Raw genomic sequence first — 230,686 nt, 5'->3', positions numbered from 1 at the left:
GCGGAGAGATGTGAATGCCCCACGCTGATAGGATCGAGGAAATGAGTAGGAATAGTCACAAAATCCTCTCGAAGGCTTCAGGGATCTGGGTGGCTTTGGTGGTGTCTTGCCACTCGTGTCTCCTTGGGGAAGGCGCTTCCGAGCTGGACACAACCCCCAGGCACGTCGATCGGTTGGAACAAAGGTGCGGGACTTGATTCCGTCGATCAAGGGACGAGAGGCCTGGGCGGCATTGAGGCTGACGATTATTGGTGGCACGCCACCAGTGTCACCCGACGAACCTTTTCTCGCTGGATTCCCAGACTCCACCCAATGTCTTGAGTACAATCAGCTAGACTTGATTTCAGGTGGGATCAGAGATCCTCGTGAATCGGCGAGGGTCTGAGGCTGACGATTCGCATAGAGGACTAAATTGATGGATCCTGCGTCTCTTGCTTCATCGGTTGCATGTTTTCTCGCTCCATTCCTGCCGGAGTTGCTCGGCAAAGGCGCTGCAGCGATCGGCAGGGGTGCGAAGCAAACTTGGGAGAAGGTCGAGATCCTCTGGCAAGTCCTCCGCGAGCGGATAGAGCAAAAGGAGGCCGCCAATGAGGCCTGCAATGACGTGGCTGACTCACCCGAAGATCGAGAGGCGATCGCGGCAATGGCATTACAGTTGAGGAAGTTACTGGAGGGCTCGGAACAGCTTCGCGGCGAGGTCACACGCCTACTTGCCGAGGCCGAGGCGGCGGCTCAGTCTGAGGGGGTGAAGCAGGTTGTCCGGGGTGATCGGAATATCCAGGTCGGTGGTAATGTCACGGGCAGCAAGCTGAGTACTGGCGATCGGAAGTAGGCTGCATTTAGTGGATGGATGACACCAATGGGTGATCGTAACATTACCGTTCAGGGGGATGCTGATGGAGCGGTGCTCAGTACTGGCGATCATCACTACAACGCCCCAGTAACCAATATTTACTGCAAATCTCCCAATTTTCAGTCTACCCCCACGCTCGGCCGTGGACCCTTTCTTCTGCCAAATTGTTATGTAGAACGGTCCGAGTCGCTGGCTTCCCTTAAAGAACGAATCCTCGGCTCGGGTGCTGGCCCGAGCGGCGTGTTGGCCATTACCGCTATCCGCGGCCTGGGCGGCGCTGGTAAATCGATTCTGGCGAATGCATTTGCCCACGACCCGGAAGTCCGCGACCGCTTCCGGGACGGTATCCTGTGGGTCGAACTCGGGCAGGACCCCGATTTACTCGAACATTTACGGCGTTGGGTCGGTCGTTTGTCCATCAATACGAACCTTCCAACAACTCTAGAGGCGGCCACTGACGACTTGCGTTGGCTTTTGGGCGACCGGGCTGTCCTGATCGTCGTCGACAATGCCTGGAAGGCCGAGCATGTCCGCCCGTTCTTGGTCGGATGCGAGGGGAGCCAAGTCCTCGTGACGACGCGGAGAGCCTCGGTTGCCGACGAGATCAGTGCTTCAGTTATTTCCCTTGAGGGGATGACACCGGAGGAAGCGATCAGGTTTCTGGCCAAGCGACTGGGCCAAGAGCACGTCGACGGAGCACGGCTGGACGGTGCCTTGCCAGTTGCGGAAGCTGTCGGCTATTTGCCGCTGGCACTCGATCTTGTGGCATCTCGGGTTTCCAAGGGGATTACCTGGGCCAATTTGCACGAGGCCCTGGAACGAGAATGTGCCCAACTAGAGGCGTTAGACCCCCTGGAACGTCGCATAGAAGCATGCATTCGTCTCGGCCTTGATGCCCTCGACGCGACTCATCCATGGGCCCGAGAAGCATTCCTCGCATTCGGCATACTCCCCGACGAAGCCACGATCACCGCACCGATGACCGCCACGTTTTGGGGGGTCGAACCCGTCGAGGCCGACCGTCGTCTGGAGTTTCTGGAGGATTTCGCCCTATTGACGACGGCGCCCAAAATCTGCGTCGGGGACGACAAATGGCGATCATACCGCTTGCACGACCTCATTCATGACTACGCAAAGAGTTTGCTGGGCCAACAGCTGGGAACACCGAAAAAAACGCCGTTCGCGATTGCACACGCCGATTTGCTTAAGCGTTACCAGAAACGATGCACTCATCAGGCTGGAGGAAGCGGGCGCTCCAAACCGTGGCATACCCTTCCAGACGACGGGTACATTCACGACCATCTCACGTGGCACTTGAAGCAAGCTGGCCGAATTGATGAAATCCACTCCCTCCTCGCTGAGGAGACGGCAGAGGGGAGGAACGGGTGGTTCGAGGCCTGTGATGTATTAGAACGCGTTGATTCATTCCTCGCGGACGTCCAGCGTGCCTGGGAACTCGCCGATTGCGCGGTTCGAGAGTCCACCTCACCGATACACTTCGAGCGTCAGTGTCGCTACGCGTTGATCCGGGCATCTATCGTAAGCCTAGCCAATAACATTCCGATCCCTCATCTGGTGGCAATTGCCGAGAATCGAACCTGGCCGGTTGCCAAGTTGCTGGCGTTCGTACGCCACATCCGAAATATCGTCCGGCGGGCCGAGGCTGCGGTGGCGTTGGTTCCACACCTGGACCGCGACGGTCGTCTCGAGGTGCTTAACGCTGCATTAACGGGAACTTATCATGTCAGCGTTGATGGCGAGGAAGTGGAGGCCTTCGCATTGCTGGCTCCGTACTTGGACAGTAGTCAGCTTGACGAGTCGTTGGAGATCGCTCGCCGTATCGTCGATTCGGGTACAAAAAACGATCTGTTCGCTGTGCTGGCGCCATACCTGAATCGAAATCAACTCAACAAGTCGCTTGCTATCGTTCAGGGTTCCGCTGGGTCCGCTTGCAGAGCTCAAACCCTAGAAACCCTAGCATCGTACATGGACGGCGACGGTCGGAATGAGGGATCCGGTGTCGCGCCAGCGGGAACCAGCAGCATCAGGAACGACGCTGAGCGGGTCGCAGTGGACAGAACATTTCCCTTGAACGCTACGGGCGATCATCCGCACGGATTTACCGGAACACTCCCGGAGATTTCGAAGCCCATCGGTGACGCAGCCAACCTACGCGAAGTCTTTTCGCTCTTGCAATCGACTCTGAGCGGTAACCAGACTCGTCATCGGCTCAGTGCAACACTCGAGCGGGCCGGAGTTATCGTCGAAGAGAGTGTTAGAGATGCTGAATACTGGGCAGCGAGGTGTCGGGAACTGGGCCGCGACCAACTCGAAGAGATGATGGGGAGCGTTTACCGCTATGGAGATGTCGGACACATTATCTCGAACGAGGCGTCGTATGCCTTGCTTTTGGAGCATGACCAGCGGCGTGAGATGCTTGCTTCGGCGCTGACGTCAACACTCGACTTTCGCCTGTGGGGGCAAGGGCGAGCAGAGGCTCTCGCGAGGCTTGCCCCACACCTAGATTATGACCAGTTCGGTACGGCGATGAGGATTGCACGATCCATCGACAACTCTGACCACCGCTCCCTGGCACTAGCGGCGCTCGCTCCAAGACTTTCTACGTTGCCACACGATCAATTGCTCCCCCTGTGGAGTGAATCGCTTCACGATCTTGCACTGAACGGTCGCGCTGAATTATGTTCCGATCTGATCATGCTTACGCCGGTCGTGAATAAATTGATGGGGCCTGAGGGTTTGCAGAAAATCGCGGTATTGATTCAAAAGGTGGGCAAATGGTGGATGTGATAAAGTTGGAAAAAAGGTGATATTCTGAATGTTCTTTGGTGTCAGAGCTTAAGCCCTCTCGCTCTGGGTTGCAGTGAGGTGGCTGGGGTGATGTCGATCTATTTTTCTTGATCGGAGCAGAAGCGAACAGGGGTCGGGATGACCCCAGCCACCCCGTCGAGAAAATGGGCAAGGTTGGGAGCGGAGGAGAGCCGGGCAGGCGATGAGGAGGCGCGGAGCGAGGTCGGGTCAGAAGCCGCCGTCGGAGGAGAGGGCGTCGCGGAGGCGTTGGGAGGTGGTGGGGTTGCCGAGGTCGGACTTGCCGAAGCCGGGGAGGGCGCCGAGGTCGAGGGCCTGTTGCTGGGCGTCGGGGTAGTTGCTGACGAGCATGACGGGGAGTTCGGCGAGGGTGGGGTCGGAGCGGAGGGTCTTGATGAGGTCGAGGCCGGACTCGCCGCCGCGGTCGAAGACGCGGTTGACGAGGACGAGGTCGTAGCGCTTCGGGTCGGCGCGGAGGGCGTCGAGGGCCTCGGTGCCGGAGTCGGCGGCGTCGACCTGGGCGTTGCAGGATTGCTGCAGGAAGCGGGAGATGGAGGAGTGGTCGTAGCCGCACTGGCCGACGTTCAGGACGCGGGGGCGAGACATGGCGGTCGTCCGGTTCGGGGTGGAGAAAATGGGTCAATAGATGGCGATGATTCGCGTCGAAGCTCGGGGAAATGGGGCAAACGTGATGCCAGGCCGTCGGCCGGGCCGGATCGGGGGATCCGCGTTGCCTGATCCGCCGCGGAGGTCCGTGGGCGGCAGTTATGGGGTGTCGGCCGGTTCGGGATCAGGATCGGGGGGGAGTTGCTCGAACCAAGGGCGGTAGGGGGTGTTGACGGCCATCCGGCGATTGTAGTCGGGGGAGCCGTCGGTCCACCAGGGGGGGCCGCGTTCGCCGAGGGCGACCTTGGCGGCGTCGATCCGGGCACGGGCGAGGCGTCGGGCGTCGTCGTCCCCGGAGCGTCGGGCGTGGCCGAGGGAGGAGCGGGCGCTCATCAGGTCGCGCTGGAGGCGGGAGCGCTCGGCGGGTTCGAGCGCGGGGTTCGCCATGCGCCAGAGGCGGCCTCGGACGACGAAGTAGCGGCCATCGGGGGTGACGGGGAACGTCATGGGGGAGGTTCGGAGGGGAGGGTTGGCTCGGATCGGCTCGGTACGGCTCAGGGGGATTGGCCGTCGCGGGCGACGTTCGGGCGATCAGGGTCGAGCACGAAGCCGAGGTCGTCGAAGTTGAGTCGGTCCTCAAGCGCGTCGATCCCCTGGTCGAGCTTTAGCGCCATCTCTTCGGGGTAGAGGGGGACCAGCCAGTAGAAGGTGATCGGTTCCCCCGAGGCCGTGTTGAGCCGGAAGATCTCGGGGTCGAAGCCGTAGGGGGGGAGCAGGACGACGCCGACAAAGCCGGTCCCCCCGATCGGCTCGGCGGGATCTCCGTTGGGGATCGAGTGGCCCCAGCCGATCCAGGTCTGATACTCGTGGGGGAGTCGGCCGACGCTCTTGAGCCACCGGATGGGCCAGTAATTGGCCTCGTCGCGGAGGGCCTCCTGGGAGAGCGGCCAGTCGGGGGCCAGGGCGATCATCAGCTCGGCCCTTCGGAATTCCTCCAGGCCCTCCGGGACCGCCATCGGTCGCTCGCTCACGCCGCTGGTCACGAGGACCTTGAACGGACGGTCGTCGGCCGGTGGGATCAGGAGGACGTCGAGGTGGACCAGGTCAGAGACGACTTCGTGGAAAACGTGCTCGACCTTGCCGACGTGGCGTTGCAGGTGGGCCTCGATCTCCTCCAGATGAAGGCCCGGCGATTCGGGAGGCGACCAGTCGCGATCGGCTTGCCGGTGGCGGTAGATCGGGCTCCCGGAGGCCGATTGACCGCCCTCGGGTTCCAGGGCGTCGGGGTCGTGCTCGGCGGGCATGGGGAGACACCTCGGGGGGCATCGGGCGGGTGGTCGCAGGGCTCGGTCCCGGTTCGGGCTGCGTCGACAATCGGGGCGAAGGGGGGCCGGCCGCCGATCAGCCGGCGGCCTCGGGCCCGACCTGGCCGTCGGCGCGGCGGAAGAGGCCGGAGAAGCGGGTGCCGGCGCCGCGGGCGGAGTCGCTGACGGTGGAAACGGTCGAGCTGACGCGCTGCTTGACGTCGGAGAGGGTCTGGGCCCCCTTGTCGCGGACGGCGCCGAAGATGGCGGCGGAGATGGTTTTGGTGCCGCTGGAGACAATGGCGCCGAGCATCTTGGCGGCCTCGGCGGAGGCGGCGCGGCGGAGGGCGGGCTTGGGCTGGACGACGATCGCGCCGCAGTAGCGCTTGGCGATGAGGCCGACGCGAAGGGTCAGGTAGGCGTTGGCGGTGCCGGACATGACGGAGTTGACCAGGACGGTGGCGGCGACCTGCATGCCGGGGATGGCTCCGGCGGCAGAGCCGAGGGTCGAGCCGAGGATCGGCTGGACCTGCTGGTTCAGGTCGATCTCGTCGATGGCTCCGGCGGCGAAGGCGGTGACGGCGACGTTGGCGTAGAGCCGGGTCATGTCGCGGACGGTCGGCCGCTGGTGGTAGAGGTGGGCGATCTGCCAGACCATCCGGGACTGCGCGGCCAGGACGATGAGGGCGTCGAACTGGCCGTTTTGCGAGACGGCGGTCGAGAGGAAGACGACCGAGGCGGTGCTCTTGACGAGGTCGTCGGCGCGCTGGTCGAGTTGCCCGATGGCACGGTGGAGGCCGTCGCGGGTGTTCAGCTCGGGTTCGGTGACGGCGGGGTTGGCAGCGAGTCGGGTGCGGAGGCGGTCGAGGTGGCCGTCGAAGTCGGGGTCGTCCTCGCTCAGAGGGGGGTCGAGCGACTTCGGCAGGCGGAAAAACATCACGACCGGCACGCCGATGAGGGCGCCATAGGAGCCGAGCAGGACGACGAGCGTCCCTTTGCCCAGCATCGGGTGGACCTCGCTCGCGAGCGAGACGACGCCGGCGGTCTGGTTCACCACGACGACGCCGAAGGACAGCAGGATGAACCCGCTGACCAGGACGGCCATGCTCTTGATCGTGCGGTTCATGGGAGGGGACCTGCGTCGAGGCTCCTTGGCCGGTAGTCGGGCGGGAAATCGGCCCGAGTCGGGAACATCAGCCCATCCTGGACCTGGGACATCATCCAACGCAAGGCAGTGGTTTGCAAGGCCATTCGGCCGATCGAGCAGGGGGGCGGCGGGCGGTTGACGGGTGCCGATCCGCCCTCATAAGATCGCTTTTCTGCCTCGACCACCGGCCGACGGGTGAGTCTCACCCCTCCCACCAAGATTGTTGCCGGGGTCAACACAGGCGCTCTCCACCTGACCCGCACTCCCGAGCTTCGGGATTGGTGTCGGGTTCCCGAAGATACCCGAGGCCCAAACGGCCCGCGGAGGCAAGACGACCATGGCATCGCAATCTGGCGGCAGCGGATCAATTCACAGTGTTCTGAACGAGAAGCGCGTCTTCCCTCCTCCTGAGTCATTCGCCAAGAACGCCCGGATCTCAAGCCTGAAGCAGTACGAAACCCTCTGGAACGAGGCGAACCAGGACCCCGAAGCCTTCTGGGCTGCTCGGGCGAAGGAGCTGCTGAGCTGGTCGAAGCCGTTCGAGACGGTGCTCGACTGGCAGGCGCCGCACGCCAAGTGGTTCGTCGGCGGGCAACTGAACGTGGCCGAGAACTGCGTCGATCGCCACGCCGAGGGCCCGAACGCCGAGAAGCCGGCGTTGGTCTGGATTGGCGAGCCGGGCGATGAGAAGACGTTGACCTACAAGGAGTTGCGCGACGAGGTCTCTCGGTTCGCCAACGTCCTGAAGGGGCTCGGCGTCAGGAAAGGGGATGTGGTCGCCATCTACCTGCCGATGGTGCCGGAGGCGGCGATCGCCATGCTCGCCTGTGCCCGGATCGGGGCGCCGCATACGGTGGTGTTCGGCGGGTTTAGCTCCGAGGCACTGGCGGGCCGGATTCAGGACTGCTCGGCCAAGGTGCTGGTCACGTCCGACGGCGGCTACCGGCGTGGCAAGGTCGTGCCGCTGAAGGCCAACGCCGACGGCGCGGTCGATCATTGCCCGACAATCGAGAAGGTGGTGGTGCTCAAGCGGACCGCCGACGACGTGCCGATGACCGAGGGGCGCGACGTCTGGTGGCACGAGCTGGCGGAGAAGGCCTCGACCGACTGCCCGGCCGAGCCGATGGAGAGCGAGCACCCGCTGTACATTCTTTATACGTCGGGGTCGACGGGCAAGCCGAAGGGAATCCTGCACACGACGGCCGGCTATCTGCTGGGGACGACCTATTCGACGCAGATCGTTTTTGACCTGAAGGACGACGACATCTACTGGTGCACGGCGGATGTCGGCTGGGTGACGGGTCATAGTTACATTGTGTACGGCCCGCTTGCCCTGGGGGCGACGGTCGTGATGTATGAAGGAGCGCCCAACTTCCCGGATGAGGCGCGGTTCTGGAAGATCATCGAGGATCACAAGGTCACGATCCTCTACACGGCACCGACGGCGATCCGGGCGTTCATGAAGTGGGGCAAGCAGTTCCCGCAGCGGCATGATCTGTCGAGTCTCCGCTTGCTTGGCTCGGTGGGAGAGCCGATCAATCCTGAGGCGTGGATGTGGTATCACGAGGTGATTGGCGGCGGGAAGTGCCCGATCGTCGATACCTGGTGGCAGACCGAGACGGGGGCGATCATGATTTCCCCGTTGCCAGGGGCGACGCCGACGACCCCTGGATCGGCCACGAGGCCCTTGCCGGGGATCGTTCCTGAGATTCTCGACCACGACGGTAACCCCGTGCCCGACGGTCACGGCGGATTGCTGGCAATTACCAAGCCCTGGCCGTCGATGCTCCGGACCCTCTGGGGGGACGACGACCGCTTCCAGCAGACCTACTGGTCGATGTTCCCCGGGCGCTACTTCACCGGAGACGGGGCGCGGAAGGACACGGACGGGAACTTCTGGATCATGGGCCGGGTGGACGACGTGCTGAACGTCTCGGGCCACCGACTGTCGACGATGGAGATCGAGTCGGCCCTGGTCAGCCACCCGAGGGTGGCCGAGGCCGCCGTGGTGGGTAAGCCGGATGACCTGAAGGGGCAGGCCGTCGCGGCGTTCGTGACGCTCGAATCGGGCCAGGAGCCGAGCGAGGACCTGAAGAAGGAACTGGCGGCGCATGTGGTCAAGGAGATCGGCGCGTTGGCCCGGCCCGATGTGATTCGGTTCGCCGAGGCGTTGCCCAAGACGCGGTCGGGCAAGATCATGCGGCGATTGCTCCGCGATGTGGCCGCCGGGGTTGAATCGACGGGCGATACGACCACGCTCGAAGACTTCACCGTGATGGCCCAGTTGCGGCAGTCGGACGAGTGATCATCTCGATCAGGACCGGCCCTGGTCGCTCAACGGCGTGAACCCCGGATCACGAGCCACTCGCGCATGGTGTTGCGAGTGGCTCGTTTGCGTTACCAGGCTGTCACTGGTTGTGGGTGGATGTGATGGTACGACATTTGCCCCAACTGGAGAGGCGTTCTGGCCCTCCGACACCTGGGCCCCAAAACGTGGGTGTAAGCTCGACGCCAGGTTCGGTCTGTTTGTTGAGGTGGAAGGAGTTCCCGACCGCTTGGCGAGCGTGAAGAAGCGGCTGGGGACGTCTCGTTGTTCTCGCGAACGCAGTGTTTCGCCACGAGAACCGCCGCGCGGCCTCGGTCTGAGTCCGAGCCGCCCGAGAGGGCCAGCGATCGCCGCTGCTCGGTGGTCGATTGAGCATCCCCGGAGCCGATCATCATGCAAGGGACCGGATCAGTTCACTGGATTGACTATTCAATTATTATTCTCTTTATTGTGTATGCGATACGCAATGGTATTAAGTCCAAGTCGGTCGCGTCAAAGAATGTGGAAGAATACTTTCTGGCCGGCCGGACCTTGCCGGGCTGGAAGGCGGGGCTGAGCATGGCGGCCACGCAGTTTGCGGCCGATACGCCGCTTCTGGTGGCGGGGATGATCGCGGTCTCGGGGATCTTCTCGCTCTGGCGGTTGTGGATTTACGGGGTCGCGTTTTTGGTTCTTGGGTTCATTCTGGCGGGAAGCTGGCAGCGGGCCGGGGTGATAACCGACGCCGAGCTCACGGAGCTGCGCTACGGGAAGAAGCCGGCCGCGGCGTTGCGGGGATTCAAGGCGATTTACTTCGGCACGGTGTTCAACTGCACCGTGCTGGCGATGGTCTTGCTGGCCTCGACGCGGATTGCCGAGCCGTTCTTGACCTGGAACGAGTGGCTTCCCGCGGTGCTGTTCGACCCGGTCGTCGGGTTCATGGAGTGGCTGCAACTGGACCTGAGCACGCTGAAACCGGGCGATCCGGACCTGTACGTGCGATCGGCGAATAATTTGCTGTCGATTCTGGCGATTCTACTGGTAACGCTCGGTTATTCGGCCACGGGAGGCTTGCGGAGCGTGGTGGCGACCGATGCGGTGCAGCTTGGGCTGGCGCTAGTGGCCACGGGAGCGTTTGCCTACATGGTGATTCGAGAGGTTGGCGGGCTGGGGGCGATTCAGTCGGGAATTCAGGAGAAATTCGGCGGCGGACTGGGGCCGGGGGGGATTTCGGCGAGCGAGATCCTGGCGTTCACGCCCTCTGGGGCTCGCGAGGCAAGCCTGGCGTTGCTGGTCGTCTATGCGACGCAGTGGTTCTTTCAGATCAATGCGGACGGTACCGGCTATCTCGCCCAGCGGACGATGGCCTGCCGATCGCCGAGGGACGCCCGCGTGGCGGCCCTGACGCTAACGACCGTGCAGATTTTCCTCCGCAGCCTGCTCTGGCTGCCGATCGGGCTTGGCCTGATGCTGATCTTGCCGACCGAGATGGAGGGGGATGGCGGCGTCGGAGCCCAGCGACCGGGGGTCGTCAAGGTGAACGCCGAGGCCGAAGACACTGAGCTTCGCCCCTTGGTCGAGCCCAAGGAGGCCGCCGCGCAACGGTTGGACGCCGAAAACGACGCCCGAGCACAGATCAAGGAAGATCGCGAATTCGCCTATGTCGAAGGCTTCAAGCAGATGCTTCCGATGGGCCTGCTCGGCCTGATGCTCACCGGGATGCTGGCTGCGCTGGCCTCGACAGTGGACACGCACCTGAACTGGGGGTCCTCGTACTGGACGAACGATCTGTACAAGCGATTCCTCAGCCGTCGTCTCTTTCAGCGCGACCCGGAGCCGAGGGAACTGGTCTGGGTGGCCCGAGGGTCGAACGTGGCGATTCTGGTGATTGCCCTGGTGATCATGACGCAGATGCCCTCAATCCGAGACGCCTGGCAGGCCAGTTTGCTGCTTGGTGCCGGGATTGGGCCGTTGCTGTTGCTGCGATGGCTGTGGTGGCGGGTCAACGCCTGGGGAGAGATCGCCGCCACGGTCGCCTCGCTCGCTCTGACCGCGCCGTTGCTGCTGCTGGTTCGCACGAACGACCCGGATCTGGAGGTCTGGATCGAGGCCGTGCGCATGCTGATCATGGCCGTTGTGGCCTCGGGGATCGGGATCGGCGTAGCGCTTTACGTCGGGCCGGAGTCTCGGGAGAGCCTGGGCGAATTTTATCGACGGACACGACCGCCGGGGTTCTGGGGGCCGATCGCAGAGGCAAACGGCGGCAGTGCGCGAGACGACCGCTTGCGATTGTACCGAGGGGTCGGCGCGGTGATTGCCGCGGCCCTGTCGATCTTCTCGATGCTCGTGGGCATCGGCTCGTTGATCTGCGGGAGTCCGCCGCCGTTCTGGTGGCCCCATCGCCCGACCTGGATCGGATTTTGCCTGGTGATGGGGTTCGGCCTGATGCCGGTCTGGTACTGGCTGGGCTTTTCGGAAGCCTCGGCCGAGCCGAAATCGCCTCCGCCCGAAGACCCTGATCGGAGCGAGGCCGCCGAGTTGCAGGTCGGCGCGAAGCTTGACGAACCGGATGGAACACGGAGGGGGGATTACGAGGCTTCGAACCAGAATGGTCCCGATCAACCGTCGGTCTCCTCCATACCGGACTCCAGCATGAAGGAGCCATCTGCACCGCCCGAGGACTCTCAGGATTCCAAATCGCCTCGGACGTCTGACTGATCCAACATCCGGCGGTTGCACGCGGAAAAAACGATGGTCGGAGTGTACCTCGGGACGACCTGGCAACAGCGAGGTCGTCCCGAGACGAAGGTCATCGGATGCGGACCTCGAACGGGAGAATCAAGACGGCCGGCTCGCGTTCGACGAGGCGGCGGAACTGCTCGGCGCGGACGGCCATGCCGCGGATCGGCTCGGGGAGGGCGGATTCGAGGCCGATCTGAGGGCTCTGGATGCCGAGGCCGTCGAGACTCTCGGAGAGGGACTCGAAGATGGATTTCGGCTCGGGCAGGGCGAGGCGTTCGACCTTCTGGTCGGGGTCAAGATTGGCCAGTTTCCTGGCGTGGGCGATGGCGTCGTCGAGGGTGCCCAGCTCATCGACGAGGCCGAGGTCCTTGGCGCGTCGACCCGAGTAGATGCGGCCGCCGGCGAGCTTGTTGAGGGCGTCGTACTCGGTGTCTCGGCCGTCGGCGGCCTTGGAGACGAACTGGCGGTAGGTGTCCTCCATCATCGCCCGGACGGCCTTTTCCTGCTCGGGGCTGAAGCGGGAGAAGGGGGAGAAGAGGCCGCCGTTCTTGCCGACGGTGACGGTGTCGGTCGAGACGCCGACCTTTTCCAAAAGGCCTCCCAGGGCGAACTTGCCGCCGACGACGCCGATGGATCCGGTCAGGGTGCCCGGCTCGGCGAAGATGGCGTCGCAGCCCATGCTGATGTAGTAGCCGCCGGAGGCGGCGGTGTCGGACATGCTGGCGACGATCGGTTTCTTGGCCTCGACGATCGCGCGCCACATCAGGTCGCTGGCCAGGGCGCTGCCGCCGGGAGAATCGACGCGGAGGACGATGGCCTTGACCGAATCATCCTCCTCGGCCTTCTGGATCTGCTCGATGATGGTGTCGGAGCCCATCACGGCCTCGCCCAGGATCGAGCCGGGGGAGGACTTCCCCGACTGGATGACCCCGGTGGCGTAGATGACGGCGATCTTCGGGTCGGAGGTTTTGGCTTTCTTCTTCCCGTCTCCTGAAAGCTCCTGCATGAGCTTCATGAAGCCGCTGAGGCCGGAGTAATCTTCCGGCTCGGGTTGGCCGTACTTGGTCAGGAGGTCGAGTTTCTCGACGCCGAGTTTCTCGGCCAGGCTCGCTTCAACCTGATCAGGGTAGGCAAGGTCGTCGATCAGGCCGACCTCACGAGCCTTGCTGGCGGTGTACGGGCCGTTGTTGATCAGGTCGCGGACGGCGTCGGGTTCGAGCCCTCGGCCCTCGGCGATGGCCTGGATGAGCAGGTCGAACTCGTCGGTGAGGACCTCGGTCAGCTCCTGGCGGAACTCGGGGCTCATCTCGGTCCGGGTGTAGGGTTCGGCGGCCCCTTTGTACTCGCCGACCTGAAGGTAATCAGGCTGAACGCCGAGCTTGTCAAAGAGCCCTTTGTAGAAGGTGACCTCGGCCGAGAGGCCGGAGATCATCAACGAGCCGCTTTCGGGCATGATGATGCGGTCGGCGGCCGAGGCGACCCAGTAGTCGGCATTGCCGGCCGATTCGAGGAAGGCGACGATCGGCTTTTCCGACTTGCGGAACTCGGCGATCGCCCGGCGCAGCTCGTGAGCCTTGCCGGGGCCGACGCCGAGGTCGCGGAAGCGGAGGATCAACCCCTTCACCTCGTCGTCGGCCGCGGCCTTGGCCATGCGGTCGAGCAGGGTCGAGAGGTTCGTTTCCAGCGGCGATCCGTCGAGCCCGAGAGGAGACGGGGCCTCGCCGAGCGACCCCTTGAGGGTGAAATCGACCACCTTGGCCGGTTTCGGGGGGGCGGCGGGCTGAGCGGCGTCTGTCTTGGTGTCCTGAGTGTCCTGGTCGGCCCGAGCGGCCTCGAAGGAAATCGGGAGCAGGACGGCGAGAATCCAGGCAAATCGCGCGAGGTTCATCAGCGCAAAGGCTCCGGGACGTGAGAATGGCAGCGGCTCAATCGGGCGGTTCAAGCAAATTGAGGGAGCCGCAACCGGGAAATTGATTCGATCCCATGCTATGGTAATAAGGTTCTTCGTTCGGGTAGATTGGAAATTCAGGAGTCGGCACGTCAGAGACGCGCAGTCAGGTCGATGGTGATGAGGACCTGATCGCTCCTTTCTGGTCGACGCGATCGGGTCGGCGTTTCGGACTGCCGGCTTTCGACGTTGGAAGACCCTACCCGCCCACTGACCTCCAGGAGTTCGCCCCATGTCGCAAGGTACTCGCCAGCGACTCCAGCTTGAGACAATCGATGACGTGGTCGTGGTCAGCTTCACCGACAACAAGATCGTCTCAGATGAGGTGATCCAGGAAGTCGGCGATCAGCTTTACAGCCTCGTCGACGATCAGGGGCATTCGCGGCTCCTGTTGAATTTCAACAATGTGATGTATCTGTCCAGCGCCGCGTTGGGCAAACTCATTCAGTTGAAGAAGAAAGTCGGTGCTGCCAAGGGGACGATGAAGCTTTGCTGCATCCACCCCGATCTGCTGGAGGTCTTCAAGATCACCCGGCTCGATCAGGTGTTCCCGATTTTCAAAGACGAGCAGTCGGCGCTCGATTCGTTCTGATTCGATCCGATTCGGCCTCTGACCGCCGGAGGGCCGCCATGAGCCCCCCGTCCACGTCTCCCTCTCCCGGAGACTCCGTCCCGCCGCTTGATGGGCCTTTGCTCACCGAGCACGATGCAGGAGGCGGAGTCGTCGTGGTTCGCTGTCGCGCCCGGTTTTTGGTGGAATCGGGGGTGATCGCGCTGTTCAAGGACGGATTGAAGGACCTGGCGGCCCGGATCACTCCCAGGGCTGGGATTGTCGTGAACCTTTCGGGGATCGAGCACCTTGCGTCCAGCGCTTTGCTTGCGTTGATTCTGTTTCGCAAGCAGGTGGTGGACGAGCGCCAGGGGGTGGTCGAGACGTGCGAGGCGGTTCCCTGGGTGGCCGAGTCGTTTCGGCTGATCGCGCGATTCTCGTGGGACCCTTATCCGAGCGAAGCGGCCGCGATTGAGGCGGTTCGATCGGCGATTGCTGGCCAGGGATCGTCAGCGACCCCGTCCCCAACGTCGATGCCCCCGTCTTCAACTTCAGCCCCTCCCTCGTCGTGAGCCTCGCCCCACACGCCCCAGGGAATCGGGGCGACGTTCGGACCCTTTTCGGAAACGGATTTCGGATCGGAGAGGATCGCCGTGAGCGGGCCCGCCTCGACCCCGATGATGCAGCAGTATCGCGAGTTGAAAGCCCGCGATCCCGACGCTCTGCTTTTGTTCCGGATGGGGGACTTCTACGAGCTGTTCGGGGAGGATGCCGAACGCGCCTCGGCCTTGCTGGGCCTTGCATTGACGAGCCGAGACAAGGGGGCCGACGCGATCCCGATGGCCGGGTTTCCACATCCGGCGTTGGAGTCGTATCTGGCGAAGATCGTCGCCGCCGGACATCGCGCGGCCGTTTGCGAGCAGGTTGAGGACGCCAGGCTCGCGAAGGGGCTGGTCAAGCGTGAGATCGTCCGGGTCGTCACCCCCGGGACGCTGACCGACGACGCCCTGCTTGATCCGAAAGCGGCGAACTATCTGGCCGCCGTGGTTGAGGTGAAGGGGAAACTTGGCCTGGCCTGGGTGGAACTGTCGACGGGTCGCTTCTTGCTTTGCGAGGTTCAGCGTAGGGAGTTGCTCGACGAGATGGCCCGGCTCGATCCGGCCGAGATACTCATCTCGGAAACCACGCTCGACGCGCCCTGGGTCCGCCTGATCCGTCAGCAAAGCCCACAGGTGCCGATCACGTGTCGCCCCTCCTGGGATTTTCAGCCGAGCGAGGCGAAGGGGCGCCTCTTCGACCATTTCGGCGTGACCACCCTCTCCGGCTTTGGTCTCGACGACGAGGCGATCGAGGTGTCGGCGGCCGGGGCGCTGCTCTCGTATTTGAAGGACACGCAGAAATCGAGCCTTGGGCACCTGACGCGGATCGTCCCCTATCGTCGGGGCAGGACCCTGCTGCTCGACGAGACGACCCGACGCAGCCTGGAGCTGACCCGGACGCTCCGCGAGGGGAAGCGAGACGGCTCGCTGCTGGCTGTCATCGACCGCTCCTGCACGCCGATGGGGGCGCGGTTACTGGCCGAGTGGATGACCTCTCCCTTGACCGACCTCGACGGCATCACCCGACGCCACTCGGCCGTGGCGGAACTGCTGGCCGACACCGCCCTGCGGGCCGACTTGCGCGCCGCGCTCGACCGCGCGCACGACCTGGAACGCCTGGCCGCTCGGGCCGCCACGTTTCGAGCCTCGCCGCGAGACCTTGCTTGCCTGGCAAGGACCTTGGGCCTTTTGCCCCGGATCAAGGCCCGCCTGAGCGAACGTGGGGCCCCCTTGCTGAATGATCTGGAGCAGTCGCTTGAACTCTGCCCCGAAATTCGGAGTGGGATCGAACAGGCACTCGTCGATGAGCCCCCGCTGGCCCTGAAGGAAGGGGGGTTGATCCGGCAAGGTTACCACCCGACCCTGGACGAGCTGCGCGAGATTGCGCGGGGTGGCAAATCGTGGATTGCCCGCTACCAGGCCGAACAGGTGCAGAAGACGGGGATCAACGGCCTGAAGGTTGGGTTCAACAAGGTCTTCGGCTATTACATCGAGATCACCCACGCCCAGGCCGCCGGCAAACAGCTTCCCGGCGAGTACGTTCGCAAGCAGACGATCAAGAACGGCGAGCGCTACATCACCCCTGAGCTGAAAGAGTATGAGGACACCGTCCTCCGGGCTGAGGAACGGGCGCGCGACCTGGAATATGAGCTCTTTCTGACGCTCCGAGACCGGGTGGCGGCCGAGGCTCCCCGGTTGGTCCAGGCGGGGGTCGTGCTGGCGACGGTCGATGTGCTGTGTGCGCTGGCCGAGCTGGCGGCTCGACAGGGGTATTGCCGCCCCGAGATGGTTTCCGAGCCGGTCCTGACGATCCTCGACGGCCGTCATCCGGTGCTCGATGCGATGATGCCGCAGGGGGCGTTCGTCCCGAACGATGCGACCCTCGGCCCGGATGATGGGATGGTCGTCATCCTCACCGGCCCGAACATGGCGGGAAAAAGCACCTATATCCGACAGGTGGCCCTGATCAGCATTCTCGCCCAGATGGGCAGCTTCGTGCCGGCGAAGCAGGCGAGGCTCGGGGTGGTTGATCGGGTCTTCGCGCGGGTTGGCGCAACCGATGAGCTGAGCCGGGGGCAGAGCACGTTCATGGTCGAGATGACCGAGACGGCCAATATTCTGAACAACGCGACTAGGCAATCGCTGGTGATTCTTGACGAGATTGGCCGGGGGACGAGTACGTTCGACGGCGTCTCGCTGGCCTGGGCCATCGCCGAGCACCTGCACGACGAGGTCGGTTGCCGAACCCTCTTTGCCACGCATTATCACGAGCTGGTTGATCTGGAGCAATCGCGTCCGAGGTTGCGGAATTGCAACGTTTCGGTCCGGGAGCGGGACGGGGAGGTGGTGTTTCTCCACCGGATCGTTCCCGGAGGAGCCGACCAGAGCTACGGCATCCACGTGGCCCGGCTGGCGGGGGTCCCGGGCTCGGTGCTCGACCGGGCTCGGACGATCCTGGCGTATCTGGAACGGCACCACGGCACCGAGCAACTTGACGGCCAGGGGGCCGCTGCCGAGGCGACGAATGGGCCTGATCCTCGGAAGGTCAAAACGGGCCGAGGGATTCAGGAGAGCCTGTTCGCGGCGTTGCCTGATCCGATGATTGACGAGCTGCGCGAGGTTGATCCTGCGGCGCTTGATCCGTCGGCCGCGGTGGCCTTGATTCAACGACTCAAGGCGCTGGCCGAATCCTCCTGAGAAGGAGACCACGAAAAGGCGAACACGAAAGGGGGGCACGTCAGTGCACTGGAATCGCAAGGAGGTTCCAGCGACTGACGGGGTTCAATCGTGGGCTGCCTGACCTTGCTGAGCAGGCAGTGGAGGGAGTTCGCCTTCCAGATGCCGTTCGATCATTTCAATCAAGCCCCGGAGATCGGGGCGAGACACGGGCGGTTCGCCCGGCGAGGGAGGGTTTGACATCGAGAGAAAGACCCGGGCGACGCGGCGGATCTGTTCCTCGGGACTGATGGCTTCGGCGTTCACGAGACTCATTCCATGTGACATGTGAAGAGCGAATGAACTTCCTCTGGAATCGTAGCCTCACGGTCCAGGATTGGCCAGTCGGAACTGTTTGGCAGGGGGTGTCGTCGTCCCGGTTCTTCCGAACAGGCCCGATGGTTGCGGTTGCAAACGGCAACCGGTTCGAGACCTCTCTTGCGGTGACCTGAACATGACTCTCGACATGCAATGGCCCTTCGCCGATCCCCCGGAAACGGCCGTGTTTACGCTCGATCGCATCCTCGACGGCGAAACCCCGGTACTGCTGGTCACGCACGACGAGGAGGACGGTTCCTGGCAGTTCCTCGATGGGGAGCACGTGTTCGAGGAGGACGCCCGGGTTGTCTCGCTGGGCGAAATCGTGCAGTTCGACTCGACTTTGATGGACCTGGCGGATCTGCCGCTCGGCGGCTTCGCCTGGCGATCCGGGCCGGCCGATCCCTGGACGCGAGGCGAGGGAGAGCCGCCCGTCGTGCTTGATCCCCAGGGGGCCTGACCGACGACCTGGCGGGTGGTCAGACGGGGGAGGGGGCCCCGCGCAGAGACGCAGAGAAGAGAAAGAGTGGGAAGGGAGGAGGACGGAGACCTCGGTTCCCCGCTCGCCTGTTCCGACGCCGGGGCGCCGCGTAGGCGTCCATGCCATTCCTCGGCGAGCTTGGCCGAAGTCGTCCCGCTGGCTCTGGACGGGTCGCGGTGCTAGACTGCCGCAATCAACCCGAATCCCGGCCTCGACGGAGCGCAATCCCCGATGTCCTCCACCTGCCTAAGTCCTGATGCCATCGAACGGCTCAAAGCCTACAACACGCCGACGATCTCCAATGCGATTGAGGTCTTCAACGTCCGCCCGAGGCACGTCGGCTACCTGCCGCACCGCATCCGGAGCCTCACGCCGAACCTCGGGGTGATGGTCGGCTATGCCGTCACCTCGCAGACGAAGGCCTCGCACGATCCGAACCCAAGCCCCGACCTGAACGCCGATTACCTCCGCTACGTCGCCGCCCAGCCGGGGCCGAAGGTGGCGGTCGGTCAGGATCTGGACTACGAGCCCGGCCTCGGCGCCCAGTTCGGCGAGGTGAACGCGACGATCCACCAGAAGCTCGGCTGCGTCGGCCACATCACCGACGGCTGCCCGAGAGACCTGGATGAGGTCGAAGGGCTCGGCTTCCAGCTTTTCGGCCTCAATCCGTGCGTCAGTCACGCCTATGTGCGGCTGGTCGATTTCGGCAAGCCGGTGACGATCGCCGGCGTCGAGATCAAGCCCGGCGACCTGATCCACGCCGACAAGCACGGCGTCTGCATCATCCCCGCCGAGGTCGCCGACCGCCTCGCCGACGCCTGCGCCCAGGTCGAGGCCCTGGAACGCCCCCTGCTCGAACACTGCCGCAGCGCCGATTTCGACCTGGAGCGTTATATTCAGCTCCGCGCCGAGATGAAGAACAAGATCCGCGAGTGATCGGACCCCGCGACTCGACCATCGGCCGGGGTCGTTTCGACCCCGGAACTCCCTTGGCGATGGGGTGATCATTCTTCGACTGGGTGGCCGGGCGACATGCACTTTGCCCCGGCCACACGTTGTTGATTCTTGGGCGGTTCCAGGGTCGCTCAGGCTGGGGGGTGATCTCGCCCCGGCCACCTGCCCGCGTTGGACCGACAATTGTGAAGTGTAAATTATGTGAAATTCTGTGGGATTCCAATTCGTTCAGCAATAGCACAAGCTGTTGTTCAATTAGGAATTGCGCCGCGATTGCACGCCGCGCCCGACTTTCATGGGACGCACAATTGACGTGTTCCTCTTGACCTGATGGTCAACAATACGATACAGGGGGATCCGTCAACAAACTACCCTAAATAGAATTCTCCAAAAGTCGAAATCGATTGAGGAGCAATTGTCGTGATGGAAGGCCGTCTAGCATCGCGACGGGCTTTGACGCTAATCGAAATCTTGGTTGTTGTTGCCATTATTGGCATCCTAGCCGGGTTGGTTTTGCCAGCAGTCCAAGCTGCCCGAGAGGCAGCTCGCCGGGCAGAATGCGCGAACAACCTAAAGCAAATTGGGATAGCACTTAATGCCTATGAATCCATCTGGCAGAAGTTTCCAACCGGAGAAGGGGTTGGGGGATATTCATATCTTGTGAAAATACTTCCGCATATGGGAAATGTAAATATCTATAATAGTATAAATTTCACGCATTATCTTGCAAATGGAATTCCTTCGAGAGGGTTCGGCTTGTCTGAAGGGCGGCAGACCACAGGTCTGATGAAAATCAACTCATATCTTTGTACGTCTGGCAATGTTATGGGCGGTTCTTGGGGATCGCTTGGTGCCCCTACTAGCTATCCCGGCAACCAAGGAAGGGGTTGGCAGAAATACGGCAACAAAGACGGTGCAATCCCGCTACAGGGGGAACATGTTGGAGCACAAGACTTCAGAGACGGACTCAGTTCTACAGTATCTGTTGCGGAATGGGCTCTCGCTAACGATCCTCATTCAAGAGATAAGATAGGTTCAGTCTTTACAACATCAGTCCCCTTCAGTGGTTCAAATCAATTAGAAAGATTTGCTCGTAAGTGCAGATCATTAAATGTAAAAGATGCGGCTTTCGATAATGACAAGGGGAGAGGTTGGATGGTTGGAGGTCTTGGGTTTACCCAGTACAATCATATTAATCGTATAAGCGGAATTTCATGTTACAATGATTGGGGCGCGGTCACTGGTGCTTGGACGGCGTCCAGTCGCCACTCCGGGGGAATCAATGCCCTGTATGCTGACGGGCATGTGCAATTCGTCCGAGATTCCCTATCTCTCACTGTATGGTGGGCATTGGGTAGTCGCTCTGGCGGTGAAATCGTTCCGGATCACTAGTCGATATAAATTCACAAAACCGCAACTCCATCGAGGGCCGCAACATGAACATGCACCGCTCAAATCTGCTACTGCTATCAGGAATTGTTTGCTTCCTGGTCTCGACTGATAAATGCTTGGCAGAGGTGACCATCGAGACACCAGCCGAAGATGCGCAAATCATTGTCGGACCCAACGACACAACGTTCGACATTGAGATCGAGTTTAAATCCGAAACGGGAGACGGGCGATTTCGTGCCTCCATTGTTTTTGAGGGCCTGACACAACATTCAACAGCGGCACTGGACCTATTTCTTACGACCCTCTGACTATGACCCACAGTGTAGAAGCCAAGAATGTGCCAATCCGTAGTGGTCCTGGGGACTATTACGTCCTGATTGAGTAGAACGACTTCTCCGGGATGGACCGTCAGAAAACTCGGGAATTCAATGTACTGATAGACCCCAATCCATAATGTCAAAGTGCATTCGTGTTTGGGGGAAATTGGGACATTCCAATCGTGTTCCGCGGACAGCAGAACGCACAATCCGGCGATGCCGCCGAGTGACCGGGTGACGATCGTTGGGAGGGATGGCTAGGGTTGTCTCTGACCCGAGTTCGAGCGGTCAGAGCATCGCGTCGCCGGTCTGCGACGGCCGGTAGCGGGAGACGATGACCGGCTCAAGCTGGCGGTGAAGGGCGACGGCTTCCTCGGGCCGGAGGTCGTCGAACCATTGGCCGTCGGTGGACCAGTTGCCGTCGCGGTATTCGAACAGGGCGGTGGCGTAGGGGGAGGGCAGGTCGGTGAAGGGGGGAGGGTCGAACCGGACGGCGACCAGGGCGTTGAGGGTCCGGGTCGATCGGTCGCGGGCCCAGACGATCTCGTCTCGCCAGTCGGCAAGCTCCCAGTATTCCTGTTCCTCGGGGTCAATCCGACCCAGCGCGGTGAGGAACCGCGCTTCGAGGCGTTCGCGCTGCTGGCGGAAGCGCTGACGAGCCTTTTCGAAGCCGATCTCCTCGCAGATCTCCCGGATCGGCCGGCGGAGGATCAGGTAGGCGATCATCATCGAAACCGGCAGCAACATCCCTGCGACAAGATACCGGGTCATGGCTGCCCTCTCCCGCGGGTCGCCAGGCGGAGTGGATGGAGGTTATTCTAGAAGAACCGACGATCGCGCGGCAAGACGCCAGTTCGATCCCCCCAAAATCCCTCCGCCGGGAGCCCGTCATCCTCCCGATCAGCACAACAACTCAAGGCTCAGCGAATTCCGAGCCGGGGACCTGCAACCGAACGAAACGATCGGGGAATGCCTCTCTGGAGCGGTTTCTGCCTGGTTGTCGCCGCTCGTCGGGAAAGGGGGACTGGCACCTTCGAAGACTCGGAGCCAGTCCCCGTTTCCCAGACTCTCACGAGGCACGCGGAAACCGCGTTCAAGCATCAGGGCGGGTCACTCGCCGTCCAGGAATCGGCCGAGGGCGTCGAAGCCGCGTTCCAGTGTTTCTATGCTCGTGGCGAACGAGACGCGGGCAAACCCTTCAGCCCCGAAGGCCGAGCCCATGACCATTGCCACGTTGACCGATCGCAACGCGGCCTGGCAGAAGCTGGTCGAGTCGGTGATGGGCTCGCCGCCGAGGGTCCGGCCGAAGTGGCGTTCGACGTTCATGAACGCATAGAAGGCCCCCTGGGGCGGGATGCAGGAGACGTTCTTCAACCCTTTGATGCGATCGATCACGTAATCGCGGCGCTTGCTGAACTCGGCGAGCATCCCTCGGATCGGGTCCTTCGGCCCGGTGATCGCCTCCAGGGCCGCCCACTGGCTGATGGAGCAGGGGTTGCTCGTCTCCTGGCTTTGCAAGGCTCCCATGAATTTCGACACTGCCGGAGGGGCCACGGCCCAGCCGATCCGCCAGCCGGTCATGGCATAGGTCTTGCTCACTCCGGAGATGGTGATGGTTCGGTCGGCCAGGCCCGGCCTCAGGCCGGCGAAGCAATGGGCCTCGGCATCACCGTACAGGAGTTCCTCGTAGATTTCGTCGGAAATGACGCCGACCTCGGTCGTGAGGACCGCGTCGGCCAGGGCCTCCAGCGCCGACCGAGGGTAGACCACTCCCGTCGGATTCGACGGGCTGTTGAGCATCAAGAGCTTCGATCGGGGCGTCACGGCCTCCAGGAACCGCTCGGGAGAGAGAATGAACCCCTCCTCCTCGGTCGTTTCCAGAATGATCGGCTCGGCGCCGGTCAGGCGGACCAGCTCGGCGTAGCTGACCCAGTAGGGGCTGGGGATGATCACCTCATCCCCCGGACCGCACAGGGCCATCAAGGCGTTATGAATGGAATGCTTCGCGCCGTTGGAGACGATGACATGCTGAGGTTCGACCGGCAAACCGACCGATGACGCATAGTGCCTTGCGACGGCGGCCCGCAGCTCGGGAATTCCGGCGGCGGGGGTGTAATGGGTTTTTCCGTCTCGGATCGCCCGCTCGGCGGCCTGACAGATGTGCTCGGGCGTTGGAAAATCGGGCTCTCCCAGCGAGAAGTCGAAGACCTCGACCCCCGTGGCCTTGAGCCTTGCCGCCTCGGCCGCCATTGCCATGGTTGCCGAAGGGGCCACCCACCGGGAACGTTCCGCCAAGCGGAGGGACATCGATCGCTCTCCCCCGAAAGTTGCAAACCGCGCCATGATCACGAAAAACGTGGGTCGCCCCGATGTCGTGACGTTCATCCGGGAGCATCGCTCCCTTCCGAGCCCTCCCGAAGCGACCCCCCATTCTAGCAAGCTCAGACCCTCGGGTCACTTCATCGGTTCGGTGGCCGGGACAATCGGTTTTGGTTCGCACAGTTCCGCTAGTTGGAATACTCGAACAGAACCACCCAGACTGGCCAAACTCACTTGCTCCCGCTGATTTCGCATTGTATGATGCGCAGTACATCAAGCATCGCCCGTGTCGACGATCGCGAACGCGATTGTTGGTTGAGGGCCTCGACGAGACGCACACCACTTGACGAGAGCCGAGAGCGAGGCAAGGGAGAGGTGTCGATGCGCCGGGTGGTGATCACGGGAATCGGAATTGTGGCTCCGAACGGCGTCGGCCGCGTCTCGTTTAGCGAGGCGATTGCTGAGGGGCGTTCCGGGGTCGGCCCGATTGAGAGCTTTGACGCAACGGGGCTGCCGGTCCGGATTGCCGGCGAGGTCAAGAACTTCGATGTGATGCCCTATCTGGGGGAGCACAAGAAGAACGCCAAGACCATGAGCCGCGCCGTCAATTTCGCTGTCGGTGCCGCGGGCCTGGCGGTTGAAGACGCGGGTCTGGAGTCCGACCGTCTTGATCCGGCTCGATTTGGTGTGTGCATGGGAACGGGCATTACGCCCATGTCGCTGGGTGAGCTGGCGGCCCCGATGCTCTCAGGGGTGAGCAACGACGGTGCGCTGGACTGGAAGCAATTCTCGATCGCTCAGGCCGAGTCGATGTTCCCGCTCTGGCTCTTGAAGCACCTGCCGAACATGGCGGCGGCGCACCTGTCGATTTTGCATCAGGCGATGGGGCCGAACAACACGATCGTCACGGCCTGCGCCGCCGGCACCCAGGCCGTTGGCGAGGCCTTCCGGCTGATTGGCCGAGGAGACGCCGACGTGATGCTCGCCGGCGGCTGCGATAGCCGGCTCGATCCGCTCTTGATCGTCGCCTACCAGGCCATGAACGCCCTGAGCCGATCGACCCGGACACCGACCGAGGTCTCTCGCCCCTTCGACGGTGAGCGAGACGGCTTCGTCCTGGGCGAAGGGGCCGCGGTGCTCGTCCTCGAAAGCCTCCAGCATGCCCGTCGCCGGCGCGCGAAGATTTTTGCCGAGGTCGTCGGCTACGGGTCCTCGTTCGACGCCTACGGGATCACCCGGCCTGAGCCGACCGGCAAGGGGGCCGCGTTGTCGATCAAGGCCGCGTTGAAAGAAGGAAAGACCAACCCTTCGGACGTGGACTACATCAACGCCCACGGCACGAGCACCCGCTTGAACGACATCATGGAGACGAACGCCGTCAAGCAGGTGTTCGGCCACCGCTCGAAGACGATTCCAATCAGCTCGCAGAAGTCGATGGTCGGCCACCTGATCGGTGCCTCCGGCGCGCTGGAAGCCGCCGCAACGGCCATTACGCTCGATCGCGGGGTCATTCCTCCGACGATCAACCAGGCGACTCCCGATCCGAACTGCGACCTTGACTACGTGCCCAATACGGCCCGAGAGACTCAGGTGCGTGTTGCCCTGTCGAACAGCTTCGGCTTCGGCGGCCAGAACGCGTCACTTGTCATGGCTCGCGTCTGATCGTCTTCGGGGACGAGCAAGGAGTCCTGACCGAGGGCTGGTGTCGTCAGGATTTGATCAGATCCCATCGCGACGCGGCGATCGTTCCGAAGACGATAAGCGGGCCCCAGGCGGCGATCATCGGCGTCAAGACGCCGTTGCTGCCGAGATACTGCGCGACGTTGATCGTGGCGTAATAGGCCGCCGACGCGCCGAGTGAGAAGCCAAGGTTGATAAAGGTATTTCGACCCTCGCCGCCGAGGATCAAGGGCAAGGAGAGAAAGAGCAGGGCCATGCCCATTAACGGACGAAGCATTCGCATGTGCAAATAAACGGCGATTTCGGTCTTTTCGGGATCGTTCACCGGGTCGGCCAGGGCGGTGATCAGCTCGGGGGTCGAGGCGTAGCGGAACCACTGGCGATGGTCTCTTGTAATCGCTCGGAACGACACGCGAGACTTCAGGAACAGCGTTCGCCCTCCCAGGTCGTCGAGGCCATCGAGCGAGGGCGGGAACGCATCGAGGTCTTCCTCTGCGTTCAGTTCGACAAGGATTTCGGGGTCGATGGGTGCTTCAGGAGGGCTGACCCGAGCCCGGCGCAGCAACCAGCCGCCGGTCAGAGGAGCGGTCGGGTGATTTTCGGGAATGTAGGTTGCTTCGGCTGCGTCGATACTGCCGAACGAGCCGATGACGGGCATTGGTAAGAAGGCGTGGAATTTGGTCACGGTTTGCGAATTCGGATCACCCTGGCCGCTTGCTCCGACGGAAATGCCATTGCGGTCTTCGCGGCTGTGGAAATGAACAATTTTTCGACCGTCGAAATCGTCGGGAGCCTTTTGCAGCTCGTCGGCGACTTCGGGCATGATCCATTCCTGGTTGACGACGGCCAAGGCATTGACCAGGCAGGCCGATACAAGAATCGGGCGGATCACCCGCTTGGTGCCGATTCCTGCGGCGAGCATGGCCAGCAGCTCGTTGTTGCGTTGCATCCAGGTGGCGGTGAAGACGGCGGCCATCATGGCGATGACCCCGCTGAGCCGGTCGAAGAAGAGGCTCGTCCGCACGAGGTAGAAGCGGCCCATCTTCTGGAACAGGCCGAGGCCGCTGGCGACCTTGGCGAACTCGTCAAGGTTCGCGAAGGCGTCGATCACAACGATCAGGCCCACGAGCGAGACGAAGCAGATGATGTAGGCCTTCACGAACGCCCAGTAGCGCTGCCTGTCCAGGATCCGCAGCATCTGGTCCCTCCGTGGACCTCAGGTCCGACCGATCGAGCATTCTTGCGTTTTCGAGCGTCCAACAGCGTGACGCGCTGCGATCAACGAGCACGTGATTGATTAATGCCGCAGCACGGGCCGCAAGACGAGGCCGCAGAGGATCGCCAGCACGAGGTTTCCCGACCAGAGGGCGAGCAGGGGATCGAGCATCCCCTCTTTCCCCAGGTTGACGCCGACGAGGGTCAGCGGATAGTAGATCAGAATGATCGGCATGAAACAGACCATGAAGGCGCTGAGGAAGTCGCCTCTGGCCCGCCAGATGCCCACCGGCACGCCGATCAAGACGAAAAACAACGGGCTGAAGGCAATCGCCACCCGCATGTGTTTCTCGGTTTCGAGTTTGTTGTAGCGCTGCTCCCAGTAGAGCGCGTCCTTGTACGTTTCCCGGATTGCTGTCCAGTTGACGAGCCTGGGCCGTCCCGAGGCGATCCAGAGGGATGCGGCGATGGACTGCCGGTTGCGTTCCTCGACGGATCGGGTCAGGCTCTCGGCCTGTTCCTCGATGATCTGCCCGGTGGTCAGTTCCTGCACCGTTCCGACGAAGTGATCGCCCCGGTTGGCCATCGGAAGTTCGAGCCGTTCCTTGTCGATGAGCATGAAGTCGCGGTGGCGGGCCGCACCGATCATGGCGGCGTCTTCAAGCACGACGACGACCTTCTCCCCCTCCTTGTCGAACTGAATCGAAGCACGTTCGGCGTAAATGTGCATATCAAAGGGAGATTCGGCGTTCGGGTCTCGGTTGCGGTGTGAGAAGCGGGCCCCGAGTAAGACCTTGTCTTCCACGTCTCGGACCTCGATCTTGAACGGCCACCCTTTGTTGTCGAACGATCGCTCCTTCTTCAAGATCCGATAGAACATCTCCTCGATGTTGCTCATCAGGGCCTTCTTGGCCTGATGCGTGGCCGAGGGGATCAGGTCGTTGCTCATGTAGATCAGGCCAAGGCTCAGGATCGTGCCGAAGAGGAACGACGGCAGCATGACCGTCATCGCCCCCTGGCCCGACGCCTTGATCGCCAGCACCTCGTTTTCCGAGGCGATTCGGCCGTAGACGACCGTCACCGCGAAGAGCAGGGCCACCGGCGCCGTGTACGGTAAGGTACTCGGAACGGCCAGGGGCAGCATCATGGCGATTTCACGAGGGCCGAGGCCCGTCTCGGCCGCCTTGGCCACGACCACCACGAGCACGAAGATGCTTGTCAGCATCAACAATGCCAGGATGAACGACTTGGCGACCTGCCCCATGACATATCGGGGCAGGATGCCGATCGCGTAGCGGCGAAGCAATCCGTTCACTTCGGGTCCCCCGCGGTTCTTCCGGGGCGTCCAGGCCCCGGACCGATCGCCTCACGCGACCCGTTCGCCGCACGCCGCCAGGGCCTCGGCCAGGCGACGCGCACCCTCGCGTAACTGTTCTTCGTTCGGCACGCCGAAGCAGAGCCGGGCGTGGTTCGTTGGCACCGGTCCCGGTTCGTCCGGAAAGGCATACGATCCCGGAACGTAAAGCACCTCATGTTCCAGCGCCTTCGAGAACAAGGGTCCATCCTTGCCCGTGTCGAGCCACTCCGGCACCGTGAGCCAGATGTAGAGGCCCCCCTTCGGCGTTGTCCACGAGACTCCCTCGACTCCGCCGAGGTGCTCCTCCAAGGCGCCGAGCAAGACTTCGCACTTCGACCGATAGACCTCGCGGAGCCAGGCCACCTGGGCATCATAACTGCCGTCGGCGATGACCTGCTCAAGCACGTTCTGCGCGAAGTTGTTCGAGCCGAAGTCGTGGTCTCCTTTGAGGTTCAGGACCGAATCCAGGAGCGCTTCGGGCAAGATACCGAAGCCCGTTTTGAGCCCTGGGCTGAAGCTCTTGCTGAAGGTTCGGGCCAGGATGACGCAGCGGCCGTCCTCGTCGTGTCGCCAGACGCTCGACGGCTCGCGGCCCGTGAAGCTCAGGCCGCGATAGGCGGCATCTTCCAGGACGTAGATTTGATGCGATTTGGACCAGCGGTTCGCCAGCTCAACCAGCGGGGCACGCCGATCACCAGCCAGGCTCAGGCCGGTTGGGTTGCCGTGCTCGCTGACCGTGTAGATCAGCTTCACGCGGGGCAGGTCGCCCGCCTCGTCGAGCTGTAGGAGGGTCTCCTCCAGGGAGGGAAGGCTCAGGCCCCCGTCATCCGTCTCGATCCCGATGACTCGGGCGCCTCGGGCCTCGATCAATCCCATGAAGACGAAGTAGGTCGGTGACTCGACGAGGACGATGTCTCCCGGATCGAGCAATGCCTCGGCCACGAGGTAGAGCAGTTGCTGCGAGCCGTTGGTCATGACCGTTCGGTCGATGACGTGGGCGAACTGGCCCGGAAGTGCGTCTTCCTCCTGCTCCAGGCGACGGACGAGCCGTTCCCGGAGCGACCGATCGCCGATCGTCGTGCCGTACTGTAACGCCTTGCGCCCTCGGGCCGGGTCGCTCAAGAGCGCATCGACGGCCCTTCGGGTCGGGTCAATCGGCAGGGAGGCGGGATCGACGAATCCGGCGGCGAGCGAAATCAAGCCCGGATTGTCCAACGCGCACTTCATCAGGTCGCTGATCGGCGACCCCCCTCGATCTCGGGCCAATCGACTCAAGGACGACGACGGATTCATGACAACCGGTGGGGTGAAAGGACAACGCCGGGCACGGGTTCATCTCCATCAAATCTAACGAGTTTCATGGATCGGTCAACCCGCCCTCCGGCCGGGGGCTCGAACGTTCAATCCCTCGGACACCCGAGCCTCGCCTGGGGGTTCGGACTTGATTGAAGAGAGACCCGGATCATTCCGGGACAGGTTACCCCGCCTTTGCCATGGGCGGTCCCGAAGGCCGGGGCCTGGCCTCGTCCTCCTCCCAGAAGAAGTAGTCGATGCTGTTTGCCGGGTCGCGCCGGACGCGATCCTCGATCAGGGTCAGACCATGCTGCACCCAGTGCGCGACCAACGCCTCATCCCGAGCCGCCTCCCGAGGCACGGTGAACGATGGTTCGAACTCAACGGAGTAGGTTCCGTCGGGTTCGATCAGGCAGTAGGCCGGAACGACCGGAGCGCCGGACATTGCCGCCAGTGTGACCCAGGTCGACGAAAACGCATAGGAGCGTCCGAGAAACCGCGCCGGGGCGTTTGGGGGCGTCGGCCAGCGGACATCCGAGGCGATCGACAGCACGATCTGCTCGCGGAGGACGCGGGCCGCCCGCAAGATTGCCCCGGCCGCCTCGGCCGGGTTCGCCTTGCGGGAGACAAACAGACGCGACTGCCCGAGCGGCCCCTCAGTGGCGAATTGCGCGGCCATCAGCTTCGAGATCGACCTTGGCCGCTCGCCGAACATCCGCCAGGTGTACCCTTGCCAGATCATCCAGTACGCCATCAGCATGTGCGCACCAAAATGATTGCCGAGCAGGACCACGCCGCGTCCCTGGCTGACCGCTTCGTCGAGCTGGTCGCGTCCCTTGACGCGGAACAGGTCGTTCAGTTGCTCATCGGTTCGGTCGTCGAGCAGCATGTCTCGCACGCGCGACCGAACCTGATTGGCCGACAGCTCCGGGCCGATCCGGGACGGGTCCCAGTCCTCGCCAAGGATGGCCGCGTGGGTCCGGATCGCCTCGTCGAACCGCTTACGGGTCGACGGAACCAGCCGGTATTCCTGACGGCCGATCGCATCCACCGTCCGCAGCGCCGCCCGGGGCGGCAGCCACCGCAAGACCGGCAAGGTTGCCCGCAAGATCCCTTTGCGTGTATTGACCCCACGACGCCCCATGCCTGATGGACCCCCCGAACTTCGACAGTATGGACTGGCCGATGGATTGCCTCTGCCGGAGTGTGTATCGGAAGGGCAGACCGTCCGCCCTGGACGGCCTTGACGTTCCGAGGATCACCCCAACGCCGATCAGGCCGCCTGAGACGCCTGACGATCGAAGACGTAGCCGACCAGATCGCCCACCGTGATGAGCCCTGCCAGGTCGTCCTCGTCGATCGCCACCCCGTAGGCGTCTTGCACCTCTAGGAAGACGCTGACGAGGTCGAGCGAATCGACCCCGAGGTCCTCGACCAGCGACGACTGGGGCGTGATCGTGACCGACTCGTCGAGCTTCACGACGGAGCGAATCAAGGCGCAGACCGTGTCGAACATCTGAGTATCAGGCATCGGTTCCTCTCCCGAAGACCAGGGCGTTATTCGTTCCACCGAATCCGAACGAGGCCGACAGGATGCGGTCGAGCCGCACCTGACGACCCTCATGGGGCACGTAATCGAGGTCCAGTTCCGGGTCGGGGCGATAGTTCACGGTCGGTGGCACGACCTGCTCGCGAAGGGCTCGCACGCAGACCGCCGCCTCGATCGCCGGGGCGGCTCCGAGGGCGTGGCCGATCGCCCCCTTGATCGAACTGACCGGCAGCGTCGCCGCCCGATCGCCGAAGATGCGCCGGACGGCGTCGGTCTCGACCCGGTCGTTGATCGTCGTGCTCGTGCCGTGGGCGTTGTAATAATCAATGTGTTCCGGGTGAACCCCGGCATGAGCGATTGCCGCTTCCAGGCACTGCCGGACCCGGTCCGGTTGCGGCTGCGCGACGTGGAAGCCGTCGGAATTGGTCGCCCACCCCAGCAAGGTCGCCAGCGGCGTCAGCCCCAATCGCTTCACGGCCGATTCGGTCGCCAGGACGAGGATTCCCGCCCCCTCGGCCATCAGGAACCCGGCCCGGTCGCTGCTGAAGGGTCGGCTGGCCTGAGACGGATCGTCGTTGCTGCGGTCGTTCGGCTTGCGGCCCATCAGGGCCTTCATGGTGACGAACCCGTTGACGATCTCGGGCGTGAAGGCGCTCTCGGTCGCGCCGACGACGGCCACATCGGCCTCTCCGGAGCGCAAGAGCATCGCCCCGAAGACGATGGCGTGCCCTCCGCTGGCACAGGCATTGGCCGGGCAGAGGCTCGGCCCGTGCAGCCCGAGTTGCTGGGCTACCTGACCGGCCGCTTGATTGGCGATCAGCCCCGGGAGAAGATAAGGCCCGGTGGCCAGCGACTTCCGGGAGGCGGCTCGCTTGCTCTCGGCGTGGTAGAGGTCCATGCCGCCAAGGCCCGAGCCGACGACCACCGCGACTCGGCTTCTTGGAAGGTCGGTGTCGAGCTTCGCCTCTAACCCCGATTCGAGCCAGGCCTGCCGCGCAGCCCGCACGCCGAAATGGACGAACCGAGAGCCGAGCCGGTTGATCGCAGGGTCTTCCTCGGCGGTCCCGGGCCCGACTCCTTCAACCAGCCCCGCGATGTCTTGCAGGTAGCAGCCCGGATCGAGTCGATCCGGGTGCCGGGCCAACCCGGATTTCCCGGCGACAAGCCCCTGCCAGGTCCGGTCCAGGTCGTTCCCCAGACAGGTCACTGCGGCGTGGCCGACCACCACGATTCGATCCGACATCCGTGCCTCCCGGTTCCATCCGTCGCCGGGCCTTTGTGTGTGCGAATTCACGCGAAGCACCCGTCGGCCGACCCGTTGCATCCTTGTGCCGTGCGGGTGGTTGGTCCGTTCGAATCGCCGGTTCCCCAGCGTACTCGACACCTCGAACCACCGACCTGGCCGGTCGACCGAACGAGGGTTCTAACACGAAAGGGTCATTTCGACCATGCAGCTTGTGAAATTTCTCGACAACGCTTCTGAACACCCGACGGTCGGCCTGATTTCGGGCGACTCGGTCCGCCCCCTTCGCGGTTCTCGACGAATCGCCACCGTGCTGCATGCGGCCGACCCCGCCGCCGAGGTCCACCGGCGTCTCCCCCCCGAATCCGAAGCGATCCCGATCGCCTCCGTCCGCCTCCTCCCCCCGATTGACGATCACGAAATCTGGGCCGCCGGTGTGACCTATATCCGCTCGAAGGTCGCCCGCGAGGAGGAATCGGAGCAGGGGGGATCGTTCTACGATCTCGTTTACTCGGCCGATCGTCCCGAGCTGTTCTTCAAGGCCACCGCCGACCGCGCTGTCGGCCACCAGGCCCCGATTCGGGTTCGTTCGGACACGAAATGGAGCGTCCCCGAGCCCGAGCTGGCCCTCGTCCTTGACGATACCCTCCGCCTTGTCGGCCTCTCGATCGGCAACGACGTTTCCGCCCGCGACATCGAAGGACGCAATCCGCTCTATCTTCCCCAGGCCAAGGTTTACGCTGGGTCTTGCTCACTTGGCCCCGCCGTTACCCTGTTCTCCAGCCTTTCCAACCCCTCGGATCTCAGCATCACCCTCGACATTCACCGGGACGGCTCCTCCGTCTTCTCCGGCTCGACCTCGACCTCCCAGCTTGCCCGATCGTTCACCGACCTGATCCACTGGCTCGGGCTCGACCAGTCTTTTCCCGACGGCGTCGTGCTACTGACCGGCACTGGGATCGTCCCGCCGGACGAGTTCACCCTCAAGCCCGGCGACGTGGTGCGGATCACCATCGACGGCCTGGGCACGCTTGAAAACACCGTTGCCGCGCGGTGATTGCCCGAGACGTTCAATCCCTTCCAGGACAACCTTTGATGCCGTTCCGAGTTCGATCGCTCGTCGAGTCGTTCCAGGCCGATCCTCGATGGTGGTACCGCGCGGCGGCTGCGGGGGGGCTCGGGTTGGTCCTGGCGATTCGGATCGTCTGGCAGGGGAGGGGGGATCTCTCGACGATCGAGATGGTGGCGACCCTGATCGCGATTCCCGGCGGCTTCCTGCTCGCTGGGCTGCTTCTATCGTCGAGCGACGAGATCCGCGCGGCGATTGCCGCAGACCGGCGCGTGAGCTAGCCCTACCGCTTGCTGTTCGGGAAGGGAATCTGGTCGATGCTGCTCTGGTGCGCCTTGATCCTCGTCGTGGGACTGCCTCTCGCGGTCTGGGTCGGGACGCAGACCTGGTGAGGAGGCTCCTCACTCATCCGGGCTGGAGAACTCGCTCAACGGCAGGTTGACCGGCCCCTGGCTGCGGGAGCTGCGGGCGACAGCCTCGGTGAATTGCATGTAGCGGGCGCCGGTGAGGAAGTCGGTCCGGGTGACGGGGCGTTCGCCTCGGATCGCGGCGATGAAGTCGGCCTCGACCTGCCATCCGCCGCGCTCGACCTCGGGGATGGCCACGGTGCGGAGGGGTTGATTCAGGCGGCCGACCTGGATCGTCTCCGATTCGAGGTCGTAGAGGAGTGTTCCCCGAGAGCCGTACAGTTCGATCGACGTGCCCAGGTTGTGCCGCACGACGCCGCTGAGGCGATAGATGCCGATTGACTCGTCTTCGTGCGTCGTGAAGACCTGGACCGAGTCGGGAGAGCCGACGCGGGCCTTCTTGCCCGTTTCCGGGTCGATCCGAGCGGGAATGGTGATCGCGGCTCGGGCCAGCACCTGCACCGGCGGGGGCGTCCAGCGCAGTGCGGTCTCGTGCAAGATTCCGAGATTGAGCATGTTGAAGCCTGAGTACCTCGTGATCTGTCGCCAGTGCAAGGGCGTCGTGCGGCTGGCCCACTGGTCGGAAAGCCCGTGCACGTGCACTTCGCGGAGCCTCCCGAGGAGGCCGCCGTCAATCAGGCGTTTCACTAACCGATCCCCCGCCAGGCCGAGCGGGCTGGGTACGATCATCGCTGTCAGATGTTTCGCTTCTCGGGAGCGATCGAGCATCCGCTGCGCTTCCCGGGCATTCATCGCCATGCGGGCCTGAGTCAAGACGTGCTTGCCCGCGTCGAGCGCTGCCAGGGTGATCGGGCAGTGCAAATAGGGCCATGTGCCGATGACGACGGCATCAATCGCGTCGTCCTCGACCAGGCTCTCCCACGACTCGTAAAGCGTCGGGATGTCCCACTCCCGAGCCACCCGGGCCGACGAGTCGCGACGCCGGTTGCAGACCCCCACCACTTTCACGCCCGGGATCGCCTGGAAGCCGGGCAGGTGCCGCTTCTGGGTGATCTGCCCGGCCCCGACAATCCCGATCCGAATCTGTCCGGCGGCCATGCCCGTCACCCTTCGATCCGCCCGAGGTCCACTCGACCCTCTGCCCGGCGGGCCGTCCCCCCGAGGACGCCCATCATAACCCGCCGAAGCCCTGGCGCAACCCGCTTTCCGGGGCCGGGTCAGGCCGATGCCAAACTCCCTGGCGTCTTCGCAGGGGGCCGTCGAGTCTTCGAAGACGCACTCTCCGGGGCCTGCGTGCGATTCAGGAGCCCCGGTTCTCGTCCTGATCGCCCGTCTCCAATGCCTCCGGCTCGCAGTCGAGGGCGAGCAGGCATCCCGGTTCCATCCGCAACGCCGGCGCCTCGCCCGGCCCGAGGACGAGCCGCCAGCCGCACTCCCGGACCCCGGGCTCTGACTCCACCGTGTCGGCCATCGCACGCAGCAGGTCGGCGAGCATCCGGAAGGATCGAGGGGTGCCCTCGATGCTGATCCGCGGCCCCGGAAACGTCGGAGGCCCTCCCGATCGAAGGGCGAGAGGACTTCCGGACGCCTGGGTGATGATCCGCAAAACATCGTTCATGATGATCATCCGTTGCTCATCGAAACCGCCGGCCGGGGTTGGCCGGCGGTCTCGCGGGAGGCGATCCGTCCTGAGATCGGCGGGTTGCGCGACGGCTCAATATCCGAAGTAGCCGCCGCCATACCCGTAGCCGTAGCCATACGGGAAGCCCCCGTAACCGATCGAGCCATACGGATACGAGACGCCATATGTGATCCGCCGCACGCCGATCGTTCCGTAAGGATAACCGCCACCGATCCAGGGCGATCCGTAGCCGTAGCTGTATGTCGGGTATCCGAGGCCCCAGCCCCCGTATCCCGGGTAGCCGACGCCACCGATGTTCAAGGAAAACGAGGTCGCCACGGGCAGACCGAAGCCGACGCTACTGTAGCCGACGCTCCGCACACCCAGGCCGCCGATGCCGAATCCGCCGAGGCCCCAGCCCGACCGGAAACTCGTCGAGGCGTAGCGGTTGACGCCGAACCCCGGCCCGTAGAGGGTGCCGAACCCTGGCCCAAGCGCCGAGCCGTAGAACCCGCCATAACGCGAGAGGCCAACTGAGGTCCCAAGGCCGCCCACTCTCGTGGTCGCAAAGGGTGATGCAAGAGCCGGTTGATATCGCATGCCGGTGCGAAGGCCGGTGATCGGGTTCGCCCTTGGCCCGTACTGGGCCATCGCCTCACCGGCGGCAAGGCTCGCGATCACCAGGCCAACGCCAAGACCACGCATGAGTATTCGATTGAGATGGTACATTGGTGCCTCCCCATGATGTGGCCGGCCTTGTCGATGCGGGAGCGTCGATTGCAACGGGCCGGCGTGCTCCAGGCGTCATCCCATTGTAGGGTTTCTTCCAGTCCCTGGGGTGCATTTCGCGTACCGAAGCATCCGGAGAGGCTGATTCCAAGGGTTCATTCAGAGATCATTCGGGATCGTCGTCGAGGAGATTGGCCGCGGTCCCGCCCGCGTCAATCGTCTGCGAGTTCGGAACGTCCGCATCTTCGACCTCGTTGGCGTCGGTCTCGGCAATGGGCTCGGCTGTCGGAGCGTCGCCAGAATCCTGGCGATACACCAGAATTCGGTCGTGAACGAGCAAGACGAGATCGGTCCGGCCGTCGCCATTCACGTCGCCGAGGGCCATTTCGCGGGGCTCGATCAGGTCGTCGAGGTTGCGGAATGACTTCTGCTCGAAGACCTGGAACGAGAGGCCGCGGGTCAAGTTACCATCGAGGAACGGAAGAATGTCGATGTAGTGGTTGATCGTGTCGGTGACCAGAATGTCGGGGATACCGTCGGCATTCAGGTCGCCGGCGATCAGGTCGGCAAGGCGGCCGTCCTGACGATCGGTAGCGAAGTTGGCGATCTGCTCTAGCCGACGCCCCCCTTCGCCGGTCAGGACGACGGCGAACTTGTCGGTGCCGCCGATCAGGAGGTCGTCTTTGCCGTCGCCGTCGAAGTCTCCCAAGTGCAGGCCGAGGAAGTCGATCGTGCCCACGGGCAACGTTGAGGCCAGGCGATAGGTTGCCCCGTCGTCCGGGCTTTCGAGGATCAGGAGGGACTTCGACGTCCGGTCGAGCATCACGATTTCCTGGTCCCCCTTGCCGTCGAGGTCGATCGCCGCGGCGGCCTGAAGTTGTGCGGTCGTCCGGCCCGAGTTGAACTGCTCGCGGACTTCCCACTGGCCCGATTCGTCGAGGCGGATGCTCCGGGCGAAGGTGCCCTGGGCCACGAGAAGGGCCTCCGCGTCTCCAAGCGTTGAGCGGGTCAAGGCACTCGGAGCGATTCCGGCGAGCGGGCCGGGGCGGCTCTCGCTGCGTTTCGGCGCGGCCTCGGCCCCTTGGCCGAGCAAGAGGGCAGGGGGGGCGTAGGGGTCGAAGATCAGGATGTCGAGCGAGCCGTCACGGTTCACGTCGAGGATCTGGATGTCCCGAGGAGGCCCGGTCAGGCCGTCGATCGGCACGGCGTCGGTCGTTCCCCAGGTCAAGGGGCTGAAGTCGCCGGTCTCAGAGCGCTTCAGCCCTCGGAGGGTGAAGACGTCCTTGCCTTCCACTTTCTCGCGGGCCAGGTAGATCACGGTTGGCTGGCCGTTCCCGGACAGGTCGCCGACGGTCAGGCCGACCGGGTCGCCGCCGAAGGTGGGCAGGGGGGTTGGGAAGCTAAGACGACCGTCCACCATTCGGCTCAGGCCGATCTGCTTCTCCTGTTCCGAGAGCACGAACAGCTCGTCCTTGCCGTCGCCGTCGAGGTCCGCCATCCGAAGCGACGAGCCGCCAACCAATCCCGGATACGTGGTGACGGCGCCGAGTCCCGAATCCGGGTCGTCTTGAAGCACGACGAAGACCTGAGCGTTCGTGGGGTCGGTCACCACCACGTCGGGCCGGGTGTCACCATCCAGATCCCCCACGGCCAGCGCCCGGTTTCGGGTCGTGCCGGGGGGTAAGGGATGAACGATCAGGCGTCCTTTCCGCTCCTCGTCCTGCGATGGCCCGTCTCGCAGTTCGTGGACCACAGCCCGGCCGGTCTGCGATTCGATGGTGAGCACCTCCGCGCCGGGTTTGCCATTGAGGTTACCGTAGGCCACGGCCCGCGCCTGGCCGATCTCGAACCGCTCCTCCGGGCCGAGCCGACCGCCGGGCCTCGAAAAGCGGACCCGGATGGGATATTCGTCGCCTCCGGAAAGCAAGGCCAGGTCGTCGCCGCCGTCGCCGTCGATGTCGACCAGTTTCAGCACTCCCGGCCTCGGCGCAGTGTGCGGCAGCCGATCGGGACGCCCGAGCGAGCCGTCCGCCAGTTGAAGAATCGTGATGATCTCCTGTGAAGTCATCAGCGTCAGGTCAAGTCGACCGTCCTGGTTCAGATCACCCAGGGCCAGAGCCGAGTTGCTCTCGGCCGCCGGGCCGGTCGGCACGCGGCGAGGCCGGCCGAACCGGGCGTCTCCCAGGTTGTACAGGACGGTCAGCTCGGCTGGCTTGCCGTAAAAGGCCAGGTCGATCTTGCCGTCGCCGTCGAGATCGCCGGCCTGGAGGCTGACCACCTCCTTATTGACCGGGATGCTCGTGATCCGCATCCGTTGGGTGCTGGTCAGCCGATTGGCGCCGAAGCCGAAGGCGCCGTCTTCGTCCGACGGTCCCTCGGTGGTCAGGAGCAGGTCGATTCGGCTCCGGGCGTTATTGGCGACCGCGACATCGTCCTTGCCGTCGCCGTCGAGGTCGGCGACCACCACGCCGCTGATCCGTGTGTCGAGCTTGTAAATCTCCAGCGGGAGAAAGCCGTAATACTCGGCCATTCGGACGGTTTCGTCGCCTCGGGATTCGGGGGCCTTGAGTCCCACTCCGGCTCCCCAAAGTGCGACCAGACAACTCCATACGACACACCGGCGCAAGAGGTCATCCATTGAATCGCGGTCCTTCCCTCTCTGGAGGGTCATGCTCGACCGAGCGGTCCCGTCCCCGGACTCCATGACCGGCGGAACCTGTGCTGAATCGAGCTTACGGCGGGGACCTCCGAATCACAAGCACCACGAACACCCTCGGAGTTCGCGGATGAGGTAAACCCTGACGCCGGTTTGAAGTCGGTCGATTCCTCCCTCGGAGAAATCAGTCCGCGTGTCGGGTGATTGTCAGCTATGCTTCATGGGACTTGCCGGACATCCGGTCCGGGGTTTGCGTCGACTTGCTCACGGTTCGGGCACGGCAGGTGCAACGCCTATTGCCGTCAGTTGGCCTGGCAACTGGTTTGACGCTCACGCCGTCCCTGTGGACGACACGCTCAAGAGTTTGCACCCAAATTGATTGCACACCGGAGTTTGCGACATGTGGGCCCTGGTTCGTTCGCTGTCGATGAACGTCGCTGTGGCAGCGATGCCGGGCCTCGTCCGCAAGGCGACGTCAGTGCCCCTGGGGATCGGGACCGTGGGTGATAGTTACACCGACGAGTACCGATTTTACGAGCCCGACCGTGCGACCGCCCTGAGCTGGGTTGAAATTCTTGCCCTGACTCGGTCCTTGAATTTTGGCAGGTTCGCACTCGATGACCTTGGTGCCCCTCGCCACCGCGGCTTCGCCTACAACTGGGCCCAGAGCGGAGCGACCTCCGACGATGCTTTGAACGCCGGCCAGCACACTGGCCTGGCCGAGCAAATCGGTGACGGGCTAGTCGATCTGGCCTTCGTCTTCCTCGGCGGGAATGACTTCATCGAGGCGACCGACGCGGATCGCCCCTGGATCGACGCCGCCGAGGTCGGCCGCCGCGCCTCGGCCAATCTGAACACGATCGTCTCCACCTTGCTCGACGCCTCTCCCTCCGTTCGAGTGATTCTGGCCACGGTTCCCGGTTTGCGAGGCTTGCCCGAGATTCGACACGATCTGGCTGCCGGCACGATTGACCCTCAGCGGCTCGATGCCCTCTCTGTGGCCTTGCGGCGCTTCAACGCCTCGCTTCGAGCCATCGTCCGCCGGGAGCCTCGCGTCGGTCTGGCCGACCTGGAGTTCGAGGCCCGCGTGGCGGAAGCGGTCTTGCCCCGCTTTGTGACCGTCGGCGGTCGTCGCCTCGATCGCCTCGTCCCCGGCAACGGCATCGGCCACCTGTTTCTGGCCGATGGCCGGCACATCGGCACGATCGGCCAGGGGCTAATTGCCCAGCGCTTCGTCCGCTCGGCCTTCGTCCACTTCGGCTTCGGCATCCCCCCCCTCACTCACCGTGAGATCGTCTCGCTTGCCGACAGCCTTGCTCCCACGGCCGAAACCGATCTGGTGATCGCCCATCCCGAGTAAGCCAATTACGTCCGGATCGAGGGCGTCTCGTTGCTTGAAGATCCAGGGAGCAACGGCTCTGCCCGTTGCTCCGGCCCGCCTGGCGATCCCTTCGTCTTTTTTGACACGCAACGAAAGAGTCCCCTTGAATTCCGCTTTTCAGCCTGACTATGATGCATTCCTTGTGAAACTGAGTCTCAATTGCATCGTCTGTCGCGATCGGGTTCGCCGCGATGCAACGAATGTTTGGGGAAGGTCAGTCCACTGATTTCCCCTGGCTTGAAGGATGGCACGCGCGATGAGACTGCGTCTCAACATGGATCGACGACCGGGCTTCACGCTAATCGAGTTGTTGGTGGTGATCGCCATTATTGGGGTGCTGATTGCCTTGTTGTTGCCGGCCGTGCAAGCGGCCCGAGAGGCGGCGAGGAGAGCCCAATGCACGAACAACCTGAAGCAGATTGGGTTGGCCTTGCACAACTACGAGAGTGCGCTGGGGGCGGTGGCTCCCGGCCGCATCCTGATTGAGTACGCTCCGGGTCAGTACACGGTGAACGGCGTCTTGACGATGATCATGCCGTTTCTTGAGGAGACGAACCTGGAGGGGGCCTATAACTACGACCTCGGGTACGACCACCTGAGCAATCAGACCGCAGCGACCACGCAGGTTGCCTCGTATGTGTGTCCGTCGACTCCGGAGGGGAACCGTTCGCTGGAGATGGTCAACATTTTTGGGACGCTTCAGACCCCCGGCGGACGAGCGGCGGTGACCGATTACTACGCCGTCCGCAACCTGAGAAACGGCGCTGGTCAGCCGATTGTCGGGTTCTTCGGGCTGCCGAATCCGACCTTCCAGACGATCCGCGATGGTTTGTCCAACACTTTCTGGTTTGTCGAGATGGGGGGGAAGCCAACCTTTTACCTGCGATCGGGAGCTCAGCCGACGGTTCCCAGTGATTTCAACTGGTATGGTCCCTGGGCCGGCAACAACGGGCTGGCGTTGAACACTTACACGGCTGATGGGCGGCTTCGGCCGGGTCCGTGCACCATGAATTGCAGCAACGAGTTCCAGCCGTATGCCTTTCACCCCGGCGGCGCGAACTATTCATTCGCTGACGGCTCGGTCCGGTTCATCAAGGAGACGATCCACCCCGATCTGTTCCGGGCGCTCGGCTCGCCTCGGGGCGGGGAGGTTGTCGATGCCTTCTGATCGGCTGCGATGGGTCACGCTCTCCGGGCTGATCGCGATGGGCCTTTTCGGCGGCTGCAACGGGGGCTCGATCGGCGAGGATCGCCTGCCTCTCGTTGCCGCCGAGGGTCGGGTGACGGTCAAGGGGGTCCCGGCGACCGGGGCTCAGATCATGCTGCACCCGAGCGATCCCGAGCTGATCGCGCTCGGCCTGTTCCCCCACGGAACGGTTGACGAGTCCGGAGTCTTCGCCCTCTCGACTTATGAACAGACCGACGGCGCGCCGGCCGGTCGATACCGGGTGACCCTCACCTGGCCCGACCTTGACTACCAGCCGAAGTCTCCCCTGGAACGCGAGGAGCTGGCGCTTGGCGTATCGCCTCCCGATCGACTCAAGGGCCGCTATGCCGACCCCGAGCAATCGGGGCTCGAACTGACGATTGACGGTGACGGATCATCCTCCCAGAGCCTTCTGCCTCTTGAGCTTCCCTGATCGTGTGACACCCATCGCCAAAGGGGCTGCGGCTGCGCTCTGCTCGGTTTTCGAGAACGCCCTCTCGACCGGCCTGGCCCTTGTTTCTCAACATCCCGATTGCTCCTGCGTCCCGTCCCGGTCCTGGACGGAGCCTCGACGATTCAACACGGGAACGACGCGTCATGTCCTGGAAGTCCCGATTCCGGAGCCTTCACCGCTGGCTCGCCCTGGCTGCGAGTCTGCCCTTGATCGTCCTGTCGGTGACGGGTGCCTTGCTTGTCTTCCCGGAGCAGACCCGCCGGATCGTCTCGGGAGACCCGCCGGGCGTGAGGTCGGAAGGGCCGTACCTTGCCCCAACCATCCTGATCGAAGCGATCGAGGCCGAGCTGCCCGAAGGAGATCAGATTGTCCGATTGCACTATCCTGCTCACCCCGGCGACCTGATGACGGTCAACACTCAGGAGCATCTCGTCCGCATCGACCCGTACACGGCCATTGTGCACCGGGTTTCGCCGTCGCTCCGCGACCCGGTCGTCCTGCTGACGAAGATCCATGTCAATCTGCTGGCCGGAACCGCGGGAGAGTGGGTGATTGGGCTCTCGTCGATCGCCTTGATGATTCTCTGCGTCTCGGGGCTGAAGCTTTGGTGGCCGGTGGGCCGATGGTCGAAACGTCTGATCACGGTGAAGCTCGACGGGGGATGGAAACGGGCGAATTACGACCTGCACCGGGTGCCGGGAATCGTCTTCGGGGCTTTGCTGATGGTCATTGCGCTGACCGGCGCGACAATGGCGTTCTGGAGTGTCTTCGCGCCGATCGCCTACGCGATCACCTTCTCCCGGCCGGTTCCGGAGCCGGACCGCGCTCCTCCCGCGGTCGTTGAGCGGCCGATTGGCGATCGTCCGATGCGATCCCCGGACGAGATTCTTGACCTGGCCATGCAGCGGCACCCCGGCCTCGAACCCCGACGAGTCTACCTGCCGACCGGAGGGGAGTCGCCCTACCGCGTCTTTCTCGATCCTCCGGGAGAACATGAGCTGCGGATCAACGAGGTCCGCATGAACTTCGACCCGGCCACCGGCGCGGTTCTGGTCGAGGAGATCCCCGCCGAGCGGCCTCGCGGCGATCGTCTGCTTCGATGGGTCATCCCGCTCCATTTCGGCACCTTCGGGGGCCTGCCGACGAAACTTCTCTACCTGCCGGCGACCCTTTCCCCGATCCTCCTGGCCGCCACGGGGAGCCTCCTCTGGTGGAACCGGAACCGAAGCCGCATGCGAGCCCGCCGTTTGGACGAGCGATTGCGGTTGCAGGATACTCAGGAACACCTGACGATGACGCAATGACCATCGTTCGAGTCAGATTCTCTCGGCCGAGCGAGCGAAGACACCGGAACGAGCCGAATTGCCTTTGTGTAAGCCGAACCCCGAAGTGGGTCTGTTTCTCCTCGACCGTGTGCACGGAAAACGAAGGGGGAACGAATCATGTCCATCAAGGTGATTTGCCCAACCTGTCAACAGGAGGGGTGGTTGCGTGAGGACTTCCGGGGAGATGCCATCACCTGCCCGGCCTGCAGCATGCGCTTCCGGGTGAAGGAGTGGATCATTCCGGCAGCATCGGAACGGGGGGCGGTTCCTCAAGGATCACCGACAAGGTCAGGCTCCGACACGACTGTCAGGCAGGGAGTGTCCCTTCGCGTCCGGCTCCAGGCGGCGTGTGGAGGCGCGCTGACGGGGGGTATCCTTGGCCTTCTCTCCTGGGTGAGTTCCTCGAACACGGCTTCCAAGCCGTGGTCCCCGCTGATGATCCTGGTCGTTTCGGTGTTCATGGGACTGCTCATGTTCGTCGTTCCTCAAGGACCGAGAACGGGGGGTGGGGGGAGCGGAGCGAGCGGCGGCTGGAGTGATGGCGGCGGCTGGGGCGATGGCGGTGGAGGAGGAGGTGGAGATGGAGGGGGCGGTGGGTAACGGCGCGGGATTGTGCTCATGACCCTGGCTCGTACATGGGCCTGGCTTGTCGGGTCGGGGGGAAATTTCCTACAATCCCCTGGCAAGAACGCCAAGGCGTGAGGCTCGACTCAACGGTATTGGGCTTAAGGGGATTGACGCATCACAAGGCCGGAAGCCCTTGCCTGATCGCAATTCCGGGAGATCAAGAGCGGCGCCGATGGCCGATCTGAAAAACATCGTCATCCTGGGCTCGACCGGATCGATCGGCCGCAGCACGCTCGACGTGCTGGAGCACGATGAGGGCCGTCGTCTTCGCGCCGCTGGCCTTGCCGCACATTCGAGCTGGCAACGTTTGATCGAACAGGCCCAGCAGCATCGACCCCGATGGGTTGCCCTGACCGACCCCGAAGCGGCGGCAAGGGTCGATGGGCAGCTTCAAGGCACGAACACCGAACTCTGGATCGGCCGCGAAGGGCTGGTTCGGATGGTTCAGCAGCCCGAGGTCGATACGGTCGTCTCGGCGATCGTCGGCGCAGCCGGGCTGGAAAGCACCTGGGCGGCGCTGGAGGCCGGCAAGGCCGTTGCCCTGGCGAACAAGGAAACGCTGGTTGTCGGAGGCTCGCTGATCACCGAGCTGGCCCGCGAGCGCAACGCCCCGCTCTTGCCGGTCGATAGCGAGCACTCGGCCATTTTCCAGTGCCTGCGATCCGGAACGCCACGAGAAGTGCGCCGCGTGATCCTCACCTCCTCCGGCGGCCCCTTCCGCCGCAAGACGCGACGGGACCTGGAAGGCGTTACCCCCGAGCAGGCGCTCAATCATCCGACCTGGAAGATGGGGCCGAAGATCACGATCGACTCGGCCACCTTGATGAACAAGGCCCTGGAAGTCATCGAGGCTCGCTGGCTTTTTGATCTGACTCCGGATCAGATCGAGGTCGTGGTCCATCCCGAGAGCATCGTTCACTCGATGGTTGAGTTTGTCGACGGCAGCGTCATTGCCCAGCTTTCGCCTCCTGATATGAAACTGCCGATTCAGTATGCCCTGAACTATCCCGACCGGGTCGAAGGCCCCAGCCCCCGGCTCGATCTGACCCGGGCCTGGAATCTCCATTTCGAGCCCCCCGACCGCGAGACGTTCCCGTGTCTGGAACTCGGCTTCGAGGTTATGAGGCGCGGCGGCACCGCTGGTGCGGCGCTCAATGCAGCCAACGAGGCCGCGGTCAGTCGGTTTCTCGAAGGATCGCTTGCCTTTCTCGACATTCCTCGCGCCTGTCGGGCGGCGCTGGATCATCACGACTTTGACCCGAGGCCCTCGCTCCAGACGTTGGAGCGGGTCGATGCCTGGGCCCGTCAGGAGGTCGCGCGTTGGGTACCTTGATCTTCATCTGGACCGTCATCAAGGCGATCCTAGGCATCTCCTTTGTCATCTTCTGGCACGAGCTGGGGCACTTCCTCCTGGCGAAGTGGAATGGGGTTTATGTCAAAACCTTTTCCATTGGATTCCCACCTCGGCTGCTTCGTCTGTTCCGTTACAAGGAGACGGATTACGTCCTCGGTTCGGTTCCGCTCGGCGGTTATGTTCATATGCTTGGGGAAGACGAAGGGCAGACCGAGCCGCCGCCCGAAACGGAGAGCGAGACCGACGCCGAAGGCCAGCCCCGGTCGAACATTGAGCCATCGCTGGCGAATCATCCTGGCGCCTTCTTCAACAAGTCGGTCTGGGCCCGCATGGCGATCATCTCGGCCGGCGTGGTGATGAACGTCCTGCTCGGCGTTGCCTGCTTCGCCATCGTTTACATCGTGGGCGGTCGGATGGAAGCGCCGGCGATTGTCGGCGGCGTCGGTGCCGGAGGCCCTGCCTATCGCGCCGGCTTGAAGACCGGGGACGTCGTCACCACGATCGACGATGAGCGGGTCACGTTCGAGGATCTCAACCGGATTGTCATCCATAGCGGACCCGATCAGGTGCTCCGCTTTGTAGTGGAGCGTCCGGGCGAGGCCGAGCCGATCGAGTTGCCGATCCGTCCCGAGCGCGACGCCCTGGAAGAAGTGCCGAAAATTCGGGTCGCCTTGCCTCGGTCTCTGGAGCTGTTCTCCCAGGATCCCTTTCTTGCCCCTCCCGGCATGAAAGGGGAGCCTGAAGGCCAGTTCGGTCCCAGCGATCGGATCGTGCAAGCTGGACCCGTCGAAGGGGACCTGCGAGATCTCAGCACCCCTTACGAACTGGATCGCCTGCTCGATCAGTACCGCGATCAACCGGTCCGGGTGGTCGTCGAACGCGGTTCTGACTCCTCGGCCGAAGCGAAGGGGGATGCCGAACCCGACGCCGCGACCACCTCGGCTCGGGAGACGGTTATCCTGCCGCCGGTTCGGTTCGTCGATTTTGGCATGAAGCTGCAGACCGGGCCAATCGTCGCCCTTCGTGCCGGCTCTCCGGCCGAGGAGGCGGGGCTGGAGCCGGGCGACGTGATTGTCGCCTTCGACGGCAACCGCGACTTCGATCCGATGCGATTGCCTACCCTGGCCGCGGATCGAATTGGCGAATCGATCGTGCTGACTGTCCTCCGCGAAGACGAGGAACTCGACTTCAGCGTCGAGCCGGTCGAGGGGGAGTCGTGGTCACCGGCCATCTCCCCTGACTCTCCGCTGAATATCGACACCCTCGGCCTGGCTTTCCGCGTGGAGCCGACGGTTGTGGAGGTCCGTGACGACTCACCCGCCGCTCGGGCCGGCCTGAATCCGGGCGATGAGCTGACCGGCCTGCGTTTCACCTGGAAGCTGCAGGACGGGGAGACGGAGCCCCGCGTCGAGGAACTGACCTTTGGCCCTAGCGCCTCCTGGGTCTACGCCTTTGACTGGACCCAGCGCTACCCGGCTCAGTCGATCGAGCTGACTGTCGCCGGTCGCGATCGAGCCGAGACGATCACCCCCGAGCCGGTCGAGGGCTGGTTCTTCCCCTCCCGAGGCCTGCAATTGCAGCTCAATGTGGCTCCGATTCCGCCCTTGAGCGTTTCCGAGGCGTTCCGACGGGCCGGAACCGAGACGCTGGGCGTGATCACCTCCTTCTACACGTTGCTGCAGCGGCTTGCTGAGGGGCAGGTCGGCACCAAGGGGCTCTCGGGTCCGATCCGGATCGCCAAGGCGATGTACGATTTCGCCGGGGTGAACTTCATTGAGTTCCTGTACTTCATCGGCTTTATCAGCATCAACCTTGCCGTGGTCAACTTCCTGCCCATTCCCCCGCTCGACGGAGGCCGGATGGTCTTCCTCATCGGCGAGGCGGTCCGCGGTCGCCCCTTGCCCGATTCCTGGCAAGCCCTGCCGACCTACCTCGGCATTTTCTTCCTGCTGGGCCTGATGGTCTTTGTCCTGATCCAGGACACCCTGTTGACCTTCTTCTGACGCGGTGCTTGCTTCCGCGTGGCATGTTCGGGGAGGGGGCTTGCTCCGCGTGTTCGAGGGGCTGGTCCCCCGATTCAGGGAAGCGCTACCAGATGCCCGGGATCAGCTTGTGGCGTACCCGACTGGTGTAGGCCTCGTACCCGGGCAACTCGGCTTGCAGGGTCTGGTCTTCCCACTGCGTTCGCAGGACGAGCAGCAACGACGCCACACCGGCAGGGATCAGCGCCCAGAGCGAGCCCAAAGCGAGGGCCGTTCCCGCCGCAAAGAGGCAGGCCCCCACGTATCCGGGGTGACGCACCATCGCGTAGGGGCCACTGTCGATGACGACGTGACCCCGATCACGTTGAATGCGGACATGGACCTCGAAAAACATGTTCACGGCTTCCGCCCAGGTTGTCAGGCTCATTCCCGCCAGAACGAGGAGGTGGCCGATCCCGCAGACCCACCACGGGACCGGGAACCAATGAAACCGGGCGTCGTCGAGCGCCGCGACGGGGAGGATGGCCCCGAGGGCCGGGAAGAGGAAGAACCCCACGAGGATCCGGTCCCATCGCTTCGCCCCCTCCTGTGGTTGGCTCCTGGCGATGAGAACCTGAGGGTTGACCCTCCAGAGGATCAGGAAGACGACGACCCACGATGTCAGGACGACCAGGAGGAACAGCCAACCCTTCGGCCACGCCCAGGTTCCGGCGGGCAGGAACATCAGCAGTCCGAAGACGACGGGCATGGCCATCAGGCCCACAACCAGGCGGCGGATGTTGAACCGCTGAGGTGGCCGGTTCTGATTGTCGGTGTGAGTCACGGTTCACCTTGGCCTGGTTTCTGTCCGAGCGTTAGGGAAAGCTCGGGAAGGCCCGCCGAAGGCGTTCGATCACCTCGGCGCTCGGCGACCGGGAGGGGTCGGCCGACGGAGGCGGTGGATCGGGAATGCGGTCAAGATCAGGGCCGAGGTCGGCGGCGGCCCCGGCCGGGTCGAGGCGAACATCCTCGGGTTCGATGGTGCGGGGGTCGCGTTCGGGACCCAGTCGGGAAAGAAAGCCGATGTCGCCGTGGCGGGGCTCGGCTTCGGTCCGGCCCAGGGAGAGCGTCCACTCGTCGCGGTCGAGCACCACGGGAAGCGTACCGGGCTGCGCCGTCTGGTCGCGGCGGTATTCGTCGATCCGGTGATAGGCCACTTCGCGGCTTTCCACAATCCGGATGCGATCGCTCAGATCGTCAAGCTCTCCCTGGCCCTCGACCCGGAACAGAGCCCCACCATCGGGGCCGGTGGCGAGAATCGACTCCCGGGCCGTGATTTCTGCCCGGGGCAGGAGCGGCTGATCGGCCGAGCTGGAGAGCCGAACGATCCCCCCGTGGGCGACCACGGTTGCCCGTCGCAGGGAAAGGGCCAAGCGCGTCTCGGTTGCGTCGAGTTCGGTAAAACCGGGCGATCGACCGTGGCCGAGGACGAGGCTGCCGCCGCACGAGGCCACGACGTTCGAGAGCCGAAGCTCATCAAGCTGGGCGTCGGGGGCCACATCGACGAGATTCCCGACGCTTCGGATCAAGCTATCGACAATTCGAAGACCGGCAGGAGCGGCCGGGCCCTCGACCTCCGAGGGCAGAGTCCCCGGGATTCGGCCGAAGCCGGGGCCCATCGGATCCTCGGGCGGTTCGTCCGCAAGCAACCGGACGACCGTCGAGTTGACCGGGCCGTCGATCGTGACCGAGCAATCGACCAGTTCGAGCGTGGCGTCGGGATCGAGGCCGAAGGCTGCCCGAGGGCTCAGGGTCGATCCCACCACCGATTCACTGTCAAGCACCAGGTCAATCCCCCTCAGTTGCAGCTCGCCTTGAGCTTCAACCCGCATCAGGAACGACCAGCCATCCGATCCCACCAAACCCGGTTCCAACGATCGCAGCCGCAGCACCGGCCGATCCGCGCCGGGCTCTCCCTCGATCTCGACGATTCCCGAACCTGAGCGCATCCCGCTCGGCAGGTTGAGCCGCGCATCGGAGGCGATTCGAAGGACTCCACCCTTGGGACCAAGGTTTCTCAGTTGCTCCTGGAACTGCGAAGCCGTCCGGATGATCAACTCGTCAGCATCGTCCGTCTCCGGCATCGTCGGTTCGGGAACCTCGGTCACGCGGGGCATTTCTCCCCGATCCTCTCCCAGAACAGGACGCGGGAGCAGAGGGCCGACCAGCGTGGGAGCGAGCATGGGCGGTGCTTCGCCCTCGACCGGCTCAAGGGGCCGGGGACGCGAGGGTCCGGTCTCGTTCTGGATGCGGGGGGGCTCGTCGGGAGCCTCGGGCATCAGGACCATGGGGCCGGGGGTCATCGGATCGGTATCGAATCCGGTGATCCGGGCCGGGCTGGCCGTGTTGGTCGAGGCCGTGACCGGATCGGTGGCCGGCAAGACGGGCTCGATCGCGCCGGAGAGACTGCGACGGGCCCCCACCAGCGTGGAGCCCAGTCCCGGACGGGTTCGGTCGGCGGGAAAGACCCCCGCGACGGTCGGTCGGAACGCCTGAGAGGCGGTCATCTCCCCCCGGATCAGCGCGGCGGCCGGATCCGGCTCGGCCCAGACGTGCTCGGTCGTGAACCGTGATCGTGCCTCGGCGGTCGAGGGACTTCGGGCCCAGGTTTCGAACTCGAAGACGCGCGGTCGGCTCTTCGGGTCGTTCGTGGGCCAGAGGAAGATACCGATCCGCGCGTAGAGGTTGCCGAAGCCCATCCAGTGCAAGCGGTCGGGGTCGTCAATCGCCACCAGGGTCGGCGGACCGGCGGCAAAGGGGTCGAGCTCCTGAGTCGGGGCAAAGAGAGAGTCGGACACCTCGACCCGAGCATTGGTCGCCGCGAATCGGAGAATGGGATCGGCGCCGGCAAGCATGCTCACGTGATCAAGCACGAGACGGGCCGGTACCTGCTGAATGACCTGCGGGGCCGGTTCGATTTCGGTTCCGAAATCGAACGAGAAGGCGTTCGGGCTAGGTGGAGCGTTGTTGAACCAGACGGCCGGTCCCCGAGCGGCGACCAGACAGTCGCGCAGGCCCAGGGTCATCAGACCCCGCGACGAGATGCCGACGGTGCCGCCAGCGATCGTGCAGGTTTCCAGCACCACGGGCATGGCTGCGGGGACCGGGTCGCCACTGTTCAACGCTGCCGGACTTGGGCCGATCAATTCCAGGGCTGCCGGCTGCCCCGAGCCCCGGAGAAAACAGCGGCTCAGGGTCAGTGCGGTCCCTTCGGCCTGGATGGCCGGGCCGGTCGAGGCGCTTCCCGATCCGAGCTGGAACGTCAGCCCCTCGATCGTCACCCGCCCGCCGACAAAGTGCAGCAAGGGCCGAGCCGAGGAGGAGAAGCCGTCGGTTGCCGCCAGCTCGACCACGGGCCGGGCGCCGTCGGCGGCCCGAATCGTCACCTCGGCCCGAATCGGGGCCTCTCCCTCGCTGGCTGGAGCCAGGCGGTAGGGTCCATCGTCTGCCAGCACGATGGTCGAGCCGGGGGGCTCCGAGCGGAGGACCATTCGCAGATCCTCATCGGAGCGGACCCGACGCTCGCGCGTCTCGGCCATCTTGCGAGCCGGGCCGGTTGCCTCGTCCACACGGTTCGGCACCACGGCCGAGCGTGCCGGATCGGGTGGAGCCGCCGGGGAAGTTCGATCCGGGCCAATCAGGGGATTCGGAACACTCGTGCTTCCGGAGGACGACGAGGAGGAACTCAGCGACGACGACGAGGCGACCGAGTCGATCAGCTCATCCGGCGTCATTGGAAGACCCGGACTGGTCGGTCGATCTTGCCCGACCCAGATCAAGACCCCGACGACCAGGAGCAGGACCCCTGCCGGCAATCCCCAGAACAGGTGCCGTTCCCAGCCGGGGGCTCGCGGGGCGGCGTTGATCCAGACCAGGCCCTCGGGGCTGATCGACCGCAACCCCAACGCGCCGGCCAGGGTGAGCAGATCCCGCACCAGTTGCTCGGGCGTCTGATACCGCCGGTCCGGGTCTTTCGCCATCAATTTCAGGACGATCACCGCAAGGTCGGACGGGACCGAAGGATTGAGGACCCGGACATCGGGCGCCGGTTCTTCCCGATGGCTCAAGAGCTTTTGCAGCACGGTGCCGCCTGGGAAGGGCGGCTGACCAGTGAGCATGTGATAGATGGTGCATCCGAGGGAATACAGATCGCTCCGCACATCGACCGATCGCGGGTCGCGGGCTTGCTCGGGGCTGATGTAGTCGAACGTCCCGAGGGTCATGTTGCTCTGGGTGAGTCCCTCGTCGGCCCCTTCGCGCTCGAAGCGACGGGCCAGGCCCATATCGACCAGCTTGGCCCGCCCTTGCGGTGTGACGATGATGTTTGACGGCTTGATGTCTCGGTGCACCACACCTCGTTCCGAGGCATGAACGAGGGCCCCGGCAATCTGGAGCGTGAAGTTGATCGCCTCAGACACCGGCAACGGCCCACGCTGCTCGACGCGCTGGCGAATCGTTGTGCCGTCAATATATTCGAACGCAATATAATGAAGCGACTTGTCCTGCCCGATCGTGAACACTCGGGCGATGTTCTCGTGATCGAGCCGTGCCGCCGCGCGGCCTTCCTGATAAAACCGCCGGACGTTTTCGGCCTCATGCGATTGGCCTGGGGGCAAGACCTTCAGCGCCACGAACCGATCGAGCCGGACGTCGAGCGCCCGGAAAACGGCCCCCATGCCTCCCACGCCGATCGCCTGCTGAATCTCAAATGAGTCCAGCCGGTCGCCGTTTGACGGCAGCCCCACCTCCATCGGGCCCCGTCCCAGGCCCCCCCCGGAACCAGGGCCGACCACCAGCCGAGACCCCGAGCCCATTGCCGAACCCATGCCAGAGCCAGAACCGGAGCCCGACCCCGAGCTTCCCGAGGGTGCCCGGCGCACCGTCGGCGCATCGTCGGCCGACAGTTCGGCCCCGGCCCCCCCCTCCTCGGGAGATGGACCGGCCGGCCAACTTCCGGTCGCCGACGGCGATGCTTCGGGTTTCGGATGTTCTGGGGTTCGATCCTGCATCGGGCCGTCTCGCTGTGGCAAGCGGATCGGGTCGAGGGCGGCTCTTTCGGATGGTCGCAATCCCTTGCGCCCACGATGCGACGGGCGACGCGATCAGACGGGCAGAAGACTTTCGGCGCGTCGGAGCCCAACGGTAAACTCTAGAGAGGCAGACCGAAGGTGTCAACCTCCGTCAGCCAACCCGCCCCTGCCGCTCAGTCCTTTGGGATCGGGCGGCTGCTTCGTGACTGCTGCTTCGGGACGGTTGTTGACAACCGCGAGACACCCCAGGCTCCTCGAGTTCGGTCCGAGTTCTCGATCGAGACGGCCCTGACTCGGCCCGAAATTCGCGTCCGGTCCTCCCTGAGGCTCGATTCCCTGGCCAAGCCGCCGGGCTTCGATGCCTGACCTTATTGCCGGAGGGAGATTGTCCGATGAAATTCAAACAAAATATGATCGTCGCGACGATCCTGACGCTGCTGACCATCGTTTTCTTCGTGGTGGCCTCTCCTCTCGTCCCGATGGCCTCCACGGATGTCTGGATTGTCATTGCGTTGCTCACTGCGGGGGGCGCCGCGATCTTCTGGATCGCCGCGCTGCAGACCCGAGGCTTGGAGGAAACCGGCTCGACGGAACTCTGATTCGGATCAGGAGCGGTTTCCTCGATCGGGACAGCCGGAGCCCCGGCTGTCTCGATCGCTCCTCGGCATCGCCGACCGCCCCCATCCTTCCCCGATTGCCCGGCCCTTTTCTGCCGACCTCCCCGGATCACTTATCGTCTCTTCTCGTGCGTCTCCAGTCTGCGCGGGTGGGTTGTCCGGCCCCTTGACGCTCGATCGGTCCGCTTCCATCATGGCGATCGCTCACTGGAGACCGTGACGCGGTCGGGCTCCTCGACCGAACCGCAAGGCCCCGCGGTGTCGTGATCGCTTCGCACCTCACCGCCCCGAGGCGCATCCTCATGCCTTATGATCCCGATTCGGACGCGTTCGATCGCACTGATCCCTTTGATCTCACCGACGCCGATGCCCCCGAACCGATCCGCAGGGAACTCGGCCCGGTCCCCTTGACGATCCTCGGCGATATTGCTCAGCGAGCCCAGCTAGAAATGACCCCTGGCGATGTCGTCTGGGCGAGCAAGGGCTCGATCATGGCCTACAGCGACGGCATTCGCTGGCGGCTTCGCGTGCCCGGCGGCGTTGGAGGCGCGGTCAAGCGGTCGCTTGCCGGTGAAGGCCTCTCGCTGACCTATCTCGAAGCCGACCGCCCCGGCACCGTCCTGCTCGCGGCCAACTCTCCCGGTCGCATCGGCATCTGGGATCTTGCTCACGGTCCGATCATCGCCACCCGAGGCTCGTTCCTTGCCGCCTGGGGCGATCAGATCGACATCACCGTTACCATTGCCCGCCGCGCTGGGGCGGCCTTTTTCGGGGGCGCGGGCCTGTTCCTGCAAAAAATCTCCGGCATCGGCCATGTGTTGATCCACGGCAGCGGGGACTTTGACGACCGCGAGCTCGCCCGCGGCGAGCGCCTGCTCGTGAGCTCCGGCAACCTCGCCGCCTTCTCCGACTCGATCGACTACGACATCCAGGGAGTCGGCGGCTGCGCCAAGATCCTCTTCGGCGGCGAAGGCTTGTTCATGACCCGCCTCACTGGCCCCGGCCGCGTGATGCTCCAGTCCTTGAAGCGAGGCGTGATCCAGCAATCGTCCTCGGGCTGAGGTTGGTTGCCGCACTGGATGACTTTGTGTCAATGCGTTTGGGCTCTGCCAGCATATAGCTATCCTTTCGCCGTCAGTTTATAACTTTGAGTGCGTGATTGTGTGTCGCGAGTGCATTAGCCACGAGGCACGTCAATTTGCCTTAATTCCGAAATAGCTCGATTGAATCTCGCTCGATTTGGAGTGCATCGATGTTTCCCGTCATCGCCGGATTGATTGTCGTGGCCCTGATTGGGGTAAGCCTCTACTGCTTCCTCAAGATGCGTGAACTGGAGACGGTGAATGCAGCGCTGAGCGATCATGTCGCGGAGTTGGAGGAGGACCAGAGCGATGAACTGGAATCCCTCAAGAACGAGTTGGCGAAACTGAGCCGGTTCGCCCACATTCCCGGAGTCATTGAACGGGCGAAAGCGGAAGAGCGGGCCACGGCTGCCAAAGTCGAGCAGGCGAATCGGGAAGCGGCCCGGATCATCGACGAGGCGGCCAAGCGGGCCGAACGGGTCAGAGAGAGGATCCTCCGAGACGCCAAGGCACATGCGGAGAAGGCGAGCGAAGTCCTCCGGGTTGCGGAGCTGAAGTCGAGCAACCTCGTCGATGAGGCCAATCGGGAGGCGAAGCGGATCGCCTCCGAGGCGCGCAAGGAGGCCAAGGAGAAAGTTGGCAAGGTGGACGACCAGCTCCGGCGGGCCAGTATCTACGCCCTGGAGATTCGGCAGAAGGCCGAGAAGCGGGCCGAGGCAATCGCCGGCGAGGCCCTCGATGCGAAGCGGAAACACGATCAGTACGCCGCTGCCTACCAGGCGCTTCAAAACGCCATGAGCGGCTATGTCGATAGCTCCGCAATCCCTTCCGACCACCTCCTCGACGAGCTGGCTGACGAGTACGCCTTCCACGAGGCTGGGGAGAAGCTGAAGCTCGCTCGGGAGCGGACCCGGATCATGCAGGAGCAGCACCTGGCCGCCGACTGCAACTATCCCGAGGGCTGGAAGCGGGACTACGCGATCAGCTTCGTCCTGAGCGCCTTCAACGGCAAGGTGGATTCCATCCTGGCCCGGATCAAGCCTGCCAATCACGGGAAGATGGCCCAGGAGATCAAGGACACCTTCGCCACCGTCAATCACAACGGCGAGGTCTTCAAGGGTGCCCGGATCCAGGAAGAATACCTCGACGCCCGGCTCCAGGAACTCCGCTGGGGCGTGGCCGTTCAACGGGTGAAAGAACGCCAGCGCGAGGAGCAGCGTGCCATCCGGGAGCAGATGCGGGAAGAGGAACGAGCCCGCAAGGAATTCGAACGCGCGATCAAGCAGGCCGAGAGGGAAGAAGCCGCCATCAACCAGGCGATCGATCGGGTTCGGCAGGAGCTGGAACGGGCCAGCGAGCAGGAACGAGCGGCCTACGAGGCCCAGCTTGAAGATCTGAACGCCAAGTTCCTTGAGGCGGAGGCGAGGAATCAGCGAGCGATCTCGATGGCCCAGCAGACCAAATGTGGCCACGTCTACATCATTTCCAACATCGGTTCGTTCGGAGACGACGTCTACAAGATCGGCCTGACCCGACGCCTGGAGCCGACCGATCGCGTGCGGGAACTCAGCGGGGCCAGTGTGCCGTTCCCCTTCGACATCCACGCCATGATCTACTCGGATGACGCCCCCGCCCTGGAAGCGGCGTTACACCGCCGGTTCGTGACGGCCCAGGTCAACAAGGCGAACAAGCGGAAGGAATTCTTCCGGGTCAAGCTCCGCGACCTTCGCGAGGCCGTGGAAGAACTGGGGCTTTCCGCGCGCTGGACCATCACCGCCGACGCGACGGATTACAAGGAAACCCTCTCGATCGAGCGAGCGATGGAATCCGACGCCGAGTTCGCGAGACACTGGCGCGAAGACCAGGAAGCCTACGAGGCGAGCCAGACGAACCGCGACGATGAGGAGTCCGAGGAAGAACTTGAAGAAACCCTCTCGGCGAGCCAAGGAGACGATTGATGGTCTCTGCAGTATGTGTCGAAGGGGTCTTGAGTTGCTCACGATTTCGCGAGATCTTGATCCATGAGAAATCGAATTGCAAACAGAGCATTCACCTGTGACTGTCTACGTTTTACAGGGAGACAACTCATGCGACCCGCCCTCGCCCTGCTTGTTTCGATGATTCTTCCTCCGTTCCTGGCGGTGGCCCAGGATCGCGATACCAAGGTGCGGAACGACCGAGAGGCGTTCGAAACCTCGGACGACTGGATTTACAACGACCTCGATGCGGGCATTGAGGCGGCACGAGTGTCGGGCAAACCCTTGATGGTCGTGTTCCGCTGTATCCCCTGTGAAGCGTGTCAGGAGTTCGACGACGACGTGGCCCGACGCGACCCGATCATCCGGGACCTGCTTGATCGTTTCGTCTGTGTCCGGATTGTCCAGGCGAACGACATTGATCTGATGCGTTTTCAGTTTGACTTCGACCAGTCGTTTGCCGTCATTCTGATGAACCCCGACTTCACCATATACGGCCGATACGGCACTCGATCCGATCGCCCTGAGTACGACGACATTTCCCTCAGCGGCCTCCGCAAGGCCATGGAAGCCGCCTTGCAGATGCATCAGGATTTCCCCGCAGTCAAGGCTTCGCTCGCGGGTAAGCAGGTCCGGCAGTCGCGCTACGCCACTCCTCGCGACTACCCGAGCCTCGCGGGAAAGTACGAGACTCGGATCGACTATGAAGGGCAGGTGGCACGCAGTTGCATGCACTGCCACCAGGTCCGCGAGGCCGAGCGGCTCGTCTTCCGAACCGCCGGAGAGCCGATTCCCGACGCAGTGCTCTACCCCTATCCCGACCCGTCCGTCCTCGGCCTGAAGCTGGAACCGACCGAGAAGGCGACGATTGAGCAACTCGCCGCCGACTCGATCGCCGACCGGGCCGGTCTCCGGGTCGGCGACGCGATCACCACTCTCGACGGCCAGCCGCTGGTCTCGATCGCCGACCTGCAGTGGGTCCTCCACAACACCGCTGACTCGGCCCAACTGCCCGTACAGATCCTCCGAGACGGGCAGCCGCTCGACCTGACCCTTGAACTCCCCGAAGGCTGGAGACGCGGCAACATCTCCTGGCGCGTGACCACGTGGGAACTCCGTCGCATGGCCCTCGGTGGCATGGTCCTCGACGAGCTTGCCGACGCCGATCGCGCCGCCGCCGGCCTTCCCAACGACACCCTCGCCCTTCGGGTCCGACGCGTCGGCGAGTACGGTGAGCACGCCACGGCCAAGCGAGCCGGCATCCGAGCCGGCGATATCATTACCTCGTTCAACGGGCTCACCGATCGGCGTTCCGAATCCTCGCTGCTTGCTCACACCGTTCAGCACTCCCGCCCCGGCGACTCCGCCCCCATCACGCTCCTCCGCGACGGAAAGGAACTCCAGCTCACGCTGCCCCTGCAGTAACCTGGCGGCCAGGCCAACGGCACAGGATTTCAATGGTTCTTGAGTTTTACGATCGCAATGATCTGTATTCGAGAGCACATTGCTGGGAAAGTGTTCATCCGCCGCGAAATCAAAACAATCCGGATGAGATGAAAGGTGTTGTTATGCGATCATCAATCGGCTTCGCAACCTTCGCCTTCCTTGCCGTCCTCGCCTCGCATGCCGCGCCGCCCGCGACGGCCCAGGAGCGTGTGACCCCTCGCTCAAGCAAGGGGGGCACTCCCTCCGGCGAGCCCTGGGCCGTTGTTCCTGAGACCTTCAAGGCGATGACGCTGCCCGAGTGGCCTTTGCCGACCGATGCCGAGCAGTGGCAGGCCGAGGGCCGCGACGCTGTCCGATCGACGTTGCTCGACCTTCTCGGCGACCTGCCGCCCCGGCCCGATCCGGCAGCCGTGGAGGTCGTCTCGCGCGAGCAGCACGACGGCTACACCCTCGAACGGTTCCAGTTTCACAACGGGGTGGACATGGTGGTCCCCGGCATCCTCTTGATCCCGGACAACCTGAAAGGCCCCTCGCCAGTGATCGTCGGCCTGCACGGTCATGGTAGCTCGAAGGAAAGCATTTGCACGATTGAAGATCACGGCCAGTACGTCGGCCCGATGCTCGCCCGCAAGGGGTACGTGGTTGCCGCCATCGACGCCTACTTCAACGGCGATCGGATTGGCCTGGGGCCGGGCGGTGCGAACGACGACAAGCTCGGCCAGGAGCACAGCCTGTTCAAGCTCCACCTCTGGCAAGGGCGCACCCTCTGGGGCATGATGCTCCGCGACGAGCAATGCCTGCTCGATTACCTCCAGACCCGCCCCGAGATCGACCCCGACCGCATTGGCGCTACCGGCATGAGCATGGGATGCACCCGCTCCTGGTGGCTGGCCGCGATCGACGACCGTATCGACGCCCTCGTCGGCGTTGCCTGCTTCACCCGATACGGCGAACTTCTCTCACACGGCGATCTCCGCCGCCACGGTATCTACTACTTCGTCCCCGGCCTGCTCAACCACTTCGATACCGAAGCTATCTACGCCCTCGTCGCCCCCCGCCCGATGCTCCAGCTCTCCGGCGACGAAGACCCCGGCGCCCCCCTCGACGGCGTCGAAACGCTCGAATCGAAGCTCTCGCAGATCTATACCCTCCTCGGTGCTCCCGAGCACTTTCGCAGCATTGTCTATACGAACACTGGCCATGAATATCTTCCCGAAATGAAGGCCGAGATGCTCGCCTGGTTCGAGCGATTCCTCCCCGTCACTCCTTGACCCCGGAATTGGGTGGACTTAGCTTCATGTGTTCGCTTCGGGGTAGCTGGGGTTATCCTGCCCAAGTCGGTTTCAGACCGATCGGAGGACTGAGACCGATATGGCCCCGGCCGCCCCGACCCATGTGCGATTGCGGGCTCAAAGGCCTTGAGAGTCGTGAGGCGTCAGTCCAGGCCCAGGTCGTCGACGATGTGAGCCTCGGGGACGAGGTTCGCCTCGCGGATACCGAACTCACGTCGCATGATCGCCTTGATCTCTTCCCAGACCGTGGAGGGATCGACTGCCTCATCGCGAGCGCGAAACGCCTCGACTGCGAATGCATGAAGGTCGCCGAGCCGAACGAGTTTCGGCGCCACGTCGTCGGGGATGGTGATACCGAACTCTTCTTCGACGGCCATCACCAATTCAACGGTGTCGAGGCCCATCGCCCCCTGCCTGCTTATTGGTTTTCTTGGAATCGATGGGCGCTGTCGAATTTCGAGATTCTCAACCGTGTCGGGGCCGGTGCCCTCACTCCTTGGTCTTGAAGACGAGCAAGTAGGGGATCGCCGGTTGTCCCTTGGCATCCTTGAAGTTGCGGAACTGCTGGCTGTTGAGCCAGATCGCATACGTCTTGCCTGGTATCAGCTTGACCGGGAGGACGGCTGTGCGTTCGTCCTCAAGGTATTTCGGCGCACCGGTGGTTTCGGGGAACGAGTCTTTCCCAAGCATCGACCACGACCAGCTCCCGTCCTGCATCGCCTTGCTGAAGGTGACCGAGATCTCGGTCAAGGCCGGGTCAACATCGCTCGATCCGGCCTTCGGAACCGTTGCGACGACCACAGGAGGGACCGCCTCAAGCGTGACCTCCTGGGCCAGTGAGGACGTGGAAAGCCAAACGAAGGCCGGTGCAAGGATTCCGATTGAGCCGCGCATCGTGTCGAACCTCCCGTTGTCGCACCTCAGCGAAATAAGGATCTGAGGTGCCCAGCCAACTTCCCAGGCCCCGCACTCCGAAGCCCTTCGGCGAGAGTCCTCATGATGGGCATCGTGTCGGGCCACTGCAAGGGTGGACGGTCCGGACAAGGTCTCTCAGCCCTCGACCTTCGCCTTGCGAGGCTCGATCAACCGGAGGTTCTTCCCCTCCAGCGCCCGGTAGCAGTCGGGCAGGTCAAACGTGGTGAGCACGCCGGGCAGAAAGGTCGAGAGGGGCCAGTCGTACTGCTCGACCTCGGCCACGTCGGAGAACGATGTGAGGGCGTGCTTGAGCGTCACCTGGGTCACGAACCCCTCGTCCTCCAGCACCGCCGCGAAGGTGGCAGGGATCGCCCCCCAGCCTCGGGAGACAAGGTGGACCTCCTCATGGCCGATCCCCTTGAGCCACTTCAGCACCTTCAACACGTCGAGCGTTCGCTGGGTCGGCACCGGTCGGCCGAGCATGATGGCGTGAGCCGCGTAGAAGTAGTCGTTGCCATAGGAGTCGAAATAGGAGTTGATCCCGCAAGTATTCGGCCTCGACTCGCCGATCCCTCGCACATCGCAGGCATAGAAGGCGGACTCAGGCTCGGCGTTGATCAGGCGGCGGATCAACGGTTCCTCGCGCAACTCTTCATCGGCCGATGTGTCCGAGACGTACAGGATCGCCCGCTTTGCATCGGCCTGCGGTCGCGAGACGTGCGACCGGTCATAGAGTCGGTAGACGATCGCCTCGACCCCTGGTTCGGTTGGCACTCCGTAATTTCCAAGGTGCGACTTCGGGTAATCGCGGCCCGAGATCGGCCGCATGATCCGATACGCCGGCAAGGGCCTCGGTTCTGGCAGCTTCATGGCAGCCGCGACCGCAGCCCGAGTGGCGTTGGCATCGAGTGACCCGCGCTGTGCTGCCATTTCACGTGAGGCCGCACGTGTGAAGTCGAGTACCGTCTTCGAGCCCAGTTCCCCGCCGACCTGGCCATCAGTCGTACACTGGAGCGTCTCGTCCGCCTCGATCGTGAGCTGCGGCTCGCTTGACCCGTCGGAAACTCCCGTTACCGTGTTGAACCAGCCGTACATCGCCTCCCGGTTTTCCTGCGAGTAGCCGTGCTCGGTCGGACCGTAGAAGAGGCCGATCTTCTCCTTCGCCCCGAGCAAGTCGTACAGCCGCTGAAGCCGGCGGTGTGCGAGAATCGATCCACGAACGTCGAAGTAATCACGCTCCTTGGCAAGAATGATGATCGGCTTCGGTGCCATCGCGGCAAGGAAGTCCTCGTGTTCCAGGCCCAGTTCCAGGGCCCGGGGCGGGCATTGTTCGGTGTCGGCCGGTAGCTCGTTTTCGAGGTTACGCTGGAAGCTGGTCACGAAACAGCTCGGCGCTCCCATCGTCCAGCGCCGCTCCAGGCCGATCAGCCAGGTCGACATCGTGCCGCCGCCCGAGTTCCCCGTGATGCCGACCTGCTCGGGATCGACTTCCTCTCGGGTCAACAGGTAATCGAGTGCTCGAATGCCGTCCCAGGCGCGCCAGGTGCCGAAGAACTCGCCGGTCAAGTATTGCTGATTGCCAGCGATCATGTGCTCGCGGGTGCCGCCGCCGTACTTTGGCTTCAGGGCGTTGTCGAGGTACTGCATTCGCTCGCCCTGGCCGATCGGATCGAAGATCAGGCAGACGTACCCCTGACGGGCCAGCCCCTGAGCGAAGCTCTGGTACGCCTCGGCCGCCTTCCCGTTGGCCGAGTGCCCGCAACTGCCCACGACCCCTGGCATGTTCCCGTCGCGGTTCGTCGGCACGTACAGGTTGGCTGTCACGAAGAAGCCGGGGCGGCTCTCAAAGATCACGTTCTCAATCCGGTAGCCATCACGCTCGACTACTCCCGTGACCTGCGGGTTCAGGGGGGTTTTCTCGGGCATCGGCCCGAAGCTCTCGGCAATCCGCTCCCGGACCGAAGCGACGTACCGCTCGGCATCCTCTCGTGTGCGCAAATCGCGGAAGGTCTGATTGCGCTGGCGTTCGATCTGACGAACTTTCGCCGTGTAGAAATCCTGGAGCAAGCGGGGGAAGCGATTGAGGATCGTCCGTTCTCCCTCCTGAGGTGCGACGAGGGCCGCCGATGCAGATTCGATCGGGGGCATGGCCCGAGCCAGGGTCCAGGCCATCGTCAGGGCGGTCCCGTTGCGGGCGAGGTCACGACGGGTCAAGTGACGTTCGATCCTCGACATGATCAATACTCCAATCGAACGGAAGTTCGGGAGAGGAAGGTCTTCCGGCGCCTTCACAGAGGCCTTTCGCGGTAGTCTAATGCCAGAAGGGAGCTACCGCTAAGGGGCAGTCCCACCCGACGGTCTCATTCCTCTCTGGCCACGGAGCCTTGATGACGATGTCCCGACCGAAGCCGATCAGCTTATCCTCGCGTCGCCGCTTCCTCCGCAGTTCCCTGGCCGCCGGATTCGCCCTGGCCGCGACCCCCGCCTTCGCCCGCACCCTCCGAGTGGGGCCGAATGATCGAATCACGTTCGGCGTGATCGGCGTTGGCATTCAGGGCCGCGGCCTGGCTGTTCGCATGGCCCGCAGACCTGATGCCCAGGTCGTCGCTGTGGCCGACGTTGTCGCGGAGCGTCGTGACGATACGAAGGCAAGGATCGAGAAGGCCATCGCCGACCGCGACGATGCCGGCTCCTTCTCCGGTTGCGACGTCTACTCCGACTTCCGCGAACTGCTCGCCCGAGACGACATCGATGCGGTCATCATTGCGACCCCCGACCACTGGCACGCGATCCCTTGCATCATGGCTGCCGACGCCGGTAAGCACATTTATTGCGAGAAGCCCTTGACCCATTTCATCGCCGAAGGCCGCGCCATCGCAGACGCGGTCGAGCGGAACGGCATCACCTTCCAGACCGGGAGCCAGCAGCGCAGTCCCGGCGAGTTCGGAGGCAACTTCCCGAGGGCCGTCGAGCTGGTCTGGAACGGCCGGATCGGTGAGGTGAAGACCGTCCGAATTGGCGTCGGCGGCCCTCCCAAGCCGGTGGATCTGGAGGCCCAGGAGATTCCCGAAGGAACCGACTGGGACTCCTGGGTCGGCCCTGCCGAGTACCACCCCTACAACGAGATCCTCTGCCCGAAAGGCATCCACGATCACTTCCCCGACTGGCGCAGTTATGCCCCCTATGGCAATGGCGGGATTGCTGATATGGGCGCCCACCACTTTGATATCGCCCAGTGGGCCCTGAAGAAGCACGAGTCCGGCCCGGTGACGATCGAGCCACCCTCCGAGGGGAACAGCGGTCTCCGGTTCGTCTACGACAACGGCGTCGAGATGATCCACGGCGGCCCCGACGACTGCACCTTCGAGGGGACCGAGGGGATCATCCGTGTCGGCCGCTCCAAGTTCCTCACCGAGCCGGAATCTCTCGCCGAACCCCTCCCCGACGACGCCGAACGGATCGATGCGCAAGGGAGCCACTACGATAACTTCCTCGACTCGATTCGAGGCGACGCACGCCCCGTTGCCCCGGCTGAAGTCGGTCACCGCACGGCGACCGTCTGTCACCTTGGTGTGATCGGCTACCAGCTGCGCCGCCCGCTTACCTGGGACCCCGAGGCCGAACGCTTCAAGGATGACGACGAAGCCAACGCCCTGCTCAGTCGGTCGTATCGGGCTCCCTGGACGCTTTAAGGAATTCGTGTGCTTGCAACATTCGGAAATTTCCATTCACTCGTTCAAGGAACGATGCTGATGCTTCGACTTCTGCCATTCGCCGCCATGCTGGGAATCTTCTGTCTGGACGGGATCGCTTTTGCCAACGACCAATGGGTCGTCTACGAAGGAGGCACCGGCCCGGGAACGGGAAAGCACGTTGTATTGATCTCGGGAGACGAGGAGTACCGCTCCGAGGAAGGCTTGCCCCAACTCGGCAAGATTCTGTCAACCCATCACGGATTTAAATGCACCGTTCTTTTTGCAATCAACCCCGAGACCGGTGAGATTGATCCGAACTATAGCAGCAACATTCCCGGGCTGGAAGCACTCGAGGACGCGGATCTGGTGATCATGGGCCTTCGCTTCCGTGCCTTGCCCGATGAGCAAATGAAGTATCTCGTCAACTACGTCGAATCCGGCAAGCCGATCATCGGCATGCGAACCTCGACCCATGCCTTCAACCTCCCGGAAGACTCGACCTATGCTCATTATTCGTGGAGGAGCAAGGAATGGGACGGTGGGTTCGGTCGGCAGGTCCTGGGAGAAACCTGGATCAGCCACCACGGCGCCCACGGGTTGGAGAGTACCCGAGGGATCGTTGCTCCCGGTGCCGAGGATCACCCGATCACCCGAGGGATCGACGACGGCGACATCTGGGGGCCGACCGACGTCTACGGCGTCACGCTCCCCTTGCCCGGTGACAGCCGACCCTTGATCCTCGGCCAGGTCGTCGCTGGCATGAACCCCGACGATCCTCCGGTCGAGGGGGAGAAAAACGACCCGATGATGCCGATTGCCTGGACAAAGACGTTCAAGGACGCTCGCATTTTTACTACAACCTCAGGCTCATCCGTCGATCTGCTGAGCGAAGGGTTGCGGCGATTGCTTGTTAATGCCAGCTACTGGTGCCTCAGCATGGAGGATCAGATTCCCGAGGAGGGGACCAAGGTTGACATTGTCGGCGAGTACAACCCAACTCCCTTTGGCTTCAATACGTACACCAAGGGGGTTAAGCCATCTGATCATGTGGCAAATCCTTGATGCGGTGCTCCACACTCGCCCCGCGGGTAAGGGCCGGGGCGAGTGTGTTTTACGATCGGCTCAGAAGAGTTCGGCGATGGGTGCCCCTCGGTCAACGATCGCTCGGGGGCGGCCGTCTTTTTCGAGGTAGTGGGCGTCGAGGGGGACGCCCATGTGCTTGTAGATGGTGGCGGCGAGGTCGCCGGGAGTGACGGGACGGTCCTTGATGTGGCCGCCATCGGGCATCGACGCACCAATGACCTGACCGTGGTTCAGGCCGCCGCCGGCCATGCACATTGACATGACGCCGGTCCAGTGGTTGCGGCCGTCGGTGCTGCCCTGGGTGCCCAGTTGAGGCGTGCGGCCGAACTCTCCCTGGGCGATCACAAGCACGTCGTCGAGCAGACCAAGGCGTTCCAGGTCGCTGACGAGGGTGGTGATGAGATGGTCGAACAGCGGGAGGAGCGGGCCGAGCCCCTTGCTGATGCCGCCGTAGGGTGGAATGTTGTCGCCGTGCGTGTCCCAGGTGCCCGAGGCGGTGTGGTAGCTCAGGTCGAGCGTCACGAACGAGACGCCCGCCTCGACCAACCGGCGGGCGAGCAGGGCTTGCTGACACCAGAGGTGCTTACCGTACCGGTCGCGGACCTCCTGCGGCTCCCGTTCGAGGTCAAAGGCATCCCGGGCGCGTCGGCCGGCGATCAGCTCGATGGCCTGGCGGCCGTAGTCGTCCATCGCATCGACCGAGGGAGAGGATTCAATGGTGCGTCGGGTGTCGTCGAACTGTTCGAGCAGCGATCGACGCCCTCGGATGCGTTGCTCGGTCAGGCCGCTGGGTAGGTTGAACAGCTCGGCGTTGGTCATCCTCCCCGTATCGACGCCGACGTTGGTGTAGATCGGAAGCCGCGCCGCCTGATTAGCGATGAACGGGTCGTACTCCTTGCCCAGGACCCCGGCGTACGCGATGTGGGTCCGGGAGGTCTGGAAGGCGACATACGGGGGCATCCCCGGATGATTCGCCCCGCGGTGCTTGGCGACGACCGAGCCGATGGCGGGGTAGGAGTCGCCCCGGGGGTTGATGCGGGGGGCGGCTTCAAGGTTGCCGGTCTGGAAGACCTTGTTCGGCTCGTGATTGCTGTGGGCCGCATCGACCGATCGCAGGATGGTGAACTTGTCGAGCATCGCCGCCTGCTTTGGCAGGTGCTCGCAAATGTGGACGCCGGGCAGGGCCGTCTGGATCACGTCGAAGGGGCCGCGGTTCTCATAAGGGCGGTCGGGCTTCGGGTCCCAGGTGTCGATCTGGCTCGGTCCGCCGGCCATCCAGAGAAGGATGACTGCCTTGCGGCCGGGAATCGGCCGGCCGGCGTCGGACGCGTCGGACCGTTGGCGGAGCAGCTCCGGTAGCGTCAAGCCTGCAATCCCGGCCATGCCCGCCTTGAGCATGTTGCGGCGGGTCACGAGCATCAAGCCTTCCCGATCGGTCGCGTTCAGGTGGCGGAAGGCGTGGTCGTGGCTATGGCCGTGCGGCTCCATCGGCATCATTCTGCTCCCGAAGGGGGGAACCCGGTTGCTCGGGTGCGGGGCGTCGATCGGGAGAGGAGCACGCCGCGCACCGGGCCGGGCCTCGGTTCGGTCGGTCGGGTCAAGGTTGGGTCGGGTCAAGGTCAGGCAAGGGCCTCGGCAATCACCGAGGCCTCGGGCACGAGTGGCAGGGGACGCCCCTGGCGGTCGTGCCACTCGCTGCTTGGGTCGATCCCCAGCAGGTGAACGATCGTCGCCAGGACGTCCTTGGGAGAGATGGGCCGATCGACCGGGTCGGAGGCGATTCGGTCGGACTTGCCGACGACCTGCCCCCGGGCGATCCCGCCGCCGGCCATGAGCAGGGAGTAGCAGCGCGACCAGTGGTCGCGGCCTCCGCCGCCCGCGATGTTGCTGATGCGGGGGGTCCGGCCGTGCTCGCTCAGGACGACCACGAGCGTCTCGTCGAGCAGCCCGCGTTGATCGAGATCAAGCAAGAGGCCGGAGAGGGTCTGATCGAGCCCCGGCAACAGCTCGTCCTTCATCCTGGGGTAGTGGTCCCAGTGGGTATCCCAGCCATAACCGGCCAGGCCGTACTCGTCCCAGAAGACGGAGACGAACCGGCCGCCGGCCTCGACCAGGCGGCGGGCGGTCAGGCTGGCCTGGCCGAAGAGGGTCATGCCGTAGAGGTCTCGGGTAACGTCCGACTCCTCGGAGAGGTCGAACGCCCGGGCGAGCCGACCGGACTGCATCATGCCGAAGGCCATCGACCGCTGGTCAGCGACGCCGCCAAAGCGGTCGAGCGTCGCGTCGAGACCGGGCCGGGCCTGCTCGATTTGCTGGAGCAACGACCGGCGGCGGTCGAGGCGGTCGAGCGTCAGCTCTGGGGGGCGGCCGGTGACTTCGGCCAGTCGGAAGCGGCTGTCGGGGGTAATCCCTCGATAGGGCTCGGGTCCTTCCCAGTCCTTGCCGGCGAGGGTCTTGCGGGCGGTGACGGTCCCCTGGCCCTGGAACTCGGTCCAGACCGGGTCGAACGAGGGGCCGAGGAAGCCACCGTACGGGCCGGCCCGGGCGACCTCTCCCGTGCGCTGGGTGCTGAAGGCCCAGGGGAGTGCGATGTTCCGAGGGACGGGCGGGACGAAGCCTTCCGGTGCCTGGAGCCGATCCATGGCATCGACGGCCGAGCCGATGTAGGGCCAGTGGGCGGCGTCTCTCGGGTTCAGCTCCATCGGCAGCTCGATCCGGGGAGTCGCCGTGGTGGCGAAGGCGACGCCGTGGATCGGGTACGGATGCGTGACCGACCGCAAGACGGTCACGCGGTCCATCACCTTCGCCATCCGAGGGAATCCCTCGCCGATGGCGAGCCCCGGCACGTTGCTCGGGATCGTCCCCAGGTCGCCGCGGACCTCATACGGAGCGTCGGGCTTGGGGTCGAAGGTCTCGATCTGGCTGGGAGCACCGTAGAGATACAGCAGGATACACGACTTCGCCCGGCCGAAGCCGGGAAGCCGGGAAGCCGATTCCGCGGCGATCGCCGATCGAGCCGAGCCACCGGCACCGAGTCCGAGCAGACCGAGCGCCCCGACGTGCATCAGGTCGCGCCGGGTCATGCCGTCGCAGAGCCGCTTCGGGCCGCCGAGGACTCGGATCATGAGACGGTCTCCCTCCCTGTCGGGCCAGGGCGGATTGCCACCCTCGAGGATGTTCAACAGGAGTGTAACACACCCCAGTTGTAGCAGACCGTTGGGCTCGGGGGAAGAGATTCATGGCTTCGAAGCGATGTGCGGTGGGCTGTGCCGAATGGGTTGGAGGGTTTGATTGTTGGGAGGCTCCTGGAACGGAGATCGGGGAAAAGGCGGAGGATTGAATCAAGCTCTGGGGGAAAGACGGCCAAGAGAGTTGGGACAGGTCGGGGTGTCCTGCCGCTCATAATCCTTGGCGGAGGTCTCGTGAATTGGGTCCAGGTTCTGCTCGTGGAAGTGGGTTGGAGGCCTGGTCGAGATCGGGGTGAGCCTTTGCCAGAGATCCCAAACCGTCGACGCGCATGGCCTGGTGGAGCTTGAGAACGCCTTGGCTCGTCTCGCAACGACCATGAATTGAGGATCTCCGTCCCGACCATCTGACGCGTCCGCCCGATTCTGAACGCGGATCGTGGCTGTTTTGAAGGGTGGGGCCTGGTCATGGTTGGACCGTCGGACGCCCCAGCCCCTCTCGACTCGGAGCCCTGCGATGCGACTCGTGACTCCGATCAGGCTGTTCTTGCTGGCGACCCCTCTGGTGGCGATGACCGGGTTTGCCGGAATCACCGGGGCCGATCGCTGGCCTTGGGGGCGGGATCGCCAGTTGGAGGGTCCGCCGGTGGCGAAGGTCGTCCGGCTGGATCCGCAGGCCCGATTCGGCCTGACGGTGCCCGGACAGATCAAGAGCGCCCAGTACACGATGATCGAGTGTGAGGTCGAGAATATCAGTGGAGCGGGACTGCCAACGTCCTCGGCCGGCGGTGGCCGTCGGGGTGGTCGATCGCAGACACCGGCGGGCCTGACGATCATCAGCCTTGTGCCCGAGGGAACCTCTGTCCGCGCAGGACAGGTGCTCGCCGAGATCGACCCATCGCGGTTCGACGAGATTGCCCGGCTGTTACGAATCCGAGTCGAGGAGGCGAGGGCTGTCGAGGCGAAAGCACGTTTCGACCTTCAGGCCGCCGAAATCGCTCTGGCCGAGTACCTCGACGGCGTTCGGCTCGAGACCTTGATGCGGCTCGAAGGGCAAGTCGCGCTGGCGAAATCGCAGGTTCAGCAGCAGAGCGATCACCTGGATTGGACCAATCGGATCCTGCCCCTCGGTTATGTCGCCCTTTCGGCTGTTCGAGACGAGGCGATCGCAGTGCTCAACGCCGAGCTGACGCTCGACCGCGCCGAGCGATCCCTGTCGGATTACCGGAGCTACACCGAGCCGAAGCTCACCCGGCAGCTTGAAGTCCGGCTGGAGCAGGCCCGAGCCAACCACACCTTTGCCCAGCGCCGTCGGGAGATGGACGAGGAACGCCTGGCCCAGGCGGAGTTGCAGATCGAACGATGTACGATCCGGGCGCCACACGACGGGCAGCTCGTCTACGGCAGCACGAGGGATGGCACCCCGATTCGGTTAGGGCTGGAGGTCTATCGGCGGATGAGGCTGTTCATGCTGCCGGACCTGGAACGTCCCGTGGTGGAAGCCCAGGTCCACCAGACCCAGATCTGGCGGGTTTCCGAAGGTCAGGAAGCCCTGGTGCGGGTCGACGCAAAACCGGGGATCGTCTTGCGAGGCAGAGTGGTCAAGGTGTCGCCGTTTGTCGACAACGAGGACCAGATGGCCCAGTTTTCCGGAGTGATGCGTTACAACATCCGGGTGGACCTCGACGACCGGGAGCGGTTGCTTCCCGGCCTGAGCGCCGAGGTGGAGATTCTGGTGCCGGCCGTGCAGAATGCGTTGACGATCCCTTCCGAGGCCCTCGCCGTCGTCGGACGAGAGACGGTCTGCTACGTTGTCGGTCCAGACGGGGTCGAACGTCGGACCGTGGGCGTTCGTCCTGGGTCGATTGATCGATTGCAGGTGGTTGAGGGGCTGTTCGAGGGGGAGGAGGTGATCCTCGGCCCTTATGACCCGGCTTCGGAAGCGGTCGGGGCGAAGCCGGATCTGACTCCCTCATCGTCCCCTCCCTCTGAGGAGACGGAAACGGCGTAGGAGCGGCTCTCCCCATTTCAAGAGCAAAGGGTGGGGGGCCAACTGGAGGCCGCTTCGCGGCTCTCAGCCAGACCCCCTTTGATGCCGTTTGTCGTCCCAGGCAATCGGAGATCAGAGGTTGCCGAGCCGGCCGGTCGAGTCGCCGAAGCGAGCCAGATCGTCGACCCCCATCAGATCGGCCATGCTCAGAAAGAGGTTGGCCATCGGCTCGGAACTGTGAAGGACGTACCGCCCGGTGCTCAAGGCACCGCCGCCACCACCGGCCAGGAGGATCGGTAGGTTGTCGTGGGTGTGGCGGTTGCCGTCGGCGTTGCCGCTGCCGTAGACGATCATCGAGTTCTGTAGCAGTGAGTTGCCGTCGGCGTCGGGGGTTTGCCGCAATCGGTCGAGGAATCGGGCGAACTGGGAGACGTACCACCGATCGATATCGGAGATCTTGTCGATCCAATCTTGCCGATTCTGGTGGTGCGAGAGGTCGTGGTGCCCCTCGGACACGCCGATGAAGTCGAACGATCGGTTGCTGCCGTCGTGCGAGAGCAGGAAGGTGGCCACTCGGGTCGAGTCGGTCTGGAAGGCCAGCAGCATCATGTCGTACATGAGCTGCACGTATTCGCCGAACTCGGGGGGGACGCCCGGCGGGGTGTCGATGCCCGGGTCGGCGGGGGGGCCGAACTGCTCAGCCTTCTCGATGCGGGACTCGATCTCGCGGACACCGGTGAGGTACTGGTCGAGCTTGTGGCGGTCTTCGGAGTCGAGCCGGCGCTGCATCGAGCGGGCCTCGTCCATGACGAAGTCGAGGACGGAGCGTTGTTCCTGGCGTCGCCGTTCGAGGTTCGCCTGGCGCTGGTCGGGCGGGCCTTCGCCGAAGAGACGCTCGAAGGCGAGCCGGGGGTTCGACTCGGGGGCCATCGGTGTGGTCGGCGATCGCCAGGAGAGGTTGAACTGATAGGCGCAGGCGTAGCCTGAGTCGCAGGCCCCGGAGCGGCGGCCCGGCTCGCACGAGAGTTCGAGCGACGGCAGGCGGGTCAGGTGGCCGATCCGCCGGGCGATGGCTTGGTCGATCGAGACGCCGGCGCGAATGTCGGTCGCGCTCTTGTTCAGGCGGACGCTGGTCAGGAAGGTGCCGTTGCCTCGGGCATGGTCCCCCGCGCCGTCGGGCCCGGCCGTGGCGTTGATCTGGTCGAGCCCGCCGAGGATCTGGACGAGATCGCGGACCGGCTCCAGCGGTTCCAGTGTGCGGCTGAGCTGGAGATCGGCCCCGGAGGCTTCGGTCTTCGGCCACCAGGTCGAGGGGATTGCCCCGTTCGGGAAGCAGACGAAGGCGGTGCGGAGCGGGGCACCCGAGGCGGTCGTGGCCAGAGCTTCACCAACCGGTGAGGGGGCGGCGGCCAGGGCTCCGGCGGGACGCAGGGAGGCGAGGGCCGGCAGCGCGACGCAGGTTCCCAGCCCTCGGAGGAACCGACGGCGGCTGAGATCGGCATGGCGGCTGGGGGCGATCGGATCGATGCGGTCGGTCATGACCTTGGGTTCCCCTGGGGTTCGATGGATTGACTCGACTCAGTCGGTTCCGAGGATCCGGTCGTCCGGATCGGAGGTGGTGGCATTGGCGGTCGTCTGGCCCGCCGGGCCGCGTCGGCGCTGGAAGGGGGCCGATTCGATGATGCCGAGGATCAACTCCGAGGCTCTCCCGTCGTTCGCGTTGAGACGATTGACGAGGGCATCAATGGTCTGAACGTCATGATACTCAAGACCTCGCCCAAGGGCATAGGTGAGCATCTTCTCGACCAGGCAGCGGTAGAAGTCCTGGCGGCGGTCTTCGGCGAGGATGCGCTTCAGTTCCTGGACGGACTGGAACGGCTCACCGGTGATCAGGACGCCGGACGAGTCGATCGGGCCGGTGCGTTCGACTTCGCGATACATGCCCAGGGCGTTGAAGTTCTCCAGCGCCAGGCCGAGCGGGTCCATGCGGTTATGGCAGGAGTTACAGAGCGGGTCGCTGCGGTGCAGTTCCATCGCCTCCCGGACCGAGGGAACCCGTCCGCCGAGGTCCTTGCCCGCTTCTTCCAGCGAGGGAATGTTGGGCGGAGGCGGGGCAGGAGGGGTGCCCAGGATGTTTTCGAGAATGAACAAGCCACGTTTGACAGGTGAGGTGCGGTCGGGGTTCGAGGTGACGGCGAGGATGGTTCCCTGGGTCAGGATGCCGCCTCGGGGGCTGTCGGGTGGCAGGTCGACCCGGCGCATCTCGTCCCCTTCGATCCCCTCGATGCCGTACTGCCGGGCGAGTCGTTCGTTGAGGAAGGTGTAGTCGCTGTCGAGCAATTCGATGAGGCTGCGGTCTTCGCGGAGGATCGTCTCGAACAGCAGTTCTGTTTCGCGACGCATGGCAATGCGGAGACCACGGTCCATCTCGAACTGTCGGAAGCGATCACCGGCGCGGCGGAACTGGTCGCGGACCTCGTCCAGCTCGGCCTTCTCGGCGTCGGTCAACTCCTCGAAGGGCTTGCGGCGCAGTTCTCGGAAACGCTCGCGGCGGGCCTCGGCCTCGGGGTCAGGGGGCTCGTCTCGGGAGAGGACGGCGAAGGCGTTGACCGGAATCGAGTCGATGTTGCGGACCTGGAGCCACTGGCCGACGAAGTTGCGGACGAACTGGTTCGAACGCTCGTCGGCCAGCATCCGCTCGACCTGTGCCCCGAGGTTGGCGCGAAGCTCGCCGCGATCGGCCAGGGCGAACAGCTCGTCGTCGGGCATGGTCGACCAGAGCAGGTATGAGAGGCGAGAGGCCAGGGCGTACTCGTCGATCAAGGGGTGCGGCCCGGGATCGCCCGGTTCGATCCCCTCCTCGCGGAACAGGAAGCGAGGCGAGGCGAGCACGGCCACCATTGCCTGGGAGACACCGGCCTCGAAGGTCCGCCCTGGCTCGGCAGCGATGACCAGAGCCAGATCGGTCAGGCGGTCGGCGGTCTCATCACCCACGGGTCGGCGGAAGGCCCGGGTGGCGAAGCGGGACAGGAGCTCCCGGGTGTACTGGCGAAGTGCCTCGGGATCGTCGGGCACGGTGCCGGGGAAGAACCGCTCGTAGTTCGGCGGTCGGACGAGATGCTCGTCCTCAAACGGGCCGAGTACGGTCAGCGAGTCGATGCGAAGCGTGAGCGATCGGACCTGCTCAGCCTCGGGCGTGAGCGGCTCGACGGTCAGGGTCATCTCGTGGTTGCCGGCGGTCCAATCCAGGTCGATCGGGAAGCGGTATGACTGGCTCGACTGCCGGGAGAACTCGCGGCGGAGCTGCTCCTCGCCGTCCACCGAAACCACGAACAGGCAGCGATTGGAGTCAAACTGGTCCTCAACATAGCGCTCAGTCGCGGAAAGGTTCAGGACAACCTGATAGGTGCCGTCGTGTTCGACTTCAATCGTCGTCGCCACCTCGGCCGGCTCGTAGTACGAGAGGGAAAGCGGCCCTTCGACCCGGACAAAGCCGCCGAACCGCCGTTCAGGACCGGAGGAGGGGCGATTCGACCGCCCTTCACCGACGGGGCGGAAGCGTCGGCCGCTGATCGAGCGTTCGGGGACGGTGCCCGAGGTGGTCGGGACGGCCCGGCCGACGATGTCCTGCGCCGCGGCGATGTAGCGTTCCATCAAGAGGGGGGAGATCGTCAGCACGTCGGCGATGGTGTCGAAGCCGTGGCCGGTGTCGTCGGCCGGGAACTCGGCCTCAGTGTTGAAGTCGACGCCCATCAGGTCTCGGATCGTGTTGCGGTACTCGGTCCGGTTGAGTCGACGGACCGTGACTCGGCCGGGGTCGGGGTGTTCGGGGTCGAGGGCGAAGGCGTCGAACGTGATCCAGTCGAGCAAGAGCTCCCGTTCCTCATCCGACGGCTGCGGATGGTCGGACGGGGGCATGATCTCGGCCTGGACGTTCTTCAGCACAGCGAGCCAGGTGGCTCTTGCGTCGGGCTGGGTCCAGTCGTCGGCGTCAGCAAGGGCTTCAAGGTCGACGTTCCCCTTGTTGACCCCGAACGCGTGGCAAGTGTAGCAGTTGTCTTCAAGGATTGGGCGGATCACCTCGTCGAAGTGATCGTCGGCCGCTCCCCGAGCGAGTGCCGGCGCGGCCATGAAGGCCAGGACCAGGGCAGGAAGCACCCGACGGACAGACTTGTCGACGGCTCGGATGCTGTTCTGACTCATCACCAGGGTTCGCATGGTGTTTGCTGGATCGTCGTTCACCGGGACCATTTGGGTTCGAACGTTAGACCGATCGTGACAGACCACCCCACAGTGTAAAGCGCCACCGGGGGAGAAGGCGCACCCTTTTCTCATCGGATTCTCGGAGCGTCGCGGGCAATCCGATCAGGTCTGGGCCGCTCGCCGAATGCTCGGGAAGCCGTTCTCGGCTCGGGGAATGTAGACATACGGCGGGGTTTCGGCAAAGTCTTTCCAGGCCTGATCGAGGTCGGGGAAGAATTCGAAGTCGGGAGAGACGCCATGGATGAAGAGCCGGTAGCGGAGTTCGAGCGGGTGATCGGCCGCCACGCCGTAGGCTTCGGGATGGGAAAAGGCGGCTTCCATCCAGCCATCGCGGCGAACGTGCCAGTGGGACGGGTGGCGCGGGTTGTCGGGATGGTCCAAGTAGGCGATCCCCTCGAAGACGCCGGGAGCCACCGGTCCGGAATAATCGACCCAGCGGTTACGGGTCTCGAAGATCGCGTCCTCGCCGATCCCGCCTTCGGAGCCGGTCAATCGGCCCCCGCCGAACTGCTCGGAAATCGATTTGGCTAGCCGGACGCCAAGGAAGCCGAAGTTCGTCTTTCCCAGCTCGACGGGACGGCCGTCGGGCGAGGTGAACCGCGATTGCAGGTCGAGGGCGTAGCATCCGAACCACTTGGTGCTCGGCTCGACGGCGGCGATGAGAAGCTGCGAGAGGCGATTCTTGCCGTCGGCGTACCAGTCGATCTCGGCGGCGAAGGCAGCCCACTCGGGGCCGTCTTCGTACCAAAGGACCCGCTTGTGCCGTACCTGGATGTCGGTATTGGGCACTTCTCCCCAGAAGTTGATCCCGTCGACGAACTGGTGGCCGAACCAGACCGAGCGGTGATGCTCGTGACCGACCGGGTTCGGGTGGCCGATCTGCGTGAGTTCCTTCCCCGACGGCCCGAGCACGGGGACGAAGCACGGGCGCGGTTTGCCCGGCTCGAACTCGTAGCCGACGACCTCGCGACCGTCGATCCGGAGCGAGGCCCGCTCAAGCTGGGGGATCGCCTGGCACCTTGGGAAGACGAAGTCGGATCGGGGGGCGATGCGTCCGGTCATGGCTGGTCGTCCGGTTCGGGTTTGGCTTCAGGTTCGGGAGTGTCGGCCCGGAGGGCGTAAAAGGGGCGTTCGCGGTCGAGGATCAGAACCGTGCCGGCCATCGCGGCTTTCCCCTCGGAGAAGAGGCGGGCGTGGTATTCCTGACGGGACCGGGGAAACTGGATCGCGAAGCGGACGGCGGGATCGGTGCCGGGCTCGACCTCGCCGACCACCTCGTACGAGGTCCCCGTCTGATCCGACCGCAGCCGACCGGAGACAGCCCGGCCGTTGACCGCAAGGTCGAGCGTGCCGGTCTGCGAGCCGTCGGCAAGCAGCCGGAAGCGTCCGGCATAGTCGGTGGGTACGATCGCCCGGCCGGGCGATGGGGCTCCCGGCGGAGGCTCTGCGAACTCGGGAGGCTCCTTCAACACATAAAGCGAGGCTCCGCCGACGGCGTCGAGCCTCGTCATTCCATCGTCCGATTGGACGATGGCGAGGTCGTCTCCCTGTCCTTCGGGAACGACCTGGCCGGAGTCGAGATCGAACCGAAAGCCGTCGAACAAGACGACGTTCTGACCCTGGGCAAGGCGATCAGGGGCCGCTCCTCCTCCCGCCGCGAAGGTGGCGAAGCGTTCCAGGATGAGGATGGCAACCGGCTCGGGACGATCGTCCGGGTCGGAGCCTTCGGGGAGGGGCGGGGACCAGTAGCCGGGTGAAAGGACCACGCGACTCGGGTTGCCCTGGTCGGTCACAACAACGACGACGGGAGATCGGACCCCGTCCAGGACGTTGGGCAAAGCAAGGAGGTCGACGAGGGTCAAATGGTCGCGCGCCTCAGCCCCGGTGGCGCTCGGAATCGCCGCAAGCGTTCGGCCTTCGAGGCGGTCGAAGTCGTCGGCCAGGCCAATTGAGGGAATCAGTGTGAGGAGGGCGATTGAGCCGGGGAGGCGGATCATGGCGAGCGTCTCCGAGGCAGGGGGCGAGCGATTGGCAACGCAAGCTGCCTGACACGACGATCGGATCGAGTACTCCCTTGCCCTTCGAGCATGATAGACCTACACCAGGACGGTCTGCCACGGAGCCTCGCCCAACCCCGGGTTTTTTCCGGGATACAGGGATCACCAGTTCCTCGCAAGGAGGGATTGCAACGCATCAGGGTGTAAGCGCTCAATGAGCCGGATTGAGCGTGAGGACGCAGCTTTCAAAAAAATTTCAAAAAATCTGAAATGAAGGGATCGCCTGGTCTATCGAAACCGGGTATGGTCGATGATGTGAGACTCCCGCTCGGGTCGTGCCGGGAGCCTCGTCGGCTGGGGCGGCCGGCGCGCACGTGCCGGCCGCCCGCCGACAGTGTGAGAGGGTCGGAGGACCACCATGCTCGACCTCGGAGCGACCTCGGGACAGACGTGTCGGGGACCGTCGCGACGGGCGGTGTTGCGGATTGGATCGCTCGGCACGCTGGGCCTGACCCTGGGCGATTGGCTGGCGATGCGAAGCCTTGCCGGACCGACTCCCCCCGAATCGCAAGCAAAGGCGAAGGCGGTGATCGTCCTCTGGCTCTGGGGAGGTCCGAGCCACCTCGACACGTTCGACCCGAAGCCCGACGCGCCGCTCGAATATCGGGGGCCGTTCGATTCGATTGCGACTCGAGTTCCGGGGGTTCGCATCGGAGAGCTCTTGCCTGGCCTGGCCGATCGGGCGGACAAATTCGCCCTGATCCGGTCGATGCATCACGAGTCGAACGATCATGGCGTCGCTGGGACGATTGCCCTGACTGGCAGCATCGCCGGGGCCATCAATCTGGGCGGCGCCACCTCCGCCGGGGCGTTGAAGCCGAGCACCGGGGCGATCGTCGCCCGACTGGCCGAGCGACGGCCGGGAGCATTGCCGCCGTATGTGATCCTGGGCAACCCGTTGCATCAAGGGCACAAGCGGGTGGTGGGCGAGGGGGGCGGTATCCTTGGCGCGGCGTATGATCCGTTCCGGGTCGATTACGAGCCCGGTGTCGGCCCAGTTTTGCCCGACGTTCACCTGCCCGAGGGGGTGGCGGCCGATCGGATGGCCGCGCGCTGGGACCTGTTCGAGAGCGTCGCGCCGAGCGGTGCCGACGCCCGATCGACCGCCGCGATGGCCGAGCATTACGCGTTGGCCCGGCAACTGATTGCCTCGAAAGACAGTCTTGAAGCCCTTGAGATCGACCGCGAACCTGAGCGCATTCGCCGGGCCTATGGCTCGCACCGCTTCGGCCGCTCGTGCCTGATTGCCCGACGACTGGTGGAGGCGGGATTGCCGTTCGTGCAGGTGAACTGGAGCACCCACGTCGAAGGCCCTGAAGACGCCGGCGACGGCGGCTGGGACATGCACGACCGGTATTTCGCCATCATGCAGGATCGTCACGGCTGGATGTTCGACACCACCCTGTCGGCCTTGCTCGATGATCTGGACGCGCGTGGATTGCTTGAAACAACCTTGGTCGTCGCCGTCGGCGAGTTCGGCCGCACGCCGAAGATCAACGACAAGGCGGGCCGCGACCACTGGAACTCGTGCTATTCGGCCCTGCTGGCCGGCGGAGGCATTCGGGGCGGGACGGTCATTGGTGCCTCCGATCGCCGGGCCGAGATCCCGAGCGAGCATCCGGTTCATCCGGCTGATCTGTCGGCCACGATCCTCGACCTCCTTGGCATCGGTTCCGCCGAGTTGACAAGCATTGGCCTGACCCCGATGGGGACTCCGGTGCAGGGGTTGACGTGATACCTTCGGCCCGCCTGCTTCAATCCTCGCCCCCGCTCGCGGGGGAGCAGGTGGTCGCAAGGCCGGGAGAGAGGGCACCCTGCCCAGACGTCACGCCCTGAGATTTCGCCCCGCCCTCTCCCTGCGGACGGTGAGAGGGAGGTGGAAGGCGGCTTGCATGTCAGCCAAACGGCAAGTGGGGGGCTGATGAGCGGGACGATTTGGTCGTGAACGGGAGACGCAGTTGAGCATGTTGGCGAGCCTCGGATTGCTGGTCGCCCTGGCGGGAATGCTCGGGGCAGAGGAGACGATCGCGCGACACACCGAGGACGGCCGCGACGTGATCCGGCCCATCTGGTCGCCCGACGGAACAGAGCTGGCGTTTGCGAGGGCCGATCAAGGCGGATCGGCCATCTGGCAGTACGTCATGCCCATGAATCCGCCGGGACCACCTCGCCGCCTGACCGAGCGGACCGACCCGGAATATCAAGGGGTGTTCGCGCCCAATGGCCGCCGGATGCTCCTGACGATCGTGCCGCGATCGGGCACGCAGGGCAATTGCGATCTTGCGCTGCTTGACCGGGAAACCGGAGAATTGACCGTGGTGGTTGATGACCGAGGAGGCCGCCTCTCCCATCAAGAATGGCCGACGTGGGCTCCTGACGGTGAGCGGTTCGCGTTCAGCTCAACGCATGAAGGGAATCAGGAAATTTACACCAGTGCCTTGAGCGATTCCGACCTCGTGCGGCTGACCCAGAGCCCAGGAATTGATTCGCACCCGGCCTGGTCGCCTCGGGGCGATCGGATTGTGTTTGCCACCGACCGTTGGGGGAACCTGGAACTGGCGAGTATTCGGCCCGACGGTACCGACCTGACGCGCCTGACGGATTCCCCCGGACTTGACGATGATCCGAGCGTTTCGCCCGACGGCCGCCATGTGGCGTTCGTCTCAAACCGAGATCGCCGGTTCGCCATCTACGTGCTCGATCTCGACCACCCCGACGCCCCTCCCCTTCGCGTTTCTCAGCATTCGGGCCGCGAGACGATGCCGACCTGGACCCCGGACGGCCGAGGGGTGACATTCGTCTCCGATCGGGACGGCGGCATGGATGTTTATACGGTCGATGTCTCAATCATCGTTGACGACGGCGAGGGTTGAACAGGACTGGTTGGTCTTGTCGACTCAGGAATCAATGCGGAAATGCTGGACCTCGTGCTGGCGGAGCCATTCGAGCAGCGATTCCTGGTCCTCGTTGATCTCGACCTCGGTGAAATTCTCGGTGTCGAGCGGTGAAACGAGCAGGACCACCCCTTCATCGAGGGCGCGCTCGACCTCCTCGCGGGCGATCCAGTATTCATTCGGCCCCAGTGGCGGAACGCCCGGCGCATCGGGCGCGGACATGAAGTAGACCAGTTGCGAGCGGAGTCGGGGGGAGATGGTCAGCGGGGCGACCTCGGGACGGTCGATCGGGACAAGACGGGGCTGAGGCATCGCTGGGCAAGGACCTTCGAGGGGTGTTGCAGCCGGGCGTCGGTGGAGTGAGTCGATCCGCGCCCTTTAGAGAAAGCCGTCCTCATGATAGTCACGGCTCTGAGGTCTTGTCACGAAGTCCCGCCGACCGTCCGGGCCCCTTCAAGGCCTGGACGGTCGCAGGGACGACGGTCGTCTCGGTGAGCAACCTGGCCGGGACGGCTCAGGCTTCAGCCCGAACGCGATGGTGCGGCGGGGGCGTCGGGTCGCTCGCGTCGTGCGGGACCTTCCCGGTTTCGAGGAACGACTTGGTCCGCAGCAGGATCTGCTGAAGCTGCTGCTTCGGGGAATACCCGGACAGCCAGGCCAGGCCATGACCGAGCGCACCGCCGGGAGGGCTGTAGGACATGGTCGCGTGAATCGTCGTGCTGCCGTCAGGTTGCGCGACGTACCGGGCAGCCCCGGCGTAGTGCAGTTCTGACTGACCGGCGCTATGCCACGCGACGGCCTGGTTTGGCTCGAACCGAGTGATCACGTCTTCGACCTCGAAACTCAGTCCGCCGGGGCCGACAAGTGTCCATCCCCAGTGATGTGGCCCCAGCTTCCGAACCTCTCGGACGTTCGGCAGGATGTGAGGATAGTTTTCGTAGTTGGTGAGGAAGGCGAAGACGTCCTCGACCGGGGCCTGAATCGTGATCGAGTCGTTTGACTCAAAGGCGCGATTGCCGCCATCGGCACCCAGCAAGGTCTGAAGCGGGAGATCGGCGAGGGATCGGCTGATCAGTCCCGCGCCGACGAGTCCGCTGGCCAGGCCGAGCAATCCACCGCGTGACAGGCCGCCCAGGAGCAAGGCCCCGCCCGAGGCTCCGGCAAGCAGTCGGGTCGAGGGGTCCCACTGGGTCGGGATCGGGTCGGGCCGGGCACTGCTTCGGCGTCGAACCCGGCCGTGCAACGGGGCCGAGAGGGTGTCCGATCCATAGTGCGGTTGCAGGTGATCAATCACCCCGATCACGCCTCGGGTCGAGGCCACGGTCTCCAGCAAGGGCTCGACCTCATCGGGGAGGATCGGGCCGCTGACGGTCGCCCGGCCGGACAGGACGGACACCTCGATGTCGCTCGGCCGCGAGACGACCCGGCCCATGGCCGACCGAATGCGCTCGGCAATCACACGATCCGGAGCATCATCGCGGGTCAACAGAGCGCGGCCTTCGGCCACCAGGCCCTGGGCTCGGTTCCGGGTGTCTCGACCGGCTTTTTGAGAGAGCGTGTCAAGTTGGTGGAGCTGGTGCTCAAACTGATCGCGGACCAACGCCCGGCGACGACGCCCTCGATCGGGGTCAAAGTAATACATCAGGCCGGCACCAAGCCCCAGCAGGGAAAGTGCTCGCATCATGAGTCTGTCGGCCTCGAGTCGAGAAGTCGTACTCGATCGAGGGCCGTCCTTCAGTTCTCGGGGAGGTTGCGAAATCCACAGGTGACGAATGTTGGTGATTTCCTGCAGAGATTGTGCCGAAGCTCTTTGAATTTGGGTCAATCCGCCTGATGAACACCGATTGCCGGGGAGGTGCCCGCCGCAATCGGGTCAGGAATCCCCCGAAAGGGCCAGCATGATCAAGACGACCCCCAGGATGATCAACCCCCAGATGCCCAGCGTCACCAGAGCGGTCCAGAGTGCGGGGGAGAGCGTCGGCAGGGTTCGCCGTCGCGAGGGCTCCGGTTTCGGCAATGGAGCAGGAGGATCCCGAGGTTCCGGGTCCTGGAACGCAGTGACCGGAGCGTGACGAGAAGAGCTGGAGGCTGAAAACCAGCGGTTCGGCTCGGTCGCCTTTGGCGGATCGTCACCAGAGTCGAGCCACGAGCGGAGGGCCATTGCAAACTCGCCGATGGTCGGGAAGCGGTCTTCGGGCTTTCGGGAGAGGGCTCGAAGGCAAATGGCGTCGAGCGTGGGCGAGAGATCGGGGTGGAATTGCCGGGGGGACGGGGGCGGTTCTTCGAGCTTCCGGTAGATGACCACGTGCGACGGCCCTTGAAACGGCCGACGACCGCAGAGCAGCTCGAACAAGACGACGGCCAGGCTGTACTGATCGCTGGCCGGGGGAACGTCTCCATTGATACCGGCGGCGACCTCCGGGGCCATGTAGCCGGGAGTCCCCATGATCGTGCCGACCTCAGTGATCGTCGCTTGGCTTGGTCCTCGATGCTGAGCGAGGCCGAAGTCGGCGATCAGAACCTGGCCGGAGGCGTCGATCAGAAGGTTCGACGGTTTGATGTCACGGTGGACGATTCCCAGGTCGTGGGCGTGTTCGAGCGCCTCGGCCAGATCGGCGATGATCTCGGCAGCGCGTCGCGCGGGCAGGGGACCGTCGATCAGGAGTTCCGCGAGCGTCGATCCGGGGACGTAGGCCGAGGCGATGTAATCGTGCCCCTGGTCGTCTTGCCCGGCGTCGAAGACCGGCACGATATGGCCGTGGCGCAGCTTTCCGGCGGCTCGGGCTTCGCGAAGGAACCGCTCGACCGCCGAGGGGGCTTCCAGGACCCCCGGATGAGGCACCTTCAACGCCACGTCTCGATCCAGCTGGGGATCATACGCACAATAGACCGCGCCAAAAGCCCCAGAGCCGATTTCCCGTTTAATCTCGTAGCGTCCGACCTGCCTTGGCATTTCCCGATCGGGCCGAGCCCGTTGCTCCGCTCCATTCACCAGGGTGGTCAGCTCCTGCGTCTCAGCCGACCCGGGTCGGCCGACGGCAGTGGCGATCGGAGGGGCTTCGGCCAGACTGAATCGAGCGCCGCAGATGGGGCAGCGGACAGTCTGACCGGCCAACGACGGGTCAAAGCGGTTGATCCGCTCGCACGACGGATTCGGGCAGCGGACGGTTACGGGCATTGCGAGCTCCCCGGTGGGATCGAGCAGCAAGAAGGGGGGGATGAGGGCGGCTCCGACAGGGGTCCGGGGAGACGGTGTCGGAGGCCCAACGGGTTATCCTATGCCATGCTCGGTGCCTGGGCCAGCCGACGGCGACCGGAGCATGCGTTCCCAATCGCAATGGTCGTTACGAATGGCGAAACATGTTCCAGAGCAGCCAGCCGCCGAGGATCACGGCGATGGCGTAGCCGGCCACCCCGAGCGGTACCATTCGAGGCCCAGCATCGATGATCAGGGATGACCCGACGATCAGGCCGGCAATCACGATGCCCGCGGCCAAGGTGTTGCCGGTCCGGGTCAGTTGCTTGACCAGTTGCTCGAATTTATGCAGGTCGAACGTCACCCGAAGCTCGCCCCGGCGGATCGATTCAAGCGACTGGCCGAGCACCTCGGGCAGCAAGGTTGCCACGCGCTGAATGTCCTCAGCCGTGCGGGCGGCCGAGGTGAGCATGCGCCACGGGCTATAGCGTTTACGGGTCAGCTCGGCGACGTAGGGCCTCGCGTGCGTGGCCACGTCGAAGTGGGGGTCGAGGTGTCGGCCGACACTCTCGATCGTGATCAACGACCGGATCAGGAGCATCAGGTCCGGAGGCAACCGCAGGTGGTGGCTGCGAATCAGGGCCACCAGCTCGCCGAGGAGTTTTGAGAGGTCGATGGTGTCGAGCGTCAGCTCGGAGTACGTCAGGACCATTTCGCCGAGATCCCGGCGGAGCGAGCGGTAATCGACCCCCTCGCCGCTGATCTCCAGTTCGTCGAGCGCTCGCATGACCCGGTCGGTGTCCTGGGCCATGAGACCGAGCAAGAGATCGGCGATCCGTTCTCGGGTGGGCAAGTCCATCTGGCCGAACAGCCCATAGTCAAGCTGAACGACGATGCCACCGGGCAAGACGCGCAGATTGCCGGGGTGCGGATCGGCATGAAACAGTCCATAGGTGAAAATCTGCTTCGCCAGCAAGACACCTCCCCGCACCGCGACTTCCTCGGGAGTGATCCCCAGGGCTCGGATGCCGTCGAGGTCGTCCACATCGACGCCGTCGATCCGCTCCATGGTCAAGATGCGTCCGGTCGAGAGAGCTTCAATCACCTCGGGCACATAGGCATAAGGCTCGTTCGCTAGTTGCAACTTGCAGCGCTGCATGGTGCGGCGTTCGGCGTTCAGGTCGAGTTCTCGCTTGAGGTTGCGCTCGAACTCCTTGGCCAGGGCCACGGGGCGGGCGGCGGCAAGCCAGGGAACGCGGCGCTCGGCGACATGGGCGAGGTTGCGGAGGATGTCCAGGTCGGCCTGGACCACCTTCTCGATCCCCGGCCTCCGGATTTTGAGGACCACCGAGCGGCCGTCGAGCAGGGTGGCCGCATGCACCTGCGAGATGGAGGCCGAGGCCAGCGGAACCGGGTCGATGGCGGCAAAGATCGTCTCGGGAGGGCCGAGATCCTCCCGGATGATCGCCTCGGCTTCGGGAAAAGGGAACGGGCGGACCTCGTCTCGCAGGAGGCTCAGCTCCTGAATGTACGAGTCGGGCATCAGGTCCGGCCGGGTGCTGAGCAACTGGCCAAGCTTGACAAAGGTCGGCCCGAGATCCTCACAGACCATTCGCAGTCGCATGGCGCGGTCGGCAGGAGGGATGTTTTCCTCCCCCAATGCAATCTGCTCTAGGGGACGGACCAGCCCTTCAAGATGAATGGCTGAAACGACGTCCTGATATCCATAACGGAGCAGGGTCGAGAGGATTTGCCGATACCGCGGCAGGTCGCGGAGGTGGCCGACGGTTTCGCGAAGCACCGGGCAAAGCGCCTCTTCATCGCAGAGATCGAGGGTCGAAACGCGGATCTGCCACGAACCGGACCGGGTTCGTCGTGACTGGGCTGGCCCCCTCGACGTCGCGGGGAAGCCGAAGGGAAATGAGAGCCGGGAGCGTCCTGGCACCGTGCGCTTCAAGCCGTCGCCCATCGCCACAATCAAATGTTAGCCTACCCGAGTGCCAGCGGCGGGCTCAAGCGTTCCTCGTTGAAATGAGGAGTTTCCGAGGCTTCACTCATGCTGGCCAACGGTCCTCTCGGTCGACCCGGGGTTGTGGCAAGGGGCACCTCCCGAGTAGACTGAGATCACTGGAGGTCCTGGTCATCTCCTTGATGTCAGGACGACCCCGGCCCGAAACCCTGGGAAGAGCTCATGCCCGTCGATCAATCCGTCGATTCGCCCGTCCGGGTCATCGAAGACGCAGATGACCTGTCCGAGGCTCGGCTGGAAGCCGCCGGTTTTATCTTCCACGGTACGGTCCCTGAGCCCGATGCCCCTCGTCGGGCCGTTCGAGCGACGACCAACCTCTTGCACTTCGCACGATGCCCCAAGGTCGATCGGGGACAGAATGATCCGGACCTGCTCTGGTTCCGTACCATTCGGATTGCCAAGCGACACCTCGATGATTCCGTCGGAACCGGTCGCTGGAAGTGGTGCAAGCATTGCCAGCAAGAAGTGACTCAGCGCCTGCTGAACGAATGAGAAAACGTCCCGATCGGAACGCGATCGCTCCTGCCTTTCGCGGAGCCATCGCGTTCGATTCGTTTGCGAGACCCATTCAAATTTCAGACCCCTTGAGATTCGCTCGGGGGCTCTTGAATTTCCAGCCCCCGGCTTGCGGGCCTTGCAAGGCTTAATCCCTTGGATCGGGTCCAATCCTCGCTCCCGGTCGGAGCCTGAACCCGGCAACAGGTGTCGCCCGATCCTGAGGGCTGATTGCAGGGCGAGTTGCCTGAAGGGCGTCTTGCCGGGCCTCAAGCTGCGCACGCTGGGCGGCGCGGCGTTGTGCAGTCCGCTCACGCTGTGCCTCCTGGATCACCGTCATGCGATCGCGCCAGGAGGTCGCCGAAGGCCGCGATCCCGGCGAGTTCGCCCCGACGGTCGGAGCCATGCCGGCCGTCGAGAAGGTGCGTAGGGTCGGATCGACTGGGCCACCGGCAAGGTTCACGCCGATGGTGGACCCGTCACTGAAGTTCAGGCGAACAAAATAAGGCCGGCCGACCTCCACCATGTACGGCTGGACGTATAGTTCGGCGCGATCGGTGCCGGGAGCATGAACCAGGGCCGCCTTCCAGTAGATGGGGCTGGTCATGTTGGATTGCCAGATCCCCCCTCCCCACCCTCGGACCTCGGCCGAGACGATCGACCGATCGGTCGGTAGGCCGGTCAGGGCGATCCCCACATCCTGAAAGCCGTCGGAAGCGACGTGACTGACCGACCGCCCCACGAGATCAACCCCCACGCGTTGACCGAGCCAGATTCCGGTCGGAGCGGGGAAGGCGGCCGAGATAGTCGCCTCGGGGCCCAGGTTCCCGGCGGCGTCGATGGCTCGGACGGAAACCGGGGTCGGGTCGAACGGCAAGCCTCGGGCACGAAACGAGGTCGCCCCGGCGAGTGGAATCGTCGGGCCGTTCCCCACGCGGTAGACGTAATCAACCGCGTCGGCCAGTCGATTGAACTGGAAACGCCCACTTCCCAAATGGGTGAGGCCCGTGACCGGAGCCGGTGGTGTGGTGTCGATCCGCACGACGACCGAAGGCCCGTCGGTGGCATTGCCGGCGGCATCGATTCGACGGATGGCAAAGGAATAGGCCCCATCAGGCAGAGGACCATCAGTCCGCAGACTCCCCGAGCCGATGATCTGATCGACAGCCTGGCCATCGCGGAGCAAGACGAGCCGGTCCTGATCGGAAATCACTGCCTGGAAGGTCGGTCGGTTCAGGCGAGTGAGATTGTCGGAACTGGAACTCCCGGTGTCCTGGCCCGGGCCCAGCTTCACGACGACCGGAGCGGGTGGCGAGGTGTCGATCGTGATCGTCAATGGTTCGCCGGTCGAGGCATTGCCGGCGCTGTCGATCCGACGAACGGCTAGCCGATGTTCACCGTCGGGCAGGGGGGTACTAACCAGTAACGGTCCCGGTCCGACACGCCGATGCAGCTCCGTCTCCGTTCCACCGACGAGTCGCAGCAGAACGAACGTCTCGCCTGGATCCCCCTCGGCCGTCAAAACCGGGGCGGCGATCCGGGTCACGCGGTCGGTACTCGAAACGCCCGTATCTTGTCCCGAGCCGACTTTCGGTGTGATGGGCAAAGGCGGGGTCGTATCCAGCGTAAACGTCAGCCGAGCTTCCGGGCTGGTCCGCCCGTAATCGTCAATCGCCCGGACGAAGACCGTGATCGTTCCGTCGCTCAGGTTTCGGGGAAGGAAGTTGTTGGCGTCCAGGATTGGCTGATATGAGCCCTGTCCGTCCCAACGGTACTCAAAGCCAACCGCCCAGTCGGGCCGATCGACCGCAAGGCGCGCGTCGGAGGTCAGACGGTCACTGTTGCTCATGCCGGTGTCGGCGACCAGTCGCAGGCCATTCGGTGCGCTGAGCGGTTGCGATGGCAGCGGGATGTACTGGGTCGAGACGGCCGTGCCGTTGAAGGTCATTGTGTCGGCCCGGATCGTCGCGCCGCTGGTGATTGTCGGGGGCAGCTTGACGACGTTGCCGCTAAGGGTCATCCGAATTTCGAACGGGTCGATGGAGCGAGGGTCGCCGAGGAGCATGGCCGTCGGCGGGGTCGCGGTGTTGAACTGAGAGAAATAGGCCGGGGACCAGGCGAACAGGTTGTCCTTGATCTGGAGATCGACATAAGTGCGCCCCTGGCTCCGTTTTCCCTGAGGATAACGGACGATCCCGGCGTCGAGTCCTCCCTGGCTCTCTTCGATCGTGTTGCCAATGAACCGAACGTCGTTTTGAGGCGTGTGAGTCCAGGCCCAGTGCACGGTTGACTCGGACGCGGCGGACTCGATCCGGACAGGAGCGCCTCCAAGGAAGTGGTTCTCCCGGACCTCAACACCAAAATGGGCTCCGGCGAGGACAAGCGGCGAAGCCTCGGAACCCCCTCGAACATCGACGGTATTGTCTGCGATAACCAGATCGACGAACCCGGACGAGACCGAGACCGCGCCGAGCGGTGCATTGGTCGAGAGGGGACGATCAAGCAACAGCGTTTGCGGGTCGATCACATGAGCGATCCGACGCCACTGACCGGCATCGGGTCCGGACAGGACCGCGACCACATCTCCCGACCGGATCGCACGGCCCTGAGGAGGCGGAATCTGGAGAATCAGGCCGTTGTTCGAGAGGGCCAGCGGCATTCCTTCGAAGGGAACGTGATAGGCCTCGGTCAGGATCACTTCGGGGTTGTTTGGGTGGGGCTGCGGATCGTCGTCCCGAGGGCCGATTCCCTCCACTCGGTTCCGTTCGACTCGAATGTTCGACCCGTCCTGGGTCATGACCAGGAAGCGGTAGGTCTTGCCCGAACCCGGAAGCGGAGAGGCCACGTTGTCTCGGACGGTGACATCGTGTGCCCAGCTCATGGCGAAGACGTCGTGCGTCCAGGTTCCTGGCATCGCACCGAGATAGGTATTGCCGGCAATTTCCCAGGGTCCGTTGAAGACCCGAACCGATCCGCCACGCAACTGATTGTCGAGAATCCGGCCGTTCTCGGCCGAGGTCAGATTCACGAGCAAGGCCGTGTATTCGAGTTTGCCGCCAATTGCCGAGGCCGGTGGGCCTTCCAGGTCGAGGTTCGAGAGGACGAGACCGACCTTGACCGTACCCGTGGTCTTGTCGCGACCATCGGTGCTGAGAATGACTGCCGGATCGTACGGCACCGACCAGTCCCACCGCACCGGACCGGCGAATCGCACGGCAAAGCCATCGAGCGTTGTGTTGCCGTGGTGAACGGTGATCGCCGAGGACCAGGCCGGGGCATTGCTCGGTTGAGCGAAGCGGAGGGTCGCACCAGGATCTGCCGTGATCTGGATGGCCCGGTTGAGGATCAAGGGCCGATCCAGGTCGTAAACACCCTTTGAGAGGTGGACCGCGCCAAACCCGTCAACGAGCGATTGCAAATTGTCTCCCGGTCGCGCGACCACGCGAGAAGCCTCCGGCCGAGGGGCCTTGAGGGTCGCGTCGATCGGCCCGTGATTGATCCGAACGATCGAGAACGTGCCGTCGTCGTACTGGAGACGGAGGGTCATCACGCCCGCCTGGGCTTTGGATCGGGCCGCGAAGGCGATCGAAGCGCGGGTCGGGTCGTTCGGATCGCGCCGGAAGGTCAGCGGCCGAGACGACGGTTCGACCGCAACCGGGGCAGTGCCCGAGATGTTGGAAGTAGCCGAGTATGCCCAGGTCACGCCTCGATCGGAGCCGCTGAGCGAGGCACCGATGACGGTTCGATCGCTCGGCAATCCGGCCAGACTCACCGCGGCGGCTCCGGGGCCTGCGATCGGGTCGTTAGCCTGGCCGAGCCACTGCGCGGCGATCGCATCGGATCGGATTGGCACGGTGCGCGCGGGAGCGACGGTGAGGGCCGGGTTGGTTGGCCCGGCGTTCAGATCAACGAGGTCGATCGTGTTGTCGGCATAAACGATGGTGACGGTCAGCGGGAGGCCATTGAGATCTTGCTCGGGCTGGAGGAACAGGGAGCCGCGGGTGGGATCGGTCGTACTTCGAACAAACTCGGCGTTGGGCAGACCTTTGGGATTGGCCCCCGACTGCCAGGCAAGGCTGCCGGGGCCTCTCACGTCGATCGTTGTGATGGCGACCGTCGGCGACAGGTTGGTCATGGTGATGACCGCGTCCTGTCGACCATCGGGACCAACTGAGGCCCCGGAGCCGACGCGGTCGGAGCCGTCCTGACCCAGCCAGGCAAGCCGCGCCGTGAGTTCGGGCATGCGGAAGGTTGGATCGGCGATCCCCCCGGCGAACGAGATCAAGGTGGTCGATCCGTCCTCAAACCAGAGCCGGACGCTGAAGGGTCGGCCGACCTCGACGCGATTCGGCTCGAAGAAAAGGGCGGCTTCGGGCGAGTCGTTGACCCGGACGAAGGCGGCGGCCCAGTGGGCACCAGAGCCGTTGTAGGTCCAGATACCTCCGCCGTAACCCCGGACCTCGGCCGAAGTGACCGCTTGGTCGGCCGGGAGATTGTCCAGTCCGATCCGAATATCCTGGACACCGTTCGGTCCGGGGGTTGTTGAGCGGCCGACGAAGTCATGACCATCCTGGCCAATCCAGGTGGCAATCGGTGCGATGCCGCTCAGCAAGGTCCGGATTTCCAACGTGTCACACACAGGGCGAACGGGACGCTTCCGTGACGTGCTCATGACTGAGAATGCCGAATCTCAAAGGTTACGTCGCCCGAACGATCATCCCTGGTTGCGACAGGTAGTCCGTATGCCTCCCTGGCTTGTTCCTGATCGAGTTCTTGACTGCGAAATAACCGATTCCGAGGTCCAGGGGCTAAAGGTCTTCAAATGCGTCCATTCCAAACGAACAAACGAACGCATGGGGGAGTTTGAATCCACCCGCCCCAACCTCTCCCGAAACCGCATCTCCCTTGCCTGATTTCTGGAATTCGAATCCCTCACGCGGACGACGAACCCGAACACCTGCCGAGGCAGCAAGTGATCAGGAACAATCTCAAACGATCGACCCGAGCAAATCCCGGCTCCGAGCGAGTGCAAGAACCAGGACCTGCAGGGAGCGAGTCAAACGCCCTGATGGGTCCTTATTCGGAGCTTAACACGCGGTGCCCGGGTCGGTCGGCAATTCCTCAAGATTGCAGGTCCGATCGTTCGGGCTTTTGCTGGAAAACGCCCATGGGTCGGGTCCGGCCGATGAGCAGAAAGAGGATGATTCCCAGCGTTGGAACCGCGCAGAAGATGAGCAGTGACAACCAGGTGCGCCAGCTCCTCGGATCGGCCCGTTCCAGCAAGACGACCGCCGCCCAGGCTGCCGTGCCGAAAAAATCGAGCATGGCAAAGGCAAAGACGCGATCCTCCCGGAGCAGCTCCCAGAGCCGAGGGGAGTCAAGACCCACGGTGCGCTGAATTTCCCAAAGGAGCCAGAGCCCCAGCGGCGCGAAGCCGATCAGAAGAAGCCAGCCGGTGATCGACTTGCGGCTGGGTTCGATTGGATGAGTGGTGGCGTCTGCGTGACTCATGGTGATTCTCGGACTCTCTACTTCGGCAGAACGGGGGTGGTGGTGTCTTGCGGCCAGAACGGGCCGGGAACCCTCCCGGCTGTGTTGGTCTCGATGGTAGGATAGGCACTCGAACCGGCCGAAGTGCACGTTGATCTTGGTCGGTGATTCTGGATCGTCTGCGATGGTATTGCCTGGCTTCATTTTGAAGGGACCGACCCAGCATGTCCGGATCGTCTTCCGCCGCCGACACGCGATGGGGATTTCTCGGCGCGGGCAAGATGGCCTCGGCCCTCATCCGCGGGATGATTCGGGCCGGCGTTGTTGCTCCGTCGGCCATCGCCGTCAGCGATCCGGTGCGAGAGGCCCGCGAGGCGATGACGGCCGAGGGGGTGACGGCGTGCAGTTCGAATGCCGAAGTGGCCGATCGAAGCGACGTCCTGGTGCTGGCCGTCAAGCCTCAGGCGATGACCGCCGCGCTGAACGAACTGGCCGGCGGAGGACGAGGGAAGCTGGTGATCTCGGTGGCCGCGGGCATCTCGGTGACGCAACTCTCGGCGGGACTTGGCCCCGAAGCGCGCGTTGTCCGCGTGATGCCGAACACCCCGGCCCTCGTCGGTGAAGGGACGGCGGCCTACTGTTTGGGGCCGAGCGTTTCGGGAGAAGATGAAACCTTGGTCCTTCGGCTGCTGGAGTCGGTTGGCATCGCTCGCCGCGTTCCGGAAGGATTGATGGACGCCGCGACGGGTCTTTGCGGCAGCGGGCCGGCGTTTGTGTACGCGATGATTGAAGCGCTTTCCGATGGCGGTGTGCGGGTGGGACTTCCCCGCGATCTCGCCACCGTGATGGCTGCCCAAACGGTGCTTGGAGCCGCCCGAATGGTCCTGGAAACCGGACAGCATCCGGGGGTCTTGAAAGATCAGGTCACCAGTCCCGGAGGTACGACCATTGCCGGGATTCATGCCCTGGAACGCGGCGGCCTGCGCGCTGCCCTGATCGACGCCGTGCAGGCCGCCGCCTTGCGATCGGCCGAGCTGGCCGAGGGCCGATGACCGCCATTGCCGTCACCGGCCCTGCGTTTCGAAGGGTGTGACCCTCCAATCAGAGGTTGCTCGAAAGCCCTGCGACGTCGGTGTCGGACAACGCCTGGCCCACGGCAAAGAGCGAGGCGATCCGACCACCAAAGTGAGCCTGGCCGGTCGATTCCACCGGCCCCCCGATTCTCATGGTGGCTCCGTCGAGACTGGTTCCAGGGTTGATCGTGGCCGCTGCGCCGGACGGAGTTCCGTCCACAAAGACCTGCAAGGCCGTGCCCTGACGCCGGACCCCGACCACCACATCCACGCCCGGCGTGATCGTGACGGAAGATGAGGTGGTGACGAGTGTTCCTCCCGCTGGTCGGTACGAGGCAACGACGTGGCCGGTCGGGGTGACCGCCAGTCGATTGACGATGCTGGCAACGGCATCGGCCTCGGTGAAGACGACGGCCGGATTCGTCGTCGGCAAGGCGTTGAGCCGAAGCTTGCCGAGCAGGGTGAAGTTCTCCCGATTGCCGACAATCGGCGCGGCCCGGTTCAGGCGGTCGTCGATGCCATCGAAGTCGAGAGTGCCGGCCGATTGCCAGGTCGGCCGCTGACTGACCGTGTCCTGAGTCATTCGGATCGAGGCGATCTGATCCACCCAGGATTGAACCGGATCGAGGTTGTCGGCCGGTCCGGAAATGGATCCGTCAGCGGCGACGGGGTTGTTTATGGGTGTCAAGTGGTTCGATCCGTGTGCGTCTCGGCGTTCTCCGGAGCGTTCGTCCAGCTCCCAGAACGACACGAGGCCCCAGTCCGCTTTCTGCGCGGCGGTGAGCTGGCTATAGGAGACCCCCGCGCCGCCGTTGTACAAGGTCGCGTGAAGGTTGGCGATGACCGCGCTGATCGACACGGGCTTGCCGAAGATGACCTGATCGAGCCGTCCGGCGTGCAAGCGGTCGTAGGTCGGGGGGGATGACGCCTGGGAGGCTCCCAGAAGCAGCGGGGCATCGGTCGGGGTGATCGAGTTCGTCGGGGTGTTCTCATCGGACGCCGCGGCGTTGATCCGCAAGCGGATCTTGTCCGCCGCGTAATCACGCCAGGCGATCACGAAGTACCATTGACCTGTTGCGGCGGCCCCGAAGGAATTGGAAACGACGCTGTTTGCCGTGCCGGTCCCGGCAGTACGGAAAAAGAAGCGATTCGAGGCAAACGTGCCTGTCGAATCGTAGCCCAGGATCCATTCCCGATCGGCGGGCGTGGGCTGCTTGCACGCGAAGGTCCGGACCCCCATCGTGTCGATCCAGGCCCAGGTTGCGATGAAAAAGTCGGTTCCGCCGGCCCGAAGTGCCGCGTTGCTCGCGGCAGAAAGCAACTGATTGGTCCCGTTGAACTGCGCAGCTCCCCGAGCGCTCACGCCCGAAGCGGCGTTGAGCCAGAGCAAGCGATCGGGAGCCGTTTCAGGAGTTAAAGGAGGCGGAGGCGGAGGCGGAGGCGGAGGCGGAGGCGGAGGCGGAGGCGGAGGCGGAGGCGGAGGCGGAGGCGGAGGCGGAGGCGGAGGCGGAGGCGGCGGAGGAGGCGGTGGCAGTGAAATCGGTGCCATATTTTTTGGTCGAAGAAAATACAATCGACGTTGACTCACAGGTGTCGTCTCCAGATGCCTCTCGGGAGGATCGCAAACCGTCCGTCTCGGAGGCGAGAGGGTTCGTGGTTGCCGATTGGCAACGCGATGGCTCATGCCTGGGGGTGGTTCGTGGCCTTCATGCTGACGACGTTGTCAGCGGACGAACCGACCGGTCGCTCCCGATCCCGGCGCAAAGGTCCGACATTCTTTAACTATCGTGAAGTTTGCGGATCTCAGTCACACAAAATGAGAAGTTCGAGCCCCCGGTGCTGGTCCGGGACAGGCGGCGTTGACAGTTTCTGGAGGGATCTGCTACGGTTCCGGCGCTCGGAGGAGTGGATTCGTGTGCGAGCCCCCAATGGATGGGCATGTCGAGGCACGCAATGGCGTCTGTCTCGTCTCTGGCCGGTAAGGCCCCAGGATTCCGTTGAGTTGAGTTGCCATGTACATCGTCACGGGCGCGGCGGGCTTTATCGGCAGCAATATTGTCCACGCCCTGAACCAGCGAGGCGTTTCGGACATCCTTGCCGTCGACACACTCCAGTACGGCGATAAGTTCCGGAACCTGAGCGACCTGGTGATCGCCGATTACATGGACATCGCCGAGTTTCGTGATCAGATTCGCAAGAATGCCCCCTTCGGCGGTCAGGTCCGAGCGATCCTTCATCAAGGAGCCTGTGCCGATACGACCGAGTCCGACGGCCGCTACATGATGGACAACAATTTCACCTTCTCGAAGGAGTTGCTCCACTGGGCGACCGACCGGAACGCGGCCCTCGTGTATGCGTCCAGCGCCTCGGTCTACGGCAACAGCACCATCTGCCTCGAATCGCCCGAGTGCGAAAACCCGCTCAACGTCTACGCCTACTCGAAACTCCTGTTTGACCGCTATGTGGCCGCCGCGCGATCACGTCTGACCTCGACGGTCGTCGGGCTTCGGTATTTCAACGTTTACGGCCCCCGCGAAGGATTCAAGGGGCGGATGGCCTCGATGGTCTACCAGCTCCATCGGCAACTGGCCAAGGACGGGGTCGCCCGGCTCTTTGAAGGGACTGATGGCTACGAGGCCGGCGAGCAGCGACGCGATTTCGTCTTCGTCGGCGACGTGGCCCGGGTCAACCTGTTCTTTGCCGAGGGGACGCCTCGAGTGGGCGTCTTCAACGTCGGCACGGGAGCAAGCCGGAGCTTCAACGACATTGCCCGGATCGTAATCGACGAACTGGGGCGCGGGAGCATTGAGTACATTCCCTTCCCCGATTCACTTCGGGGGAAGTACCAGTCGTTCACCCAGGCTGATCTGACACAATTGCGAGCGGCCGGTTATGATGCGGCCTTCACGCCACTGGAGGAGGGGATTCGGCAGCTCATGGCCGCCTCCTGTTCCTGAGCGGTGTGTTCGCCTCACCAGATGGGGCGCTCGATCGAGGACGATCGGTTGCTTGCAATTGAATTGAGCCGGAGAGGCAGGATGCCTCCCGAGGCGAGCCCCTCCCGGGGCTCCCGGAACCAGACAAAGGAGTGATGCCCGTGATCGACTGGTCGAGCGTGCGGGCCCTGGTCCTCGGCGATGTGATGCTGGACCGCTATCTTGAGGGAGACGTCAACCGCATCTCCCCCGAAGCGCCGGTCCCCGTTGTCCGATTGACTCACGAGTGGTATCGACCAGGAGGGGCGGGGAACGTCGCCGCCTCGCTGGCGGGTCTTGGATGCCGGACGACCCTGGCCGGTGCCGCCGGGGAGGACCCCGAAGTTGATCGCCTTCGTCGCGCCCTGTTCGACGCCGGCGTGGCCGATTGCGCCCTCGTGGAACGACCCGGGAGCCGGACGATCTGCAAGACGAGGGTCGTCTCACACGGCCATCATCAGTTGCTCCGAATCGATCAGGACGGCGGGCGCGACGACTTCCGCGCCGCCGGAGACGACCTCCGCCAACGATTGCCGGAACTCCTGGCCGATCAAGACGTTGTGGTCCTCTCCGACTACGACAAAGGAACGCTTACCCCGGAACTCGTCCGGGCGACAATCAAGGCCTGCCGCGACCGGTCGATTCCCTGCATCGTCGACCCGAAGCAACTGGACTTTCGGGTCTATTCCGGGGCGACCTTGCTGACCCCCAACCTGCTCGAAGCTCGACGCGCCGTTGGCCGATCGCTCGACGATGACGAGTCGGTCGGCCAGGCCTGTGCCGAGCTTCGCGATGCATTGGGCCTCGATGCCATGCTCATCACCCGGGGGGCCGACGGAATGACCCTGGCCACGGGCAACGCCTTGCACCACTTCCCGGCCGAGGTCCGCCAGGTGGCCGATGTGACGGGAGCGGGCGATACCGTCGCAGCCGTGCTGGCGGCCTGCCTCGGTGGAGGCCTTCCGGTTGATCAAGCCTGTCGAGCCGCGAGCGTGGCGGCGGGGATCGCGGTCGGGCATCCGGGTTGCTACGTCGTCCAGGGGGCTGAGCTCGACTGGGCCTTGCGCGGCTGCTCGCCAAAGGTTCGGTCGATCGAGGCCGCCGCGCGGTGGGCTGGCAGCCAGCGGCGGGCCGGTCGTTCGATCGTCTTCACCAACGGCTGCTTCGACATCCTCCACGCCGGGCATCTCACCTGCCTGGAACAGGCCCGACGCTTGGGAGACGCCCTCATTATCGGTCTCAATTCCGATGCCTCGGTGCGAGGACTCAAGGGGCCGGAACGGCCGGTCGTGCACGAGAACCACCGGGCTGCCTTGCTCGCGGGGCTGGCCTGTGTTGATGGCGTCGTCGTCTTTGACGAGCCGACCCCCGAACGGCTCATCCGGGCGATTGAGCCCGATGTGCTGGTCAAAGGGGGCGATTACGCCGTCGATGGGATCGTCGGCGCCGAGATCGTTCGGGCGAGAGGCGGTCGGGTCGTCACCATCCCGCTTGTCCCTGGCCTCAGCACCACCTCGATCCTCGCTGCCTCTCGGGCCGTCGAGGGCCGTCGCGCGGCGAGCTGACGGGTGGACGGGCGAAGGCGATCGGGGCAGAATCGGGGCATCGGGGCGACCGCCTCGGCGTCCCGATTTCCGCGTTCGATTGCCGTTCGATTCGACCGACGTACCCAGGGTGTTCCCGTGATCGACCGTTCTCTTGGCTTCGCCCTGCTCGGCGTGGCGCTTGCCGGGCTACTGCCCCCTGTCATTTCCGAGGCCCAGGAGGCCGACCCCTTCGCCCATCTTCCGGCGACAATTGCCTGCGAAGGTGCCTATTCGAAGCACCTTCAGGGGGTCTGCACGAATGATCGAGACGCCCTCTACTGGTCGTTCACTGTCGATCTGGTCAAAACTGATCTCAGCGGCAAGGTGATTCGTCGTCTGCCGGTGGCCGATCATCACGGCGATCTCTGCCACCACGACGGCAAGATTTACGTGGCCGTGAACCTTGGCGCCTTCAACCAGCCGGCCGGTGAGGCTGAGTCGTGGATCTACGTCTACGACGCCGAAACGCTCGACGAACTCGGTCGGATCGAGGTTCCCGAACTGGTCCACGGGGCGGGGGGAATCGCCTACCAGAACGGCACCTTCCTCGTTGTCGGGGGCTTGCCGGAAGGGATCGAGGAAAATTACCTCTACGAATATGACGAATCGCTCGCCTTTCGACGACGGATCGTCTTGCCGTCCGGATACACACGCCTTGGCATTCAGACGGCAGCGTTTGTCGACGGCCACTGGTGGTTCGGCTGCTATGGATCGCCGCCGGAGTTGCTGAAGACCGATCGAAACTTCCGGATTGTTGGGCGCTGGAATTTCGACGCAGCCCTGGGGATCGTCGGCATTGGTCACGGCCGCGTCTTGGTCGCCTCGGGTCCTCGAGACGAGGAGGGCAATCACCTCGGAGTCGTGCATCTGGCCGAGGTCGACGACGCGACGGGTTTACGACCCCTCGACACCCCCAATCGCTGAGGCACCACACCCATGAGCCACCACCCGTTGCCGAAATGGATCGGGCGTCGTGCCTTTCTCGGCCAAGGGGTCTTGCTGCTGGGAGCGGCGAGCATGACCAAAAGCACCATCGCGGCTGCCTCAACCTTGCCGGGTCGATCGCTCGACGATCGCTCCGTGCTTCGCTTCGGCCTGATCACCGACCTGCACTACGCCGACAAGCCACCCGCCGGTTCGAGACACTACCGCGAAACCCCAACAAAACTGGCCGAGGCGTCCGAACGGTTCCAGGAAGCGTCACTCGACTTCCTCGTCGAGCTGGGCGACCTGATTGATGCGGCCGAATCGGTCGAGGTCGAGCTGAGTTATCTTGACCGGATTGATCAGGCGTTCTCGAAGATCGCCGAGCGTCGGGTTTATGTGCTCGGGAACCACTGTGTCGATACCTTGACCAAGGAAGAGTTTCTTGGCCGGGTCGGTCAGGAGCGTTCATTCGACTCGTTTGACGCAGGCGGATTTCACTTCGTCTGGCTCGACTCCTGCTTCCGAAGCGACGGCGAGCCGTACGGCCGGAAGAACTCGGTCTGGACCGATGCGAATGTCCCCGCCTTCGAGCTGGATTGGCTTCGCGACGACCTCGCCGCGACCGCGTTTCCGACGATCATTTTTGCCCATCAGCGCCTCGATGATCCCGGCCCGCACGGGGTACGGAATGCGGAAGTGGTCCGAGACATTCTCGAAGCCTCCGGCAAGGTCCGGGCGGTCTTCCAGGGGCACAGCCACCAGAACGACCTTCGGGAGATGGGCGGCATCCCCTATTGCACGCTGGTGGCGATGGTCGAGGGGTCCGGGGCCGACCAGAACGGCTACGCGGTGGTGGACCTGCTCGACGACGGAACGATCCGCGTCGATGGTTTTCGTCGCCAGTCGGATTACGCATGGCGAGCGAAACAACTCCCCGGTTCCCAGTAAGTCAGGTTATCCCTGAGGATTAAGTCGGCTCGTCCAGGGCTGGGTGGTCAGACGGAGCTTCGTCCCAGGTCAAGCCGGCAGCGGCGAGGTCGGGAGGGGAAAGCTCGAGGAATCGGGAGAGCAAGGAGTCTCTGCCCCAATCCTCGTTTTCGATTGCTTCGAGCGGGGGGAGATCCTGCACCCCGAAGCGGTTGACCAGCAGGTCATAAGCCTCAGCCACACCGAGCTCGACAATCGAAACCGGTCGTTCGGGGCTCGCCTTGGGGTTCATGGGGCAATACCTTCCGAATGGCTTCGGAGTCCCAACCCACTCCTGTCGGACCGGACCTTACGAGCGGACCCAGGGACGGGGGTTTCGGAAGGCCAAGGGATCAGGGTCTTCGATCACGATCACCGGAGCGAGTTGCCAGACCCCTTTGCCTCGGTAAATCCAGGAGTAGCCGGCCGGAGCATCGTTGGCCCGCAGTCGCTGCTCCTCGGCCCGGACCTGACCCAGCTCGGACCGGGCCGCGAGGAAAATAAACGCCGCCAGCACGACCTGCATGAGCAGGATCGGAGAGCCGGTCACAACCATCGCCACCAGACAGCCGATCCCGGCGAAGATGGCGAGGCCTTGACCAATCGCCGCGGCGATCTCGGTCGCTCGCAGCCGCCCAATCTGACTGCTCAGTAAGGCGCGGAGCACCCGGCCGCCGTCCATCGGAAAGATCGGGATCAGGTTGAACCCGGCCAGGATCGCATTGACCATCAACAGATCTGCCAGTAACGCTCCGATCGACCCGGCGGCCAGGCCGGGCGCGAGCATGCCCAGCAGCCCTCCCATCGCCAGCAGCATCAAGGCCAGCACCACGTTGACGGCCGGACCCGCCAGTGCGATCAACAACTCGGCTCCGGGAGCGCGGGGCATCCGATGCAAGCGGGCCACCCCGCCGATCGGATAGAGCGTGATGTCTTCGGTCGGAATCCCGTACCGGCGCGCCATCAACGCATGGCCCAACTCATGCAGCACGACGCATCCGAACAGCGCCGAGACGACCAGCACTGCTCCGAGACCCTGACTGAAGACAACCAGAACGGCCATCATCAGCAGGAACGTGGCATGCAGATACAGATCGATTCCTGCAACCCGGCCGATCTTCCACGCCAATCGGATCATCGATAAACCCTTCGCACCCAGAAAACTCCTGTTCATTCTAGGCACGCTCGATCATCTCGGGAAGTTCATCTTCAATCGGTTCTGAAGATAGGTCAGGGGATTTACGCTGTAACTCAGGGCAACCACCTGCGGCTTGGCTCATCGTTCCAGGATACCGGGGCGAGGCAGGGGGAAGCCCTTGACCACGACCTCAAGTTTCGGCCAGCGTTGGGCTTCGGTCACGACCTCGAATCCTCGTTCATCCACGACAATCGTATCTTCCGACCGGGCTGGGCCGATGCTTGGCGTCCATCGCACGGGCAGATGCGATCGCAACGGGAACGAAGTTTCGGGCAATAAAGGGCGCTCGACCGGGTGATAGCCGATGATCGCACCTTGCGTGGCCAGCGTCCACTCGTGCGGGTACCCAAACTTTTCGTAAATGCGCCGGACCCGACGGAAAACGTCGGCCACGGTCTGACCAGGCCGGGAGAAGTAGATCGCCGTGGCATCCACCATCGCGGCAACCGCAAGCGCCTCCTGCACAGGTTTTGGGACGGGACCGAACGAAACGATCCGGGTCACGGCCGCGCACAGGCCATGCCGACGGCCAATTGCCGTGATGGTGGCCATCCGCTCGATCGGTACCGACTTGAACATCGGCTGGCGGTAGCGCCTTGCCCGGTCGTCACCGGCCACGCAGAGATCCACCGGCGTGACCCCTTCGCGGAGCATCCGATGGGCGAGGTGGCCGGCCAGGTCCGCCTCGGTCTCCCCGGGATGGAAGTTCCGGCAGGTCGCCTCAACACAGAGGGTCATCGTCCGCCCCAGCTCACGGAGGCGCTGTCGTTCCAGCTTCGTCAGGGTCAGGCGAAGCTCGCCGAGCCCTTCCTGGTCGAGCGCGAGCCCCAGGCCGTGTGCATCTGTGACAACCTTCTTGCTCCGGCTCAGGGCCGCCACGTTCGCCTCAACCGGTTCATGCCAGGGGCGTTCCTTAAGGTGGAAACCAAGTCCGGCCACCTCCTCTTCAAAGATTCGGGGGCTCTGCACGTTGTCGGTCAAGATGGCCCGCGACTGCCGGTTGACGAACACCACTGCCGAGGCCCGTTCCGACGATCCCAGCTGTTGCCGAAGCTCTCCCCCGGCCGTGAACCAAGACACCGATTCGGCCCGCCCCAGAACGGCGGCATCGTAGCCGTTGCGTTCCAGGAACTCGACCACACGCTGGTGCTTCTCGTCCACATCGGCCCGGCGCTGCATCAACTCCGGATCGAGATGGTCGGCCGCCGGATCGGCCAGCACGGGAAGCGTCTCGGTGTGGGGATGGTCCTCAGCCGTTTCCAGAACCCGGCGTTCGGTCGCAATCTCGCCGCTGCTCGGGTTTCCGTCATCGTCGCCAAGGCTGAAGTAGACGTCTCCGACCCGAATTTCGGTAGACATGGCCGCTCCTCCTCCTCTGGTCGATCACACGTGACGTGATCGCATCAAGGGGTTCCCCAGATGATTCCGGGGGTCCGGTCGGTATGGGCACGCAGAACTCGGGCCAGTCGCGCACATGGATGTAGAAACCGGAAACGGATGGGTGAGTGTGTTGAGTCGTTGAGCTTCGGCACCCGTTGTTGACACATGGCCAGGTCTTTGTGAATCGCTCGTCGCTGGTGATGATCCGAGAGACGGGAGCAGGTCCGCGTAGTGATCGAGGCCGCTAATCACATCGGACGCTGGATTGGGCCTATGGTTCCGCGCCGTCTTCAAAATTGCAAGATTCTGGCGTCGGCGGCGATGCATCCTGGGTCGGGGCGGCTGCCGTCCGCTTTCGGAAGCGAAAGTCGCAAAACGGCGCCCCCTCCAGGATCGTCTGGGATCGGGTTAACTCGATCTCTGAATCAAAGCCGGAGGCGAGGGCCCCATCCCGACAACAGGAAAGGCTGGCTCCCAGCACGCCGAGACCCAACCGATGGTACATCTCGGCGTATCGGCATCGGGTCACGTTGAAGTCGAGCCGATCGGCCGATTGCTCCAGCAGGTCGATCTCCAGCGCACCCCCTTCGGTCCAGCGATCGAGCGTGCGGGCGAAGCCGAGCAGGCCCTCCGCGACTCCCGAACGCGCCAACTCCGCACCCGATTCCCGCGCCAGTCCCTCGACCACCCGGCGCAACAGGGCGATCGTCCGCTCCTCTCCCAGCTCCTCCCGCACGGCATTGATCAGCGGCGCGACAATCTTCGCCTCAATCTCCCGCTGTTCCAGTAGCGTGACGCGTCGAGACGGCGGTGGATGTTCATCCATGTCCTCGTCCTCTCGTCGGGGCTCCGAAGTCGGTTTTCGTCTCTCCCTAGAAGTTTAGCCCTTTCCGCCCGCCAGAACCCCACCGCTTCCCGGAAATGTCGTCTTCCGAGAACACCTCACCACGGACAATTGCACGATTAAGCGCGTTCCAGAATTCGCTTGACAGAAGCGTGCATGCACGCTCTGATTGCCCGGAGAGGGATGGGACGTCCAGCGATCGGGTATGGGTGAGTTTTGTCCATGCCAGTGAACGTTTCCGGGTCGTCATTCGTCTAGATCCTCAAACGAATCGTGTCACCGCGACCCGATGTCGGCCTGGATCGGCCGATGGTCATGCCCAACCGGAGGAGGCCCGCCATGTGCTGCCCGTCGACGATTGGCCCGGTCTGGATCGTTTCGCTTGGTCTAAGCCTCGCAACCGGGGTTCCCGATACGCCTGATCCTGCACCCGAGGAGTCTGCGTACCGAGCCGCCGCCGAGGCTGCCGGCCGCGATGCAGACGCCCAACTCCAACTTGCCCTCTGGTGCGAGGCTCAGGGCAGGCTCGGCGAAGCGAGGCACCACCTCGCCCTGGCCGTCCTGATTGACCCCAACCATGCCGCTGCTCGGGCCTTGATGGGCCGTGTGCGGCTCGGTGAGTCCTGGGTCCGGCCGGGGGACGTCCCCCGCCGCTTTGCTCCTGATCCCGAGCAGGCCGCCCTCCGCGAGGAGTACGAAGGCCGCCGCTCCCGCCTCGAACCGACCGCCGACGCCCACTGGAAGCTGGCCCTCTGGTGCGAGCAGAAGGGGCTCCGCGATGAGGCCACGGCACATTTCACCGCCGTCACTCGGCTCAATCCGAAGCGAGAGGCCGCCTGGAAACGCCTCGGCTATGCACAGAAGCATGGCCGCTGGATGACCCCCGATCAGTTCGCCGTCACCGAGGCCGAGGCCGCTGCCCGGGCCGCGGTCGAGGCCGAGTGGCGACCTCGCCTGGAGCAATGGGCCGCGATGCTCGCCGACCCCGCCCGCCGCGGCGAGGCGATTACCGCCCTCGGCGCGGTTGATCACCCGTTACTTGTCCCGGCGGTCTGGTCGGTGCTCGTCGCCGGCCCCCGCGCCGACCAACCGGCCGCGGTGCAGGTCCTCGGCCAGATCGATGCCCGAGAGGCGTCTCGGGCCCTCGCGTTTCTGGCTGTTTGGAGTGACAATGCCGAGGTCCGCCGCCTGGCAACCGAGACGCTTAAGCGCCGCGATGCTCGCGAATGGGCCGATGCGCTGATCGCGATGATTCGCAAGCCGATCCAGTACAGCGTTGTTCCCGTGGGCGGCCCAGGATCACCGGGCGAGTTGTATGTTGCGGGCGAGCGTTACAACTATCGGAGGCTTTATGCCGCGCCTCCGCCTCCGATGCTGCCGATGATGCCAGGGGATCAGTTCGTCGTGGGCCCGGATGGATTGCCGGTCGTCCAACGCTCCTGGATCACCCAGGAAAGCTTCTGGGGATCGTTTCTCGACAACCAGCCCGCACAACTCAACCCTGATCAGCGTCGCCAACTGATCGACCGGATTTCAGCTGCGGGGGTCGACGAGCGCTCCGCGAACCTCGTCATTGATGGATTCCAGCAGGGCTTGCCCCGCACGATTGATCGGACCCGGGGCGAGCGGGGTCCGAATCTGGTGACACGGTTCACTGGGATCAGGACGCTCGAAATTCCGGTCGGCCAGATCCTCCTGGAATCTCAGCGTGCCGCGGCAATCGTTGACGAACATCTTCGACGAGACGTCGCCGCCATCGAGGCCCACAACGCGCCGATTCGATTCGTCAATGCAATGGTCTTGCCCGTGCTCAAGGAAGCCACGGGACTCGAGTATGGGGAGGAACCCGAAGCCTGGAAAGCCTGGTGGGTCAATCAGATCGGCCTGCGGCAGGTCATGCCACAGAACGCCGGCGGAGGGTCAACCTTTACCGATGTGGTCACCGTCCAGCCGCGGCCGGTCCCGGTCGGCATCTTCGATCAGACTCTGCTCAGAGAACAGTTTATCCATAGCTGCTTCGGCCGAGGTACCCCGGTCCATACTGATCGCGGCCCCCGGCCCATTGAGGACCTGCAGGTCGGCGACCTCGTCCTCAGCCAGGACACGACCACCGGCGCCCTTTCCTATCGCCCGATCGTTGCCACGCACCACAACCCGCCGAGCAAGACCTTCGAGGTCCGGCTTGAGGGCGAAACCATCGTCTCCAGTGAATTCCACCGCTTCTGGATCGCCGGCCGGGGTTGGGTGATGGCGCGGGACCTGAAGGTGGGCGATGTGGTCCGGGCGCTCGGGCGCACGGCCCGGGTCGAAGCGATCACCGACGGCCAGGTCCAACCGGTGTTCAACCTCAGCGTGGCCGATTCGAGGAGCTTCTTCGTCGGCGACCTGGGGGCCCTGGTGCACGACAACTCGCTCCCCTCGACGACCCTCGAACCCTTCGACGCCGTGCCCGATCTGGCGGAGCTGACCTCGCTTAAGGCTCCTGAAGCCGACTCGGGAGGCTGAATCAATTGACAGCGGCCCTCCTCCCCGCGAAGATCCAGGAGCAAGAGGAGGAGGTTGCCGCCATGCCAGGGATTCTGGATCGCGTCGAAGCCCGGGGAGACCGCTCGGTCTTGCTCGGCACCGAGGTCGCGGTCGCCGAGGCCGTTGATCGGCTCGAAGCCGGAGAGAATGCCGAAGCTGTCCGCCGGGCCCTGGGCCTGCGCGCGAGCGACCTCGTCGTGGCAATCGCCGCGGCGGGGCTCGGCTCGGGAGAAGACGACGGCCCCCCCCTCGTTCACGCTCGTCCTCGCCGTCCGAAGCTGGCCGAGGCCGTCTCGGAACAGAACCTCGTGGCCCTGTTCCCAGACGCCGATCGCCCGAGCCTGCTCGCCCTGGCCGGCGGGCTCTTGCAAATTCTCGACGCCTGGGAGGCCAGTCATCATGCCTCCCAGGAAGCCGATGATCGCGGCGAGCGCACCAGTTCGCTCTACTGGCACGGCATCGCCCATCGGCGCGAGCCCGACCCCGGTAATGCGTCGTACTGGTTTCGCCGCGTTGGCCGCCATCCCGACTTCGTGACGCTTGCCGAGGCGGCCCGGCCGATCCTCCGCGATCATGGCGATGACGCTCTGACCGCTCGATTGCTTCGCGACGGCTGGGATCCCTTCGCCTTCATCGACTCCTCTACGGCGGCCCCCCAAGGTTCCCCCTCGGCCACCGTTCTGGGTCGGATTCAGCGGCTAGAAATGTCGATTTTGCTGTCCACTTCATTGCGGCACGCGGATCGCTAAGCGTTTCTCTCGTGGTGATGGGCCTCGGCGGACTCGTCTCGACTCGACACCGAGGAGGGACCGTCGGCCGCCCCTGTTCGCTTCACTTTTCCCGGGTTGTCGGGCTCCCGAGAACCGCCCGACTCAAGAGGAGATGGTCATGCATGTCCAGCTGAACACAAATAATCACGTCCACGGGTCCTCCGACCTCGCCGATCGCATCCGAGCCGAGGTCGAAGATTCGCTCGGTCGGTTCGGCGATCAGATTACCCGCGTCGAGGTCCACATCAGCGACGTCAACGGCTCGACCAAGTCGGGGATCGACATCAAGTGCACCATCGAAGCCCGGCTCGCGGGGTTGCAGCCGATGGCCGTGACCGATCAGTCGACCAATGTGGACGACGCCGTTTCCGGAGCCCTCAAAAAGCTGGAGCGCTCGCTCGACAGCACCACCGGACGACTCGGCCACGTGAAGGGCCGCACATCGTTCGGCGGCGATCAGCAGATCTGAGAAACCCCTTGTGATTCGCTCGCGAAGAGGGGGGGCTGTTGAGCCCCCCCGTGAGTCAGCCGGAGATTGACGCGAGTCGGCTCAACGGGTTTTCGGAGCCGACTCTCGACCCTCCCGGGCGAGCTGACGTTCGCGTTCGAGCTGAATCTCAAAGGGATCGGGCGTTCCCCGGGCGTTGCGCTGGAGCACGGTCGAGGTCGGGTCAGTTCGGAAGCGATCCGGGGCCAGTCGGGCCAGGACGCGGTTGTAGAGCAACGTCACCGAGCCTTTCGGCCGGGAGCCTCGGTGCTGTTCGATCGCCTGCATCGACTCGATCAACGGCCGTTGTTGCACCACGAACTGGTAAATCCCCCACCACGCCGGGGTGCGGTCCATGCAGGCGTGGCAGTGCAGCAAGATCGGCCAGGCCTCGGGATCGGTCGCCAGGCGAAGGGTTTCGTCCATAAAGGCCTCGGCCTTGCTCGCTTCCACCGGGCTTCGGATAAAGTGGATGTCGTGCGTCTGGGCGAAGGCGATTTCGGCGTCGAGGTGCGGGCTCCGCAGGCCGGGCAAGTCTTCCTGGAACAGGTTGATGATAGTTTTGAACTTGTGCCGCTGATGGGCCAGTTCCAGCCCTCGGCCGTGCGGCATCGCGCTGATGTAGATCTTGCCAGGCTCGATCGCTCGAAGGCGATCCAGAGGCCGGTGATACCAGAACACCCACAATCCGACGACGATCAGGCCGACCGTCCCACCGGCGATCCCCAGGCGTGTGCCGATCCGAGCCAGTCGAGGGGTTGGCACCGGCGGCATCGCGCGGATCAAGGTCGCCAGCCAGAGCCAGCTCGCGCCAATCGCCGCCCACCGGGTCCAGAATCCTCTCGGCTCGATCGCAGGCCATTCCAGGGCTCGCACGCCGGCGAGCACTGCGGCCACGACGAGCATCGGCAAGACTCCCGACCGCTTCGCCCGAAGCACCAGGAGCGGCCAGGCCCGATCAACGCCCCTGAGCCCGACCGCGATTAACCCGAGGAGACCTAGGCCCGCCCCGGCAATCACCCCGCGCAGCTCTACCGGCGCTGCCGAATCGAACACGACCCGCCAGCCCAGACCATGCCAGCCGTCGAACGTCGGCCAGGGGTTCGTCACGCTCCAGAAGCTCACGAGCGAAACGCCCAGCGCCGCGATCCAGAGCGAGCTGCCCGGCCCGTGTTCGCGTCGTCGAAGCACGCCGAAGGCCGACAGCACCACCGCGGCCGAAGTGAGGTACATGGCGACCCGGTCGAGCGTATCTCCTGGTTCGGCCACGCGATACGCCGCCGGAGGATAGGCGCTGAAGGTCGGCCGCACGACTTCGGGAAATTCACGGTCAATGCCGCTCGGGAACACGACGAGATAGCCGATCGCCGGGATGAGGGCCAGGGCCAGGACCGTCCAGGGCCAATGGTTCCGGATGATCCGGGCCCTCGGGGATTCTGGGCTCGGTCGCATTTGCGATCCTCCTTGAACGCGAGCGGGATGAACACACGGTGCAGCGAGTCCCGATGGCATCAATCAGGGACGACTGATCAACCGTTGTACGGTCCCGAAGCGATCGGGCAAACCCCAATTCTCAAGGCAATCACTCCGGCCGAACCTCCTCAGAGGCCGCCGGGGCAGGGGAGGACGTCTCTCCAGCCAGTGGCATTCGGCACTCGGGACTTGCCTTGCCTGGGCCGACGATCGGCGGGTTCAGGAAGTGCCTCTCGATCAAGGAAAAGAACCCGAGGCTGATCCCTACCGCCGTGATCGAGACGACCGGGATCGTCACGAACACCCGCTCCCAGAACCCGGTAATCCCCAGCTCATAGAGGCCGAACGTGCCGACCGTTGTGACCGGCAGGTGGTACAGGTAGACGCTGTAACTCCGCCGGCCGACCTCCCTGAGCGGCACGATCCACCACCACCCGCAAATGCGATCGTCCGAATCTCGGAGCGCAATCAGCAGGAGCCCGAAGACAGCCGTGACTCCAGTCGAATAGGCCACCGGCGTATTGACCATCCGCTCTTGAAAACCGATCAACGCCGTGCCCAGCAGTCCCAGTTCCACCGCTCGGCGCTTCCAGGATTCCGACGGCACGTTCAACCGCCAGTAGACCGCGAGGCCGATGGCGAACTGGTGCCAGAGGTCGAAGAACGTCCCGCTCAACCGGTGGATCATCCCCACATCCGCTGCCACGACCCGGATCAGAACGATCACCACCGTCGTCCACCCCATCGCCGCATAGAGCCGCTTCGAGGCGAGCATGAGCATCAGGAAGCAGAGGAAGTAGAACTGCTCCTCGTAGCAGAGCGACCAGGCGACTCTCGTGAAGATCAAGGGCGACCCCCCCGTGACCAGCGGCCGCCACGTCTCGGTGAGCGTCAGGTTGCCGAGCCACTGGAGTCGGTTCATCTCCTGCGGCAGGTTCATCTCCAGGCCGTAAGGCGAGTGGCAGCAGAGCAACCGCTCCAGGCCCAGCCGTTGAAACGTGATCGCCACCAGCACGAACCAGGCGACCGCCGCCCAGTACGGCGGATAGATCCGCCAGAGCCGACGTCCGACGAACCGCAGCGGCGACGTTCCCCGCCGTCTCATCGCGTCCACGCTCGCCGCGATACAATAGCCGCTGATGACGAAGAACAGCGGCACGCCCAGGTCGAAATGCCGGAGCACCGTGTTGATTGTACGCCCCAACCCGGCAAATGCCCCCGACTCCGGAGCCTCTCCCGGCAAGAGCACGAACCCCGCGTGATGGATCACGACCATCAGACAGGCCACCCCCCGAAACACATCGAGGAGCGTATAGCGCGGATTCCGCTGCAGCGGAGGCAGATCCATCATGGAAGAAGAACCGATCCGGGGGGGCGGCCTCGGGGGAAGACGTTTTGATCTGACCCAGATATCCTACCGTCCCGATTGCCTCGCCGCGGCGCGTTCCTGCGGATCATCAGCCGAATTCAGCCTTCAGACCCGCGTCGCCGTGGTGGTTCGGAGTCAGTCCTGATCCCGGCTGCTCGTTTCGACATCGGCCAGGTAGGCCAGAGTGCGGTCGAGCTGATTCTTCAGGTGCCTCACGCGCAAGAGGCTCCTGACCCGGCAGAGCAGCTCGACCTTGTTGACCGGCTTGGTCAGGAAGTCGTCGGTCCCGGCCTGAACGCCGCGCTCGAAGTCAGACGCTTCGTTCAGAGCTGTGACGATGAGGATCAGGGTGTTGCTCGTTTCCGGGTCGGATCGGATGGTCCGGCAGACCTCAAAGCCCGAGACGCGGGGCATCATCACGTCGAGCAGGACGAGATCCGGCTTGTGCTCAGCGACGACCTTCAGTGTTTCCTCGCCGTCCGAGGCCGTCAGGATGTCACAATCGAGCCCGGCCAGATAGGCTTCCAGCAGCTCGACGTTCTGCGGGTGATCGTCGGCGATGAGGATCACCGGCCGATCCGAGGAAGTGTCCATGCGTGGGTCTGCCCTGCTTCCACGATCATCGGAACGATCCGTCGAGTCGGATCCCATTCTGTCGCCCCGAGTTTACCAATTCCGACGATTCTCAGGAATCCTGCTTCCGCCGACCGGTCGCATCCCCTCGATTCCTCTCCATCAACCCGAACGGCGGCCCTTGCCCGAGGGCAATCCTGGTGTAAGACTTCTTCTGTGCACTGTTGCGCGTGGTGATTCACCGAGGTCGAGGATCGTCCGGGAAATCCCGGTCCTGCCCGACTCCTTCGGAAATCACGTTCCGCCCGCTTCGTGTTCCTCGATTCCAAAGACCACCCGCTCGGCATTCCCTTTTCCTTGGGGCTTGGCTTGCAATCGGGACGGTCCGCGGACCTTCGACGATCGATCGTCTCTCCTGGGAGGTCTGGACGTGCCCCTCCGCGACTTCGACCGCCAGCTTCTCGATCGCTGCCTGAAGCACGAGCCCGGTTCCTGGATCGAGTTCGTCGATCGTTACATGGGCCTGATTTATCATGTCATCAACCATGTCGCCTACGCCCGAAGTGTGACCCTCTCGGCCGCCGACGTCGAAGACCTCTGCGCCGAGATCATGCTGCGGCTCATTGATGACGATTACGCCATTCTCCGGCGCTTCAAGGGGCAAAGTTCACTGCCGACCTACCTGACGGTCATCACCCGACGGATCTGCATCAAGGAACTGGTCAAGCGGCAGCGAGAGGCCTCACTCGGACATGCCCGCGCCCATCGAGCGGTTGTCATGGCCGAGGACGAGGAGGACCTGTCCGAACCGATCGCCTCGGCCGAAGAAGTCGAGGTCATGCTTCGCCAACTTTCCGGACGTGAGGCCGAGGTGGTGCGTCTCTATCACCTCTCGTCCCTCAATTACCGCCAGATTGGGAAGCAGCTTGGCATCCCCGAGAATTCCGTCGGCCCGATCCTCGCCACCGCTCGCCGAAAGCTCCGCGAAGCCGCCGAGGAACGCTCTCGCTGACAGGTGTTCGAGCCGAGCCATCGTGCCGTGCTGGCCCTTACCTGCCTGAGCGTCACGATTCACTCCAAAAGCAGGCTCACGCCCAGCATCGTCAGGGCCTTTTGCAGCCGCTCCGGATCCCCTGATTTCACGATCGCGGCTGTCGGCCCAAGGCGATCGCCGAATAACGTCCGGGTGTCGGGATGCTGGAGCAATCCGTCGAGCACCTCCGAACGTTCCGTTCGGACGATCAAGGGACGTCCGGCCCGAACGGCATCCGCCGCCTGAGCCCCTTCGAAACGCACGATGCTCGCGAGCCATCGGACGACGGGCGGCATCGGCGCGCCGGTCCGGTAGGTATACCATTGGGCCAGGCCGGTCAGGGTCATCCCCTCGTGCGACCCTCGTCGGAGCGATGCAGGTGAGACGACATAGCGTCGGCGCAAGGTCGTTTCCGCACTGTCGTTCGGTACCGGGTCGGCAAAACGCGACAGCTCGGCCTCAATGAACAGATCCCCCCGCGCCGGATCGGCCGAGAGAGTAATCCCGTCGGGGCCGACCTCCACGCAGGACTCGGGAGGCTTGCGATAATCTCTCGCTCCGGCAAGCTGAAAGCGACGAAACGGGATCGCACCCTCGTCCTCGACCAGCAAGACCCGATCGGCCACCCGGACCGGTGGCGGAGCGGTTCCTTCGGCCCATTCGGCCAGGGCGTTTTCCAACTCCTCGGCGCTGGAAAACTCGATCAAGGTGGCTGAGGCATAGTACGTCAAGCGATCGCGTCGACCGGCCCACGAGGCAATCGCTCCGGCTACGCCGTCGGGCAACGGGCGGACGCCGTGCCGGGTCAGCCAGTCTCGGATCTGATCGACCGAAAGCCCCGAGGCCAGGCCGCGGTCGATCGCGTCGGAGTTGAGCCGAAGCGTGAGGGCTGACCCCAGCTGCGACCACCTGGCGAACCGACTCAGACGACCGATCAAAGCCGGATTGAGCCCCTGGCGATAGGCAACAATCTCGAAGTTCGGTTGCACGAACAAGAATTGCTCGATTCGAGGCGGCGGTGGCGGAGGCGGACCCAGCCCCAGCACATAGCGTCCCCGTTCGGTGAGTTGCATCGCCGGGGCTCGGCTCGGTCCTGCCTCGCCGACCCGAACCAGGCCGAGCAGATAGGCTGGTCCGAGCAAGGTTGATCGCAAGACGTCGGTCATTGGATCGCCCGAGGGCGTTTCATCGGCCGATCGACCTCGGCGACGCTCCGCCTTTCCGCTTAGTGCCGGGAGAGTCGGGGCTCGCATCCGAACCGAGAGCCAGGTAGCCAGATCGTCCAGACTCACCCATGCCTCTTCCTTAAGGCTCGCCAGCCAGAGCAAGGAGACCGGACGCAGGGCGAGGGTTGATCCCGGATCGTCCCCTCCGTCGGTCAGGTCCACTCCGCCAAGCCATCGGGCGGCGATCATCTGCGGCAAGTGGACCCCATGTTCTGCCCAGATCGACGCTGGAGCCGCGACAATCCGATCACTTTCCGGCTCGTCGATCAGCAGGCCGATCGACCGAGCGAGACTCAGCCAGACCGAGACGTGGTCGTCGAGAGGGTGGAGCACGTCGGCAATCGGACCGGCCAGCGCTGGGTCTTCGTCGAGCCGTTGGCGATCGCGCTTGTAGAGTCCTCCTTGTCGCGTGCGCTTCAAGGGGCTGGTGTCGGCAAGCTGCCAGAGGGCCGCCAGTCGGAGGACCGCCTCCAGGCCATCCGATTCCCTGACGAGCCGCGCCGGTTCGTCGAGGACGGGAGGCCCTTCCCCCTCCGGCTCGGTGATTCGGGCCGATTCGAGGACTGCCGGATGCACCACCAGCCTTGTCCCCCCCACCCGATCAGGGTCGAGCGGCCAGAGCGGGACTTCGGGGTCAGTCGCCGGGGGCATCGGCGCGATCAGACCCAGTGCCATCGGTCGTTCGATCGCCTGCTGCTGGTCGAGGCCAAGCCCCCGCAAGGTCTCGCCGAAGCCTACCGCGGGCCAGGCTGCGGTCTCGGTCAGTGCAAACAGGCCGAGCCCTTGCCGCTCGACTGGAGAGAGGTCGCTGATCAGACCAGCCACGACCCCCGGCTCCTCCAGCCGATCGGCCAGTTCCTCGGCCAGGCCCGTGGTCCGCCGACCCGGGTCGCGTCCGAGCTCTCGCAGGATGAGCCGGAGCCGGAACGGGGCGGCCCCGGCCAGCGCGGCGCGATACGAACAGGGCGGAGACGGTTCCCCGCGGTCGTCGGTGTCGAAGCCGTCATCGTCAAGCGTCGGGTCAGTCATCTCAACGCACAACGCGAGGGGCATGGCCCATGCGCCTCAGTTCCTCCAGCAGAGTCGCCTCGTCTTCCGGTCGGACCAGGAGGACGGTTTCCGAAAGCCTCCCGGCGATCAGGCGAGCCAGGGGCTTGCGAGCCATCAATTCCTCGACCACGAGCGGGTCCTCGGTCCGGATCAGAGCGACGTTGCGATGCAGCTTGATCGGCGTTCGGGCAGTCGATGAGGGGGGCATCAGTCACTCACTCGTTTCTCGCTCCGGCGTGATGAGAGCGGTCAGTCGGGAGCGATTCTTCCACCTCATCCTGGGTACGCTCCGGTTCATCGTCCTGCCCCATGACGGAGGTGGAATAGGCACTGAGATCAAGGCCGTCGAGCAGTTCGGAGGCGTCGACGATCTCGTAAGCGTACCCCTGCTCGGTCAGGAACAGTTGGCGGTGGTGGGCGAACTCCATCTCCCGGGTGTCTCGTGAGACGATCGAATAGAAGTGAGCCGGCTCCTCGCTCCCCTTGGGCCGAAGGATGCGCCCCAGCCGCTGGGCTTCTTCCTGTCGGCTGCCGAACGTGCCGGAGATCTGGATCATCACATTTGCGTCAGGCAGGTCGATGGCGAAGTTACCGACCTTTGAGAGAATCAAGCGCCGCAGCTCTCCCCGGCGGAACTTGCCGTACAGGTCTTCGCGGACTCCGTTTGACGTTTGCCCGGTGATGACCGGAATGTCGAACCGTTCGGAAAGCTGTCGGAGTTGCTTGATGTACTGGCCGATGATCAAAACGCGATCCTCGGGGCCGTCGTGCCGTGTGAGGAGTTCCGCGACCAGTTCATCTTTGAGCGGATTCTCACTCGCCAGCCGAAACTTATCGCGCCATTCGGCGATGGCGTATTCCATGCGGTTCGGGTCGGGCAGGCCGGCGCGGACCTCGATGCAGCGGGCCTCGGCGATCCAGCCTTTTTGCTCCAGGATCCGCCAGGGTACGTCAAACTTCTTCGGGCCGATGAGGCTGAACACGTCTTCCTCGCGGCCGTCCTCGCGGACAAGTGTTGCGGTCAGGCCAAGGCGTCGACGGGCCTGAATATCGGCCGTAACCCGGAACACAGGGGCCGGCAAAAGGTGCACCTCGTCGTAGACGATCAGCCCCCAGTCTCGCTCGGCAAAGAGCTTGAAGTGCGGGAAGGGGCCGGTCTTGCTCGGCCGATAGGTGACGATCTGATAGGTCGCCAGGGTGACAGGAGCGATCGCCTTCGAGTCTCCCGTGTAGGTCGCCACCTGATCCTCGGTCAGATCGGTCTTGTCGAGAATCTCGCGGCGCCACTGCTCCACGGCCGTCGTGCTGGTCGTCAAGACGAGCGTTTGCGTCTTCAAGCGGGCCATTGCGGCGATGCCGACCACCGTTTTCCCCGCTCCACAGGGTAGGACGATGACCCCTGAGCCCCCTCGGGCGTCTCCCCCGGCATAAAAGGCATCGACCGATTGACGCTGATAATCCCGGACCTGAAACGGTCGACCCGAAGCCGCCGTCCCCTCGCGCATCTCGACCTCCAGCGGAGTGCCGGGGGAGTATCCCGCCAGGTCCTCCGCCGGATACCCAGCGGCAATGAGCTGCTGCTTGAGCACCCCACGGTGCGCGTCATCGACGGCGAATGTCGTTTCGTCGAGTCGATGAAAGAGGAGATCTCGCAAGCCTTTGCGGCGGGCCAGCTCCTCCAGCAAGGGCCGATCGGACGAGATCAGGCGCAGCTCCCCCTCGACCCGTTCCAGGCGGACCCGCCCGTAGCGATCGACCAGCTCGGCCAGGTCGGCCCCAAGGCTCGGCGGAAGCGGGAACTTGGTGAAGCGGGCCAGCACCTCGACCATCTCGTCGGCCGTCATCCCCGCGGCCGCCGCGTTCCAGAGCGAAAGCGGGGTAAGCCGGTAGGTGTGGATGTGCTCGGGGCTTCGTTCCAGCTCGGCAAAGGGGGCCAGCGCGTCGCGGGCCTCCGGATAGAGCGGGTTATCAACCTCAAGCAGGACCGTCCGGTCGCCCTGCACGATCAAAGGGTTGGCGGGGTTGTACTGCTGCATCGGGCTCCATGCCGTGCCAGGAGATCGGGCCGGCCCAGACCATCACGTCCGGGCTTCCCAAGCGGGGAGTGCGTCTTGCGGTGGGTCAATACTGCATGGTAAGCCGACACCCCTCCATGCGGCAAGGTCGGCCGAACCCTTGCCCGCACCAATTGCCCTCTTCGATCAGTGAAAGCTCATGATTTCCCTGGCCTTTCCCGCGTCCTATCGCATTGATTGGCAGATCAGACCCGGCCTTGATACAACGCCACCAGGGCCGCGCCGATAGCTTGCGACAGGTCGCCGAGGGTCGCCGGAACAATCTGCATCCGCTCCCGCTGGCTTGGGAACAGGTAGGGCTCCGCCGTCTTCCGGACGATCCCGAGATATCGTTCCCGGAATTCGGTAGTCGTCGCCTCCGGATCCATCAATCCCCCGCCGATCACCACGAACGACGGGTCCAGCGCGATCGTCAGGTTCGCCACATGCAGGCCCATCGCCTTCGCCTGGAAATCAAAAAGTGAGAGGGCCAGCTCATCTCCGTGCTGAGCTAGGTCGCGCAGCGCAAGCACCCGCTCCTTCATTGGGCGATCCGACCGGGCCAGCTCATGATCGGGATACTCGGGCAGCTTCGCCCCGAGGAGGTGAGGCAACCCGGAGAGGGTGGTGTAAACCTCCACGCACCCCCAATCGCGTCCACAGCCGCACGGATAGGCCGGCACCCCGAGCATCTGCAACGGCGCCGGCATGTGCCCGGCCTCCATGCCTGCCAGCGAATCGCCGTTGAGCGGCAATCCCCTCCCATCAACATAGGCCGCTCCGAGGCCGGATCCGGCGGCGAGCATCACTACGCTCCCCGTTCCCGATCCCCGCACCCGCTGTGCCTCGCCGACACCTCCCAAATCGCCGTCGTTCCCCACGACCACCGGAATCGGCCGGCCTGTCCGGGTCTCCAGGGCCGCCATGTATGCCGATCGAATATCGAACCCGACAAAGCTCTCGTGCAGGTTCGCCGACCGATCGAGCACCCCATAGCTCCGAAACGGCCCTGGAATCGCCAGCCCGACCCCCTGGACCTGATCCCAGGCAATCCCGTGTTGCTCCAGAAACGATCCAATGGCCTCGACCCAGCCGCGCACCACGGCTTCCGGCCCCGCGTGTGACTGGGTCGCCTGCTGCAAGAGCCGGGTCGAGACGATCGACCCATCATCCCAGACCGCCCCCACTTTCGAGGTCGTCGCACCACTGTCCGTTCCGATATACACCGATCGCGTTGCACTCATCGCTTCAGTTGCTCAGATGTTTTGATGGGAACAGGAGCGTTTCACACGGCCGGAGCGACCACTCGGTGCTCTGCGGAGGCAGTGAGCACTGCCTCGCACAGCGCAATTGTTCCCAGGTTGTCGCGGCCCGAGATGTCGGGCTCCGTTCCCGATTCCAGGGCGATCATCAGACCCGCCATCGGCCCGGCGAAGGCGTCGGGGAACCAGGCCTCGGGCCAGGTCGGCCGATGCCACTGACCGTCGTCCACCGTGGAATAGGCGATCGTGCTCGGCACCCGGTCCGGCCATCCCGGCCATCCGATCGTACCGATCGCAGTGCCGTTCGTCCCCTCGAATCGCCATCGAATTCCAATCTCGGCTCCGCCCCCTTCCCGAGCCGGGCCGGTCCAGACGTCGTCCCAGCCGCACCCTCGTGCACCGTTGTCGTATTCGAGGATGTAGAGGTTGATCCCGTCCGAGTGCGGAAATGATGTCCTCGGATCGGGCCTCGTGCTGGCCAGCACCCGGTTCGGATTGCCGAGCCAGTAGCGCATCGTGTCCAGGTGGTGAATGCTCATGATAAAGGTTGAGAGCGACCTCAGCCCCTCGGCCCAGGGCATCCAGTGGGGAATCGCCCTCATGTCGATCGTTGCCAGCACCGGATCGCCCAGTGCCCCGCCCTCGATCAACGCCTTCAACGCTCGGACCGAGTGATCGTACCGCATGTTCTGATTGACCTGCAGCACGACCCCCGCCGCTTCGCAACGCTGCACCAGGTCCCTTGCCTCCTCGATCGTCATGGCCAGCGGTTTTTGCGCGAGAATCCCCTTCGGCTTCTTTGGATGCGCAACCACGCGTCGGATCATCTCCGGTTGATTCTGCGGCGGCACGGCCAGATCGACGATGCCGACCTCCGCCCCGTCCAGCATCTCCTCGACCGAATCGAAGACCCGAGGAACCCCCCGCAAACGCGCGACCTCCTCGGCCGTCGATCGGGTCCGCGAGGTGATCCCGACAACCGGGAATCCGGCATCGGCATAGGCGACCAGGTGACAATCCTTCACGATAAACCCTGCACCCACGACTCCGATCCCCCAGTCCCTTCGCCTGGGCATTCGAGGCAGGTGAGCATCAGGGAGTAACAACGGGGTCTGGCTCATCGGTTCGGCTCCGACGGAGAGAGGCTTCGGTGATCAACCGTGCTCGGAGTTCACGCGATCCTCCATCGTAGCCGAGCGGCCATGACCCGTCAGGTGAGGTCTCCCGATCACGTCACCCCGATGAGATTCAACTCGCTCGGCACGGAACCAGCGGGCGAACTCCTCCTCGACTGCTCCCTTGCGCACGGCTCGCGCAACGCGAGCCGTCGCCAGCACCGGAGCCAGCACAGCCATCCCACCGACATACGCTTTCCAGCCCCATTCCCAGACGATCGGCTCGACTCCCGCAACGATTGCCAACCCCAGCAGGGTGATCAGCACGACGTGCGGCTCGCAGATTTTGTACGCTGGCCAGGTGAGCATCCCGATCCCTCGCCTTGGCCACGGAGCAGGGGGGGAGGGCCGACCTCCCGCGCCTCCTATCACACGGAAGGCACCCGACGATCGTTTCAACGGTTGAAAGAACGCTTTGTATCGGCAATCGTTTTGAAGGCTCAAGAACATCCATCCCGCCGACACCAGGGCTCCCGCCGCCGCCCAACCCAGTGTTCCCGTCCTCGCGGCCAGCCCGAAACCCAGGGCGAACCCCTGCGCCATCGTGGCCGCATGATGCATCATGTAATCCAGATAAACGCCATTGATCCCCGCCGACCCTCGCCAACGTGCCACCTGCCCATCAACCCGATCCAGCCAGAAGGCGAGCAACCCCAGCACCGCCCCGGCAAGGAACCCGAGAAGAGTTCCCCATGCCAGACCCACCGCCCCCGCCAGTGCTGCCAGCAGCGATGCCACCGTGACATGATGCGCCGAGAGCCCCAGCCGAACCGCCAGCCAGGTCCCGTAAATCGCCGTTGGCCGGGCGAATCGGCGGGCCAGGATGTTGCCGATCTGAGCGTCCTGCCCTTGCAGTTCCCGGTCTCGTAGCTCGGCCAAACTTGGGGGTGAACAGGTCATCGGCGTTCCTCTCCCGCCGCCTGGGTGCGTGCCAGATTCGTCGGATCGGGCAACCGGTACAGGGCATAATGCCGGGTCACGCCGTCCGGATCGGTGATCGACTCGGCATAAAGCGGCACCTGATCGTTGATCCACGATCCCAGCAACGTGTTGAGATCCGGATCAAATTCGATCGCATCCAGCGGCTCCGGCGGACAGACCAGAACGTGCGTGAACCCCTCTTCGGAAAAATGTGCGAGAATCTGCTCCGGTGTCTCTCCCCGAGTGCCGAGCCCTGTCCGTCTGCGATGTGCTTTCTCCATCGCATACGGCCGAGGCAGATAAAAGCCTCGGTGATCCTGCCCGACAATCCGGGCCGATTCCGGCAAGCGATCGTCGATCCATTGCCCGACCCGATACGTCGGCTCGCGGCGGGCCAGGAACTCCTCGGCCGATTCGATTCCCAACGCAACGGCGAGCCCATGCCGCGGGCGAGACAGGGCAATCGTCGCCTCGAACGCGAGCATCACCACCACGCTCGCCATCAAGAGCTTTGGCGCGATCCCGCGTCGCCTGCTCCAGTCCGCCACCAACCACGCGACCGCCACCGCCATCGGTCCAACGCCTGGCAAGACGAACCGCATGCTCTGCCGCTGTGACAGGCAGATCAGGAGAAACGCATACGCGACCAGGACCAGCGTCATCAAACGGATCGGTGGCCTCCAGATCAGGATGGCGGGGAGGAACAGCAGGAATGCCGGTCCGAACTGATGGGCAAAGCTATCAAAACGGTTCGGGTCGAGCGTCATCGGCACGATCGCCGTCACGAGGTTCCACGCCGTCGGCTCCATCGGCCGCTTGTCGTCCGAGAGCACCACGTCGAACCCCGATCCGAACGTCTCCCGGAAAAACGGATGCACCGGGTTTCCCGTATGGAGGTACGCTCTCAGATACCACGAGCCGCCGATGAGAAGGGCAACCCCTCCGCACACCGCCGCATGACGAAGCACCGTGCGCCAGGGCAATCGCCCCGGACGGGTCGAAAGCAACATCCCGAGCCCGATCACCCCTCCCCAGACCAAGGCCGGATACTTCACGCCCATCGCCAGACCGATCAGCACCCCGATCAGCGCCGCCCCCGCTCCCGATGGCCGGTCAAGCCAACGGGTCCACGCCACCAGCGCCGCCGTCGCCATCGTTGCGAGGGCAACATCGTTCAACGGGGCTCCCATTCCGTTCGATACCGCCGGCACGCCCAGGGCGATCGTCGCCGCCCAACGCGCTCGGTCCCCCAAAAAGGGCCTCGCCAGGCTCGCTACGTTCCAGGCGAAGAACACCCCGAACGCCCACTGAATCAACCGGCACGCCACCGGCCCCCGAAACACGAGGCCGACGGCATAGAGCATCTCCGTCACCAGCGGATAGACCGTCTCGTGCAGGTCCGGCTCATAGAAAACCGAGCCGCTCCAGAGAAAAAGCTTGGGCACTTGAAGATGATAGCAGAGGGCATCGCCATCGGTCGGCGGAATCAGAGCCGTCAGGAGCGATCCGAGCAGGATCAACCCCATTGCCAAATCAAACACCACCCCGACCGGATCGATCCTCCCAGCCTCGGTGCGGACGAGCCTCGGACAACCCAGGCCCGATCGCAGGCTCTCCCAGACCCTCGGCCGAAGTCCCAGTAGCAGGCCCACGAGTAGGACGCCGATCAATCCCGGGCGCCCGAGCCATCCCACTTGCCCCAACCCCAGCGCCGCCATCGCCAGCAATCCCAGGCCGAGCGGCACGGCCAGACCGATCGCTTCGGAGCGAGATTCCGGCACCGGCCCGAACCGGCGCAACAGCGCCAGGCCGACGATTGCCGACCAGAGCATCAACAGAACGACAAATCCCAGGTCGAGCATCCGTGCGCTCCGTGTGGTCTCTCGTGATGACGAACCAGCAAATCAACTCGCGTGTTTTCTTCGGAATCGGTCCGCGAGACCTCCCCATCCGTGGGCTCGGCCCCACAGCACCAACGTCGGCAGCCCCCAGGCTGCGAGGATGACGATCCGAAGGGGAAACACCTGCCACGCCGGCCCGTCGATCGGTACGTGAGCCGCCAGCACGGCCCCAGCCCCGTACCAGCCAACCGATCGCATGACCCGTGATTGATGAGTCAGCCACCCCCGTGTTCCCAACCCGCCGCCGAGACTCGCCAGCGAGGTCAGTAGGTACACCGCCGCGTAGCCGAGCGTCATTCCCCAGGCCACCCCGACGATTCCCGACCCCGAGGCTCCCAACGCCCCCACCAGCGCTGCTAACGCCAGGCCCGGCAGCGTGACGATCGCCAGGCGATACGGCCGATCGACCGCGATCATCGCCTCGCGGCACGGCAACGCCAGACCGAGCAACAACGTCCCCGGCAGCAAGGGCCGCAAGGCGTCCAGACCGGGAGCATATCGAGGAATAAGCAGTCCCAGGAACGTCGGCGCGACCACATACGCCACCGCGCTACCCGCCGCCAGCGGTGGAACCATTGCCTCAACCACGCGAGCCGCCTGTTTTGCCACGGCCACGACATCCTGAGTCCGGCCGATCGTCGTCTGGAAATAGGTGTACATCACGGAGGCGATCCGACCGGCCAGATCCATCGTCCAGCCGGTCCCCATCAGGGCGATCGCGTAGTAGCCCGCCGCTTCGGTTCCGTTCGGGGCGATCGAGAGGATCAGAACCCGATCCAAGCTCAACAACCCTGCAAACGCCGCCGAGTTCACCAGGATCGGTAATCCCGTGCGCAACAGTCGCCAGACAATCGGACCATCCCAGGCCCACCCAAGCCGCATCGGGTGCCTGACGTGCAAATAGGCCACGTTGAACAGGCAGAGCAGTCCGACCGCTGCCAGTAAACCCCACAGGCCCGCCACCCAGAGACCCACCGCCACCAAAGCGGCAAACACCGCCGCGTCGATGATTGCCAGCTCTGTGACCAGAGTGAACCGTCGGTGCGCCCGATGCAAGGCAATCAAGAAGTCCTGATACCGCTTCATCAAGACCAGGACCGCCACCGCCACCAGGCCGCCGCTCCAGGCCAGGTCGATCGGGTCGGCACTACCGCCGCTTGGCCAGCGCCACCAGGCGAAGGCGAGCAATCCCACCGCGTAGATCAAGGCCCCGATGGAGCAGGCGGCAAAGGCCACGTCGGCCACCCGCTTTGCCTCGTCCTCGTTGCCTGCGGCGCGAAGGATCGGGATTTCCTGCACGGCCCCCCGGCCGATCCCCAGGCTCGCCCGGTTGGCGTGGTCGAGTGTGAGCCGAAGCCCCGAATACACCCCGTGCTGTTCCGGCGCGAGGCCCCACTTCATCACCAACGCCGTCAGTGTTCCGACCGCTCGCTCCAGTTGACCGCCAATCGTCACGATCAGGCTGTCGCGCACCGCGAGCCGATCCTCGCTCGCGGCCAAGGGAGCGGCGGCCGGTGCCGAGGCGGCCACAGCAGGCGATGTTGCATTCGCGGGAATCGCGGTCACGAAGGGCCACCGCTCGTGAAGGAGGTCACTAGGGATCTTGCCCGATCACCACTCGCCCAGCTCGGCCACGCAGAACTGCGACCGGGCCACCTCGTCCTGTGACCCGACTGGAATCACCCCGACCTCGGCCAGCCGAATCCCCGACGCCCGATACCAGGCCGCCGAATCGTAGCCGAAGCGGTTGTAGGTCACGTCCGTGTCCTCGTTATGCACCACCCATCGCCGGGCGATCCGGATCGCCTCGCGGCGGATCTGGTCGGCGATCTCAGGGGCATTGTGCAGGATCACGGCCGAGGTCATCACCAGATCGACCGATTTGTCCGGCAAGGGAACCCGTTGACCATCGCCGAGCATCAGGGAGACCCCACCAATGCCGTCGAGAAACCCTTTCGCATAATCGAGTTGCGTCGGGCTGAAGTCGAGGCCCAATAGGGGAACTTCCGGCAAGCGATGCCGGATCGCCCGCAGCTGTTTCCCGTAGCCGCAGCCGATTTCCAGCACCGAAGTCGGCCGATAACTCGCGATCCGATCAGCCAGCCACTCAGACCGTTCCGAACGGGCCGGCTGACCCTCTTGTTCCCGGAAATAATCATCCCCGCCACGAAGGGTCCAATACAATCGAGGATTACGGTAGAGTATCCGTCTCTTGCACGACGGCCAGCGTCGCAGTCCCCGTCGCAGGGCCTTGTGCCAGACGTACCGAGCTCCCCGACGCCTCCAGGCATCGACGGCTCTCAACGGCAGCAGCGGTGGTGATTCGAGTTCCGTTCGGTTCACCTCGGGCCTCCGGGTCAATCGAGGACCGGGCCGGTCGGTCGACCTGCGTCTCGGGCCGATTGCGGATCAAAGGGGAATTCCCCAGCGCGCGGCGAGTCTATGGTGATGGCCCCCAGGGGTCAAGCCGAGGCGGACCGTTGTCCCGATGCAACGTCTCATTCCCTCGCTGTCGCGGTTGGTCTTGGTTTTCGGTGGATCTATAATGGATGCAGTGCCCAGCACCGGGCAGGAATCAGGGACGATGTCCGAACACGTGGAGCCGTCGGGATGGGCGTCAGTTACGGCCGTTCGAAGCTGATCGACATCACGTTCCAGGTCTATGCCCGTCCGATTCATCCGGACTGGTTCACCGTGCGCCGCCATCGCCGAGTGAGTCACAGCGCCTGGGACGCGGACCTGCGAATCATCGAGGGAGGGCACGCAATCGTCTGGTCGGCCGGCTCAAGCCGCTTGACCGAAGTCCTTTGCGGGCTAGAAACTCCGCTGCCCGATCGTGGCCTCCTCCTCCGTGAGCCGGTGCGCGTCGAACGCTCGGCCACGCTCCGCCAGGGGGCTTCGGTCGAGTATCAGACCTGCTTCGATGCCGAACGGCTCGACGGCGAGGTCTTCCGACACCTCTGCAACGAACTCTCGCTCGACGCCGGCAAGGGCCTCTTTCACCGCTTCTCGCCCCAGAATCGCCTGTCGCCCTCCCCGGTCAGTTTCATCCGAATCGACGCTCGCCCTAACGGCCTCTCTGTTCAAACCTTCCATACCTTCCCAGACGACCACTCCATCGTCCGTACGCAGTCCCTTTTCGAGCTGCTCGACGCTGATCAGAGCTGATCAGACTTGATCCCCTCTCATCGACCGTGAGACCATCCCGAACACGGGCATCGTCAACTTCAACGACTCGTTCCTCCGTCGGGCGTGGCTGCCGACCCCCTCGGCGGCCGTTTCCTGGACAGACCCGCATCGTCACGCGCACAATAGCCAGGCACCGGTGGCCGGTGGAGTCTCCGGCTCGCTGTTGTTGCACCCTCGCCTCGACTGACGGGACGCCGTTCGATGCCGGATTCGCCCGAAGCCCCCCGCTTTCTCAAAGCCTGCCGCCGAGAACCGACCGACGTCACTCCCATCTGGCTGATGCGTCAGGCCGGCCGCTACATGGCCGATTACCGCGAACTCCGCTCGCGCGTCTCTTTCCTCGAACTCTGCAAGACCCCGGACCTGGCCACCGAGGTCACCGTCACCGCCGCCGAGCGCCTCGGGGTCGATGCCGCCATCCTCTTTGCCGACATCCTGCTCATCCTCGAACCAATCGGACTCAACCTCGAATTTGCCAAGGGGGAAGGCCCGGTCATCCACAACCCGATCACCGAGTCGAGCGACGTCGACCGCCTTCAGCCGATGACCAGCGCCGAGCCGCTTGGCTATGTCATGCAGGCCGTTTCTCAGATCCGGGCCGCCCTGCCGCCCTCGGTCCCCTTGATCGGCTTCGCCGGAGCGCCGTTCACCCTGGCCTGCTATGCGATCGAAGGCGGGGGCTCACGGCACTACGACCGGGCCAAGGCCTTCATGTACCGCGACCCCGGTGCCTGGGATGCCCTCATGCGGCAGCTCACCGACGCCACCGCCCTCTACCTCACCGCCCAGGCCGAGGCCGGGGCCCAGGTCCTGCAACTGTTCGATAGCTGGGTCGGCAACCTCTCCCCCTTCGATTACAAGCGCTTCGTCCAACCTCACATGAAGCGCCTGTTCGACGCCCTCCCCCCCGACGTGCCCACCATCCACTTCGGCACCGGCACGGCCACCCTCCTCGAAGCCCAGCGCGATGCCGGCGGCTCGGTCATCGGCCTCGACTGGCGCGTCGAACTCGATGAGGCCTGGAACCGCCTCGGCCCCGGGGTTGCCGTTCAGGGCAATCTCGACCCGGTCGTCCTGCTGGCCCCGATCGACGAGATCCGTCGCCAGGCCCTCCGCATCCTCGATCAGGCTGCCGGACGCCCCGGCCACATCTTCAACCTCGGCCACGGCATCCTGCCCAGTACCCCGGTCGATCACGTCCGAGCCCTGGTCGAGATCGTCCACGAAGCGAATCGCGCCTGATTGGTGCATGTATGTCGCCTCCTTGGGCGATGGATTCACCAAAAAGACCTCGTGTCAGGGGAGAACCTTGGCCACTCAGTTGGTGTCACCAATCAGCGACTCATCAGTAACGTGACACAACGCTCATGACATGGAGCCATTCGTTGAGTGGCGAGCACTATGCCGTCTATTTTTTCCAAATTGATGCATATCAAAGCAATGTGTCGAAAAAAGGTCGCGAAAATGAAGTTCCGATCAAGTTGGTACTTGTCGGTGATCCCTGCAAATGACTAACTTGTATCATCGATTTTGGTGCGGAAGCTTCGGCATTTCGTCTCGAACGCGGATTGTTGGGTATCTTGCTTCTTGGCGATGCCCTTGCGTGTTCGGGTGTTCGAGGCTTCTCCAAAGCACCGCTCGTCCTTCCTTTTCCGAACAGTCGCCAGCTCTCGGCACTGGTTTTCGCTTCATGCGCTGATCATGACCCTGGGAGTCCTGCCCGGCAGACTGTGGGATGATTCTTCACGGCACGATGCTCCGGATGGTTTGGAGCCATCTGAGACCCAAAGAACGTCACGATTGTGAGAGCCGGACCTCGGACGGGAACGGATCATTCCCCAATCAATGACATCGGTTGCACGATCTGTGTGCGTTCCTTGATGCGTCCTGCTCGCACGTGACCTGACCCTTCGATCATCTTCCCCTAGGAGCCCGATTCCATGACCACCCGACCGTCTCGGACGCGTGGGTTTACGCTCATCGAATTGCTGGTGGTGATTGCCATCATCGGCGTGCTCATCGCCCTGCTTCTGCCTGCGGTCCAAAGTGCTCGCGAGGCCGCCCGACGTGCCCAGTGCACCAACAACCTGAAGCAGATCGGCCTCGCCCTGTACAACTATGAGAGCACCAACGGAGCGTTTCCCATTGGACTCCAGCGTCGAGTCCCGGATGCCCCCGGCATTCCGGCCGACGGCGGTTGCTTGAGGGTCTCCCGACACACCATGTTCGCCTCGATGCTACCGTACCTGGAGCAGGGCAACACGTTCGACTGGTTCAACTTCGACTTCTTTGCGAACAGCATCCGCAACATCACGGTGCAGGAAATCAAGGTCGCATCGTACATTTGCCCTTCCGATTTCCAGTCGTCCGGCCCGTTGAACCCCCCCGGCGGTCCTTTGCAGTTCATCGGGGTGAACCAGGGCTCCTACGCGGGTTCGGCCGGCGAGGTTGAGCTGATGCGTTATCGCTACTCGACCGCGAACGCCGGCAACTGCCGCCACCTCGAAGGAACCGGTGCGTTTGTTGTCAGCTTCAACTACAAGATCAGCAATTTCAATGACGGCCTGAGCAACACTCTCTTCGTCGGTGAGGCATCCCGATTCATGAATCAGCCTGATTCATGGCAGTTCCCCTGGAACTATGGCGAATGGTTCACCCTGGTCGGCCAGCCCGCTGGTGGCGCAGGGTCCGTCCTGCATGGAATCGCCTACACTGCCCCGCGGATCAACGCTCCCTTGCAATTGACGAGCGTCACCCCGATCATCGACCCCGATCCGTTCACCTGGTTCCTGAAGCCCGAGGCCCGCGAATACGGCGGCTTCGGATTCCGCAGCCAGCACCCGGGCGGTGCGAATTTCCTCCTCGGAGATGGCTCTGTCAGGTTCCTTAAGGAAACGATCAACCCTGACGTCTATCGCGCCCTTGGGACCCGCAAGGGCGGAGAAGTCATCAGCGCAGATCAGTTCTGACCCCTCGCATCGCGGTTGAACGCGCATCGGGCGAGCTGACCCGAGTGATTCGACCCGATCAGCTACGAGACTGAGTCGCTTGCCCCATGCAAGCGACTCGCAATCGTTCGTTTCATTGAGAATCTCCACGAGAAACCGCCCATGAGAATGTTCATCTTGGCTCTCCTGATGATGGGTTGCGTCGGCTGCAACACCGGCGCCGGTCCCGCGATGGGGGAGCTTCCCGCTGACGCTCAGGAGTCTGGCTCAGAAACGGCCGGTTCCACCCCCAAGGGCCTCGTCGCCGAAGGCCCCGCCGGCGCCGCCGATGGCATGATGACGGTCGAACCCTGAGCTTCGTTGGTCGCAAACGAGGGACGCGTCGATGGACATCGCGTCGACCGTCCCTCTGGGTTGCCCCCGTTGTGAACCCTGATCGCATCCAGTCGTTTCTCGAAGGCCCCAGGCGTGGGGCCGAGACCGTTCTGGTCGTTCACTCTTGAATCGCCGGTTTCACCACAGATTGAAACTCAGATCGAATTGCGACGCGGCGCTCATTTCGGTCTTCGAAGAAACTTGCGACAACGGCTTCGATGCAGAAGTCAGAACAATTAACCTCGATGGAAGATTACGAGAGGTTCCTGAATTTGCTTCTTGGACCTTCGTATGTCCGAATGGTTAACCGTTCCTGACGATTGCCTTTCGTCCTGACCGTTGTGATCGACCCGCAACTCTCCTCGCTCCCAGCGTGGATTCGATTTTGGGATCACCGCCTCGTCGATCGTAAGATCAACTTGTCTTCACATGGCGTTCTGGTTCCCTTGCGGCGCACGATGTTCCCCTGAGAACCTTACTCTTGTGAGAGCGCGGCCGTGGGATGGAGTCGAAACACGATTTCGGTTTCCCCTGCCACGCTCTCAAGCGATCGATTCACTTCTCATCCTCCTCGTTGTAAGGAGCCCGATTCCATGACCACCCGACCGTCTCGGACGCGTGGGTTTACGCTCATCGAATTGCTGGTGGTGATTGCCATCATCGGCGTGCTCATCGCCCTGCTTCTGCCTGCGGTCCAAAGTGCTCGCGAGGCCGCCCGACGTGCCCAGTGCACCAACAACCTGAAGCAGATCGGCCTCGCCCTGCATAATTACGAGTCGGCCACCGGAAGCCTGCCGATGGGCGACTTCCGCAACGCAACGACCGGCTATGGCCAGGCGATGAGCCCCGGCAACCCCTGTGGCTCGAACATCTGGGTGAGCTGGATGACCTTCATCCTCCCCTACATGGAGCAGGGGGCTCAGACCTCGGCCTACAATTTCGAGGTGGCCGCCACCTGGTTCAAGAATGAGACGGCGACCCTCTCCCGCGTCTCCTCGTATGTTTGCCCGAGCGATGATGAGCATGAAGACATCAGCGCCAACTGGTTCACCACTTACCAGACCTCCTATGCGGGAGTGGGCGGCACGACGGAAACGACGTGGAATCGTTGGGGGACGCTCAACCCCGAGCGCTGCTTTGCCATCGAATCCGACGGGCCCTTCGGCCGGAACTTCGCCTACGGCTTTTCCGCGATCCGCGACGGCTTGAGCAACACCATCCTCGTGGGTGAAACCTCACGATTTCGGAACGAGCCGGGAGGCTCGCATTTCAACTTCGGTGCATCGGCCGGTTCCTGGAACGGCCCCCCCTGGGGAGCCACCTTCTGGCCAGGTGACGTCCGCATCACCGGCATCGCCTACACGGTGCCCCGGATCAACGCCCCGGCTCTCACCGGTGGCCAACCTGCCCCGTATAGCACCCCGACAAGTTGCCTGAGGAATTCGCATCCCGTGGCCACCCGGCCCGCCAACTGGGCCAATACCCCCGCCCCGTTCGGCTGCACCGAGATGGGCCAGTTCGGCTTTCGAAGCAATCACCCCGGAGGGGCCAACTTCCTCTTCGGTGACGGTTCCGTGCGTTTCCTCAAGGAAACGATCAACATGGCCACCTACCGGGCCTTGAGCACCCGAAAGCTTGGTGAAGTGGTCAGTGCCGACCAGCTCTAATCGTGGACACCCTGCTCCATTCAATCCGTTTCCCCCTGACTCTGGAAAACGCATCATGACCTCGTTCGTTGCTCGATTCTTCGCCCTCGGGCTGCTCGGTCTTCTCGTTGCCGGGTGCGGTGGCGATGCCGCTGCTCCTGTTGCCGCAGACGATCCCAATTCCGGCGCCGAGTACTCCGGTGCTCCGGAAGAAAGCTCGGGAGCCATGGCCGCTCCCCCGGCCATCGTTGAATGATCGTCGGTCGCCGCAAATTTACGCCGCGATCGGTCTGATTCGAGCGTACTCACTCAAGGGCTCCGGTCCCATCCCAGGACCGGAGCCCTTGAGCGTTCTCCCGTCGCTCCCCGCCTTTCGTTCCGATCCCCCTCAGCCGGGATCAACCCTTCGAGCGGGTCCGTGGCTCTTGTTCCGACCAGATTCGGCCCGTACACTGGAATCGATGCGAACCCCAGAACGGTCGAATCCTTCGGAACCACTGGTCTTGTCAGGGGATCTGTCTTCCGTGTCGAACGTCTCTGCTCGGCCCCATCGGGTTGTGATCATTGGAGCAGGCTTGAGCGGCCTGACGGCAGCGTACCGTCTGGCCGAACGATCCGCGACGCTCCGATCACCCATCGAACTGGTCGTCCTCGAAGCGCAGGACCGGATTGGTGGCGCGATCTGGACCGATCGCATCAATGACTTCACCCTCGAAGGGGGCGCTGACTCGTTCATCACCAACAAGCCCCACGCCATCGAGCTTTGCCGGTCGCTCGGCCTCGGCGATCAGCTCATCGGCACCGACGACCGCTTCCGCCGCTCGTTCGTCGTCCGCAAAGGTCGATTGGTGCCGGTCCCCGAAGGCTTTGTCCTGATGGCCCCTCAGCGCCTGTGGCCGCTCATCACCTCGCCCATCCTCTCCTGGCGAGGGAAGCTGCGCATGCTCTGCGACCTCGTCCTCCCCGCCCGTCGCGACGAGGCGGATGAAAGTCTCGCCAGTTTCGTCCGCCGCCGCCTCGGCCGTGAGGCGCTCGACCGCCTGGTTCAGCCCCTGGTCGGCGGCATCTACACGGCCGATCCGAACGACCTGAGCCTGCACGCGACCCTTCCCCAGTTTCCCCAGATGGAACGCGAGCACGGCAGCCTGATTCGGGCCGCGCTCCGCCAGGGGCGGGCGGCTCGTCTCGAAGGGCAGGGGGGTGGTTCCGGAGCACGCTACAGCCTCTTCCAGACCCTCTCCCACGGGATGGACACCCTCCCGAAGGCCCTGGCCGCCTCCCTTCCTGCCGGATCGCTGCGACTCGGCACCGCCGCCCGTCGCGTCGCCCGACACGAGCCCGAGGGAACCTGGCGCGTCGAGCTGCTGGACGGCCCTTCTCTTGAGGCTGATGCCGTGATCCTCGCCGTCGAGGCCCACGCTGCCGCCCGGCTCGTTGATGGTGAAGACAAGGACCTGGCGCTCGATCTCCGATCAATCCCCTACGCCTCCTCGGCAATCGTCCAGCTGGCCTATCCCCGAGACCACGTCACCCACCCACTCGATGGGTTTGGAGTGGTCGTGCCAAGCATCGAAGGGCGAGAGATCCTGGCCGTCTCGTTTACCAGCGTCAAGTTCCCCGACCGCGCTCCCGAAGGCTCGGTCTTGCTTCGCGTCTTCATCGGCGGTGCCTTGCAGGCGCACCTCTTTGAACGCAACGATGAGGAGCTGACCGCGATCGCCAGACGAGAGGTGGAACAGCTTCTCGGCATCTCGGGAGCCCCGATTCTCTCCCAGGTCGCCCGTCATTCCCGAGCCATGCCTCAGTACACACTCGGTCATCTCGATCGGGTCGCCTCCATTCGATCGCGAGCCAAGGCTCATCCCGGTCTCATCCTGACCGGCAATGCCTACTCGGGAGTCGGTGTTCCCGACTGTGCCCGAATCGGCCAGGAGGCAGCCGAAGCCGTCCTTCGCCTCCTGACCAACGCGCGAGGCCGGGCCGTCGCCTGACGACCCTCGGCTCCGGGCGTTCCCCGCAAGGAGGATCCCCTCATCGCGCCCGACCGTAGCGGAGGATCAAGGCGCCGGCGGCCAGGCTCAACCCCAGACCGCTCACCGCCCACTCGACCCGCCAGGGCACCTTGCGGAACGGCTGCCTCGTCACGCGTCTGATGGTTCCCGTCGTGTGATTGAAGTAATCGCTCAGCAGGTCAAACGTCGGTGTGCTCACCATCGGCTTCGGACCGAACATGGTTTGCCACTGGGCATAGCTCACTTTCGCTCCGTCCCAAAGCAGCGGCATCGTCAACAGGCCGACGAGTAGCAAGATCCCCCATCCCTTCGACTTCCGGGGAGGCCCAGAGTGCTGATCCATCGAGATGCGATGATATTTCTTCATGGCTTCGCCCCTTTGTAGACCGACGCCGCCGTTCTCGATGGACTACATCCCAAGCAAGGTATCCTTGATGTTGATCGCCGCCGGACCGACCAGGACCACAAACACACCGGGAAAGATAAACAGAATCAGCGGCAGCATGATCTTGACGGCCGTCTGTGCGGCCTTCTCCTCAGCCAGTTGCCGGCGTCGGGTCCGCATCGCGTCCGACTGCACCCGCAACGCCGATCCAATGGGCGACCCGAATTTCTCCGCCTGAATGATGACGGCGGCCAGGGCCCGCACATCTTCCACTCCCGTCCGGATTCCCAGGTCTCTCAGCGCCTCTCGACGGGGACGGCCCATCTGGATCTGAAAATTCACCACATTCAGCTCATTGCAGACTTCCGGGCATGAATCGGCCAGTTCCGTCGTCACGCGACGCATCGCCGCGTCAAACCCCAGCCCGGCCTCCACACAGACGACCATCAAGTCCAGCGCATCGGGCAAGCCCAGGAAGATCGCCTGCTGCCGCTTCCTCCTCCATTGCCCAACGATCAGGCCCGGAATGTAGAAGCCCACTCCACCAGCCGCCATGACCGCGAACACCCCGTTCTGGGTCAAACCGAAGTGGGACCAGACCGGCGGAATTGACACCCCCATCCCGATCAAGAGCCCCAGTAGCTTCATGCCGAGGTATATTTGCACAGCCTGCGGATGCCGGATCCCCGCGTTCAAGAGCGAGATCCGGAGCTTACCCAGCTCCGCCTCGTCTTTCGGCTGCATCGGGCCAGACAACTTCCTGGCCGCCTCGGCCACCCGATCCTGAATCCGCTGGCGTTCCCGAGCGGCCCGAGCCCGATCGGCCTCCATCTGCGGTCGATCCAGCATCCGCTTCAGGCGGTCCTCCGCGCGGCTCGGCCGGTTCGCCACCAGCGACAACATGCCCCAGCCCCCGAGCATGAACGCCAGGAAGGTGGCGAGGGGAATCATCGTTTCCGGGGTCAGGAGGGTTTCGAGCGTCGGCACGGCCGGATCTCTCCGCTGTTTCGATCGGAGTATGCACCGATCAGACCTTGATCGAAATGATCTTCTTGATTGCGACGGCCCCCATGAGCTGGAGGACCACCGTCAACGCCAGCAGTTTTGTCCCCAGCTCCGTCTGGAACAGGGGAGCCACGTAGGAAGGATTGCTCACGGCAATGAACGCCAGCAAGCCAGGAGGCATCGCCAGCAAGACCAGGCCCGAGAGCCGACCCTCGGCCGTCAGAGACTTGACGTGACCGACCAGCTCGAATCGCTGACGGATCAAGCGGCCGATCTTGTCGAGAATCTCCGCCAGATCGCCCCCCGTAGCGCGCTGGATGATGATCGCAGTCACCAGAAAGCGCACGTCCATCGTTGGCACGCGCTCCGACATGCCTCGCAGGGCCTCATCGACTGGCACGCCGAGGTTTTGCTCCTCAAACACCCGGCCGAATTCCTGAGAGACCGGCCCCTTCATCTCTTGAGAGACCAGTTGCATCCCCGAGGCCAGGCCGTGGCCTGCCCGCAAGGCCCTGCCCATCAGCTCCACGGCTTCAGGAAGTCCTCCCATGAACACTGCGATCCGTTTCCGCTTGCGATGGTGAAGAAACATGATGGCCAGTCCCGCCCCCATCACCGCTCCCACCGGAGCAAGCAGCAGGGAACCCAGCACCCCCGCGGCGGCTCCTCCCAGCACCGCCAGCCCCGCGGCAATGGCCAGAAACGTCTTGAACGGCAGCGTCAGGTCGGCCTGTTCGTACAGCCGCTTCAGCGATTCGCCACTCGGCATGTATTGCTCAAGGAACGCCATGTTCCGCGCGTCGATCGGGGGCGCCCGCAACAGCGAATCGGCCGCGAGTTGCTTCTTGACGCTCGGACGCTTCCCGCTGGTGAGGTTCCGCAGGCGTTCCTCGGCCAGGGTCGATTCCGACTTCGTCACCACCATGGCCACGCCTGCGACGAGCAGGGCAATGGCCACTCCCGCGGCAATCATGACGAAGGTCGTCCCGTCCATCACTCACCATCCTTCCCGTCTACGATTCGACATCAATGCTGATGTCTCCTGGTTCGTGCCCAATCGACCACCCCACCCCTAATCCGCCATCAGGTCGCGCTGACGGAACAGGTCGGCCGGTAGCACGCAGCCAGACGATTCCAGGCGATCCATGAACGACGGCCGGATGCCGGTCGAGGTAAACCGCCCATGGGCTCGCCCGCCGGAATCAACACCGACCTGCTCGAATTTGAAGATCTCTTGCATGATAATCGTGTCGCCTTCCATGCCGACGACCTCGGTGATGCTCGTCACCTTCCTCGGACCGCCTTGCAGACGGTTCGCCTGAATGATCAGGTCCACGGCCGAGGCGAACTGAGCGCGCAGTGCCCGGATCGGAAGCTCCAGGCCTGCCATGCTGATCATCGTTTCCAACCGGCTCATGGCGTCGCGCGGGTTGTTGGCGTGCACGGTCGTCATCGAACCCTCGTGGCCGGTGTTCATGGCCTGGATCATGTCCAGTGTTTCGGCTCCTCGACACTCGCCAATGATGATTCGGTCGGGCCGCATCCGCAGGGCGTTCTTCACCAGGTCGGTCGCCGTGACCGCTCCCCGCCCCTCAACGTTTGGTGGTCGGGTTTCGAGTCGAACAACGTGCTCCTGCTGCAGGCGAAGCTCGGCCGCATCCTCAATTGTGATGATCCGGTGATCGTTCTGAATGAAGCTCGATAGCGTGTTGAGGAGCGTTGTCTTGCCCGAGCCAGTGCCTCCAGAAATAATGATATTCAAACGCGCTCGCATCGCCGCTTCCATCAAGATGAGCATCTCGGGCGTAAATGCCTTGAAGCGTAACAGATCATCTTGTGTCAGAGGTTTCGAGCCGAACATTCGGATCGTCAACACCGGCCCATCAAGGGCCAGCGGCGGGATGATCGCATTGACGCGAGAGCCGTCCGGCAGTCGCGCGTCGACCATCGGAGAACTTTCATCGATGCGCCGACCCACGCGAGACACAATTCGGTCGATGATCTGTAACAGGTGGTCGTCATCGCGGAACCCCACGCACGACCGCTCGATCCGTCCTCCTTTTTCGATGAACACATACCGGGGACCATTGATCATGATGTCCCCGATTCCCTCCTCCTTGAGCAGCGCCTCAAGCGGCCCAAGTCCGAACGTCTCATCCAGGATCTCATCAACGAGCCGTTGACGCTCACTCCGATTGAGCATCGGGTCGTCTTCGTCGAGCAGGTGCTCAATGACCGAACGCACCTCGGCACGCACGGTCCTCGGGTCCAGTTCGTTGACCCGGTTGAAGTCGAGCCGGTCGACCAACTTGCCGTGGATCCTTCGCTTGATCGCCTCAAATGCCGCTACGGCGGGGTCGGCCTTTGTCTGCTCTTGATCCTTCGGCTTCGGCGGCTTCGGCGGCTTCGGCGGGGGGGCCATCACCGGCGTGGGCACGGCCGAAGGGGTCGGCGGAGGCTGCGCGGCGGCAGCGGTGCGGTCGGGCCCCTCAGAGTTCTCAGAGGCGGGCGGCTTTGCCTGCGCGGGGGTCGCTCCGAGCGTTCGCTGCCCAAGCGGGCTACGGCCAAATCCATGAAGCATCGTCGGGAAACCTCCGAGGGTCCCCGACTCGGCCGGTTCGCACGGGAGAAGGGGGACCAGAAATCGTCAGAATCTCAGGTAAACATTGCCGCAATTTTTCCCATAAAGGGTTTCGGTTTCTCGCCCCCAATCGGGGCGAAGCTGCGAGCAATCTCGGCAATCGATCGCGTGATCCGGTGCTTCGGGGCTTCGATTTCGAGGGGTACACCCTTGGTCCGGGCTGCCCCGACAATCTCTGAGACATTCGGTATCTGCCAGCCGATCGGTGCCCCAAGCGTTTCTTCCGCCTTTTTCAAACCGATCGTCGTGATGTCCGATCCCACTCGGTTGACCACCACGCGGACCCGATCGGCCAACCCATCGATTTCCCGAAAAATCTGCATCAACCGCGCTCCGTTGCGCAGCCCGCACACATCAAGCTGCGTGACGAGCAACACCGTCTCGGAACGCTCAAGCGCCACGAAATCGGTTTCCTGAAACCCCTTGCTCGCATCGACTACCACATAGCGAAACGCGCCGAGCAAGAGGTCCATCAGGTGACGAAGCCCTTCGATCTCCACCTTCGCGGCGTCTTCCATCGCTGCTGGGGCCGGCAACACGTGTACACCCGATTCGTGCTGAGTCAACGCCCGATGCAGCAACGATTTGTCATAACGGTCGATGTCCGAAACCACGTCGGAAATCGTCAACTCGGGCATCACGTCGAGCAGTGTATCGACGCACCCGAGCAGAAGATCGAGGTCCACCAGGGCCACCGAAGCTCCGGGAGCCTTGGTTAGCGCCACCGCCAGATTGACTGCAAGCGTCGTGCAACCGACTCCACCGGCCGAGCCGATCACTGTCACCATCGTGCCCCGACCATCAGACGGAAGCTGGACGTCGGGCAACAAGCGAGCGATCGCTGTGCGAGCTTCCTCGACCTCGATCGGCAATGGGAGAAATTCCGAGGCTCCCGCTCGCAACGTCCGAAGAATCGTCTCGCCGTCACGCGACTGACTGGCCGGCAGTACCGCGACCCGCGGGTTACGGTCCTTGATCTCCCTGATCGTCTCCAGGGCACGTTCCGGATTCGCGTCCAGGACGATGACCACCAACTCGCAAGACGATGCCTCAATCTGCCGTAACGTCGCATTGTAGTCTGAGCACGTATCCACAACCTGGACCGTTCCCAGATTCGTCAACGCGGCCTTCACCACCGCCGCAGAGGCGGGGTTCGGGTCGACCAGAAGGAGTCGTCGGGCAGTGTCCATGAGCTCGACCGGTGTCTCGGCGTCGGGCGGGTGTGCTGACGTCCCGATTGGGAGTCAACCTCACCCGGGTGGGGAAGGAATTGCGTCTGCATCGATGGTCAGGCCATCGAGGCGGAAGGGGCGGCGGGCTTCCAGGCCCACTCCCGTCTCCAGGTTGGCGTCCGGCTCCGGCTCCGGCTCCGGCTCCGGCTTCGGGCCGACAAGCCGCGTGTGAGGGGCTCGAAGCCCGGCGAAGATCGTCAGCCGTCGCGGTGCTTCCTGCACTTCGGGAGTCTCAACCGTCTCGGTCATTACCGGGGGCGGGTCCACCAGCGCGATTGGAAGGGGCTCCGGCTCGGGGAGGGGCTCCGGCTCGGGAAGGGGCTCCGGTTCCGGTTCCGGTTCGGGCTCAGGTTCCGGCTTGACCGCTACGATCGCAGCGTCGTTCAGACCCCGAAGTGACAGCGTGAGCGGTCCATTCTGCATGGCGCTTGCCAGGGTTTGCACCTGATCCGGCGAGACTTCCAGGGTCACGGTCCGCGCCTCGATCGAGCGATCTTCGGGGCTTTCGAAAACGGTTCCCGAGGCCAGCACGCGAACGTTCTCCAGGATCACATCAGCCCGACCAGGCAAATCGGCCCGTGGCTGGAGCACATCAACGCGGTAATCGGGCAGGATAAACCCCGAGACTCCGGTCTGCTCATCCACCCGGACGGCAAACGCTCTCATCCCCGGCGTGATCCGCGCGATCATTCCCGTTGGCGTTCCTTTCTGGGCCAGCTTGCCGTCCAGAATCACGTCGCCGGGAAGCATCCGGATCGTCGCCCAGCGATCAAGGGCCTGCTTCACGTCGGTCAACGCACCGCTGGGGACCATCTCCGTCGGAATTTCCTTTGACTCGAGCATCTCCGGTGTCAGCGTTTCTTCGACCCTGATCTCCCGGTTTGCGACCAGCACCAGGGTTTTCGGGACGTCAGTCGAGGGCTCTCGATTCAGGACCGATCGAACGCCCCACATCGCGGCCAGCCCGCACAGTGCGGCGAGCCCGAGCAGCATGGGTGCCTTGCCGTTCATCAATGGTGCTCCTCTGCCCCTCGGGGCGTCTCGCTGCTCACATCAACAGCCCGTGGAATGCCATGTAGCCGATCGAGCCAATCGCCAGCGGAATGCCGTAGGGCAAAAGCCGCATCGTCGGCTTTCGCTCGGCCGCCCGTTCCGCAAGCCGATCGGGGTGCTTCACCGTGACAATCTCCTGCGCGATCTGCTTGCTCATCGACCAGTGCCGCCGCCACTGACCGCTCCAGGCGATCATTCCCAGGGCGATGATGCCCCCCACAATCGCCGAAACGGCCAACGCCTCGGCCGCCATCAACGGCCCGACCCAGGCACCAAAGCCTGCAAACATCTTGACATCGCCCGCCCCCATGCCGCCGATCGCACAGACGATCATCAGCGGCACGAACCCGACGACCATCCCGGCCACCGACCAGCCCAAACCTCCCCAACCAGCCGTCCAGGCCCAGTAGGCCAGCCCACCTGCGGCCAGGTGGAACGTCAGCCAGTTCGGCACCTTGAGCTTGCGGCCATCGATGATCGCCGCTTCCACGAGCAGGGCCGAGACCAGCCAGGCGGCTCCCATCGGCAAGGTGTATGGCATGGTTCACAATCCTCCCTTGTGCAATCGCCTGTTGGCCCGACCCCCCGAACCGTCTTGCAGGCGTTCTCTTGTCAAAGAAGCCTAGGACATGAATGACCGAAGGGCCTCCGGCAACCGGCTATTTGAGCCGCATCGCCGGAGGCCCTGTCTGGTGCTGCCCCAAAGGGCGCTCTGGCGTTTGAGCCAGACGTCAGTTCGAGGTCGGCAGGCCGCCCACCGTGGTACCAATATTCGAGAACGTGCTGTTCATGCTGGTGCCCAGGGACCTCACCCCGACGATAATCGCCACGGCGATCAGGGCGACCATCACGGCATATTCGACCGCCGTCGGGCCGTCTTCACTCTTGATGAAACCGCGAATTCGCTTGATAAACGTGCTCATGGGTTTTTCCTGACTTTGGAGGCCTTGCTCGATCGTGTCCGAGACTGGCTCCGGTTCCTTCGTCCGAATTTTGCGTCGCTCCTGATCGACGATCGGGCCGCGACACCCTCAAACCAACTTATCCCGATCTCTTCCGTTTCATGATGTCCCGCAGTGTTTTGTCTGCGAGGCTATCAGAACCCTAGGTCAGATTTTGAAGTGCGGTGTTCCGACCTTTGGGAAATGTTGCGAGGAAACGACGCGGCCTTTCACTCAGGCCCCTCATTGCTCCAGGCTTACGGTTCGAACCGACTCGTCGGTCGCAACGAGCGTGTTTCCCTGGTAATAACGGACCCGAAGTAGCTTCATCGACTTGACCCGGTTCGCCTGCCAGCCCACCCCGGAGAACCCTACCGAGGTCTCCGGATAATAGCCCGACATCGACGACAGTGACGTCGCCACCGTCAGCCCCAGGTTTGCCCCCGACCCCTGGCCGAACTGGCCCCAACTGGTCGATTGCCCCTCGATGATCTGGTACCTCATTGTGCCGCCGGAGACGCCCAGCGACTGAGTCCAGGTAATCGTTTCGTTGGCTGTCGACAACTGCGAGGTGTGCTGGGTCGAGGTGGCCAGCACCGCTTCGCCGTTATAAGCGATCAGCTCCAACCCTCCCGATCGAAACGACGGCTGGCTTCGATAGTTCAGGTTGAACACGATGAACTGGCCCGCCTGGCTGTCCACCGGGCTCATCGAGGTGGTGATCTGAGGCCCCTCGGCAATCGCGTCCGGCGCGATGATGATCAACTCCCAGTCTTCCTCAACCCGATCAATCGGCGATGTCGGGCTTTGTGCCGCGGCGTTCCACGCTCCGGCCGTGGCGATCCACGCGACGGCCAGGAGCGGCCCGACCGCTTGCACGATCCGTGGTCGGTTCATGCGTTCTGCTCCCTTTGGCAAAAAAAAGAAGTCTCGTCGCGCGGAGCGCGGGCCGCGCGGGGGGGGTTATCGCGACAGGTTCAGCCGGATCAACCCGCCTGCAGTCCAGCCCGTCTGGACCTTGCCGGGGATTGCGGTCGGATCGCGCGTGAGCGCCGGCTGGACGATCACGTACTTCGGATTCCCTTGAAAATTCACGGCCACCACGCGGACCGAGGCAAAGCCAATGACCTTGTACTGCGTGTTGTTGCCGTTGCCTCCCGATCCGTTCGGATCGAAGATCGGAAGCGTGCGCGGCTGGCCGATGATCGCCTCCAGCGCGCTTTTCATCCCGGCACTGATCCCGGGGTTCCCCCCGAGCATCACATAAGGTTTCCCCTGGGCATCGGTCTGGTGGAGCGTCAGTTCGCCCCCCGGATACATCGACAGTTGCTGAGGGGTGACCCCGTGCTCGATCTGAGCCCGGAGCGTGTTGGTGCTGTTGTTTGTTACCCCGATGTTCGCTGAGCCCCAGTTGCCCGGATACCCGTTCTTCACCGGGAACATCTGCGATTCTTTGATACCGTCCGACCCGTTCGTGACACGCTTCGTCTCGGCGTTGTACGTGTACTGATCAATCGTTGAAATGTACGGATTGATCATTGCCTCGTAGGTTAACCTGTCGAGCACGAACGGCAGCAGATCGGCATTGCGGCTTGGTTCGGAACTGAAGCCGGCAATGGTGTAGTTCATCGCCGTCGCCGTGCCGCGCACGCGGACGGCCGCTCCGTCAATCCCGATCGCCCGGGCGAAGAACGCCGGGACAATCCCGCCCCGAGCCTCGGATCGGGCTGCCCGGATCTGGACCGAGTTGAAGTTCGCGGCCTGCGACATGTCACTGACAAACGGGCTGGACGGATCCAGCGGATTGGCAATGTAACCCAGAACCACATCCCCACTCGGGGAGTTGAACGGGTTGCTCACGACCACAGGCTTGTGGCCGAGGACCGTGTTTTGCTCCACAAACTGCTGTGATCGACTGTGAGCCGAGGTGAAGATCGTCGTTAACGACATGTTCGGGTTCAGACGTCGCTCGTCGGCCAGAGCCGAAGCCCCAGCCAACGCTCCGGCATCGGCCGCGATTCCCAGCTGGTGCCGGGCCACGGCCAACACCGTCGTATCGACGGCCACGGCCACGAAGCCGAGGATCGCGGTCATCATCACAGCCGAGAGCACCAGGGTCGCACCGCGGCGCCCTTTGGGCCGATCGGCTCGTCCTCTCATGAGCGGGTCCTCCTGAGACGGGGCCGGGAAATCACGGATTCTTTTCACTACTCATCGTTGCCGAGGCCACGACCGTGGTGTCTTCAAAAGCAAACGGGTCTCCCAGCCAGCTCACATTTTTGAACGGCACGCTCAGCCGGACCGTGATCGGCGACGGTGCCTCCACGTTGAGCCACGAACCGTTCGGACTACTAATTTGCACCGAGGGCGAGATCCCCGTCCCGGCAAGCGCCGCCTCGATTCGGGCCTTCACGGCCGCCTCGGTCTGACCCGGCAACACCGCCGTCCGGCACCCTTCGCGTGCCGCAACATGCAAGAGTTGCGAGACCATCCCCAGGCGAGACGCTTCGATCGTCCCCAGAATCAACGTGAGAAACAGCGGCAGGATGATAGCCATCTCCACCGCAGCCGCCCCGGATCGCTCGCAACGGCGCAACGGCGTAACGCGCATCTCGGGGAACTCCTTCATCACGCATCAACCCGTTCCGTCCCCACACGCGGATGGAACACGCTGATGCTTCCGCAACCCTGGATCTCCAGGACTGCTTGAAACCGTCCTTGAGAACCCTAGTTCACCCTTTCCACGCCTTGCAAAATGGTCGAATCAAGGCGTTTCCTTCCGGCATCATTTCAGTTCGCCTTGTCAGCACCGACGGTCGCTCGATACAATTCACCCTTTTCCCAAACCACCTTTGACCCAGGCAGTTCGCCGGAGCGTGTGCCGTGGCCGTACCGAAGCGGCGTACATCGAAGTCGAAGAAGGGCATGAGGCGTAGCCATGACGCCCTTCAGTTCAACGTCATTCTGATCAACTGCGAGCAGTGCGGCACCCTGAAGCCTCGCCATACGGTCTGCCCCGATTGCGGGACCTATCGCGGCCGCCAGGTGTTGAAGATCGGTGACGAGGAGTGAGCCGGGCCAGATCGCCTCTGTGCTGGCCATGATCAGGAGTCAGTCCGATGGGACGGCAGTGCGAAGTTAGTGGCAAAAAGACCTCATTCGGCAACCACGTCACCACACGCGGCAAGGCCAAGTACCTCGGTGGTGTCGGGACCAAGGTCACCGGCATCAGCCGACGGAAGTTCAAGCCCAATCTTCAGACGATCAAGGTCTGGCTGCCCAACGGCACCACCCGCCGCGTTCGCGTGGCGACCTCGGTCATCCGCGAAGGTAAGCTGACGCTCGAAGTCGACGGAAAGATGCAGACCTTCCCCCTGATCAAGGCCTCCAAGGGAAGCCGTCAGGCCCGGGAAAAGCTTGGCAATCTCTTCCCTCTCTAAGTTCCGAGCGCCTGCCCTCACGTTGCCCATTTCCGGGGAGCCCGCCCCCGTTCACGGCCTCTCCGTGGATCGGGGCGATCTCCCCGTCTTTGCAGGCTCAAGCGCGTTTCCTTTCCCTCACTCGGGCCTCGCCTTCCATCACGTTCTTCAACGACGGCCCTGCCCGCAACCCTTCCAATTCTCACCGGGACGTGGCCGATCGGCGATCGTCTTTCTCAACCATGTCTGAGGGGTCACGCTCTCGCGCGTTTCTCAGATCGGCAGTGCCCTCTTCACCGCGCACTCCGATTCGGGTTCAATCAAACAATGGTCTAGCGATTTCCCCGGTGCGTTGCGCGCAACGCTCCAGGGCATTCGAGTTCGACCCTCATCTTCCGATTGCCGGCGGTCCTGGACTCCCGAGCCCGGAAGACTTCTCTCCCGCCGAGTCGGACGAGCGAGCGAGGCGCTTCAACCATGGACGAGGAGTTGCTCAGGGGCCGCATTTCGAGCTGGCAACCACCGGCTCGTCAGGAGCCAAGCTCAGACCTCTCCCCCTCCGATGACGATCCCGCCACCGACGATGATCTGCCGGCTCCCGAACTGCCTGCCGTCCATCGCTACCTCGTTCAACTCATCGTCGATCGTGACGAGGCCAACGCCCTTTACCGACGGTTCGTGCCCGACCTTCAGCGGGTTGCCCAGCACAGCGCCGAGTCTCGCGTCGGACGGTCCCGGCTTCTCCTCCGAAGTTCCTTGATCCGGGGGCTCGTGGCGCTTCAACAGTCCGAGCACTGCCCCCTGCCGATCCCCGAACTCAACGCCTCCACCGAGGAGGCCCGCTTCGACGCCATTTGGAGAACCGAACTCCTGGAACGCACCTGGCAACGGCTCAGACGCCTTCAGGAGGAAACCGGTCAGCCCTACTTTCTCGCCCTTCGCCAGCGATCCGAAACCCCCGGACTCTCCGCTCCCGAACTGGCCGATCGTATCGCCCACGTCCTCGACCGCCCCATCTCCACCAGCACCACGCAACGCCTCCTGCGCCGGGCCAATTCGCAGTTCTCCCGAATGCTTCTCGAAGAGGTCATCGCGACTCTTCCCGAAAATCCCCCTTTTGAAACGATCGAACGCGAACTGATCGAAACCAACCTGCTCGCGTTCTGCCGAGAGGCAATCGGCTCACTTCGCCATCGCTCCTCCCCTCCGCACCGCCGCCCGATCGGATAAGCGTCGATCGGGCACAAACCGAAATCATCAAACAACTTCGGGGGCGATCGACACGAGCCTTCGCCCGGTCTTCGCCCCCGAATTCAAGAGAACTCAAGCTTAACCGCACCGCCGCCTTGGGCCTCAGTTGGCCTCTGCCGGAACCGCGTGAGCAATCAGCCGATCGACCAGTTCCACGGCATCTTCCGCCCGTCGCCGGTCGGCATATTTGGCCAACGGGGCCGATGGGGTTCCATCCCCGTAAATCCCGACGACCACATGCAACCCCCGAGACTCGACCACCTCGGCCCGAACAAACAGACCCGATCGGATCAAGGAGGCGAGATTTCGCTGCCAGAGTGCTGTCTCGTTGAGTTTCTTGACCATGTCGACCTCCCTGAAGAGCCGTCGCATTGATGAGACCTCATGGTGAACGGCCGTGCTGTTCTGCCACCTTTCTACGGTGCCTGCTGGGGAATTGTTCTCGAAAAGAGATTCGACGTCCCTCACCAAATCTTCTGTTCCCAGGCCGATTGCGACGGTTTTAAGCGTCCGAAGGGTCAAGCCCCACGCAACACTTGTCCGATAACGACTCTCAGGATTTTGACCCCGCATTCTTTACTTCGATCGGGCACGGAGGCGACACCCATGCGTAGAGCGCAAGGCTCTCGGCCAGACCGCGGTCCTCGCCGCAGGATGACGCCGAGCTTCGAGGCGCTCGACGGCCGGTTGCTTCTCTCGGGAGTGACGCCCGTCGGCGGAAAGCTCGGGCCGTTCATCGCTCCCGGAGCGATCCGGCCCCGCATTCAGCAGGCCCCGGTCCGCGTCGACGCCTCTCCGGCGGTCAATCAGTACCTCGTCCAACTGCTTGGACCTGAACAGATGGAGCCCATCCGCGCCCAGGCCGCTGCCCGGGGCGTGGCGACCCGTTCCATGCTCTACCAGGCCGTGCTGGCCCAGCCCTTCGTCAACGCCATGCTGGGCTCGATCGACACCTACGCTCTGCTCAACTCGCCCGCCGCCCAGACGCTCGTCGGCTTCTCGGCCGCTCCCCAGGAACCGCCCGAAGAGGAACCCCCGGTCGTATTCCTCGTCCCGGAGTCAAACATCCTGGTCCTTGGAACGACTGAGGCCACGGTCCAGATTCCTCCCGCTCCCGACCGAGCCGCCTTCACGGTAACGGTCCCCATCGGCAACTTGCAATTCCTCGGCGAAGGGTTCTATCAGGTCGTTGTTCCCGTGGATCAGATTCCCGGGGAAGGAGCCCTTCCCCCCTCCGAGACCATCGGCACCGGTGCGCTCTCCTCGGTCTACCGAGAGACGGGTCCGCTCCTCTCTCAGGCCCTCCTCACCGGCCGACCCCTCCGAGGTCCGAACACCCCGCCGATCGTCCGAGGCCTCCGCATGGCCCGATCCCTCGGCGACCCTCGACTTGTTCCCCACGGAACTCAGTCCAACTACCTCCGATTGCTCCGTGTCGCCGTCGAACGTAACGCCTTCGACGCCTCCCCCGCGCAAACTGATCGCATTGCCAACGAGCTGGAAGCTTTTCTCTTCGAGGTGCAACAGCTTTCCGCCTCGGGAGCCTTCACCCCCGCGGTGCCCCCGGCGACCCCCGCGAACGTGCTCGGCGGCGCGCGGCTGGGCAACACCATCACCATCACCTCGGCCGCCGTCCGAGACCTCGTGAACGTCGCCCCCAGCCAGACCGGCCTGCAACTGTTCGGCCTGAACTTCCCCGGCCGAATCGACTCCGGCATCATCCTCGCCGCCAATGGCGATTATGGCCTCGTCCTCTCGGCCCGAGGCCCGATGCTCGAAGCCCCCGCCGGCTTCTCCACCGACACCGTCGGCGGCGATCTCCGGGTCCAGCTCAGCAACGCCCAGGCGATTACCGAGCTCAACGGCCTTCGGATCGAGGAAGGCACCTATCTCGGCTCGGTCATCTCCGGCGAGATCACCGCCTCCCGCACCCCGAAGGGTCCTCGAGACCTCGTCACCCTCAGCGCCGCCGCCGGCTTCGGCACCGGCCTCGACTTCGGCACCACCGTGACCTACACCCGCGTCATCCCCCTCGGCAACCTCAACGCCCTGATCCCTCAGTATCCCGCACCGTGACCCCTCGGTGAGTGAGCCGACTCTCCCCGCTCGCGGGGGAGAGGGAGTCAATCCTCAACCCTCGCCCCCGCCTTGCGGGGGAGAGGGTGGCCGCCAGGCCGGGTGAGGGGGTGAATCGCCAGCACACCGATCCCTGCGATCCTCCTCTGGCCCCCTCTCCCCGCTCTCACGAACAAGATGCGATCACCGCAATCCCCCGCTCCGGAAGAACGAGCTCGGACGGAGCAGGGGGGGCCAGAGTCGGGGCACCGGCGTTGGTCTCGGGCTTCGGAAGACAGTCGAGAACGTGCCTCCGGGCCGACCGTCGCCATCGCCGTCGAGCAGGACGCCCTCCACATCCGCCACACCAACCCCCGCGCCGGGGATGCCCGTCACCTGATTGATCAAGACCTGCACCGGTGTTCCCGGCCGGATCGGCTTGAGGGTTCTCAGCGTGACGGTTCGGGTCGCCGGATCATAAACCGCAGGGCCAAGCGGCACCAACAGATCTTCTCTCGTACCGATCCGATGGTTGTGCCCCGGCACTTGCACGCTGTAGCCGTAATTCCGCAGGTCCTCGGTCCTCGGACGATTCATGTCCCGATCGAAGCCGATCGAGATCGTCAGGAGCCCCCGCCGGTCGGCCTGTGCCGAGACGCTCGCGACCCTCGGCACGTCCAGATTCGTGATCGTCAGAATGGCCGCCGACGGCACTCCCAGACTGGCCCCTCCCATCGGATCGTCGAGGAACAACCCCAGCACGGTCGAGGCGTTCGACCCTGGATTGAACAAAATCGGCACCGAGAAGGTCTGCACCAGTTGCCCCGGCCCGAAGGTCAACGTCCCCGAGACCGGCACATAATCGACCCCCGGTACGGCCGTCCCGGCCCTCGTGTCGTACTCGATCGAAACCGTGCCCCCGCCCGCGCTTCGGACGACGGTGATCGTGGCCAGCCCCGATTCCTCCGAAACCTGGTAGGCCGCGCTGGCAAAGGCAATCGTCCCCGGCTGATCATTATCGAGAATCCGCAAGATCGCCGTTGAAGGATTACCGAGGCTTGCCGCTCCTGCCGGGTTCGAGAGGACCAGGCCGACCGTCTCGACCGCCTCGCCCAGATCGTCCTCAAGAATCGGTACTGAGAAGGTTTGCACATTCACGCCGATGTCGAAGGTCAACGTCCCAGACACCGGAGTATAGTCGACTCCTGGTGTGGCCGACCCTCCCATCGTCGCATAAGAAACGGTCGCCTGACCCCCGCTGCCGCCAATCCGGGTCACGCCGATGATCGCTTCGCCGCTCGACTCGTCCACCTCGTATACGGCCATTGCGAACTGGACGGTCCCAAGCAACTCCGCCACGCCGGGGGAAAACTCCGAGGTGTTCCCTGCCGAGTCCGTGGCCGTCGCCGTCACGAACTCGCCCGGCAAGACCGCTCCCGGCACGTCGGCCGAGTACGTTGCCACCCCCGCGCCATTGGTCAGCACGACCGTCTCGCCCAGGTAGCGTTTCCCCTCGCCGCTCCCTGACGGGTCAAGCGTCTCATTCGCAAAGAACTGGATCACGAACGCCGTGTTCGGCACGCTCGTCAACGACCCTTCGATGTTCGCGAAGTTCGTCGAGCTGCGCACCCGGTCAATCACCGGAGCCGGCCGCAAAAGGTTCGGCCCGACCCCCGGAACTAATGGCTCAACCAGATTGATCCCCAGCCCCGCGTTGTCGAAGATGCTGTTCGTCAGAATTCGGTTCTGAATGCTCGGCCCCTCGACCCGCACCCCGTCACGGCGGCTGAAGGCAATGGTGTTCCCCGCCTCGACCGTCAGCCCACCGATCAGGTTATTCGAGGCTCCATCCCGAATCCGAACGCCATCCACCTCATTGCTCAACGCAAGCGTTCCGGTGATATCCGTCCCGATCAGGTTCCCTTGCACCACCGTGTTCGACGTCCCTGGGCCGACCAGATCCACGCCCCAGTGGTTCGACGAAATCAGATTCCTCGCCGCTGTCGTTGTCCCGCCGATCGTGTTGCCCGACGCGTTGTCGACCAACACCCCCTGCAGCGAGTTGTTCAGCTCCAAGGTCCCCGTCGGATCGGTGCCGATGAAGGTCCCCGCCACCAGGTTCCCCGTCGCGGTCGCTCCCAGAATCGCCACACCGACGTTGTTGCCCGAAACGATCTGAGAGCCCTCGCCATCACCCAGGATGCGATTATCCGGCGCCCCGTCGATCCGAATCCCTTCCTTCGCGTTCCCCAGGTCTCCCTGGCCCGATGCACTGCTGCCGATCCGGTTGTTGACAATCAGCGTGTTGCGCGTTGTCGAACCGACCACCGACACGCCTCGCAGGTTGGCCGAGATCACATTGCCGTTGCCGATCGTGTTGCCCGACGCCGACAACTCGACCCGAACCCCGTCTCTCGCATTGCCGAGCGCCGCGTTGCCACCGGCGGTTGTGCCGATGAAGTTCCCCGCCACCAGGTTCCCCGTCGCCAGCGGACCCGAAATCCGCACCCCGGCTCCGTTGTTCGCTGAGATCGTGTTCCGGCGGCCTGTCGCATCCTCGCCGACTCGATTCGACGGCGCATTGTCAAGAAATACACCGTCTCCCGCGTTCCCCGGGTTCCCGGCCCCGAACCGATACCCTCCTCCCGGAGCCGCCCCGATGTAATTCCCCTCAATTCGGTTCCTCGTCGCCCCCGGGCCGACAAGCCAGACCCCGTGGCTTCCGTTGGCCGAGATCACATTGCCCGAGCCCTGCACCGGACCACCAATCGCGTTACTGGAGGCAAGCTGATCGGCCGACGACTGGATCAGAACCCCTTCCAACGCGTTCCCCGCCTGCATGTACACCCCATTGCGAGTCGGGCCGATCACGCCAATCTGGTTCCCGAAAATCTGGTTCCCCTCGGCCCCTGGCTGGATCCAGATCCCCCGGCCTCCCGCAAGGGTGATCGTGTTGTTCTCCTGCGCATTGAAGCCGCCGATCGTCGTGTTCGTGCCCGCGACGACAATCGCGTCCCCCGTGATCCCGATCCCCGCGAACGCCACATCACTCGGAGCCGGCAGGGGGTCGCCCGTCTGAAGATCGACCCGAAAAAGGAAATGCCCGCCAATACTGTTCCCTTGAATCCGGTTGCCGACATTCGACCGGTCCGGCACCCGCACCCCGATGTCAAAGCCGTCAATGACCAATCCGCGCAGATTACTATTCTTCGTGGCGATCTCGAAGCCCACCACCTCGGGATACAACGCTCGGTTGATCCCGCTCCCGTCAACGATCACCCGCAACGCGGCATTGTTCCCATCGAGGGCGACAACCGTGTTCGGCTCCGACTGAAACGCGGTCGGCGCGTCGATGTCATCCGGATAACGAAAAGTGACTGGTACGTCGGCCTGAGAAAGCCCGTCAATCGTCACCGGATCCGTCAACGCCGGCAGGGGTGATTGCAGTTCGATCCGCCAGGTCTGCGTTTCGGGATCGAAGCCCGGCACGGGCACATTGAGCCCCGGCGCCGTCGAGGTCGGAATGGCAAACTCGATGAAGTCCGTCCCCGGACTCGCGTTGGCGTTAAGAATGGCTTGACGAAGCGATCCCAGCCCCGAATCGAACGTATTCCTCACAAAAAACGTCGTCAGCAAGCAGCGAGGTTCGACCCGTTCCACCCCGGGTCGGAAGCGACGCCGACGCCCCCTCCCGACGACAGCGTGCCCAGTCATGCCACTCCTCCATCTCTTGTCGATCAACGCCATGTTCGAACACGCAACGACACGCGGAATCGGCCAATCTCCTCCCGGAACCACCTGGAATTCAGTTTAACCCCGCGAACTGGTCGGAGACGCTGCCTGCCAATCCCTGCCCCGCGCAATCACGACGATTGTTCCGAGAGTTCTCAATCCAACGCCCCTTACCCAGATTCTCCTTCTTCTGTCATTTTGTCCTGCGGGAAAGGGATTTGCACCCGTCTTGAGGGGGGTGCCCTCCTCAAAATCGTGTGACTGACGTTGAGGAATTCCCCGATGATTAGGATGGCAGGGGATGCTTGGCCGCCTCCTCGATCCCGTCGCGAGCCCTGATCGCGTCCCCACCGACCCCGTTCTTTGGCAACTTGTCCGATACGCGTCCGCCCTCAACCGCATATTCCCGAATGACCTGGATGACGTTCCTCAAGGCTCCCGGAGAACACAGGTCGAGGCGATCTGGGATGACTCCATGATCCGTCCCCTCGGTCCAACCCCCGGCGCGAAACAAAGCCATTGCCGCGCTCTTCGATTTCCGAAACGAAAGGCCTTTCGCAACCCAAATCCCTGTCCTCAAAGGGAAATCGTTCCGGACCTCCCAGCGCACCCGCGGCGCACCGCGTTGCGCCCCCCGGCTCTCCCCGCCAGGGACCGGCCGATCGCAACCCGCGTGGCCCCAGCCGATTGAACGTGCCCTCTCCCGTTGTGAAAAGTCAATGGTTGCAATGGGTTGCGTCTCCGGAGCCCGTGCCTTGTCGGTGGGAAAGGCCCTCACGTACCTCCCGACCCAACGCCCGACCAAGGGTTCCGTTCGCGGAACCCTTGGCACCTCTGTGGAAATGGCCTCCTCCCTTTTTGCGAAACAAAGCCATCGCCCGGCGGCTCAGTTCCCGAAACGAACCACCCCCTGCACGGGAAGTCGTTGCTGAATCAAAGATTGCGTCTGGCCTGTCGGGCGCACCGACCCGCGCACCGGCGGTCGAGCGGCTGGACTCGCAGAGATCGCGGCCCTTCCCTCCCGCCCGTCCCTGGAACCAGGGGAAGGAAGTCCTCGAAACCCCGGCACCATCACCCTATGATAAGGACTGACCTTCCCACCTTTTTTTGAGAATTGTGTCTCGCCCTCCGTCGTTCTCGGGATCGCCGATCGCCAAGCCCCTGGTGATGATCGCATGAGCTTCCACCCGCCTCGACTCGGCTTCATTAGCCTGATTTCCTCGATCTGCCTCCTGCTCGGCGGCGGCACGCCCCGGGAGACATCCGCCGAGGACCTGCCCAACCCCGATCGCGTCGATTTCGGTCGACAGATCCGGCCGATCCTCTCCGACCGCTGCTTCCACTGCCACGGTCCCGACGAGGCCGACCGCAAAGGGGGGCTCAGGCTCGACACCCAGGAAGGAGTCCTGGCCGAAACCCCCTCGGGAGCCCGCGCCGTGGTTCCCGGCGACCTCGACGCGAGCGAGCTGATCTGGCGGATCACCTCCGACGACGACCTCGACCGCATGCCCCCGCCCCACTCCGGCCGCACCCTTTCCGACGACGAGATCGACCTGCTCCGCCGCTGGGTCGAGCAGGGGGCCGACTGGGAACAGCACTGGGCGTTCAACCCCGTCGCTGAGGTCTCCATCCCGGACGTGAGCGACCCCTCCTGGCCGGCCAACCCGATCGACCGCTTCGTCCTCGCCCGGCTCGACGCCGAAGGGCTCTCACCCGCCCCCGAAGCAGATCGCGAACGCCTGATCCGCCGCCTCGCGCTCGACCTCACCGGCCTGCCCCCCTCGGTCGCCGAGGTCGACGCCTTCCTCGCCGACGATCGCCCCGATGCCTACGAACGCCTCGTCGATCGCCTCCTCGACTCCCCCCGATTCGGCGAGCACCAGGCCGTCGGATGGCTCGACCTGGCCCGCTATGCCGACACCTACGGATATCAGGCCGATGTCGAGCGGGCCGTCTGGCCCTGGCGCGACTGGGTCATCCGATCGTTCAGTACGAACATGCCCTTCGATCAGTTCCTCACCTGGCAGATTGCTGGCGACCTGATCCCCCCCGACGAGCTTGCCCCCGACGACGGCTACGACCCGATCCTCGCCACCGCCTTCAACCGCCTCCACCGCATGACCAACGAAGGGGGCAGCATCGAGGAAGAATTCCGAGCTGAGTACATCGCTGACCGCACCGACACCCTCGGCACCGCCATCCTCGGCCTGACCATCGGTTGCGCCCGCTGCCACGATCACAAATATGATCCGATCAGCCAGCGCAACTATTACGAACTCTCCAGCTTCTTCGACAACATCGACGAATCCGGCCTCTACTCCCACTTCACCAACGCCACCCCCACCCCGACCCTGCTGTTGACCCAGGGCGACCAGGATCAACAGATCGAATCCTTTGAATCCCAGATCCAGGAAGCCGAGGCCGCCCTCGCCCACCTGGCCGACCAGCGCCGCGAGGCGTTCGACGCCTGGCTCGACCAGTCCGACCACGAGCCGACGGTCATCGGCCTGATCGGCGACTTCCCGCTTGATGAGATTGCCAGTGACAGCCAGACGACCCCGAACCTGGCCAACCCCGACGCCCCCGGTCGCCTCGTCGATGCCCCCCAGCCGATCGACGGCCAGGTCGGCGGCGGCCTCTTGCTGAGTGGCGAAAATAGCCTTGTCCTGCCGATGGGCAACTTCACCCGAGACGACCCTTTCACCGTTGCTCTCTGGGCCAGAACTCCCGACACCAAGGACCGCGCCGTCCTGTTCCACCGCTCCCGAGCCTGGACCGACGCCGGGAGCCGAGGCTATCAGCTCCTGATCGAGGACGGACGCCTCAGCGCTTCACTCGTCCACTTCTGGCCCGGCAACGCCATCGGCATCCAGGCCATTGACCCCATGCCCCCCGAGACCTGGGTCCACCTCGCCGTGACCTACGACGGATCAAGCCGAGCCGATGGAATCACCCTCTACGTCAACGGCCGCCCCGCACCCGTCGAGGTCGTCCGCGACCACCTGGTCAAGGACATCACCGGTGGCGGCGGCGACGAATTGACATTCGGCCAGCGCTTCCGCGATCGAGGCTTCATCGGCGGCATGATCGACTCGATCAAGGTCGCCGACCGCCGCCTCACGCCGCTCGAAGTCGCTCATCTGTACGACGGAACCTCAATTGCCGATGCGTTGACCTCTCCCAATGAGCACCTGTTCGCCTATTACCTGGCGAACCACGACCCCGAGTACCGTGCTCGCCTCGCGGCCCTCCGCGACCTCCGCCGACAGCGATCGAGCCTGGTTGAGTCGATTCCCGAGCTGATGGTCATGCGGGAAATGCCCGAGCCTCGCCAGACCTTCCTGCTCGCCCGAGGCGCCTACGATGCTCCCCGCGACCCGGTCGAGTCGGGCACGCCCGAGGCCCTCTTGCCCTTCCCGACCGACCAGCCCCGCAACCGCCTTGGCCTCGCCCGGTGGCTGACCGACCCCGAGCACCCGCTCACGGCCCGCGTCGCCGTCAACCGCCACTGGAAGGATCTGTTCGGTCGAGGGCTTGTTGCCACTCCCGAGGACTTCGGCAGCCAGGGAGCCGCCCCCCCCCACCCCGAACTGCTCGACTGGCTTGCTCAATCGTTCATCGACTCCGGCTGGGACGTGAAACAGTTGATCCGAACGATCGTCACCTCCTCCACCTACCGGCAAGATTCAACCGTCGATCCCGAGGTCCGGGCCCGCGACCCGGAGAACCTCCTGCTCGCCCGAGGCCCCGTTCGTCGACTGCGGGGTGAGACGATCCGGGATGCCGCCCTCGCCGCCAGCGGGCTTCTGGTCGAGACGATCGGCGGTCGGCCGGTCAAGCCGTATCAGCCCGCCGGTATCTGGGAGGAGAACTCTGGTCAAACCTACGTCCGAGACGAAGGCCCCGGCAGCCGCCGCCGCAGCCTTTACACCTTCTGGAAGCGAACCGCGCCGCCACCATCGATGATCACCCTCGATGCCTCCGCTCGTGAGGTCTGTACCGTACTTCGCCCAACGACCATGACCCCGCTTCAGGCCCTCCTTCTTTTGAACGATCCTCAATATGTGGAAGCCGCCCGCGCCCTTGCCGTGCGGGCCATGCACGAAGGAGGAGACACGCTCGACGCCCGGATTACCTTTGCGTTCCGATCCGCCATTGGCCGAGCACCCACCCCCGACGAATCCGAGATCCTGACCGAGGTCTACCACGAACAGATCGACGAGTTTCAGGAGGCTCCCTCCCGCGCCGAGGCCTTCCTCGCCATCGGCGACGAGCCGCCCGACCCGAGCCTCGACCCGGTCGAGCAGGCCGCCTTTGCCGTCCTCGTGCAGGTGATCTTGAACCACGATGAATGTCATATGAAACGGTGACCCAATGTTCTTCGATCCAAACTCCCTCGACCATCCCGGCCTGCAGCTCAATCGCCGCCACTTCTTCGCGAAGACGGGCCTCGGCATCGGCACCGCGGCGCTGGCACATCTGCTCGGCGTCGAGGGACAATTCGCATCGGCCGCAACCGATGCGAACGACTCCGGCCTGCCCGGTCTGCCGCACTTCGCGCCGAAGGCGAAGCGGATCATCTCCCTCTTCATGAGTGGCGGTCCGTCGCAACTGGAGACGTTCGACTACAAGCCGACCCTCAACGATCGCAACGGCGAGGACCTGCCCGAGTCCGTCCGGGGCGGCCAGCGTCTGACCGGCATGTCGGCCAACCAGGCGACCTTGCCCCTGGCCGGTTCGCTCTTTAAGTTCGATCGCCACGGCGAGTCGGGCGCGTGGGTCAGTGAGCTGTTGCCCTACACGGCCAAAATCGCGGATGAGCTTTGCATTGTCAAGTCGATGTATACCGAGGCGATTAACCACGACCCGGCGATCACCTTCCTGCAGACGGGGGCCCAGATCGCCGGTCGGCCGTCGATCGGCTCGTGGCTCAGCTATGGGCTTGGGTCGGATAATGAGGACCTGCCGGCCTTCTGCGTCCTGATCACCAAGGGGAAATCAGGGCAGCCGCTTTACTCTCGGCTCTGGGGGAATGGGTTCCTTCCATCAGCCCATCAGGGGGTCCTGTTCCGAGCCGGTGCCGAGCCGGTCCTCTACCTTCAGAATCCCGACGGCGTGACCGACGCCGGCCGCCGCAAGATGCTTGACCGGCTCAGGGAGTTGCACCAGATCGAGCATGAGGAGACGCTCGACCCGGTGCTCGACGCCCGGATCGCCCAGTACGAGATGGCCTATCGGATGCAGGCGTCGGTCCCCGAAGTTGCCGATGTCTCCGACGAGCCCGACTCGACCTTCGACCTCTACGGTCCCGACGCCCGGACCCCCGGTACCTTCGCGGCCAACTGCCTGCTCGCCCGTCGCCTGGCCGAGCGTGGCGTGCGCTGCATCCAGCTCTTCCACCAGGACTGGGACCATCATGGCGGCCTCCCCGGCGGCATGCGTCGCGAATGCGGGCAGACCGACCAGGCCAGCGCCGCCCTCGTGATCGACCTGAAGCGACGTGGGTTGCTCGACGACACCCTCGTCGTCTGGGGAGGCGAGTTCGGCCGCACCAACTACAGCCAGGGGAAACTGACCGCCACCGACTACGGCCGCGACCATCACCCCCGCTGTTTCTCCATCTGGATGGCCGGCGGCGGCGTCAAGGCTGGCCTTTCCTACGGTTCCACCGACGAATTTGGCTACAACATCGCCGAGGACCCCGTCCACGTCCACGACCTGCACGCCACGATCCTGCACCTGCTCGGCATCGATCATGAGCGGCTCACGTTTAAATATCAAGGTCGCTACTTTCGTTTGACCGACGTGCACGGCCGCGTCCTGAACGATTTGCTCGCATGATCTTGCGAGCAGCCTGCGATTTGTTTCGCTCTCGACCGCCGTCCCGCCCCCCGGACGCCTGTCTCCCAACCCTCGCCCCCGCTTGCGGGGGAGAGGGTGGCCGAAGGCCGGGTGAGGGGGCTCCGGCCCGAACACCACGCCCTGCGATCCGATCGGGGACCCCTCACCCCAACCCTCTCCCCGCTTGCGGGGAGAGGCGGCCAGATCGGATCAGAGCCTTGATTAGCCGAAGGCCCGGCGAAGTGCCTGGGCAGCTTCGGTGACGGCCTCCTTCCCCTGGGGCATGATGTGGCCGAGGTGGAAGAAACCGTGGATCTGGCCGTCGAAACGGCGGTGGGTGGTGGCGACGCCAGCCTCGGTCAGGCGACGCGCGAGGGCTTCCCCCTCGTCGCGGAGCGGGTCGTACTCAGCCGTCAGGACGAAGGCCGGGGGCAGGCCGGTCAGGTCGGCAAGCAGGGGAGAGGCGTACGGCTGTCGACCGTCGCCCCATTCGCCGAGGTACTGCCGCCAGTAGTACTGCATGGCGTCTCGTGTCAGGCCGAAGCCGGTGGCGCACTCGGAGTAAGACGGAGAGTCGCAGGCCGAGTCGGCGACGGGGTAGATCAAGAGCTGGAAGGCCGGTGCCGGCTCGCGCCGATCGCGGGCCATCAGGCAGGAGACGATTGCCAGGTTCCCCCCTGCGCTGTCACCGCCGACGGCGATGCGAGCCGGGTCGATCCCGAGGCGGCCGGCCTCGGCCCGAACCCATTGAAAGGCATGGGAGGCGTCCTCGGCCGCGGTCGGGAAGTGGTGTTCGGGAGCGAGGCGGTAGTCGACCGAGGCGACAACGCACCCGGAGGCGTTGGCCAGGCTCCGGCAGGTCCCATCCACCATGTTGCAATCGCCCAGGACCCAGCCGCCGCCGTGCGAGAAGACGAGGGCTGGTCGGGGTGAGGGGGCGTCGGACTCGGGCCAGTAGACCCGCAGTGGAAGACCCGCCTCGGTGGTTCGGTCCTCGACGCGGGCGACCGCCTCTCGTGGCACGTCGGCCATGCGGGCGGCCATCATGGCTCGAGCCTCGGCCACGGGCATCGTGTCGAAGCCACGAAAGCCGGTCATCTGTTGCAGGTCGAGCAGGGCCTGAGCATACGGGTCGAGCGGCATGAGCACCTCCGAGGGGAACAGGCGTTCGATCCGTCCTTGGGCGTCCGAGGCGTCGGTCGGTATCGTCTACGATCCAGGCATTGCCGACGGATCGGCTCCCAGCCCCAAGGGTAGCAACCCGCGGGTTCGGGGGAAACCGCAGGATTGCAGACGAATTCGTCCAAAATGAATTGTCTGAGTTCTTTACAAGAGAGCCGTTGGCAGCGGTGCGGCGAGTGATTACCTTGAAGCCCTTCCGTCCCCAGGTGAGGGCCGAGAGGCCCGTTGTGAGGGAGGCCGGCGAAGGGTTCGGCGGACGTTCGCCGGCCATCTGAACAGCCGGAGCAGGAACGGTGACATGAGGCAATCGGCCGGTCATTGTCGTCCGGTTTCGAGCGATCCAAGGAGCATCAGAACACGATGACCGACATTCCGATTCCGATCTGGTGGTGGCTGGCTCCGATCGGGGCGATTGCCGCTCTGGTCTCCGCCTTCGGCTTCTACCGCCAGTTGCTTGCCGCTTCGCCCGGCGATGAGCGGATGCAGGAGATTGCCGGTTACGTCCGAGAAGGGGCCTTTGCCTACCTCAAGCGGCAGTATCTGGTGGTGGGTCTGGCGTTCCTGTTCCTGGTGATCTTGCTGGCCGTGCAGTCGTTCGTCCTGAAGCAGCAGCACGGCCTGGTACCGTTTGCCTTTCTGACCGGCGGGTTCTTCAGCGGCTTGAGCGGCTTCATCGGCATGAATACCGCCACCCTGGCCTCGAACCGGACAACGCAGGGGGCCAAGGAGTCGCTCAACCGAGGCTTGCAGGTCGCCTTCCGCGCCGGGGCGGTGATGGGCCTGGTGGTCGTCGGTCTCGGATTACTCGACATCAGCGCCTGGTTCTGGCTCCTGGCCTGGCTCTTGCCGCGAACGATCGACGGCTTCCACATGTCGCTGGAACAGATCACCGTGGTGATGTTGACCTTCGGCATGGGTGCCTCCACTCAAGCCCTCTTTGCCCGCGTTGGCGGCGGCATCTTCACCAAGGCGGCCGACGTGGGGGCCGACCTCGTCGGGAAGGTCGAGGCGGGGATACCCGAAGACGACCCTCGCAACCCGGCCGTGATTGCCGATAACGTCGGCGATAACGTCGGCGATGTGGCCGGCATGGGAGCCGACCTTTATGAGAGCTACTGCGGGTCGATCCTCGCCACCGCCGCGCTGGGAGCGGCCGCGGCCCTGGGGCTTCGGGGGGCGAGCGGAGAAGTGCTCAGCCCCGGGGACATGATCTATGCGCAGGCCCAGCTGGTCGCCGCGCCGATGATCCTGGCCGGGATCGGCATCTTGCTCTCGATTCTCGGCATCTTCCTGGTCAAGACCGAGGAAGGAGCCAGCCAATTAAGCCTTTTGTGGGCCTTGCGACGCGGAATTTACGGCTCCAGTGCGTTTATTGTGCTTGCAGCCTTGCTGGTCTGCTGGATCGTCTTGCCGGCCGAGATTTGGCTCGGGGTCTTCCTGGCGATCACCGTTGGTCTGATTGTCGGTGTCCTGATCGGCTACTTCACGGAGTACTACACGTCGGCCGACTTTACACCGACGAAGTGGATTGCCGATCAGAGCGCGACCGGACCGGCCACGACGATCATCGCCGGGATGGCGCAGGGGATGCTCAGCACCTGGGCATCGATTGCCATCGTCGGTCTGGGGACGATCCTGGCCTACTTCATTGCCGGGGGAGCAACCAACGCGACTCTGGGGCTTTATGGCGTTGGCTTCGCGGCCGTCGGGATGCTCTCGACCCTGGGTGTGACCCTGGCGACCGACGCCTATGGGCCGATCGCCGACAACGCCGGCGGCAACGCCGAGATGACCCACCAACCTCCCGAGGTTCGTCATCGGACCGATGCGCTCGACTCGCTTGGCAACACCACGGCCGCGACGGGTAAGGGGTTCGCCATCGGCTCGGCCGCGTTGACGGCCTTGGCCTTGCTGGCGGCCTTTGTCGAGGAGGTTCGGATTGGCATCCAGCGTGAGGGGCTCTCCTTCGTTGAGGCTCATCAAGGGGAGCTGGAACTGGGCGGAATCTATCCGATCGGCAACGGGAAATACGTTGAGTTCTCCGAAACGGTTGATCCGGAAACCGGCTTCTACCCGACCTATTTTGCGTCCAGCGGAGGGGCGCCGTTTGTCGAGGCCGATGGCGAACTGGTGCAGGCCAGTGATACGCAGATCGTTGAGCATTACAAGCCCGAGATCGAAGCGGCCACACCGATCATCAACCTGGTTCGGGTTCGGACGGCCAGCCTGGCCAATTTCATGGAGTATTACGGCGTCAACCTGATGAACCCGAAGCTCCTGGTCGGGGTCTTCGCGGGGGTCTTGATGGTCTTCGTCTTCTGCGGCCTGACCATGAAAGCCGTGGGACGGGCCGCCGGTCGGATGGTCGAGGAGGTCCGCCGCCAGTTCCGCGAGCTGAACCTCTTGACCGACCCGAACGCCAAGGCCGACTATGCCGAGTGCGTGACCATCGCCACCAGAGGAGCCCAGCGCGAGATGATCGTGCCGGCGATTCTGGCGGTTTCAGCCCCTCTGGTCGTTGGGATGGTCCTCGACGTCAGCGGCCTGATGGGCCTGCTGGCCGGGGCCCTGACGGCGGGCTTCGCGATGGCCATTTTCATGGCCAACTCCGGAGGAGCCTGGGATAACGCCAAGAAGTACATCGAGGCCGGAGCGATGGGGGGCAAGGGGTCCGAGCCCCACAAGGCGGCCGTAGTCGGCGATACGGTCGGCGACCCGTTCAAGGATACTTCGGGCCCGAGCCTGAACATTCTCATCAAGCTGATGAGCATGGTCGCCGTGGTCTTCGCGGGGGTGATCGTGAAGTACGCCCCGCTGATCGGCGATTTTCTCGGGATCAACTGAGAGAGATTATTGCGGTCCAGCCTGACCCTCCGGCAAAGGTTCAAGGGACCCTTTGCCGGAGCGGAGGGGTGATCGCGATTTCTTTCTGCGACGTGCGGATCTGATCATGGAGATTGGATGAGGTTGGCTCGTTGGCTCTTTCTGGGCGCCGGTCTGAGCGGTTTGCTGGCGATTCTGCCGCAATATGCGCTGGAGGGTTGGATCAATCGGCAATTTCCTCCGGTGATTACGCATCCAGAGTATTTTTATGGGTTTGTAGGGCTTGCGGCGGCCTGGCAGGTGGTCTTTCTGGTGATTGCGAGTGATCCGATCCGGTATCGGCCGTTGATGCTCGTCGGCATTCTGGAGAAAGCAACCTTTGGAGGAGCTGCGGTGGCCTTGTTCCTTCAAGGGAGGGTTGGTGGATCAGTGCTTGGTCCGGGCCTGGTCGATCTGGTCTTCGGGGGCTTGTTTTGGGTGGCTTACCTGGCCACGGCCGCTCGGGATCATGCGGTTTCAGAAGGAACCGGTTGTCCGGGGGCCGACCTGCGTGACCCTGGCCCGGAGGGTGGACCTTGACCGATTCCATCGGCCCCGACCGAACCCGTGGCATCGATCGTTCGCCGAGGAGACCGATCCGATGAGTCGATCGTCGAGATCCGAGGGGTTCAAGGTTCGATCGTCATCGGTCCAGCGACGAGGGGGGATGGTGTCGGCGGTGCTGGTGCTGTTGATTCCTCTTGTGCTGGTGCCGCTTTCGGGATGGTTTGCCGATCTTTCGACCGAGGATGTTGATCAGTTGCCGCTCTGGGCGATCGAGGCGTTCCGGACCGAGTTGCTGGTTGCCTGGATCGCCGCGACTCGGTTGCCTGTGCCGATTCTGATTGGCTACGGGTTGGTGCCCCTGGCGATGCCGCCGTTGCTGGCACTGGCAGGGTTTGGGACGGTGAGCCGATGGGCGGTGCTGGCCGGGTTTTGCCTGGTAGCTTCCATACTGACGGGGCTTCTGGGGCTCGGAATACTGCTGGAATTGATCGCGTCGGGGGCTCCTGGCGCTGGGGTTCGCCTGGAAGTCCTGGCCGGATTGTGCTGGCCCCTCCTGGCTCTTGAGAGCGGCGGATGCCTGCTGGCGTCGTCGATTGGCGGGTCGGACGGATGGATCCAGGGCGAAGGCGGCTCGGCATGAGGCAGCGGGAAGATTCGCTGGTGCTAGGCATTCCGGCTTCACCTGCCTACAATGGTCGCCTCAGTGGCGATGTCACACGTTTCCCGACCGTCGCGCGGCCCAGGAATCGGGAGTGGCGACCTTGCCGATCCGCGAACATCGTTCGCCGGGGCTCGATCCCGATGCGGTCGGCACGAGACAGGGATGGGCTGCGATCCGATGGCCTTGGTCAATGGCGAGGACTCATGCACACTCCGGACAAGGATCAGGCTGGAACGGGGCTTGGCATGGCGGCCACCGTCGAGGCGCCCACCTCGATCGGTACGAGCGGCTTCTATCCGCTGGTGCTCCGATGGTTCGGGATGCTTCCCTTTCAGCGGTCGACGGGGGGTGGAACCACGCTCCGGAAGCGCTTCACACGCGGCTGGTACGAGTTTCTGAGCTTCATGGACCGTCGGGTCCACTTGATGTTCATGAACTACGGATACGCAAGCCTCGACCAGGACGAGCCGACGGTCGCCTTGCAGCCGGAAGACGCGAAGAACCGCTATTTCATCCAGCTTTATCACCGGGTCGCCAGCGCTGTCGATTTGCGAGGCAAAGCGGTGCTGGAAGTGGGTTCGGGCCGAGGGGGTGGCGCCTCGTTTGTGAGTCGATACCTGGAACCGGGCTCGATGACCGGCATGGACTACGCCGATCGTGCCGTGGACTTTTGCAAGCGGACCTATCACGAGGACGGCCTGAGCTTCGCCTCGGGAGACGCGGAGCAGATGCCCTGGCCTGATGCGTCGTTCGACGTGATCTTGAACGTCGAGTCGTCGCATTGCTATCCGCACATGGATCGCTTTGTCCGAGAGGCGTTCCGGGTGCTTCGGCCCGGCGGGCACTTGCTTTTTGCAGACATGAGACACCGCGATGTGATCGGATCGGTCTTTGAATCGTTCCGCGAGGCCGGCTTCGAGATCGTCGAGGAGCAGGAAATTACTCGCAACGTGCTGCGAGCCCTGGAACTGGATAACGATCGCAAGAGCGGCCTGATTCACCGTGAGGTTCCCCGGGTGTTTCGCCCGATGTTCCGATGCTTCGCCGGAATGGCGGGAACCGAGTCGTTCCAGTCGTTCGCCTCGGGCGAGTGGGTGTACTGGAGATTCGTGCTGCGCAAGCCCGAAGCAGCCGGTGGCGTGTCTACCGGTGACTGACGAGGTTCTCGAATCGATTCAACGACGGCTACCAGGGTCGAGCGTCAACGGTGTCCCGAGATCGAGGAATTGAGCCAACAGATGAGTGACCGGCCTCTTTTTATCACCGGAGCGACTGGCGCCCTTGGCCGCCGCCTGATTCACGAGTTGCTTGACACCACGGACCGGACGCTCTACCTGCTGATCCGCCGCAAAGGGCGGCTTTCGACGCAGGATCGAGCCCGCAAGCTTCTGGCCCCGCTCGGGCTGGATGCCCTGGTCGGTTCTCGGGTCAGGGCGGTGGAAGGAGACGTAACCCAGCCGGGCCTTGGCCTGGACCCGGCGGATCGCGATCGGCTGCGACGCGAGGTGGTCGAGTTCTTCCACATCGCGGCTCTGACCGAACTGAACGGCAGTCAGGATCAGTGTCAGCGCATCAACATCGGCGGCACGACCGAGGCGTTGAGGGTCGCCTGGGATCTGCTGGAGAAGGGACGGCTTGAACGGCACTTCCACTTCAGCACCGCCTACGTGCCGGGGAGCCTTCGGCCGTATCGGTCGCTCGAAGACGAGATGGCTCCCGAGCCGGCCCATGCGAATCATTATGAAGCGAGCAAGTACGAGGGGGAGCGACTCGTTCGCACAGCGATGGCCGCCGGCCTGCCGGTGACGATCTTCCGCCCGAGCATCGTTGTCGGCGACTCGGCCACGGGTGAAGTCACCGAGTTCAATGTCATTTACCCGTTTTTCAAATTGTATGTTCATGGAATCTTGGACGTCTTGCCGGCAAGGGCCGACGAAACGTTCAACATCGTGCCGATCGACTTCGTCACACGGGCGGTCCGGGCGATCGCCTCGCAGCCCGACTCGGTGGGGAAGACGTACCACCTCACGTCGGATCGGCCGCCGTCGATCGGAACCTTGCTGCGTGTTAAGGACATCGAATTCCCGAAGATGCCGCCCGTCACGCTGGTTGATCCGGATGAATTCGATCGAGGGACGCATTCGTTCGTGGTGAACAAGGTGAGGCGGTTTATTCAGCCGTATCTGGGCTACCTGCGCTGCCAGCTGACCTTTGACACGTCGAACGCCCGGTCTGCGCTGGAGGGATCGGGAATCGCGTTTCCGGAAACCGATTACGAGTTTCTTAAGCGAATCTTGCAGTACGCGGTGGACCGCAAGTATTTGATCGCCTGATCCCAAGCGATTCGGTTCAGCGGTTCCGAGGTGTCAGGCCCGGAACCCGGCCGAGCGTTTCGACGATCGTCTGGACTCGACCGTTGATGGACCCGATCGGGGTGCTGATCCCGTCGAGCTTTCCGTTCGTTTCGACCAGCCGGCCGTCGACGCTCTGGAGGGTCTGGTTGGTGGTCGAAAGTTGATCGTTTACCAGGTCGAGATGGTCGTTGGTCGAATCGAGCCGTCCGTTGGTCTGGGAGAGGCGATCGGCCACGGTGGTAATGTCGCGGTTGACCTCGGTTAGCTCGATGCCGAGTTCGGCGATCGTCGCGTTGGTCTGATGAAGCTTCGTATCGAGTGTCGCGACCCCGTCGTGGACCGAGGCCACCTCGTCTCGTGTTTCTTCCAGGGTCGAGTTCAATGCGGTCAGGTCGGTCCGAACCTCCTCCAGCCGTTGGTTGACCCCACCGATCCGTTGATCAAGCGCCGCCAGGTACTGGTTCGTGACCGAGAGCTGGGCATTGACCTGGTCGAGCCGGTCGGTTAGGGGAGACAGACAGCCGGTCAGTCCGAGGAGCAAGAACGGGGGGATCGGCAACCGAAACATCCGGACCTTCTCCCTGGGAACTTCAATCAATCGTTCGAATGTGACTATCGGCGCGATTGCAGGGAAAAGATCAGGGAATCGGGCTGGATCGGGTGGCAAGTCGGGCTGAGGCGATCAGGTCCTCGATCACGTCTGAGTCAACCGGCTTGACCAGATGGTGATCGAACCCGGCGTCCCGTGAGCGGCGATAATCCTCTTGCTGTCCCCAACCGGTCAGGGCAATCAGCAGGGCGTTGCCGCATTGAGCCGAGGCTCGAAGCCGACGGGCGACCTCGTAGCCGTCCATTCCAGGCAGTCCGATATCGAGCAAGACGACCTCAGGCTCGAAGGCTTCGGCGATCTGGAGCGCCTCGGGACCGTCGTGGGCGACTCGAACCTCGTGCCCACCGAGTTTGCCGAGCAATTTCCCCAGGGTGACCGCCGCATCGCGATTGTCGTCTACAATCAAGAGACGAAGCGGGGAGGGAAGGGCTGATCCAGGGCTCGGCGTTGTCTCCTGGCCGTTGAGGAAAGATGGTACGACCGCGTTGAGTTGGGACTGAGGCGAGGCGATTCTTGGCAATTGAACTACGAACTCGCTTCCCTGGCCCAGGCCGTCGCTCTGGGCCCGGATGGTTCCGCCGTGCAATTCGACGAGCATCCGGACGAGGCTCAGACCGATCCCGAGGCCCCCGCGATGACGGCCCGGCCCCTGATCGGCCTGAACGAACAGCTCGAAAATCTGGGGAAGGGTTTCCGGGGTAATGCCAATGCCGGTGTCCTTGACCTGAATGATCGCCTGGATCTCGTCCAGGGTAATCGACAGTGTGATCCGACCCCCGGAGTCGGAGTACTTCGACGCATTGGTCAGGATGTTCCAGAGAATCTGCTCGATCCGGGCCGGATCGGCCTGGATCCAGACCGGCTCGGCGGGGAGATGGACCGAGAGGGCCTGGCCAATCTCGGCCACCTGGGTTCCCACGGCCGAAACGACGCGACGGGCGACCGAGACGAGGTCGATCGTTTCCCGGCGCAACTCGATCGTTCCCCGGCTGATCCGGGTTACGTCCATCAGGTCTTCGATCAAGCGGGCCATATGAGCGACCTGACTGCTGGCCATGGCTCGAACGTGTTCGCGATCGGCGGCTTCGGGGTCGTGTCTCCGAGAGGGCTCGGGAAGCTTCAGCAGTTCCAGTGCGGTGCGGACCGGAGCCAGGGGATTGCGAAGCTCGTGGGCGAGCACGGCCAGGAATTCGGTCTTGCGACGGTCGGCTTCGCGAAGTTCGAGATAGAGCCTGGCATTTTCGAGGGCGATGGCGGCGCGTCGGGCGAGGTCCTCGGCCACGGGAAGGTCCTCGGCAGAGAAGCGGCGATCGGGGTGGGTCATGGCCAGTCCGAAGGCCCCGATGGTCTTTCCGGCAGCCATCATGGGGACGATCAGATGAGAGGTGGGCCAGGCGGGTTGGAACCGGTTCCGTCGATCGGGGTCGGTGATCAGCGTGGCGATCGTCTCGGGATCAATCTCGGGCCGGAGGTCGGGCTGTCCGGTTCGAAGCACCTCGGCGACCGGAGACGGGCCGTCTGGGTCGATTTCGAAGGAGTTGAGGACTTCGACCATCAATTGCTGGATCGAGGGATCACGGTGGGCGATCGCGGCCCGCCGGATCGCCCCTTCGGGATCGGTGAGGTAAACGACACAGGAATCGGCGAGACCAGGAATGACCAGGCGGGGGATGCGCCTGATCGTGCCTTCCATGTCGGTCGGGTTTGCGAGGAGGATGCCGGCGTCGGCCAGCAAATGGAGGGTGCGTTCGGCACGTTTGCGGTCGTCGATGTCCGTCGCCGATCCGATCCATCGCTGGATGTTTCCCTGAGCATCGCGGACAGGGACACCGCGCCCGAGGTGCCAGCGATAGATCCCGTGTCGGTCTCGGATGCGATACTCACCCTCGAAAATATCACCAGACTGGCAGGCTTGTTGCCACCGTTCGGAGATCATGGGGTGATCATCGGGATGGATGACCTCGTGCCAGCGATCGAGGACGCTGGGTTCCTGCGGATCCTGGCCGACGTAGTCGAACCATCGGCGGTTGAGTGAGAGGAGCGTGCCATCGGGCGCGGAGGTCCAGACGATCTGGGGTACGGCATCGGCGAGCAAGCGGAAGTGACGTTCGGAGGCACGGAGCGTGGCCTCATCTCGCTTGCGAGCGGTGATGTCGGCTGAGACGCCGATCATTCGGATGGGAATATCCTCATCGTCGCGGATGACGACGCCTCGATCAGCGAGCCAGAAGATCGAACCGTCGGGACGTTGGATACGGAACTCCGACTCGTACGAAGTGCCTTGCTCAATGGCCTGACGGAGGCAACGTTCCACATCGGGCAGATCCTCCGGATGAACCAGGGATCGGAAGCTCTCGAAGGTCCCCTGGAAACTCCCGGCAGGAAGGCCGTAGCAGGTCAGATCATTCTCGGACCAGTCGACGGTTCCGGTACGGATGTCCCAGTCCCAGGTGCTAAGTCGTCCGGCTTCCATGGCCAGCCGCAAGCGTTCGCGGTCGGCCCGTTCGGCGTTTTCGACGCGGAGGCGTTCGGACACGTCGCGGAGCACGACGACCAGCCCTTCGTGGCCGTCGACTTGAATCGCTGCCGAGCTGGCCTCGACGGGCAATTCCGAACCATCGAGACGGCCAAGCAGGGTCGGCGCTCCGGTGCGGTGAACGATTCCCCCCTGAAGAATCTCGGCGACGGGCAATTCGGCGGTCTTCGTGGTGAGGGGGTCGCGGGTATGGAAGACAGTGTCGAGCGGTTTCCCCATCGCCTCAGCGGCGGTCCACCCGGTCAATTGCTCGGCAGTCGGGTTCATTTTCACGATCAGGCCATCCTCGCCGGCGACGATCACCCCTTCGCTGAGGCTCGAAAGAATGGCCTCAAGGCGTTCACGCTGTCGGCGCTCCGAGGCTTCGGCCCGAAGGCGTTCGCGCGATTCCGACTCGTTGTGCCGCAGGGCTCGGTGGTACGATTCACAGAGCCAGATGATGACCAGACTGGTGAGGAGAAACGTGACCAGAGCGGTGACGTCGGCTGGCCCCGGCACCAGCGGTTCCAACTCGGGGACAACGAAAAACGTTGCACCGGCCACCAGGGACACGGCGATTGCCAACACCGCAGGCAAGGAGCCGAGAAACAGCGCCGCGAACAGAATCGCGGGATAGAAGGTGACGTACGGCTGCCTTGCCCCCAAGGCCGGGTCGAGCAGCGCGCGTAGGCCAATGGACAGACCGACCGCGGTCATTGCAAGCAGATAATCAATGATTCGAGGCCGAGGGTTTCGTTGCATGAACGGGAGACTCGTGGGCAGAGATGAGAGCGTCTCCGCGAGATCCTTTGGGGGAGACCCCGAGGCAAGTGGTGTGAGTCAGGTTGCGATTTTACTCAAGGTCGATGAGAGAATCTGCCCCTCGAGGTATGTGCCTGGGAGGGATTCAACAGGGTTGGCACGCTGCGAACCCGGTCCGAAGGTCGGGATGTTCCTGATGCGGATCGAGGAATCAAATGGGAGACTAGTTCGATGAAGTCGCATACGGAATACCTAACGCTCAATGTTCCAGGTCGGATGGAGTTCCTGAACATTACGTCTCGGGTGGAGGAGGCGGTGCGATCGAGCGGAGTTCAGGAGGGGATTGTGCTGGTGAATGCGATGCACATCACGGCCTCGGTGTTCATCAATGATGATGAGTCGGGCTTGCATGCTGATTACAAGGAGTGGCTCGAAAGGCTGGCGCCGTTTGATGCGTCTCCGCAGCGTTACCGACACAATCGGACGGGAGAGGACAATGCCGATGCTCACATGAAGCGTCAGGTCATGGGTCGTGAGGTGGTGGTGGCGATCACCAAGGGAGCGCTCGATTTTGGCCCCTGGGAGCAAATCTTCTACGGCGAGTTCGACGGGAACCGGCCCAAGCGGGTCTTGATCAAGGTGATTGGCGAATGAACGCTGCGTCGTACGATGAGCTTCATCCCTCGGCCGAGCCGTTGGATCGGCTGTTGGCCGATTGCGACGTGCGCTTTGCGCGCCGATCGGGTCCAGGGGGTCAGAACCGCAACAAGGTGGAAACGGCGGCGATCTTGACCCATCGTCCCACCGGCCTCTCGGCCGAGGCCAACGAGCGGCGATCGCAAGGCGAAAACCGGGTGGTGGCCCTGATGCGGCTTCGCGTGCTGCTCGCCCTGGAGGTGCGCAGACCGGTCGATTTGGAGGTCGGACCAAGCGCCTTGTGGCGGTCACGACTCAAGGGAGGTCGGATCGTGGTAAGCCCGTCACACGACGACTTTCCCGCCCTGCTGGCCGAGGCGCTCGATGCCGTCGACGCGAGCGACACCGACGTGAAAGTGGCCGCCGAGCGCCTTGGCTGTTCGGCCTCGCAACTGGTGAAATTCCTGAAGCTGGAGCCGAGGGCGATGAAGCAAGTCAACGACCGTCGCACTGCGGCGGGGCTTCGACCACTCCGATGAGGTTAGAAGATCAGGACAAGGCCCGTTGAGATCAAGGCCCCGACGCCAGCCACGGCCAGGGCGAGCGGGACCTGAGTGGTGACGTGGTCCATCACATCGCAACCCGTAAACATACTGGAGAGCACGGTGGTATCGGAGATCGGTGAACACTGATCGCCAAATACAGCCCCGCCAATCACGGCGCCGAAGCAGACCTTGACGAAGAACAGAATCGAGGTCCAGGCAGCTCCTCCTGCCGCGGCCACCTGACCGAGTGTCATGGGGTCGATTCCGGCACGATTGGCGGCCAGAGTGAGCGCCAGGGGAACGGTAATCGGGAAGATCACCGCATAGGTTCCCCACGAGGAACCAATCGAGAAGGCGATGATCATGCAACTGATCATCAGCATCGCCGGCAAGAGCGCTGCCGGGAGCCAACTGCCGAAAATCGAGACAACAAAGCCGGCCGTGTCGAGGTCCTTTGACACCTGGCCGAGCGTGACGGCGAGGCCGAGGATGATGGCCCCGACCGTCATGTTCCGGCAGCCGTCAAGGAATCCGTTCATCGCCGTCTTCAAGGGCATGCCCTTGAGCACGGCGATGAGAATGGCCGAGGCTGTGCTGAAGAAAAACGCATGATTGATCATGTTTGTTTTCAAGACAGCCAACGGCACGATCGCAAGAAACAGCAGGATTCCCAGCGGCACGAGAAAGTCGATCAGACTGACGGGGTAGCCTTGCTCGGGGCTGCCTTCCATTGCCTCCAGATCGACCAGGGGTTGAGCCCCGGGAGCGTCAAGTTCGCCGGTGGTGCGAGATCGCTCCACGGCTCGTCGCATCTTCGATCCGTACCAGGGAAGCAGGCCAAAGCTGAACAGGAGAGTCGAGAAGACCGCGAGAATGCCATAGAAGTTGAACGGTACCGACCAGAAGAACCAGTCGCTGCCGACCCTCGAATTGGGGACCAGCACGAAATTCCCGATGGCGGCGGTGGTCGTTCCGGCGATCAACCCGCCGACATAAAGCGGCCAGGCGTTGAACGGAAGCACCGTCGCCGCGGGAGAGGCGGTCGAGTCCACAAGATACGACAGTTCTTCATGACTGACCTTGTTTCGGTCGCTGACCGGCCGGATGGTGGAACCGGCAAGCACCGTGCTTACCGTCCCTCCCTGGTGGAAGACCATCCCAACAATCCAGGCGAAGAACCGAGCAGTGTTCGGACCTCGGACGACCTTCGACCCCACCACCTCGGCAAAGTGCCTGGCCGCCCCGGTTCGTCCCCAGACCCCGAGGATTCCTCCCAGGAACCAGAGATACACGAGCAAGATGGTGGCATAGGACTCTGAGCCGAGCGCCTTGAGGAAGAAGTCGCTGATGAAGTCCAGCTCCTTCGGAACCCAGAGGCCGGTCGAGAATCTCGCCTGAAAGAACTTGACCACCGATCCGCTGACGATTCCGGCAAACAGGGAGAGCAAGACATCCCGCGTCCAGAAGGCCAGGCCCAGCGCGACGACTGCGGGAACGAGCGAAGCAATGCCGAACCATCGGACCTGATCGATCAGCGCCTCGCCAAACCCGACGCGATCGACCGTACCATCACCGACATCCACCCCTCCGGCCTCGATCCGATCCCAGACCCGAGCGGGGACCTCGTCCCCCTGGCGGTTCAGCACACCGTCGGCATTTGCATCAAGGCGACCGTAGAAGCGATCGAGCCGAAGCTCGACAGACTCGGCGACCTGTCTGCCGTGGGCCTCCCGAGCCGGGATTGCATCGAGGGCAATCAGGCTCACGATTACAGCGGCGCACCTCAGCAACTGCCGACGACAAGGTCGTATCCGTCGGGGTTCAGTACGATCAGTCGAGGTAAGCATCGGTGTCGAAGGGTTCCGAAGGGCAAGAAATGTGACGGTTGAGAGGATCGGTTGGTGGGAGGATTCAGGACGACGTTCCGGCGAACCCCCGGGCCTGTGACAGACCGGCGTTTTCCTCGATGTAGAGCGATCGGGAAGGAAAGGCGAACTCGACGTTGAGCGCTTCGAGACGGCGCACCAGGGAAAGATTGATGAACTGTTGAAGATCCATGTACTGATTGTAGTCGGGGCTCAGGACGTAATAAACGACTTCGAAATCGAGTGAGCTGTCGCCGAACTTGGCGAAGTGGGCGCGATCGAACCGAACTTGCTCGAGGGACTCGATCGTTTCCCGAACCTCCGCGGGAATGCGCTCGAGAATCTCGGCCGGAGTATCGTAACGCACGCCGAAGCCGAAGGTCACCCGGCGTTCGACCATGCGCTTGTAGTTTCGCACTCGGCTCCCGATCAAATCCGAATTCGGGAAGACGATTTGCTCTCCGCCAAGGCTCCGGACGCGGGTCGTCTTGACACCGATGAATTCGACCACGCCCATATGATCGCCTGTGATGATGAAGTCGCCGACCTCGAATGGCTTGTCCAGCACGATGGCGACCGAGCAGAAAATGTCTCCGAGGATTTGCTGCAAGGCGAATGCGACCGCGATTCCACCGACTCCCAGGCCGGCCAGGAGCGGAGTGATCTCGACCCCGAAGCTGCCGAGGATCAGGATCAGGATGATTCCCCACAAGCCGGCCAGGGCGAAGAACCGGACAACGCCATGTGCCGTTCTTGCCGCCGATTCACTGAAGTTGGCGAACCGAAAGCCGTGCGTAAGACCCTCATCAATCAGACCCATCCCCCATCGGCCAACCTGGAGGAACAGGACAATTAACGAGAGGGCGCGGATGGTGTTCCCCACGGCGGCCGCGGTGGGATCAATCGATCCTCGAAAATCAACGAGTGTTTGCGCGAGATAGGCGGACAGGGCCACGATGCTGATCGACCAGGTGTGGTCGAGTATCTGGCAGAGGTAATCGTGCAGCGGAAGCTCGGAGCGATCGGCCAGCCGACGAGATCGGCTCTTGGCCACGGCGAGGAGGACCCGAAACGCAAACGCGAGTCCGACGAGCAACCCCAGAAAGACAGTCCATGATCCTAACGAGATACCTAGCAGTGTTCGATCGTCCAGAATGAGCCGGATTTGATCCCAGGTTTCTGCCATGCTCACCTCCTCGATTGCTTCGGATCGGTTCGGAGCGACCTTAGCACGATCACGGAACCGTCGCAACGACGCGGTTTGTCGTTCGATCCTTCAGCACGAGAGTGCTTTGGGCTCCGAAGCCTTCAGTCCGAGGATTGCGGCCCAGAGGTCACTGTAGGCTCGAATCACCCGTCGAATTGAGAAGTGACGCTCGATCCGATCGCGGCCCTCCTGGCCGAACTGGTTCAGGCGTTGCCGATCGGAGGCTGCGTCAAGGAGGGCCTTCGCCAGCGCCTCGGGTTCTCTCGGAGGAACGAGCCAGCCGGTTTGCCCGGCCACGACGAGATCTTCGGTCCCCTCGACCGCGGTGGCGACCACCGCCCTTCGGGCGGTCATGGCCTCAAGAACGACGTTCGGCATCCCCTCCCATCGCGAGGGTAAGACGAGCAGATCGGCGGTCTTGAGCAGGCCGGGCACGTCGGATCGACGACCGAGCCAGTGAAGGCGATCGCCCGGAATGCAAGCCGCCGCATCCGATCGAATCAAGGTGTCTCGATCCGGGCCATCACCGACGATCGCCAGGTGCCAGTCGGGACATTGCTGAATGACCCGATTGGCTGCATCGAGCAGCGTTGGCACGTCTTTTTGCGCATCGAGCCGCCCGACGAAGAGGGCGAGCATGGCTCCATCCGGTACCCCGAGGGTCGATCGATCCACGGGAATGGCCTCGTCGATCGGCGCGGGGTCGATCCCGTTCGGGATAACGACAAGGCGGTCGGGGTTGAGCCTTCCGGAGGCGATACTGAAGCGTCGGACTCCCTCCGAGACACAGACCGATCCGGTGCCGAGCCTTGAAGTGAGGCGATCGAGGGTCTGGTGCCACTTCTGGCGATGTTCGGCCACTCGGAGGCCACCGATTACCCAGGGACAACCGGCGATCGGGGCGGCCAGTCGGCTGGAAAAGTTTGCGTGAAAGAGGAAGCTTTGCACCAGGAGGGGCCGTGCGGCTCGCAGGGCTCGGGCGAGTCGGGCGACCGCAAGAATCGGTTGCCGAGGGTTCACGTCGAGGCACGTTACCGGAATCTCGGCCGATCGAAGCAACGGGGCGAGTGGACCTTCCGGCCCAAGGGCGATGACGGAAGGAGACCATCGGCGGCGATCGAGCCCGGTTGCCAGAGCCACGAGGGCACGTTCCGCACCGCCAATGTCCAGTTCGGTAATCACCAGGGCGACCGGCACCGGCAGATCAGGCCAGGGACGGGCTGGAGCGGTGGCAATCCGACGGGCAAGAGGCGGTTGCAGCACGATCGGGCTCGGCGGAACAGGAAATGAGTCGGGACCAGTAATCGCATCTCCAGTTTAGCCGACGCTCGATCGGCTTTCCCGACCCAGCGAGGCTGCACGATCACGGGCGGCCTTGACAGGGAGGTAGGGATCTCGCGCAGAGTCCCAGAGCAGAAAAGGGAAAAGTGAGAAGAGGAAGGAGAGTGCCTGGCCAACACGCCGCACTTCCACTTCGCTGTGCCTTTGCCTCGCTGCGAGAGATGGCGCCACCGATTGCCCGCACCCCTCTGCGCGCCCATCACCCGCGACGAGTGGAAGCATCCGGCACGACGGTCTGATACAACGATCGGTTCCGAACCGCCATTGAGGCCGGCATTGGAGTCCTTGAGCAAACCGTCCGGATCGGGCCGGACCGATCGTTTGCCGAGCGAGTCGATGCGGCCATGGGATTTACGCTTAGGAAGTTCATCACATGACACTGCTTTTTGCTATTACCATCACACTCGCCCTTCCTCCCGATCAGGCCAAGCTGGTCGAAGTCCGCCGCATCTGGGGCGAAGGGGAACACAATGCCTTTACCGATCTGATTCGATTCAAAGGTCGTTGGCTCTGCACCTTTCGGGAAGGGCAGGGACATGTCTCTCCCGATGGTGCGCTCCGGGTGATCGCCTCCGAAGACGGCGAGCAGTGGGAGTCAATCGCCCTGATCACGTCCGAGACGGCCGACCTGCGTGATCCGAAGCTCTGCCTGACGCCCGAAGGTCGTCTGATGCTGACTGGAGCCGCAGCGCACAACAACCCGGGAGACATGCCTCGTCATCAGACGATGGCCTGGTTCTCCGACGACGGCGAACGCTGGGACGGTCCGCATCCGATTGGCGATCGAGGCTTCTGGCTCTGGCGGGTGACCTGGTACGACGGCATTCCCTACAGCGTCGGCTATTCGACCGGAGGGGATCAGACCTCGCGGGTGGCCCGGCTGTACCGAGGTGTCGACGGCAAGGCTGATCGGTTCGAACCGCTGGTGGAGACGCTGTTTGAAGAAGGGGAACCGAGCGAGGCCACCTTGCGGTTTTTGCCCAATGGCGAGGCCCTTTGCCTGCTGCGACGCGACGGGGCGGAGCCTTCGGCCCAGCTTGGCCGATCGCTCGCGCCCTTTACCGAGTGGAACTGGACGGACCTGGGGGTACGCGCGGGAGGGCCAGACTTCATCCTATTGCCCGACGATCGCCTGATCGCCGTAGTCCGACTCTACGACGGCGGCGCGCGGACCTCGGTCTGTCGGCTCGATCCGGAAACAGGCCGCCTGACCGAACTGCTCGAATTGCCTTCGGGAGGAGATACGAGTTATGCCGGCCTGGTCTGGCACGAGGAGCAGCTTTGGGTCAGCTACTACTCTTCGCACGAGGGTCAAACCTCGGTCTATCTGGCGCGTGTGGAGCTTTCCGATCCGTCTTGAGCCCCTCGATGGAAACGTGGCCACGCCCGGGAATCGACGATGCAACCTCTGATCTCGTCGTGAGTTCAAGAAAGGATCGTCTCGGCTGGGCGTGGTCGCGGGGTGGTTTGAGGATCATGGCACACAATCTGCACTGACGAGAAATGTGTTGTGGTCTGATCGTCGCCGTCGGTGGCCGTCATCAAGGACGTGAGGGTGAGGGAGTATCTCATGGTCATTCGCATTTTCGACCGAGGGGCCGCGACGGTCATCGAGACCCCGGATGATGTGGTGGTGCACCACGGGCGAGTCCTCGGTCTTCCGGACATGCTGGAAGTCCGAGGAGCGGCCGGTCAAGAGGCGGTTTTGCTCACTGAGTCGGTGGCTATCTCGGCGGCTCGGCTTGGCCTTTATGGGTTGAAACTGGTCGAGCATCTGCCAACGAAGGTCCGGTCCTGAGCGGAAGCGGGAAAAGGGTTGGATCAGATCAAATCGATGAACTGGAGGTCGGCGGCGGGTTGCCGAACAGGGTCTTGATGGTGAAGCAAAGGATGATGTGGGCAGGGGCCCTGATGGTGGGCGTCTGGCTCAACGGGCTTTGCGATGCAAGCGCTCAGTCAGAGGGTGTGATGGGGGCGTTGGTCGGAGGGGATACGTCTTCGTCCTCTCCGCCCCAGGAATCGTCCGGCAACGGCGAGGCTGGCAGCAATCCGAAGTCTCTGGATATGCAGAGTGATGCTTATGTGCATCGGCCTGTATTGAACGAGGGGCTGCCGCCGATCGAACCGGCGGTGGATCGGGAGACGCCACAGGCTGCTCTGGCCAACTTTGTCGATGCCTGCGCGGAGGAGAATTACCGCCGCGCCGCATACTCAATGAACCTCAACGATCTCCATTTCCTCGATCAGGCTGAAAACGGGTCGGAACTTGCTCGGATGCTCCATGAGGTGTTGGAGCAAAAACTCTGGATCGACTGGGACGACGTTCCTGATCGCCCTGACGGCCAACGATTTGGCTATAACCTGGAAAAAGCGCAGGGCAACGACACGAACCGCCCCAAGGCGTTCTACCATCTCGGAGCCATTTCTCTGAATCACCGGGACGTGGATGTGTACCTCGAACGGGTGAAAGTTCCTGGAGAGCAGCCGGTCTGGGTCTTTTCCCGGAGGACGATCGGTGCCATTCCCGCGCTTTACCGGGCTTTCGGTCCCAGCGAGCTGGAGCAACGCCTGCCTGAGCCACTGAAGCAGATCAAGTTTGGGGGCATTGCTCTTTGGCAGTGGGTCGGCATCGTTCTGTTTGGGCTGATCAGTCTGGTCACGGGTCTGGTGGTGCAAAGGCTGGTCGAACGGTTGCTTCGTGCTCAACGCAGTCAACGTGCTCAGCGCTCTCGGCAGTTTGTTGAACTCAGCCTGGCACTGACCGATTCAGTGCATGGGCCGATCGCGATGATTGTGGGTCTGGTCGTGTTCAAGGTGCTGGCGTCTCACCTGCTCCGGCTCGCCGGCCCGGTGATGGCCATGCTCGAGCCCTTGATTTTTGTCCTCATCGTGCTGACGGCCACCTGGCTGCTTTCTCGTTTGATTGACTTCGCCTCGGCCCGGCTCAGTGGGCGATACGAAGGAGAAGAGCGAGCCGGCAATGCGCATGAGATGCTGACTCGGATCAAGGTGGCCAAGCATTTTTTCTCGGTGGTGGTCTTGCTTGTGGGCCTTGGTGTGGCGTTCTGGCAATTCGAGTGGTTCCAGGCGATGGGATATAGCCTGCTGGCTTCCGCCGGGATTGCCGCTCTGGTGCTGGGACTGGCGGCACAGCGACCCCTGGGAAACCTCTTTGCCGGGGTTCAGCTTGCACTGACCCAACCGGTTCGGGTTGGCGATGCAGTCATCTTCAATGGCGAGTGGGGATGGATTGAAGAAATCGCTGTGACGTATGTCGTGATTCGCACATGGGATATGCGACGGCTGGTCGTGCCCACTTCGCAGTTGATGGACAACGCGGTCGAGAACTGGACGAAGGGGGGCGAGAACATGATGAAGCCGGTGTATCTTTACGCCGATTATCGTGTCGATTTTGCCGCAGTCCGGGACGAACTGGAGCGAATCCTTCAGCATTCCGAGGATTGGGATAAGGAAGTCCCCCCGATCCTCCAGGTCACCAACTGCACCGAGGAAACCGTTGAGCTGCGTGCCCTCTGCTCGGCCAAGAACCCATCCGTGGCGTGGAACCTCCACTGCCAGGTCCGAGAACAGCTCATCGCCTTCCTTCGAGACCTCGATGACGGGGCGTATCTGCCCCGCACTCGGGTCGTGATGATGGGCGACGATCCGGTTCAGGCCTCGGAAGCAGACTCTCCTTCGTCCACGCGTTCGGGAAGTCGCAAAGGAAAGGGAGGCCGATCGTCTCGATCGGAGCGACGCGGCAATCGTGATCGGAGCAAGTCCCGCAAGAAGGCCCGCTCACGAGAGACCCAGGCCGCCAAGCAGAACCGCATGGGTGGCGACGCCCGGAGCGATGGGGAAGCTGAAGGCGGCGATGGCCAATTGGCTCGCTGACGGCCGAGTCAATCGCCCCGATCGCTCTGCTCTTGCCGAGGCGAGGGCAGGGGGAGTGCTGTCTGACCAGGAAGAACACCCACGCTCAGAAGTCGAACCCTTCGGCCCATTCTCAGACAGAATCTGGAGGCAGCTTTAAATTGCATCAATCCACTCAATGGCTTCTCGCCGCCTCGACGATGAGGGGAGTTCTGTGTATGATTGAGTGGTCGAGCGTGATGGTCGCCATTGGGCTGCGTCGCACGCTCACTCTCCCGAGATGGAACGCCCAAACCGGCATGACGCCGAGGAGTGCCCCGTGCCACCAACGCTCTTGATTGTGGAAGACGATCGCTCGCTGCTCGAAGTCTGGAAAACCATTTTCTCAACACGTGGATGGCATGTTTCGTCAGCCACCACGCTGGCCGAGGGTTTGGCTCATCTGGATCCGCCCCCGGACTATGTGATTCTTGATCTGGAACTGCCCGACGGCAGCGGCGAAGCGATCCTCAGGCAGATTCGGGAGTTAGGGCTGAAGACCCGCGTTGCTGTAACTACGGGATCAGATGATCTCTCTCGGCTGACCGACTTGCACCCCGAAGCCCTGTTTCAGAAGCCGGTCGATGTGGCCGCCATCTGGCAGCAGGGAGGATTTGCCCAGGTGAACTGATCGGACGCGTTTTTGCTTTGTTTGTTGTTGGTGCTCGCGTTGATCACGGTGACGCTCCTATGGGAGCAGCCCCGATCGAGCCAGCGTGTCAAATTGCTCTCCCGTTGATATTTGACAACACGAGGGCTGTTTCTCACGCTTGCGGAGTGCCCTCGTCTGCTTTTTGCTTGCCAGAGTTCTGAACGCGAAAGACAATCCCTGTAGTGTCTGTGAAGCATTTGCGTGTGACCCACTCCTTGAGTGGAGTGATTGCCGGTCTCTCGGCGAAGGGGCCTTGAATGGAACCGGCCAGCCCTGATGGGCCTGTTGAACCGTCTCGCCCTGAATCGAATCACGAGTCAGGCGGGGGAATCCGGATCTTGCTGGTGGAAGACAATCCGGACATTGCGCGCGTGCTCTCCAGCCTGCTGGCACGGGCCGGTCACGTCGTCACGACGGCGGGAAGTATGACCCGAGCCGAGCAGATTGCGGCCACGTCCGGTCCGTTTGATTTGTTGATCAGTGACCTGAGTCTGCCCGACGGTTCCGGCCTGGAACTGAAACGTCGGCTCGGGGCAATTCCCGGAATCGCCGTCTCAGGCTACAGTACCGAGGTCGATGTGCAGGAGTGCCTTGATGCGGGGTTCATGGACCTCCTTGCCAAGCCGATCGAGTTCGCGGCCTTGAAAGATCTGATTCGACGCATCGACTGGACGAAGTAGTTCTCGGCCGAACGTGACTCGGGCAACACGGGAAGACGGGCTGCCTCAACGCTCGACTCGTGAGGCAACGCACCCGTCTCCCTTGGGATTCGCTCTGATCCGCTGGCTCAATGGCCCGGCCCGAAGAAGACGGCATTGCGGAACAGCCGTTGGGTTACTGGGGAAAGGGCACGCGCGTTCGGATCATCGGTAAACCCGATGATGTGCCCGTCACCGATCGATTGCGACAGGACCAGCGGCGATCGACTGATGGCCTTAAGTGTATCGGGCCAGCAAAAGCCGCTGACCGGCTCGTCCTGGGGGTCGAACGTGACCAGATTCCGCCCCTCGGTCGGATCGAGCGGATCGACGATGAGGCTTGTCTGCGTCAGGATCTCGATCGACTCGGGAAGCCCGACCGTCACCCAGTGGTCGCCATAGACGGTCGCCCGCAAGATCGCCCCCGGGACCGGTCGGGGCGTTTCCTTCGGCGGGTCTTCCGATCCGGAGGGGGCGGGATCGGCGTTCAAGGATTCTGAGTCGTCGGCCGGGTCGAGCCCCTCACCGGGAACTGGCGGCACGGGAACTTCGCGGCGATCGGTGGGAACCAGCCCGATCTCTTCCTCAATGCCCCAGCGAAGTGCGCCATCGACGAGAATCAAGGTGCCGCCCGACGTCACCCAACGCCGCAACCGATCGGCGGTGGCGCTGTCAAAGCGGGAGGATCGACCATAGTTCCCATCGGGGAGAATGATCACATTGAAGTCTTCCAGATCGACCGATCCCGCCAATTCCGAGGCTGCGACCCGCGTGGTCGGGTACTTCCAGACCTGATCAAACAGGTACCAGGTATGACCGACGAACGGGCTGACCGGCGTCTCGACCGCGAGCAACACCCGCGGAGGCTCGACCCACGAGACGTTGGGCCCTCCCAGGCCGGCTCCTTCATCGACGAAGCTGGAGTCGATGCCGGTGATCGACACTCCGTGGCGTTCGGCAGCTTCTCGGACGGCCGTGTGCAGGCGATCCGGATTCTCGGCCGTCCGAAGCAAGAGGGTTCCCGAGGCGAACGAGTTGCCGTCGAGAACAAACGATTGTTCGATCACATGAACGCGGAACCCCTGTTGCAGCCAATCGGACAAGGCGTTGAGTCCAGCCTCGTCTTCGGTCGGAACCAGGTAGCCGACGAGCGGGCGATCCGGTCCCTCGACTGATCCGACCGGCCGATCGCCCTCGTCGTCGATCGGCTCGGAGGCAGGCTGCTGCGCCGGCTGTCCCCGGAGGGCCTCGATGCCGAAGGTCAGGGGCAAGGACCAGGCGGTCACGTCGTAAATTTCGTCACCGAGACGCTGGGCCTTGCGATCGAGCTGGCGAGCGATGAACGCCTCGTCCATCTCCTGACGCTCGGCCAGCAAGGTCTCGGCGAGCCGTCCGGCCGGCTGGGCTGCCGGAACATAATAACTTCCTGAGGGTGCGAGCTGCTTGAAGCCGCCCGATCCCAGGTCGACCTCGACCGGCTCGGTGAGGCGGCGGACCTCGATGCCATTGGCCTTGAGCAAGCGTGCTAGTGACGCCGCTCGCTGGGGGGTTGAGCCGGGAAGGAGAAAGACGTCGGGTGATTCCCCCGATTGCCCACGTTCAATGGCCTCGGCCCTGCCGTCGGTAAACATCCTGAGCAGGTCGGCCCGGCCATTTGAAGCCGCCTCGATTGTTGCCAAGCCGCTCACGTAATGATGGCGGACCGCGTCGTGGTAATGCAGCGTTGTCTCGTTCTCCCGATCGACGAGCAAGCCTCGGACGCCGGCCTGTTCCCAGAGAATTCCGAGCCCGCCCTGCATCATTGGCCAGGTCGAGCCGTAGCCGGGATAGAACGCGTCGAAGATTTCGCGGGTGGTATAGGCGAAGCCGAACCGATCAAACAGCTCGGCCTGTCGCCGCCCAATCCGGGTGACCCAATCGGCCTGCCTTGAAGTGATCTGGGGGTTGATCGGATCGGAGGAGGGGTCGAAGTAGTAATTCGAATTGGCCCCCATCTCATGGGCATCGACATAAACCTGCGGTTGCCAGTCCAGATAAGCGGCCACCTTGGCCTTTGTTTCGATTTGCGAGTGAAGATACCAGTCTCGATTCATGTCAAAGAGATAATGATTGTAGCGTCCTCCTGGCCAGGGCTGAATCCGCTCGCTGGCCCAGGGTGATGCCTGCGGGAATACTCCCCGCCCTCGCCGATACGAGCCGACAAACCGATCTCGCCCGTCAGGGTTCTGAAGCGGGTCGATGATCACAACCAGGTTGTCCAGCCAGGCCTGGGTTTCGGGACGCTGATCGGCCAGCAAGGTATAGGCGGTGAGCAGGGCCGCATCAGTCGAGGAGCTTTCATCGCCGTGCACCGAATAGGCCAGCCAGACGATGGCCGGCGCACGATTGATTACGGCGTCAATCTCCTCGGCCTTGAGGGTCCGGGGATCGGCCAGTTTCTGGTTGTCAGCTCGAACCTCGTCGAGCCGCCCTATGGTCTCAGCCGAGGCGATGACCAGATAGACCAGGGATCGTCCCTCGTACGATCGTCCGTAGGGCATAAGCTTCGCCCGATCGGGGGCCGCCTCGGCCAGGGCTTCCAGATAACGGAGCGTCTCGGCGTGGCTGGAAATCTCCGTTCCCCACCGGTGTCCGACCACCTCCTCCAGCGTCGGGATCTCCGGATCGGCCTGAACCTCCGGCATTGGCAAGAGCCAACTGCGCTCCTGAGGCTCCTGCCCCTCAGCCGTTCCCGAGAGGCATCCCCACACCACCAACAGCCCGAGCACTCCCCTCCCGAATGGTCTCAGGAGGCCGAACCCGTTCCACGTCCTCACGCGATAGACTCCCTGTTGCGTTGAATGGTCCTCGCTGCGCGATCCCTGGCTGACCGCATCGTTGGCCACCGCACCGTTATCCGCCCGAATCTCCACCACGTCAAGCAACCTGCCGCGTTGCTTCTGCGTTGCCACCTCCTCGCAATCCCCCTTCCCACGATTGGAGAGCCTACACCAGGGGAGTGTTCTTGTTCCTTGCCTCAAATTCTCCCCTGCACTGACTTCCCTTCCTCGACTCCTACCGGTAGAATACCTACTCAATCGCCTGCAAGAACCCATCGCACCCGTAGCTCAACTGGATAGAGCATCGGTCTACGGAACCGAAGGTTACAGGTTCGAATCCTGTCGGGTGTACACAACGAAGCGAGACGCTCCTGAATGGGGCGTCTCGCTTCTTTTTTTGCTATGTGTCTGCCGATATGGGATTTACGGCAAGCCAAGTTCCGATCCCACGACATTCTGCCCGACTCGACCCTGGTCGTGAGACGAGGGAGACGGAGTCAGCGAGCGCGTGCCTACTCAACAGAATACGCAGCAGTTATTGTGTGTCCGTTCATTTTCTTCAGCCCCCGCTCTGGCACTTCCAGGCCAATCACGGCGGGTGACCAGGCCGGACCCCATAGGATTCATGTGAAGGATGCTGGCCTGGGACTTGGCGGTGAATGTCCGTTGATTTGCCGCCATCGCTGGACTTCTCACGAACAGTTTACGATCTTGTCGGAGCGATCGCCATTCGTGGGGAAGTCCAGACGAGGCTTTGCTCACCAAGGATCACTCGACGATCAGCCGCAGGGCGATCCGGCCTGCGACCTTCTCGTTCTTGTCGATCTTCGTGGGGTGGGCGGGGGTGTTCTGGTCCTTGGTGAACTCGTAGACCAGCTGGAAGACACCGGTCTGGCCCCCCTCCGCGTCGAGCAGCGACTGGATGTACTCGCTCGTGAAGATCGACGACCGGGAGGTGCCGTTCACCTTGACGTCGAGGCCGGTGACATTGAACTCCTCGGTCAGGTCGCCGAGGAAGACGTTGACGCGGAATTGCTGGTTGATGTCGATGTCGTCCAGCTCGGTGAGCAGCGTGCCGAGCGAGAACGCCTGGCCCTGGTCGAGCGTGAAGGACCGGGACCGCTGCGAGGTGCCGGTGAAGTTCTCCAGCGAGCCGAAGTGCACCTGGACGGCGTCGGAGTAGCGCGTCCCATCGCCGCCGATGTTGAAGAACATCTCGGAATTGCCGAGCTGGAACGGGCTGGTCGAGTTCGGGTCGTGCAGGCGGATGTAGGACTTGATGACGAAGTCGCCGGCCCCGAGCAGCGAGGTGTTGCCGGCGCCCGGGTCGCCGTCGTTGGCGTCGTTGTCCGAGTTGATGGCGAAGTGGTCGAACTGGACGGTGATGAAGTAGCTGGCCGTGGTCGGGTCGGTCCCCCGGCGGACCTCCTCGAGGTCGGTGCGGCGGTCGCCGTCGGTGTTGGCCTTCTCGGGGTCGGCGCCGAGGAAGATCCGAGGCGCGCCGTTCAGGCCGACGACTTTCTCCACCTGCGCGAGCACGAACGGCTTGTCGCTCGCGACCCGGCCCGGGATCTGGCCCTGGGGGATGAACCCCAGCGTCTCCAGGTAGAACTGGAACTCCGACGGCAGCTCGGCGAGCGGCCTGCTCGTGTCGATGACGCGCACGCCCTGTGCGTCGATGAGTCGGAAGTGGACGACCCTCGTCCTCAGGACGTAGCTGACCTGGACGACGTTCGTCCGCCCGGTCGGGAAGAATGGCGACGTTCCGATTTGCAAGTTCAATTGCAGATCGATCGCCCGATCGTAGTTGATGAAGGTCGTCCCGCCGAGGAGGGTGCTGCCGGTGCGGTACTTCTCGGCGCCGTCGGGGAGGCCGTCGTTATCGCCGTCGGGCTCGCGGGGGTCGGTGAAGACCCGGCGCGGCTCCTCGCCGGGGACCTGGACGATCCATCGGGATTCGACGCCGAGCGTGATGGGCCTGCCGGCGGCGTCGAGGCCAAGGCCGGCCTCCTCGCCGTCGCTGAGGCCGTCGTTGTCGACGTCGGCGTCGAGCGGGTCGAGCGTGATCAGCTCGTTCGCGCGGTCCTCGTTGCCGACCATGCGGAAGCCGCGGACCTCGTCGATGTCGCGGAGGCCGTCGCCGTCGGTGTCGATATCGGCGGGGGAGGTGCGGAGAAAGAACTCCTCGAAGTCGGTCAGGCCGTCGCCGTCGCTGTCGGCGCTGGTCGGGTCGGAGGTGATGCGGCGCTGGACCTGGTTGCCCGGGGTGACGGACAGCGGGGCGAGCGTGAGGGCCTCGGTGGTGACGAGCCAGCCGTTCGTCTCGACGCGGTCGGGGAGGCCGTCGCGGTCGGTGTCGCGGTCCTGGCCGTCGGAGGGGTTCAGGCCGAAGCGGCGCTCGAGGCCGTCGATGACCGAGTCGCCGTCGGTGTCGGCCCGCTCGGGGTTCGTGTAGACGACGACGTCGGTGGCGCTGTCGATGGGCCGGTAGGCGAAGCCCCGGACCTCGTCGCGGTCGGAGATCAGGTCGCGGTCGCTATCCGGGTCGAGGGGGTTGGTGATGTAGTCGATGAAGGGCCTGTTGTTGAGGTTGAACAGGTCCAGTGACCCGTCGCTATTCTCGTCCATATAGATATCAGAAAAAGGCGTAACGGCAATCCGGACCACCCCGTTCCCGAGATCGGTCGCGGGTATGGGGATGAAAAAGATCGGAGTGTAGTTCCCGTTGGCGTCGGGGCCGGACGCAAAGGTTAATACCAATGCGTTCGGATCCGCGTTGGGGTTCTGATTCCGGGTGACGAAGAACACGGCGGACCGGGTGAGCTCTCCGTCGTCCATCAGCCCGTCGCCGTCCAGGTCCCGCCAGAGGGCGGGGGCCTCGGCGCGGTCGGAGAGGCCGTCGTTGTCGGAGTCGGTGCGGCCGGGGTGGGAGGTCACCCGGACCGTGCCGCGGTCGGGGATGTTCACGTCCCAGCCGATGAGCGCCTCGAAGCGGTCGTCGAGGCCGTCGCCGTCGCTGTCGCGGCTGTCGTCGCGGCTGCCGAAGAAGGCCTCGAGGTTGGCCGGCAGGAAGTCGCCGTCGCTGTCCTGGACGAAGGCCAGGGTGAAGCTCTGGCCGGCGTAGAGGATGTCATCGAGGCCCTTGTCGGGGTCGATGCCCTGGGGCGTGATGACCTCCCAGGTGGTGTCGGGGAAGTCGGTGAACTGGACGACGGCGCGTTCGCGGAAGCGGTAGATCCGCTCGACGACGCGGCTTCCGTCCGGGGGATCGGAGGCGACCACCCGCATGGTCGCGTAGCTGGAGCGGATCTGGGCCCGGGTCAGCTTCACCTGCTCGCCGTCGGCGTTGTAGTAGATCGGGATGCCGAGGGCCGGGTCGAAGTCGGGGTCGAGGATCGGCCGGTTCTCCTCGTCGAGCTTGATGGTGTACTCGGTGAGCCCGGCGTCGGCCAGGAGGTCGCGGACGCTCCGGCCCACCTGGAAGCCGTCGGGGCCGAAGGTGACGCGGCGGTCGTCGGAGTCGATGTCGCCGTCGCCGTCAGTGTCGATGACGCGGCCGGCGGCGGTGGAGACGAACAGGATTTCGGAGGGGTCATCCCGGCCGTCGCCGTCGGCGTCGAAGCCGCCGTAGTCGATCTCGATGCGGCCGGTGCGCTCGACGACCTCCTGGGAGGAGAAGGCGAAGTTGCGGTCGGACTCGTCGATGATGTCGTAGTTGGAGATCCGGAAGATCAGCGACCGCGGGTCGGCCATCAGGGCCTCGACGCGGTTCGGGAAGACATTGTCGCTGGTCATGACGATCGGTCCGCGGGCGGGGACGAGCGGGCCGAGAACGAAGCCGTCTTCGGGCTCAAACTCGGGCACGAGCGTGGCGACCGGCAGGAGCACGGCCGGGTTCTCGGGGGCGGCAATCAGGGCCGTCACCTGGAGGTTCTTCAGCCGGAAGGCGATCGGGCTGGCGTTCTGGAGGTTGATCGTGGTCTGGAGCTTGGCGTCGGTGACCTGGGTCTGCAGCTCCTCGCCGGCCTGGACCTCCTGCTCGGTCGTGCGGGCCTCGGACAGGGACCGCTGGGTCTCCTGGCTGGAGCTGGCGGTGAATTCGCTGCGCACCGCGGAGGACGTGCCGAACTCCTGCGAGGCCGAGAGCTCGAGGGCGGGATACTCGGTGTAGTCGGCCCCGACGTTGAACTGCTGACCGAAGGCGAAGTTCGAGAACGCCTCCTGGGTCGTCTCCGAGACGGAGGTGAAGCTCGTGCTCTGGGTGCGGACGAGGGAGGACTCGGCGGTCTTGGAGTCGAGCCGTCGGGTGCCGGTCGAGCTGGTGGCGAAGGTGTCGACCCGGAGGCTCAGCGCGACGTTGCCGACGTCGATCCGGGGGATGGGCAGGTTGGCGACGAGGACGTTGTAGAAGCCGCCGAGGGTGATCTCGGTCCCGTCGTCGATCTGGTCGCCGTCGGTGTCCTCGAGGTTCGGCGAGCTGCGGACGTAGAGGAACTCGGTGCCGTCGTCGACGCCGTCGCCGTCGGAGTCGGCGTCGAGGTGGTTGGAGAAGACCTCGGTGTATTCCTGATAGTCGGTGAGCAGGTCGTCGTCCGTGTCGGCGTCGCGGGGGTCGGTCTTGAGCTGGAGCTCGACGTCGTCGGTGAAACCGTCGCCGTCGGTGTCGGCGACGGAGATGTCGCTGGTGACCATGCGCTCGACCAGGCGGCCGTCGGCGGTGCGGAAGACGACGAGCCAGCCGCGCTGCTCCTCGTTGTCGGTCAGCCCGTCGCCGTCGGTGTCGACGAGCTGGTCGCCCGAGGGGGGCGTGCCGGGGAAGGTAGCCGAGGTGGGGTCGACGAGCACGCCGCTGCTGGTGACCTTCGGGGCCAGCGCGTTGCCGGCCAGGTCGGTGGCATTGACGACCGTGACGCGGTAGGTCAGCTCGTTCTGCGACCGGGTGGTCAGCTTTACGACCGTGCGGTCGCCGTTGTAGAACTCGGCGTTGGTGACGAGCAGGGCGCCGGCCTCGGGGTTGACGTTCTCCTGGGCGATGACGAAGTGCTCGGGCCGGGTGGCGTTGTCGGCCATCGGCTCGCTGAAAGAGACGAGCACCTCGAAGTTACTCAGCGAGGCGGCCCCGACGACCCGGGGCGGGCCGGCGAACTCCAGGGCCTCGGGACGAGGGCCGATGCCGGTGAAGCGGGCGTTGGCGCTCCGGAGCGGCGAGCCGGCCTCGTCGGTCAGGGTGGCGGCGGTGGTGATCCGGTAGGTCGTCGCGAGCTGGGAGCCGGTCGCCAGCTCGATGACCGTGCGCTGCCCACCGACGAACCGGGCGGCCTCGATCGGCAGGGTGCCAATCGGGCTGCCCTCCTCGTCGAGCTGCTCGATCTTGTAGCTCGACGGCGCCAGGGCGCTGTCGCCCACAGGGCCGCTGAAGGTCAGCACGATCCGGGTCGGCTGCGTCGGGATCGCCGCCACCAGGGACGGCGCCGGGATGCCCCGGAAGGTGCCGCTGCGCCTGCTGATGGAACTGTTCGACAGGTCGGTGATGTTCAAGGTGGTCAGCCGGTAGGACTCGTTGGCCTGGGCCGCGGTGGTGAGCACGACAACCATGCCGAGCGGGCCGTCGAAGCGGGCGCCGGTCACCGTGAGCCGCCTGTTGGCCGAGTCGCGGATGTCGTAGTGCTGCGGGGCCAGGGCGTTGTCGGCCATCGGCTCGTTGAAGGCGACGACGACCGTCGTCGAGGAGGTGGCGGCGACGCTGAGCACGGCCCCTTGTGGGTTGCCGGTAAACCTCCTCCCGTCGAAGAAGATCTGCTGGCCGGCCGTGTCGGTAATGTTGTTGACGTGGATCGTGTAGCTGCCGAAGGCCTGCGGCGTGGTCTGCAGCTCAACCTGGCTGGTGGAGCCCCCCACGAAACGGGCGCTGGCGACGCCGATGGGCTGCCCCGCGTCTCCCGAGAGCTGGTAGTTCCCCGGGTCGATCGCGCCGGTGCCCATCGGACGGTCAAAGGACACGAGGACCGTCGTCTCGCCGGTCGAGGCGACGTCGACCACCCGGGGCGCCGCCTTACCCTGGAAGGGCGCCATCCCCCTGGGGACGAGCTGGGCCCGGGCGCCCTCGCCCCGGACGTTCGCCATCCGGATCGTGTAGGTGGCGTCGGCCTGCGGGGAGGTGGTCAGCACGGCGCCCCGGCCGTTGCGGGCGAGCTGCACGCCGGTCACCTGGAGGCCCTCGACCTCGAAGCGCAGCCTCGGGGCGAAGTGGCTGGGGATCGGCCGCCTGAACTCGAGCCGGATGCTCTGGCTGTCGATCGACTCGGCCGCCCTGAGGAGCCCGGTCGGCCGAGCCGTCGGTGTCGCGTTCGGGGCGGCGACGAGGGCGGCGACCTGGGTCCGTTGCAACACGTCGGGGGTCGCCACGGTCGAGAGCAGCGTGCGCACCTCGAGAGATTCGAGGAGTGGGGTCCGGCGTTGCAGTTTGCGCGGCATGGTCGTTTTCTCTAGCTCACAAGGTGTGGGTCGCTCGGGAGTCGCCCCCCGGTCGTCGGGCGAGCACCTCGGCGGTGGGAGGCCAGCCAGGGTTGTGTGGGGATCTGGTTCCGTGGGCGAGGCGATTGAGCCGCCCCGTCGTCGCCATCCTGGGTCCGACGGCTCGACCCCGGGGCGTGCACCCCGATCCTCGGGGATGGGGAGGCGAGAGGGCCGTCACAGGACAGTGGGACCGGCCATCGGGACGGGCGCGATGCGCCTGATGCCCTACGAGGACATCACCGGGATCGGATCTTGACTCTTCCAAAATCACGTCCGAAAATCGTCGTTACGAGCTGTCAAATTTTTCTCCGGCACTTCGCCCGGCGATGCGGGAGCGAGCAATGTTCGAAGGGGGGGACGACCAACCTTCACCGACGATGCAGTCGGCGGCGGAGTTGCTTCCGGCGGTGTATGCCGAGCTTCGCCGGCTCGCCGGCTCGCTGTCGGGCCGGCTGGCGCCCGGTCAGACCCTCCAGCCGACCGCACTGGTCCACGAGGCGTACCTTCGGCTCGTCGGCAATCGCGATCCGGGTTGGAATGGCCGTCGGCACTTCTTCGGCGCGGCGGCGAGGGCGATGCGGGACATCCTTGTCGAGCAGGCTCGTCGCAAGGGGGCGCGTAAGCGTGGTGGCAACGCCCGGCGGGTGGAGCTGGCCGAGGGCCTGGCGATCATCGAACCGCCGGCCGACGACCTGTTGGCGGTCGACGAGGCGATCCAGAGACTCCGAGCGGAGAAGCCCCACCTGGCCGAGATTGCGATGCTCCGTTTCTTCGCCGGGCTGAGCGTCGAGGAGACGGCCGCGGTCCTCGGCGTCTCGGAGAGCACCTTGGCCCGGGAGTGGCGGTTCGCTCGGGCCTGGCTCGCCCGGCACCTCGGGGAGGCCTCGGGCCAGGATCATGCGACTCGATGAGGGAGCGCGACTGGGATCGGGTGCAGGGGCTGTTCGACCGGGCGGTCGCCCTGCCGCCCTCCCTGCGCCCTGCCTTCCTGGACGAGGCCTGCGCGGAGGAGCCCAGCCTGCGGGCCGAGGTCGAGAGCCTGTTGTCGTATGCCCCGAGCACCTCCGATGGCGGGCCGAGCGACGGCCTGCTGCGGAGCCCCCTTGTCCGATCACCGGTTCCGCCGGACCCGTTGTTCGGGGGACCGACCACCGGCCTCGCCACCTCCCACCACGTCGGACCGGCGTCCCCCGGGAAGTACCGGATCGTGAGGCAGGTCGCCGAGGGGGGCATGGGCACCGTTTTCGAGGCGGAGCAGGACAGCCCCCGGCGGACGGTGGCGCTGAAAGTCATCCGCCCCGGTCACACCTCGCCATCGCTGGCTCGCCGCTTCGCCTTCGAGGCGCGGATCCTGGGACGCCTCCAGCACCCGGACATCGCCCAGGTGTACGAGGCCGGCCTGCTGGACGACGGTCGTCCCTTCTTCGCGATGGAGTTCATCCGCGGCCTTCCCCTGGATGAGTACGCTCGGGGGCTCGCCCTGCGAGATCGGCTCGCGCTGGCGGCCCGGATCTGCGACGCCGTCCACCACGCCCATGAAAACGGGGTGGTCCACCGCGATTTGAAGCCGGCGAACATCCTCGTCGACGAGGCCGGCCGCCCGAAGGTGCTCGACTTCGGCATCGCTCGCGTCACGAACGCCGAGCTGCTGACCGCCACCGGCCTGACCCGGACCGGCCAGATCCTCGGCACTCCCCGCTACATGAGCCCCGAGCAACTCGCAGGCGACCCCGACACCGTCGATCGCCGGGCCGACGTCTACGCCCTGGGGGTGATTCTGTTCGAGCTGGCGGCCAACCGACCACCGTTCCCACTCACGGGGTGTCCCCTAGTCGAGGCTACCCGAATGATCCTCGAACAGGAGCCGACGCCCCTCGGCTCGATCCGGCCGGAACTCCGTGGCGACGTGGAGACAATCGTCGGCCGAGCCCTCGAGAAGGATCCTTCGCGACGCTACACGACCGCCGCCGAGCTGGCCGCGGACCTCCGCCGCTGGCTGGCCGACGAGCCGATTCTGGCCCGGCCTCCCTCGACGCTCTACCTCGCAGCGAAGTTCGCGAGGCGGAATCGGGCACTCGTGGGGGGGGGGATCGCCACCGGGATCGCCCTGCTCTTGGGGCTCATCGGAACGGTCCTGTTCGCCCTCGCCGAGAGCCGGCAGCGCAGCCTGGCCGAGCAGCACGCACAAGCAGCCGACGCCGAGCGTCGTGAGGCCCTCTACCAGGCCTACCGCGCTCGCATCGCGGCCGCGGCCGCGGCACTGCAGAACGACGACGTGCTCGACGCGACCCGTCAGCTCGATGCAGCCCCGGCCGCCCTGCGCGGCTGGGAATGGCGGCACCTCCACGGCCGGCTTGACGACAGCTCCTCGACGATCCCGATACCCTTGCCCGGTGCGGGCTACCTGCTCGACGGCCCGGAGCGGCTGGGGGTTGCGGTCATGACCGCTGACGGTCTCCGCGTCTCCGACCTCGATGGGGGAGGGCAACGGACCCTGCCGATCCGGGTCGAAGGGAGCCGGCCGGACGTCGTCGTCGCCACCCGCCTTGGGCTCCGGTCCGTGGTGTGGACCGGGAGCTCGACCTTCGAGCTGCAGGATGAGTCCGGCCGGGTCCTACTCCACGTGGGGATGCCGGAAGTCGACGGGCCCCGCCCCGTCCTTGTGAGCCCCGATGGCACGCGACTCGCGACGTCATGGGCCAGCGAAGGGAGGACGATCCTCGCCGTGATCGACGCGACGACCGGCGAGCGGACGGCGACCTGCGACGGCCACCCCGGCGGGGTACGTCGCCTGGCCTTCAGCCCGGACGGCGATCGCCTCGCCTCGGTCGGCGACGACCGGACTGCCTGCCTGTGGGACGCCGACACCGGCCGCCTGGTCGCCGTCTGCCAGGGGCACGAGGCCAAGCTCCTCAACGCGGCATTCAGCCCCGACGGCTCTCGCCTGGCGACGACCTCATCGGACGGCACGGTACGCCAGTGGGACTCCGAGACGGGCCGCGAGGTCGAGTCCCGTTACGACCGCCATTCCGGCGAGGTTCTCGCCGTCGCCTACAGCCCCGACGGCCGGTGGGTCGCCTCTGCGGGGACCGATCGGACCATCCGCGTCTGGCGAGCGACCGGCCGTCAGGACGTGGCCACCCTGCGGGGTCACACGGGGGCCGTCGTCGGGCTAGCGTTCGACCCGCTCGGACGCCGGCTGGCCTCGCTCAGCAGCAACTCCCACCTCCGATACCTCGGTGACGACACGGTCCGGATCTGGGACGTGGATCCCCAGGTCCCACTGCCGTCGCTTCGGGGCCACACGGAAACCGTCTTCTCCGTCTCCTACAGCCCGGACGGCCGCCTCATCGCCTCGGGGGGCGGTGACGGGACGGCCCGCCTGTGGGACGCCGACACCGGCGAGCCACTCGCGACCCTTCCCCATCCTGGGGCCGTGTGGAGCCTGGCCTTCGGCCCCGATGGCCGATGGCTGGCCACCACCAGCAGCGCCGACAACCTGCTCCGGATCTGGGACGTGGCAACCGGCAGCCTCCGCCGGGAGATCGCTACTCCCGGCGGGAACCTCCACTACGTGGTTGTCAGCCCCGACGGGACCCAGGCGGTCGCCACCTCGCTCGGCGACTCGAACTCGAGCAACCGGATGCACCTCTGCGACGTCGCCTCCGAGACCTACCTTTCCTCGGTCGATGGCTGGGGGATGGCCTACAGCCCGGACGGCCGTCGGCTCGCCGCTATGGCTGCCGATGACAGGACCGTACTCCTTCTGGACGCAACATCGCTCGAGACCATCGCCCGATTCCCTGGCCATGACGATTGGATCTACAAGATCGCCTTTAGCCCCGACGGCCGCCTGCTGGCCTCGTGCAGCGCCGATCGCACCGTCCGCCTCTGGCAGGTCGACGGCTCGGGCTCCCAGGTCCTCCGCGGGCACTCCGACGAGGTCCAATCGCTGGCCTTTCACCCCGACGGCTCTCGGATCGCCTCCGGGGGCGAGGACCGGACAGTCTGGCTGTGGGATCTGCCCCGGGGCGAGGCGGTGGCCCGGCTGCAAGGACACACGAGTTTCGTCTGGTCGCTGGCTTTCAGCCCCGACGGCGTGACGCTGGCGTCCTCCTCCGGTGACGCGACGATCCGCCTGTGGGATACGAATCCACGAAAAACACGCCGTCAATCGATGCAACATGATTCGAAGGAATAGCGCCCTGGTCCGATCGCAGGTCGATTGAATCCCCTCCAACACTCGCCCACGCCAACCAACCAACCAACTCAAGAAGGTCCGCGAGCGTCCAGCTCCCCTTCCTCAGTGTTTCGGAGCAGAGGCGAACCGCGCAGCCTGTAATCCGGCTTCCTTGGTCACCGATCGATTGCATGAAGTCATATCGAACTATGGAATTTTCCAGAATAATCAAATTGATTTTGCAATAATAAGAATTCTTTATCATTCGGAGAAAGTCCTTGCTCTCGTTGCTGGGTGTCCCTCTCGGTAGTCGCCTGGATTGGACTGACATTGATGGCATGCCCCAGACCCTGGTCATCGCGACCACTTCAGAAAAATGGATCGGGTTACTTTGAGCCCGCCCTCGCAATGTCGATACGGTAGACGCGCAGGCGATCTTCGGGGAGGATGAGACCAGACCGAGACGTTTCGACTGGATCGAGGACCCGGGAGAGGGCATGTGATGACACCGATGGGAGGGATCATTGTGGCGGGGATACTCTCCCTTGCGGTCTCGAACGGACCGGTCCAGGCGGGGAACGGGCCGGTCAGGGTCTTCATTCTCGCCGGCCAGTCCAACATGCAAGGCTTTGGGCAGATCGAGGCCAATCCGGATCGCAACGGGGGTCAGGGATCGCTTGAATTCTTGGTGAAAAACCCGGCCACGGCGGAGCGGTTCGAGACGTTGGTGGATGACTCTGGGCAATGGCGTCTTCGAGACGACGTGCGGATCACCTCCCTGGACCAGAGCGGACCGCTGACGGTTGGGTACGGGGCCCGTCGGGAGACGATTGGCCCGGAGCTGGGGTTCGGCTGGACGGTGGGCGATGCGCTGGACGATCCGGTCCTGATCATCAAGTGCGCCTGGGGCGGCAAAAGCCTCGCGGTCGACTTCCGGCCGCCAAGCGCGGGCAAGCCGCCGTATTCGCTCGGGGAGGAGGCCGATGCGGCCGTCGCGGAAAACCCGGAGATTCTCGGCTGGTACTACCGCGAGACGCTGGCCCTCGTCAGGGAGGCGCTGGCGAACCTTGAGGAACTAGTGCCCGGCAGCGACGGGCGCTTCGTGCTCTCGGGCTTCGGCTGGCATCAGGGGTGGAACGATCGCATCAACGATCGATTCAACACCGAATATCAAAGCAATTTGACGTACTTTATCCAGGACATTCGCAAGGACCTCGGTGTTCCGTTGTTGCCGTTCGTCATTGCCGAGACTGGGATGACCGGACCCGACGAGACGCATCCGAGGGCGCTGTCGCTGATGCGGGCACAGGCTGCTGTGGCCGAGCGTCCCGAGTTCCGGGGCAACGTTGCGTTCGTCGGTACCCGATCCTTCTGGCGGGTGGAGGAGCAATCGCCCAGCCGCCAGGGCTACCACTGGAATTCGAACGCCGAAACCTATTTTCTGATCGGCGAGGCGATGGGCGAGGCCATGCTCAATCTCGTCGAGCCGGGTGGCGGTCCGGTCCAACCGGCGGAGATGGCGGGATACCTGATCGTCCCGACGGAACGAGTTCCCGAGTCGTTCGGAGGCGGCTTCTCGATGTACGTCGCGGCCTGGCCTCTGCTGCGGACCTACCCGGGAAATCGCTTCCAGTCGGGGCTGTTCGGAACCTGGATGTTCGCGCGGCTCGACGAGCCTCCCCCGGAGAAGCTCTACTCCGACATCGAGGGTGGGCTCGGGTGGTGGCGCGACACCCGATTCGCCACGGAGACCCCGAAGTTCATCATGGGTGGAGTGGCCCCGAACTTTGTGGAATGGGCCAACGGCCCCGGCGCCGGCAAGGGGCGGGACTGGGACCGACCGGCGGGCAAGTATGGCGTCGCCCAACTGAGCCCCCGGCTGCTCTGGCCGCCCGACGGCCTGAATCTCAAACAAGGGACCCGCGGCGAACTCTTCGGGTACGGCTACTTACCGCTGCCGCTGACCACCGCCAAGACCATAACCGACGGCAAGGACGTCCCGGCCGGCGACCGTTCGTGGACGCTGTTCCTGAACACGAAGACCTTCAAAGGGCCGGTGGCCTTCTTCACCCCGTACTTCTGGTCGCACTCGACCGTCGATCAGCCGCAATTCGCTGGGATGCTGCTCGACAGCCGCCCGTCCGATCCCAATCGGCACCTGCAGATGGAGACCCAGTACATCCCGGCCTTTGTCTCCGACGGCGGCGACGGCGAGACGTATGCCCGCATCGCACCAACACACTTTCCACAGGGGGATGACGGCGAGTCGTTGCTCGTTCATCGCATCATGTCTTACTCGGAGGGAGCGCTCTGGGACGCGGTGAAAGCGTGGTTCGAGGGCGGCCCTCCGGCCAGCGGCGTCATCGACCCTCAAGACGCCGTCGTGCATCCGTTCACGGGCCGTGGCGGGGCGACCTGGCGAATCTACCCCGAGGGGACTCCGAGGGAAGATCGGGCGCCCGTCGCTTGGGATGCGTTCGCAACCCCAACGGTGCTCGACCCGCAGACGTTCGGCTATCGCTGGGACAATCAGGCCGTCACCGGGGCGGGCCCCGAGTCCGAGGCCCTGGTGACACTCCCCGAGTATTTCCGCCTGGAGAATGACGGGGGTGATCGGAACTCGCGGTGGGTGCCGGTCCCCGCTGAAGACGTGCCGGACGGGACGGGATTGAAGCAGTTGCGATTCGACGGCGACCACAACGCGGCACCCTCGGAGCCTTATGCCACGCCGGTCGACGAGGCAAGCAGCTGGAAGAACCCCGGCCCCGTTGCGGGTCCGTTCCAGGTGCAACTCGGCGACGGCAGCGTCTTGACCTACTCCTGGTATCGCTTCGCCGACCAACCGGCGCTGCTCAACGCGGGTTTGTCGGAGGCCGATCGTGAGGCGATCCAGGTGCGAGCCGAGCAATTGCATCGGCACTGGCCGATTGATCACGACTACCTGCCGCCCCCCACAATTGGGACACTCGCGGAACTCGATCCGGCCCTGATCGTGACGCCCCCCGAGGGCCTGGAAGTCGGCTACGTCCCGATCGTAATCCGACAGGAGTCGAACACGGCGGCTCCTTGATCGCCCGGTCCAGAGAAAGACTCGACCGACGCCTGAGCACCCTAGGGGCGACCAGGCGCCGTCCCTCCGAAGGGCCGCTTGGGCTACTCGATCACAAGGACCGGCTCACCGAGGACATCCATCCTTGGCGAGACGCCCAGGCCCGGCTCCTCCGAGGCCGCCATGCGCCCGTTCACCCGACGAGGGGCACCCTCGGCCGTGCTGACGGTCACGTAACTGTTGAAGTCGGTTGAGGTGAAGAGGAACTCCGTCGGTGTGCTGTGGGCCAGGTGGGCGATCGCCGCGGTGATGATGTCGCCGCCCCAGCTGTCCTCGATCGTCATGGCGATGCCCATCGAGACGCAGAGGTCGCGGGCCTGCCGGGCGCGGGTCAGGCCGCCGAACTTGCTGATCTTGATGTTCACCACGTCCATCGCCCGATCGCCGTGGGCCCGCAGCAGCAATTCGAGGGAATCGACGTTCTCATCGAGCACGAAGGGATGGTCGCAATGGCGACGGACGGTCAGGCACTCCTCGTAGGAGCGGCAGGGCTGCTCGATGTAGACGTCGACATCACGCACGCCTCGGACGACGCGGAGAGCGTCGTGCATCAACCAGCCCGTGTTGGCGTCCGCCACCAGGCGGTCGCCGGGCTGCAACTCGGCGGCAACGGCCCGTATCCGGGCGATGTCCACGTCCGGATCGCCGCCGACCTTCAGCTGGAAGCGACGGTAGCCCTCGGCCCGGTAGCCCGCTACCCGTCGGGCCATCGCTTCGGGGGCCTCCTGGGAGATGGCGCGATAGAGTACGAAGTCGTCGCCGTATCGACCTCCCAGCAGGAGGCAGACCGGGAGCCCGCAGGCCTGCCCGAGTAAATCCCAGCAGGCCATATCGATCGCCGACTTGACGTAAGGGTGCCCCTGGAGCGCCGCGTCCATCCGGCGATTGAGCCGATCGATCTGCCGGGGATCTTCGCCGAGCAGGTACGGGCCAAGCTCGGCGATTCCCGTGCGGGCCCCGTTGGCGTAGGCTGGGAGGTAGAACGGGCCGAGCGGGCAGACCTCACCGTGGCCCGTGAGTCCCTGGTCAGTCTCGATCGCGACAATCGTACTGTCGAACACCGAAACCGACTTCCCGCCCGACCACTTGTAACTCCCCTCGTGAAGCGGGAGATCGACGCGGTAGGCTGAGATGCGGCGGATCTTCATGGTGAGGACACCTCGTCGGGCCAGGGCCCGCCCTGTGAGTGCCGTCGGCTCCGGATGCCGAGCGAGCATGGCATCGTAGTCTGAGCCCCTTCCAATTCCTAGGTCCATCGAACTCATGCTCTACCTCGACGCCGCTGACGTCCGCCGCGCCCTCCCGATGCCACAGGCCATCGAGGCCATGAAGCGGGCCTTCGCCGCGCTGAGCGACGGCTCGGCTGTCGTTCCTCACCGGGCTGTCCTGCCGATCCCGAAGAACGCGGGCGTCAGCCTCGTCATGTCCTCGTACCTCGACGCGGCCGATCGAGCCGAGCAGGCGATCGCGGTCAAGGTCGTCTCGCTCTTTGACGGGAATTCCGGGAGGGGCCTGGCGCGGGTCCAGGCCACCGTGCTGCTCATCGATTCCGAGACCGGACAGCTCGAAGCGATCCTCGATGGTGCCGTGCTGACGGCGATCCGGACCGCCGCGGCATCCGGGGCGGCGACTGACCTGCTCGCCCGCCCTGAATCCCGCTCGCTGGCAATCCTTGGGGCGGGTGTCCAGGCACGCTCCCATATTGAGGCCATCTGCGCGGTCCGGCCCATCGAGACGGTCGCGGTCTACAGCCCGACGCCGTCAAAGGTCGAGGGTCTCATCCGCGAGTTCGCCGGCCGGACCGACATCGCGGCCCGATTCATCGCGGCCCGTTCCGCGGCAGAGGCGATCGAGGGGGCCGATATCATCTGTACGACGACCACGGCCCGGACTCCCGTCTTCAAGGACGACGACATTCGCCCGGGTACCCACCTCAACGCCGTCGGCTCGTACACTCCGGAGGCTGCCGAGGTGCCTCCCGAGACGGTCGCTCGTGCCCGGGTGGTCGTCGACAGCCGCGAGGCGGCCTGGATCGAGGCGGGCGATCTGATCCAACCCCTGCGATCGGGTCGCATCGAGGCCGGTCACATCGTTGCCGAACTCGGGGAGATCGTCCTGGAGCAGCAACCGGGGCGCACGAGCCTCGAAGAGATCACCCTCTTCAAGTCAGTCGGTGTTGCCGTGCAAGATGCCTCTGCGGCCCGATTGGCCGTGGACAATGCTCGCAGGGAGGGGTTCGGGCGTCAATGCTCCTGGTAGTCCCCGCAGGTGTTCACTCCATCGCCGGAGCCTCTGACCATGATCGCAGCGAGCCTGGTTGCGTGTTCCGCCTTGCTGGGATGCCAGCCCCAAGAGACGACCCCCGAGGAGGCGCCGCCGAACATCCTCCTCATTCTCGCGGATGACCTCGGGTACGGGGATGTCGGCTGTTACAACCCGGAGGCGAAGGTCCGGACCCCTCGCATCGACCGGCTGGCGTCGGAGGGGATGCGGTTCACCGACGCTCACAGCCCTTCGACTGTTTGCTCGCCGTCACGTTACAGCCTCATGACCGGCCAGATGCAGTTCCGTGTCGGCGGTCCGGGGGTCTTTGTGGGCGTGGGCGGGCCCAGCCTGATCGCGGAAGATCGCCTGACCTTGCCGCAGATGCTCCGAGACAAGGGTTACGCAACGGCATGTTGCGGTAAGTGGCACATTGGCATGACGTTCCTGGACCGAGATGGCAATCGGATCGAGGACGACGGGCTCCGGGGCGTTCGCCAGATCGACCCCACGAGGCCAATTCCCGACGGCCCGATTCACCGCGGCTTCGATCAGTTCTTCGGCACGGCCTGCTGCCCGACGACCGACTGGCTCTATGCCTACATCGAAGGCGACCGGATCCCCGTCTCACCGGTCGAGCAATTCGACCGATCTGGGCTTCCGGCGCACCCCTATGCCCTGGATTGCCGACCGGGGATGATCGCCGAAGGCTTCGACCACGAAACGGTTGACCTGGTGTTTCTGGCCAGGAGCATCGAATTCCTGGAGACGCACGTCCGGACCAATCTCGAACAACCCTTCTTCCTCGTTCACTCGATGCAGGCTGTCCATCTGCCGTCTCTGGCGGCCGACCGCTTCAAGGGCCGCTCCGGCGTCGGCCCGCACGGCGACTTCATCCTGGAAATGGACTGGATCGTCGGCGAGTTGCTCGACACGCTCGATCGGCTCGGCGTCTCGGAGCGAACGTTGGTCATCTTCACGAGCGACAACGGTCCCGAGGTCCCCACGGTTCTGAATATGAGAAAGACCTATGGTCATGACGGGGCCTTTCCGTGGCGAGGAGTCAAGCGGGATCAGTGGGAGGGGGGACATCGCGTTCCCTTCATCGTCCGCTGGCCCGGCAAGGTCGAGCCCGGCACGGTCACGGATCAGATGATGAGTCTGACCGACGTGATGGCTACCTGCGCCGAGATTGTGGGCACCCCATTGCCGAACGACGCCGCCGAGGACAGTTACAGTATGCTGCCGGTGCTGCTCGGAACCTGTGGAGAGGAGCCGATCCGCGAGTACCTGCTCCAGCAGACCATTTCGCTCGACCTGTCGATACGCCGCGGGCCGTGGAAGTACCTCGACCACACGGGCTCGGGAGGAAACGATTACGAGCGTCCCGGGCCCTGGGGGATGAAGGACTACGCCCTTCCAGAGACCGACCCCGATGCCCCTTGCCAGCTCTACAACCTCAAGGAAGATCCCGGAGAGACGACCAATCTCGCTCGCAAGCATCCCAGAATCGTCGCCGAACTCAAACATCAACTCGAACTGTTCCGTGCCAGCGGTCGAAGTGCTCCCTGAGACCGTGCTCTTGTCCTCCCTCCCAGGTGTCTCACTTCAATTCCCATTGGAGAAGCAAAGCATAAAGGGAATTCGAAGGGAGTGTGCGAGTTGCGAAGACCTTCCGCCCGGACTATCCTGAGCAAGCCACGGCGTCATTCAATCCGCGGGTCGCCGCAGCCAAGGGGCAGACGATGCAATCGTGGCGATCGAGTGGATGAGCCGTTGCCGGTGCCGGGCATCAAGCGCTCGATCGTGCTCAACGAGCTTCCCGACGATCGGATCGGGTCATCTCGATCCTGGGCCTCACAAACTCAGGCAGGATAGAACCTCAACGCGAGACGGAACCGGCCTCCGGGTTCGGGAGAATTGCCAGATGCGACACAACACCATGACGACCCTGTTCTCCCTTTCCTTTCCCTTGCTGTTCCCCGCGCTCATTGCCTGGAGCGGTGAGCCTCTTGACTCGGATCAGGTGAAGGTTGCGGCCGTTCAGATCCTCGGCTACGACAAGACCGACCTACCACGACCCGGATTCGACCCGAGTGAAGCCCTGGTCCCATTCATCGAGCGGGCGGCCAGGGACGGCGCGCAACTCGTCGTCTTTCCGGAGTATCTATTGGGCAGGATCTCTGTTCCAGGTCCGCAGACCGATCGCATCGCCAGAGCGGCCGCCGCGGGCAAGATCTACGTGGTCGTGGGTTGCTGGGAAGTGTTCGAGGACGGGTCGTATGCCAACACGGCGCTCCTCTTCGACCGATCGGGCAAGATCGCCGGGAAGTACCACAAGGTCCACGCCGCTGTGGATCATTTCGAGGGCGAACCACCCTGGTCGAAACCTCCGCAGGGCAAGGACGACGCGTGGTTCTTGACGAATGACCCCGAGTGGACCATGAACCGGGGCGAGGCCTTTCCGGTCTTCGACCTCGATTTCGGTCGGGTCGGGATCCTGACCTGCTACGATGGCTGGTTCCCGGAGTCGTTCCGCATTCTCTCGCTCAATGGGGCCGAGATCCTGGTCTGGATCAACGGTCGGAGGGGGACCGTGGAGGACTTCATCGTCAAGTCTGCAATGTTTCAGAACGAAGTGGCGATGATCACCACGAACCAGGCCTATGGGGCAGGGACGATGATCGGCCAGTGGCCTGCCCAGATCCTCGCTGAGAGCATGGAACCGAAGGAGAGCTACATCAGCGCCACGATCGACCTGCGACGAATCCGGCAGGCCCGGCAGAACAGCCGGAATCTCCAGCAGAGAAGACCGGACGTGTACGAGACGATCGTCAAACCGATCGGCACGACGCATCAGTCCGTCCCGTAACGCGACCCACGCAGACCTACCGATTGTGGTGACGCTCTGTCGCGACGAAGCGGGATCGGTGCCAGCTCCTGCTTCCGTGGCACGGCCCTTGATGAATCGTTCGCCAAAGGACACTCCCGGATGCCCCGCTGTCCCTTCTGCAAGCACGACAACCCCTACGCATCCCACTCCTGCGACCATTGCGGGGCGAGCCTGGCCTGGTCTTCCGAATCGAAGCCATTCGAGTTCCCTGATGATCTCCGCTCCCGCCTCCGCACCCTTCTCGATCAGGGGCAAACCATCGAGGCGATCAAGCTTTTCCGATCACACACCGGAGCCGGGCTCAAACAGGCCAAAGATGCCGTCGAGGCGATTGGGCGGGGCGAGCAGGACCTGATTCCGGATGGGAACGCGGGGCCTCTGGAGGGAGAACTTCTAGCCCTGCTGGGCCAGGGGAAGAAGATCGAAGCCATCAAGCGTTATCGAGAGGCAACCGGTGTCGGACTGAAGGAGGCGAAGGACGCGGTGGAAGCCCTGGGATGGAGGCATGGGATGGACGTGCCTTCACAGGGATCAGGCTGCCTGGGGGTCCTCGTGCTCGCCCTCATGAGCCTCGTCGGTTCCGTCGCCCTGGCCGAAACTCAGGATCAGCACACCGACATCTCGGAGGGCAGGCGAGACGAGAGGGGCGTCCTCTCGCACGCTGTTCGGTCCGAGTTCCAGGAAGGGACGACGAGCATTCGGGTCCTGCTCCCCGAAGGAAAGAGACCCGGGGAGCGATTCCCCGTGATCTACCTCCTGCCGGTCGAGGCGACGGATGAGCACCGCTACGGAGACGCGATCGAAGAGATACTCCGGCTCGATTTGCATCGGGAGCACAAGGCCATCTTCGTGGCCCCTTCGTTCACGGACCTGCCCTGGTATGCCGACCACCCGACCGATCCCCGTCTCCGCCAGGAGCACCACGTGATTGACGTGGTACTTCCCTTCGTCGAGGCGCACTACCCGGCGAGGACTGATCCTGGTGGCCGGCTTCTCCTGGGCTTCAGCAAGTCGGGTTGGGGTGCATACTCCCTCCTCCTTCGGCACCCGGACGTCTTCGGGAAAGCTGCTGCCTGGGATGCCCCGCTGATGATGTCCGAGCCTGGGAAGTACGGTTCCGGGCCCATCTTTGGCTCGTTGGAGAACTTCCGACGTTACCAGCTCAGCCGCCTCCTGGAGGAGCGTGCCGACGAACTCTCCGAAGGAAGCCGGCTGATCCTCCTCGGCTTCGGAAACTTTCGGGACGACCATCGAGCGGCCCATGCCTTGATGGAGCGGCTCGGGATTTCCCACCTCGACCGGGACGGGCCGGAGCGCGATCACGACTGGCACAGCGGCTGGGTCTCGGAGGCCGTTGAGTTGCTCCTGGAGAAGCTACCCCCCGGATGAGGCGTAAACCCCTCGGTCGTCCGTCCGGTCATCCCTTCTGCAAGCTGAGGAAGACTTTCGCAACCATCGAAACGGTGAAGGACGCAGCCGGAAAATCACCCGCCAGCCCGCGTCATCCAGAAGACGGGCCGTCGACCCGAATCCGAGCATCGACCACACAGCACGATCCGCCAGAGGTGATCCGAACCGGATTCAGATCGATCTCCGCGATCTCCGGCGCAATGGTCACCAGGCTGGAAACCCGCAATAGAATCTGCTGAAGTCGCGTCATCGCGGCCGATCGGTCGGTGCCCCTGGGCATCATCGCGGCGACCGGGTTGGCCAGGGTGAGTTCCTCGGCATCACGGTCGGTCAGCGGAGGGAAGCGGAACGAGACGAGGTTGAGTGCCTCGACCGCCGAGCCACCGGGCCCGACACCGATCGCGTGGCCGAACTGAGGGTCGCGAGCCAGGCCGACAAGGACCTCACCTCCTTCCCCGACCATCTCCTGAACGAAGACTCCCCGAGCATCGGGGGCGGAGGCGGTCACTCGGGTGTAGGCATCGCGTATTGCTGCGGCCCCTCGAAGTCCCAGGGCAATCCCCCCGGCGGCTCGCTTGTGCAGCACAGTGGGCGAATCGACCTTCAGAGCGACCGGCCCACCGATCCGATCGGCTGCCGCAACGGCCTCCTCGGCCGAGGCGACGACCTCCCACCTTGGCACGGGCATCCGGCAGGCTGAGAGCACCGATTGAACGTCCTCCGGGGCCAGCCACTCGCCGGAATCGTCCCCGCGGACTCGTGCCGTATCGAGAACACGACGGATGGCCGCCACATCTAGCCCGATCGCTTCGGTGACCATTGCCGAGCCACGCGCTCGAACCCACTCACCGTATCGCACAGCCCTCGCCAACACCCGAGCCGCCCGGCCTGGATCGGACAGCGCCGGAACGATGCGGCGGCCCTCAATCGGATCGGCAGGGGAATCGTCCCCGACCGGGAAGATCGCTAGCATCGGCGGTCGGTCAGACATCGAGCCGGCCACCTCGTCAATCGCTCGGACGATTGGCGGCAGATCTCCCGGCCCAAGCGGCACGAAAGACGCGATCATGGCGTCCACTTCTCCCGAGCCGAGCAGCAACCGGAGGCACTCGGCGAACAGAGCAGGGTCGGTCGAGCCGATCAGATCGACTGGGTTTACCACCCTGGCCTCGGGGCGGACCAGTGCCCGAAGTCGGCCTTGAAGATCTGGGGAAAGTGTCGGCAACACGAGTCCATCGTTCCCCAGGGCATCGGCACAGAGCACCGCGGGACCGCCAGCGTTGGTGAGCACGGCCACGCGACGTCCTCGGGGAATTGACTCGGAGGAGAGCAACGCAGCAATGTCGATCAGATCGTCCAGGTCATCCACCCGGATCGCTCCCGCCTGACGGATCAAACCCTCCGCAAGGGCGTCGGGGCTTGCCAGCGCCGCGGTGTGCCCCCCCGCGGCCCGGGAACCCACCTCGGTTCGTCCGGTTTTCAGGACCACAATCGGCTTCTGGACTGAGACCTCTCGGGCGATCTGGAGAAAGCGTCGGGGGTTCTGAAACGATTCGAGGTAGAGGAGAACCACTTCCGTCCTGGGATCGTCGCGCCACCAGGCCAGCAAGTCGTTCTCGCTCACGTCGGCCTTGTTGCCGATGGCGACCATCGCCGAGAGGCCGACGCCTGCGCGACGGAGTCGCTCGGGAAGGACCACTCCGAAGGCACCACTCTGAGAGCCGAGCCCCGCGTGGCCGGGATGCATCGGAAAATCGGCAAACGTTCCATTCATCGGAGAAGCCGGGTCGGTGCCGGCGATCCCCACGCAGTTCGGGCCGATCAGCCGGACCCCTGAGGATCGGATCAAGGACGCGACCTGCCCCTGGAGCGTTTTTCCCTCCCCGCCGACTTCGGAGAATCCCGCGGTGATCATCACAATCCCGCGCACGCCGGCCCGGAGACAGTCCTTCACCACGTTCAGCGCGGCGGCCACCGGCACGACGACGAACGCCAGATCCACCGGCTCGGGCACCTCGTCGATCGAGGCGTACGCCCGCGCCGATGCAATCGTCCCGGCCAGGGGGTTGATCGGATAAACCGGCCCCGGGAAGGTCGCCAACAGGTTCCGCACGAGGCGGCCCCCCATCGAGTCGGCGGATCGGCCGGCCCCGACGATTGCAATCGTCCGGGGTCGAAAGAAGACATCGAGGCCGGTGGGGGCCGAGGGAGTATCAACTGATGTGGCCATTTCTTCAAGCCTTCCGAGGCAGTTGGAGGCCGAGGGAAGGGAACCAGTCCGCCTAATCGGCGGCCCCAATCTTCTTCAGCACGGCGTTCGGTACGACATTGCCTCCCGGACGCGATCGGTGGCCAAGGCAACCGCGGCTCGGCGGGGCTCAATTCCCTCCTCCTGGGACCGTTGAAGCACCTCCTGCGTGTTCCGGCCAATCTGATCAGCGATCCGGCGCAGGGCGTCGGCTTCAGTGCCACCGTGGTACTCGACCGAGGCGCAGATCACGCCGCCGGCGTTGGCGATGAAGTCCGGCACGTTGACGACCCCGCGGCGGTGCAGAATCGTCTCGGCCTCCGGGGTGGCGGGAATGTTCGCTCCCTGAAGAACGAGCCGGGCCTTGATGGCGTCGGCGTTGTCGGCCCGGATGCAATCGGGCCGGGCGGCCGGGATGAGGATGTCGCAGTCAACCAGGAAAAGATCGGCCTGGGTCAGGCGACGCCCGCCCTTGAAGGCGGCGACAGTGCCACTCTCACCCTTCGCCGCCTCAAGTTGATCGAGGTCCAGTCCCTCAGGGGAAAAGATGGCGCCGCCCCGGTCGCTGGCCGCCACCAGAACCACACCGAGTTCGGCCAGAGACCGCGCGGCGTGGCGGCCGACGTTGCCGAGTCCCTCCACGGCCAGGCGGGCTCCCTTCAGGTTGATCCCGGCGAATGTGGCGGCCACCTCGGCACATCGGGCCAGGCCGAATCCGGTGGCGCCGATCTCGTCAAGCGGGATGCCGCCGAGGACCCTCGGCAGACCGACGGCCCGCCCGGTCTCCTCGCGAACGATCGCCATGCTTCGCTCGTTGGTTCCCATGTCAGGGCCGGGGATGTACTCGACCAGGTCCCGAATCGCTCGGGCGAAGGCGCGGACAAGTCGAGGGGCCTCGGCGGTCTTCGGGTCCGCACAGATCCCCGCCTTGCCGCCGCCGTGGGGAAGACCGGCTGCGGCATTCTTCAGCGTCATGGCCCGAGCCAGCCGGGCGACCTCCTCGGTTGAGACATCCGCTGCCATCCGCACGCCGCCGATCGCGGGACCGGCCGCAACGTTGTCGATGACGACAATCCCTTTCAGACCAGTCTCGGGATCGTATAGGTGCACAACCTTCGATGGGCCCAGCGTGTCGTGCCAGGTGAATTTGGGGTGAGCAGTCACGTCAGCCCCCCTTTCGTGTCGAGGCAACACGGTCGGCCCGAGCGGGTTCCGACCCGATCGGCCCACCGTTCGGATCAGCATCGTTCGGATGCAATGGCGGCGTCCCAGTAGCGGTCGACGGCCGCCTGGATCGCCGCGATCACGTCGTCTCGACGATCCGGGTGGAAGAGATGCCGATAGCGGCGCTGGGGTTCGAGATACGCTTCGACCGGTCGGCGATGCTCAGGGATGAACGTATGTCGGATCGATCCGTCGGTCGCCTCTTTCAAGGGCCAGATTCCGGTTTCGATCGCCAGTTTCGCCAGCTCGTCCCCCATCGCCGGCTCGAATCCCCAGCCTGGCGGGCAGGTCGCGAGCGAGACGAAGAGCTTCGGACCGCAGAGGGGGCGGGCCCGCTCGATTTTTTCCGCCAGGTCCACCGCGTCGTGAGGCGAGATCGTCGCAACGTACGGCGGACGGTGCGACCTCCAGATCTCAAAGATGTCCTTCTTTGACCAGGGTGTACCCAACGGCGAGGTCGCCGTCAGGGAGCCGAGCGGCGAGGCCGGCGAGGCCTGGAAGCCGGTATTGCCATAGGCCTCGTTGTCATAGCAGAGGTACCAGAAGTTGAGCCCTCGATGGATGGCTCCGGAGGTCGACGACAGGCCCATGTCGATCGTGGAGCCGTCCCCGGCCAGAACCAGGACCTCCAGATTCTCGTCCGCCGGAAGCCTTCCCGACTCGATCAGGATGTCGAGCGCGTCTCGGAGGCCCTGGGCCCCGGCTGAAGGACTGGCCATCGTCGTATAGAGCCACGACGACCGGAGCGGCGTGAAGGGATACGTCGCCATCAACGTCATGCAACCGGCTGCGTTGACCACCACAACCTTCCCGCCCAAAACCTTGTGAAAAAGCCTCAGCGTCGTCAGGCCGCCACAACCGGCGCAGAGCGGCGAACCCGGTGCGACGAACTCGGCGGACGGCAGATCCTTCACGCTCCGATAGTGCTCTCGGGTGACCTTCATGGCAGCGCCTCCTCCGGGACGTGCCCCGCGATCCGGAGCCGTTGCCCGACCTGTTCGGCTTCTCGGGCGGTCATGAGCAGCACCGGCCCAACCGGACCCTCGTTCGGACCGGCCTGTTCGGTGACCTGAAGCACATGATCAAATTCGGCTCGGCTAATCTCTTTGCCTCCAAGTCCGCCGACGAACGACCGGAGGATCGAAGGTCGAACCGGGCAGCGGGCGAGCACGGCGGCGACCTCTTGAAACAGGATGCCCCCCAAGCCGGGCGCGAGATCCTGGTCGAGGACCGCAACCGCTTTCCGACCCGAGAGCGCCGCCGCAAGTTCGGCCGTCGGCCAGGGCCGGATCATCCTCAGGCGGAGCAGGCCGACACGGCGGCCTTCCGCTCGCCAGCGGTCCACAGCCGCCCGACCCTTGGTGGCGAACGACCCGGCCATGATCAAGACCGTCTCGGCATCGTCCAGTTGGTATCCATCGATCATCCCGTGCCGGCGTCCAAAGCGGCGCTCGAACTCCTCGGCTGCCTCCTCGTGGACGACCCGAGCTTGCTCGACGGCAAGGTGGAGTTGATACCGGAAATAGCTGTAGGTCGGCCCTTCCAGCACCGCGACCCCCCGCGCCGCCGGCCGGGACGCCGAGAAGCCCGGGGGCCTCGACTCGGGGGCCGCGAGGAACCGTCGCACCTCCTCAGGGTCGGGAAGTTCGACCGGCTCCCTTGTGAACGAGAGAAAGAAGCCGTCGAGGTTCACAAGGACCGGGACCGAGACGCGATCGTCCTCCGCAATCCGATAGGCCATCAGGATCGAGTCGAGCACCTCCTGGCAGGTCTCCGCGTGGAGTTGGATGAATCCCGAATCGCGGGCGGCCAACACGTCATTGTGATCCGGACCGAGGGTAATCGGCGCTGAGAGTCCCCGAGAGACATTCACGAGAACAAAGGGCACGCGCCAGCCCGCGACTGTGTAGAGCACCTCCATTGCGTAGAGCAACCCTTGGCTGGAGGTGGCGGCGAAGGTTCGGACCCCGGCCGCCGCGGCGGCGCCGGCGGCGGTCATCATCGAATGCTCGCTGTCCAGCGTGACGAACCGGCCTCGCATCGACCCATCGGCAAACCAACCCGCGAGGGTCTCGATGATCTCGGTCTGAGGGGTGATCGGAAACGCGGGCACATAGCAGGCTTCGGCGAGCCGAGCTCCCCAGGCTGCCGCGGCGTTCCCGGTGAGCATGGTTCTAGTCATGGCCTCGCCTCCTCTTCGAGACCGATCCCGTGGATCGGGCAGATCTGGCGGCAGATGAGGCACCCCTTGCAGTGCTGCTCGTCGATGACCGGCAGACCCTCCTCATCCCAGGAGATCGCCCCGTCGGGACATCGGATCAGACAGAGTCCGCATCGGGTACAGCGGTCGCGATCAATGACGGGCCGCTCCAGGCGCCATGCTCCAGTGTCCCGAAGTGTTGCGTTGCCGGGGCTGATCACGTTTGGACCCCCGGCCAGAGGGTCGGCCGGGATCATCGGAACTACCGAATCGCCCAGCCCTTCCTCGGTCTCGGCGACGTCTCGAAATGAGACGGTCGGCAAGGCGCGAAAGACGTCGAGGCCGAAGGCGACATTCGCGTCAACCTCCCCCGTTGACAGTCCAAGATGGGTAAACTCCGATCGGATCGCCTCAACAAGCTGCTCCTCAGCCACGATCCCAACAAACCGAGCGGCCGCCGCACCGAGGCCAGCACTCAGCGCACCAGCCCGACCGAGCCTTCCGATCGCCGCGCCGGTCAGATCCCATCGGATCAGGTGGAGACGGTTCCCAAGGTCGGGGAGTGGAGCATCGGGGTTGCCGTTGAGGAAAAGTGCCGAGGCAGCCTCGTTCCCGGCAAGCACCCCAGCGGCAGGGTCATCCAGCAAGGTCGCATCGGCGACGAGGATCAGGTCCGGTTCCGAGATCACACCCCGCTCATCGATCGGCCGGTTGCCGATCCGGGCGAAGGACGCCACCGGAGCACCCCGTCGCTCGGCTCCGTAGACCGGGAAATCCTGGCAATGATATCCGGAGAGGAATGCCCCGGTACCCAGAATCCGGCCGGCGGTCTTGACCCCCTGGCCGCCTCGACCATGAAACCGGACCCGAATGCGGAGCGAAGGCCCCGACGGCCCGAAGCCGTCCCGATTGACGGATCGTTGTTCAAGTCCGGCACCCCGGACTGTCTGTGTCGACATGGTCCGGCCTCCGTGAGGCTCACCCAACGTTCCCGGGCGTCCCTCGGGCGAGGGGAAACGAAAAAAGCCCCGAACTTGCATGCGCAATCGCGGTGCAAGTCGGGGCCGTCAGGACCAGGCGATTTACCTGTCGCAAGCAAATCGCTCCGATTCAAGTATAGGCCGATCGCAGGTCGTTCTCAAGCAAACCCCATGATCCTCGGTGATCGTTTTCCCCGAGCGAGGGTCCGGTGGGCCTTCGAAAAGGTGCCGGTGGCCATGGCCGCGGTGATCGAGAGCTCGCCGGCCAGGCAGAGCCCCGCGGCGACCTCGGCCAGTGCGTGAGCATGGCCCTCCCCCGAGAGCCCGAGGAGCTCCAGGCAGGCCCGCTGACTCGGGAGGTTGGTCCCGCCTCCAATCGTGCCCACCATCAGGTTCGGGAGTGTTACACAACCGTAAAGCGCACCCTCCGGAGTCACCTCAAATCGAGAAACACCCACCGCGGACTCGGCTACACAGGCGACATCCTGGCCACAAGCTAGGTAGAGCGCAGCCAGTCCGTTGGCAAAGTGACCCTGGACCCCGATCGTCCCGGTGAGCACCCCCCCAATCGCTCCCATGCCCCAGCACTCGACAATCGCTCGGGGATCAGTGCGGAGTTGCGATTCGACCAGAGACGAAGGAAGGATCACTTCCGCCGTCACCTTCTTGCCTCGGACGAAAAGGTACGACTGAGCCGACGCCTTCTTGTCTCCTGAAAGGTTCGCCTCGACGTAGGATCGGTGTGGTCGGATCGGGGAATGCGAAAGAATGTAGTCGTGGATCGCCTGGGTGGCGAATGTCGCGATGTTCTGGCCCGAAGCGTCCCCGGTCAGGTACTCGAAGATCAGATAGACGTGGTTCCCCTCAACGGTGATTCGCATGTCGATGAGTCGGCCGTGCCTCGTCGTGCCCTCGACGCATTGGCGGAAGGCTTGCATCTGGCCTGTCACCCAGACGAGGAAGCGGCCGCACTCCTGGAGGTTTCGGAAAATGAATCCCGGTGCGCGGGTGAGCCCCTCGTTGAGCAGCATTGCCGAACAGCCGCCGGCCGCGCTGATCACCTGAGCCCCCCGGCTGTACGACGCAACGAGCGCGGCCTCCGAGGTCGCCAGCGGAATGTAATAGTCCCCCTGAGCGAAGAGGCCATTGACGCGAAGGGGACCTGCGAGGCCGACCGGAACCTTGACCGTACCGACGAAATTCTCGATGTTCCTTCGGTAGCGCTCTCGTTGCTCGTTCGAGCGAGCGTCGAGCAGTTCGGATCTGACCTCTTCGCCCGATCCGAGGATTTCCCAACGGCGATTGATCGCGCGATCCGTCATCCGGGCGCTGTTCCGGATCTTCGGCGCCGCAGATCCCATCTTCGGCTCAAGCCGCTGATGCCACTCACCCTCGGTGTGCAAGCCGAGAAGCCGCTCCGCATACCGTCTGGCACGCTCCTGTTCGATGGTCATCACGGCCTCGGTGCCCACTGGGCGGTGAATTCGAACTCAACTCGATCTGGCCAAAGCGGTCGTATCGCGTCGCGTCGGATCGGATCGCGTTCGTCACGGTCAATCCATGAGGGCGACATGTGCATCTCTGTCGGCTCGCCATCACAATCATTCCCAATCGCCCTCCGAAGCGAATGGTCCCGAGGCCTTTGGGTGCGGCATCCAATCATGATGAGGCGCCGTCCGGCTCGTCCGGATCGGTGCCGATCGGTTCGGAGAGCACGCGATCGCTCGTGATCATTTCGGCCGCCGCTCGGGTGCGTCGGATTCGCTCGGTCGCTTGCCGTTCGACTTGCTCTGCGGCAATGGGGTTTCGCGCCAGTCCTTGCTCAACGGCGACCGCGGCAACCGCGGCAGCGATTTTGGGGGCAAGCTCCGGATCGTCCATCCGGGGGACAATCGCCCCAGGAGAAAGACCCCTCGACTGGCCGCATCGGGCCAAGGTCTCCGCCGCGGCGATCGCCATCTCGTTGCTGATGCACCGGGCCCGGACGTCAAGAACCCCTCGAAAGAGACCGGGGAAGACGAGGGAGTTGTTGACCTGATTGGGGAAGTCGCTCCTCCCGGTTGCGACAACGCGTGCTCCCGCCCGTTTCGCCTCGTCGGGCCAGATCTCCGGGACCGGATTGGCACAGGCGAAGACAACTGCGTCATGAGCCATCGACTGCACCCACTCGGGCCGAATCACCTCGGGCCCCGGTGCTGCAAAGGCGATGCAAACGTCCGCCCCTCGCATCGCCTCGGCAATGCCTCCAACGACCCCCTCGGCGTTCGACTCCCGGCAGATACGCCACTTGTCAACGAACTCGGAACAGCGGGCCTCGATGTCGGATCGACCTGGGTGGAGGATCCCGGTCGAGTCGCAGGCGATCACTCCCGAAGGGTCGAGCCCCCAGGCCGTCAGAAGCCGATAGGTCGCGACGTTGGCCGCTCCCATGCCGATCATCGCGACCTTGAGGCCCGCAACCGGCTTGCCGACGACCTCCAGGGCGTTCGTCAGCCCGGCGAGGAGCGCCGTTGCCGTCCCCTGCTGATCGTCGTGCCAGACCGGAATGTCCATCGCGTCGCGGAGTGTGTCCAGGATTCGGAAGCACTTCGGCTGGGCAATGTCCTCGAGGTTGATTCCACCGAACGACGGCTCCAAGGCGCGAACCACTTCGATCAGGGTATCGGCATCAGCCACCGAGAGACAGAGGGGCACCGCGTCGACCCCTCCAAGGTACTTGAACAGCAAGGCCTTGCCTTCCATGACCGGCAACCCCGCGGCCGGGCCGATGTTGCCGAGTCCGAGGACTCGCGATCCGTCTGAGACGATCGCCACGGTGTTTCCGCGATTCGTCTGCTCGAACACGCGATCGGGATCGGAGGCAATCGCGAGGCACGAAGCAGCCACGCCAGGTGTGTACCAGATCGCAAAGTCGCCGAACCCCCGGATCGGGCACTTCGGCATCATCTGGACCGTTCCTCGGTGGCGGGCGTGGAGCCGCACCGCCTCACTCCTGGGATCGTCTGTCCGACGCTTCACCTCGGCCATTGGTGGACCTCCTTTCCGATCAACTCAGGTCAACAGCGACGGGCCGAAGTGGAGGGCCGAGGCAAACGCGGGCTCGCTTGCCATTTCAGGTGCCTCAGGCCGGGATCGATCGTCTGCGACCAAATCTCCGCTGGCACGCGTCGCGTTACTTCGGCATTTCCTTTTCGATCAGCGTGCCGATGTTCCGAAACTCCTCGGCCAGCAAACTGAGAATGTCATCCAGGCTGACCAGTCCGATCAGAACGCCATCGCCCCCCACCACCGGAAGGCGTCGGATGGCGTGGCTTCGCATCAGTTCGAGGGCTCGCTCGATCGGAGTCTCCTCGTCAACCGTGGACGGGGCCCTGGTCATGACCTCGAGCACGGTCGTCTCGTCCCCCGACTTCCCCTCGGCCAGCACTCGGGCGACAAGATCACGATCCGTAACCAGGCCGATCGGATGCCTGGCCGCATTGGTGACGACGAGCGTGCCGACCCCGCGCCCAACCATTCTCGTGGCGACGGAACGAACAGACTCGTCAGGGTCGGCCAGCTCGACAACCCGTGTGCAGATCCTTCCTACCGACATGGTGCTCACCCTCCGTCTCAAGCCAGCATTGCAGGAAACGATCACTCCGAAGGCCGCAGAACCCAGCGCGCGACTGTCCCGATCAGGACGCTTTTGGATAGGTGACGAAATCGGGATCGTCACGCTGCCCTTGCACAGGCAACGGTCCGCGACGGCCGGACCATCACCTGGCTATGGGAGATCATTCACCCTGTCGCCCAGCTTGCTGGCCACCGCGTCCGATGTCGACCATCCGTTCACGCTGAGACGGCACCGAACCGCGCGCTTGCTCGTTCTCGGCGATCTCGCGGGTTTGCTCAGCCACAGTCCGATCGGAGGCCTGGGGCTTACCTTGCCTCCCTCCAATCCGGAACGGCTTGGGAAGTAGATTTGTGAACGTGAATTTGCCTTTCCTGGTCATGGGAGCCTCCTCCGGTTTTCACCGGACCACGGGTGCCCTTCTCGTTCAAACTCAGCATGTGTCCCGGTCTTGGGAGAGGTAATGACGCATTGGCCCTGTCGATTGATCCTGTCAAAGGGGTGGCCATCACCTTCCACACATCGAGGATCGCCTGGCTTCGTTCACAAGTGTGTCGAGGCTCGATGAGAAGTCTGTCGGGCCGAACGTGGCACGGTGACGGGGGGCCAACAAAAAAAACCCGCATCCGCGATCAATCGCGGAGCGGGGCTCCCCTTGCCGTGACGACTCGCCCCTCACGAGCGATCGACACTTCCAGACTTAACGAATCTCCCTGGACGTCGTCAATGGAATTCAATCGAAATTCACCGCAATCAGATTCCGGAAGGGCAATCCCGGCCGGATCTCGCCGAACGTTGGCGAAGCATCACCCTGATTCCCCTCGCGTTGGAGATCATAAAAGATCAAGAAGTGCTTGCCGACCTGATTCGGCCCCGCTAGGATTGAGAGAGGTCGCTCACGATGGGTGGCCCTCGGCTATGGCGGCCCCGCCGGGCGACGAATTTCGCCCTCGCGGGGTTGTTTTGTTTCGAGGTTGCACGAAGGAGCCTGCTGCACGCGGTGGAAACGGTCTCGGGAGGATCAGGAATCCCAGAGCGGGGTCCTTACCCCGATCGGAAGGAGGCGAGCGATGAGGTACTACATCTACCGCCACGGCTACAATGACGAAAATCAGCCGGAGAAACAGGGAATTCCCTATTCCATGCGGGTCGCCGAGTTTGATGTCGACGACGCCGAGGAGGCCCTTGAGTTGGCCCATGAGCGTGTGACCATTTATCCCAACCAAACCCTCACCGCTGAACCCGCTGACGAGGTCGATCGTCGGGGCGGCGAGGTTGCCCGTCATGGGGACTTGCCCTGATCGGAAGGGTGGACCCCGTCCTTGATGTCTGCTCGCCTCGGCTGCAGGTCTCGCTCGCCTGCAAGCCGTTAGATCGACTCATGCGCTCCTCAAACGCTCGCTGGGTCGATGGCCCCGCGATGGCCGAGGCTTCGGTCAAGGCACACGAGGCCGCCGCCCCAGCCTTTCCCCAGATCGGCACGGATTCGTTGCAGGAGGTTCCCGATGGCTCACGACACGGATCGGCATCCTCAGATTCGCTGGTTCGGGGAGTTGGGGATCGACGACGTCCCCCTTGTCGGTGGCAAGAATGCGTCGCTCGGCGAGATGTACCGGGCGCTGGTTCCCCTGGGAGTGCGGATTCCCGACGGGTTCGCGGTGACTGCCGAGGCCTATCGCACCTTCCTGACACACGGCCGGCTCAAGGACCGAATCTCCGAGTTTCTTCACGGCCTGGACACCGGCAACCTGGAGGACCTTAGACGCCGAGGCCATGCCATCCGCCACGCCATCCTCGCGGCCGACCTTCCCGAAGACCTGGAGCAGGCGTTGATCGCCTCCTACGACCGGTTGGCCGACCCTCCCGGAAGCCTACCGGACGTGGCCGTCCGCAGCAGTGCCACGGCCGAGGACCTGCCAGACGCCAGCTTTGCCGGCCAGCAGGAAACCTTCCTCAACGTCCAGGGCCACCGTGCCCTGCTTGATGCCTGCAAGCGCTGCTTCGCCTCGCTCTACACCGACCGGGCCATCTCCTATCGGGTCGACAAGGGCTACGCCGACAAGGACGTGGCGCTCTCGGTGGGCGTGCAACGCATGGTCCGGGCCGATCTGGCCGCCTCCGGTGTGATGTTCTCCATCGATACCGAGACCGGCTTCCCCGACGCCGTCCTCATCAACGCCGCCTACGGCCTGGGCGAAAACGTAGTTCAGGGCTCGATTAATCCCGACGAGTTCTATGTCTTCAAGCCCACGCTCAAGCAGGGATGCCGGCCGATCCTGCAAAAGACGCTCGGCTCAAAGGAGTTCAAGCTCATCTACGACGTTGGCGGCACTCGGATGACTCGAAACGTTCCCGTGCCTCCCGACGACCGAGGCCGGTTCTCCATCGACGACGACGACATCCTCACCCTGGCGCGCTGGGCCTGCATCATCGAGGACCACTACTCGGCCAAACGAGGCCGGCCGACGCCGATGGACATGGAGTGGGCCAAGGATGGCCGCACCGGCGAGTTGTTCATCGTTCAGGCCCGTCCCGAAACGGTCCAGTCGCAGAAACAAACCGATGCGCTTGAGGTCTATCACCTGAAACTACAGGGGCACATTCTCGCCACCGGCCGCAGTGTTGGCGAGAAGATCGGCCAGGGGCCGGCCCGAGTGGTCAAGGATGCTCACCAGCTCCACGAATTCCGAGACGGAGAAGTCCTGGTCACCGACAAGACCGACCCGGACTGGGAACCGACCATGAAAAAGGCCGCCGCCATTGTGACCAATCGGGGCGGCCGGACCTGCCACGCGGCGATCGTCAGCCGCGAGCTGGGCCTGCCTGCGATCGTCGGCACGAGCAATGGTACGAAAATGGTCCGCGACGGCCAGGAGGTGACGGTCTCCTGCGCCGAGGGTGAGGTCGGGCGCGTCTTCGAGGGGCTCCTGCCTTTCGAGGTCCGTCACATTGATCTGGAGGAACTCAAACGACCCCGCACCAAGGTCATGATGAACGTGGGAAACCCCGAAGAAGCCTTCCGGCTCTCGATGATCCCCAATGACGGTGTGGGACTGGCCCGGCTGGAGTTCATCATCGCCAATGCCATCAAGGTTCACCCCGTCGCCCTGCTGGAATACGACTGGCAAGAGCCGGACGTGAAGACTCAGATCGACCGCCTGACCGCCGGGTACGACGAGAAGCCCAGGTTCTTCGTCGATCGGCTGGCGCAGGGGGTGGCGATGATCGCCTCCGCGTTCTACCCAAAGGATGTGATCGTTCGACTCAGTGACTTCAAGACCAATGAGTATGCCGACCTGATTGGGGGCAGGGCGTACGAGCCTCACGAGGAGAACCCGATGCTCGGGTTCCGGGGCGCGTCGCGATACTATGATCCTCGCTATCGGGACGGGTTTGCTCTGGAATGTCGGGCCATGAGGAAGGTCCGGGACGAGATGGGCCTGACGAATCTGAAGCTCATGATCCCCTTCTGCCGGACGGTGGAAGAGGGACGCAAGGTCATCGCCGAGCTCGCCCGGCATGGGCTGGTTCAGGGCGAGCAAGGGCTGGAGGTCTATGTCATGTGCGAGATCCCCAGCAACGTCATCCTGGCCGAACAATTCGCCGAGATCTTCGACGGCTTCTCTATCGGCTCGAACGATTTGACTCAGCTCACCCTCGGCGTTGACCGCGACTCCGAAATCGTCGCCCACCTCTTTGACGAGCGTGACGAGGCGGTCATGACGATGATCGCCCGGGTGATTCGGGCGGCTCGCGATCGAGGGCGGAAGATCGGGATTTGCGGCCAGGCCCCGAGCGACTACCCGGAATTCGCCCGCTTTCTCGTCGATCAAGGAATCGACAGTATCTCACTCAATCCTGATGCGGTCCTGAAAACCACTGTCACCATCCTGGAGGCCGAGGCATCCCAGGCCGATCGGGCCGCCTCGTCTCCGATCCCGGCGATCAGCGCGACCTGAGGCGGCACAATCGTCCTGGTCGCTGATCCCTCCGCGCGACCGCTGGAGACGCGCCCTTGATCGAGACCAAGGAACGAGGATGGCCCCGCTCGCACCGGTCAGGCGAAGGAGCCATCCATCCTGAGGGAGCTTCCTGACGATGGATGACATCCGTGTTGAGCAGTCATTCGATCCTCCCACACCCCGGCGCTCGGCCGAGTTCGTCGAGCGCAAGGGGCTTGGCCATCCCGACTCGATCTGCGACCACGTGATGGAGTCCGTCTCCGTCGCGCTTTGCCGGTTGTACCGCGAGGCATCGGGACGGGTCCTGCACCACAATGTCGATAAGGGCTTGCTGATCGCTGGGCAAACGACGCCGAGGCCTGGTGGAGGAACCGTTGAGGAGCCGATGCGGATCGTCCTTGGTGACCGTGCCGTCAAGACCTGGAACGGCCAACCGCTCCCGGTCAACGACCTGGCCGTTGCAACAGCCCAGGATTGGATCGGCAAGCACCTCCGCTTCGTCGATCCCAGCCGCCACGTCTCGTATCAGGTCGAGCTCCAGCCGGGCTCCGCCGAGCTTCGGGGGCTGTTCCAGGACGCACGCCCCTCGGCCAATGACACCTCGGTCGGCGTCGGATTCGCCCCACTCTCCGAGACCGAGCGGCTCGTGCTGGAAACCGAACAGTGGCTGAACGACCCCGTCACCAAGCATCGTTGGCCTGAGGCCGGTGAGGATGTGAAGGTCATGGGTGTCCGCCGCGACCGGACGCTGGAGCTGACCGTCGCCGTCGCGTTCGTTGATCGATTTGTTGCTGACGAGACTGCCTACTTCAGGCGCAAGGCAGCCCTTGAGGCAGACTTGCACGCGTACCTGACTGGTCAGCTCAAGGAGATCGATGGAGTCGAGGTCCGAATCAACGCGCTCGATGTCCCCGGCCGAGGTGTCGAGGGGATGTATCTTACGGTGCTCGGTACGTCGGCCGAGTGTGGTGATGGCGGCGAGGTCGGCCGCGGCAACCGCGTCAACGGCCTGATCAGTCTCAGCCGCCCCATGACCCTGGAAGCGGCCGCCGGCAAAAATCCGACCTGCCACGTCGGAAAGATCTATCACCTGCTGGCCCACCGGATCGCGGCCATGGTCCACGCCAGGATCGAGCCGGTCGAGGAGGTCACCGTTTGGCTCTGCAGTCGGATCGGCCGTCCGCTCGATGATCCCTGGTGTAGTTCGGTTCGTGTGGCCCTGACATCCGATGCCAGCGTCGGGGACGTCGTCGGCCCGATCGGCGACCTTGTCAGAGAGGAACTCGCGGGAATCGGCCTCTTCGTCGATCGTCTGGTCCTGGGCGAATTGCCCATCGCGTGAGCCTTGGGAACGACCTGACAATTCCGACGAGGCGGAATCAGCCATCACCTTGAGTGAAACGAAACTCGGCTCCCGAACGACTCTCCCTCTCACTTCCAGGCGACCCGATGAATTCGGCCGTCTTGACCTCCGACCAGCAGATCCGCGTCGGTTGGATCCACGGCAATCGCGTAGGCCCAGCCGTCGATCGCGGGCAGATCCGCGGTGACTTCGACGGTTGTTGGGTCGATGAACCGGACACGACCGTCGGCACAGCTCACCACGGCCCGTGAGCCGTCGGGTAGCCAGGCCAAGGCGAGCGGTACCGAGTCCAGACGGACGAAGCGAACCATTCGGCCGATCGCGGGTTGCCAGAACCGGACGGTTCGGTCATCACCGGCCGTCGCCACCACGGCCAGGCCCGCACCGCCGGGACGTGGCGCGGCAGCATTGACCGGCAGGGTGTGGTGATCGAGGCTGTGGACCAAATCCCCCGACGCGATCTCCCAGACCCGAAGGCTCTGGTCTCGACCCGCGCTGACGAGCAAGCCCTCTCCTGGCATCGACGCCAGCGCCGACACGCCTCGGGAATGCCCTTCAAGGCGGCGAATCACCTTGCCCGAGGCGACCTCCAGCAAGACGATGCTGTGGTCGAGGCTTGCCGCTGCGATCGTATCCTCGTCGATCCAGACCAGGTCAACGACCGAGTCGGTCTGCTCCGAGAAGGTCACTCGCAATGCTCCTCCGGGCCAGTCTCGGATCTCGACGGTCCCCTCCACCGTGGGCTGGCCACCTCCCACCGCGAGCCGATCCCCCGATGGAGAGAACGCCAGCGCATGCAGGTTCGTGCTCTCCGATTCCAGGGTTGCCCGCAACCTGAGCTCAGCCCGGTCAAGGATCAGGATTCCACGTTGCGAGGTCGCCACCAACGATGCGCCGTCCGGAGCGAACGCCAGATCGGTGATTGGCGGTTCTCCGACCGAATACGGGCGAGCATGGAGGGAGACACCCCACCCGAGCATCAGCGAAAGCGCAATCAAGATCGAAACAGATTGCTTCATTCGAACGTCTCGATCAGAGCCAAATCGGCACAGAGGCCGAAGACGGTTGCGGTCAGGCAATCAGATCCCGCACGATCCGTGCTCCCTCCGGAGCGACACGGACGGGTCGCCCGTCCGAGGTCTGGAGCTCCAGCTTTGGATCAATTCCCAGCAAGGTGTATATCGTGGCCGCAAGATCGGCCGGGGTGACCGGGGAGTGATCGGGGTATTCGGCCAGCGAGTCGCTGCCGCCGATCACCTGACCACCCCTCACGCCACCTCCGGCGAGGACCACGCTGAAGACGTTCGGCCAATGGTCTCGACCGCCGTTGGAGTTCATCTTCGGAGTCCGGCCGAACTCTCCCATCACCACGACCAGCGTTTCATCGAGCATCCCCCGGTCGGTCAGATCCTCGATCAGGGCCGACAGCGCCCGGTCCAGCGAGGGTAAATGGGCGCTCTGATCCCCTCGATAGCGTTCCTTGAGCTGAACGATGTTGGCATGCGAGTCCCAGCCGGAGCTGGTCACTGTGACGAAGGGGACACCTCGTTCGATCAGGCGACGGGCCAGCAGGCAGGACTGGCCGATGCTGTTCCCGCCGTCCCTGCCATATCGGGCCCGAAGCCGGTCGTCCTCCTCGTGCAGGTTGAAGGCCCCCTTTGCTTCGGGTGAAGTGATCAGGTCGAAGGCGCGTTCCAGATCCGGGTCTGTCTGGGCCGATGGCGCGGCGTCTCGGGCTCGGCTCAACGCGTCAACCGCGGCGGCGAACTCATGCCGACGAGCCAATCGGGAGACATCGAGCCCCTCGGCCAGGTCAAGGTCGCGGACCTTGAAGTCCGGCCGCGCCGGGTCCCCCCCGACGGCGAAGGGCCGGGTTGCTCCGGGCAGATAGCCGTGTCCGCTCAGGTTGCCGGTGAACTGGGGGATGGCGATGTTCGGCGGCAGCACTCCCGGGTTCTCCCGGACGTGGGCGACGGTGGCGCCGAACGACGGATACTCAAGTGCAGGTGTCGGCGCGTATCCTGTCAACACATAATGCGTCCCCAAATTGTGCTCTCCCAGCGGCGATGTCATCGACCGGACAATCGCCAGCTGATCGAGGACTGTTGCCGTCCGCTCCAGGCACTCGCCCAGCCTGACGCCGGGGATCGACGTGGCGATCGTCCCAAACGGCCCTCGGACCTCCTCCGGAGCGTCCGGCTTCGGGTCGAATGTCTCCAGGTGGGATGGCCCGCCGTCGAGCCAGATCAAGATGCATGATGTTGCGTTCGGCGCAAGCCGGGGATCGGCAACTCGGGCTCGAGCGGCCTGAAAGAACTGCCCAAGCCCGAAGCCCAGGGCCGTTAGCCCCCCGACCCGCACAACATCCCGCCGGCTGACACTGTCGCACCGTCTGGAGCCACTCATCCGCATCTCCTCGGAATTTGATGTGATCGGTCGTTTCGAGCGTCAGGCCTGCGGCAATGGCCTCGCCATCCTGATCAGTGGTTCGTGCGGAACTCGTCCGAGGCCAGCAGGCCCCAGACCATGTCTTCAAGCAAGGCGCGCTGCTCGTCCGCAGGGCGATCGTCATCGACATGGTCCTCCCAGAACCGGCGTTCCTTGTCCGAGAGATGCCGGCCAAGCGCGGCCACGAAGAACGCATCGATGATCTGCAACGGCGTCATCCCAGCATGGATCAAACGGTCGAGACGCCCGCCCGATGCCCCGATTCGGGCGTTGAGCAACGGGCCGTTGATCAGGTGGAGCGCCTGGGGCAGCCCGCCGGCAGTTGATCCCTCATCCTCGCACGATTCAACCCGGTCGCAGCGTTCCAGCACTTCGAGCGACCGAGAGGGGACGGCAGAGTCAATCAAGGCGACCGCCCTCGTCCCCAGGGGTTCATCGCCATAAGGCTCGGGAATGCCCAGAACGTCCGAGAAGGCATCGGCCAGGACCTCCGGCTCCAGCGGTCGGCGGAGGGCATGCGAGGAGAATCGGTCGTCGAAGGCATTCGCATCCAGGGCCGTCGCCTCCCGAGCGTAGGAGACGCTGGTCGCAATCAGGCGGATCGTGTGCCGCAGTCGGTACCCATTTTCCTCGAAATCCTCGGCCAACAGGTTGAGGAGTTCAGGGTGGGTCGCCGGATTGGTGGACCGGAAGTCGTCGACCGGAGACACCAGGCCGCGACCCATCATCCGGGCCCAGAGCCGGTTGACGATCGCTCGGGAGAAGACAGGGTTGTCGCGGTCGGTCAGCCAATCGGCCAGCGCGGCCCGCTCGCCTCCCGCGTCTTGTAGAAACGCCTCACCGGGAATCCGAGGGCGAGCGGGCTCCAGGGTGGCCGGATGGATCACATCGCCGTCGGGGTCGGGCTCGATGACGCGGCCCCCCTTCACCTTCGCGAAAATGGCGGCCAGGCCGTGATAGTCGTCCTGGGTCCAGCGGTCGAGCGGGTGATCGTGGCAATTGGCGCATCGAAGTCGACTGCCCAGGAACAGCTCGCTCACGAACTCAGCCTGCTCCCTCGGTCCGTTGCCAGTCCGAGAAAAATTGGCAGGCCCGTTGTGGTGGGTGTCTCCCTCGGCCAGAAGCACCGACCGGGCGATCGTGTCGTAGCCTGCGTCGTCGCGGACCTGCTCGGCAAGCCACCGATGGTAAGCTGTCGCCCCCTCCAGCTCCCGGTTCGGACCCCGGCCCGAGGGGCGAACCCGGAACAGCTTCGCCAGTTGCAGCGTCCAGTATGAGCTGAATTCGTCCGAACGAAGCAGGCGCTCAACCCTCTCCTCCCGCTTCGACAGCCCTGGGTCGGCCAGGAACGCATCGACCTCCTCCGGTGTCGGGAGCCGACCGGTCAGGTCGAGCGTTACCCGCCTCAGGAAGGTCGCGTCGTCGGCGAGGGGAGAGGGTGGGATTCGAAGCATCTCAAGCATTTCAAGAAGATGCTCATCAATGAAATTGCGCCGAGGTTCGCTCGACAGATCGATCGGAGCCTTTCCGGGAGGCACGATGAACTCGATCGGTTCGACGTGGCCGAGATATCGGGCGATCACAATGTGCCGGCCGGCCCGGGAGACCCGTGCAATCGCCTCATCCTGGTCAATGGCGACGGCCGAGGGATCTTCCACCGAGAACACGGCCCATCTTGTCACATCGGCCAGGCTGCCGTCGGAATAGTGCGCCGTTACCCGGAGCGGAATCGGCTCATCCAGGAATTCGCCGAGATGTCGATCAGGCTTCACGACCACCCGCACCTGCCTTCGCGACGACTCGGTTTCGGCTCCCTGGGCGATCCAATCCCGGAGCAACACGGCGGCCTCCGAATCCTCCTCGAAGAGGAAGCCTCCTCCGTGGTCAAGAGCAAGGGTCGGCTTGGCCAGCAGAAGACTCTCCTCAGGATGGGCCAGATTGATCCTCCTCCCTTCGAGCTGCCGGACGATCGCCTGAGCGTCAGCGTCGGGATTGCCCCCATACAAGGAGAGCCCAAAGCCCCCCCTTCCCACCGCTGCGCCGTGGCAGACCCCCGCGTTGCAGCCGAACCGCGTGAACAGCGGCATCACGTCGTTCTCGAAGTCGACGCGGTCGGCCCGAGCAGAACCGGCGGCACTCCCATACTCGGCCATCGCCAAGCTCAGGACCAGGAAGGCGGTCGCCCCCCTCCAGGCAATCCATGGCATGCTGCTGCGCTCCTCTCGATCGGAGTCGGATTCGAGAACGCAAGGGGCTGGTCTATCTCAGCGGCGGTTCCGCACCCGCCTCTGCTCCTCTTGTGCCTGGGCCTTGGCGATCCAGGTGCCGAAGGTGTCGCGGTCGACCTCCAGCAACTCAGCGATCGCGCCCAGCACGTGAGGGTCCGCATAGATCCCACCCTGCGGGAAGGCAAAGCTTCGCGTGACCATCCCCCCTTTGGCGAAGAGGATCGTCTGCGCCACGTTTCGGTTCAAGCCGTACACGCCGGGGCCGTCTCGACCGTCGGTGGTGTAACCCAGCACGACCGTTTCCCCCAGGTACGGCGCGATCCGGCCGGCCATCTCCTCCGAGGCGTTGCGGTCGTCGTCCATCAACACGACCGTCACGACCAGCGTGCTGCCCGATTCCTCGGCAATCGTTGGCAGAAACCTCGTCAAGGCCAGCACACTCCGAAGACCCTCGATTCCCCCCTGAAAGATGAGCAATTGAGGAGATTCCCCCGCAATCGCCACCGGGTTGACCGTCTTGCCGTCCCGCTCTCCTGCGACCCCAATCATCTCGAAGTCGGGCAACGCCTCGCCAGGTTGTGGGCCGGAAAAGAGGGGACGATCCTGCGCGGCGACGAAGGTGGCCGGGTCTTTCACCTCGACCCGACGGCCTTCGTACGCTCGGTCCTGGGCCGGTGATGCCGTCCCGAAGACTCCAAGCAACATCAACGCAAGGGCGATTCGTGCCATGGTTTGATTCCTCATCGAGAACGTTACGACCATTCGACCCCTGGGTCTCCTCGTGGAAACGCCCAACTTCCGACATCCCATCACCAAACGCTCCTGAAGCATGTCGCGTGCGTCGGCTCGATTAGGGACACGAGGCACCCATGTCAGAACAGCGTCGTCTCCTGCACGATCCGGATCAAGCCCCATGCAACCATCACCAATCATATCCGGATCAGAGAACCTCAGACCAGATCAAGTCCGGCCCCGTGGTCTTGGCCCGCGAACTCTCCCCCGTCAACGCGTGTCGAGGTCCCCGAGGCTTGCAACATTCGCCAACCGCTCACCCTTGCCTGCGTCAGTCATGTTGGGGCTTCGACCCTCTCGCGGACGTCCGGTCGCATCCCCCGGCTCGCTTCCGCTCTCAGACTCAAGACCTCGTGATCCTCCCGGTTCCAATCAGCGTTGAGAAACGCGTCGATCGGGTCCGGCCAGGTCCCTCGCAATCGCCTAAAATATCTCTTGTGTACTAAAGTTCACTATGGTAGAGTTCCCAACATGGTGTCCGATTGCGATCCCCACCCTGCCGAGGAGATCGTTATGTTCTCGTGCTTCTGTCGATCGGGCTTCCCCACTCCCTTTTCGGCCGATGACCCCGCCGAAGAGCTTCAAAACCCGACGGCAACTGCTCTGAATCCTTCCCCCGGCCGAAGCACGATTCTCGGAAAAGTCGTGTTTCAAACCCACCGGGGAGAGCCGGCTGAGGCGATTCTCGACCACCAGGGGCGATGGTGCTGTCCCCAACTGCCGGTCCTCGATCGGGTTTTGAACATCCTCTATGAGCCGGGACGGGTGCCCGGCGGCAATCTGCCTTTCGGATATGCCGAGCTCATCCGCGTGGCCGCCTGGCTCAAGGGGCACGTCTCTCTGCCTCGCTCCTGAACCGCGGAAGCCGAACCGCAGGGGCACCACAATGCGTCTGCAGCACCTTACATCGCTCTCCAGAATTGCGCGGCAACGTCAGGAACGGGGCTTCGGCTCAAGGTCCCTGAAGGGGCTGTTCCTCATTCCTGCGGGGCGATCCCGACCCTGAAGCACCGCTCGAAACGCCACAAGGCGAGTCGGGTCGATGGGAATCAGCGTTCCCGTCGCCCCGAACTCGCCTCGCGACTCAATCGCCAGGAGGATCATTTGACCCGGTCTTGCCATCACATGCGACGGCGGCCGGAGGTCAATGCGCCGGAACCTCACTCGGGATCGAGCTCATACGCCGAGCCCGTCGGGCTCTGCGGGCTATCCACCCCACCCCGGCAAGACCCATCGCCAACGAGAGCATACTCGCAGGCTCGGGGATGGGCGCCACACTCCCCGAAACGCCGAACAGGGCCGGAACCTTGTCACTGCCGGCGCCCGTCGGGATGGCCTGGAACCGCACCACAAAGGACCTCAGTCCCCCACCATCACCGGGGGGAACGCTGAGCGTTTCGAGAAACGACACGGCCGAGAGGCTGTCGAATCCCGATCCCTTCAGCGCAAACTCGAAGCGGCCAGACTCACCCGCCGCCAGGCCGCGCTGGGGCCGGCCGTTCCCGATGCCCACCTCGATGTCGAACTGCCCGAAGGGTTCCAGCCCGAAGGCGTTCTTCCCGAGTGCCGCTTGAAAATCGTCGGGAGCAGATGTCAGCGAAAGCCCGCTGATCGCGTCTCCGGGGTTATTGAAGACAAACCGCGTCAGATAGCCCCCCACCGCCGGATCCATGGTGTTGGTCAATTCAAGAATCAACGAGGCGTTCTGGTCGTCAACCGCCGAGAAATGGAACACGCCCGAGAACGAACCGAGCCCCTCAGTCCGGGAATTCAGGTCCGTCGAGAGCACGATCGAATCGCCCCGGGCCAACGGGCTGGCGACCAGTGCCAGCACCGAGACCCCGACAATCCCTAAGGTCTTCACGATCTTCATGGTGACAATCGACCGATCCATTCAGAAATGCTCCCTTGAAACGCTCGTCAACGCATCGTCGGGGCGGACCTTCCACGCCGCCCGTTGTTCGACAACGGACCTCTCGGCGCAGCCGACGAATCAGAGATCGCGCAGAACATGCGTCTGTGTCTTCTACGCCGTCCCCACGCCGGGGTGACGCTCATGATTGGATGTTCGGCCGCGCCGATCGAGGATCGTGCCGACGTCGGAGTCCCGTGTTGATCCCAATCAACACCGAGGGGCAGCCCCTTGGGGAAGGGCCGCCCCTCGTTCCGACTCTCAGAGGTTCAGAAGGCGGTTTCAGGACGCGAAGGGATGTTGCACCGCGCTCCGATCAATTCTCCTGGTCTTCCTCGCGCTTGGAGAAGACCTTGAAGACATCGCCGATGACCCGGTTGGCCAGCTCGTCGAGCGTCTCGTAAATCACCGCCTCGGCGTCTGCCGTCAAGGGCGACATCTCCGGCTCGTAACCTCCCACCGGATAGGCGTTCGCCGGGGCGATGTAGCCAATACCGCCGTTAGCATACCCAATGACCAGCGGCACCGCGCGGTCGGCGATCAGACCTTCAATGTGGAACCCGAGCTCGACCATCGGCTCGCCTGGCATGGTCAGGATCAGGTAGGGGCCGATCTTCAGGGCCATCATCTCCGAGGGGACCGGCTCCTCCTTGCCTGGCAAATTCACAACCTCGCTTGCAGACCGAATCCGGTAGTACGACGGCCGCTCCTTGAGCTGCTCGCGGACGACACTCCGCGACAGGGCCCGAACCACCGCTCCTCCCAGATCACGGCCGGCCCACTGAATGTCGGCCTCGTCGGCGCATCGGTAGGGAAGGCCGGGGAGGTTCGGCCGGATGTCCCCCGAACACCCCTGAAGGAACATCGCGGTCGTCTCTCCTCCGTAAATGGCTTCGATATAGCGTCGAGCCTCTCCCGGAAAGTCGGCGCTCATCTTCGGGTAGCCCCCAGGGTAGGGGGGGGTGCCATCGTCTCCCCAGGTGAAGAAACACGGGTGGCAAACCCCCAGCATGACCACCGCCATCGGCGTGAGCGACTTGCCGTCGTCGAATCGAAGCACCTTCACGCGACGATCATTCGGCCCGTCCGGGTTCAGCCGCACGACCGCCTGGCCGTTGATCACCTTGCGCCGGTTGATGCTGAAGGTGATCTCATCCTCGCCATAGCCGATCGTCACCGGCCGCATCCCCTTGGCGGCCTCGGTCGCGGCCTCCTTGATCTTGGCCGTCACCTCCTCGGCCCACGCAGAACCAGGGGTGTAGCCCGGTCCCGAATGGTTGTGCGAGGCCGCCACGAGGATCTGATTGCTCGGCACCCCGGCGGCTTCCGAGACGGCGGATCGGGTCGCCTCGACCAGGCTCGACCAGGCCTCAAGTAGGTCATAGGTCACGATCGCCGCGCGGGTCTCGCCGTCGTCGAGCACCAGGACCTCGGCCCGAATCGGGTCGCGGACTCCTTCGACGTGCCGGGGGTGGCCGACTACGTCCATCCCCCCTTCCGGCATTTCCGGAGTGATGTCGACCCGGGCCACCCCGGCCTTCAGGTTCGAATCGACCGGGAAAGCCCCATCCTCGCCCCGAGCGTTCGGAACGAGGGACAGTGCGGCGAGCCATCCCGCCAGGACTGGTGTGCGCATCATGGTTGCAAGGACTCCAAAGAACGTCGGCCGCGAGGCCAGTCAAGGTGCCGGGCGAGGAAGTCGAATGTGGCCTCCCCTTTGATCAGGTGCCCGCCATTGAAAAAGGTGATCTCCGAGCGATCGCCGATCCCCAGCGTATCATACAGCCGCCGGACTTTCGCATATTCATACGCGACCCACTCGTCCGGCGCGACACCGTCAGAGTGCCCACGCTCGACCATGAACGGCCGAGGGGCGATCAGGGCGGCCATCTCTGCATAATTGAATCCGGACGCAAGGTCCCATTCGTACATGTCGTACTCTACCGTGTACAGGTAGCTCAGCGTTCGATAGAGATTGGTACATTTGACGACCCACTCATTGAAGTCGGCCGAGCAAATCGACAGGCAATAGCCGTCGATCAGGGCCGGCACCCGCATGGCCGTCTTGCCGCCGTAAGAAAGCCCGTAGAAAGCAATCCGCTCGGGATCGACGCTCGGTAACGTCTTCAACCATTCGATCGTCCGCTCGTGCTGACGCACGATGACCGAAAACAGCGACGCCTTCAAGGGGTGCAACTTGCGCTGCAGCGTCCGAAACCGATCCTGTCCGATGTACGGATTCTGAGGTGCATAGACGATGTAACCCAGGTCGGCCAGCGCCGCTCCGTAGGAGTTGTACGGCGATTCGACCCCCGGGATCACGATCGGGTCCGGCGTCCCTTCCAGACCGTGCTGGCAAACGATCACCGGCCGTTGCTCCCCTTCGGCCAGGTCTTTCGGTAAGAGCAGAATGCCCGAGGCGACCACGTCGGGCAGGACCGGGATCTCGACGGCGTACCCTTCAAAGTTTGCCTCATCGAGGACCTTGATCGATCGAGGTTCGAGCGGCTCCGTCGCGCTCGGAATCTGACCAATCAGCTCCTCGCGGAACCTCTCGCGGAAGACTTGGGTCGAGGCGTGCCAGGTGTCGGGCGAGGACCGATCCGCCTTCGACCACATCGCCTCTCGACGATATTCGGAGGTCCGAAGCACCTCCTGCGTGTGGCGCTGAAGGGCCCGGACCCAGCGGCCCATCCGAGCGACGGGATCAGGCAAGGCGGCCTTCTCGGCCCATCGCGGTTCAGGAATCGATTGCTCATCATCGGCCTGTTCGTCTCGACCGAGCAGCATTTCCAGGAAATTCCGACGCGCGAGATCACCCGCGTTCAGCGATTGCGCTCGCGAGACTGGGCCGATGCGGAAGCGTTTGCGATCGAGATCCTCGGTCAGTCGGATCAGGCGAGCGAATTCGTTGACAGTTCCTTCTATGTCGATTGCCTTGAGCGCTCCCGAAGCGGCCACAGCTCGCCCGTTGACGGCCGGCGGAGGACCATCAACCACAGGTCCGAGGCACGGCTCGATCAGCAAGGCCCGGGGGGCGATCAGGCTGGCGATCTCGGCATCGCCAAACTCATTGAGCAAGCCCCAGATGTCTCGTTCGATCGGTTCCCGCCAGACTTCCTGACGATTGCCGAAGAAACCGGCCACCCAGGCGGCATCGACCCGCTCGTCGAGGGCGGCTGCGTACAGGGCGATCAGCCCCCCTTCGCCGTGCCCGGCCACACCAATCGGCAACTCGGCCTGTCCGTCTCGGGTGAACCAGTCAAGGGCGGCCCGGACGGCGTTGACCTCATATCCGATCGGGTGACGGCCCGTCTCGAACCCCTGCCGCCAGAGCCATTCACGGTGCGTCAGGTTCGTCATCGCCACGTCAGGGTTGCCCGAGAAGGTGGTGGACCGATCGAGCAAGACGGGCACGACGACCCGACATCCCGCCTCGGCCAGCAGTCGAGCCACCTGAGACTCAGGCGGCAGGCCGTCGGTCAGTCCAACGATCGCCTCCGGGAGCACGTCGCAGTCGGCCATGACCACGACGTTGGCGATGACCTCCCCCTCGGGTTCCAGCATAAGGCCCTCGGCCTGCACCTGGGAGAAGACGTCCCATCGAACGGCGAACACGCGAAATCCGTCGGCTCGGGCGATCTCGGCCGGGTGCTCCGTGGTACCAACAAGGTGCATGGCCACCGGCTCGACCCGAGGGTCGACCGCCCCGATGATCCGCTCCAGCCGCTTCCGGTTCGGATCGACCGACCGGGCATACGCCTTCGCGCTTGAGCCATCACGGTTCCAGTGCCTCGATCGGCCTGCGATGCTGGCCGCCGTTTCCCGATCGAGGAACCGATGCAAGCCCTCGACCATGGCCTGCGCCGCCTCATCCGTGCTTCCTCGATCGTCCCAGGCAGACGTCCCGGGGAGCGATTGCGCGGAGGCGGGAAGGGCCGAGACCATCAAGGCCAGGCCCGCAAGGATGATCCGAACCATCGGCGATTCTCCTTCGGAGCAAACCGGATCACGTCGTCGAGTCGCATCGATACCCCGCCGCGAGGTCGGACACAAGAGGCCACGGGCCGATCCGCCCTGATCGCCTCTCCCCACCGGCTGGCGAAACGATCGGAAAAATCTGCCCGATCGAACCATCGGCACACGATCGTCGTTAGGGTGTTGCTATCGCGGAATTTCGGTCGAATGAGCCGCATCCCCGCATCGCCTCGCACGGTCTAGCTGCTTGCGTTTCCCTCAGAAATGTCGTAAATAGTAAAATTGTACCGCCTGGAGAATTTGCTACATCTGGGACGGATGGGCGGCCAGCGGTCTCCCCCCGACATGGATGGCCAGGTCATCCATTTTCTTGGAGCAGAGACGATGCATCGGATGTTGAGTCGAGCCCTCGTGCTCTCGGCCGCAGTCTTTGGAGTGACAGCGGTGCAGACGGCGCAGGCCTGTCATGGTTGCGGTCAACCCGCCGCTCCGTGCGTGCAAATGGTTCCGCAAACGGTGACAACCTACTGCAACGTGACCGAGACGGTCTTCGACTGTGTTCCGGTTACGGTCATGCAAACGAAATATCGCGTGGAGCACGTGCCGGTTGAAGTTCCGGTCAAGCGATTCGTGATCGAGGAAGTTCCTGTCACGAAGATGGTGACCCGAACACACAAGGTCACGGAATATGTTCCTGCGAAGGTCAAACACCGCAAGCACGGGCACTGCGCCCCGGATTGCTCGGTGCAAATGGTGCCGGTGACCCGCTGCATTCCCGAGCAGGTGCCGGTGACGACGACCGTCAAGCGGAAGGTTCCGATCACCGAGATGCAGACCCGGATGAAGCCGGTTCGGGTTGCGGAACAGGTTCCCGTGACGATCACCAAGAAAGTTCCCCGACAAATTGTCAAGCAGGTTCCGGTGACCAAGACCGTGATGGTGCCTGTGACCTACGCTCCGGTGACCTACGCCGCGCCGACCCCGCAGGTTGCTCCCACGGCCCAAACGGCCTCGCCGCAGGGCTGATTCCGGTTTGGGCCTCTCCCCCCTCAGGGGGGGCGTGCCTTGACCGATTGAGACAATCCAGACCCTCGGCCGATCCTTCGGGGTTGCCGGGGGTCTTTCTTTTCTGTGCCAGCCTCCCCGTTTCTGGGCGTCCTGGCCGCCTCGCAGGGTGAGGGTGGGCTTGCGGAGTCGTCTCACAGGCGGGAGAATGCGGGAGTGAGGCCGCATCGGCCGACGCTTGAATCTGCTTCGAATACCGATTGAACGCAACGAAAGTGCGAGGAAGCTCGTCATGGCTCAGTGCCAGACCAATCCGGACGGCCGCTGCACGATGGAGCCGCCCTGCCCGCCCGGCGAATGTTATCTGGGGTCGGTCCTGCTGAAGGAACATGCGGCCGTGGCCGCCTCGGTCGTGGAACAGCCCAGTATCGCCCGGTATCTGGCCGGCGTGACGCTGCCTTACGCGCGAACTCCGGTCATCGAAGGAGAGGAGTGGGAACGCACCAAGCTGGCCCTGATCAACGCCGTGCTCGATACCCTCGTGCCCGGCGGCCGCCTGGTCGTCGAGTCGGAGGAGGAAACTGGTGAGCCGACCCGGGTCTACCTAGGCCGCGGCCAGGCCTTCTCGCGTCCTCGATCGCTTCCCGACGTGCTTCGCGAACTGGCCGATTGCCTCGACGGCGGGAAGTAAGCTCGTTGAGCCATGTCCCTCTCCTCACGTCGGTGCTCGACAGACCCCTGGGAGAGGGACCCAATCGACCGTTGAGTCACCTCGCAACGACGGCTCCGGACTTGCATCGAGATCGGCGACCGTAGGCTCGTCGCAAACCGTTCCCCAAGGGAGACGACGAGGAGCGGTCTCGGGAGTTCCGTCCCGCGTTCGTCTGGCGGTTGATGGTGGCCCTTCGGTGAAACCTGCCGGGGTAGAACCGGAAGGGAGATCGACGCATCGGTCCTCGAAGGGTGCAACCAAGGGATGATTCTCACCGAGGGTTTGACGAAGCATTACGGAGCCTTTCCGGCGCTGTCGAAGGTGTCGATGGAGGTCCGAAGGGGTGAGGTCTACGGTTTACTTGGGCCCAACGGCTCGGGGAAAACCACGACCATTCGCCTCTTGCTCGGCCTGCTGCGGCCTACGTCGGGATCGGCGAGTGTGGATGGGTTCGACTGCTGGCGGCACAGCCTGGAAGTCCGCCGACGGATCTCCTATATCCCCGGAGAAGTGCGCCTGCCGGGCTCGGTCCGGGGGTATCAATTGCTCCAGTACCTGAACAACCTCCGGGGCGGGGCCGGCATGGACCGTGCCGTCGCCCTGGCCGAGCGGGTGATGGGCCTCGACCTGCGTCGCAAGGTCCGCACCTTCTCCACCGGAATGAAGCAAAAGCTCGCACTTGCGCAAGCGTTTGCCGATCCAGTCGACATCCTGATCCTCGACGAACCGACCTCGGCCCTTGACCCATCCGCCCGTAACGATGTGCTTCGGCTGGTGACCGATGCTCGAACCCAGGGGCAGACCGTCATCTTCTCCGGTCACGTGCTGACCGAAGTCGAGCAGGTGGCTGATCGGGTGGCGATCATGAGACGAGGCCGGCTGATGCATGTCGAAGATATGCACGAACGCCGACGAAACCTTCGCCTCTTACTCGTCCGGTTCCAGGGGGCTCCTCCAGCCGCCTTGCCCGAGGAACTGGAACTCTCGGTCCGAGATCGCAACGGGGAGGTCCTCTTGCTCGAACACCGAGGTGCAGCAGGGCCGTTGCTCGGCTGGCTGGCGTCGCAGCCGGTGGCCGATCTGGCCATCGGCACTGAGGACCTCCGCGCCCTGTACGACCGATACCACGGCCCGAACCCCGAGCCCGATCCCGAGGACCGATGATGGCCCTGCTGACGATCGTCCGCAAACTCCTCGGCGAAACCCGAGGGTCGCTGCTCATCTCGACGCTCGGCTTCTTCGGGCTGGCCTTGCTCTGGAACTGGGGGATGTCAGAGTTCCAGTTCCCAAGCGCGTCGGAGGTCGAGGCCGACACATCGGTGGCCGCCGACGTGGAGGGAACCGAGGACACCGAGCGGGAGGAGCCTCGTCGCGAGCGACGCCGGGGCCGAGCGGGTCCTCAAATCTACGTCTTCTTCGGTGTGCCGGCTGAGCAAATGCTTGGGATTGCCCCGAGCGAAACGCCGACCCTGGCCATGCAGGTGGCAATCGCCAACCACCCTTTGGTGTTCCTCGCCCTGCTCGGCTGGGCGATCTCGAGGGCCTCGGCCGCCGTGGCCGGGGAAGTCGAGCGAGGAACGCTCGACCTGACCCTTTCGCGACCGATCCGCCGATCGACATTTCTGACCGCGCAGATCCTGGCCACGGTCCTCGTCTTTGCCCTGCTGGGCCTGGCGATCACTGCCGGGCATCTGGTCTCGTCTCGCCTGATCTTCCGGCTCAACGGAACCCCGGCACCGGTCGAGTACCTGCCGATGATCGGCTCGCTCATTGCGCTTGGGATGGCGGTCTTCGGCTACACACTGACCGTTTCCTCGGGAAGCCTGTCGCGGGCTCGGGCCGGCATCATCGGTCTGGCCATCACCCTGACCGGAATCGCCGGAATCATCTTCGCCCGGCAGTACGAGGAATACGACTGGGTGGCAAACCTCTCGGTCTTCGAGTTCTACGCCCCGGTCGCCAATACGCTCGACCCGACTCGCGAGCAATGGATGGACCTGGCCACCCTCGGCGGAGTCTTCGCCGTGGGCGCGATCGTCTCGTTCATCATCTTCTTGAGGAGAGATCTGCCGAGCAACAGCGGCTAAGATGGTCCGCGGCAACCCACCTCCCCATGACTGCCGAGGACCACGATGAGAAATCCACATTTGATTCTCTTTTCGGTTGTTTGTGTGCTCGGGCTGGTGCAATCGATTGGGGCTGAAGATCAACCGCATGCCGAGTTCTTCGCGGCCGAGGTGGACCGGATCACCGCCGAACCGTTGCTCGGGATCGACGACACCGAGACCTGGAAGGCCCGCCGTCCGCAGTTGCAGGCTCGCCTGCTGTCGATGCTCGGCCTCGACCCGATGCCCGAGCGAACCGACCTGAAGGTCGAGGTCCGCGGGATCGTCGAGCGCCCGGATTTCGTCGTCGAGCGGATTCTCTACCAGTCGTCCCCCGGCCTTTATGTGACGGCGAACCTGTATCGACCCAAGGTGGTCGAGCAACCGTTGCCGGCGATCCTTTATGTGTGTGGTCATGCGAACGTGGTCCGGGACGGGGTGATCTACGGCTGCAAGGCCCATTACCAGCACCATGCAGCCTGGTACGCCGCGAATGGGTATGTGTGCCTGCTTGTCGATACGCTGCAACTGGGCGAAATACCGGGCCTTCATCATGGAACTTATCGCGAGGGGAAGTGGTGGTGGCAATCTCGCGGGTACACGCCCGCCGGAGTTGAGGTCTGGAACGGGATCCGAGGGCTCGATTACCTCCAGTCGCGGCCCGAGGTCGACCCGGATCGCCTGGGCGTGACCGGCCGATCGGGGGGCGGGGCGATCTCCTGGTACCTGGGGGCGGTGGACGATCGCCTCTCGGCCGTGATCCCCGTGGCCGGCATCACCGACCTGAAGGACCACCTGATCAAAGGAGGGCCGACCGGCGCCCATCCGAACGGGGTGATCGAGGGTCATTGCGACTGCATGTACATGGTCAACACCGACGCCTGGGACTTCGATACCCTCGCCGCGCTGGTCGCCCCCAAGGCGTTGCTCGTCGAGAACACCGACGCCGACCCCATCTTCCCCGTACCCGGCATCCGCCGCATCTATGACACGCTTGAAACCGTTTTTGAGTGGTACGGCGCCTCCGACCGCCTCGGCCTGGTGATCGGCGAGGGAGGGCACCAGGATACCGAGGAGATCCGCCACCCGTCGTTCGCCTTCATGAACACATGGCTCAAGGGAGAGCCGACCAATCCCAGCGAGATCGAGGAGCCGGATCGGCGGGTCCCGATCGAGGAGCTGAAGGTGCTCGACGTGGATGAGCCGATCCCCGCCGACGCCCTCAACGCCCGGATCGACGAGACGTTCGTGCCGAAGGCCGAGGCTCCCCAGGTGCCGGGTTCGACCGAGGAGTGGGAATTGCTCAAGTCGGCATGGCTTGACCAACTCCGATCGGAGGTCTTCGGCGGCTGGCCTTCCGAGGAGGAAGTCACACCACTGGAGGAGGAGCTGGTGTCCGCGAGCGAACGCGACGGTGTGGTGATCCATCGGGTTGCCTTCACCTCGCAGCCTGGCGTTCGGCTTGACCTCTGGATGCTGAGCGAGTCGAACCGCCGTGATCAGCCAGGCCGGGTCAATCTCGTTGTGCTCCCCGAGGAACTGGCCCAGCCGATGGTGGCCGCTCTCGGGCCTGTCACGGAGGGAGAGGAGGTGCCCGAAGGGGCGATGGAACCGGCCGAGTGGCTTTTCCATTACCGGATCATTGCCGGCGAGCAGGACCCCTCGGCCCCGATCGTCTTCGTCTGCCCGAGGGGAACCGGGACAACTGCCTGGCCTGAGGTGAAGGAGACTCACCTCCGCCGTCGCTTCGCCCTGATCGGCCAGTCCCTCGACGGTATGCGCGTCTGGGACCTCTGCCGGGCGATCGCCGCCGTCGGTGAACTCCCTGGGCTGGCCGGGGTGCCGGTCCACCTGACCGCCGCACAGTCCGAGGCCCCGATCGCGCTGTGGGCAGCGGTTTTCGAGCCGGAGGTTGCACACGTCCGCCTCCGAGCCTTGCCCTCGTCGTACCGCGAAGGGCCGATCTTCCTGAACCTCGATCGGATCCTGGAACCGTCGCAGGCCCTCGGCCTGCTCTACCCGAGGCCGGTGACGGTTGACGACGCGACGGATCCGGCGGCATACGAGTGGGCCTCGGAACTGGCCAGGGAGCTCGGGCATGACGGACCGTGGCCAAAGGTGGTGGATTGATTCCGGTCTGTGGTCCCTGGTCGTGGTCTTGCCTTCGGTCTCCCCTCACCCGGCCTTCGGCCACCCTCTCCCCCGAGGACGGGGGCGAGGGTTGAGATCGGGCTCCCTCGCCCCGCAGGGGAGGGAGGGGTGAGTTGACGCGGAATCGATCCATGAATCGGGAGCGGGACGAGGAGAGAGGGGCGAGCGAGTTTAGTCAAGGCGAGGCGAGGAGGACCCGGAGGAATCGGGTCTTGTGCTGGTCTTGCGGAGCAGGATGTCAAAGAGCAAGCCACGCGAGGGGTGGACCGGCCCGGTCCGAGAAAACGGCTCAGCAGGGAACGGGTCGAAGGACAGCCGGCCGATCGGACGGTGGACGGTTCCCGAAGGCTCGGGCGGGGGTGAGGACGGGAGGGAGGGACGAGCGGCTGAGGGTCATTGGTCGACCGCACGATCGTCGGGGCGATGCGACGGGGGAAGGTGTTGGCCGAGCGAGGCGGAGGGGGGGGCGGGGGCGGAGCGGTCGGGCGCGGTGCGCTCGTCGGTGCGCGGTGC

General features: G+C 64.0%; 169 protein-coding genes, 1 tRNA gene and 1 pseudogene. 82 read left to right on the top strand and 89 right to left on the bottom strand.

The window, feature by feature from the left end; all coding sequences use genetic code 11:
* Positions 1–415: 415 nt before the first annotated feature.
* Positions 416–832: a hypothetical protein gene (locus tag HG800_RS17485; RefSeq protein ID WP_169977923.1), complete on the top strand. Its 417-nt coding sequence runs from the start codon at positions 416–418 to the stop codon at positions 830–832.
* A 27-nt stretch (positions 833–859) separates the two neighbouring features.
* On the top strand, positions 860–3,661 hold the full coding sequence (locus tag HG800_RS17480; RefSeq protein WP_169977922.1) for an NB-ARC domain-containing protein: 2,802 nt from the start codon (positions 860–862) through the stop codon (positions 3,659–3,661).
* Positions 3,662–3,889: 228 nt separating this feature from the next.
* Here the strand turns inward: HG800_RS17480 and HG800_RS17475 are convergent, their stop codons facing one another.
* The 4 genes from HG800_RS17475 to HG800_RS17460 all read right to left on the bottom strand — a co-directional run bounded on the left by HG800_RS17475 (position 3,890) and on the right by HG800_RS17460 (position 6,715).
* Positions 3,890–4,285 carry a response regulator gene (locus HG800_RS17475; RefSeq protein ID WP_169977921.1) on the bottom strand — a complete coding sequence of 132 codons (396 nt, stop codon included), beginning with the start codon at positions 4,283–4,285 and terminating at the stop codon, positions 3,890–3,892.
* 159 nt (positions 4,286–4,444) lie between these two features.
* Positions 4,445–4,792: a hypothetical protein gene (locus tag HG800_RS17470; protein WP_169977920.1), complete on the bottom strand. Its 348-nt coding sequence runs from the start codon at positions 4,790–4,792 to the stop codon at positions 4,445–4,447.
* 47 nt (positions 4,793–4,839) lie between these two features.
* Positions 4,840–5,589 carry a suppressor of fused domain protein gene (locus HG800_RS17465; RefSeq protein WP_169977919.1) on the bottom strand — a complete coding sequence of 250 codons (750 nt, stop codon included), beginning with the start codon at positions 5,587–5,589 and terminating at the stop codon, positions 4,840–4,842.
* A 97-nt stretch (positions 5,590–5,686) separates the two neighbouring features.
* A complete protein-coding gene (locus HG800_RS17460) occupies positions 5,687–6,715 on the bottom strand; it encodes a DUF697 domain-containing protein (RefSeq protein ID WP_169977918.1) in 1,029 nt (342 codons plus the stop codon).
* Between the two features lie 358 nt (positions 6,716–7,073).
* Here HG800_RS17460 and acs point away from each other — a divergent pair, with 358 nt between their 5' ends.
* Positions 7,074–9,041, top strand: coding sequence for an acetate--CoA ligase (acs, locus tag HG800_RS17455; RefSeq protein ID WP_169977917.1), 1,968 nt, complete (start codon positions 7,074–7,076; stop codon positions 9,039–9,041).
* Between the two features lie 414 nt (positions 9,042–9,455).
* Complete coding sequence (locus HG800_RS17450) at positions 9,456–11,759, top strand: sodium:solute symporter family transporter (RefSeq protein WP_169977916.1); 2,304 nt, start codon at positions 9,456–9,458, stop codon at positions 11,757–11,759.
* Positions 11,760–11,850: 91 nt separating this feature from the next.
* Here the strand turns inward: HG800_RS17450 and sppA are convergent, their stop codons facing one another.
* A complete protein-coding gene (gene sppA, locus HG800_RS17445) occupies positions 11,851–13,671 on the bottom strand; it encodes a signal peptide peptidase SppA (RefSeq protein ID WP_169977915.1) in 1,821 nt (606 codons plus the stop codon).
* 292 nt (positions 13,672–13,963) lie between these two features.
* Between sppA and HG800_RS17440 the strand changes: the two genes are divergently transcribed.
* From HG800_RS17440 to mutS, 3 genes are all read left to right on the top strand, one after another.
* Positions 13,964–14,323 (top strand): STAS domain-containing protein, encoded by a 360-nt coding sequence (locus HG800_RS17440; protein ID WP_169977914.1) that lies wholly within the window; start codon positions 13,964–13,966, stop codon positions 14,321–14,323.
* A gap of 38 nt (positions 14,324–14,361) precedes the next feature.
* Positions 14,362–14,853 (top strand): hypothetical protein, encoded by a 492-nt coding sequence (locus HG800_RS17435; RefSeq protein WP_169977913.1) that lies wholly within the window; start codon positions 14,362–14,364, stop codon positions 14,851–14,853.
* An 81-nt stretch (positions 14,854–14,934) separates the two neighbouring features.
* Complete coding sequence (mutS, locus tag HG800_RS17430) at positions 14,935–17,577, top strand: DNA mismatch repair protein MutS (RefSeq protein ID WP_169977912.1); 2,643 nt, start codon at positions 14,935–14,937, stop codon at positions 17,575–17,577.
* An 84-nt stretch (positions 17,578–17,661) separates the two neighbouring features.
* Here mutS and HG800_RS17425 read toward each other — a convergent pair whose 3' ends face one another.
* Positions 17,662–17,862 carry a hypothetical protein gene (locus HG800_RS17425; protein WP_169977911.1) on the bottom strand — a complete coding sequence of 67 codons (201 nt, stop codon included), beginning with the start codon at positions 17,860–17,862 and terminating at the stop codon, positions 17,662–17,664.
* A gap of 187 nt (positions 17,863–18,049) precedes the next feature.
* Here HG800_RS17425 and HG800_RS17420 point away from each other — a divergent pair, with 187 nt between their 5' ends.
* From HG800_RS17420 to HG800_RS17405, 4 genes are all read left to right on the top strand, one after another.
* Positions 18,050–18,373, top strand: coding sequence for a hypothetical protein (locus tag HG800_RS17420; RefSeq protein ID WP_235963755.1), 324 nt, complete (start codon positions 18,050–18,052; stop codon positions 18,371–18,373).
* A gap of 252 nt (positions 18,374–18,625) precedes the next feature.
* Positions 18,626–19,330: an RraA family protein gene (locus tag HG800_RS17415; RefSeq protein WP_169977910.1), complete on the top strand. Its 705-nt coding sequence runs from the start codon at positions 18,626–18,628 to the stop codon at positions 19,328–19,330.
* A 441-nt stretch (positions 19,331–19,771) separates the two neighbouring features.
* A complete protein-coding gene (locus tag HG800_RS17410; protein ID WP_169977983.1) occupies positions 19,772–20,740 on the top strand; it encodes a DUF1559 family PulG-like putative transporter in 969 nt (322 codons plus the stop codon).
* Between the two features lie 44 nt (positions 20,741–20,784).
* Positions 20,785–21,048: a hypothetical protein gene (locus HG800_RS17405; protein ID WP_169977909.1), complete on the top strand. Its 264-nt coding sequence runs from the start codon at positions 20,785–20,787 to the stop codon at positions 21,046–21,048.
* Between the two features lie 297 nt (positions 21,049–21,345).
* Here HG800_RS17405 and HG800_RS17400 read toward each other — a convergent pair whose 3' ends face one another.
* Together HG800_RS17400 and HG800_RS17395 are read right to left on the bottom strand one after the other, a co-directional pair.
* Positions 21,346–21,828, bottom strand: coding sequence for a hypothetical protein (locus HG800_RS17400; RefSeq protein ID WP_169977908.1), 483 nt, complete (start codon positions 21,826–21,828; stop codon positions 21,346–21,348).
* 339 nt (positions 21,829–22,167) lie between these two features.
* The gene (locus HG800_RS17395; protein WP_169977907.1) at positions 22,168–23,364 is read right to left on the bottom strand and encodes a pyridoxal phosphate-dependent aminotransferase; all 1,197 of its coding nucleotides are present in this window, start codon (positions 23,362–23,364) and stop codon (positions 22,168–22,170) included.
* A 393-nt stretch (positions 23,365–23,757) separates the two neighbouring features.
* On the opposite strand from HG800_RS17395, the gene HG800_RS17390 reads away from it, so the two are divergent.
* The gene (locus HG800_RS17390) at positions 23,758–25,038 is read left to right on the top strand and encodes a beta-ketoacyl-[acyl-carrier-protein] synthase family protein (protein WP_169977906.1); all 1,281 of its coding nucleotides are present in this window, start codon (positions 23,758–23,760) and stop codon (positions 25,036–25,038) included.
* Between the two features lie 46 nt (positions 25,039–25,084).
* Here the strand turns inward: HG800_RS17390 and HG800_RS17385 are convergent, their stop codons facing one another.
* The 6 genes from HG800_RS17385 to HG800_RS17360 form a co-directional block, all read right to left on the bottom strand.
* Positions 25,085–26,254 (bottom strand): LptF/LptG family permease, encoded by a 1,170-nt coding sequence (locus HG800_RS17385; protein WP_235963754.1) that lies wholly within the window; start codon positions 26,252–26,254, stop codon positions 25,085–25,087.
* Positions 26,255–26,353: 99 nt separating this feature from the next.
* On the bottom strand, positions 26,354–27,586 hold the full coding sequence (locus HG800_RS17380; RefSeq protein ID WP_169977905.1) for an LptF/LptG family permease: 1,233 nt from the start codon (positions 27,584–27,586) through the stop codon (positions 26,354–26,356).
* 51 nt (positions 27,587–27,637) lie between these two features.
* Positions 27,638–28,855: an aminotransferase-like domain-containing protein gene (locus tag HG800_RS17375; RefSeq protein WP_235963753.1), complete on the bottom strand. Its 1,218-nt coding sequence runs from the start codon at positions 28,853–28,855 to the stop codon at positions 27,638–27,640.
* Positions 28,856–29,105: 250 nt separating this feature from the next.
* Complete coding sequence (locus tag HG800_RS17370; RefSeq protein ID WP_169977903.1) at positions 29,106–30,065, bottom strand: lysophospholipid acyltransferase family protein; 960 nt, start codon at positions 30,063–30,065, stop codon at positions 29,106–29,108.
* A 129-nt stretch (positions 30,066–30,194) separates the two neighbouring features.
* Positions 30,195–30,452, bottom strand: coding sequence for an acyl carrier protein (locus tag HG800_RS17365; RefSeq protein WP_169977902.1), 258 nt, complete (start codon positions 30,450–30,452; stop codon positions 30,195–30,197).
* The gene (locus tag HG800_RS17360) at positions 30,445–31,713 is read right to left on the bottom strand and encodes a beta-ketoacyl-[acyl-carrier-protein] synthase family protein (protein ID WP_169977901.1); all 1,269 of its coding nucleotides are present in this window, start codon (positions 31,711–31,713) and stop codon (positions 30,445–30,447) included. Before HG800_RS17360 ends, HG800_RS17365 begins: the two co-directional genes overlap by 8 nt.
* A 205-nt stretch (positions 31,714–31,918) precedes the next feature.
* On the opposite strand from HG800_RS17360, the gene HG800_RS17355 reads away from it, so the two are divergent.
* Together HG800_RS17355 and HG800_RS17350 are read left to right on the top strand one after the other, a co-directional pair.
* On the top strand, positions 31,919–32,770 hold the full coding sequence (locus HG800_RS17355) for a fumarylacetoacetate hydrolase family protein (protein WP_169977900.1): 852 nt from the start codon (positions 31,919–31,921) through the stop codon (positions 32,768–32,770).
* 38 nt (positions 32,771–32,808) lie between these two features.
* Positions 32,809–33,063: a hypothetical protein gene (locus HG800_RS17350; RefSeq protein ID WP_169977899.1), complete on the top strand. Its 255-nt coding sequence runs from the start codon at positions 32,809–32,811 to the stop codon at positions 33,061–33,063.
* A 120-nt stretch (positions 33,064–33,183) separates the two neighbouring features.
* On the opposite strand, the gene HG800_RS17345 is transcribed toward HG800_RS17350, so the two are convergent.
* The 4 genes from HG800_RS17345 to HG800_RS17330 all read right to left on the bottom strand — a co-directional run bounded on the left by HG800_RS17345 (position 33,184) and on the right by HG800_RS17330 (position 38,138).
* On the bottom strand, positions 33,184–34,248 hold the full coding sequence (locus HG800_RS17345; protein ID WP_169977898.1) for a Gfo/Idh/MocA family protein: 1,065 nt from the start codon (positions 34,246–34,248) through the stop codon (positions 33,184–33,186).
* Positions 34,249–34,450: 202 nt separating this feature from the next.
* Positions 34,451–34,768 carry a hypothetical protein gene (locus tag HG800_RS17340; RefSeq protein ID WP_169977897.1) on the bottom strand — a complete coding sequence of 106 codons (318 nt, stop codon included), beginning with the start codon at positions 34,766–34,768 and terminating at the stop codon, positions 34,451–34,453.
* Positions 34,769–34,864: 96 nt separating this feature from the next.
* Positions 34,865–35,476 carry a hypothetical protein gene (locus HG800_RS17335; RefSeq protein WP_169977896.1) on the bottom strand — a complete coding sequence of 204 codons (612 nt, stop codon included), beginning with the start codon at positions 35,474–35,476 and terminating at the stop codon, positions 34,865–34,867.
* A 190-nt stretch (positions 35,477–35,666) separates the two neighbouring features.
* A complete protein-coding gene (locus tag HG800_RS17330; protein WP_169977895.1) occupies positions 35,667–38,138 on the bottom strand; it encodes an FG-GAP repeat domain-containing protein in 2,472 nt (823 codons plus the stop codon).
* A 418-nt stretch (positions 38,139–38,556) separates the two neighbouring features.
* On the opposite strand from HG800_RS17330, the gene HG800_RS17325 reads away from it, so the two are divergent.
* The 6 genes from HG800_RS17325 to HG800_RS17300 all read left to right on the top strand — a co-directional run bounded on the left by HG800_RS17325 (position 38,557) and on the right by HG800_RS17300 (position 46,507).
* On the top strand, positions 38,557–39,516 hold the full coding sequence (locus HG800_RS17325; RefSeq protein WP_169977894.1) for an SGNH/GDSL hydrolase family protein: 960 nt from the start codon (positions 38,557–38,559) through the stop codon (positions 39,514–39,516).
* 277 nt (positions 39,517–39,793) lie between these two features.
* A complete protein-coding gene (locus tag HG800_RS17320; RefSeq protein ID WP_261345949.1) occupies positions 39,794–40,705 on the top strand; it encodes a DUF1559 domain-containing protein in 912 nt (303 codons plus the stop codon).
* Positions 40,695–41,177 carry a carboxypeptidase regulatory-like domain-containing protein gene (locus HG800_RS17315; protein WP_169977893.1) on the top strand — a complete coding sequence of 161 codons (483 nt, stop codon included), beginning with the start codon at positions 40,695–40,697 and terminating at the stop codon, positions 41,175–41,177. The genes HG800_RS17320 and HG800_RS17315 overlap by 11 nt, the downstream gene beginning before the upstream one ends.
* Before the next feature lie 164 nt (positions 41,178–41,341).
* Complete coding sequence (locus HG800_RS17310) at positions 41,342–42,502, top strand: PepSY-associated TM helix domain-containing protein (RefSeq protein WP_169977892.1); 1,161 nt, start codon at positions 41,342–41,344, stop codon at positions 42,500–42,502.
* Between the two features lie 820 nt (positions 42,503–43,322).
* Positions 43,323–44,483 carry a 1-deoxy-D-xylulose-5-phosphate reductoisomerase gene (locus tag HG800_RS17305; RefSeq protein ID WP_169977891.1) on the top strand — a complete coding sequence of 387 codons (1,161 nt, stop codon included), beginning with the start codon at positions 43,323–43,325 and terminating at the stop codon, positions 44,481–44,483.
* On the top strand, positions 44,471–46,507 hold the full coding sequence (locus HG800_RS17300; RefSeq protein WP_169977890.1) for a site-2 protease family protein: 2,037 nt from the start codon (positions 44,471–44,473) through the stop codon (positions 46,505–46,507). The genes HG800_RS17305 and HG800_RS17300 overlap by 13 nt, the downstream gene beginning before the upstream one ends.
* A gap of 85 nt (positions 46,508–46,592) precedes the next feature.
* On the opposite strand, the gene HG800_RS28030 is transcribed toward HG800_RS17300, so the two are convergent.
* Entirely contained in the window at positions 46,593–47,309 is a 717-nt protein-coding gene (locus HG800_RS28030) for a methyltransferase family protein (protein ID WP_206352327.1), read from the bottom strand.
* Positions 47,310–47,340: 31 nt separating this feature from the next.
* Positions 47,341–51,534 (bottom strand): serine/threonine-protein kinase, encoded by a 4,194-nt coding sequence (locus tag HG800_RS17290; protein WP_169977889.1) that lies wholly within the window; start codon positions 51,532–51,534, stop codon positions 47,341–47,343.
* A 413-nt stretch (positions 51,535–51,947) separates the two neighbouring features.
* On the opposite strand from HG800_RS17290, the gene HG800_RS17285 reads away from it, so the two are divergent.
* From HG800_RS17285 to HG800_RS17265, 5 genes are all read left to right on the top strand, one after another.
* Positions 51,948–52,154 carry a hypothetical protein gene (locus HG800_RS17285; RefSeq protein WP_169977888.1) on the top strand — a complete coding sequence of 69 codons (207 nt, stop codon included), beginning with the start codon at positions 51,948–51,950 and terminating at the stop codon, positions 52,152–52,154.
* 320 nt (positions 52,155–52,474) lie between these two features.
* A complete protein-coding gene (locus tag HG800_RS17280; RefSeq protein ID WP_169977887.1) occupies positions 52,475–53,233 on the top strand; it encodes an AIM24 family protein in 759 nt (252 codons plus the stop codon).
* Between the two features lie 191 nt (positions 53,234–53,424).
* Entirely contained in the window at positions 53,425–55,212 is a 1,788-nt protein-coding gene (locus HG800_RS17275; RefSeq protein ID WP_169977886.1) for a GIY-YIG nuclease family protein, read from the top strand.
* A gap of 129 nt (positions 55,213–55,341) precedes the next feature.
* Positions 55,342–56,655 (top strand): Trx7/PDZ domain-containing (seleno)protein, encoded by a 1,314-nt coding sequence (locus tag HG800_RS17270; RefSeq protein ID WP_169977885.1) that lies wholly within the window; start codon positions 55,342–55,344, stop codon positions 56,653–56,655.
* Positions 56,656–56,798: 143 nt separating this feature from the next.
* Positions 56,799–57,947: a dienelactone hydrolase family protein gene (locus HG800_RS17265; protein ID WP_169977884.1), complete on the top strand. Its 1,149-nt coding sequence runs from the start codon at positions 56,799–56,801 to the stop codon at positions 57,945–57,947.
* Between the two features lie 302 nt (positions 57,948–58,249).
* Here HG800_RS17265 and HG800_RS28455 read toward each other — a convergent pair.
* From HG800_RS28455 to HG800_RS17250, 3 genes and pseudogenes are all read right to left on the bottom strand, one after another.
* Positions 58,250–58,513, bottom strand: a pseudogene (locus HG800_RS28455) (acyl carrier protein); the annotation flags it as partial.
* Positions 58,458–58,862: an Ig-like domain-containing protein gene (locus tag HG800_RS17255; RefSeq protein WP_169977883.1), complete on the bottom strand. Its 405-nt coding sequence runs from the start codon at positions 58,860–58,862 to the stop codon at positions 58,458–58,460. The gene HG800_RS17255 and the pseudogene HG800_RS28455, both read right to left, overlap by 56 nt.
* Before the next feature lie 156 nt (positions 58,863–59,018).
* Positions 59,019–61,118: an alpha/beta hydrolase family protein gene (locus HG800_RS17250; RefSeq protein WP_169977882.1), complete on the bottom strand. Its 2,100-nt coding sequence runs from the start codon at positions 61,116–61,118 to the stop codon at positions 59,019–59,021.
* A 152-nt stretch (positions 61,119–61,270) separates the two neighbouring features.
* Here HG800_RS17250 and HG800_RS17245 point away from each other — a divergent pair, with 152 nt between their 5' ends.
* Positions 61,271–62,575 (top strand): Gfo/Idh/MocA family protein, encoded by a 1,305-nt coding sequence (locus HG800_RS17245; RefSeq protein ID WP_206352325.1) that lies wholly within the window; start codon positions 61,271–61,273, stop codon positions 62,573–62,575.
* Positions 62,576–62,635: 60 nt separating this feature from the next.
* Complete coding sequence (locus HG800_RS17240) at positions 62,636–63,640, top strand: ThuA domain-containing protein (RefSeq protein ID WP_235963752.1); 1,005 nt, start codon at positions 62,636–62,638, stop codon at positions 63,638–63,640.
* 60 nt (positions 63,641–63,700) lie between these two features.
* Here the strand turns inward: HG800_RS17240 and HG800_RS17235 are convergent, their stop codons facing one another.
* Complete coding sequence (locus tag HG800_RS17235) at positions 63,701–65,278, bottom strand: DUF1501 domain-containing protein (RefSeq protein ID WP_235963751.1); 1,578 nt, start codon at positions 65,276–65,278, stop codon at positions 63,701–63,703.
* A 2-nt stretch (positions 65,279–65,280) separates the two neighbouring features.
* Positions 65,281–66,786, bottom strand: a complete 1,506-nt coding sequence (locus HG800_RS17230) for a DUF1501 domain-containing protein (RefSeq protein WP_169977881.1) — start codon at positions 66,784–66,786, stop codon at positions 65,281–65,283.
* A gap of 577 nt (positions 66,787–67,363) precedes the next feature.
* On the opposite strand from HG800_RS17230, the gene HG800_RS17225 reads away from it, so the two are divergent.
* Positions 67,364–68,857: an HlyD family secretion protein gene (locus HG800_RS17225; protein ID WP_169977880.1), complete on the top strand. Its 1,494-nt coding sequence runs from the start codon at positions 67,364–67,366 to the stop codon at positions 68,855–68,857.
* Between the two features lie 111 nt (positions 68,858–68,968).
* Here HG800_RS17225 and HG800_RS17220 read toward each other — a convergent pair whose 3' ends face one another.
* From HG800_RS17220 to HG800_RS17205, 4 genes are all read right to left on the bottom strand, one after another.
* Positions 68,969–70,375, bottom strand: a complete 1,407-nt coding sequence (locus HG800_RS17220) for a DUF1552 domain-containing protein (RefSeq protein ID WP_169977879.1) — start codon at positions 70,373–70,375, stop codon at positions 68,969–68,971.
* Between the two features lie 39 nt (positions 70,376–70,414).
* Positions 70,415–73,054: a DUF1592 domain-containing protein gene (locus HG800_RS17215; RefSeq protein ID WP_169977878.1), complete on the bottom strand. Its 2,640-nt coding sequence runs from the start codon at positions 73,052–73,054 to the stop codon at positions 70,415–70,417.
* A 147-nt stretch (positions 73,055–73,201) separates the two neighbouring features.
* The gene (locus HG800_RS17210) at positions 73,202–74,161 is read right to left on the bottom strand and encodes a DUF6807 domain-containing protein (RefSeq protein WP_169977877.1); all 960 of its coding nucleotides are present in this window, start codon (positions 74,159–74,161) and stop codon (positions 73,202–73,204) included.
* On the bottom strand, positions 74,158–75,096 hold the full coding sequence (locus HG800_RS17205; RefSeq protein WP_169977876.1) for a biopolymer transporter ExbD: 939 nt from the start codon (positions 75,094–75,096) through the stop codon (positions 74,158–74,160). The genes HG800_RS17210 and HG800_RS17205 overlap by 4 nt, the downstream gene beginning before the upstream one ends.
* A 418-nt stretch (positions 75,097–75,514) precedes the next feature.
* Here HG800_RS17205 and HG800_RS17200 point away from each other — a divergent pair, with 418 nt between their 5' ends.
* Positions 75,515–76,891, top strand: a complete 1,377-nt coding sequence (locus tag HG800_RS17200) for a DUF1501 domain-containing protein (protein ID WP_169977875.1) — start codon at positions 75,515–75,517, stop codon at positions 76,889–76,891.
* 229 nt (positions 76,892–77,120) lie between these two features.
* Positions 77,121–78,029: a TolB family protein gene (locus tag HG800_RS17195; RefSeq protein ID WP_169977976.1), complete on the top strand. Its 909-nt coding sequence runs from the start codon at positions 77,121–77,123 to the stop codon at positions 78,027–78,029.
* A gap of 24 nt (positions 78,030–78,053) precedes the next feature.
* On the opposite strand, the gene HG800_RS17190 is transcribed toward HG800_RS17195, so the two are convergent.
* The 4 genes from HG800_RS17190 to HG800_RS17175 all read right to left on the bottom strand — a co-directional run bounded on the left by HG800_RS17190 (position 78,054) and on the right by HG800_RS17175 (position 83,215).
* A complete protein-coding gene (locus HG800_RS17190) occupies positions 78,054–78,362 on the bottom strand; it encodes a hypothetical protein (protein WP_169977874.1) in 309 nt (102 codons plus the stop codon).
* A 202-nt stretch (positions 78,363–78,564) separates the two neighbouring features.
* Positions 78,565–79,734, bottom strand: a complete 1,170-nt coding sequence (locus HG800_RS17185) for an SRPBCC family protein (protein WP_169977873.1) — start codon at positions 79,732–79,734, stop codon at positions 78,565–78,567.
* 189 nt (positions 79,735–79,923) lie between these two features.
* Positions 79,924–81,228 carry a serine/threonine-protein kinase gene (locus HG800_RS17180; RefSeq protein WP_169977872.1) on the bottom strand — a complete coding sequence of 435 codons (1,305 nt, stop codon included), beginning with the start codon at positions 81,226–81,228 and terminating at the stop codon, positions 79,924–79,926.
* Positions 81,229–81,394: 166 nt separating this feature from the next.
* A complete protein-coding gene (locus tag HG800_RS17175) occupies positions 81,395–83,215 on the bottom strand; it encodes an ABC1 kinase family protein (protein WP_206352323.1) in 1,821 nt (606 codons plus the stop codon).
* A gap of 222 nt (positions 83,216–83,437) precedes the next feature.
* Between HG800_RS17175 and HG800_RS17170 the strand changes: the two genes are divergently transcribed.
* On the top strand, positions 83,438–83,767 hold the full coding sequence (locus HG800_RS17170; protein ID WP_169977871.1) for a hypothetical protein: 330 nt from the start codon (positions 83,438–83,440) through the stop codon (positions 83,765–83,767).
* A 151-nt stretch (positions 83,768–83,918) separates the two neighbouring features.
* Here the strand turns inward: HG800_RS17170 and HG800_RS17165 are convergent, their stop codons facing one another.
* Both HG800_RS17165 and HG800_RS17160 read right to left on the bottom strand, forming a co-directional pair.
* The gene (locus HG800_RS17165) at positions 83,919–88,442 is read right to left on the bottom strand and encodes an Ig-like domain-containing protein (RefSeq protein ID WP_169977870.1); all 4,524 of its coding nucleotides are present in this window, start codon (positions 88,440–88,442) and stop codon (positions 83,919–83,921) included.
* Positions 88,443–88,891: 449 nt separating this feature from the next.
* Positions 88,892–89,281, bottom strand: coding sequence for a hypothetical protein (locus tag HG800_RS17160; protein ID WP_169977869.1), 390 nt, complete (start codon positions 89,279–89,281; stop codon positions 88,892–88,894).
* Positions 89,282–89,484: 203 nt separating this feature from the next.
* Here HG800_RS17160 and proC point away from each other — a divergent pair, with 203 nt between their 5' ends.
* Positions 89,485–90,312 carry a pyrroline-5-carboxylate reductase gene (gene proC, locus HG800_RS17155; protein ID WP_169977868.1) on the top strand — a complete coding sequence of 276 codons (828 nt, stop codon included), beginning with the start codon at positions 89,485–89,487 and terminating at the stop codon, positions 90,310–90,312.
* A gap of 49 nt (positions 90,313–90,361) precedes the next feature.
* Here the strand turns inward: proC and HG800_RS17150 are convergent, their stop codons facing one another.
* On the bottom strand, positions 90,362–91,723 hold the full coding sequence (locus HG800_RS17150) for a LamG-like jellyroll fold domain-containing protein (RefSeq protein ID WP_182830381.1): 1,362 nt from the start codon (positions 91,721–91,723) through the stop codon (positions 90,362–90,364).
* Positions 91,724–92,345: 622 nt separating this feature from the next.
* Here HG800_RS17150 and rfaD point away from each other — a divergent pair.
* The 4 genes from rfaD (at position 92,346) to HG800_RS17130 (ending at position 96,769) form a co-directional block, all read left to right on the top strand.
* Complete coding sequence (gene rfaD / locus HG800_RS17145; RefSeq protein ID WP_169977866.1) at positions 92,346–93,290, top strand: ADP-glyceromanno-heptose 6-epimerase; 945 nt, start codon at positions 92,346–92,348, stop codon at positions 93,288–93,290.
* Between the two features lie 140 nt (positions 93,291–93,430).
* Positions 93,431–94,873 (top strand): D-glycero-beta-D-manno-heptose 1-phosphate adenylyltransferase, encoded by a 1,443-nt coding sequence (rfaE2, locus tag HG800_RS17140; protein ID WP_206352322.1) that lies wholly within the window; start codon positions 93,431–93,433, stop codon positions 94,871–94,873.
* Between the two features lie 117 nt (positions 94,874–94,990).
* Positions 94,991–95,818, top strand: a complete 828-nt coding sequence (locus HG800_RS17135; protein WP_206352321.1) for a hypothetical protein — start codon at positions 94,991–94,993, stop codon at positions 95,816–95,818.
* A 12-nt stretch (positions 95,819–95,830) separates the two neighbouring features.
* A complete protein-coding gene (locus tag HG800_RS17130) occupies positions 95,831–96,769 on the top strand; it encodes a metallophosphoesterase family protein (protein WP_169977864.1) in 939 nt (312 codons plus the stop codon).
* 19 nt (positions 96,770–96,788) lie between these two features.
* Here HG800_RS17130 and HG800_RS17125 read toward each other — a convergent pair whose 3' ends face one another.
* From HG800_RS17125 to HG800_RS17110, 4 genes are all read right to left on the bottom strand, one after another.
* Entirely contained in the window at positions 96,789–97,040 is a 252-nt protein-coding gene (locus tag HG800_RS17125; RefSeq protein ID WP_169977863.1) for a hypothetical protein, read from the bottom strand.
* A 57-nt stretch (positions 97,041–97,097) separates the two neighbouring features.
* Positions 97,098–97,925 carry a site-2 protease family protein gene (locus HG800_RS17120; protein WP_206352320.1) on the bottom strand — a complete coding sequence of 276 codons (828 nt, stop codon included), beginning with the start codon at positions 97,923–97,925 and terminating at the stop codon, positions 97,098–97,100.
* A 138-nt stretch (positions 97,926–98,063) separates the two neighbouring features.
* On the bottom strand, positions 98,064–99,344 hold the full coding sequence (locus tag HG800_RS17115; RefSeq protein WP_169977862.1) for a M24 family metallopeptidase: 1,281 nt from the start codon (positions 99,342–99,344) through the stop codon (positions 98,064–98,066).
* Between the two features lie 292 nt (positions 99,345–99,636).
* Entirely contained in the window at positions 99,637–100,191 is a 555-nt protein-coding gene (locus HG800_RS17110) for an L-2-amino-thiazoline-4-carboxylic acid hydrolase (protein ID WP_169977861.1), read from the bottom strand.
* A gap of 357 nt (positions 100,192–100,548) precedes the next feature.
* On the opposite strand from HG800_RS17110, the gene HG800_RS17105 reads away from it, so the two are divergent.
* From HG800_RS17105 to HG800_RS17095, 3 genes are all read left to right on the top strand, one after another.
* Positions 100,549–102,714, top strand: a complete 2,166-nt coding sequence (locus HG800_RS17105) for a polymorphic toxin-type HINT domain-containing protein (protein WP_169977860.1) — start codon at positions 100,549–100,551, stop codon at positions 102,712–102,714.
* Positions 102,715–102,776: 62 nt separating this feature from the next.
* The gene (locus HG800_RS17100; RefSeq protein WP_169977859.1) at positions 102,777–103,484 is read left to right on the top strand and encodes a hypothetical protein; all 708 of its coding nucleotides are present in this window, start codon (positions 102,777–102,779) and stop codon (positions 103,482–103,484) included.
* A 139-nt stretch (positions 103,485–103,623) separates the two neighbouring features.
* Entirely contained in the window at positions 103,624–103,974 is a 351-nt protein-coding gene (locus tag HG800_RS17095) for an HPF/RaiA family ribosome-associated protein (RefSeq protein WP_169977858.1), read from the top strand.
* Positions 103,975–104,055: 81 nt separating this feature from the next.
* Here the strand turns inward: HG800_RS17095 and HG800_RS17090 are convergent, their stop codons facing one another.
* From HG800_RS17090 to HG800_RS17080, 3 genes are all read right to left on the bottom strand, one after another.
* A complete protein-coding gene (locus HG800_RS17090) occupies positions 104,056–105,444 on the bottom strand; it encodes a protein tyrosine phosphatase (RefSeq protein WP_169977857.1) in 1,389 nt (462 codons plus the stop codon).
* A 130-nt stretch (positions 105,445–105,574) separates the two neighbouring features.
* Complete coding sequence (locus HG800_RS17085; RefSeq protein WP_169977856.1) at positions 105,575–106,816, bottom strand: acyltransferase family protein; 1,242 nt, start codon at positions 106,814–106,816, stop codon at positions 105,575–105,577.
* Between the two features lie 153 nt (positions 106,817–106,969).
* Positions 106,970–107,428 (bottom strand): response regulator, encoded by a 459-nt coding sequence (locus HG800_RS17080; RefSeq protein WP_169977855.1) that lies wholly within the window; start codon positions 107,426–107,428, stop codon positions 106,970–106,972.
* Positions 107,429–107,837: 409 nt separating this feature from the next.
* Between HG800_RS17080 and HG800_RS27525 the strand changes: the two genes are divergently transcribed.
* On the top strand, positions 107,838–108,419 hold the full coding sequence (locus HG800_RS27525) for an RNA polymerase sigma factor (protein ID WP_169977854.1): 582 nt from the start codon (positions 107,838–107,840) through the stop codon (positions 108,417–108,419).
* A gap of 59 nt (positions 108,420–108,478) precedes the next feature.
* On the opposite strand, the gene HG800_RS17070 is transcribed toward HG800_RS27525, so the two are convergent.
* From HG800_RS17070 to HG800_RS17030, 9 genes are all read right to left on the bottom strand, one after another.
* Positions 108,479–110,719 carry a helicase-associated domain-containing protein gene (locus HG800_RS17070; protein ID WP_169977853.1) on the bottom strand — a complete coding sequence of 747 codons (2,241 nt, stop codon included), beginning with the start codon at positions 110,717–110,719 and terminating at the stop codon, positions 108,479–108,481.
* Positions 110,697–110,924: a hypothetical protein gene (locus HG800_RS17065; RefSeq protein WP_169977852.1), complete on the bottom strand. Its 228-nt coding sequence runs from the start codon at positions 110,922–110,924 to the stop codon at positions 110,697–110,699. Before HG800_RS17065 ends, HG800_RS17070 begins: the two co-directional genes overlap by 23 nt.
* A gap of 7 nt (positions 110,925–110,931) precedes the next feature.
* Positions 110,932–112,752: a DNA repair helicase XPB gene (locus HG800_RS17060; RefSeq protein WP_169977851.1), complete on the bottom strand. Its 1,821-nt coding sequence runs from the start codon at positions 112,750–112,752 to the stop codon at positions 110,932–110,934.
* Between the two features lie 224 nt (positions 112,753–112,976).
* Entirely contained in the window at positions 112,977–114,014 is a 1,038-nt protein-coding gene (locus HG800_RS17055) for an ROK family protein (RefSeq protein WP_169977850.1), read from the bottom strand.
* A 41-nt stretch (positions 114,015–114,055) separates the two neighbouring features.
* On the bottom strand, positions 114,056–115,153 hold the full coding sequence (locus HG800_RS17050) for a Gfo/Idh/MocA family protein (RefSeq protein ID WP_169977849.1): 1,098 nt from the start codon (positions 115,151–115,153) through the stop codon (positions 114,056–114,058).
* Positions 115,154–115,186: 33 nt separating this feature from the next.
* The gene (locus HG800_RS17045) at positions 115,187–116,107 is read right to left on the bottom strand and encodes a CDP-alcohol phosphatidyltransferase family protein (protein WP_169977848.1); all 921 of its coding nucleotides are present in this window, start codon (positions 116,105–116,107) and stop codon (positions 115,187–115,189) included.
* The gene (locus tag HG800_RS17040; protein ID WP_169977847.1) at positions 116,104–117,990 is read right to left on the bottom strand and encodes an ArnT family glycosyltransferase; all 1,887 of its coding nucleotides are present in this window, start codon (positions 117,988–117,990) and stop codon (positions 116,104–116,106) included. The genes HG800_RS17045 and HG800_RS17040 overlap by 4 nt, the downstream gene beginning before the upstream one ends.
* 42 nt (positions 117,991–118,032) lie before the next feature.
* A complete protein-coding gene (locus HG800_RS17035) occupies positions 118,033–119,595 on the bottom strand; it encodes a lipopolysaccharide biosynthesis protein (RefSeq protein ID WP_315852055.1) in 1,563 nt (520 codons plus the stop codon).
* 45 nt (positions 119,596–119,640) lie between these two features.
* Complete coding sequence (locus tag HG800_RS17030; protein ID WP_315852054.1) at positions 119,641–120,372, bottom strand: class I SAM-dependent methyltransferase; 732 nt, start codon at positions 120,370–120,372, stop codon at positions 119,641–119,643.
* A gap of 267 nt (positions 120,373–120,639) precedes the next feature.
* On the opposite strand from HG800_RS17030, the gene HG800_RS17025 reads away from it, so the two are divergent.
* The 7 genes from HG800_RS17025 (at position 120,640) to hemG (ending at position 128,178) form a co-directional block, all read left to right on the top strand.
* Complete coding sequence (locus HG800_RS17025) at positions 120,640–121,197, top strand: DUF2617 family protein (protein ID WP_169977846.1); 558 nt, start codon at positions 120,640–120,642, stop codon at positions 121,195–121,197.
* A gap of 222 nt (positions 121,198–121,419) precedes the next feature.
* Complete coding sequence (gene hemE, locus HG800_RS17020; RefSeq protein WP_169977845.1) at positions 121,420–122,460, top strand: uroporphyrinogen decarboxylase; 1,041 nt, start codon at positions 121,420–121,422, stop codon at positions 122,458–122,460.
* 698 nt (positions 122,461–123,158) lie between these two features.
* Positions 123,159–124,187: a DUF1559 domain-containing protein gene (locus HG800_RS17015; RefSeq protein WP_169977844.1), complete on the top strand. Its 1,029-nt coding sequence runs from the start codon at positions 123,159–123,161 to the stop codon at positions 124,185–124,187.
* Between the two features lie 141 nt (positions 124,188–124,328).
* Positions 124,329–124,520 (top strand): hypothetical protein, encoded by a 192-nt coding sequence (locus HG800_RS17010; protein WP_169977843.1) that lies wholly within the window; start codon positions 124,329–124,331, stop codon positions 124,518–124,520.
* Between the two features lie 614 nt (positions 124,521–125,134).
* Complete coding sequence (locus HG800_RS17005; RefSeq protein WP_169977842.1) at positions 125,135–126,208, top strand: DUF1559 domain-containing protein; 1,074 nt, start codon at positions 125,135–125,137, stop codon at positions 126,206–126,208.
* A 55-nt stretch (positions 126,209–126,263) separates the two neighbouring features.
* Complete coding sequence (locus HG800_RS17000; protein WP_169977841.1) at positions 126,264–126,443, top strand: hypothetical protein; 180 nt, start codon at positions 126,264–126,266, stop codon at positions 126,441–126,443.
* 268 nt (positions 126,444–126,711) lie between these two features.
* Positions 126,712–128,178, top strand: a complete 1,467-nt coding sequence (hemG, locus tag HG800_RS16995) for a protoporphyrinogen oxidase (RefSeq protein WP_315852053.1) — start codon at positions 126,712–126,714, stop codon at positions 128,176–128,178.
* A gap of 40 nt (positions 128,179–128,218) precedes the next feature.
* On the opposite strand, the gene HG800_RS16990 is transcribed toward hemG, so the two are convergent.
* The 11 genes from HG800_RS16990 to HG800_RS16940 all read right to left on the bottom strand — a co-directional run bounded on the left by HG800_RS16990 (position 128,219) and on the right by HG800_RS16940 (position 138,067).
* Positions 128,219–128,566, bottom strand: a complete 348-nt coding sequence (locus HG800_RS16990; RefSeq protein ID WP_169977839.1) for a hypothetical protein — start codon at positions 128,564–128,566, stop codon at positions 128,219–128,221.
* Between the two features lie 42 nt (positions 128,567–128,608).
* A complete protein-coding gene (locus tag HG800_RS16985) occupies positions 128,609–129,571 on the bottom strand; it encodes a type II secretion system F family protein (protein WP_315852052.1) in 963 nt (320 codons plus the stop codon).
* Positions 129,572–129,611: 40 nt separating this feature from the next.
* Positions 129,612–130,583 (bottom strand): type II secretion system F family protein, encoded by a 972-nt coding sequence (locus HG800_RS16980; protein WP_169977838.1) that lies wholly within the window; start codon positions 130,581–130,583, stop codon positions 129,612–129,614.
* A gap of 78 nt (positions 130,584–130,661) precedes the next feature.
* The gene (locus tag HG800_RS16975) at positions 130,662–132,011 is read right to left on the bottom strand and encodes a CpaF family protein (protein WP_169977969.1); all 1,350 of its coding nucleotides are present in this window, start codon (positions 132,009–132,011) and stop codon (positions 130,662–130,664) included.
* A 233-nt stretch (positions 132,012–132,244) separates the two neighbouring features.
* The gene (locus HG800_RS16970; RefSeq protein ID WP_169977837.1) at positions 132,245–133,420 is read right to left on the bottom strand and encodes an AAA family ATPase; all 1,176 of its coding nucleotides are present in this window, start codon (positions 133,418–133,420) and stop codon (positions 132,245–132,247) included.
* A 60-nt stretch (positions 133,421–133,480) separates the two neighbouring features.
* Complete coding sequence (gene cpaB, locus HG800_RS16965; protein ID WP_182830379.1) at positions 133,481–134,473, bottom strand: Flp pilus assembly protein CpaB; 993 nt, start codon at positions 134,471–134,473, stop codon at positions 133,481–133,483.
* 37 nt (positions 134,474–134,510) lie between these two features.
* Complete coding sequence (locus HG800_RS16960) at positions 134,511–135,056, bottom strand: A24 family peptidase (protein WP_169977836.1); 546 nt, start codon at positions 135,054–135,056, stop codon at positions 134,511–134,513.
* A 190-nt stretch (positions 135,057–135,246) separates the two neighbouring features.
* Positions 135,247–135,438 carry a Flp family type IVb pilin gene (locus tag HG800_RS16955; RefSeq protein WP_169977835.1) on the bottom strand — a complete coding sequence of 64 codons (192 nt, stop codon included), beginning with the start codon at positions 135,436–135,438 and terminating at the stop codon, positions 135,247–135,249.
* 261 nt (positions 135,439–135,699) lie between these two features.
* Positions 135,700–136,353 carry a hypothetical protein gene (locus HG800_RS16950; RefSeq protein ID WP_169977834.1) on the bottom strand — a complete coding sequence of 218 codons (654 nt, stop codon included), beginning with the start codon at positions 136,351–136,353 and terminating at the stop codon, positions 135,700–135,702.
* A gap of 66 nt (positions 136,354–136,419) precedes the next feature.
* Positions 136,420–137,616 carry a pilus assembly protein TadG-related protein gene (locus HG800_RS16945; RefSeq protein WP_169977833.1) on the bottom strand — a complete coding sequence of 399 codons (1,197 nt, stop codon included), beginning with the start codon at positions 137,614–137,616 and terminating at the stop codon, positions 136,420–136,422.
* Between the two features lie 31 nt (positions 137,617–137,647).
* Entirely contained in the window at positions 137,648–138,067 is a 420-nt protein-coding gene (locus HG800_RS16940; protein ID WP_169977832.1) for a TadE/TadG family type IV pilus assembly protein, read from the bottom strand.
* 272 nt (positions 138,068–138,339) lie between these two features.
* Between HG800_RS16940 and rpmF the strand changes: the two genes are divergently transcribed.
* The 3 genes from rpmF (at position 138,340) to HG800_RS16925 (ending at position 140,105) form a co-directional block, all read left to right on the top strand.
* Entirely contained in the window at positions 138,340–138,528 is a 189-nt protein-coding gene (gene rpmF / locus HG800_RS16935; protein ID WP_169977831.1) for a 50S ribosomal protein L32, read from the top strand.
* Positions 138,529–138,575: 47 nt separating this feature from the next.
* Positions 138,576–138,896, top strand: a complete 321-nt coding sequence (rpmB, locus tag HG800_RS16930) for a 50S ribosomal protein L28 (protein ID WP_169977830.1) — start codon at positions 138,576–138,578, stop codon at positions 138,894–138,896.
* Between the two features lie 456 nt (positions 138,897–139,352).
* Positions 139,353–140,105: a hypothetical protein gene (locus HG800_RS16925; RefSeq protein ID WP_169977829.1), complete on the top strand. Its 753-nt coding sequence runs from the start codon at positions 139,353–139,355 to the stop codon at positions 140,103–140,105.
* Between the two features lie 123 nt (positions 140,106–140,228).
* On the opposite strand, the gene HG800_RS16920 is transcribed toward HG800_RS16925, so the two are convergent.
* Positions 140,229–140,498: a hypothetical protein gene (locus tag HG800_RS16920; RefSeq protein WP_235963750.1), complete on the bottom strand. Its 270-nt coding sequence runs from the start codon at positions 140,496–140,498 to the stop codon at positions 140,229–140,231.
* A 234-nt stretch (positions 140,499–140,732) separates the two neighbouring features.
* Between HG800_RS16920 and HG800_RS16915 the strand changes: the two genes are divergently transcribed.
* Complete coding sequence (locus HG800_RS16915) at positions 140,733–142,202, top strand: hypothetical protein (protein WP_169977828.1); 1,470 nt, start codon at positions 140,733–140,735, stop codon at positions 142,200–142,202.
* 183 nt (positions 142,203–142,385) lie between these two features.
* Here the strand turns inward: HG800_RS16915 and HG800_RS16910 are convergent, their stop codons facing one another.
* Complete coding sequence (locus HG800_RS16910; protein WP_169977827.1) at positions 142,386–145,895, bottom strand: Calx-beta domain-containing protein; 3,510 nt, start codon at positions 145,893–145,895, stop codon at positions 142,386–142,388.
* A 1,193-nt stretch (positions 145,896–147,088) separates the two neighbouring features.
* Between HG800_RS16910 and HG800_RS16905 the strand changes: the two genes are divergently transcribed.
* Positions 147,089–150,283, top strand: a complete 3,195-nt coding sequence (locus tag HG800_RS16905; RefSeq protein ID WP_169977826.1) for a DUF1553 domain-containing protein — start codon at positions 147,089–147,091, stop codon at positions 150,281–150,283.
* 4 nt (positions 150,284–150,287) lie between these two features.
* Positions 150,288–151,754 (top strand): DUF1501 domain-containing protein, encoded by a 1,467-nt coding sequence (locus HG800_RS16900; RefSeq protein ID WP_169977825.1) that lies wholly within the window; start codon positions 150,288–150,290, stop codon positions 151,752–151,754.
* A 222-nt stretch (positions 151,755–151,976) separates the two neighbouring features.
* Here the strand turns inward: HG800_RS16900 and HG800_RS16895 are convergent, their stop codons facing one another.
* Positions 151,977–152,897 (bottom strand): alpha/beta hydrolase, encoded by a 921-nt coding sequence (locus HG800_RS16895; RefSeq protein ID WP_169977824.1) that lies wholly within the window; start codon positions 152,895–152,897, stop codon positions 151,977–151,979.
* 399 nt (positions 152,898–153,296) lie between these two features.
* Between HG800_RS16895 and HG800_RS16890 the strand changes: the two genes are divergently transcribed.
* From HG800_RS16890 to HG800_RS16870, 5 genes are all read left to right on the top strand, one after another.
* On the top strand, positions 153,297–155,780 hold the full coding sequence (locus HG800_RS16890) for a sodium-translocating pyrophosphatase (RefSeq protein WP_169977823.1): 2,484 nt from the start codon (positions 153,297–153,299) through the stop codon (positions 155,778–155,780).
* A gap of 117 nt (positions 155,781–155,897) precedes the next feature.
* A complete protein-coding gene (locus HG800_RS16885; RefSeq protein WP_182830378.1) occupies positions 155,898–156,338 on the top strand; it encodes a hypothetical protein in 441 nt (146 codons plus the stop codon).
* Positions 156,339–156,399: 61 nt separating this feature from the next.
* Complete coding sequence (locus HG800_RS16880; protein ID WP_169977822.1) at positions 156,400–156,945, top strand: hypothetical protein; 546 nt, start codon at positions 156,400–156,402, stop codon at positions 156,943–156,945.
* A 224-nt stretch (positions 156,946–157,169) separates the two neighbouring features.
* On the top strand, positions 157,170–158,123 hold the full coding sequence (locus tag HG800_RS16875; RefSeq protein ID WP_169977821.1) for a class I SAM-dependent methyltransferase: 954 nt from the start codon (positions 157,170–157,172) through the stop codon (positions 158,121–158,123).
* An 81-nt stretch (positions 158,124–158,204) separates the two neighbouring features.
* Entirely contained in the window at positions 158,205–159,299 is a 1,095-nt protein-coding gene (locus HG800_RS16870) for an SDR family oxidoreductase (RefSeq protein WP_169977820.1), read from the top strand.
* Between the two features lie 16 nt (positions 159,300–159,315).
* Here the strand turns inward: HG800_RS16870 and HG800_RS16865 are convergent, their stop codons facing one another.
* Both HG800_RS16865 and HG800_RS16860 read right to left on the bottom strand, forming a co-directional pair.
* Positions 159,316–159,888 (bottom strand): hypothetical protein, encoded by a 573-nt coding sequence (locus tag HG800_RS16865; RefSeq protein ID WP_169977819.1) that lies wholly within the window; start codon positions 159,886–159,888, stop codon positions 159,316–159,318.
* 70 nt (positions 159,889–159,958) lie between these two features.
* Positions 159,959–163,207, bottom strand: a complete 3,249-nt coding sequence (locus HG800_RS16860) for a PAS domain-containing protein (protein WP_169977818.1) — start codon at positions 163,205–163,207, stop codon at positions 159,959–159,961.
* Between the two features lie 231 nt (positions 163,208–163,438).
* Between HG800_RS16860 and HG800_RS16855 the strand changes: the two genes are divergently transcribed.
* Both HG800_RS16855 and HG800_RS16850 read left to right on the top strand, forming a co-directional pair.
* The gene (locus HG800_RS16855; RefSeq protein ID WP_169977817.1) at positions 163,439–163,861 is read left to right on the top strand and encodes a secondary thiamine-phosphate synthase enzyme YjbQ; all 423 of its coding nucleotides are present in this window, start codon (positions 163,439–163,441) and stop codon (positions 163,859–163,861) included.
* A complete protein-coding gene (locus HG800_RS16850) occupies positions 163,858–164,382 on the top strand; it encodes a peptide chain release factor family protein (RefSeq protein WP_169977816.1) in 525 nt (174 codons plus the stop codon). Before HG800_RS16855 ends, HG800_RS16850 begins: the two co-directional genes overlap by 4 nt.
* A gap of 2 nt (positions 164,383–164,384) precedes the next feature.
* Here HG800_RS16850 and HG800_RS16845 read toward each other — a convergent pair whose 3' ends face one another.
* The 3 genes from HG800_RS16845 to HG800_RS16835 all read right to left on the bottom strand — a co-directional run bounded on the left by HG800_RS16845 (position 164,385) and on the right by HG800_RS16835 (position 168,723).
* Entirely contained in the window at positions 164,385–166,154 is a 1,770-nt protein-coding gene (locus tag HG800_RS16845) for a Na+/H+ antiporter NhaC family protein (RefSeq protein WP_169977815.1), read from the bottom strand.
* Between the two features lie 145 nt (positions 166,155–166,299).
* Positions 166,300–167,439 carry a mechanosensitive ion channel family protein gene (locus HG800_RS16840; RefSeq protein ID WP_169977814.1) on the bottom strand — a complete coding sequence of 380 codons (1,140 nt, stop codon included), beginning with the start codon at positions 167,437–167,439 and terminating at the stop codon, positions 166,300–166,302.
* A 90-nt stretch (positions 167,440–167,529) separates the two neighbouring features.
* Entirely contained in the window at positions 167,530–168,723 is a 1,194-nt protein-coding gene (locus HG800_RS16835; RefSeq protein ID WP_315852051.1) for a glycosyltransferase, read from the bottom strand.
* Between the two features lie 451 nt (positions 168,724–169,174).
* Between HG800_RS16835 and HG800_RS16830 the strand changes: the two genes are divergently transcribed.
* From HG800_RS16830 to HG800_RS16810, 5 genes are all read left to right on the top strand, one after another.
* Positions 169,175–170,161, top strand: a complete 987-nt coding sequence (locus HG800_RS16830; protein WP_169977813.1) for an exo-alpha-sialidase — start codon at positions 169,175–169,177, stop codon at positions 170,159–170,161.
* A gap of 210 nt (positions 170,162–170,371) precedes the next feature.
* The gene (locus tag HG800_RS16825; protein WP_169977812.1) at positions 170,372–170,599 is read left to right on the top strand and encodes a hypothetical protein; all 228 of its coding nucleotides are present in this window, start codon (positions 170,372–170,374) and stop codon (positions 170,597–170,599) included.
* A gap of 92 nt (positions 170,600–170,691) precedes the next feature.
* Complete coding sequence (locus tag HG800_RS16820) at positions 170,692–172,695, top strand: mechanosensitive ion channel family protein (protein ID WP_169977811.1); 2,004 nt, start codon at positions 170,692–170,694, stop codon at positions 172,693–172,695.
* Positions 172,696–172,993: 298 nt separating this feature from the next.
* Positions 172,994–173,344, top strand: a complete 351-nt coding sequence (locus HG800_RS16815; RefSeq protein WP_169977810.1) for a response regulator — start codon at positions 172,994–172,996, stop codon at positions 173,342–173,344.
* Between the two features lie 365 nt (positions 173,345–173,709).
* Positions 173,710–174,045 (top strand): response regulator, encoded by a 336-nt coding sequence (locus HG800_RS16810; RefSeq protein ID WP_169977809.1) that lies wholly within the window; start codon positions 173,710–173,712, stop codon positions 174,043–174,045.
* A gap of 107 nt (positions 174,046–174,152) precedes the next feature.
* Here the strand turns inward: HG800_RS16810 and HG800_RS16805 are convergent, their stop codons facing one another.
* Positions 174,153–177,014 carry a M14 family metallopeptidase gene (locus tag HG800_RS16805; RefSeq protein ID WP_169977808.1) on the bottom strand — a complete coding sequence of 954 codons (2,862 nt, stop codon included), beginning with the start codon at positions 177,012–177,014 and terminating at the stop codon, positions 174,153–174,155.
* Positions 177,015–177,159: 145 nt separating this feature from the next.
* Between HG800_RS16805 and HG800_RS16800 the strand changes: the two genes are divergently transcribed.
* Positions 177,160–177,233 (top strand) — tRNA-Arg (locus HG800_RS16800).
* 417 nt (positions 177,234–177,650) lie between these two features.
* Here HG800_RS16800 and HG800_RS16795 read toward each other — a convergent pair.
* Positions 177,651–183,356 carry a hypothetical protein gene (locus HG800_RS16795; RefSeq protein WP_169977807.1) on the bottom strand — a complete coding sequence of 1,902 codons (5,706 nt, stop codon included), beginning with the start codon at positions 183,354–183,356 and terminating at the stop codon, positions 177,651–177,653.
* 383 nt (positions 183,357–183,739) lie between these two features.
* Here HG800_RS16795 and HG800_RS16790 point away from each other — a divergent pair, with 383 nt between their 5' ends.
* From HG800_RS16790 to HG800_RS26980, 3 genes are all read left to right on the top strand, one after another.
* Positions 183,740–184,309 (top strand): ECF-type sigma factor, encoded by a 570-nt coding sequence (locus HG800_RS16790; protein WP_169977806.1) that lies wholly within the window; start codon positions 183,740–183,742, stop codon positions 184,307–184,309.
* On the top strand, positions 184,306–187,599 hold the full coding sequence (locus HG800_RS16785) for a serine/threonine-protein kinase (RefSeq protein WP_169977805.1): 3,294 nt from the start codon (positions 184,306–184,308) through the stop codon (positions 187,597–187,599). The genes HG800_RS16790 and HG800_RS16785 overlap by 4 nt, the downstream gene beginning before the upstream one ends.
* Positions 187,600–188,080: 481 nt before the next feature.
* Positions 188,081–190,648 carry a sialate O-acetylesterase gene (locus tag HG800_RS26980; protein ID WP_206352315.1) on the top strand — a complete coding sequence of 856 codons (2,568 nt, stop codon included), beginning with the start codon at positions 188,081–188,083 and terminating at the stop codon, positions 190,646–190,648.
* Between the two features lie 83 nt (positions 190,649–190,731).
* Here the strand turns inward: HG800_RS26980 and HG800_RS16775 are convergent, their stop codons facing one another.
* Positions 190,732–191,835, bottom strand: a complete 1,104-nt coding sequence (locus HG800_RS16775) for a cis-3-hydroxy-L-proline dehydratase (protein ID WP_169977965.1) — start codon at positions 191,833–191,835, stop codon at positions 190,732–190,734.
* A gap of 115 nt (positions 191,836–191,950) precedes the next feature.
* Between HG800_RS16775 and HG800_RS16770 the strand changes: the two genes are divergently transcribed.
* The 4 genes from HG800_RS16770 to HG800_RS16755 all read left to right on the top strand — a co-directional run bounded on the left by HG800_RS16770 (position 191,951) and on the right by HG800_RS16755 (position 197,231).
* Complete coding sequence (locus HG800_RS16770) at positions 191,951–192,946, top strand: ornithine cyclodeaminase family protein (protein ID WP_169977804.1); 996 nt, start codon at positions 191,951–191,953, stop codon at positions 192,944–192,946.
* A gap of 39 nt (positions 192,947–192,985) precedes the next feature.
* A complete protein-coding gene (locus tag HG800_RS16765) occupies positions 192,986–194,521 on the top strand; it encodes a sulfatase family protein (protein ID WP_169977803.1) in 1,536 nt (511 codons plus the stop codon).
* Between the two features lie 355 nt (positions 194,522–194,876).
* Positions 194,877–195,821 (top strand): carbon-nitrogen hydrolase family protein, encoded by a 945-nt coding sequence (locus HG800_RS16760; protein ID WP_169977802.1) that lies wholly within the window; start codon positions 194,877–194,879, stop codon positions 195,819–195,821.
* Positions 195,822–195,941: 120 nt separating this feature from the next.
* Positions 195,942–197,231, top strand: a complete 1,290-nt coding sequence (locus HG800_RS16755) for a ribosomal protein L7/L12 (RefSeq protein WP_169977801.1) — start codon at positions 195,942–195,944, stop codon at positions 197,229–197,231.
* 112 nt (positions 197,232–197,343) lie between these two features.
* On the opposite strand, the gene HG800_RS16750 is transcribed toward HG800_RS16755, so the two are convergent.
* The 8 genes from HG800_RS16750 to HG800_RS16715 all read right to left on the bottom strand — a co-directional run bounded on the left by HG800_RS16750 (position 197,344) and on the right by HG800_RS16715 (position 207,499).
* Entirely contained in the window at positions 197,344–199,482 is a 2,139-nt protein-coding gene (locus HG800_RS16750) for an acetate--CoA ligase family protein (RefSeq protein WP_169977800.1), read from the bottom strand.
* 75 nt (positions 199,483–199,557) lie between these two features.
* On the bottom strand, positions 199,558–200,664 hold the full coding sequence (locus HG800_RS16745) for a Glu/Leu/Phe/Val family dehydrogenase (RefSeq protein WP_206352313.1): 1,107 nt from the start codon (positions 200,662–200,664) through the stop codon (positions 199,558–199,560).
* 74 nt (positions 200,665–200,738) lie between these two features.
* Entirely contained in the window at positions 200,739–201,668 is a 930-nt protein-coding gene (locus HG800_RS16740) for a thiamine pyrophosphate-dependent enzyme (RefSeq protein WP_169977798.1), read from the bottom strand.
* The gene (locus HG800_RS16735; protein ID WP_169977797.1) at positions 201,665–202,906 is read right to left on the bottom strand and encodes a pyruvate synthase; all 1,242 of its coding nucleotides are present in this window, start codon (positions 202,904–202,906) and stop codon (positions 201,665–201,667) included. Before HG800_RS16735 ends, HG800_RS16740 begins: the two co-directional genes overlap by 4 nt.
* Positions 202,903–203,883: a 2-oxoacid:acceptor oxidoreductase family protein gene (locus HG800_RS16730; protein ID WP_169977796.1), complete on the bottom strand. Its 981-nt coding sequence runs from the start codon at positions 203,881–203,883 to the stop codon at positions 202,903–202,905. Before HG800_RS16730 ends, HG800_RS16735 begins: the two co-directional genes overlap by 4 nt.
* Before the next feature lie 179 nt (positions 203,884–204,062).
* A complete protein-coding gene (locus HG800_RS16725) occupies positions 204,063–205,358 on the bottom strand; it encodes a hydroxymethylglutaryl-CoA reductase (protein ID WP_169977795.1) in 1,296 nt (431 codons plus the stop codon).
* Between the two features lie 205 nt (positions 205,359–205,563).
* Positions 205,564–206,931 (bottom strand): NAD(P)-dependent malic enzyme, encoded by a 1,368-nt coding sequence (locus HG800_RS16720; protein WP_169977794.1) that lies wholly within the window; start codon positions 206,929–206,931, stop codon positions 205,564–205,566.
* A 145-nt stretch (positions 206,932–207,076) separates the two neighbouring features.
* Positions 207,077–207,499, bottom strand: coding sequence for a CBS domain-containing protein (locus HG800_RS16715; protein ID WP_169977793.1), 423 nt, complete (start codon positions 207,497–207,499; stop codon positions 207,077–207,079).
* Positions 207,500–208,587: 1,088 nt separating this feature from the next.
* Between HG800_RS16715 and HG800_RS16710 the strand changes: the two genes are divergently transcribed.
* From HG800_RS16710 to HG800_RS16700, 3 genes are all read left to right on the top strand, one after another.
* Complete coding sequence (locus HG800_RS16710; RefSeq protein ID WP_169977792.1) at positions 208,588–208,818, top strand: hypothetical protein; 231 nt, start codon at positions 208,588–208,590, stop codon at positions 208,816–208,818.
* 204 nt (positions 208,819–209,022) lie between these two features.
* Positions 209,023–211,476 (top strand): phosphoenolpyruvate synthase, encoded by a 2,454-nt coding sequence (gene ppsA, locus HG800_RS16705; RefSeq protein WP_169977791.1) that lies wholly within the window; start codon positions 209,023–209,025, stop codon positions 211,474–211,476.
* Between the two features lie 139 nt (positions 211,477–211,615).
* A complete protein-coding gene (locus HG800_RS16700) occupies positions 211,616–212,821 on the top strand; it encodes a methionine adenosyltransferase (RefSeq protein ID WP_169977790.1) in 1,206 nt (401 codons plus the stop codon).
* Between the two features lie 89 nt (positions 212,822–212,910).
* Here the strand turns inward: HG800_RS16700 and HG800_RS16695 are convergent, their stop codons facing one another.
* The 4 genes from HG800_RS16695 to HG800_RS16680 all read right to left on the bottom strand — a co-directional run bounded on the left by HG800_RS16695 (position 212,911) and on the right by HG800_RS16680 (position 218,247).
* Positions 212,911–213,861, bottom strand: coding sequence for a WD40 repeat domain-containing protein (locus tag HG800_RS16695; protein WP_169977789.1), 951 nt, complete (start codon positions 213,859–213,861; stop codon positions 212,911–212,913).
* A 52-nt stretch (positions 213,862–213,913) separates the two neighbouring features.
* A complete protein-coding gene (locus HG800_RS16690) occupies positions 213,914–215,248 on the bottom strand; it encodes a DUF1501 domain-containing protein (RefSeq protein ID WP_169977788.1) in 1,335 nt (444 codons plus the stop codon).
* A gap of 74 nt (positions 215,249–215,322) precedes the next feature.
* On the bottom strand, positions 215,323–217,497 hold the full coding sequence (locus HG800_RS16685) for a DUF1549 and DUF1553 domain-containing protein (RefSeq protein WP_169977787.1): 2,175 nt from the start codon (positions 217,495–217,497) through the stop codon (positions 215,323–215,325).
* A gap of 57 nt (positions 217,498–217,554) precedes the next feature.
* Positions 217,555–218,247, bottom strand: coding sequence for a hypothetical protein (locus HG800_RS16680; RefSeq protein WP_169977786.1), 693 nt, complete (start codon positions 218,245–218,247; stop codon positions 217,555–217,557).
* Positions 218,248–218,823: 576 nt separating this feature from the next.
* Here HG800_RS16680 and HG800_RS16675 point away from each other — a divergent pair.
* Positions 218,824–219,165 carry a hypothetical protein gene (locus HG800_RS16675; protein ID WP_169977785.1) on the top strand — a complete coding sequence of 114 codons (342 nt, stop codon included), beginning with the start codon at positions 218,824–218,826 and terminating at the stop codon, positions 219,163–219,165.
* Positions 219,166–219,454: 289 nt separating this feature from the next.
* Here HG800_RS16675 and HG800_RS16670 read toward each other — a convergent pair whose 3' ends face one another.
* From HG800_RS16670 to HG800_RS16660, 3 genes are all read right to left on the bottom strand, one after another.
* Positions 219,455–220,204 (bottom strand): PEP-CTERM sorting domain-containing protein, encoded by a 750-nt coding sequence (locus HG800_RS16670; protein WP_169977784.1) that lies wholly within the window; start codon positions 220,202–220,204, stop codon positions 219,455–219,457.
* Between the two features lie 334 nt (positions 220,205–220,538).
* On the bottom strand, positions 220,539–221,861 hold the full coding sequence (locus tag HG800_RS16665; RefSeq protein ID WP_169977783.1) for a hypothetical protein: 1,323 nt from the start codon (positions 221,859–221,861) through the stop codon (positions 220,539–220,541).
* Entirely contained in the window at positions 221,858–224,203 is a 2,346-nt protein-coding gene (locus tag HG800_RS16660; RefSeq protein ID WP_169977782.1) for an alpha/beta hydrolase family protein, read from the bottom strand. Before HG800_RS16660 ends, HG800_RS16665 begins: the two co-directional genes overlap by 4 nt.
* A 381-nt stretch (positions 224,204–224,584) precedes the next feature.
* Here HG800_RS16660 and HG800_RS16655 point away from each other — a divergent pair, with 381 nt between their 5' ends.
* From HG800_RS16655 to HG800_RS16635, 5 genes are all read left to right on the top strand, one after another.
* Positions 224,585–225,226 carry a hypothetical protein gene (locus HG800_RS16655; RefSeq protein WP_169977781.1) on the top strand — a complete coding sequence of 214 codons (642 nt, stop codon included), beginning with the start codon at positions 224,585–224,587 and terminating at the stop codon, positions 225,224–225,226.
* Positions 225,227–225,497: 271 nt separating this feature from the next.
* Entirely contained in the window at positions 225,498–225,896 is a 399-nt protein-coding gene (locus tag HG800_RS16650; RefSeq protein ID WP_169977780.1) for a hypothetical protein, read from the top strand.
* 285 nt (positions 225,897–226,181) lie between these two features.
* A complete protein-coding gene (locus HG800_RS16645; RefSeq protein ID WP_169977779.1) occupies positions 226,182–227,081 on the top strand; it encodes an ABC transporter ATP-binding protein in 900 nt (299 codons plus the stop codon).
* Positions 227,078–228,004, top strand: coding sequence for an ABC transporter permease subunit (locus tag HG800_RS16640; protein WP_169977778.1), 927 nt, complete (start codon positions 227,078–227,080; stop codon positions 228,002–228,004). Before HG800_RS16645 ends, HG800_RS16640 begins: the two co-directional genes overlap by 4 nt.
* A 45-nt stretch (positions 228,005–228,049) precedes the next feature.
* Positions 228,050–230,152 carry an alpha/beta hydrolase family protein gene (locus HG800_RS16635; protein WP_169977777.1) on the top strand — a complete coding sequence of 701 codons (2,103 nt, stop codon included), beginning with the start codon at positions 228,050–228,052 and terminating at the stop codon, positions 230,150–230,152.
* Positions 230,153–230,686 lie beyond the last annotated feature (534 nt).

The organism is Tautonia rosea (assembly GCF_012958305.1).
Taxonomy (GTDB): Bacteria; Planctomycetota; Planctomycetia; order Isosphaerales; family Isosphaeraceae; genus Tautonia; species Tautonia rosea.
The sequence above is the reverse complement of the archived record's forward strand: the minus strand, read 5'-3'. Positions and strand labels throughout refer to the sequence as shown.

What these genes read in the sequence shown, in the direction of transcription:
- HG800_RS17485 (WP_169977923.1), top strand. Translation starts at nt 416, where the DNA reads ATGGATCCTGCGTCTCTTGCTTCATCGGTTGCATGTTTTCTCGCTCCA.
- HG800_RS17480 (WP_169977922.1), top strand. Translation starts at nt 860, where the DNA reads ATGGGTGATCGTAACATTACCGTTCAGGGGGATGCTGATGGAGCGGTG.
- HG800_RS17475 (WP_169977921.1), bottom strand. Translation starts at nt 4,285, where the DNA reads ATGTCTCGCCCCCGCGTCCTGAACGTCGGCCAGTGCGGCTACGACCAC.
- HG800_RS17470 (WP_169977920.1), bottom strand. Translation starts at nt 4,792, where the DNA reads ATGACGTTCCCCGTCACCCCCGATGGCCGCTACTTCGTCGTCCGAGGC.
- HG800_RS17465 (WP_169977919.1), bottom strand. Translation starts at nt 5,589, where the DNA reads ATGCCCGCCGAGCACGACCCCGACGCCCTGGAACCCGAGGGCGGTCAA.
- HG800_RS17460 (WP_169977918.1), bottom strand. Translation starts at nt 6,715, where the DNA reads ATGAACCGCACGATCAAGAGCATGGCCGTCCTGGTCAGCGGGTTCATC.
- acs (WP_169977917.1), top strand. Translation starts at nt 7,074, where the DNA reads ATGGCATCGCAATCTGGCGGCAGCGGATCAATTCACAGTGTTCTGAAC.
- HG800_RS17450 (WP_169977916.1), top strand. Translation starts at nt 9,456, where the DNA reads ATGCAAGGGACCGGATCAGTTCACTGGATTGACTATTCAATTATTATT.
- sppA (WP_169977915.1), bottom strand. Translation starts at nt 13,671, where the DNA reads ATGAACCTCGCGCGATTTGCCTGGATTCTCGCCGTCCTGCTCCCGATT.
- HG800_RS17440 (WP_169977914.1), top strand. Translation starts at nt 13,964, where the DNA reads ATGTCGCAAGGTACTCGCCAGCGACTCCAGCTTGAGACAATCGATGAC.
- HG800_RS17435 (WP_169977913.1), top strand. Translation starts at nt 14,362, where the DNA reads ATGAGCCCCCCGTCCACGTCTCCCTCTCCCGGAGACTCCGTCCCGCCG.
- HG800_RS17420 (WP_235963755.1), top strand. Translation starts at nt 18,050, where the DNA reads ATGACTCTCGACATGCAATGGCCCTTCGCCGATCCCCCGGAAACGGCC.
- HG800_RS17415 (WP_169977910.1), top strand. Translation starts at nt 18,626, where the DNA reads ATGTCCTCCACCTGCCTAAGTCCTGATGCCATCGAACGGCTCAAAGCC.
- HG800_RS17410 (WP_169977983.1), top strand. Translation starts at nt 19,772, where the DNA reads ATGGAAGGCCGTCTAGCATCGCGACGGGCTTTGACGCTAATCGAAATC.
- HG800_RS17405 (WP_169977909.1), top strand. Translation starts at nt 20,785, where the DNA reads ATGAACATGCACCGCTCAAATCTGCTACTGCTATCAGGAATTGTTTGC.
- HG800_RS17400 (WP_169977908.1), bottom strand. Translation starts at nt 21,828, where the DNA reads ATGACCCGGTATCTTGTCGCAGGGATGTTGCTGCCGGTTTCGATGATG.
- HG800_RS17395 (WP_169977907.1), bottom strand. Translation starts at nt 23,364, where the DNA reads ATGTCCCTCCGCTTGGCGGAACGTTCCCGGTGGGTGGCCCCTTCGGCA.
- HG800_RS17390 (WP_169977906.1), top strand. Translation starts at nt 23,758, where the DNA reads ATGCGCCGGGTGGTGATCACGGGAATCGGAATTGTGGCTCCGAACGGC.
- HG800_RS17385 (WP_235963754.1), bottom strand. Translation starts at nt 26,254, where the DNA reads ATGCTGCGGATCCTGGACAGGCAGCGCTACTGGGCGTTCGTGAAGGCC.
- HG800_RS17375 (WP_235963753.1), bottom strand. Translation starts at nt 28,855, where the DNA reads ATGAAGTGCGCGTTGGACAATCCGGGCTTGATTTCGCTCGCCGCCGGA.
- HG800_RS17370 (WP_169977903.1), bottom strand. Translation starts at nt 30,065, where the DNA reads ATGGGGCGTCGTGGGGTCAATACACGCAAAGGGATCTTGCGGGCAACC.
- HG800_RS17365 (WP_169977902.1), bottom strand. Translation starts at nt 30,452, where the DNA reads ATGCCTGATACTCAGATGTTCGACACGGTCTGCGCCTTGATTCGCTCC.
- HG800_RS17360 (WP_169977901.1), bottom strand. Translation starts at nt 31,713, where the DNA reads ATGTCGGATCGAATCGTGGTGGTCGGCCACGCCGCAGTGACCTGTCTG.
- HG800_RS17355 (WP_169977900.1), top strand. Translation starts at nt 31,919, where the DNA reads ATGCAGCTTGTGAAATTTCTCGACAACGCTTCTGAACACCCGACGGTC.
- HG800_RS17350 (WP_169977899.1), top strand. Translation starts at nt 32,809, where the DNA reads ATGCCGTTCCGAGTTCGATCGCTCGTCGAGTCGTTCCAGGCCGATCCT.
- HG800_RS17345 (WP_169977898.1), bottom strand. Translation starts at nt 34,248, where the DNA reads ATGGCCGCCGGACAGATTCGGATCGGGATTGTCGGGGCCGGGCAGATC.
- HG800_RS17340 (WP_169977897.1), bottom strand. Translation starts at nt 34,768, where the DNA reads ATGAACGATGTTTTGCGGATCATCACCCAGGCGTCCGGAAGTCCTCTC.
- HG800_RS17335 (WP_169977896.1), bottom strand. Translation starts at nt 35,476, where the DNA reads ATGCGTGGTCTTGGCGTTGGCCTGGTGATCGCGAGCCTTGCCGCCGGT.
- HG800_RS17330 (WP_169977895.1), bottom strand. Translation starts at nt 38,138, where the DNA reads ATGGATGACCTCTTGCGCCGGTGTGTCGTATGGAGTTGTCTGGTCGCA.
- HG800_RS17325 (WP_169977894.1), top strand. Translation starts at nt 38,557, where the DNA reads ATGTGGGCCCTGGTTCGTTCGCTGTCGATGAACGTCGCTGTGGCAGCG.
- HG800_RS17320 (WP_261345949.1), top strand. Translation starts at nt 39,794, where the DNA reads ATGAGACTGCGTCTCAACATGGATCGACGACCGGGCTTCACGCTAATC.
- HG800_RS17315 (WP_169977893.1), top strand. Translation starts at nt 40,695, where the DNA reads ATGCCTTCTGATCGGCTGCGATGGGTCACGCTCTCCGGGCTGATCGCG.
- HG800_RS17310 (WP_169977892.1), top strand. Translation starts at nt 41,342, where the DNA reads ATGTCCTGGAAGTCCCGATTCCGGAGCCTTCACCGCTGGCTCGCCCTG.
- HG800_RS17305 (WP_169977891.1), top strand. Translation starts at nt 43,323, where the DNA reads ATGGCCGATCTGAAAAACATCGTCATCCTGGGCTCGACCGGATCGATC.
- HG800_RS17290 (WP_169977889.1), bottom strand. Translation starts at nt 51,534, where the DNA reads ATGCAGGATCGAACCCCAGAACATCCGAAACCCGAAGCATCGCCGTCG.
- HG800_RS17285 (WP_169977888.1), top strand. Translation starts at nt 51,948, where the DNA reads ATGAAATTCAAACAAAATATGATCGTCGCGACGATCCTGACGCTGCTG.
- HG800_RS17280 (WP_169977887.1), top strand. Translation starts at nt 52,475, where the DNA reads ATGCCTTATGATCCCGATTCGGACGCGTTCGATCGCACTGATCCCTTT.
- HG800_RS17275 (WP_169977886.1), top strand. Translation starts at nt 53,425, where the DNA reads ATGTTTCCCGTCATCGCCGGATTGATTGTCGTGGCCCTGATTGGGGTA.
- HG800_RS17270 (WP_169977885.1), top strand. Translation starts at nt 55,342, where the DNA reads ATGCGACCCGCCCTCGCCCTGCTTGTTTCGATGATTCTTCCTCCGTTC.
- HG800_RS17265 (WP_169977884.1), top strand. Translation starts at nt 56,799, where the DNA reads ATGCGATCATCAATCGGCTTCGCAACCTTCGCCTTCCTTGCCGTCCTC.
- HG800_RS17255 (WP_169977883.1), bottom strand. Translation starts at nt 58,862, where the DNA reads ATGCGCGGCTCAATCGGAATCCTTGCACCGGCCTTCGTTTGGCTTTCC.
- HG800_RS17250 (WP_169977882.1), bottom strand. Translation starts at nt 61,118, where the DNA reads ATGTCGAGGATCGAACGTCACTTGACCCGTCGTGACCTCGCCCGCAAC.
- HG800_RS17245 (WP_206352325.1), top strand. Translation starts at nt 61,271, where the DNA reads ATGACGATGTCCCGACCGAAGCCGATCAGCTTATCCTCGCGTCGCCGC.
- HG800_RS17240 (WP_235963752.1), top strand. Translation starts at nt 62,636, where the DNA reads ATGCTTCGACTTCTGCCATTCGCCGCCATGCTGGGAATCTTCTGTCTG.
- HG800_RS17230 (WP_169977881.1), bottom strand. Translation starts at nt 66,786, where the DNA reads ATGATCCGAGTCCTCGGCGGCCCGAAGCGGCTCTGCGACGGCATGACC.
- HG800_RS17225 (WP_169977880.1), top strand. Translation starts at nt 67,364, where the DNA reads ATGCGACTCGTGACTCCGATCAGGCTGTTCTTGCTGGCGACCCCTCTG.
- HG800_RS17220 (WP_169977879.1), bottom strand. Translation starts at nt 70,375, where the DNA reads ATGACCGACCGCATCGATCCGATCGCCCCCAGCCGCCATGCCGATCTC.
- HG800_RS17215 (WP_169977878.1), bottom strand. Translation starts at nt 73,054, where the DNA reads ATGCGAACCCTGGTGATGAGTCAGAACAGCATCCGAGCCGTCGACAAG.
- HG800_RS17210 (WP_169977877.1), bottom strand. Translation starts at nt 74,161, where the DNA reads ATGACCGGACGCATCGCCCCCCGATCCGACTTCGTCTTCCCAAGGTGC.
- HG800_RS17205 (WP_169977876.1), bottom strand. Translation starts at nt 75,096, where the DNA reads ATGATCCGCCTCCCCGGCTCAATCGCCCTCCTCACACTGATTCCCTCA.
- HG800_RS17200 (WP_169977875.1), top strand. Translation starts at nt 75,515, where the DNA reads ATGCTCGACCTCGGAGCGACCTCGGGACAGACGTGTCGGGGACCGTCG.
- HG800_RS17195 (WP_169977976.1), top strand. Translation starts at nt 77,121, where the DNA reads ATGTTGGCGAGCCTCGGATTGCTGGTCGCCCTGGCGGGAATGCTCGGG.
- HG800_RS17190 (WP_169977874.1), bottom strand. Translation starts at nt 78,362, where the DNA reads ATGCCTCAGCCCCGTCTTGTCCCGATCGACCGTCCCGAGGTCGCCCCG.
- HG800_RS17185 (WP_169977873.1), bottom strand. Translation starts at nt 79,734, where the DNA reads ATGATGCGAGCACTTTCCCTGCTGGGGCTTGGTGCCGGCCTGATGTAT.
- HG800_RS17180 (WP_169977872.1), bottom strand. Translation starts at nt 81,228, where the DNA reads ATGCCCGTAACCGTCCGCTGCCCGAATCCGTCGTGCGAGCGGATCAAC.
- HG800_RS17175 (WP_206352323.1), bottom strand. Translation starts at nt 83,215, where the DNA reads ATGGGCGACGGCTTGAAGCGCACGGTGCCAGGACGCTCCCGGCTCTCA.
- HG800_RS17170 (WP_169977871.1), top strand. Translation starts at nt 83,438, where the DNA reads ATGCCCGTCGATCAATCCGTCGATTCGCCCGTCCGGGTCATCGAAGAC.
- HG800_RS17165 (WP_169977870.1), bottom strand. Translation starts at nt 88,442, where the DNA reads ATGAGCACGTCACGGAAGCGTCCCGTTCGCCCTGTGTGTGACACGTTG.
- HG800_RS17160 (WP_169977869.1), bottom strand. Translation starts at nt 89,281, where the DNA reads ATGAGTCACGCAGACGCCACCACTCATCCAATCGAACCCAGCCGCAAG.
- proC (WP_169977868.1), top strand. Translation starts at nt 89,485, where the DNA reads ATGTCCGGATCGTCTTCCGCCGCCGACACGCGATGGGGATTTCTCGGC.
- rfaD (WP_169977866.1), top strand. Translation starts at nt 92,346, where the DNA reads ATGTACATCGTCACGGGCGCGGCGGGCTTTATCGGCAGCAATATTGTC.
- HG800_RS17130 (WP_169977864.1), top strand. Translation starts at nt 95,831, where the DNA reads ATGAGCCACCACCCGTTGCCGAAATGGATCGGGCGTCGTGCCTTTCTC.
- HG800_RS17125 (WP_169977863.1), bottom strand. Translation starts at nt 97,040, where the DNA reads ATGAACCCCAAGGCGAGCCCCGAACGACCGGTTTCGATTGTCGAGCTC.
- HG800_RS17120 (WP_206352320.1), bottom strand. Translation starts at nt 97,925, where the DNA reads ATGATCCGATTGGCGTGGAAGATCGGCCGGGTTGCAGGAATCGATCTG.
- HG800_RS17115 (WP_169977862.1), bottom strand. Translation starts at nt 99,344, where the DNA reads ATGTCTACCGAAATTCGGGTCGGAGACGTCTACTTCAGCCTTGGCGAC.
- HG800_RS17110 (WP_169977861.1), bottom strand. Translation starts at nt 100,191, where the DNA reads ATGGATGAACATCCACCGCCGTCTCGACGCGTCACGCTACTGGAACAG.
- HG800_RS17105 (WP_169977860.1), top strand. Translation starts at nt 100,549, where the DNA reads ATGTGCTGCCCGTCGACGATTGGCCCGGTCTGGATCGTTTCGCTTGGT.
- HG800_RS17100 (WP_169977859.1), top strand. Translation starts at nt 102,777, where the DNA reads ATGCCAGGGATTCTGGATCGCGTCGAAGCCCGGGGAGACCGCTCGGTC.
- HG800_RS17095 (WP_169977858.1), top strand. Translation starts at nt 103,624, where the DNA reads ATGCATGTCCAGCTGAACACAAATAATCACGTCCACGGGTCCTCCGAC.
- HG800_RS17090 (WP_169977857.1), bottom strand. Translation starts at nt 105,444, where the DNA reads ATGCGACCGAGCCCAGAATCCCCGAGGGCCCGGATCATCCGGAACCAT.
- HG800_RS17085 (WP_169977856.1), bottom strand. Translation starts at nt 106,816, where the DNA reads ATGATGGATCTGCCTCCGCTGCAGCGGAATCCGCGCTATACGCTCCTC.
- HG800_RS17080 (WP_169977855.1), bottom strand. Translation starts at nt 107,428, where the DNA reads ATGGACACTTCCTCGGATCGGCCGGTGATCCTCATCGCCGACGATCAC.
- HG800_RS17070 (WP_169977853.1), bottom strand. Translation starts at nt 110,719, where the DNA reads ATGCCCCTCGCGTTGTGCGTTGAGATGACTGACCCGACGCTTGACGAT.
- HG800_RS17065 (WP_169977852.1), bottom strand. Translation starts at nt 110,924, where the DNA reads ATGCCCCCCTCATCGACTGCCCGAACGCCGATCAAGCTGCATCGCAAC.
- HG800_RS17060 (WP_169977851.1), bottom strand. Translation starts at nt 112,752, where the DNA reads ATGCAGCAGTACAACCCCGCCAACCCTTTGATCGTGCAGGGCGACCGG.
- HG800_RS17055 (WP_169977850.1), bottom strand. Translation starts at nt 114,014, where the DNA reads ATGAGTGCAACGCGATCGGTGTATATCGGAACGGACAGTGGTGCGACG.
- HG800_RS17050 (WP_169977849.1), bottom strand. Translation starts at nt 115,153, where the DNA reads ATGAGCCAGACCCCGTTGTTACTCCCTGATGCTCACCTGCCTCGAATG.
- HG800_RS17045 (WP_169977848.1), bottom strand. Translation starts at nt 116,107, where the DNA reads ATGACCTGTTCACCCCCAAGTTTGGCCGAGCTACGAGACCGGGAACTG.
- HG800_RS17040 (WP_169977847.1), bottom strand. Translation starts at nt 117,990, where the DNA reads ATGCTCGACCTGGGATTTGTCGTTCTGTTGATGCTCTGGTCGGCAATC.
- HG800_RS17025 (WP_169977846.1), top strand. Translation starts at nt 120,640, where the DNA reads ATGGGCGTCAGTTACGGCCGTTCGAAGCTGATCGACATCACGTTCCAG.
- hemE (WP_169977845.1), top strand. Translation starts at nt 121,420, where the DNA reads ATGCCGGATTCGCCCGAAGCCCCCCGCTTTCTCAAAGCCTGCCGCCGA.
- HG800_RS17015 (WP_169977844.1), top strand. Translation starts at nt 123,159, where the DNA reads ATGACCACCCGACCGTCTCGGACGCGTGGGTTTACGCTCATCGAATTG.
- HG800_RS17010 (WP_169977843.1), top strand. Translation starts at nt 124,329, where the DNA reads ATGAGAATGTTCATCTTGGCTCTCCTGATGATGGGTTGCGTCGGCTGC.
- HG800_RS17005 (WP_169977842.1), top strand. Translation starts at nt 125,135, where the DNA reads ATGACCACCCGACCGTCTCGGACGCGTGGGTTTACGCTCATCGAATTG.
- HG800_RS17000 (WP_169977841.1), top strand. Translation starts at nt 126,264, where the DNA reads ATGACCTCGTTCGTTGCTCGATTCTTCGCCCTCGGGCTGCTCGGTCTT.
- HG800_RS16990 (WP_169977839.1), bottom strand. Translation starts at nt 128,566, where the DNA reads ATGAAGAAATATCATCGCATCTCGATGGATCAGCACTCTGGGCCTCCC.
- HG800_RS16980 (WP_169977838.1), bottom strand. Translation starts at nt 130,583, where the DNA reads ATGGACGGGACGACCTTCGTCATGATTGCCGCGGGAGTGGCCATTGCC.
- HG800_RS16975 (WP_169977969.1), bottom strand. Translation starts at nt 132,011, where the DNA reads ATGGCCCCCCCGCCGAAGCCGCCGAAGCCGCCGAAGCCGAAGGATCAA.
- HG800_RS16970 (WP_169977837.1), bottom strand. Translation starts at nt 133,420, where the DNA reads ATGGACACTGCCCGACGACTCCTTCTGGTCGACCCGAACCCCGCCTCT.
- cpaB (WP_182830379.1), bottom strand. Translation starts at nt 134,473, where the DNA reads ATGAACGGCAAGGCACCCATGCTGCTCGGGCTCGCCGCACTGTGCGGG.
- HG800_RS16960 (WP_169977836.1), bottom strand. Translation starts at nt 135,056, where the DNA reads ATGCCATACACCTTGCCGATGGGAGCCGCCTGGCTGGTCTCGGCCCTG.
- HG800_RS16955 (WP_169977835.1), bottom strand. Translation starts at nt 135,438, where the DNA reads ATGAGCACGTTTATCAAGCGAATTCGCGGTTTCATCAAGAGTGAAGAC.
- HG800_RS16950 (WP_169977834.1), bottom strand. Translation starts at nt 136,353, where the DNA reads ATGAACCGACCACGGATCGTGCAAGCGGTCGGGCCGCTCCTGGCCGTC.
- HG800_RS16945 (WP_169977833.1), bottom strand. Translation starts at nt 137,616, where the DNA reads ATGAGAGGACGAGCCGATCGGCCCAAAGGGCGCCGCGGTGCGACCCTG.
- HG800_RS16940 (WP_169977832.1), bottom strand. Translation starts at nt 138,067, where the DNA reads ATGCGCGTTACGCCGTTGCGCCGTTGCGAGCGATCCGGGGCGGCTGCG.
- rpmB (WP_169977830.1), top strand. Translation starts at nt 138,576, where the DNA reads ATGGGACGGCAGTGCGAAGTTAGTGGCAAAAAGACCTCATTCGGCAAC.
- HG800_RS16925 (WP_169977829.1), top strand. Translation starts at nt 139,353, where the DNA reads ATGGACGAGGAGTTGCTCAGGGGCCGCATTTCGAGCTGGCAACCACCG.
- HG800_RS16920 (WP_235963750.1), bottom strand. Translation starts at nt 140,498, where the DNA reads ATGCGACGGCTCTTCAGGGAGGTCGACATGGTCAAGAAACTCAACGAG.
- HG800_RS16915 (WP_169977828.1), top strand. Translation starts at nt 140,733, where the DNA reads ATGCGTAGAGCGCAAGGCTCTCGGCCAGACCGCGGTCCTCGCCGCAGG.
- HG800_RS16910 (WP_169977827.1), bottom strand. Translation starts at nt 145,895, where the DNA reads ATGACTGGGCACGCTGTCGTCGGGAGGGGGCGTCGGCGTCGCTTCCGA.
- HG800_RS16905 (WP_169977826.1), top strand. Translation starts at nt 147,089, where the DNA reads ATGAGCTTCCACCCGCCTCGACTCGGCTTCATTAGCCTGATTTCCTCG.
- HG800_RS16900 (WP_169977825.1), top strand. Translation starts at nt 150,288, where the DNA reads ATGTTCTTCGATCCAAACTCCCTCGACCATCCCGGCCTGCAGCTCAAT.
- HG800_RS16895 (WP_169977824.1), bottom strand. Translation starts at nt 152,897, where the DNA reads ATGCCGCTCGACCCGTATGCTCAGGCCCTGCTCGACCTGCAACAGATG.
- HG800_RS16890 (WP_169977823.1), top strand. Translation starts at nt 153,297, where the DNA reads ATGACCGACATTCCGATTCCGATCTGGTGGTGGCTGGCTCCGATCGGG.
- HG800_RS16885 (WP_182830378.1), top strand. Translation starts at nt 155,898, where the DNA reads ATGAGGTTGGCTCGTTGGCTCTTTCTGGGCGCCGGTCTGAGCGGTTTG.
- HG800_RS16880 (WP_169977822.1), top strand. Translation starts at nt 156,400, where the DNA reads ATGAGTCGATCGTCGAGATCCGAGGGGTTCAAGGTTCGATCGTCATCG.
- HG800_RS16875 (WP_169977821.1), top strand. Translation starts at nt 157,170, where the DNA reads ATGCACACTCCGGACAAGGATCAGGCTGGAACGGGGCTTGGCATGGCG.
- HG800_RS16870 (WP_169977820.1), top strand. Translation starts at nt 158,205, where the DNA reads ATGAGTGACCGGCCTCTTTTTATCACCGGAGCGACTGGCGCCCTTGGC.
- HG800_RS16865 (WP_169977819.1), bottom strand. Translation starts at nt 159,888, where the DNA reads ATGTTTCGGTTGCCGATCCCCCCGTTCTTGCTCCTCGGACTGACCGGC.
- HG800_RS16860 (WP_169977818.1), bottom strand. Translation starts at nt 163,207, where the DNA reads ATGCAACGAAACCCTCGGCCTCGAATCATTGATTATCTGCTTGCAATG.
- HG800_RS16855 (WP_169977817.1), top strand. Translation starts at nt 163,439, where the DNA reads ATGAAGTCGCATACGGAATACCTAACGCTCAATGTTCCAGGTCGGATG.
- HG800_RS16850 (WP_169977816.1), top strand. Translation starts at nt 163,858, where the DNA reads ATGAACGCTGCGTCGTACGATGAGCTTCATCCCTCGGCCGAGCCGTTG.
- HG800_RS16840 (WP_169977814.1), bottom strand. Translation starts at nt 167,439, where the DNA reads ATGGCAGAAACCTGGGATCAAATCCGGCTCATTCTGGACGATCGAACA.
- HG800_RS16830 (WP_169977813.1), top strand. Translation starts at nt 169,175, where the DNA reads ATGACACTGCTTTTTGCTATTACCATCACACTCGCCCTTCCTCCCGAT.
- HG800_RS16825 (WP_169977812.1), top strand. Translation starts at nt 170,372, where the DNA reads ATGGTCATTCGCATTTTCGACCGAGGGGCCGCGACGGTCATCGAGACC.
- HG800_RS16820 (WP_169977811.1), top strand. Translation starts at nt 170,692, where the DNA reads ATGATGTGGGCAGGGGCCCTGATGGTGGGCGTCTGGCTCAACGGGCTT.
- HG800_RS16795 (WP_169977807.1), bottom strand. Translation starts at nt 183,356, where the DNA reads ATGCCGCGCAAACTGCAACGCCGGACCCCACTCCTCGAATCTCTCGAG.
- HG800_RS16790 (WP_169977806.1), top strand. Translation starts at nt 183,740, where the DNA reads ATGTTCGAAGGGGGGGACGACCAACCTTCACCGACGATGCAGTCGGCG.
- HG800_RS16785 (WP_169977805.1), top strand. Translation starts at nt 184,306, where the DNA reads ATGAGGGAGCGCGACTGGGATCGGGTGCAGGGGCTGTTCGACCGGGCG.
- HG800_RS26980 (WP_206352315.1), top strand. Translation starts at nt 188,081, where the DNA reads ATGACACCGATGGGAGGGATCATTGTGGCGGGGATACTCTCCCTTGCG.
- HG800_RS16775 (WP_169977965.1), bottom strand. Translation starts at nt 191,835, where the DNA reads ATGAAGATCCGCCGCATCTCAGCCTACCGCGTCGATCTCCCGCTTCAC.
- HG800_RS16770 (WP_169977804.1), top strand. Translation starts at nt 191,951, where the DNA reads ATGCTCTACCTCGACGCCGCTGACGTCCGCCGCGCCCTCCCGATGCCA.
- HG800_RS16765 (WP_169977803.1), top strand. Translation starts at nt 192,986, where the DNA reads ATGATCGCAGCGAGCCTGGTTGCGTGTTCCGCCTTGCTGGGATGCCAG.
- HG800_RS16760 (WP_169977802.1), top strand. Translation starts at nt 194,877, where the DNA reads ATGCGACACAACACCATGACGACCCTGTTCTCCCTTTCCTTTCCCTTG.
- HG800_RS16755 (WP_169977801.1), top strand. Translation starts at nt 195,942, where the DNA reads ATGCCCCGCTGTCCCTTCTGCAAGCACGACAACCCCTACGCATCCCAC.
- HG800_RS16750 (WP_169977800.1), bottom strand. Translation starts at nt 199,482, where the DNA reads ATGGCCACATCAGTTGATACTCCCTCGGCCCCCACCGGCCTCGATGTC.
- HG800_RS16740 (WP_169977798.1), bottom strand. Translation starts at nt 201,668, where the DNA reads ATGAAGGTCACCCGAGAGCACTATCGGAGCGTGAAGGATCTGCCGTCC.
- HG800_RS16735 (WP_169977797.1), bottom strand. Translation starts at nt 202,906, where the DNA reads ATGACTAGAACCATGCTCACCGGGAACGCCGCGGCAGCCTGGGGAGCT.
- HG800_RS16730 (WP_169977796.1), bottom strand. Translation starts at nt 203,883, where the DNA reads ATGTCGACACAGACAGTCCGGGGTGCCGGACTTGAACAACGATCCGTC.
- HG800_RS16725 (WP_169977795.1), bottom strand. Translation starts at nt 205,358, where the DNA reads ATGACCATCGAACAGGAGCGTGCCAGACGGTATGCGGAGCGGCTTCTC.
- HG800_RS16720 (WP_169977794.1), bottom strand. Translation starts at nt 206,931, where the DNA reads ATGGCCGAGGTGAAGCGTCGGACAGACGATCCCAGGAGTGAGGCGGTG.
- HG800_RS16715 (WP_169977793.1), bottom strand. Translation starts at nt 207,499, where the DNA reads ATGTCGGTAGGAAGGATCTGCACACGGGTTGTCGAGCTGGCCGACCCT.
- HG800_RS16710 (WP_169977792.1), top strand. Translation starts at nt 208,588, where the DNA reads ATGAGGTACTACATCTACCGCCACGGCTACAATGACGAAAATCAGCCG.
- ppsA (WP_169977791.1), top strand. Translation starts at nt 209,023, where the DNA reads ATGGCTCACGACACGGATCGGCATCCTCAGATTCGCTGGTTCGGGGAG.
- HG800_RS16700 (WP_169977790.1), top strand. Translation starts at nt 211,616, where the DNA reads ATGGATGACATCCGTGTTGAGCAGTCATTCGATCCTCCCACACCCCGG.
- HG800_RS16695 (WP_169977789.1), bottom strand. Translation starts at nt 213,861, where the DNA reads ATGAAGCAATCTGTTTCGATCTTGATTGCGCTTTCGCTGATGCTCGGG.
- HG800_RS16690 (WP_169977788.1), bottom strand. Translation starts at nt 215,248, where the DNA reads ATGAGTGGCTCCAGACGGTGCGACAGTGTCAGCCGGCGGGATGTTGTG.
- HG800_RS16685 (WP_169977787.1), bottom strand. Translation starts at nt 217,497, where the DNA reads ATGCCATGGATTGCCTGGAGGGGGGCGACCGCCTTCCTGGTCCTGAGC.
- HG800_RS16680 (WP_169977786.1), bottom strand. Translation starts at nt 218,247, where the DNA reads ATGGCACGAATCGCCCTTGCGTTGATGTTGCTTGGAGTCTTCGGGACG.
- HG800_RS16675 (WP_169977785.1), top strand. Translation starts at nt 218,824, where the DNA reads ATGTTCTCGTGCTTCTGTCGATCGGGCTTCCCCACTCCCTTTTCGGCC.
- HG800_RS16670 (WP_169977784.1), bottom strand. Translation starts at nt 220,204, where the DNA reads ATGGATCGGTCGATTGTCACCATGAAGATCGTGAAGACCTTAGGGATT.
- HG800_RS16665 (WP_169977783.1), bottom strand. Translation starts at nt 221,861, where the DNA reads ATGATGCGCACACCAGTCCTGGCGGGATGGCTCGCCGCACTGTCCCTC.
- HG800_RS16660 (WP_169977782.1), bottom strand. Translation starts at nt 224,203, where the DNA reads ATGGTTCGGATCATCCTTGCGGGCCTGGCCTTGATGGTCTCGGCCCTT.
- HG800_RS16655 (WP_169977781.1), top strand. Translation starts at nt 224,585, where the DNA reads ATGCATCGGATGTTGAGTCGAGCCCTCGTGCTCTCGGCCGCAGTCTTT.
- HG800_RS16650 (WP_169977780.1), top strand. Translation starts at nt 225,498, where the DNA reads ATGGCTCAGTGCCAGACCAATCCGGACGGCCGCTGCACGATGGAGCCG.
- HG800_RS16645 (WP_169977779.1), top strand. Translation starts at nt 226,182, where the DNA reads ATGATTCTCACCGAGGGTTTGACGAAGCATTACGGAGCCTTTCCGGCG.
- HG800_RS16640 (WP_169977778.1), top strand. Translation starts at nt 227,078, where the DNA reads ATGATGGCCCTGCTGACGATCGTCCGCAAACTCCTCGGCGAAACCCGA.
- HG800_RS16635 (WP_169977777.1), top strand. Translation starts at nt 228,050, where the DNA reads ATGAGAAATCCACATTTGATTCTCTTTTCGGTTGTTTGTGTGCTCGGG.